Origin of the sequence: Gordonia sp. CPCC 205515, from assembly GCF_048537925.1 — a bacterium.
GTDB lineage: Bacteria > Actinomycetota > Actinomycetes > Mycobacteriales > Mycobacteriaceae > Gordonia.
In genome coordinates this window covers 397977-627242 of the sequence record NZ_JBCLVJ010000002.1, presented here as the reverse complement: position 1 = coordinate 627242, position 229266 = coordinate 397977, and the positions used below count along the sequence as shown (strand labels likewise).

The following is a 229266-nucleotide window of genomic DNA, read 5'->3' as shown; positions in this document are numbered from 1 at the left end:
GCGGTAGTTGGCCCACTCGGCCCACTTGTTGCGCAGGAAGTAGTCGAAGACGTGCTCGCCGAGCGCTTCGGCGACCAGTTCGGAGCGCTCCATCTCCACCAGTGCATCGGCCAGGCTGCCAGGCAGTTCCCGGTATCCCATCGCGCGACGTTCCGCGGGGGTCAGTGCCCACACGTCGTCCTCGGCCTCGTCGGGCAGTTCGTAGTCGCCCTCGATGCCCTTGAGCCCGGCGGCCAGCAGCACCGCGAAGGTCAGGTACGGGTTGCAGGCCGAGTCGGGGCTGCGCACCTCGATGCGCCGCGACGACGCCTTGTTCGGGGTGTAGAGCGGCAGGCGGATCAGCGCCGAGCGGTTGGCGCTGCCCCAGGTGGCCGCGGTCGGCGCCTCACCGCCGTGGATGAGTCGCTTGTAGGAGTTGACCCACTGGTTGGTGACGGCGCTCAGTTCGGCCGCGTGATGCAGGATGCCCGCGATGAACTTCTTGCCGGTGCTCGACAGCTGGATCGGGTCGTCGGGGTTGTGGAAGGCGTTGGCGTCGCCCTCGAACAAGCTCATGTGGGTGTGCATGGCCGACCCGGGATGTTCGCTGAACGGCTTGGGCATGAAGGTCGCGGTGACGCCCTCGCCGATCGCCACCTCCTTGATGAGGTAGCGGAAGGTCATCACGTTGTCGGCCATGGACAGCGCGTCGGCGTAGCGCAGGTCGATCTCCTGCTGCCCGGGCGCGCCCTCATGGTGGGAGAACTCCACCGAGACGCCAGTCGACTCGAGGGCCTCGATGGCGTGCCGCCGGAACCCGGGAGCCGCGTCGTGCACCGCCTGGTCGAAGTAGCCGCCCTCGTCGGCCGGGGTCGGCACGCTGCCGTCCAGCGGCGCGTCCTTGAGGAGAAAGAACTCGATCTCCGGGTGGACGTAGCAGGTGAAGCCCTGGTCGGCGGCCTTGCTGAGTTGCCTGCGCAGCACGTGGCGCGAGTCGGCCCAGCTCGGGGTGCCGTCGGGCATGGCGATGTCGCAGAACATGCGAGCGGAATGGTGCCGCCCGCTCTCGGTGGTCCACGGCAGGATCTGGAACGTCGACGGATCGGGCTTGGCGACGGTGTCGGCCTCCGACACGCGGGAGAAGCCCTCGATGGCCGACCCGTCGAAACCGATGCCCTCGGCGAAGGCCCCCTCCAACTCCGCCGGCGCGATCGCCACGGACTTCAGGTAGCCGAGAACGTCGGTGAACCACAGCCTCACGAATCGGATGTCGCGCTCTTCGAGTGTCCGGAGCACGAATTCCTTTTGGCGATCCATGCCACCGGACATTAGGAGCAGCCTGTTAAATCCGTGTTACATCCAGGAGTCGAACTCCTCACCCTGCGGTTTTCGCGACCGAATCTCAGCATGTGAGACGATCTGTGGCCCGTGTGGGATGCGTCAGGAAGGTGTTGACCGCGTCGTCGACGCAGTCGTCGCCGTGAAAGACGGCCGTATGGTTGACCCCGCGTACCGAGAGCAACCCGACACCGAGCGCATCGGCCAGGCGCAGCGCGGTGGCGTGCGGGGTGGCGGGGTCGCCGAGCGTGGAGACCATGAGTGTCGGTGGCATGGGCGTCGGGGGCATGGGCGTCGCGATTCGCGTCGGGGGCTGCGCCCGCTGTGCCTGCGGCCAGAACTCGCAGACCCCGATCGGACCGTGGCCGGTGCCGCGGCCGTCGTCGGTGAACGGAGCGACCTGCCGGACCCGGGTGTCGAGGTCGTCGTGGCGGCGACGGTCGGTGATGCGGATGTCGTCGGCGCAGCGGACCGCCCGGTACGAGTCCATCTGCCCGGTGTAGCGCCCGTTGGTGGCGCGTCCTTCCATGTCGTCGGCCAGTGCCAGCAGCGCTTCCCCACTGCCGCCGGTGACCTGCGTCAGCGCCGACCGAAGTCGCGGCCATCGATCCTGCCCGTAGAGCGCGGACAGGGTGCCGGTCTTCGCATCGACAGCGTCGAGCACCCGAGCACCCACCGGTACGGGCCGCGCCACCAGTGGGTCGACCAGTGACCGGTAGCGTGCCGTCGCCGAGCCGGGGCGGTCGCCGAGTGGACACGCCGGATATCCGGCGCAGTCGACGCTGAACGCGTCGAGAGCATGCTGGAAGGCACCGTACTGCTCGATCGTCGCGGTCATCGGGTCCTCGTCGGGATCCACGACACCATCGAGCACCAGCGAGCGAACGTGCTGCGGATGCCGGCGCGCGTACGTGATCCCCACCCGGGTGCCGTAGGAGTGCCCCAGGAAGTCGATCGTGTCCTCGCCCAGGGCGATCCGCACCTGGTCGAGGTCGTCGGCGACGAAGTCGGTACCGACCCGGCCGAGCAGGGCGGCGCCGACCCGGTCGCGGCATTGCGTGGCGAGGTGGCGGTAATAGTTCTCGATCCGGACGATCCCGGCCGGCGTGCGGTCGCCGAGATCCATCGCACGCTCGGCGTCGCGTTCACCGTCGGTGCGACATCGCACCGAGGGACGCGAGGCACCGACACCGCGCCAGTCGATGCCCACGATGTCGGTGGTGGCAGAGATCGACTGCGACAGCAATCGCGGTGCCGTCCGCACCACATGGGCGGCCGCGGAGACACCGGGACCACCCGGATCGACGACGAGTGTGCCCGTCCGGCGGACCGACGCCGACAGTCGCGCGATCGCCAGTGTCACGGTGCCCAGAGCGGGGTCGGCGGGGTCGAGCGGCACGGCGAGCCGACCACATCGCAGCCGGTTCGACTCGAACGAGTCGAGGCCGCTGACGTCCACCCCATCGTCGGCGCCGCACGGATGCCAGGCAAACGGTCCGTCCGGCTCGGATGGACCCGCGCAACCGACGACGACCGTGGTGAGCAGGGCGAGCACAGTGACGGCGACTGGCCACCGCGGCCGGCCCCCGATGCGCACCATGACGCGATCCTACGATCCCGCCCGCGCCCGGCGATCGCGTGGCTGTGAGAAAAGCCACAGGTCAAAGCATCGATACGGATGAGGGTCGGTGACACAATGGTGTGGTCCAACCCACCCGGGTACCTGCTGATGCAGGACTCGAGGCAGAAAGTAGACAACGATGTCTGAATCCTCGGTATACGGCTCGTCCGCTCCGACCGCCACCGATTCGGCTGCGCCCCGTCGGCGCGCCACCCGCGTCCAGCACCTCGCGCAGATGAAGTCCGAGGGCGAGAAGTGGGCGATGCTCACCTGCTACGACTACTCCACCGCCCGTATCTTCGACGCCGCCGAGATCCCGGTGCTGCTCGTCGGTGACTCCGCGGCCAACGTCGTCCTCGGGTACGACACCACCATCCCGGTGACCGTCGACGAACTCATCCCGCTCATCCGGGCCGTCGTCCGCGGCGCACCGCACGCCCTGGTCGTCGCCGACCTGCCGTTCGGCAGCTATGAGGCGAGCCCGCAGCAGGCGCTCGAATCCGCGGTGAAGGTCTTCAAGGAGACCGGCGCGCATGCCATCAAGATCGAGGGCGGTGAGCGGGTCGCCGAGCAGATCGCGGTCCTGACCGCCGCCGGTATCCCGGTCATGGGGCACATCGGCTTCACCCCGCAGAGTGTCAACGGCCTCGGCGGCTATCGCGTGCAGGGTCGCGGTGACGGCGCCGATCAGCTCATCGCCGACGCGATCGCCGTCCAGGAGGCCGGTGCGTTCGCCGTCGTGATGGAGATGGTCCCGGCCGACATCGCCGGTCAGATCACCCGCAAGCTCACCATCCCCACCGTCGGCATCGGCGCCGGCCACGAGACCGACGCCCAGGTCCTCGTCTGGCAGGACATGGCAGGCTTCACCCACGGCAAGACCGCCAAGTTCGTCAAGCGGTTCGCCGACGTCGGCACCGAATTGCAGAGCGCCGCAGCACAGTACGCCGACGAGGTCCGTCGCGGTGTGTTCCCGGCCGAGGAGCACAGCTACTGACGTCCCCTCGCTGACTAGGCTGAGGTGATGCGCGACTTCTACCCGGCCATCGAGCCGTACGAGCAGGGCCACCTCGACGTCGGCGACGGGCAGCAGATCTACTGGGAGACCTCCGGGAATCCCGATGGGAAGCCCGCCGTGTTCGTGCACGGCGGGCCCGGCGGCGGCACCTCCGCCGATCAGCGCCGCTTCTTCGATCCCGACCGCTACCGCATCGTGCTGTTCGATCAGCGTGGCTGCGGCAAGTCCCGACCGCACATCGCCGACGGCGCCGACCTGTCGGTCAACACCACCGACCGGCTGATCGCCGACATGGAGAAACTCCGCGAGCACCTCGGCGTACAGCGATGGCAGGTGTTCGGCGGATCGTGGGGCTCCACCCTCGGCCTGGCGTACGCACAAACCCATCCCGAGCGCGTCACCGAACTCGTACTGCGCGGCATATTTCTGTTGCGGCGCAGCGAGATCGACTGGTACTACAACGGCGGTGCCGCCCATATCTACCCCGACCTGTGGGAGTCGTATCTGGCACCGATCCCGGCCGACGAACGCGACGGCGATCTGGTCGCCGCCTACCACCGGCTCCTCACCTCCGCCGATCCGGCGGTCGCGCAGGCGGCGGCGTCGGCGTGGACCGGCTGGGAACAGAAGACCAGCTATCTGTTGCCGAAACCACCGAGCGACGACGGCGACGAGGGTCCACGGTTCGACCTCGCGTTCGCCTCGATCGAGAACCACTACTTCGTCCACCACGGCTTCCTCGACGACGGGCAGCTCCTGCGCGACATCGACCGGATCGCACACATCCCCGGGGTCATCGTGCAGGGCCGCTACGACGTCGTCTGTCCGATGCGCAGCGCCTGGGATCTGCACCGCGCGTGGCCGAGTGCCGAGCTGCACATCGTCGACGACGCGGGGCACGCGTCCTTCGAGCCGGGCATCAAACATCACCTCATCACCGCCACCGACAACTTCGCGAACCGGACAGCGCAGTAGCGCCGACGGCACCGATAGACTGGCGGTGTCGTAGTCGAGTCAGGAGGCATGGGTGGCCGCATCCGAGCAGGTCGAAGTTGAGTTGAAGTTCGATGTCGATGCGGGCCACACGGCGCCCGATCTGCGCGCCCTGCCCGGCGTCGTGGGTGCGACCGAGCCGGAGACCTTCAACCTCGACGCCACCTACTTCGACACCGAGAACCTCGATCTGGCCGGCAACAAGATCACCATGCGGCGCCGGACCGGCGGACACGACTTCGGCTGGCACCTCAAGCGACCCACCGGCACCGCGGGTGTGCGTCGCGAACTGCAGGTGAGCTTCGACGAAGCACCCGCCGACGGTGACGTGCCGAATGCCTTGATCGACCCGGTCATCGCGCACACCCGTACCCGGAAGCTGATCCCGGTGGCCGCCATCTCCACCACCCGCACGGTGACGCGACTCCTCGGACCCGACGGTGATCCCGTCGCCGAGTTCGCCGAGGATCTCGTCACCGCCCAATCCCTGCTTCCCGGAGGACATTTCCAGGAGTGGTCGGAGTGGGAGTTCGAGCTCATCGGCTCCGGCGCGCACCCGAAACTGTTGCGTGCCGCGGAGAAGCTGCTGCGGACCGGCGGCGGGCGGGAGGCGTCGTCGGCGTCGAAGCTGGCGCGTGCCATCGGCGCGACCCCGATCGTCTCCCAGCCGCATCTGGGTAAGCGTCCGACGGCCCTGGAACTGGTGATCACCGACATCGCCATCCACCGGAACTCGCTGATCACCTATGACCCGCTGGTCCGTATCGACGCCGAGGACGCGGTGCACCAGATGCGGGTCGCCTGCCGCCGGCTGCGCAGTGTGTTCTCCGGATTCCCGACCGTTCTCGACGCCACCCGCACGGGCCACCTCAGCAACGAATTGAAGCTGCTCGCACGGATTCTCGGCGACGCCCGGGACTCCGAGGTGCAGCTGGAGATCGACGAGTCGATCCTGGCGGGTGAGAACGCCTCGCCCGCGCTGATCGCCGCGCTCGCCGGGAGTGAGACGGCCGTACATGATCGCGCGATCAACGCCGCCCATACCGCGATGAACTCCGAACGCTACTTCGCGCTGCTGGATTCGATCGATGAGCTGATCGCTTCTCCCCCACCCGGACCCGACGCCGAACTCGATGCGGTGGCGGCGGTGGACAAGGCGATCGACCGCAGCCGCAAGAAGATTCGCAAGGCCCAGAAGGAACTCGCGGCCGCGGCGGAGGGGTCCGAGGAGTGGATGGAGCAATTGCACACCATCCGTAAACGCGCCAAGCGCCTGCGTTACAGCACCGACGCCGCCGAGCCGCTGGACAAGAAGCGGTACCGCACCGTGGCCAAGGTGGCCAAGCAGATCCAGTCCACGCTCGGCGATGTCAATGACACCAAGATCAACCGGGCCCGCCTCGCGCAGATCGCCGCGTCCGGTGAGGTGACCGGCATGGACCTGTTCGTCCTGGGTCGCGTCGACGCGCGGCAGGAGGCCGAGACCGAACGTGCCATCGCCGCCTACCGTGCGGTCGCCAAGAAGCTCTGAGCTGCCCACCGCCGGCTGAGGAGCGACGCGCGAGCCTGCGAGCCCGACGCATCACGAAGCCCTCGCAGGCGCGAAACGGACTGTGCGCGTGGCCGGGTCGGCCTCGGTGAGCTGCACGCGCAGTTGACTGCCCTGGGGCGGAGAGCCGTCGCAGGCGGCGATGACCGCGGGGTCGCCGAGGAACACCTGCGCGGGACGGTGTTCGGTCGCGGCGTGCAGCACCACGGCGTCGAAGGTCTGGCCGACGCGGCCGGCCAGGAGGACCGATTCGGTGAGGTCGATACTCGCGCGGTCGGCCGACGCCGCCAACTGATCGGCCGAGCGCAGCAATTTCGGCAGGGTCGGCAGGGCGCGAGACACCCAGTCGGGCACGGGCTTTCCCGCGGTGACCGCGAGACACACCTCGGTGGCGAATCGGTCGCCGAGGCGCCGCAACGGTGCGGTCACATGGGCGTACACGCCGCCGATGGCGGCATGGACCATCTTCTCCGGCGGCAGTGGAGAAGATGGCGGATCGCCCGCCCTGTCGGTGCCGAGCACCAGATAGTCGGCGCCCCGCATCAGCGTCGCACCCAGCGACATCAGCGCCAGGGTCGTCGGCCGATCCGGCGGCAGGCCCGCCAGGAACTGCCCGACGGTGGCCTCGGCCGGCCAGTCCACCCCGAAAGTGGTTGCTGCATTCCGCAATTCCTGCACGGCGTCCGGATCTGCGGGCGGCAGGGTGCGCAGCAGACCGACTCCGGCGTCGGCCATGATGGTGCCCGCGCACATGCCGGTCAGCAGGGACAGCTGGGAGTTCCACCGGTCGGCCGGGGTGTGCGGCGCGAGTTCGAGGTGCCAGCCGGCGTCGTCGTGCACCGCCTCCTGATCGGGCAGATCGAGTTCGACGGCACCGCGTTCGAGCGCGACGCGTTGTCGGAGATCCCCGAACGCCGGGAGCGCCGCGATCGACGGATGCAACCGTCCGGCCGCGGCGTCGGCCGCCACCCCGGCGTAGCTGAGTTTCGCGACGGAGCGAACCGTCGAGCGACGCACCGCCACATCGCCGACGGTCCCGTCCGGATGCACCCGGATGGTCCACAGCACACAGGGTCGGGTCTGCTCCGGCAGCAGCGAGCCTGCGCCCTCCGACAGGGACCGCGGATGCAAGGGCACCGAACGGTCCGGGAAGTAGATGGTGGTGCCGCGGCGTCGGCTCTCCTGGTCGAGCGCGCCCTCGGGTGGGACGAGGGCGGCGACATCGGCGATCGCATAGTGGACGAGGAAGCCGTCGTCGTCGGCCGAGATGTGCACGGCCTGATCGAGATCCATCGACGTCGGCGGGTCGATCGTGACGACGGGCAGGTCGGTGTGGTCGTCGCGGTCTGCGACGCACCGGTCGATCGCCTGATCGGCTTCGGCCTGTGCGTCCGCCCCGTAGTCCTCGCTGACGCCGAGCTCATGGCGGATCGCGTCGAAGTCGATGTCGGGTGCCGCAAGAAACCGTTGCACACCTCGACAGTAGTGGTGTGCGGGGCGAACGAGTCGGCGTGTAAGCCGGATCCTGTCCCCGGATGCGGCCTGCGCCGCGCCCGGGTGGCGACCATCCATCTGGGTAGCCCGTCGCCGGGTACCTCGAGCGGCCCACCCGCGGGCTCGGGCGAGCAGCCCTCGAACACCCGCGCACGTGCACGCACCGATCGCTCCGTGGTGCACGCTTCGGCCTTGCTCCGGGTGGGGTTTACCTAGCCGGCGCGGTCACCCGCGTCGCTGGTGCGCTCTTACCGCACCGTTTCACCCTTACCTCCCGACGTGGTCGGGCGGCGGTCTCTTCTCTGTGGCACTGTCCCGCGGGTCACCCCGGGTTGCCGTTGGCAACCACCCTGCTCTGTGGAGTCCGGACTTTCCTCGGCGACCGGCGTGCCCGGGTGAACCCGGACCGTTCCGTGCGCCGCGGCCGCCCGGCCGACTCGTTCGCCCACTCAGGATAGATGACCGGTGTCGTTGACCAACCGCACCACCGACCCGCCGTCGGGGTAGAACTCGGCGATCGACACCGACGCCAGGTCCAGATGCAGCCGGAACAGCAGCTCCGGGCCGGCCAGCAGCGCGTCGCGCAGCAGCGTCTTGATCGGCGTCACGTGCGATACCACCAGCACCGTCTGCCCCGGATAACGCTGCAGCAGCTGATCTTTGGCGGCGATGACACGTTCCGCGACCTGGCTGAAGCTCTCCCCGTCGGGGGCCGGGAGGTCGACGTCGCCGAGCCAGCGGCGATGCACGTCGGGGTCGCGATCGGCCGCCTCGGTGAAGGTCAGGCCCTCCCACGCCCCGAAGTCGGTCTCGATGAAGCCGTCGTCGATCTGCACGTCGAGGCCCAGCCGGTCCGCGACGGCCTCGGCGGTGGTGACCGCACGCTGCAGCGGCGAGGAGACGACGGCGGTGATGTCGCGGTCGTCGCCCAGTCGGGTGGCCGCGCCGGCGGCCTGTTGCCGCCCGAGGTCGGTGAGCTCGGGATTGCCGCGGCCGGAGTAGCGGCGTTCCACCGACAGCGGGGTCTGTCCGTGTCGCAGCAGGATCAGCCGGGTCGGAGCGGAGCGCTGGCCCTGCCAGCTGGGTGCCTTGTCGGCGGCCACCGTCCTCAGAGTCCCGACTCGGCGGTGCGGACCAGGATGGCGCCGCATTCCTCGCAGCGGACGACGGTGTCGGAGGTCTGCGCGGCGATCGACGCGAGGGTGCCGCGATCGAGTTCCATGCGGCAGGCCCCGCAGCGGCGGGCGCGCAGCAGTCCGGCGCCCACCCGTCCGCCGGTGCGCTGCTTGTCGTAGACGGCCAGGAGTTCCGGTCCGATCTCGGCCCTCAGGGTGTCGCGTCGACCGTCGACGATCTCACGCTCGGCGGCGATCTTCTCGGCCGCGGCGGTGCGTCGGTCCCGGACATCGGTGCGTTCGGTCTCGAGGTGGTCGATGGTGGCCGAGGCGCGCTGCGCTTCGGCGCCGACGGCCTCCTGCTGTTCCATGATGGCCAGCAGGTCGTCCTCGAGGATGCCGCGGCGCCGGGCCAGCCCGGTCAGTTCGTGTTGCAACTCGGAAAGCGCCTTGGCGGCCAACCCGCCCGCGGTCAGCTGCGCCGAATCCTTCTGCTCGCGGGCGGCCATGCCGGTGACCTCACCGTCGATCCGACGATACTCCCGGGTGAGGTCCTCGGCGGAGATCTCCGCCCGGACCAGATCGCTGCGGGCGGCCTCGATCTTGCCGTCGAGTTCGGCGATCTCGGCATCCTCGGCCAGGTGCGTGCTGCGGTGGTCGAGCCGGGTGAGTTCCGCATCCGCGTCGGCCAGGTCCAGCAGCACCCGCTGCATTCCGGGATCCGCTTTCACTGGTCCACCTCCGCGTCGCTGTGCTGTTCTCGTCCCGTCGGCACCGACTGTGGCGCGGCGGGGTTCACTCAGGGTACGCGACGACGCGGAACGGATCGGTCGGTGTCCGATGCACGGTCGCGGTGATGCCGAGCGAGTCGGTGAGCAGCGCGGCCGCCTGCGCACACCACGGGAATTCGGTGGCCCAATGACCCGCGTCGACCAGCGCGGGACCGCCGCGGCGGCGCGCCTCATCGACCGGATGGTGCCGCAGATCCCCGGTCAGGTAGAGGTCGACGCCGACCGCGGCGACCGCGTCGAGCAGGGAGTCGCCTGCCCCGCCGCACACCGCGACGGCCTCGACGGGGGCGTCGGGATCACCCGCCGCCCGCACCCCCCAGGGGCTGCCGAGACGCTGCGCGGCCAACTCGGTGAACTGCGCGACCGTCGTCGGCCGCTCCAGTCGACCGATGCGGCCCAGCCCGAGTTCGGAGTCGACGTCGGCGAGTTCGAAGATGTCGAAGGCGGGTTCCTCGTACGGGTGGGCGTTGCGCAGCGCGGCCAGCACGGCGCGGCGCAGGCCGCGCGCCGCGACCATCTCCACCCGGTCCTCGTCGACTCGGGCGAGTTCCCCGATGGTCCCGATCGTCGGATTGGCGTCGGCCTGGGCCAGGAACTGGCCGGTGCCCACCACCGACCACATGCAGTCGCGGTACTCGCCGATGGCGCCCGCGCCCGCCGCGAACATCGCCTCGCTGACCTGTTCGGCATTGCCCTCGGGCACCATCACCACCCATTTGTCCATCGGGGCAACAGGTTTCGGGTCGATCGGGACCGTATCCAGCAGGCCGAGCGTCTCGGCGAGCGCATCGTTGACACCCGGGCGGGCGCGGTCGGCATTGGTGTGCGCGGTGAACAGGGCGATGCCCGCGCGGATGAGGCGATGGACGATGCGCCCTTTGGCGGTGTCGGCGGCAACCGTGTCGACGCCGCGCAGCAGCAGCGGGTGGTGCGCCAGGATCACCCCGACGCCGGCGGCGATGGCGGCGTCGACGACCTCGTCGGTGACATCGACACACACCACGGCGCCGGACACGCTTTCGGCCGGGTCACCGCACACCAGCCCGACCGAGTCCCACGACTCGGCCAACCGCGGCGGATAGGCGGCGTCGAGCACCCCGATGACCTCGGCCAGTGTGACCGTCATGCGCCGATCTCCTCTCGTGCCGCGACGATGGCGTCGACCAACGTCTGCGTGGGTTGCGGGTCGCGGACCGCGATCCGCAGATAGGTATCGTCGAGGCCGACGAAATTGGCCGCACTGCGTACCGCAAAACCTTTGTCCCGCAGCAGTTTCTTGATCTCCAACGCACGCGGCAGCCGAATCAGCACGAACGATGCCCGCGGCGTGGCACATACCTCGATCCCGGCCGCGGTGAGCAGCGCGACGAGTTCGGCCCGGTCCGCGGCGACCGTCTGCGCCTGGTCCGCCGCATGGCGCTGCCCGACGGGTCCGACGCATTCGGCCAGCGCGGTGAGTGCCAGGGTGCCCAGCGGCCAGGGTCGTCGGCCCACCGTGAGCCGGGCAATGATGTCGGGGTGGGCCAGCAGATAGCCGGCGCGCAGCCCGGCCAGTCCGAAAGTCTTTGTCACGCTGCGGATCACGACGACGTCGTCCAGCGATTCACCGGCCACCGACGCCGGTTCGGGTCGGCCGGTCGACTCCTCGAGGGTGATGTCGGCGAACGCCTCGTCGACGACGACGATCCGTCCCGGCGCCCGCAGGCTGCGGATCGCCTCGGCCGGGTGCAGCACCGACGTCGGGTTGGTCGGGTTGCCGAGCACCACGAGGTCCGCGTCGTCGGGTACCACGCGCGGGCCCAGCACCCACGGCGCGTCGAGGACCACGTCGGTCATGCGGATGCCGGCGGCCCGCAAGGCGAGTTCGGGTTCGGTGAACGACGGCTGGATCAGCGCGGCGTGACGGGGTTGCAGCCGCGGCAGCAGTTCGAAGCCCTCGGCGGCGCCGGCGAGCAGCAGCACCTCGTCGGGCCGCCGGTCGTGGGCGTGCGCCACCGCGTCGATGGCCCGGGATTCGTCGTCGGCGGACGGATAGGCGGCGAGGTCGTCGAGCCGGGCGGCCAGCGCGTCCCGCAGGAACCGAGGCGGTGCCCCACGCACGTTCACCGCGAAATCGACGAGTCCCGGTTCGGCGTCGGCATCGCCGTGCCGGTCCCGTGCGAACAGCCCCGATGTCATAAGTCATCAGATTACGTGCAGGATGGGACAGTGACCGAAACGACCGAAGAAGGGCAGACCGCCGGACCTCGACCCGATCCGGCCGATCCGTCGACGGTGTTGCTCGTCGACCTCGACGGCACCATCACCGACAGTTTCGCCGGCATCGCCAACAGCTTCCGCCACGCGTTGGCAGCGGTGGGCGCCCCCGAACCGACCGAGGACGTGGTCGCCGGGATCGCCGGGCCACCGATGATCGACACGCTCCGCGAGCTCGGGCTCGATCAGCCGACCGCCGATGCGGCGATGACCGCCTACCGGGAGCGCTACACCGAGATCGGCTGGTTGGAGAACGCGGTGTTCGACGGGATGGGCGAGATCCTCGCCGACGTGGCGGCCGATGGGCGCACCTTGGCGGTCGCGACGTCGAAGAACCAGACGACCGCCTGCGCGATCCTCGAACACTTCGGGCTGGCACAGCACTTCCGGGTGATCGCGGGCGCCAGCGACGACGGCACCCGCCGCGCCAAGGCCGACGTGATCGCCCACGCGCTCGATCGGCTCGGCATCACCGACGCGGGAGTGACGTCGACGCCGGTGGTGATGATCGGTGATCGCGCGCACGACGTCGAGGGTGCGGCCCGTTTCGGGATTCCAGCGATCCTCGTCGGATGGGGTTACGCTTTGGCCGGGGAGGGCGAGACGGCGGCGTGGACTGTCGACTCGATTGCAGATCTGCGCGAGGTATTGGGTGTCTGAACAACTACACGTGTGCTTTGTGTGCACCGGCAACATCTGTCGGTCACCCATGGCCCAGAACATTTTCCGTGCGGCGGTCGCCGACGCCGGTCTGGCCGGCCGGGTCAAGGTGAGCAGCGCCGCGACCGGCAGCTGGCACATCGGGGAACCCGCCGACAACCGCGCCCGCACCGAACTGTTGGCGCATGGCTACTCGGATGCCCATGTCGCCGCACAACTCTCGCCGGAGCATTTCGACGCCGACCTGCTCGTCGCGATGGACGCCGGTCACGTGCGCGAACTGGAACGCAAACGCCTGGGCGACAAGGTGCGATTACTGCGCACTTTCGACCCGGATGCGGGGCCCGACGACCTCGACGTCAACGATCCCTATTACGGCACCGGCGAGGATTTTGCGGTGACCCGCCAACAGATCGAGGCGGCGGTGCCCGGCCTGCTCGAGTGGGTGCGCGCCTCGCTCGACGACGCCTGAGCGCCGACCGTCAGGCGGTCGGCGACACCAGGTTGTGCACGAACCGGATCTTGTCCAGCACGGGAGCGGCCAGCACGAACGGATACAGGTCCGGGTGCCCCATGGACCGGTTGATCTGATTGAGCGCCCAGGTCAGCGGTAACCACCACTCGACGAGCTTGTCGAAGCCGACATCCCCGGGTAACACCCGATCCAGCGTCGAACCGGCCGGCGCCATCGCGAATGCCGCTGCGGTGTCCAGGGTGTCGCGGATGTGCAGGTAGTGGGCGAAGGTCTCGGCGAAATCCTCGGCCGGATGCATCGTCGCGTACGACGACACATAGCTCTGTTTCCAGCCGGCCGGCGCGCCTTCGGAGTAGTGGCGGTCCAGTGCCGCCTGATAGTCGTCGTCGGGGTTGCCGAACAGCGCTTCGTAGCCCGGCCGGGTCTCGTCGGTGATGAGCACCATCTGGTAGAAGTGCCCGATCTCGTGACGGAAATGGCCGAGCAGGGTGCGGTAGGGCTCATCGAGTTCGACGCGCATCTGCTCGCGGTGTACGTCGTCGCCCTCGGCCAGGTCGAGGGTGATGACCCCGTTGGCGTGGCCGGTGATCACCGATTCCTCTGCACTCGACAGCAGGTCGAAGGCCAGTCCCGTCGTCGGGTTCTCCTCGCGACCGATGATGGGCAGGCCGAGCTGATCGAGCTCGAGGATCAGCCGGCGTTTGGCGGTTTCGGCCCGCCCGAACTCGGCGAGCGCGTCGGTATCGGTGTCCGCGGGCCGGGTGCGGGTGAGTCGGCAGGACTCGCACAGCGTCGGCACACCCGTCCACGACACGAGCCAGTTGCATTGGGCGACTTTGTTGTTCGCGCATCGTTCGACGAGGTGACCGTCGATCTGGGTGCGGCCCTCGTCGTCGAGCACGTAGATGGTGCGAGTGGGCAGCCAATAGCCGAGTGCACTGTGGCAGTGCAGGCAGAGGCTGTTCTCGAACGACAGGGTCTGGCCACACTTGCGGCAGAGGAAGTCTCGCATTACGCCCACGGTACCTGGGCGGACCGCGTCGCGCCGGGCAGGCTGGGTACGGTTGAAGGGTGCATGTGGTCAAGGCATTCCTGCGCCCGGGATGGATCGTCCTGGGTGTGGTCGTCGTCGCCTTCGCCGCCATGTGCTTCTACGTTCTCGCGCCCTGGCAACTCGGCAAGAACACCGCCACCGAGCACCGCAACGAGCTGATCAAGACCGCGACGAGTACGGACCCGGTGCCCATCGACGAGGTCGCTGCGCCCGGCGCCACCTTCGACCCGAACACCGAGTGGCGGGAAGTGACCGTCACCGGGCGTTACCTGCCTGACAAACAGGTGCTGGTGCGGTTGCGGTCGGTCGATGAGCGGCCTGCGATCGAGGTGCTCACGCCGTTCGCCGTCGACGGCGGTCCGCGAACGGTGCTGGTCGACCGCGGCTACGTTCGCCCCGACCAGAACGCGCTACCCGCGATCCCTGCGCCGCCGACCGGCGAGACCACTATCAACGCCCGCATCCGCAAGTCCGAAGGCACCACGCCGGGTCGCGGGGCGCACACCGAGGCGGGCGCGATGGCGGTCTACACGATCGACCCGGCCGAGGTCACCCGCGCCGAGCAGGTGGGATTGGACCCGTTCTATCTGCAGCTGTCGCCGGGACAGCCCGGCGCGCTGGGTGAGATCCCGATGCCGCAGCTGGACGCGGGCCCCTACCTCTCGTACGGATTGCAGTGGCTGGCGTTCGGCATCATGGCGCCGTTGGGCGCGGGCTACTTCATCTACTCCGAGATCAAGCAACGACGACGCGCCAAGGAGCAGGCGTCGGCAGATCCGTCGGCGCCGGTGACCGAATCGGCCGAACCGGAGAAGCGACGCGACCGAGTGCGCGCCGATCTGCGCGACGCCGGGGTGTCGAGCAGCTCACGGCAACGGTCGGCGATCGGGCACGCCCCCGAGGTCGACGGCACGTCGGAGGATGTGCGCGCCAAACTCACCCGACGCTACGGCGGCTGACCGCGGCCCGCGTTCCCGCGAGACCGGCGGCCCCGATCGCCGCCGCGAGTTGCACACGCCGCGACAGGGTTGCCGCAGCCCGCACATCGCCGGCTCCGGGAGCCGGCCCACTCCCCAGCGTCGGACGCTCTTCGACGCCGTGCCGGTATTCGGTGCGACCGCCCAGTGTCACCCCGAGCGCCCCGGCGAAACTCGCTTCCACCACACCCGCGTTGGGACTCGGGTGTCGTCGGGCATCGGCCCGCCACGCGGCCACCGACCGTCCCGGCGCCCCGCCCAGGGCGGCGACCAGCAGCCCGGTCAGCCGCGCGGGCAGCAGGTTCGCGACGTCGTCGAGGCGGGCCGCGGCCCAGCCGAACCGGCCGTAGCGTTCGTTGCGGTAGCCCACCATCGCGTCCATCGTGTTGATGGTGCGGTAGGCGATCAGCCCGGGCACGCCGGCGATTGCACCCCAGAACAGCGGTGCGACAGTGGCGTCCGAGGTGTTCTCGGCGACCGACTCCACAGCCGCGCGGGCGATTCCGGCGGCGTCGAGGGCTTCGGGATCCCGTCCGCACAGGCTCGGCACCAGGCGACGCGCGGCGATGATGTCGTCCGCGTCGAGATCGTCGGCGACGGCGAGACCGACCCTGGTGAGGGTCGTGCCACCCAGCACCGACCACGTCGTGACCGCGGTCACTCCGACGACCGCCGTACCCGGCAGTCGCGTCGCGAGCACCCCCGCAGCGGCCGCCGCACCGACGCAACCGAGCGCGAACACGGTTCCCGCCGAACGGGAGTCGCGGTAGGTGAGCTGTTCGACGACCCCTATCGCCCGACCCAGTCCGGCCACCGGATGCCACCGCCGGGGGTCGCCGAGAAGCCGGTCGGCCGTGTATCCGAGCAGCAGACCGGCGGCCACGGAGGCAGGTCGATGGGATCGGCGCACGAGCCGATCGTAGACTCGTCCGACGATGGCCAAACACCGCCCCGAGCCCGCAGCGGGCACCTACCGCATCGACACCGGCATGGCCGAACTCACCGAGGACACCGTCGCCGGCGGGTGGCTGCTGACCATCAACGGCGCCCAGCACTCCCACATCCACCCGGACCCATCGGTCCTCGAGTTCGAGTACATGCGGCAGATGGCCGCAGTCATCGACGATCGGTACCCGCTCGACGACCCGCTGCGCATCCTGCATCTGGGCGCCGCCACCTGCGCACTCCCCCGCTACCTCGCCGCGCAGCGGCCCGCCGCCCGTCAGGTCGCCGTCGAGATCGACGCGGAACTCGCCCGCCTGGCGCGCGAATGGTTCGACCTCCCACGCTCGCCGCTGCTGCGTATCCGCGTGGGCGATGCCCGCGAGGTGGTGAGCTCGCTCGCCGAGCACACCCGCGAGATCATCATCCGTGACGCCTTCATCGGCGCCCGGGCCCCACGCCATCTGACGACGCAGGGCTTCCTCCGGCACGTACGACGGGTCCTGGTGCCCGGCGGACTCTACCTCGCGAACTGCGGTGACAACCGCAACCTGATGTTGGCCCGCGCCGAAGTCTCCACCGCGGCAGCCATTTTCGAGCACGTCGCGGTGATCGGCGACGCCGCGATGCTCAAGGGCCGGCGAACCGGCAATCTGGTGATAGCGGCCAGCGACAATCCGATCGAGGACACCCCCGAACTCATCCGCACCCTGCTGAGCGACCCGCAGCCCGCGCAGATACTGGCCGGCCGCCGCGCCCGGGAGTTCGGTTCAGCGGTGGTCTTCCGCGACGATCAGGACGACTGAATCGTCAGTGGGTCATCCGTTCAGATGACAGTTGCTTCTCTCAACTGAAATCTGTATTTGTCACCGCTGAAGAAAAGCACGTACGCAAGTTCGAATCAGATGACGTAGGCGGCGTTCTCGACGATCGCCCGGCCGAACTCCACGTTTCCGTCGATCGTCACTCGGGTGGGATCGGCGCTTCGACGTCCCCCGACGAGCCGGGCGAGATCGATGTCGTCAAGGGTCAGGGTCACGTCGGCCGACTCGTCACCGCCGTCGAAGGCGTCGACCGCCGCAGCCCGCTCCTCCACGACGATCCGCATCTCCCGCGGCGCCACCCCGCCGACCCGGATCAGTATCGAGGTCCCCTGCGGTGTGCGTGCCCGTTTGCCGACCACGAACGGCATCGACGCGGCGATCTCCTCGAGCGCCCAGGTCGTCGGCGCCGCTGCGAGTGACACCGTGGTGGCCGAGCCTGATTCGGTGCTGCTGTCGATGATGTCGATCTCGTGCATCCAGCAGTCGAAGATCCGGATGCGCATGAACCGCCCGTAGGTGTCCGGTCCGGCCGGGGTGATGGTGTCGGCGTCGAAATCGGTTTGGGTCATGGCGCGCAACGCGTTTGTGCGTGCGGCGATGATGTCGGCGAAGGCGGCCATCACCTCGGTCCGTGGGCGATCGCGGAAGTGATCGAGCCACTTCTCGTTCAGTTCGCCGATCGGGTTGCGGACGTGGTCGAGAGCGGCGAGGTCACGACGCACCTCGACATCGCGCCCGGCCAGCATGCTCTCGGTGCCGATGATGTGCGCGATGACGTCGGCGACCGTCCACCCGGGCAACACCGAAGGGGCCGACCATTGTTCGTCGGTCATCGAGGTGGCGATCGCCTCGAGAGCCGACCATTCCTCGACCAGGGCGTCGACGATCGGGGTGATGGGCAGGGCGGTGTGGCTCATCGGACGGGCTCCAGACAACTTTCGGGTGCCGCCACGAGGGAGCAGACCTCGGGTGGCCGGGTGGGTCGGTAGGTCGAGGGCACGCCGCCCCCGGCCGTGATCCCACGATAGGCGGCGACCGCATCGGTCGGTCGTCGGGTCAGCGTGCGGTCGGTTTTCACATCGACGGTGTACAGCCCGAATCGAGGTGTGTAGCTACCCCATTCATAGTTGTCGGTGAGGCTCCAGTAGTTGAATCCGATCACGTTGATGCCGTCGTCGCGGGCCCGCTGCGTCCAGTAGACGAGGTCACGCAGGTGATCGCCGCGCCGGTACCCGTCGGGTCGCGCGGCACCGTTTTCCGTGGGCATGCCGGTCTCCACGACGTAGATCGGTTTCGTCGGGAAGCGACGCGCATACTGGCGCAGCGCGTAGTAGAGGCCGTCCGCCGACACCGGCGCCAACCACGTCTGACCGGCGATCGCGTGCCACGCGTTCAGGTTGCCGGGCGAGACCGAGTAGTAGTAATCGAGGCCGACGAAGTCGAGTTTGTCGGCGATCCGGTCCAGGAGCTGGGTGTCCAAAGCCGGTGCGACGGTGGGGATGTACGCGACGTTCGAGGTGACCATCGCGGTGCGGTCGACGCGATGGATGTGATCGTAGATGGCGCGGTGTACCGCGACGAGGCGGTCGAGCATCACCGGGAGATCCGACGCGGGCAGCCCCCCATTGCGGACTTCCTGGACGGCATAGAACATCGGCTCGTTGATGGTGACCCACAGCGGGTGGTAGCGGGAGTACCGATCGACGACCCGGCGCGCGTTGCGCAGCCAGAGATTCGGCGTCGCCGGGTTCGCCCAGCCTCCGCGCGCGGCCACCCAACCCGGGTAGACCCAGTGGTCGAGGGTGATCATCGGACGCATGCCCGCCGCCACGATGGCGCCGATCATCGAGTCGTAGTAGGCCAATTCGGTGCGGTCGAGTACGCCGGGTCGCGGTTCGAGGCGCGCCCACTCCACGCCGACCCGGTACACGGTGACCCCGAGTCGCGCCGCGAGCGCGATGTCCGCGCGGTAGCGGTGCCGGAAGTCGACGGAGGTGCCGACCTTGTCGTCGGTGCGACCGGCGGCGACGTAGCGAGTCCAGTTGCTGTCGGGCGAGGAGCCCTCGCTCTGGAATCCGGAGGAGGAGACGCCCCACAGGAACCCGGGCGGCAGCGGCGCCGGCCCAGTGCGGTTCGCTACAGGCGCGGCGCTCGTCGACGGTGCGACGACGATGCCGACCGCCGCGACGGCGACGATCAGCGCAGTGAGGACACGCGTGACTCTGGGCACGCAACAGAGAATCTCAGATCGAGGCCGCATCGGAGGTCGGTTTCGCACTACGCTGAGGCCGTGACGGACCGTCGACGCACATTCGGCCACACCTGCGTGGCGTTGTTGTCGATCGCGGTTGTGCTGTTGACCGGGATGCGGGGACGCGCCGACGCCGCACCACAACCGGCCGCCGCCATATGCGGCACGGGATCGTCGGGGTCGACCGGCTCTCTCGGGTCCACCGGGTCGGCCGGTTCCTCGGGGTCCCGCGACCTGTCCGGGCCGGGCCGCACCGAGGTCCGTTCGATGACGGTGGGCGGACTCCAACGCTCCTATCGGATCCACTTTCCCGGCGGCTACAACGGCACCGCCGCGGTACCGTTGATCGTCGCGTTCCATGGACACGCCGAGCAGAGTCGCGACTTCGAGCAGTACTCCGGATTGTCCCGACTCCCGGCGATCGTGCTGTATCCCAACGGCTTACGCGGCACCCGCGGTACCACCTCCTGGCAGGGTGCCCCCTACTCCGCCCGGCGTGCCGACGACCTCGCCTTCACCCGCGCACTCGTCGCGACCACCCGCGCGCGTGAATGCGTCGACCCGGGCCGGATCTACGCGGTGGGTCGCTCCAACGGCGGCGGATTCGTCGGGATGCTCGCGTGCCGGATGCCGGCGATGTTCGCGGCCTACGCCACCGTCAGTGCCGCCTTCTACCTCCCGGCTGCGGCCAACTGTCCTGGTGCAGCACCGGTTTCCCTGATCGACTTCCACGGAACCAGCGACGCGGTCATCCACTACGGCGGCGGCGTGCGGTTCGGGGCGCGGTATCTGTCGGTCGACGCCGCGCTGCACCGCTGGATCACCCGCGCCGGGTGCATCCCGGCTCCGATCGCGGTACCCGCGACCCTCTCCACCATCCGACTCGACTGGCCGCTGTGCGCAGCTCTCGGTCGCGAAGTGGTGCACTACCGCATCGCCGGCGGCACCCACAACTGGCCCAACTCCCCCGGATTCGCTGCCGCAGATAAGATCTGGCAGTTCTTCTGGCTGCATCCGAAGGGGCTGTGAGGTGACGGCAGGCGACGATCGGAGCGGGTCGAATCTGGGGTACTACCGGCTGATCGAACTGATCGGCCGCGGGGGCATGGGGCAGGTCTACCGGGCCAGAGACACTCGCCGCGACCGCGACGTCGCACTCAAGTTGCTGAACCCGGCACTCGCCGACCAGTCCGACTTCCGCGAACGGTTCATGCGGGAGTCGCAGACGGCTGCCCGGCTGAATGATCCGCACGTGATCCCGATCCACGATTGGGGAGAAATCGACGGCCTGTTGTTCATCGATATGCGGCTTGTCGAGGGCCGCAATCTTCGCGACCTGGTGAACGCCGAAGGTCCGCTTCCGGAATCACGTGCGTTGCACATTCTCCGACAGGTCGGCGATGCCTTGGACGCGGCCCACGATGCTGGGTTGATTCACCGTGATGTGAAGCCCGACAACATCATTGTTGACCATCGAGACTTTGCCTATCTCGTCGACTTCGGCTTGGCGCAGGGTCTTACCGATCCGCGAATGACCACAGTCGGAGCCGCGATCGGATCCCTGGCCTACATGGCCCCGGAACGTTTCGGTCCGGATCCTGCGGGGCCGGTCTCGGATATCTACAGCCTGACTTGCGTTCTCTACGAAATGCTCTCCGGCCGACCGGCGTTCCAGGCTCCATCGATAGAGCAGATGATCGCATCTCAACTGCGCGGCGCCGCGCCTCGGTTGAACTCGCCGCTCGATCCGGTGGTGCAACGCGGTATGTCCAAGGTCGCCGACCATCGCTATGCGCGCGCGAGAGATCTGCTCGACGCGGCGCAGGCGGCGATCTCCGGTGCTGCACCTCCCGGTGAAAGCCGACGGCAAGCACAATGGGCGACAACTCACGTGGCAATCCCCGCTCCGTCGACCGACGTCCCAATGCTGGTGGACGACCGCGCGGCGCGCTCCGGCATAGCTCGACCAGTGATCGGAGCAGTCGTTGCCGCCGTTTTGGCGGTCGCGGCCGTGGGATGGTGGTTGGTCGCCGGCCGGTCAGTGCCGAAGGAGACCGATTCTACTTCGCAGCAAGCGATCACCACCGTGACGACCGTGACCTCGACCGACCCGACGTCAATTCGCACAACTGTGACCTCTGAGCAGCCCGCGCCTTCCCAACCACGGTTCAGCACTGGCGATCTGGGCCTCGGTACGCCCATCTCGCGCCCCGCGTGCGACGGGACCGGCATTGTGGTCGTCGGCAACGCGACGGAACCAGCCACCTATCAGACCGAGATCGCTGCCCTACTATCGCGTTATCCAGGGTCGTCTTATCTGCGAACGGACCAGACCTGTCCGTCGCTTCGTCAAAGCCTTGATGGCAACCCGATCTACGCCGCATACTACGTAGCCGGGAAGACCACCGGAGAGATCTGTGCACTCCGCGGCCAGATCGGTGGCAACGCGTATGGCAAGTGGCTGGACATGAGCTCACCACCTGACCACCAGATCTCATGTGGGTGAGGACAGGCGCGACAGCCGAAACTGTCACACCCCCAACGTATCCTGAACCCACAAGCACGAAACACCGCTCGGGGGAACACCAATGCTCACCACGCAGGACCTGCACCCGCTCGCCACCGAACTCACCGCCATGCCGCCGGCCGACACCGAATCCGACGCCATCGACCGACTGACGCTCCTCGAGACCATCAAGGCCGCCGCCACCGCCGCTCAGGCCCGCGACACCGCCCGCCTCGACGAATTGCGCTGCGCCGACGAAGAACAACGTAAAGTACCGAAATCGCGACGCGGACGCGGCCTGGCCGCCGAGGTCGGTCTCGCGCGGAAGGCCTCACCCCAGAAGGGTGCCCAGTATCTCGGGTTCGCCCGTGCCCTGGTCCACGAGATGCCGCACACGAGATCACGTCTGGCGACCGGTGAGCTCACCGAATGGCGTGCCACCATCCTGGTACGCGAAACCGCTTATCTCACGCGCGAATCCCGCGAGGAGATCGACCGCCGCATGTGCGCCGACACCGACACCCTCGACGGGATGAGTGACAGGCAGGTCGAGGCGACCGCGAAAGCCCATGCTTACGAACTCGAACCCCGCGCAGTGGTGGCGCGCGGCGCGAAGGCGACGAAGGACCGCCGGGTCAGCACCCGCCCCGCGCCCGACCTCATGACCTCGGTCACCGCACTTCTGCCGATGGCCCAGGGCATCTCAGTGTACGCCGCACTCAAGCAGCACGCCGACTCGATCGTCGGCGGCGATGAGCGCACCCGTGACCAGATCATGGCCGACACCCTCGTCGAGCGGGTCACCGGACAGGCGACCGCCGAAGCGGTGCCGGTCGCGGTCGACGTCGTCATCTCCGTCTCGGCGCTGCTCGGCGGCTCCGAAGAACCCGCCCACGTACCCGGCCACGGGACCATCCCCGCGCAGATAGCCCGCGAGATGATCGCCGCCGGCCTCGTGGACGAGGCCGAGGCCCACTCGACCCTTCGTCGACTCTTCGCCCGTCCCGCCGACGGCGCACTGGTCTCCATGGAATCGGCCGCTCGAGCGTTCCCGAAGTCGTTGGCCCACTTCATCACTGTCCGCGACCGTTACTGCCGCACCCCGTACTGCGGCGCGACGATCGCCGAGATCGACCACGCCCGCCCACATCATGACGGCGGCGAGACCAGCGCCCGCAACGCCGACGGCACCTGCCGCATCCACAACCGGGCCAAGGAGATGTCCGGATGGCACTACCGCACCGTCGACACCCGAACCGGTCACCTCCTCGAGACCATCACCCCGACCGGACACGCTCACCGCAGCAGCGCACCCGCCGTCGTCGGACATCACCCGGCGACGGTCAGTCGCGTCGAAAACCGACTGCTGGCCCTGCTCAACGCCGCGTAGACGCAGCGCGTCCGAGGCGCGGCTAGCCTGGAACCATGAGCACCGACCTCCCCACCATCGAGCTCAACTCCGGCGCACTGATCCCCCAGCTCGGTCTGGGGGTGTGGCAGGCCGACGACGCCGACACCGAACGCGCCGTGCGGTATGCCATCGGCACCGCGGGCTACCGGCACGTCGACACCGCCGCCGCGTACGGCAACGAGGCAGCCGTCGGCAAGGCGTTGGCGGCCTCGGGTGTCGACCGGTCCGAGGTGTTCGTGACCACCAAGCTCTGGAATGCCGACCACGGCCGGGATCGGGCTCTCGCGGCAATCGACGCCAGCCTGGACCGACTCGGACTCGACCGTGTCGACCTCTACCTGATCCACTGGCCACTGCAGAACCACGACCGGATGATCGACACCTGGCGCGCCCTCATCGACATCCGCGACGCGGGCAAGGCGACGACCATCGGGGTATCGAACTTCGAGCCGCATCACCTCACCGCGATCATCGACGCCACCGGCGTAGTCCCGGCAGTGAATCAGGTCGAACTGCATCCCCGGCATGCGCAACGCGAGTTGCGTGCGTTCTGCGCCGGGCACGGGATCGCCGTCGAGGCTTGGAGTCCGCTCGGCGGTAGTGGCAGCGGCTGGGGATCGAAGTCGACGCCGAACACCCTGCTCACCGACCCGACGCTGACGACGATCGCCGACAAGCACGGCACCTCGACCGCGCGGGTGATGATCCGCTGGCACCTGCAGAACGGGATCATCGCGATCCCGAAGTCCGTGCACGAGGAGCGGATCGCGCAAAACATCGATGTGCTCGACTTCGAACTCGACGGTGACGATCTGGCCACCATCGACCGCCTCGACGTCGGTGAACGAGTGGGCGCTCATCCCGACGAACTGAATCTCGGCGCACCCAAGGACTGACCGAGTTCCCTATTGCGGACACTCATTGTCCGCAGTACCCGGCATGATGACAGACATGCTGGAAACCTCCGCCCGACTCCTCGCGCTGCTGACGCTGTTGCAGACCCGGCGCGAGTGGTCGGGTGCGGAGCTGGCCGATCGCCTCGAGATCACCACCCGCACGGTGCGTCGTGACGTCGACAAGCTGCGCGAACTCGGGTATCCCGTGGGCGCCACCGTCGGCGTGGGCGGCGGCTACCGACTCGGAGCCGGCGCCGAGATGCCGCCACTGCTCCTGGATGACCAGGAAGTCCTCGCAGTTGCGTTGGGACTCAACGAGATCACCACCGGTTCAGTAGCGGACATGGCCGAGGCGTCGGCCGGCGCACTCACCAAGTTGCGGCAGGTGATGCCGTCGCGGCTACGGCATCGACTCGACAGCCTCAGCACCGACGCCGTACCGCGCGAGCAGCGCACCTCGGTGTCCGCCGAGGTACTCGCCGAGATCGCCACCGCCTGCCATCGGACCGAGCGATTGCGGTTCGACTACCGGAAGAGCAATGGCGAGGAGAGCCGCCGCGAGGTGGAACCGTACCGACTCGTCCGCAGCGGTCTGCGCTGGTATCTGATCGGCTGGGATCTGGCACGCGAGGACTGGCGCTCGTTCCGGGTCGACCGGATGGAACCCAAGACACCGACCGGGCCGCGCTTCACACCGCGGGAGTTGCCCGACGGCGGTGCCACCGGCCTGCTCACGCGCAGCCTCGGTGCGGTGTACCGGAAGGCGTCGGCGCGGGTGCGCATCCACGCGCCGCTGGATCAGGTGGCCACGATGGTCCACGACGAGTGGGGCACCATCGAGGCCGGCGACGAGCAGTCGTGTGAACTCACCCTCTACAGCACCTCGTTGAGCGGCATCGCAAGGTGGCTGCACGCGTTCGACGCCGACTTCACCATCGTCGATCCACCGGCACTACTCGACGAATGCCGTGCCGTCGCAGGCCATCACGAAAAACTGGCCGCCCGGTACCGACGTGCCGCCGGAGAACTGTGAGAGCGTCGCCAGAAGTGTTGGCGGACATGGTCCGCCGTCTCGAGCGCGCCGGCTGCGTCTTCGCCGACGAAGAGGGAGCCATACTGGTCGACCATGCCGCCGATCGCGCCGACCTCGACGCACTCGCCGCCCGACGCGTCGCCGGTGAACCGCTCGAGGTGATCGTCGGTTGGGTGTCGTTCGCCGGTCTGCGCGTGCAGATCGACACCGGTGTCTTCGTACCCCGCCGGCGCACCCTGCTGCTGGTCGAGCAGGCGATTGCCTGCGCCCACCCCGGCAACGCCGTCGTCGACCTTTGCTGCGGCAGCGGCGCGATCGGCCTGGCCGTCGCCCACGCCGTTCCCGGCATCGACCTGCACGCCTGCGATGTCGATCCCGTCGCCGTGCGCTGCGCCGCACGCAACCTCGCCGGGATCGGGGCGGCCACCTACTGCGGCGACCTCTTCGGCCCACTCCCCGATCGGCTGCGCGGCCACGTCGACCTCGTCGTCGTCAACGCGCCGTACGTACCCACCGACGAAATCGCGTTCATGCCGCCCGAGGCACGCGACCACGAACCGCGGCACACCCTCGACGGCGGACCCGACGGCGTCGACATCCATCGACGGGTCGCCGCCGAGGTGACCGACTGGCTGCGGCCGGGCGGATCTTTGCTGATCGAAACCAGCAAGCCCCAGGCGCCCCTGACCTCGGCGGCGCTCGCGGAGGCAGGCTTGACCACGAGTGTCGCCACCTCCGACGAGTTGTCCGCGACGGTGGCTATCGGCCGGTTTGGGATCGAGCGCCCGACCCGCTAGATTCGTGACTTGGCGCTCACCGATCCGGCGGGTCGACGGTCGCCGCCCGCGCGTATAGCTCAGCGGTAGAGCTCTGGTCTTACACACCAGCGGTCAGGGGTTCGAATCCCTTTGCGCGCACCGGATGACAGCGAGCTACTCGGCCGCCGCCAACGCCTTCCCCCACAGCGCAGAATCCCGCGCTTCCCCGGGTCCGACCTCATCGGCGAACACGATGGTGCCGTCGCGATCGACCACAAACGTGCCGCGGTTGGAGTACCCGGCGTCGTCGTTGAACACCCCGTAGGCCTGGGCCACTTCGCCGTGCGGCCAGAAGTCGGCGAGGATCGGGAACAGGAAGCCCTGCGCCGATGACCACACCTTGTGCGGCGGCGGCGCGGCGACCGAGACCGCGATCGTGTGCAGGTCGTCGTTCTCGAAATCACCGAGGTGATCGCGGATGTATCCGAGCTCCCCCTGGCAGGTGCCGGTGAATGCCATCGGGAAGAACACGATGAGCACCTTGCCGGTTTCCAGCAGCCCGCTCAGCGACACACGTTGGTTGTTCTGGTCGCGCAACTCGAAGTCTGGTGCTCGATCGCCGACGGCGAGAACGCTCATGCGCGCTTACGCGACTTCGGCTGCACCAGACGCGACCCCGACCAGTCGCCGAGACTGACCACATTGGTTTGGGTGAGACCAGCGGTCGGCGCCGATTCGGCGATCTCGCTCGGATCGACGTGCCCGGCCTGGCCGGTCTTCGGGGAGAGAACCCACACGTACCCGTCGTCGGCGAGCGGGGTGATGGCATCCATCAACGCGTCGACCAGGTCGCCGTCGCCGTCACGCCACCACAGCACAACCACGTCGATGACCTCATCGGAGTCCTCATCGAGCATCTCCTCGCCGATGACGTCCTCGATGTCGGCCCGGAGGTCGTCGTCGGTGTCCTCGTCCCAACCCACTTCTTGGACCACCATGCCCGAGGTGAAACCGAGCTTGTGACCGGCACCCCCAGCGCCGCTGGACTCTGTGGCGGCTACCACCGCGTGCGACCTCCTCCGATAAGAATGTGTCTGAGCATGTGACTCTCGACCTAGGGAACAGCCTAGAGGCTCATGGTGCAACCCGAACAGAGGCACGGCCAACAATCCGCACGGATACCGCCCTATCCGGTGGGGCTCGGGGCGGGCGGCGGAGCCGTACTCGGGGGCGGTGGCGGTGGGAGATACACGCCACAACTGGTCAGCAGCGCCTGCTTGTCGCGGTTCCACTGCTCGGCGACCGGGTTCAATCCGACGAGTCGCTTCTGCGCGATGGCGTCCGCAAGACGTCCGGTACTGCCGAGAAATGCGTTCGCCGGACCGCCGACATCCGGTGGCGTGGCCTCGGTCAGTGTGGCCCGGATCTGATCGGCACCCGTCGTGAGACTGGTGCGCGCCGTACCGGCGAGCCCGCCGACCGCGGCGTAGTCATCGGTGTCGTTGAGCCGGTTCACGAAGCCGTTGTAATCGCGCACCATCACCCCGGTCGAGGTCATCGTCTGCCGGCAGAGGGCTACGGCGCTGTCCGTCCGCGCGGCGGCCGCGCGGGAGACCGACATCTCCGACCGGTACGACGAGACTTCCGCCGACGGCGCCCCCGCCGATCCGTCGACCGTTGTGGCGCAGGCGGACAACCCGGCGGCGAGCACCACAAGGCCGCAGACGGTCGGCCACAGCCGATTGTCCGGTCGCGTCGCCATCGTTTCTCCTGACCCGTGAGTAACAAACAAGGAAACGCTACCGCAGGTGGGAGCGGGTGACGAGGAACATAGCCCAACCGACGAAATGTCTGAGGACATACGGCACGATAAGGGTGGGATAACGCGCACCGACATCATGGGACGCGTACCCAAGCGTCATCGAAACGCCGGCACCACCGTGCCCGGCAGACCGAGGGAGTAGGCATCACAGTGACCGAACAGGCAGAGCAGAAGACCGCCACGCGCGCCGCCGACCCCGAGCGGGTCCGCGTCATCCGGGAAGGCGTGGCATCTCATCTGCCCGACATCGACCCCGATGAAACCGCCGAGTGGCTGGAATCGTTCGACGGACTGATCGAGAACGCCGGACCCGCGCGCGCTCGCTACCTGATGCTGCGGATGCTCGAGCGCGCCAGCGAACAGCACGTGTCGCTGCCGTCGCTGACCTCGACCGACTACGTCAACACCATCCCCACCGACCTCGAACCGTGGTTCCCCGGCGACGAGACCGTCGAGCGCCGCTTCCGCCGCATCGTGCGCTGGAACGCCGCGATCATGGTGCACCGCGCGCAGCGGCCGGGCGTCGGCGTCGGTGGCCACATCTCCACCTACGCCTCGTCGGCAACGCTGTACGAGGTCGGCTTCAACCACTTCTTCCGCGGCCCCGATCACCCCGGCGGCGGCGACCAGATCTTCTTCCAGGGCCACGCCTCCCCCGGCATCTACGCCCGCGCATTCCTCGAGGGCCGCATCGACGAAGCCCGGATGGACGGCTTCCGCCAGGAACACAGCCACGCCGGCGAGGGCGGCGGCCTGCCGTCGTACCCGCACCCGCGGCTGATGCCGGACTTCTGGCAGTTCCCCACGGTGTCGATGGGCCTGGGCCCGATGAACGCCATCTACCAGGCGCGTTTCAACCACTACCTGCACGACCGCGGCATCAAGGACACCTCCGACCAGCACGTCTGGGCATTCCTCGGCGACGGTGAGATGGACGAGACCGAGTCGCGCGGCTTCGCCAGTTTCGCCGCGACCGAGGGTCTCGACAACCTCACCTTCGTCATCAACTGCAACCTGCAGCGCCTCGACGGCCCGGTCCGCGGCAACGGCAAGATCATCCAGGAACTCGAGTCCTTCTTCCGCGGCGCCGGCTGGAACGTGATCAAGGTGATCTGGGGCCGTGAGTGGGACAAGCTGTTCTACGCCGACCGCGACGGCGCGCTGGTCAACCTGATGAACGTCACCCCCGACGGCGACTTCCAGGGCTACCGCGCCAACGACGGCGCCTTCATCCGCGAGCACTTCTTCAACCGGGACCCGCGGACCAAGGAACTCGTCAAGGACATGACCGACGCACAGATCTGGGAGATGAAGCGCGGCGGCCACGACTACCGCAAGGTGTACGGCGCGTACGCAGCCGCGATGGCACACAAGGGGCAACCGACGGTGATCCTTGCCCACACCATCAAGGGCTACCTGCTCGGCACGCACTTCGAGGGCCGCAACGCGACCCACCAGATGAAGAAGCTCACGCTCGACGACCTCAAGGCGTTCCGCGACAACAACCGCATCCCGATCACCGACAAGCAACTCGACGCCGATCCGTACCTGCCGCCGTACTACCACCCGGGGGCCGACGACGAGGTCATCGAGTACATGATGGATCGCCGCAAGGCGCTCGGCGGCTCGCTGCCGGCACGCCGCGCGAAGTCCAAGGTGCTCAAGCCCGACGTGGCCCCCGCACTGAAGACCTCGGGCAAGGGCTCGGGCAAGCAGCAGGTCGCGACCACCATGGCGCTGGTCCGCATCTTCAAAGACCTGTTGCGCGACAAGGAGATCGGCAAGCGCATCGTGCCGATCATCCCCGACGAGGCCCGCACCTTCGGTATGGACTCGTGGTTCCCGACGCTCAAGATCTACAACCGCAACGGTCAGATGTACACGTCGGTCGACGCTGAATTGATGCTCGCCTACAAGGAGAGCACCGAGGGTCAGATCCTGCACGAGGGCATCAACGAGGCCGGCTCGGCTGCGTCGTTCGCGGCGGTCGGTACGTCGTACTCCACGCAGGACGAACCGATGATTCCCGTCTACATCTTCTACTCGATGTTCGGGTTCCAGCGGACCGGCGACAGCTTCTGGGCCGCCGCCGATCAGATGGCACGCGGTTTCGTCATCGGCGCGACCGCCGGCCGCACCACGCTGACCGGTGAGGGACTGCAGCACGCCGATGGACATTCGCCGCTGCTCGCCGCGACCAACCCCGCGGTGGTGGCCTACGACCCGGCGTTCGCATACGAACTCGGCCACATCATCACCGACGGACTCGAGCGCATGTACGGCGAGAACGCGGAGAACATCTTCTACTACATCACCGTCTACAACGAGCCGATCAGTCAGCCGGCCCGCCCGGAGAACCTCGACGTCGCCGGTGTCCTCAAGGGCATCTACCTGCACCAGCAGGCACCCGAGGGCAAGCAGTATCCCGCCAACATCTTGGTGTCGGGTGTGACCATGCCCGACGCCCTGCGCGCGGCGGAGGTGCTCGCCGAGGAGTGGAACGTGGGCGCCAACGTGTACTCGGTGACCTCGTGGAGCGAACTCGCCCGCGACGGCGTCGAGGCCGACCGCAACGCGGTCCGGGAGCCGGCGGCCGACCATGCGCGGCCGTACCTGACCGAGGTACTCGCCGACGTGCCCGGCCCGTGCGTCGCGGTCAGCGACTACATGCGCGGGGTGCAGGAACAGATCCGCGCCTACGTGCCCGGCACCTATCTGACGCTGGGTACCGACGGCTTCGGCTTCTCCGACACCCGGCCGGCCGCACGACGGTTCTTCAACGTCGACGCCGACTCGATCGTCGTGGGTGTGCTCGTCGCGCTGGCCCGGGATGGACACATCCCGGCGAGCGTCGCGCAGGAGGCTGCCGACAAGTACCAGATCACCGACGTCGCGGCGGCGCCCGAGCAGACGAGTGATCCCGGGGTCGCCTGACCGCTGACATCCCGCAGAGCGCTTCGGCACGACCTGAGGGTCGTGCCGAAGCGTCGTATGGCCGGGTCGGTTCAACCGTCCCGGCGGTAGGTTGAACAGATGAGCGATGCTCGGGTGAATCAAGAGCCGCCGCACACCGATGTGTTCGGCGCGCGTGGCGCCCACGTCCCGGCTCCGGCCACCGTGCACGACGCGTTGCCCGACACACTGCTGCGGCGGGTGAAGCAGTACAGCGGCCGCCTCGCGACCGAGGCCGTGCACTCGATGCAGGACCAGTTGCCCTACTTCGGTGACCTCGACGCCGCGCAGCGCGCGAGCGTGCAGTTGGTCGTGCAGACGGCCGTGGTCAATTTCGTCGAATGGATTCAGGACCCCGAGGGCAACGTCAAGTTCACGGTTCAGGCGTTCCAGGTGGTGCCCCAGGACCTGGCCCGACGGATCACGCTGCTGCAGACCGTGGAGATGGTCCGCGTCGCGATGGAGTTCTTCGAGAAGTGGCTCCCGCTGCTGGCCCGCAACGACGCCCAACTCCGCGCGCTGACCGAGTCGGTGTTGCGGTACGGCCGCGAGATCGGGTTCGCCGCGGCGTCGATCTATGCCTCGGCCGCCGAATCACGCGGTGCCTGGGACTCCCGGCTGGAGGCGCTCGTCGTCGACGCCGTGGTCCGCGGCGACACCGGCGCGCAACTCCAATCGCGGGCGGCCGCACTCAACTGGGACTTCGAAGCACCGGCCACGGTGATCGTCGGTGCACCACCGCCGGAACGGAACGTGTCGGTGCCGCTGGCGATCCACAACACCGCCAAGCAATACGACCGCTCGGCACTGTCGGTGGTGCAGGGTAGCTTTCTCGTCGCCATCGTCAGCGGTCCGATCCGGACGAACGAACGCTTCGTCACCGAACTCCTCCAACAGTTCGCCGACGGTCCTGTCGTGATCGGGCCGACGATGTCGAACCTGAGCAGTGCGCACACCAGCGCGACGGAGGCGATGTCGGCGATCGCTGCCGTCGTCGGGTGGCCGAACGCCCCGCGGCCGGTCCACAGTTCCGAGTTGTTGCCCGAGCGGGCACTCAATGGGGACACCGCGGCTGTGACCGCTCTCACAGAGACATTGGTGCGCCCACTCGCCAAGGGCGGCCCGACGCTCAACACCACCCTCGAGGCGTACCTCGATTCCGGGGGCTCCGTGGAGAGCTGCGCGCGCGAACTGTATATCCATCCAAATACTGTCCGGTACCGACTAAAGAAAATTGCGGAAATTACAGGACGTGATCCAACTAACCCTCGCGACGCCTATGTCCTCCGGGTGGCCGCGACGGTGGGTCGATTGACACACTTGCAGAACGAATCGCGAACTCTCGCCACATAGGACTCACCAGTAACAAGAGAAAATCGGCATTTGTCCTGATGAGCCTCATTTGGGCACGATTTGGTAACGCATCTCAGAGTGATGACGAACCAGCCACCTGTTAGATCAAGTTTGTGGGAACCCTACAAATCCTTGCGATAAGGTTCATGCGGCTCAACACCCACAAAACCCGATCGGACGGTGTTCTCTAGTCACGTGCTGTCAATCCTTGCGCCCGGACAGGGCTCCCAGACCCCCGGAATGCTGACCCCGTGGTTGGACCTTCCCGGTGCCCGCGATCAACTCGCGACGTGGTCCAAGCTCACCCGCTTGGACCTCGAGGCGCTCGGCACCACGGCCACCGCCGAGGAGATCACCGACACCGCGATCACTCAGCCGCTCGTCGTCGTCGCGGCCCTGCTGGCCTTCGACGAACTCAACAAGCGCACCCCGCTGCCCGACGACGCGATCGTCGCGGGTCACTCCGTCGGTGAACTGGCCGCCGCCGCGATCACCGGAGTCATCACCGCCGACGAGGCCGTCAACCTGGCGGCGATCCGCGGCGCCGAGATGGCCAAGGCATGCGCGCTGGAGCCCACCGTCATGGCCGCCGTCCTCGGTGGCGACGAGGCCGAGGTGCTCGCCCGCCTCGAGGAACTCGATCTCGTGCCCGCCAACCGCAACGCGGTCGGCCAGATCGTCGCCGCCGGCACGGTCGAGGCCATCGACGAACTCATCGCCAACCCGCCCGCCAAGGCGCGCACGCGCAAGCTGGCCGTCGCGGGCGCGTTCCACACCCGCTACATGTCCCCCGCGCAGGACGCGGTCGCCGAAGCGGCGGCGAAGATCACGCCCGCCGACCCCGATCGCACACTGCTCTCGAATTCCGACGGCCTGCCTGTAACGAATGGCGCCGACGCACTGAAGAAACTAGTGGGACAGGTCTGCAAACCCGTCCGTTGGGACCTCTGCTCCGCCTACATGCGTGAGCACGCCGCCACTGCCGTCGTCGAGTTGCCGCCCGCAGGCACGCTCGTCGGCATCGCCAAACGAGAGTTGAAGGGCACGCCGCAACTTGCGCTCAAGACCCCCGACGACCTCGACAACATCGCAGAACTTGGATAGCGGTCACGGCCAGTGGCCGTGACCACCCGGAACCGGTTCGACCGGTGGTCCAAACATCCGCGGGCACGACGTCCGCGGGTGTCCGGAGACATTTTCACGCGAAATCAAGAAGGAAGAGGAACCACACAGTGGCTGCCACCCAGGAACAACTCATCGCCGGTATCGCCGAGATCATCGAGGAAGTCACCGGCATCGAGCCGTCCGAGGTGACCATGGAGAAGTCCTTCGTCGACGACCTCGACATCGACTCGCTGTCGATGGTGGAGATCGCCGTGCAGACCGAGGACAAGTACGGCGTCAAGATCCCGGACGAGGACCTCGCCGGCCTGCGCACCGTCGGTGACGCCGTCTCCTACATCCAGAAGCTCGAGGCAGAAAACCCCGAGGCCGCTGCCGCCATCAAGGCGCAGATCGAGGCAGAACAGAACTCGTGAGCTCGCCGTCCCTCCGCGAATACTCCACGCTGGGCGGGAACTTCCCGAGCGTGGTGGTCACCTCCATGGTGGCCACCACCTCGCTGGGCGAAGACCTCGACAGCACGTGGAAGAAGTTGGTTGCGGGCGAGTCCGGTATTCGGTTGCTGACCGATGACTTTGTCACGCAGTACGGCGAACTCCCCTGTCGTGTCGGCGGACGGATGGTCAAGGACCCGGCTGAAGAGGTCACGCGCATCGAGGCACGCCGTATGGCGTATGTCGAGCGCGTCGCGCATGTGATGAGCAAGCGTCTGTGGGCCCACGCCGGTGAGCCCGAAGTCGACCCGGACCGTCTGGCCGTCGTGATCGGTACCGGTCAGGGTGGCGGCGACGCCATGGTCGCCAACGTCAAGGCCATCGAGGAGTCCGGCAACTACCGCAAGGTGTCGCCGTTGGCCGTGTCGATGGCGATGCCGAACGGCCCGGCTGCCATGGTCGGCCTCAACGTCGGCGCCCGCGCCGGTGTGATCACCCCGGTCTCGGCATGTTCGTCGGGTGCGGAGGCGATCGCCCACGCATGGCGCCACATCGTGATGGGTGACGCCGACATGGTCGTCGCCGGTGGTGTCGAAGGGCATATCGACGCGATCCCGATCGCGGCGTTCTCGATGATGCGGGCGATGAGCACGCGCAACGACGACCCGGCCGGGGCGTCGCGCCCGTTCGACAAGGACCGCGACGGATTCGTGTTCGGTGAGGCCGCGGCCATGCTGATCCTCGAACGCGAGGAGCACGCCAAGGCACGTGGTGCGCACATCCACGCCCGCATCCTCGGTGCCGGCATCACGTCCGACGGCTTCCACCTGGTTGCCCCCGACCCCAGCGGTCAGGGCAACGCGCGAGCCATGACCCGCGCCATCCAGACCGCCGGCCTGACCAAGGCCGACATCACCCATGTCAATGCTCACGCCACGGCGACACCGATCGGTGACACCGCCGAGGCCGTCGGCATCAACATGGCGATCGGCCAGCATGCCGCGGTCTACGCACCCAAGTCCGCTCTCGGACACTCCATCGGCGCTGTCGGGGCGTTGGAGTCCGTGCTGACAATCAAGAGCGTGGAAGACGGGGTCATCCCGCCGACGCTCAACCTGGAAAACCAGGACCCCGAGTGCGATGTCGACGTCGTTCATGGTGAGGCCCGTTACGGCCAGATCGATTACGCGTTGAACAACTCATTCGGATTCGGTGGGCACAATGTTGCGCTCGCCTTCGGTCGCTACTGATCCGCACGCATCACCGACACGCTAGGAGACCGCGATGACCACATTGGCTCCCATCACTGGCCGTGAGGAAGCGGCGGATCCTCGCGATCCGCTGCTCCGTCTGACCAACTTCTTCGACGAAGGCACGATGTCGCTGCTGCACACCCGCGACAAATCGGGTGTACAGGCCGCCATCGGACTGGTCAACGGCGTTCGCACCGTCTCCTACTGCACCGACGGCACCGTGATGGGCGGTGCCATGGGTGTGGTCGGGTGCGCGCACATCGTCAACGCGATCGACACCGCGATCACCGAGCAGGCCCCCGTCGTGGGGATCTGGCATTCCGGTGGCGCACGACTCGCCGAGGGTGTCGAAGCCCTGCACGCGGTGGGTCAGGTGTTCGAGGCGATGGTCCGGGCATCCGGATACGTACCGCAGATCTCGGTCGTCGTCGGCTTCGCGGCCGGCGGCGCCGCCTACGGTCCGGCCCTGACCGACGTGGTCATCATGGCTCCGGCGGGTCGGGTCTTCGTGACCGGCCCGGACGTGGTCAAGAGCGTGACCGGCGAATCCGTCGACATGGAAACGCTCGGCGGCCCGGTCGCGCACGGCAAGAAGTCCGGTGTCTGCCACATCGTGGCCGACTCCGAACCCGACGCCTACTGGCGCGCCCGGCGCCTCGTGTCGACGTTCAGCAAGCAGGGTCATTTCAACCGGGAGCAGGCCGAGGCCGGCGACACCGACCTCAAGGCACTGCTGCCCGAGTCGAACCGCCGCGCCTACGACGTCCACCCGGTCCTCACCGAACTCCTCGACACCCAACTCGCCGCCGACGGCGAGACCGAGGTCACGACCTTCGAGGAACTCCAGGCCAAGTGGGCGCCCAGCATCGTCATCGGCTTCGGCCGGTTGGCGGGCCGCAGCGTCGGCGTGATCGCCAACAACCCGCTGCGCATGGGCGGCTGCCTCACCTCCGAGAGCGCGGAGAAGGCCGCCCGCTTCGTCCGGCTCTGCGACGCATTCGGCGTACCGCTGATCGTCGTCACCGACGTGCCGGGCTACCTACCGGGTGTCGGCCAAGAGTGGAACGGCGTCGTCCGTCGCGGCGCGAAGCTGCTGCACGCGTTCGCCGAGTGCACAGTTCCCCGGGTCACCCTGGTCACCCGCAAGATCTACGGCGGCGCCTACATCGCGATGAACGCCCGCGCACTGGGTGCCACCGCGGTGTTCGCCTGGCCGGGCTCCGAGGTCGCCGTGATGGGCGCCAAGGCCGCCGTCGGCATCCTGCACAAGAAGGCGCTCGCCGCCGCACCCGACGACGAGCGGGACGCACTGCACGAACGACTGGCCGCCGAGCACGAGGCCATCGCCGGTGGCGTGGGTCGCGCGATGTCGATCGGCGTGGTCGACGAGATCATCGACCCGGCCAAAACCCGCAGCCGGATCGCCGAGGCCCTGGCCGCGGCACCCGCGCGACGTGGGCGGCATAAGAACATACCGTTGTAGAGACAATCAACGCGAAAGACCCCGGGCTGCGACCGGGGTCTTTCGCGTTGTGCGTCCTGAGTAGGTGAGGTTTCCAGTGATTCGGCCGACCCCGGTTTGGACTGACGAGGAGCACGGGAGCGCAGCGACCCTGCGACGAGGAGGGAAGACCGGGGACTGAGGCCGGATCACACGCGGCGACGGAGTCGCCGCCAAGTTACCGCCCCCCTCCTACCCCACTCGCTGCTGGAGCCAGGTGACTTCGGCGCCGGCGCCGCCCATGCGGTATGACTCGAGCGCGTCGTCCCAGGCGGTGCCCATCGCGGCCTCGAGTTCGCCGGCGAGGCCGACGCTGTCGGGCATCGCGTCGATCATCGAGCGCAGTTGCATCTCGCCGATGATCACGTCGCCGTTGGCGCTGGTCGACCCACGCCAGAGCCCGAGTGCGGGCACGTAGCTGAACCGCTCGCCGTCGACGCCCTCGCTGGCGTTCTCGGTGACCTCGAAGCGCAGCACCGACCACTCGCGCAGCGCGGTCACCAAACGGGCCGCGGTTCCGACCGGCCCCGCCCAGTCAACGGTGGCCCGTTGCATTCCGGGGTCGGCCTCTTGCGCGGACCACTTCAGGTTGGCCCGCGCATTCAGGGTCGACGACAGAGCCCACTCGACATGCGGGCACAGCGCCACTGGCGCCGAGTGGATGTAGACCACTCCTGTTGTCATGTCCGCAAACTGGTTCAGGTTGCGCACCTTGTTCACCTCCGGTTTCGACGAGGAACGTCTTCCCCAACTCCCTCATCTGCACCGGATATCACATTGTTGTGATTAATTGTGCCCCACGAGGCCCGTGTTGCGCCAGTTTCTGGTGAGGTTTCTCAGGATTGAGTGAGCGAGTCGACCACCGTGTCGTTGAACTCGCTCCACAGCGGCTTGGCCCAGGCGCCGAACGGCCGGTCCGTGAGCACTACGCACGCGGCCTCGAGCTGCGGGTCGACCCATAGGAAGGTGCCCGCCTGCCCGAAGTGCCCGAACGTCTGCGGCGAGTTCCGCGAGCCGGCCCAGTGCGGCGACTTTTCGGATCGGATCTCGAACCCCAGTCCCCAGTCATTGGGCCGGTGTTTGCCGTAGCCGGGGACGAACCCGTCGAGCCCGGGAAACGCGACGCTCGTCGCCCGCGCCGCGAGTTCACCGGAGAGCAGCGTCGGCGTCAGCAGATCGGCGGCGAAGCGACTCAGATCGGCGACGGTGGACCGCGCGCCGTGTCCCGCGGGTCCATAGAGTTCGGTGTCGGCGAGGCCCAGCGGTTCACACACCGCCTGACGCAGATACTCCGCGAACGCGATCCCACTCGCGGCCTCGACGGATTCGGCAAGGACTTCGAACCCGGCACTGGAGTAGATCCGCTGGGTACCCACCGGCGCGGCGGCCTCCCGGCTGTCGAACGCCAGCCCCGAAGCATGCGCCAGCAGATGCTCGACGGTGGCCCCGGGCGGACCTGCGGCCGCGTCGAGCTCCACCGCACCCTCCTCCACGGCCACCAGGACTGCTTGCGCGACAAGCAGTTTGGTAACCGAGGCCAATTCGTACACACGACCGGGGTCGCCGAACTCGTCGGCGACCCCGGTCGTGGTGATGAGTGCGGCCGAGACATTCTCGACCGGCCAGTCCGCTAGCGCATCAAGTGTGGACACATCGCGTTACGCTACCCGGCCGGTCCGACAGGTCAGTGATCTTCGTCGGTGTAGCGGATCACACCGCGAATGTTCTTGCCGTCCAGCATGTCCTGGTAGCCCTCATTGATCTGATCGAGGCGGTACTGCCTGGTGATCATGTCCTCGATGTTGAGCTTGCCCAGCTTGTACATCGACAGCAGATTCGGGATGTCCAGCTTGGGGTTGGCGCCACCGAAGATGGAGCCCTGCAGGTTCTTCTGCAGCAGGGTGAGCATCGCCAGGTTCAGCGTGACCTGGTTCTCCATCATGTTGCCCATACCGGTGAGCACGCAGGTGCCCGCCTTGGCGGTGATGCTCAGCCAGGTGTCGACGTCGGTGCCGTGCACCTCGCCGACGGTCACGATCACCTTGTGGCACATGTGCCCGTGGGTGATCTCGGCGATCGTCCCCGCGGCCTCCTCGACCGAGGCGAAGGCGTGGGTGGCGCCGAACTTCATCGCCTGCTCGCGCTTCCACTCGACCGGGTCGATCGCGATGACATAGCGGGCGCCGGCGATCACCGCACCCTGCAGCGCTGCCGTACCGACACCGCCGACACCGACGATCGCGACATCCTCGCCGGGACTGACGTCACCGCTACGCGTCGACGAGCCGTAGCCGGTAGGGATGCCGCAGCCGCACAGCGCGGCGACCTCGAACGGGATGTCCTTGTCGATCTTCACCGCCGACGCCTCGTGCACCACCATGTACGGCGAGAACGTGCCGAGCAGCGTCATCGGGTACACGTTCTCCCCGGCCGCGGTCTGGATGCGGAACGTGTTGTCCGACACCGCCTCTCCCTGCAGCAGCATCGCACCGAAGTCGCACAGGTTGGCCAGGCCGGCCTTGCACGACGGACACTTGCCGCAGGACGGGATGAACGACAGGACGACGTGGTCGCCGACCTCGAAGTCGGTGACACCCTCACCGACCTGTTCGACGACGCCGGCCCCCTCGTGACCGCCGAGGATCGGGAACCCGGCCATCGGGATACCGCCGGTCATCAGGTGATGATCCGAGTGGCACATACCGGCGGCTTCCATCCGGATCTTGATCTCGCTGCGCTTGGGATCACCGATCTCGATCTCCTCGATCGCCCATGGCTTGTTGAGTTCCCGCAGCAGCGCACCCTTGGTCTTCACTACACTTCCTCCACTTGTAGACAGGCGCCGACCGATGGTTTCCCCCCGAACGGACGCACGACAACCTGACTCAGACCCTAGCCACTTTCCACGAAAAATGGAACGTGTTCTAGTTGCGGGGTTGCGATCAGTTCTTCAGACCCGCGTCCTTGCTGCCGTACTCGCTGCGCAGCGACGGCTTGACGACCTTGCCACCGGCATTACGCGGCAGTTCGTCGACGATGACGAGGTCCTTCGGATGCTTGAAGCGAGCCAGGTTCTCGTTGAGGTAGGGCTCCATCTCGGCGAGGGTGAGGTCGTCGACACCCGCGGCCAGTACGACGACGGCCACCGGCACCTCTCCCCACTTCTCGTGTGCGCGACCGATGATCGCCGCCTCGGAGATCTTGGGATGGCCGAACAGCGCGTTCTCCACCTCGGCGCAGTAGATGTTCTCACCGCCGGAGATGATCATGTCCTTGGCGCGGTCGACGACGTAGAGGAATCCCTCCTCATCCTGGCGGACCAGGTCGCCGGAGTGGAACCAGCCGCCGTGGAAGGCATCGGCGGTGCCCTGCGGGTTCTGCCAGTAGCCTTCCATCATGTTGGGTCCGCGGTAGACGATCTCACCGATCTGGCCGGGTTCGACGTCGTTCATCTCCGGGTCGACGATGCGGGCGGTGACTGCGGGGACGACCTTGCCGATCGATCCGATCTTGCGCAGGGCGTCCTTGCCCTCGAGGACACAGGTGATCGGCGACATCTCGGTCTGTCCGAACACCGCGACGTTGATGGCGTCGGGGAAGGTCTCGTTCATCGCTTTCAGCACGGAGTCCGACGCCGGGGCCGCGCCCCAGCTGATGACCCGAAGCTTCAGGTCACGGGGCTTGGCCTGCTGTGCCGCGCACACCGCCTGCCACTGTGCGGGAACCAGGAAGATCGACGTGGTGCCCTCGGCTTCCAGGGTGTCGAGCATGGCGTCGGGGTCAAAGGCGCCGAGCGGGTGGATCACCGACAGCGCACCCATGTAGAACAGCGGGGTCATCGCGCCCAGCCCGGCGATGTGGAACATCGGCGCCACGCAGGCACCGATGTCGTCACGACTCGTCTGCAGCGCCTGCAGACAGACGACCGCCTGCGCCTGCATGTTCTGATGGGAAAGCATGGCGCCCTTGGGCTTTCCGGTGGTACCGGAGGTGTACATGATGAGCGAGATGGTGTCCTCGGGGACATCGATCTCGGGCAGATCCGACGCGTCCTCGGCGACGAGTGCCTCGAAATCGAGGTGGGCGTCGTTGGCGCTCTCCCCCACCACGATGGTGGTGTCGATGGCGCCGGTCGACGCGCTGACCGCGTCGGCCAGCGGCGCGAGCATGGACTCGGTGACGATGACCTTGGCACCACTGTCGCTGACCAGGAAGGCGACCTCGGCCGGGCTCATCCGGATATTGACCGGCACCGGGATCGCGCCGATCAGGTTGGCACCCAACACCGCTTCCACATACTCGGAACGGTTGAGCAGGATCATCAGGATGCGATCGCCGAACTTGACGCCCCGCCGATTCAGCGCCGCGGCGAATGCACGTGTGCGCTGATCGAGTTCACTCCAGGTGGTCACGTTGCCCATGAACTTGAGGGCGGGACGGTCCGGCGTCATGAAGGCATGGCGGCGCACCTGATTGTTCCAGTGGTTACGGCGTGAGCGCAGCGGCTCGGTGATCAGGCCGCTACTGGTGTCGATGGTCGCGGTCATGGTGACTCCTCACAAAAGATGTTGTGTATACGGGTTTTTCAGCGCTTGGCGCCGAGGAAGGCAGCGATGGCCGCCTGGAATTCCGGAGACTGCAGCAATTCGGTCTGGCCCTTGAGTTCGCGTTCGAGCGCGGGTTCGAGACCGCTCATCGTGTGCGCGTCGAGGGCTGCCTTGGTCAGCCGCAGGGAGCGCGGCGAGGTGGCGGCGAGCTTCGCCACGGCCGCGTCGACGGTCTCGTCGAGCGCGGCTCGATCGGCGACCACCTTGGTGACCAGTCCGGCGTCGAAAGCCTCTGCCGCGGGCAGCTTCTCGCCGAGCAGTGCCATCGCATTGGCACGCGCCCGACCGATCGAGGTGGCCACCGACATGGTCGCACCGCCGTCGGGCATCAGGCCGATGTTGACGAACGAGAGCAGGAAGTACGACCGCTCCGTCGCGTAGATGAGGTCGGCGGCCAACGCGAGCGACGCACCGACCCCGGCGGCCGCCCCGTCGACCGACGCGATGACCGGCGCCCGTACGGCCCGGACCGCGCGGGCCAATTCCGAACCACCGGAGATGAATCCGTGCGCCTGATCGGGATTCATCCGGCCGCCGGCGTTCCCGCTGGCGGCCTCCATGAATCCACCGATGTCGGCTCCCGAGCTGAAGCTGCCGCCCGCACCGTCGATCACCACCACGCGGATGTCGTCACGATCGGCCCATTCCCGCAAACTGCGGACGATCGTCCCGCTGACGACATCGTTCATCGCGTTCTTACGCTGCGGACGGTTGATCTCGATCCGGGCCACCCCTCGATCATCGACACTGACCCGAATCTGATCTCCGCTGTCCACATTGTCCGTCACGGCAGCCATACCCTTTCGCCTCATCACACCGACCCGCCGCACACCACGGCGGATGCCCCTACTTCTACCACAATGCGACTCAGATCACGAGAATTTCAATTAACTTATCGGCGTCCGAGGGTGTCCTGTAGTGGCTTTTCTCATGAATAGTGCAGAATCTGATGCGTGAACCTCAGCTCCGGATACGCTGTCTCGTCATGAGCAGCCGTCCGTCCCCGCCGACCACCGCGGGTCGACGTCCACGCCGGCCCGCGGATCGGCGCGTGGTCATCCTGCGGACCGCGGCCAAGGCGTTCAGCGAGAACGGCTACCACGCGGTCAAGCTCGACGACATCGCCGCGGCCGCAGGCCTGTCCGCCCCCGCGCTCTACCGGCACTTCCCGAACAAGTACGCACTGTTCGCCGAGACCGCCCGCATGCTCGCCGACGCACTCGCCTCGGCCGTCGCCGCAGTCCCGGCCGATGCGGACGACCCCGAGGCCGAACTCCGCGGGCTGTTGCGTGCATTGACCGGCGCGTCGGTCGCCAATCGGCGCACCGGCGGGCTCTACCACTGGGAACTCGACTACCTCGAGGGCGACGATGCAGCGCAGGTGCGCGCGATCATCGTCGATCAGCACCGACGCATCCGCGGTGCGCTGCAGCGCATGCGCCCCGAACTCGCGACCAGGGCAGCCGATGTCCTCACCGCGGCGATGACCAGCGTGGTGGCCAGTCCGTCGACGCACCGGGCGACCCTGCCCGCCCGGCAGATCGTGGAGTTGATCACCGCGGCGGCGATGTCTCTGGCAGGTCTGGATCTGCCCGACGTGGCCGACACCTCGCAGACGCCCGCCTCCGGCCTGCCCCCGACGTCGAAACGTGAACTGCTGCTTGCCGAGTCGATGCGGCTGTTCGCCGCCCACGGATTCCACGATGTCACCATCGACGACATCGCCCGCGCCGCGGACCTTCCTTCCTCCGGCGTCTACCGCCACTATGAGAGCAAATCGGCGATCCTGCTGGCCGCGTTCTGGCGGGCATCGGATCGGGTGTCGGCGATCATCGCCGACGCACTCGCGTCGTCGACGACCCCGCGCGAGGTGATCGTCGCGCTGGTCACCAAGTACGTCGACCTGGCGTACACCACCGACATGCTGACCGTATACGTGTCCGAAATCGGCAATGTGGCTGCGCCGCAACGCACCGAACTCCGCAGCCGGCAACGGATCAACGTCGACGAATGGGCAGCCTGGGTCGGGCAGGACCGGCCAGAGCTGAGCCTGCTGCAGGCCCGCTTTCTGGTGCAGGCTGTGCTGAACCTGACCATCGACCTGACCCGGCCACACCGGCGACCCCCCGCGCCGCACGTCACCGCGATCGGGTTGCGGATACTGCTGGGCGACTCAGACGGTGTCGAGGTCGGACAGTAGCCACTTCCCGTCGACCCGCTGCAACGTCACCTTCACCCGCGACTGATACGGAATCCCCTCGGGAACTTGCGCTTTCACATCAGGTGAGGTGACCGTCTGATCGAGCGTCACCAGCACGGTCGCCGTCGAATCCGAGATCGACTGCAGTCCGGCATCTTTCGATTCAGCCTTGGAGGTGCCGCGCGCGGTGGCGTTGCCGCGCCGCGCATCCGCCGACGACGTGATGTAGGTCTTGGCGAACTCCGGCGTCGAGATCTCCCGGATGCGCCGGTCGAGGTCGGCATAGTTCGCCGGGTCATAAGTGGCCAGCGCGGCGGCGTAGCGACGCGCGGTGTCCATCGCCTCCTGCCGATCGGACTGTGCCGGACCCGCGGCAGCGGCTCGATCGTCGGCCTGCACGTAGGCGTAGGCGAAGTAGGCGGTGGAGATGGCCAGGCCGACGACGAGGATCGACAGTGCGACGAGTGCCGCGGTCACCGGGCGGATCGACGGCAGTCGCCGACGACGCGGCTCCGCCGACACTTTGCCCGGCGTCCTCGCAGCTTTCTCGGCCTTGCGCTCGGCCTCCTCGCGATGCCGTTCACGGTTGGCCCGGTTGGCCGCCAGGAAGTCGTCACCGTCGAGCGGGGTCACGTCGACCGGGTCGGTCACGGGTGCCGCGTCCGTCGGACGCGAGGTCTTCGGCATGCGACCAATGTAGCGACCCTCGGCGTGGCCCAGATCACCGCGGCGCCTATCACATATATTCAGCGTATGAATTCCACCGGAGAGCGACTGCGTCGCCGGCCACAGCTGTCCGAGGAAGTCGCGATTCACCTGCGCGAGCAGATCATGACCGCCGCGATCAAGCCGGGTGAGTTCGTCCGCATGGACGAGACCGCCGAACGCCTCGGGGTCAGCGTCACCCCCGTCCGCGAGGCTCTCCTCACGCTTCGCGGCGAGGGCATGGTGAACCTCGCGCCGCATCGCGGGTACGTCGTCGCCGAACTGAGCCGCACCGACGTCGACGACCTCTTCTGGCTGCAGGGCGAGATCGCGATCAAGCTGGCGCTGCGCACCGCCGATGCGATCACCCCGGAGCAGATCGCCGACCTCGAGGCACGCAACGAGCGGCTTCGCGACGCGCTGACCGCCGGCAATGTGGCCCAGGTCGAGTCCGCCGAGTTCGAGTTCCACCGTGCACACAACCGGATCGCCGCAGGTGGAAAGCTTGCCTGGTTCCTGCTGAGTGCGACGCGTTACACGCCGTCCCGGCTGTACGCGACCGACCCCGGATGGGGCGTGGTGGCGCTCGACTCGCACACCAAGTTGCTCGAGGCCTACCACAGCGGCGACCGCCAGCAGGTCATCGAACAAACGCGGCGACAGTTCACCGACGGCGCCGCGCGCCTGACCCAACACCTCGAGACGACCGGCATCTGGGACGACACCAGCGACGAACCCGTCGAATCGTAGTTGTCGCCGGTCATCCGGTACTGTGGTGACAACAGCGCAGCTCAGGGCGGGGGCGGTTACCCCCCCCCCGCCACCCCCCCCAGGGCTGGTCACCCCCGACGACCAGCCCCGCCCTGGGCGGCGCTGATTTGTGTCCCGGCTCCTTCGTCACAGACTCCCGAGATCCAGTGATACCCACTGCTTCGGATCGAGTACGACCTTGGTTTGGTGCCCGTGCTCCCGCGTGGCCATCTCTACGTAGCCGGCCACCTTGTCCGCCGGTAGATAGCGCGCGGACATCTCGGTGAGATCAGCCCGTGTCCCGTCGGAGTAGTCGACGACATCGCCGGACACCGCGACATACTTGATCTCGGGTTCGACGGTTTCGACCATCAGCGTGAACCGCCCGGCGGCGCGGATCAGTTCGAGTTTGCGTGAGCTCGTGCCGGTCAGAATCCACGGCTTACCGCCCGGCGCGTACTGGTACCAGATCGGCACCACCAGCGGTGCGCGGTCGGGTCCGGCCTCCACCGACAGCGCAGCGATGTGCGGTTGAGCCAGGAAGGTCTCGCGTTCTTGTTTGGAGAGTGCCATGCGACCCACGGTAGGCGTGGGATACGACACGACGTCGGAGTCGCCCCGGGCGGCGATTTCCGTCAACACCTCCGGATAGCAAAAAACCGCCTGTCACCAGGCGGTTTTCTTGCTCCCCCGACTGGACTCGAACCAGTAACCGTTCGATTAACAGTCGAATGCTCTGCCAATTGAGCTACGGGGGAATGCTCTCTTGAACCGAGAGATGACTCTAGCCTATGGGTCTACCGGACAACAAAACGCGTGGTCACAGCGTCACCGCGGGTCGAGCGTGGGGCGGGCGGGGCTCGAACCCGCGACCTACGGATTATGAGTCCGCGGCTCTAACCGACTGAGCTACCGCCCCATGGGCACGTCGTGCCCGTCGCAGCACATTACCTGAGCGACGATCGGCGCCTGCCGATCAGATACCGCAGAGCGACGAATTTCTGGGCCCAGCCGTCGTTGCACTCTGCTACGCTCGGTGTGTAGCAGAGTGCAACGCACACGTTCGGAGGTCTCATGGCGGACGCCACCGCAGACAAGGTGACGCGATTCAGCGCCACTCTGGTCGAGCAAGCGAGTGCTGCGGGCGCTCGCGAGCACCGTTCGGCTCGCCAGCAGCTCGAGCACTGGGCACGGGTCGGACAGGGGGTATCTGCGCGCACCAGCCGCGCCCGTCGTCGAGTCGATCTGGCACTGACCGGTGACCTGCCGATCGCATCACTGTCCGACGAGGAGTCGGTCGTGTTCGATGCCGAGGTCGACGCACTCCTCGATGAGCGACTATCCGCCGTAGACCACGTGGATAGACTTGCTGCGCAAGAATTCTCGTCGGTCGCGGTGGACGAACGCGGCAGGATGGTCGAGTACCACCCGGATGGGACCGAGGTGATCCTCGAGTCGTGACAGCCCGTCTCGACCTCGTCGTCGGATGCAACGGTGCCGGCAAGACGACCCTGGTGACCGAACAACTGCTCCCCATTCTCAACACGCCGTTCGTCAACGCCGACGAGATCGCCAAACGGCGTTGGCCGGATGATCCCGAAGCGCACGCTTACGAAGCGGCCGCCATCGCAGCCGATACGCGCAGCGCACTGATCACCCGACACCGGTCGTTCATTGCCGAGACGGTCTTTTCCCACCCGTCCAAACTCGACCTCATCGATCAAGCACACGACCATGACTTCCGGGTCGTCGTGCACGTCGTCGTCGTGCCCGAGAATTATGCGGTCGAACGTGTCCGATTGCGCGTCGCCCACGGCGGCCACACCGTTCCCGTCCAGAAGATCCGACAGCGCTACCAGCGCGTGTGGCCCCTGTCGGTTACCGCGATCAAACGTGGCGACCAGGCCGCCGTGTACGACAATCGCGGTCGCCGCACGCGTGTCCTTGCGCGATTCTTCGATGGCCTCCCCACCACTGGTCCGGAGTGGCCGGAGTGGATGCCGGCGGCGTTCACCGACACCTGGCCGGGTGTCGACGATCATTCCCTATGACGACAATCACGTCGTTCAAGGCGCGTAAAACCCCTCGCTCACTGCCCGAACGGACAGGCAAGCCCCCATACTTTTGTGCAACAGCCACCGATGTCTGTCGCCGAGAGTCCAAGTCGCCAATAGTTCAGGGAGGGCGATATGAGCGGAAAACACATCTGGGGCCAACCACGTCCGACGCCGGATCGATGCGAGGGCGCGCACACCTACGTCGGCGGGTGCGTCTACAACTGGGACGACCCGCACCGACCTCGCTACCCCGAAGAGCTGCGCCCGGGCGTTCGCCGCGCCCTGCCCGACGCCGCCTGACCCAGACACCTTCTGAGCGGCGTCACTCCGAGGAACCGTTGTACCGCTCGAGCAGATCGGCGAAGGCCTCGATCTCCTGCGGCGTCCAGTCCCGCAATCGGTCGCCGATCTGGCTGCGCTGAGCGGCGTCGGCCGTCGCGAGCGCCCGGGATCCGTCGCCGGTGATATGCAGCGGCCGCCGCCTACCTGCGGCCTCTCCGCGCTCGATCATGCCGCGCTCGACGAGACCGGCGAGCTGCCGGCTCGCCGTCGACTTGTCGATGCACGCGGCCTCGGCAACTTCCGCACCCGACAGGCCGGGCCGATCCCGGACGATGGTGAGCAGCGAGTAGTCGACGTAAGTCATGCCCGGGTGCACCTCGCGCGCCTCACCGCGCACCCGCCGGGAGAACAGACTCAACCCGTGGTGGACACGCTCGATGTCGTCCCCGCGACCATTGCGCATTCCCACACCAGCCTCCTTCGCCTTGCGAACGATCCACACTGAGTTGTATTCTACAACTTATCTGAGTTGCATTATGCAACATAGGTCGTCTTTCGTGAGGAGTCCGAATGTCCACCACCGCAGGTTCATCCGTGCCGATGCGCACCGTCCTCTCCCACATCGCGGTGCCGCTGCTGATGGGCGCCGTCATGGCCCTGGCGTATCTCGGCGGTTTCCACAAACCCGATCCGCACGACCTCCGGATCGACATCGTCGGTTCCACCACCCAGACCGCAGTGGTCACCGATCAGTTGCAACGAGCCCTCGGCGACCACGCAGACCTGCGGGTGGTCGACACCGTTGACCAGGCGCGCGACGCGCTGCTGCATCGGGAGATCGCCGGCGCCTACGTCCTGTCCGACTCGCATCCGACGCTGATGGTGAGCACCGGCGCATCTGACACCGCGGCGGTCTCCATCGAGCGGATGTTCATGCCGGTCGCGGCGCACGCCGGGCTCCCCCTCGACATCACCGACGTCGCGCCCGTCGATTCCGGCACCGATCCCAGCGGTCAGTCGCTGTTCTTCTTCCTGGTCGCCCTCACCGTCGGCGCCTACGCCACGGCGATCGCGATCGGTGCCGCAGGTGCCTCGAAACCGCTGTCGATACGAATCGGTCTCGGCGTGATCGGCGCTGCCGTCAACACCGCACTGGTGACCTTCATCGGCACCGTGATCTTCGACGCGATCGGATCGCACACCGGGCAGATCATGGCACTGGCCTTCGTCTACTGCCTGGCCATCATGGCGTTCGGCATCGCCCTGCATTCGCTGATCGGGCGGTTCACCACCATCGTCATGGTCACTCTCTTCGTCGGCCTGAACTTCACCTCCAGCGGCGGCGTCTTCCCGCCGTCGCTACAGCCCGGCTTCTTCGGTGCGCTGCACAGCTTCTGGATCGGCGCCGGCTTCAACGAGGCAGGCCGCAACCTGCTCTACTTCCCCTCCGTGGGGATCACCGGTGAGGTGTGGAAGATCGTCGGCTGGGTCATCGTCGGTGCCGCGTTGCTGGGAACCGCCGCGGCGGTCGAACGTCGCCGCGCAGCGAACACTCTGCCGGCGGCCCCGGCCGGGCGCCACGAACGCGGCGGGCTGACCGAGACAACCGAGGAAGAACTCGAAGAAGCGGTGGTGGCCTGACAGCTCGGCCGTCAGGCGCCGGGTTCGACAGCCTGCTCGAGGAGGCTCCGCCGATAGGCCTCCAACGCGACGAGGTCGCCGAAGACGGCGTTGTAGGCGTCCGGGTCATCCCCGGGCGCCATGCGCCGCAGGCGCGACTTGATATCCGCGATCTGGGAGCCCACCCAGACCTCCTGCAGGCGTGCCAGCACACTGGTGATGTACCGCGGAATGTTGTTCTCGTCCACCGGCATCGACTCGACGGCGAGCTCGGTGACCAACGGACCGATGACCGGGTCGTCGACGGCGTTGTGCACCGAGTCCACCCACTCGGCGCCGCCCATGCCGGATACGGTGCCACCCAGATCCGTCATGGCGGTCCGGATGGTGGCGTACGTCGGCTCGGTAAAGCATTGCACCGGAAGCGAATCAAACACCGTGCCGGCGATCGCCGGGTACTGCAGCGCCGCCTTGAGCGCCTCGCGCTGCGGCCAGAGTCGCGGATCCGCGGCAACCGGACGGGCGGTAGGCGCCGACGTCGCCTCCGGTCGGGTGCGGCGCGCCCCAGCACGGCCATTGTTGTTTGCCTTGCCGGTCGCGCGGGCATGCCGCGCGCCCTCCTCCCGCACGCGCGAAAGTACCTGCGCCACTTCCTCCCAACCGACCCAGCCGGCCAGTTGACGGGCGTACTCGTCACGCAGCGCGATGTCCCTGATCCGGGCGACCACCGGGACCGTGTCCCGCAGCGCATGGACGCGACCCTCGGCGGTGTCGAGATCGTGTGCGGCCAACAGGGTTTTGATGGCGAACTCGAACATCGGTACCCGCCGGGCGATGAGGTCACGCACCGCCGCGTCGCCATGCCGCTGACGCAGTTCACACGGGTCCATGTTCTCCGGGGCGATCGCCACGAAAGTCTGTCCGGCGATACTCTGCTCACCCTCGAAGGCCTTGAGCGCGGCAGCTTTTCCGGCCTCATCGCCGTCGAAGGTGTAGATGACCTCGCCGCGGAAATAGGAGTCGTCCATCATCAGCCTGCGGATCAGCGCGAGATGGTCCTCACCGAACGCGGTGCCGCACGAGGCGACCGCGGTGGTCACACCGGCCAGGTGCATGGCCATCACGTCGGTGTAGCCCTCGACGATCACCACCTGATGTCCCCTGGCAATGCTCTTCTTGGCGTGGTCGAGTCCGAACAGCACCTGAGACTTCTTGTACAGCATGGTCTCTGGCGTGTTCATGTACTTGCCGAGGTTGTCGTCGTCGAACAGTTTGCGGGCGCCGAAACCGATGATGTCGCCACCGAGATTGCGGATCGGCCAGAGCAGTCGACGATGGAAACGGTCGATCGGCCCCTTGCGGCCCTGCTTCGAGAGTCCCGCCGCCTCGAGTTCGCTGAACTCGAAACCGGCCGAGAGCAGGGTCTTGGTCATGGTGTCCCAGCCGGCGGGCGCGTACCCGCACCCGAACTGGGCGGCCGCGGCGGCATCGAAGTCCCGCTCGGTCAGATACTCCCGGGCCTTGGCTGCCTCCGGCGACTGCAGCTGCTCGACGTAGAACTTGTGCGCGGCGGCATTGGCGGCGACCAGGCGGGCGCGGGTGCCGCGATCGCGGGCGATCGCCGGTCCCCCGCCCTCGTAGTTGATGCGGTAGCCAATGCGGTCGGCGAGCTGCTCGACGGCCTCGACAAAGCTGATGTGTTCCTGCTTCTGCAGGAAGGAGTAGACGTCACCGCCCTCACCACAGCCGAAGCAGTGAAAATGCCCGTGATTGGGCCGGACGTGAAACGACGGTGTCTTCTCGTCGTGGAACGGGCAGAGCCCCTTCATGCTGTCGGCGCCGGCGCGGCGCAGCGCCACGTAGTCGCCGACGATGTCCTCGATGCGGGTCTGCTCACGGATTTCCGTGATGTCACGATCGGGGATTCGGCCTGGCACCCGGACCAGTGTAGTGATCGTCGAGCCGACGGCGATTCGGCTATCCCAAGTGCGCCTGCGCGCCGGAATTCTGCCGGTCGCTGCGCTCCAGTCGACCCTCGGTCATCGACGCGATCTGGTCGACGATCACCCGCAGTCGGGCCGCGTCGTCGGCGGCCTCCTGCCACATCGGCACGAAGATCGGGTCCAGCCCGCCCGGAGCAGCGGCGGTCAGCCACACCGCGACGCGGTGGATACGTTCCCGCTGCCGCTGCTGATTGGACTTGTGCCGCACGTTGGAGAAGATGAACCGCAGTGCGAGGGTCTTGAGGATCGCGACCTCGGCGGCGACCAGCGGCGACACCGTGAGGTCGGCGTCGTACCGGGAGATCGAGCGGTGCCCCACCGCTTCCCGGGTGCCGGTGATGGCGGCCGACGCGAACCGGCCGATCAGCTCGCTGGTGAGCCGCTTGAGCTTCACCGACGCGTCGAGGCTGCCGTCGAACACCCCGACTTCACGCACAATGTCCATGCGCGACAAGCGATGTGCCGCCTCGATGAGCGGTTCTGGTTCCAGTTCGGGGAACTCCCGGACACCGATCTCGGCGAGCGCCCGCTGGTCGGCCGGATCGCCGAGCGTGCGCAGGTCGATGCGGTTGGCGATCACGCCGTCCTCGAGGTCGTGCACCGAGTAGGCGACGTCGTCGGACCAGTCCATGACCTGCGCCTCGATGCACTGCCGGTCGCCCGGTGCACCGCGGCGTATCCATTCGAGGGCGGCCAGGTCGTCGTCGTAGGCGCCGAACTTCACCTTCGGCGGGCGTCGCGTCCACGGATACTTGAGCGTGGCGTCGAGCGATGCGCGGGTGAGGTTGAGTCCGGCGCTGCGACCATGGTCGTCGAGGAGTTTCGGTTCGAGCCGGGTGAGGATGCGCAGGTTCTGCGCGTTGCCCTCGAACCCGCCGATGTCGGCGGCGACCTCGTTGAGGGCGCGTTCCCCGTTGTGCCCGTACGGCGGGTGCCCGATGTCGTGGGCGAGGCCCGCGAGTTCCACCAGATCCGGTTCGCAGCCGAGACCGATCGCGATGCCGCGACCGATCTGCCCGACCTCCAGCGAATGGGTGAGTCGGGTACGGGGAGTGTCACCCTCGCGCGGTCCCACCACCTGGGTCTTGTCGGCGAGTCGGCGCAGCGCGGCGCAATGCAGCACTCGCGCCCGATCCCGGGCGTACTCGCTGCGGTGATCGGTGCGGGTGCCGGGCAGGCTGGCGACCTTCGGCGCCTCGGGCACGATGCGCTCGACGGCCTCCTCGCCGTACTCCGCCGTCGACGGGATGGCGGGAGAGGTCCTAGTCAACCCATCCCCGGGACGACGCCAGATCCAGGAACCGCTGCCGGATCGCGACGATCTGGCCTGCGGTCAGATCATCGTCGGCGTCGAGCAGCAGTTCGGTGATCTCCTCGGAGAGCGGACCGCCGCGCGGACGACGCGGCCGGTCGCCACGATCTCCGCGATCGCCACGATCACCGCGGCCACGATCGCCACCGTGGCGGTCATTGCCGTGGGACCGGCCGCCGCCGTGCTCTTCTCGCCGGTGCGCGCGCACCGCGGCTCCGTCGTCGGCGGGCGCTTCCTCGGTGACCGCGACGTTGACCGCCTTGGTCCCCCGGTCGGTCTCCTCGATGTCGAACGACACCTTCGCCCCGGGCTTGAGGGAGTTCTCGTCGATGTCGATGTCGTTGATGTGCAGGAACACATCCGCACCCCCGGCCTCCGGCGCCAGGAATCCGAACCCTCGATTGGTGTCGTAATGGACGACCTTGCCACTGACGGTCATGGTGCACTCACTCTCCTCGTCGCGCTCGGCAGACCCCATGCCCACCGACAGGCGACAACTCCGCTCTCAACTATGACAGAAATCCGCAGGTCGCACCCTTCGTGACGCTCGCCTCGTACCTCGGCGGGCTCCTCAGGGAACGAGACCCCTATCCCTGAGGTGCGAGCGAAGCGAGCCTCGAAGGGTCAGGCGCCGAGCAATTTCCCACCGAGGTATTCGACGACCTTGTCCAGCGCCACCCGCTCCTGGCTCATGGTGTCGCGCTCACGCACGGTGACGGCCTGGTCGTCGAGGGTGTCGAAGTCGACGGTCACACAGAACGGCGTGCCGATCTCGTCCTGACGGCGGTAGCGCTTGCCGATGCCCTGCGCGTCGTCGAACTCGACGTTCCAGTGCTTGCGCAGTTCCTCGGCCAGGCCCTTGGCCTTCGGCGACAGCTTCTCGTTGCGGGACAGCGGCAGCACCGCCACCTTCACCGGCGCGAGGCGACGGTCGAGCTTCAGCACCGTACGAGTGTCGGTGCCGCCCTTGGCGTTCGGCACTTCTTCCTCGGTGTAGGCATCGCACAGGAAGGCCATCAACGATCGGGTCAGACCGGCCGCCGGCTCGATGACGTACGGCGTGTAGCGCTCGCCGGAGGCCTGGTCGAAGAACGACAGGTCCTCACCGGAGTGCTTCGAGTGCGTCGACAGGTCGAAGTCGGTGCGGTTCGCTACGCCCTCGAGTTCACCCCACGGGTTGCCGGCGAAACCGAACTTGTACTCGACGTCGACGGTGCCCTTGGAGTAGTGCGACAGCTTTTCCTTGGGATGGTCGTAGAGCCGCAGGTTCTCCGGGTCGATGCCCAGGTCGACGTACCAGTTGAAGCGGGCGTCGATCCAGTACTGGTGCCACTCGTCGTCGTCGCCCGGCTTGACGAAGAACTCCATCTCCATCTGCTCGAACTCGCGGGTCCGGAAGATGAAGTTGCCGGGCGTGATCTCGTTGCGGAAGCTCTTGCCGATCTGGGCGATACCGAACGGCGGCTTCTTGCGCGACGTGGTCATCACGTTCTTGAAGTTGATGAAGATGCCCTGCGCGGTCTCCGGGCGGAGATAGTGCAGACCCTCTTCATCGTCGACCGGGCCGAGGAAGGTCTTCATCAGGCCGGAGAATGCCTTGGGTTCGGTCCAGCTGCCGGGCTGCCCGGTCTCCGGGTCGTTGATGTCGGCGAGACCGTTCTCCGGCGGGTGGCCGTGCTTGAGTTCGTAGGCCTCGATCAGGTGATCGGCACGGTAGCGCTTGTGGGTGTGCAGTGATTCGACGAGCGGATCGGAGAACACCTCGACGTGACCGGAGGCCTCCCACACCTGGCGCGGGAGGATGACCGAGGAGTCCAGGCCGACGACGTCGTCGCGGCTGGTGACCATCGAGCGCCACCACTGACGCTTGATGTTCTCCTTGATCTCGACGCCGAGCGGACCGTAGTCCCAGGCCGACTTGGTTCCGCCGTAGATCTCACCGCACTGGTAGACCAGACCTCGACGCTTGGCGAGGTTGACGACGGCTTCGACGCGGTTGGACTGGGCGGCCACGATTAACTGATCTCCATCACTGGACGACGGTTGGGACAACCCCTATAGGGTAGCCGCCGCACTGCCCCGTCAAGGAATCCGCCGATCCTGCACACCTCCGTCGGGCTACCCTCGGTGCGGTGAAAGGTCGGTTCGGCAGACGTGGTCTGATGCCGATCGCCGCGGTCCTGTGCGCGCTACTCGGCGGCTGCGCATCGACCGTTTCCGAATCGCCCGCCTCCCGGTCCGCCACCACGTCGGTCGCAGGCCCGACCACCCCCAACGGCCTCGCCGCCGCCATCCAGATCGACAACGTGATGACCCACCTGCGGGCGCTGCAGACGATCGCCGATCGGCACGACGGGAATCGGGCGAGCGGGACCGCCGGCTACGACGCCTCCGTCGACTACGTTGCCGGCAAGTTGAAGGATGCCGGATTCACCGTCACCACACCGACTTTCGACTATCCGCGATTCGATGCGGGCCCGGTACGGCTGACCGCCGACGGCCAAGCCGTCGATGCCCGGATCGCGCAGTATTCCGCCGGTACCGGCGACACGCCGGTCACCGGACCGCCCGTCACCGCGGGCGACCTCGGCTGCAGCACCACCGATTACCCGCCGGCCACCCGCGGCGCCATCGCCGTCGCCACCCGCGGCACCTGCCAGTTCGTGATCAAGGCGCGGGCAGCGGCCGACGCCGGCGCGACGGCACTGATCATCGTCAACAACGAGAACGGTCCACTCGACGGCGCCACGCTCGGCCTCGACAACGGCGTCCCCATCCCGGTCATCGGGGTCACCACCGCGGACGGTGATCGGCTCCGGTCGGCGGCATCGGTCAGCCTCGCGGTGCAGGCGCAGACCCGACAGATCACCAGCCGGAACGTCATCGCACAGACCCGTACCGGCGACCCGGATCATGTCCTGCTCACCGGCGCCCACCTCGACAGCGTGGAAGCCGGACCGGGCATCAACGACAACGGATCGGGCACCGCGGCAGTGCTGGAGACCGCACTGCGACTCGGGTCGGCGCCGCAGACCCGACGCACGATCCGCTTCGCGTTCTGGGGCGGCGAGGAGGACGGCCTGGTCGGGTCGTCGAAGTATGTGGAGTCCCTCGACGCGGGCGCGCGCACCACGATCGATCTCTATCTGAACTTCGACATGCTCGGCTCGCCCAACGGCGGCTACTTCGTCTACGACGGCGACAACTCCGACAAGGTCGGTGCCGGCCCCGGACCGCGCGGATCGGCCGAGATCGAGCAGACCTTCCTCCGCTACTTCGGCAACCGACGCATCACGGCACAGGGCAGCGATTTCGACGGCCGCTCCGACTACGGCCCGTTCATCGAGATCGGGGTGCCGTCCGGCGGGGTGGACACCGGCGCCGAGGCGCAGAAGAGCGCCGCGCAGGCGCAGTTGTGGGGCGGGCAGGCGGGTGTCGCGTTCGACCCGAACTACCACCGTGCCGGCGACACGGTCGCCAACATCAACCCCGCGCTGCTGGCCACCACGGCCCCGGCAGTCGCCTACTCCGTGGCCACCTACGCCTCGAGCAACCTCGGTTGAAAACCATTTCCGATAGACTCGTCGTCGTGAACCCCGATGCCCGGACTCGAGAAGCGGCCAGCGACCTGCTGCGCGCGCTCGCCTCACCGACCCGCATCGCGATCGTCCTTTCCCTGCGGGAGAACTCGCAGTGCGTGCATGAGCTGGTCGGCGCGCTCGAACTGAACCAGCCCCTCGTCAGCCAGCATCTGCGCGTCCTCAAGGACGCGGGCGTGGTGCGTGGCAACCGCAACGGACGCGAGATCATCTACGAACTCGTCGACGACCACCTCGCGCACATCGTCGTCGACGCTGTCGCGCACTCGATGGAATCCGACGACCGGGCCGTGACCGAATGAGCACCCCGTCGGTTCGGCGCCCGGTGACCGGCGTCCGTGCGACCCGGCAGCGCGCCGCGATCGCCGACGCCCTGGCCGCGGGCGAAGACTTCGTGTCGGCGCAGGAACTGCACGATCAGCTCAAGGCCCGGGGCGAGTCGATCGGCCTGACCACCGTCTACCGCAACCTGCAGGCACTGAGCCAGGCCGGGGAGATCGACGTGCTGTGGGACGGTTCCGGCGAAACCCGGTATCGGCATTGTTCGTCGGTCCATCACCATCATCTGGTGTGTCGTCGCTGCGGCACCACCGTCGAGGTGCAGGCCGAACCGGTCGAGCAATGGGCGGCTAAAGTGGCTGCCGAACACGGCTTTTCCGACATCCACCACACCGTCGAGGTGTTCGGGTACTGCGCGGACTGCCGCTCAGCCGCCGGTCAGTGACGCTGCGGCATCCGCACCCGCCGACAGCACCACGTGTAGCACCGTCAGCATCGGCACATCGTCGAGGGTGCCCGCCGGAAATGTGTAGTACTGCAACACATCGGTCGTGACCCCGGTCGGGTCGGAACGGCGCAGCGTGCCGAAACTCAGTTGCGCATCAGCGGTTTCGACGTCGTCGCGCAACGCGTCGGTGTTGGGCAGATCCAGCGCCACCAACTGGGTGACGGTGAGGACGTCAAGACCGGGCGCCAGCGTCAGCGCACGGATCGATGCCCGCGTCGAACCCACCTGCACCACAACCGAATCGGAATCCGACTCGGCCACCTCACCGATCTCGCCGAGGAGTTCGGTGGCACGTTCGAGGAGGATCTCCGACGACGACGGTGTGTCGGTCACTTGGGCTGCACTCCGCCGAATCTGCGGTCCCGCGAGGCGTATTCGACACACGCCGCCCACAGGTCACGACGGTCGAAGTCGGGGAACAGCTTTTCCTGATAGACCATCTCGGCGTACGCCGACTGCCACAACAGGAAGTTGGAGATGCGCTGCTCCCCCGACGGACGCAGGAACAGGTCAACGTCGGGCATGTCGGGTTCGTCGAGGTAGCGGGCGAAGGTCTGCTCGGTGATGCGCTCGGGATCGATCTCGCCCGCGGCCGCACGCCGTGCGATTTCCTTTGCCGCATCAGCGATCTCAGCCCGCCCACCGTAGTTGACGCACATCGTCAAGGTCATCACGGTGTTGTCCCTGGTGAGTTCCTCGGCGACCTCGAGTTCGCGGATCACGCTGCGCCACAACTTCGGTCGACGACCGGCCCAGCGCACACGCACGCCCATCTCGTGCATCTCGTCGCGGCGCCGGCGGATCACGTCACGGTTGAAGCCCATCAGGAAGCGCACCTCATCCGGGCTGCGCGACCAGTTCTCGGTGGAGAAGGCATACGCCGAGAGCCAGCCGACGCCGAGTTCGATGCAGCCGCAGACGGTGTCCATGAGGACCGCCTCGCCACGCTTGTGTCCCTCGGTGCGGGGCAACCCGCGGTCCTGTGCCCAGCGCCCGTTGCCGTCCATCACGAGCGCGACGTGCCTGGGAACGAACTCGGCCGGCAGGTTGGGTGGCTGCGCCCCACTGGGATGTGGATCGGGTGGGCGGACGGTGACCGGCTGTGTCGGGTTGGGTCGCTTCGACGATCGCGAACCGGACCGTAGCGCCATCAACCGTCTCCTCTCACGCGGTGTCCACCAGCCTATGAGGTGCTTCGCGTTCGATGAGCGGCAGGGTTCGCAACTGTCGTTCGAGATGCCACTGCAGGTGGGCGGCGGTCAACCCGCTCGCCTGCCGCTGCATCGACGTGCTGATTCCCTCGGTGTGTTCCCACTGCCCGCGGAACAGCGCGTCCATCAGGTCGAGCACCCCGACCGACGGCGTCGCCGAGCCGGGCGGACGACAGTGGATGCACACCGCTCCCCCGGCCGCGACATGGAATGCGCGATGCGGCCCCGGCGTGGCGCAACGGGCGCACGAGTCGAGCGTCGGCATCCAGCCGGCGCAGTGCATCGCGCGCAGCAGGTAGGCGTCGAGGATGAGCTGGTTGGGTCGACGGCCCGCGGCCAGCGCCTCGAGCGCACCGACGGTCAGCCGATGCAACTGGGCGGCCGGGGCGCGTTCCTCACCGGCGAGGCGTTCGGCGGTCTCGAGTACCGCGCAGGCGGTGGTGTAGCGGCCGTAATCGGCGACGATGGCGTCGGCGAACACGTTGAGGGTGTGCACCTGGGTGACCACGTCGAGGTTGCGGCCGGGATAGAGGTGCACGTCGATGTGCGCGAACGGTTCGAGCCGTGCACCGAACTTGGAGCGGGTCCGCCGCACCCCCTTGGCGACTGCGCGCACCAGTCCGTGATCCTGGGTGAGCAGCGTGATGATTCGATCGGCCTCGCCCAGCTTGTGCTGGCGAAGCACCACGGCCTCATCCCGATAGAACCTCACCCGTGCATTCTCCCACCCACCCCCGACAGTGGGTGCTCACCCACGCCGGGACTTATTCGGCGAGCTTGGCCAACCGTGGCGGCAGGGTCATGCCACCCGGGTAGCGACGCCACTTCTTGTGGTCGTAGTACTTCGTTCCGATCAATCCCAGCAGCACGCCGACGACCAGGCCGATGAAGCACTGGATCACCGAGCGGCCCAGGCCGGCGTCGAAGTCGGCGTCGAAGTAGAGGATGGCGCGCACACCCAGGTAGACGAGGTGCATCGGTTCGATGTCGGCGATCCAGGCGAAGAACCGGGGGCTCGCCTCCAGCGGCACCGTGCCACCCGAGGACGGCAGGCCGAGGATCACGAAGAACACCAGATTCAGGATCAGGCCAGGGTTGCCGAACACGGCCATCATCGACGCCGCCGAGATACCCACCGCGGCGATCACCAACACTCCGAACATCCACAACGCGAACGCATTCGGCAGTGCGGTGCCGACCGCCGTACACACCCCGATGAACAGCGCGGACTGCAGCACCGCCACCAACACCATGATGGTCCACTTGGCGGCGAGGGTGCCCCACCGCGAGATCGCCAGCCGTGTCCGCAGCTGATAGAACGGCCCGTACTCGATCGGTGTCTGCCCGAGCATCGCGTCGACGACGATGCTGACCATCATCGCGCCGGTGAACCCGGCGAGGATCAGCAGCAGCGTGTAGTAGAACGCGGATAGCCCGTTGCCGGATCCGTCGGGCAACGGCACCGGTTCCACCACCTGCACATCGACCGGATTGGCCATCGCCAGCTGCGCCGCGCCGGAGAATCCGATGTCGGCCTTGGCCAGCGTCGCCCGGACGGTGTCGGTCAGCTGCTTGCCGACCTGTGCGTTGACCTCCGACGACATCCGGTCGGCGAAGGTGGTGGTCACCGCCGACGCGAAGGTGCCCGACCCGCGGTTGATGTAGACGTCGATGACCATCGGATCCGGTTTGGCCTGCAGCACCGCCGAACGACCCAGCGCCACCGCACGATTGGTGAAGTTGGCGCCGATGAACACCACCCCGTACACCTTGGCGGCATTGAGTTCGTTGAGTGCCGTGGTCCGGTCCGCGCGGTGGATGGCGATCCCGCTCTCGGCGGCGGTGCTGATCACCCCGTCGGCGACCTGATCACCGAAGTTCTGTTTGCTGGTGGTGCCGTCGGAGTTGTCGACCTCACCGCCGCTGTCCTCGTTGACCAGCGCGAGCGGAAAGTTGTGCAGGTTCTTCTCCGGGTCCGCGATGGCGCCCATGTACAGCGCGGCCATGAACGACATGACCACCAGCACCAGCAGCAGCGGCAGGATCCAGAACCGCGGCGACCCGATGACGTCACCGATCGCGGCCCGCGCCGCCGAATCGCGTTCGACCTTCTCGTGTTCGCCGAGTCCGGACACCTGGTCGTCGGAGTCGTCCGAGTCGTGCCTGCCCATCAGAACCCCAGTCGACCCAGCTGCTTGGGGTCGCGTTGCCAGTCTTTCGCCACCTTCACATGCAGATCGAGGTAGATCCGGCTACCCAGCAGCTTCTCGATCTGCTGCCGCGCGGTGGTGCCGACGTGTTTGAGCCGCGAACCCTTGTGCCCGATGATGATGCCCTTCTGGCTGTCCCGCTCGACGTAGAGGAGCGCGTGCACGTCGATGATGCCGCTGTCGTCGTCGCGCGGGATCATCTCCTCGATCACCACGGCCAGTGAGTGCGGCAGTTCGTCGCGGACGCCCTCGAGTGCGGCCTCCCGGATGAACTCGGCCATCAAGACCTCTTCGGGCTCGTCGGTGAGTTCGCCGTCGGGATAGAACGCCGGTCCGGGTTCCATGAGCGAGACCAGCACGTCGGTGAGCACGTCGAGTTGCTTGCCCGACTTCGCCGAACACGGCACCACCTCGGAAGTGGGCCCCAGCAGTTCGGCCAGGGCGATGAGCTGCTCGCCGACCTTGTTCGGGGTGACGCGATCAATCTTGGTGACCACGCCGAGCACGGTGGTCTTCGGTGCCATCTCCCGCACCTGCGTGACGATCCACCGGTCACCCGGGCCGATCGGTTCGTCGGCGGGGATGCACACACAGATGACGTCGACCTCGGAGTAGGTGTCGCGGACGAGGTCGTTGAGCCGTTGCCCGAGCAAGGTGCGCGGACGGTGCAGGCCCGGTGTGTCCACCAGGATCAGCTGCGCGTCGTCGCGGTTGACGATGCCGCGGATGGTGTGGCGGGTGGTCTGCGGCCGGTTGGAGGTGATCGCGATCTTCTCCCCGACCAGCGCGTTGGTCAGCGTGGATTTACCGGTGTTCGGTCGACCGACGAAACAGACGAAGCCGGAACGGAACTCGGTCGTCATCGCCCGTCCACCCGACCGACCGGGATGCCGCGCTGATCGGTGAGGACCGCATAGGCATCGGCGCTGATCTCGTGCAACGTCGCCACACCGGGGTCGTCGGCGCTGCTGTTCACGAGTACCGCGGCCTCGAAGGCCTGCGCACCGCTGGAGAGCGCGCTCGCGACGGCGACCTGCAGTCCGGTCAGCGTCAAGGTGCGGGTCGCCACCGGCGCGCCGGCGTAGGTGCGGCCGTCTCCGTCGCGGACGGCCGCCGCCGACGACGTCTCCGCCCGGGCCAGGACACCCCGGGCCAATACAACCAGTTTCTGGTCCTCGTCGGACAATTCAGCAGGTGCGGTCACGATATGGAGTATTCCGTATCCCCATGATGTCGCGCCGGGCGGACGCGAGGCGTGTCGGTGTCGCGGTCGTCCGGCCCGTCGTCGTCGGGTTCGGGGCTATCGATGCGTTTGACCAGCACCGTGGTGATCCGCTGTCGCCCTTGCCGGTTGGGGCCGCCCTCGGCGATCAGCAGTAACCCGTTGGTTTCCACCCGGGCGCCCGGCAGCGGCACCCGACCCAGGACCAGTCCCAGCAGACCGCCGACGGTGTCGACCTCGTCGTCGTCGATGTCGAGTCCGAACAGTTCACCGAGGTCCTCGACGGGCAAGCGCGCGGACACGCGGTACTGCGCACCGTCGGCCTCGGTGCCGTCGAGTTCCTCGATGGGCGCGACCTCGTTGCTGTCGTATTCGTCGGTGATCTCGCCGACGATCTCCTCGAGGACGTCCTCGATGGTGACCAGTCCGGCGATGCCGCCGTACTCGTCGACGAGCATGGCCATGTGGTTGCGGGTGCGCTGCATGTCGGCGAGGACCCGGTCGAGCGGTTTGGAATCCGGGATGAACTCTGCCTCACGCATCCGGTCGCGGACCGGCGCGGACATGTCCTGTCCACCGGCGACGAGGTCCTTGAGGTAGACGACGCCGACGATGTCGTCGGGGTTCTCGCCGATCACGGGGATGCGCGAATGTCCGGACCGCACCGCGAGATTCACCGCCTGCGCGCAGCTCTTGTCCTGCTCGATCCAGATCATGTCGGTACGCGGCACCATGATCTCGCGGGCGTTGGTGTCGCCGAGGTCGAACACGGACTGGATCATTCGGCGTTCGTCGGCCGCCACCACGCCGCTGGCCTCGGCGAGGTCGACGACCTCCCGCAGCTCGACCTCGGTGGCGAACGGCCCGTTGCGGAATCCCTTACCGGGGGTCAACGCGTTACCGATGAGGATGAGCAACCGGGTCAGCGGTTTGAGCAGAATACCCATGCCCTGCAACAGGATTGCCGAACCAAGAGCGATGCTGTACGCGTTCTGCCGACCGAGGGTCCGCGGGCCGACGCCCACCGCCACGTAGGAGACGACCGCCATCACGACGACGGTGGTCACCAATCCCCAAGCCACACCCAGCACGTCGACAGCGACGTACCCCGCGAGTGCGACGGCCGCGGTCTCGCACACCACCCGCATCAGGACCGCGAGTCCGACATAGGTGGCGCGACCGCTCAGTACGGTCGCGAGCCTAACCGCGCCCGCCCGTTCCTCCTTGACCATGTCCTCGACCCGGGCGATGGACACGGTCGTCAGCGCGGCGTCGACCGCGGCGAAGAAACCGCCGATCGAGATCAGCACCACGGCGGCCACGACGAACCAGATGTCGTCGGCCACCCCTATCGCTCCTCGGTGGCCGCACCCGACGGCGGCTGCCCCGTTTCGGTGAACCCGATCTTGTCGAGGAGGCGGGTGTCGCGTTCGGCCTGCCGTTGGGACTGCGCCTGCCGGTGTCGTTGCGCGTAGAAGTCTTCGAGGATGTTGTTCTGCAGCCCGAACATCTCCTTCTCCTCCGCCGCGTCGGCATGGTCGTAACCGAGGAGATGCAGCACGCCGTGCACGGTCAGCATCGACATCTCGTGCTCGAACGACCGTCGTGCCTCTTTCGCTTGTTGCGCAGCGAATTTCGGACACAGGACGATGTCGCCGAGGATGGCCGGACCGGGCTCGGCGGCGTCTGGGCGACCACCGGGCACGAGCTCGTCCATCGGAAAGCTCATCACGTCGGTGGGACCCGGCAGGTCCATCCACTGCACGTGCAGATCCGCCATGGTGTCCTCGTCGACGCACACCACCGACAGCTCCGCCCCCGGATGCACGTCCATCTCACCGATCGCGAATTGTGCTGCGGCGATGATGAGTTCGGCCGGTACCTCGACGCCGGACTCGTTGGCCAGTTCGATGCTCATGAGCGACGTCCCTGCGACGACGAACGACGCGACGCACGGTTGCCATTGCGCAGCTCGTTCTCCTCGGCACGCCCGTAGGCGTCGACGATGTCGGCGACCAAGCGGTGCCGCACCACGTCGGCGCTCGTCAACCGCGAGAAGTGGATGTCGTCGATGCCCTCGAGAATGCGGGTCGCCGCGGTCAGTCCGCTCTGCGCACCGCCTGGCAGATCCACCTGGGTGGTGTCACCGGTGACGACGACCTTCGACCCGAACCCCAGTCGGGTGAGGAACATCTTCATCTGCTCACCCGTGGTGTTCTGCGCCTCATCGAGGATGATGAAGGCATCATTCAGCGTGTTGTGGGTCAAGAGGAAGTCCTCGGTGACATACAGCGCGTCCGCTGCCGCGACGCGAATGCACACCGCTTCGTCGGTGCCCTCCGGCTCGATGCTCTCGATGTACCGCTTTGGTTGCTTGCAGTCACCGGCCGCGTACTTCTCCACCTTGCGCGTGAGCCGGAACGGAGTGATGCCCTCGGGGAGTCGGATGTCGAGGATGTGGGCGTCGTGGCGGTGGAACACTGAGCGGCCACGGGCGTTTCCGGGCTTCCGCCCCGCCGCCGGTCGGGTGCGGTAATACACCACCCCGCCGAGCGACTGCACCAGAAGCGTCACGTCGTCGCGGAGTCGATCCGACACAGTTGTGTACTGCACCCGGCACGTGCGTCCACTTTGGCTCACCGGTCCACCGTCGGAGTCCAGTAGGCCTTGGAGCACGGCCAACCGAATGTCTGCCGCATTGAAGAGGTAGCTCTCCGGAACGAACTTCGTCGCCGACTTGGTACCCCACAGCCCCAGCTCGCGCATGACGTGCGTGACCGGATTCTCGATGGTGATCACCTCGCCGGGCGAAGTGACACGATTGAGGACGTAGTCCACCTCTGACTTCGGGGTCGCCCTGATACCCGGGATCGCAGCCACCAACGCGTTGATCAATTCTGGGTCGGCGGTGGTGAAACTCGGCGTGGCCACGCCGGCCATACAACCGTCACCGAGCATGAGACCCAGCGCATACGGATCCATCGGCACCGCCCGCGCGGCAAACTTCACCGGGGACGACAGCACGGGCAGTTCGTACCGGTGGTAGTGCGCGGCACGCAGGTTCCCGATCATCTCCTTCGCCTCGAGCACCCGTGGCCCCTTGCCGCTGCGGCGATCGGCGCGGGTGTAGACCGACCAGAGGTGATCGGTCGAGCACCGCACCGACGAGCCGTCTTGGGTGGTCACCCGGACGATATCCTTGAAGCCCTGCGGGTATACGCCGAGCACCTCGGTGGGTGAGCCGTTCGAACCGATCACGCTGTCACCGACCGCGATGTCCCCGATCGGACGGAACCCCTCCGGCGTCAGAACGCGGGTCGACAGCGGCTGCGCGCGGCCCCGCATGTAGGCCAGGGGCGCCACCTCGATCACGCCTGCCGCCATCAGCTTCGGGATCGCTTCGGGGTCCATCATGTCGTGCAGTGCGTCGTAGAGCGGCCGCAGATACGGGTCGATCTTCTCGCTCAGCGTGCCGGGCAGGAAGCCGAGACGTTCGCCGGCCTCCACCGCGGGGCGGGTGAGGATGATGCGGTTGACCGACTTGGACTGCAGCGCCTGCACCGCCTTGGCCATCGCCAGATAGGTCTTGCCGGTACCGGCGGGACCCAGTCCGAACACGATGGTGTTCTTGTCGATGGCGTCGACGTAGTGCTTCTGGTTCAGCGTCTTGGGCCGGATCGTCTTGCCGCGGCGCGACAGGATGTCCAGCGACAGCACCTCGGCCGGCGACTCGGTACTGCCCTCCGACAACATGGACACGCTGTGGCGCACCAGGTCGGGGCTAAGCGGGGTGCCGCGGCCGACGAGGTCGACCAGTTCGGCGATGACGCGTTCGGAGGCGGCGACGTCGGCGGGCACACCGGTCAGGGTGACCTGGTTGCCGCGCACGTGAATATCGGCCGGGAGCAGTTGCTCGAGCGTGCGCAGATTGACGTCGCTGGCTCCGAGTAGGCCGAACACCACTCCGGGAGATACTTCCACAGTCGAGGTGACAGATCGGCCCGCTGGAGTTCCGTTCGTCGGTGTGCTCACGTCGGGGTTGTCGTCACTCACGTATGAAATCACTCCTCAGTGTTCGGGGTCCGGGCACGACACCCGGGTGTTGTCAGTCTAACGCCATTGAACGCGGCGGCCCGAGCCATTAATCCCGGCCCGCATCGAACTCAGATGCCGAGCAGTCGCACCGTCCGCCGCGAGCACGCGCTGCGCGGATCGACGAAGGCGTCGTGTCCCTCGCCCGGGACGACGATCAGTTCCGCCGACTGACCCTGCGCGGTCACCAGCTCGACGTAGCGTCGGCTCGATTCGACCGGGATGGCGGTGTCGTTCTCCGCGTGCAGGGCGATGACGTGAGCGTCGAACGGTTCCTGCCGCAGGGGCGAGGCCTCGGCGTACCGATGCGGGATCTCGTCGACGGGACGGCCGAGTAGGTTGCGGATCGACGGCCGATCGGCACCGGCCTCCAGGTCGAGGGCCGCCGACTGGGCGATGACGGTGCGGATCGCGCACGTCTCGGTGCGCGCCCGCAGCTGCGCCACCGACCACACCGCCAGCTGACCGCCCGCCGAGTGGCCGACCACCGACACCGAGTTCCGGTCCAGACGCGCGGCGATCTCGGCCGGCAGCGCATCACGCACCGGACCATCGAGAGCCCGCATCGCGGCGACGACATCGCGTCCGGTGTTCGGCCAGCCGCCGTCGGGTTCGCCGACCCGGCGGTACTCGATGTTCCACACCACCGCACCGCGCTCGGTGAACTGCCGGGCGATGGCCGTCTCGATCGTCAGTCCGAACTCGGTGGTCCAGTAACCGCCGTGGATGAGCACCACCAGCGGCACCGGGCCGTCCGGGTCGAGTCCGGTCGTCGGGTGATAGACGTGCCCGAACTGTGAAGGGGCGCTGCCATATTCGACCTTGATCCGATGGGCGGCGCACTTCTTCATCGGTCCCACCGTTCGGTCAGCACACCCAGTGCGCCGAGGGCGACGGCCGCGGCGGTGGAGGTGCGTAGTACTTGCGGTCCGAGGATGACCGACGTCGCGCCGAGCGCGGTGAGGTCGGCGATCTCGGCGTCGTCGAGTCCGCCTTCGGGGCCGATCACCAGCAGTACCTCCGGGGCCTCGGCGAGCGGCAGTTCACGGATCGGCGTCGCACCGAGCTCATGCAGCACCGCGACGACCCCGCCGACGGCGATGACGTCAGCACACCGGGCGCGGATGTCGGTGGTGGTCGCCAGCGGTGCGATCTCCGGAACCCACGGGCGTCGGCTTTGTTTGGCCGCGGCTGTGGCTGCCGCCGTCCACTTCGCGATGCCCTTCTCCGACTTACCCGTCCAGCGCGCGACGCATCGGGCCGCCTGCCACGGCACCAGGCGGTCGGCGCCGGCCTCGGTCGCCAGATCGACGGCCAGTTCGGACCGTTCGGCCTTGGGCAGTGCCTGCACGACGGTGACGAACGGGCGCGGCGGGTGGGTATAGGTGACGGTGTGGGCGTGCGCGATCAGGGTGTCCTTGCCGCTGATCGCGGTGACCTCACAGTGTGCGGTCGAGCCCCGTCCGTCGCCCAGGGTGATGGCTTCGCCGACGGCGAGCCGGGTCACGGTGACCGCGTGGCGGCCTTCCGGTCCCGCCAGGGTGATGTCCGACCCGGCCGATCCGACGTCGTCGACCCAGAACAGCGGTGGACTCACCGAGGATGACCCGCTCAGCGTCCGGCGAAGGCGTTACGCAGACGCGAGAACAGTCCGCCGGAGGAGGCCGCGCCCGATCCCGAGCTGACGACCTCGACCTGCTCGGCGGTGGCCTCCCTCAGCCGCGCCAATGCGTCGGTCTGCGCATGATCGAGCTTGGTGGGCACGACGACGTCGAGGTGGGCGTGCAGCGTGCCGCGGACGCCGGTGTTCAGATGCGGCATGCCCTGACCGCGGACCTTGACCACCTGTCCCGGCTGGGTGCCCGCGCCGATGGTGACGTGCGCGGATCCGTCGAGGATGGTGGGGACGTCGATCTCGGCGCCGAGCGCCGCGTCGGCGATGGGCACCCGGATGGTGCAGTGCAGGTCGTCCTTGTCGCGGATGAACACATCGTGCGGCCGTTCGTTGACCTCAACGTAGAGGTCGCCGGCCGGTCCGCCGCCGGGACCCACCTCGCCCTGACCGGACAAACGCACCCGCATACCGGTTTCGACACCGGCGGGGATCTTGACGGTCATGGTGCGCCGCGACCGGACGCGTCCGTCGCCGCCGCACTTGTGGCAGGGGTCGGGGATGATCTCGCCGACGCCGTGGCAGGTCGGGCATTCGCGGACGGTCATCACCTGGCCGAGGAAGGACCGCTGTACCGCCTGGATCTCGCCGGCACCCTTACAGGTGTCACACGAGATGGGCTTGGAGTCGCCGTTGGTGCCCGATCCCTTGCAGATGTCGCAGAGGATGGCGGTGTCGACGGTGATCTCCTTGTTCACACCGGCGGCACATTCCTCGAGGTCGAGTTCGACGCCCACGAGCGCCGGCTCACCGGGTTGGACGCGGCTACGAGGTCCACGGCCCGAGCCGAATCCACCGCCGCCGAAGCCGCTGCCCGACCCGAAGAACGCCTCGAATACGTCGCCGAGGCCGCCGCCGGCGAAACCCCCGCCGCCGAAGCCTCCCGCACCGGGGCCGGCCAGCGGATCGCCACCGGCGTCGACGATGCGACGCTTCTCCGGATCGCTGAGCACCTCGTAGGCGGTGCTGACCTCTTTGAACTGCTCTTCCTGCCCCGGATTGACATCGGGATGCAGTTCGCGGGCCTTCTTGCGGTAGGCGCGCTTGATCTCCTGGTCGCTGGCACCCTGTGCCACGCCCAGAATGCCGTAATAATCACGTGCCACGGTTCGTCTCGGTCCTATCTCACGCTTGGTTTCGCACGGGGCGGGTCACTGATCGCTGCTGTCCGATATCTGGTCAGCGCTCGGCCAGAACCTCACCGACATATTTCGCAACGGCTGCCACCGACGCGATTGTTCCCGGGTAGTCCATGCGGGTGGGGCCGACCACACCGACGCTGCCGAATACCGTGCCCGAAGCACCGTACCCTGTCGATACGACAGACGTCCCACGCAGGTTCTCGGTCTGTGTCTCCTCACCGATCTGAACGGTCACCGACCCCATCTGCTGGGTGGTGGTCAGCAACTTGAGCACCACCACCTGCTCCTCCAGCGCGTCGAGCACCGAATCCATGCCGCCGACCACCGGCGTGAAATCGGCCGCCGAGCGGGCCAGATTCGACGTTCCGCCGAGCACCAGCCGATCGTCGCCGCGTTCCACCAACGTCTCGACGAGCACGGTCGCGACCCTGATGACGGCGTCCCGGATGTCGGCCGGGGCATCGTTGGCCAGTTCGGCCACCGCCAGCGATGCCGCCTCGAGACGCCGGCCGTGCAGCGCGGCCGAGAACATCTCCCGCAGGCGGGCGAGGTCCGTTTCGGACAGTTCGTCGGCAAGGGTGACGTTGCGCTGCTCGACTCGCCCGGCGTCGGTGATGACGACCAGCAGCAGGCGGCTCGGGGACAGCGACACCACTTCGAGGTGCCGGACGGTGGCCGTGGACAACACGGGGTACTGGATGACCGCGACCTGCCTGGTCAACTGCGCCAGCAGCTTCACCGAGCGACGCAGCACGTCGTCGAGGTCGACACCGGAGTCGAGGACCGAGAGGATGGCCCGCCGCTCGGCTGCCGACAGCGGTTTGATCTCGCTGATCCGGTCGACGAACATGCGGTAGCCCTTGTCAGTCGGCACGCGACCGGAACTGGTGTGCGGCTGGGCGATGTAGCCCTCGGCCTCCAGGACCGCCATGTCGTTGCGGACCGTGGCACTCGAGACGCCCAGTTGATGCCGTTCGACCAGCGCCTTGGACCCGATGGGTTCCTGCGTCGAGACGAAGTCGGTCACGATGGCCCGCAGGATCTCGAATCGCCGATCGTCGGTCGTCGACACGTGACACTCCTCCCAGATCGTGAGCACTGCCATACAGTGGTGACGTCCATCTTACGAACCGCCGGGCGATGACGGCGGGACGTGGCCGCGTCAGGAAGTTTGCCGATGATCTTCAAAGGGGTGCGGGAGGGCAAGCCCTACCCCGACCACGGACTGTCGTCGCGCGCATGGGCGAAGATCCCACCCCGGCAATTCCGCCTCGACGAATTGACCACGGTGACCAAGGTGCTCGCCCTCGACAAGCTGCTCAGCGAGGACTCCACCTTCTATGGCGACCTGTTCTCGCACGTGGTGCGGTGGCGCGGCGACCTCTATCTCGAGGACGGCCTCCATCGCGCGGTGCGCTCGGCGTTGCGCAACCGGCACATCATCCACGCCCGCATGCTCGATCTCGATGCGCTCGACCTCGCCGGCGAGACGTCGCTCGAGGAGCAACTCGGCGCCACCGTCGAACTGCCCGCCCGGCCCCGGGCAGCAGGCGCGCACCGTCGGGACCGAACGCCCGCGAACGGTTGGACGACGGGCTGGACGACTCCGCCCACGGCGCCGCGCCGACCCGAGTGACGCGAGATAAGGATTGACTCACCTAACCAAGCGTCGATAACATTCCGTTACCTCGCTGGTCGCAACTGCGATTTCAAAAGGGTGAATCGTGGACCCACGGGGGGTCGGATTCCACACGTTCGATTACCGCAGCAGCGGAAGGACAGATTCACATGAAAACACTCATCCGTCTCATCGCCACCGGTTTCTTCGCGCTGTTGCTCGGCGCGGGTCTGGCCACGCCGGCGCACGCCGACGTCGACATCCGCACCGGCAAGGCCGCGGATCTGCCGATCCGCTCGGCGAACCCGAGCAACGGCGAAATCGAGCGTTCCTACGCCGCCATGTGGAATCCCGATGTGCCACTGGCACCCAAGTACGCGGTCAGCGTGCGGGGCAACACCCCGCAGGTCCAGGCCGGCATCCAGAAGGCCATGTCCATGAGCCGGACGATGGACTTCTTCTCGATCAAGGGCCGGGTCACCGGCAAGTCCATCAAGGGCAACCGGATGACGGTGACCGGCAACGGCGTGATGGCCGGCTACCCCGCGCAGAGCTTCACCTACTACTACCTCCGTGAGGGTGGTATCTGGAAGTACGACTGGAAAGCCAACTGCAGCAAGGGCTGCCAGGGCAGCCCCAACTGGGGATACTGAGTGACCCGGGCGACTGCCGTCGCTCCATGATCGAAGTCACGGGCTTATCGAAGTCGTTCGGCAACAAGGTCGCTGCCACCGATGTGACATTCCGCGCCGAACGGGGTGCACTCACCTATCTCCTGGGCCCCAACGGCGCGGGCAAGACAACCGTTTTGCGGATGATCGCCGGGCTGTCGCGCCCGAGCGCAGGCACCATCTCGATCAACGGCTCTTCGCTCCGGTCGATGCCGGAGGTGAAGCGCGAGATCAGCTTCTGCCTCGGTGCGTTCGTGCGCAATCCGGCGCACACCGGACGGCAACACCTCCGCTGGCAGGCGCGGCTGGCCGGGATCCCGACCGCCGACGCCGACCGGGTGCTCGAACTCGTCGGGTTGGCCGACGTCGCCGATCGGCGAACCGGCAAGTACTCCTACGGCATGCTGCAGCGACTCGGCATCGCCGCGGCACTGCTGGGTGATCCGCAGACCATCGTGCTCGACGAACCGGCCAACGGTCTCGACGTCGAGGGCACACTGTGGTTGCGCGACCTGCTCACCGACCTCGCCGACGACGGCAAGTGCCTACTCGTGGCATCGCACAGCCTCGCCGAAGTGGAGATCAACGGTTCTTGGATCGTCATCATGGGTCAGGGAAGGGTCTTGTCCAATACGTCGCGCGATGAGATCGTCGCCGCGGGTTCCGGACCGCGGCCGCTCGAATCGGCCTACCTCGAGATCACCCGAAACAGCGTGGAGTACGCGGGAATCGGGAGCTCGCAGTGAGCCACCGGGCGCCGGACTCGGTGCCGACCGCGCCGCCGCCCACGGGTGACGTCCCCGGACGCCCGATTCGCCTCTCCCGGCACCTGACGCGGGCGGTGTCGAGCGAGCTGGCCAAGCTCTCGTGGCGCAGTCCGCTCTGGTTCGCGATCGTCCCGCTGGCCATCGTGATTCCCGTCGCGATCAACTTCGGTATCGCGAAGGCGACCCAGATGGAGGCTATCGACGGCAGCGGCGGCATGGACACCAACAACGCCGGCTACTGGGTCATCGTGTTCTCCACCATCATCATGATGTCGGCACCGGTCTCCTCGTTCTCGAACGAGTTCAAGGACCGGACGATCGAGATCGTCTTCTCGATCCAGCCGCGCCGCTGGCTGCTGCCGGTCGCCAAACTCATTGTCTTTGGCACTATTTCGGCCATCGTGATCGCAGTCACCATCTTCGGGATTCTCTGGGGGTTCCCGCACCTGTTTCCCGAGATCTGGGGTCGGGTCGACCTGTGGTCGGCCGCCGGGCTGCGGCAGTGGGCAGGCACCGCCTACCTCGCCGTGCTGATCTGCGCCCTGGGACTCGGGCTGGCGGTCCTCCTCCCCCGGCCGGGTCTGGTGATCATGGTGATCCTGCTGTGGATCTGGGGCGTCGAGACCTTCGTCGGCATGATCCAGGGCGACATCGGCCTCACGCTGCAGAACTACTCGCCCTTCAAGAACGCCACCCTCGGCGTCGGTCAGATCACCTCGATCGAGAGTCCCTTCGGCGGACCCAACGGCTCGCTCGTCTACTTCACGATCATCGCGGTTGCGGTTTTCGTGGCGGGTCTCCTACGTCTGGCCTCGACCGATGTGGCAAGCGAGTAACCGAACCCGCAGACCGCACATCCGATCGACTACAGCTCGCCGATCACCGACCGGAACGCGACGCGGTTGCCGCCGGCGCGTTTCGCGTCGTACATGGCCTCGTCGGCAAGCCGGATCAGCATCTCCAACTGCTCAGCAGCCCGGCTCGCGACGACGTCCACGAGGGGCACGGCGACCGCGCCGACACTGGCGGTGAGTCCGTATCGGCCGGCGAGCACCGCCTCGCGGAGACCCTCGGCAATCGACGTCGCGTCGTCGTCGCCGGTGAGGGCGGCGATCAGGAACTCCTCGCCGCCGATCCGGGAGACCAACGATCGCGGGCCCATGCCCGTTTCCAGCCCACCGGCGACAGCGATCAATGCCGCGTCCCCCTCGGCGTGCCCCAGCGTGTCGTTGACCTGCTTGAATCGGTCGAGGTCGACCATCGCGACCACGAGGTGCTCTCCCGTGGGACGCTCCGGACTCACCAGGAACTCTGACACGCGGATCTGGAATCCGCGTCTGTTGAGCAGTCCGGTCAGCTCATCGGTGTCGGAGTTGAGTGCATCGGGACCCAGCACCTGCAGCAGCGCCTGACACATCAGCGGGATCACGGTGATCACGCCGAACGCATTGAGGAACTTCGACGCCGCCAGGATCGGGTGGTGCTCCACGAGACGGCCGGCCATCACGGCCGAGGCGGCGACCGCGATGACGATGCCCCCGACCTGTCCGGCGGTTCCCGACGGCCCGGACGGACTGTGCATCATCAGGAACTCGATGAACCCGAGGAAGAGCACCGACGAACCGACGAACACCGACAGCGGCCGCTGGATACCGCGGGTCACCAGGTAGCTCGAGAGCCACTCGAAGTGGTCCGGCGCGGTCCACCACTGGCGGATCGGGTTGCTCATCGGCGCTCACCTCGCGAAGGGCGGGCGGGCGCACCAGTGGGCATGTCGCTCAGCGCTCCCCGGCCAGCAGGATGTCGCGGATCACCCCGTCGGCCAGTAGCCGCCCCCGCGGCGTGAGTCGATAGGACTGTCCATTCATGTCGAGTAATCCGTCGCGGCACAGGTGCTGCGCTTGTGCGTTCTCGTCGTCGCCGAGCAGCCGCGCCGGCAGTCCCTCCCGCAGGCGCACGCGCAGCATGACCGCCTCCTCGTGCTGATCCGAGGCGGTCAGGACTTCCTGCCCGGCCACCGGAAGTCGTTGATCGGCAAGCGCATTGGCGTACCGCGCCGGATGCTTGACGTTCCACCACCGCACCCCCGCGACATGCGAATGCGCGCCCGGGCCGATCCCCCACCAATCATGGCTGTACCAGTACGCCAGGTTGTGTCGGCATGCCGCGGCATCGGTGGGCGCCCAGTTGGAGACCTCGTACCAGTGCAATCCGGCCGCCGAGAGTCGCTCGTCGAGGATGCCGTAGCGCTCGGCGAGCACATCGTCGTCGGGGGACGGCAACTCGCCGCGGCGGATGCGTCGGGCCAACGCGGTACCGTCCTCGACGATGAGGGCGTAGGCCGAGACGTGGTCGACCGGGGTGGAGAGTACGGCGTCGAGACTGGCGTGCAGGTCGTCGTCGGATTCCCCCGGTGTGCCGTAGATCAGGTCGAGGTTGATGTGGTCGAAGCCGGCCGCGGCGGCCTCACGCGCAGCGGCGACGGCGCGGCCCGGCGTGTGCGTGCGGTCCAGGGTCTTCAGGACGTGCGGGGCGGCGGACTGCATGCCCAGGGAGATGCGGGTGAATCCGGCGTCGAGCAGTCCGGCGAAGAACTCCGGCGACGTGGATTCCGGGTTGGATTCAGTGGTCACCTCGGCGTCGTCGGTGAGCTCGAAATGCTCGCGGACGGCGTCGAGCAGCCGCCGCAGACCGGCCGCGCCGAGCAGCGACGGGGTGCCGCCACCAACGAAGATCGTCGACACCGGGCGCTGCGGGATCAGCAGACGCGCGGCCATCGCGAGTTCCCGATCGACCGCCGCCTGCCACGATTCCGGCGACGACGAACTGCCGAGCTCCCCCGCCGTGTAGGTGTTGAAGTCGCAGTAGCCGCAGCGAGTCGCACAGAACGGGACGTGCAGGTAGAGCCCGAACGGTGTCGCCGGGTCGACCGCCGCGCAGGCGGCCTCGACGGCTGCGACATCGACGGCATCGACGACGGACAGGGACTGGGCTGGCACGCCTCCATGATGCGCGCCGACGGGAATATGGCCACGTCGGCCTGCCTTGAACCCTGCAACGACGACACCAAAGCACCGAGAGACGGGCTTTGCCTCATCGTGAGGAAAAATAATCCCAAGTAGACGCGACGAGGGTGGGCATGGCACTATGAACGGCGTGACTTCCTCAGGAGTGTGGCTCGCTGCGCGACGCCACATCGATTTCAAGCGCGTCTGCAGCGCGAACTGTCGTCTCTAGACGACGTGTTCACCGTCCGCTGACGGTTTGGCCCTGAGAAGTTCCCGCTGCCGCGGGTATGCCGGCACGTTTCCAGCCCACGTTCCATGTGATCGCTGACGCGTGCCCGCGTCGGCTCAGGAGACTTCATGACGTCCACCACCGACGAACTTTCTGTGACCAGCGATGGCGCCGACGCGACCCCGGTCGCCGAGGTCAAGCCCGCGCGGGAGCGGCCGGCCCGCAAGCCGCGGCCGACCAAGCGCCGCGCGGAGGGCCAGTGGAAGCTCGGTTATCGCGAGCCGCTGAACCCCAACGAGCAGGTCAAGAAGGACGACAACCCGCTCAACGTCCGTGCCCGCATCGAGAACATCTACTCCAAGCAGGGTTTCGAGTCGATCGACAAGCAGGATCTGCGCGGCCGTATGCGCTGGTGGGGCCTCTACACCCAGCGCACCGAGGGCTACGACGGCACGTGGACCGGCGACGAGAACATCGACATCCTCGAAGACAGCCACTTCATGATGCGTATCCGGTGCGACGCCGGTGCGCTGAATGTCGCCCAGCTGCGCACCCTCGGGCAGATCTCCACCGAGTTCGCCCGCGACACCGCAGACCTGTCCGACCGCGAGAACGTCCAGTACCACTGGATTCGCATCGAGGACGTGCCGACCATCTGGGAGCGGATCGAGGCTGTTGGCCTCAAGACCACCGAGGCGTGCGGCGACTGCCCGCGCATCATCCTCGGTTCGCCGCTGGCCGGTGACGCCGTCGACGAGGTCCTCGATCCCACTCCCGCGATCGACGAGATCGTCCGCCGCTACATCGGTGATCCGCAGTACTCGAACCTGCCGCGCAAGTTCAAGACCGCGATCTCCGGCCTGCAGGACGTCTCACACGAGACCAACGACGTCGCCTTCATCGGCGTCAACCACCCTGAGCACGGCCCCGGCCTCGACCTCTGGGTCGGCGGCGGCCTGTCCACCAATCCGATGCTCGCGCAACGCGTCGGCGCGTGGATTCCGCTCGACGAGGTGCCCGACGTGTGGGAGGGCGTGGTCGCCATCTTCCGCGACTACGGCTACCGCCGCCTGCGCACCAAGGCACGCCTGAAGTTCCTCATCAAGGACTGGGGCATCGAGAAGTTCCGTCAGGTCCTCGAGGACGAGTACCTGGGCCGCAAGCTGATCGACGGCCCGGCTCCCGAGCCGCTCACCGCGCCCCGCGACCACGTCGGGGTGCAGAAGCTCAAGAACGGGCTCAACTCGGTGGGCTTCGCCGCCATCGCCGGTCGCGTCACCGGCAGCAAGCTGACCGCGGTGGCCGAGGCCGCCGAGCGGGTCGGTTCGGATCGCATCCGTTTCACCCCATACCAGAAGCTGGTCATCCTCGACGTGCCCGACGACAAGGTCGAGCAGCTCATCGCCGAACTCGCACCCCTCGGGCTGCAGGCGCGCGCGTCGAACTGGCGTCGAAACCTGATGGCCTGCAGCGGTATCGAGTTCTGCAAGCTGTCCTTCGTGGAGACCCGTAAGCGGTCGCAGGTGCTGGTGCCGGAGCTCGAGGAGCGCTTGGCCGACATCAACTCGCAGCTCGACGTGCCGATCACCGTCAACATCAATGGTTGCCCCAATTCGTGCGCCCGGTCGCAGATCGCCGACATCGGGTTCAAGGGCCAGCTGGTGGAGGATGGCAACGGCGGACAGACCGAGGGCTTCCAGGTGCATCTGGGCGGCAGCCTCGGCCAGGACGCCGGTTTCGGCCGCAAATTGCGTCAGCACAAGGTCACCTCCGAAGAACTCGGTGACTACATCGACCGCGTGGTCCGCAAGTACGTAGAGCAGAAGTACGACGGAGAGCGGTTCGCGCAGTGGGCCGTTCGCGCCGATGAGGAGGCACTGCGATGAGCACGTCCACCCATACAGCGGCCGGCACCGAACGCCGGTTCAGCCCCGATGAACTCCGCGCGATCGCCGAACGCGGCGCGCGGGAACTGGGCGCCGACGCGAGCCCGGAGGAATTGTTCCGCTGGACCGCGGAGACCTTCGGCGACAACTTCGTCGTCGCGTCGAACATGCAGGACGCGGCGCTCGTCGACCTGGCCGTCAAGCACATCGACCGCGACCTGGTCGGCGGCCCGGTCAAGGTGCTGTTCCTCGATACCGGCTATCACTTCGCCGAGACCATCGGCACCCGCGACGCCGTCGAGCAGGTGTACGGCGTCGAGATGGTCAACCTGACCCCTGAGCACAGCGTCGCCGAGCAGGACGAACTGTTGGGCCGCAACCTGTTTGCCCGCGATCCGGGCGAATGCTGCCGGCTGCGCAAGGTGGTGCCGCTCAAGTCGGGCCTGTCCGGCTACGACGCCTGGGTCACCGGCATCCGTCGCGTCGAGGCGCCCACCCGCGCCAACGCGCCGCTCATCTCGTTCGACGAGGGCTTCGGGCTGGTGAAGATCAACCCGATCGCACCCTGGTCCGACGACACCATGCAGGACTACATCGACTCCAACGGGGTGCTGGTCAATCCGCTGGTCGACGAAGGCTATCCGTCGATCGGCTGCGCCCCGTGCACCGCCAAACCCGAACCCGGATCCGATCCGCGCAGTGGCCGCTGGGCCGGTCGCGCCAAGACAGAATGTGGGCTGCACGCATCATGACCATCACCGAGACCATTGACACTGCCACCGCCGACGACTTCAGCACCCTCGACGCGCTGGAGTCCGAGGCGATCCACATCTTCCGTGAGGTCGCCGGCGAGTTCGAGCGTCCGGTCATCCTGTTCTCCGGCGGCAAGGACTCCACCGTACTCCTGCACCTGGCGCTGAAGGCGTTCTGGCCTGCGCCGCTGCCCTTCTCGCTGCTGCACGTGGACACCGGGCACAACCTGCCGGAGGTTCTCGAGTTCCGCGATCAGGTCGTCGAACGCCACGGACTGCGCCTGCACGTCGCCAAGGTGGAGGACTACCTCGCCGACGGCCGGCTGACCGAGCGTCCCGACGGTGTGCGCAACCCGCTGCAGACCATCCCGCTGCTCGACGCGATCACCGAGAATCGTTTCGACGCGGTGTTCGGCGGCGGTCGCCGCGACGAGGAGCGCTCGCGCGCCAAGGAGCGGATCTTCTCGCTGCGCAACGCCTTCGGCCAGTGGGATCCGAAGCGTCAACGTCCCGAACTGTGGAATCTGTACAACGGCAAGCATGCGCCGGGTGAGCACGTGCGCGTGTTCCCGCTGAGCAACTTCACCGAGCTCGACGTGTGGCGTTACATCGCCCGCGAGCAGGTGCTGCTGCCGTCGATCTACTACGCCCACGAGCGTGACGTCTACCAGCGCGACGGCATGTGGATGACCGCCGGCGTGTGGGGCGGCCCGCGTGAGGACGAAGAGGTGCAACGTCTTTCGGTGCGCTACCGCACCGTCGGCGACGGCTCGTCGACCGGCGCGGTGCTCTCGGACGCCGTCACCAACGACGCGGTGCTGGCCGAGGTCGCCGCGTCCCGGCTGACCGAACGCGGCGCCACCCGCGGCGACGACCGCGTCTCCGAGGCAGCCATGGAAGACCGCAAGCGCGAAGGATACTTCTGATGACCCACTCCCCCGACCTCCTCCGCATCGCCACCGCGGGCAGCGTCGACGACGGCAAGTCCACGCTCGTCGGCCGACTGCTCTACGACACGAAATCGGTTCTCGCCGACCAGATCGACGCGGTCACCCGCGCATCGGTGGATCGCGGCCTCGAGGGCCCCGACCTGTCGCTGCTCGTCGACGGTCTGCGCGCCGAGCGTGAGCAGGGCATCACCATCGACGTCGCCTACCGCTACTTCGCCACGCCCGCACGGTCATTCGTGCTCGCCGACACCCCCGGCCACGTGCAGTACACCCGCAACACGGTGTCCGGCGCGTCGACCGCACAGCTGGTGATGCTGCTCGTCGACGCCCGCAACGGTGTCGTCGCCCAGACCCGGCGCCACGCCGCGGTGATGGCGCTGCTCGGCGTGCCGCAGTTGGTGTTGGCGGTCAACAAGATCGACCTCGTCGACGACCCGGCCACGGTGTTCGCCGAGATCTCCGCCGAGTTCGCCGAGTTGACCCACACGCTGGGCTGGTCGCCCGCGCAGGTGCAGGCCATCCCGGTCTCCGCACTGCACGGCGACAACGTCGCCACCCGCTCGGAAAACACCCCGTACTACGACGGCCCCACCCTCATCGAGCACCTGGAGACGGTGCCGAACGTGACCGACCGCAAGCAGGTCGGGCTGCGCTTCCCGGTGCAGTACGTGATCCGGCCGCGCACACCGGAATTCCCGGACTACCGCGGATACGCGGGACAGATCGCAGCGGGCCGCGTGTCGGTCGGCGACGAGGTCGTCGTGCTGCCGTCGGGTACCCGGACCACTGTCGCCAAGATCGACACCGCCGACGGCGATCTCGCGACCGCGCACACCGGCCGCAGCGTCACCATCCTGCTCACCGACGACGTCGACATCTCCCGCGGCGACGTCATCGCGAGCGCTGCCGACGCCCCGGAACCTCTGCAGCAGTTCGCCGCAACGGTGTGCTGGCTGGCCGAGAAGCCGCTACGCCCGGGCGCTCGCCTGCTGCTCAAGCACGGCAGCAAGACCACCCAGGCGATCGTCGGTGGCCTCGACGTGCTGTTCGACGAGCAGAACCTGACGCTGATCGACGCCCCGGAAACGGTGGAGCTCAACCAGATCGGGCGCATCGCACTGCAGACGGCGGAGCCGATCGCCGCCGACGACTATCAGGTCAACCGCGAATCGGGCAGCTTCCTGCTGATCGATCCGCAGGGTGGCAACACGCTGGCCGCCGGCCTGGTCGGCGACGCGCTGTCGCCGCTGCATCTCAAAGAGTTGGTGTGAGCCCGACTCTCCTGCTCGTCGGGCACGGCAGCCGCGACCCGCGCTTCGGTGACACCGCGCGACGGGTCCGGCGTGCCGTGGCCGACCGACTGCCGGACGTCGACGTGCGCTTGTCGTACCTCGACCTCGACGAGCCGTCGGTCGGCGAAGCACTCGCCGGCATGCCCGGGGAGACCGTCGTGGTCCCGCTGCTCCTCGCGCCGGGCTACCACAGCGAGATCGACCTACCCGCCATCGTCGCGGCACACGCACGAAATCCGGTGCGCTGCACCGATGTCGTCGGCCAACGGAATCTGACTGCGGCGCTGGCCGATCGGCTCGTCGAAGCCGGCCTGGCCGAGGGCGACGGCATCATCGTCACCGCCGTCGGCTCCACCAACCCGGCTGCCGACACCGTGATCCGACGACGCGCCATCGAATTGTCGACGCTGCTGCACCGACCGGTCGAGGTCGTCTACGCCACCCGACTCGGCACCGGAAACATCAACCTGCGCACCGCGATTCGCCGACTGCACAACGCCGGCGCCGACCGCATCGCGGTCAGCCCGTACTTCCTGTCCGCGGGGCTGCTCACCGAACGCGTCGAGGACGCGCTGGACACCCTGGCCCCCGGATCACTGGTCGCCGGGCCGATCGGCACTCACACCGCGCTGATCGACGCGGTGGTCGAGTCCTATCGACGCGCTGGACATTTCGCCGCTTCGCCCGTCCGCTGAGCTTGCCTTTTCCGCTGGTCGAGCGACCCCTCCGCTGGTCGAGTAAGCCCGCGAGCGCCAGCGAGCGAGCGCATCGAGGCCATCCGCGCACATGATCTCGATGCGTTCGTCGCAAGCTCCTCACTTACTCGATCAGCGGGCGGCCGAGAGCGCCGCCACCTTGGTCGCGCGGGCGTAGATGTCCTCACCCGGTTGCAGATTCAGCGCGTTGGCGTCGCCTCGGGTGATCTGCGCCAGGAACTCGTCGCCGGTCGCGGCCGCGATCAGCTCGACGCGCGTCTCGAACCCGAGGTTCACCACCCGCTGCACGGTCGCCTTGATGACACCGGTGTCCAGCGCCGGATCGGCGGCAGGCAGTGCGAGCTCGGGGCGTCGGCCGATGCGAATGTCGTGCGGGCGCACCAGTTCTCCGTTGAGCCGCACGGTCGATCCGAGGAACGATGCGACGAACTCGTTGACCGGCCGGTCGTAGAGGTCGTCGGGTGAGCCGATCTGCTCGATGCGCCCCTTGTTGAGCACGGCGATGCTGTCGCTGACGTCGAGGGCCTCCTGCTGGTCGTGGGTGACCAGCACGGTGGTGACGTGCATTTCGTCGTGCAAGCGGCGCAACCACTTTCGCAGGTCCTCACGCACCTTGGCGTCCAGCGCCCCGAACGGTTCGTCGAGCAGCAGCACCTTGGGGTCCACGGCGAGGGCCCGTGCCAGCGCCATGCGCTGGCGCTGACCGCCGGAGAGCTGTGCGGGATAACGCTTCTGGAACACCGTGAGTCCGACGATCTCCAGCAGCTCGTCGACCTTGGCGTCGATGGCCTCCTTCGAACGCTTGCGGATCTTGAGGCCGAAGGCGATGTTGTCGCGCACCGTCATGTGCTTGAACGCGGCGTAGTGCTGGAACACGAACCCGATGTCGCGCTTCTGCGGGGCGGCGTTGGAGACGTCGGAACCGCCGATGACGACGGTGCCCGAATCGAGACTGTCGAGGCCCGCGATGGCCCGCAGCAGTGTCGATTTGCCGGATCCGGACGGACCGAGCAGCGAGGTCAGCTGCCCCTCGGGGATCTCGATCGACACGTCGTCGAGGGCGGCGAAATCGCCGTAACGCTTGTTGGCACCGATGACCGAGATGGACATGTCAGACGCCTTCCTTCTGCTGCGCGGGCTGGGATTGGATGGTTGCCGGACCGAACGGGACGAGCATCGGCTCGACGTCGGCGGATTCTTCGGTACTCGCCTCGAAGGTGTGGCTCGCGTTGGCGACGCGGTTGCGGACGCGGCGCTCGATGAGGCTCATCGCGACGATCACCACGATCGCCACCATCATCAGCAGCGTGGCCGCGGCATAGGCGCCGTACTCGTTGTAGTCGTCGGTGTAGCGCGAGTTCACCAACAGGGTCAACGTCTGCGAGATACCCGGGAAGTTCGACGACACCATGGTCACCGCACCGTATTCGCCGAGCGCACGGGCGATGGTGAGCACGATGCCGTAGGTGAGTCCCCACCGGATCGCGGGCAGCGTGATGCGCCAGAAGGTCTGCATGCCGTTGGCGCCCAACGTCGCCGCCGCCTGCTCCTGTTCAGTGCCGATCTCTCGCAGCACCGGCTCCACCTCACGCACGACGAACGGCAGTGTGACGAACAGGGTCGCGAGCACCAGACCGGGGAAGCCGAAGATGACGCGGAACCCGAGGTTCTCGATGCCCCCGAACCAGCCGCCGTATCCCCACAACAGGATCAGGGCCACACCGGCGACGACCGGCGACACCGCGAACGGGAGGTCGACGACGGCCTGCAACACACCCTTGCCGGGGAACTTGCCGCGCACCAGCGCGAGCGCGGTGACGATGCCGAAGATGACGTTGAGCGGCACCACGATCACCACGATGAGCAGGCTCAGCTGCAGTGCGGAGATCGCGGCCGGGGTGGTGATCCACTCCCAGAACTGGGCGAGGCCGTGTTCAAAGGCACGCCAGAAGATCAGGCCGACCGGCACGATCAGCAGGACGAACAGATAGATCAGCGCGACCGCGCGCAGCCCGTAACGGGTGAACGGCGAGATTCTCACTGGTCGGCCTCCTCACGGATGCGCTGCCGGCGGCTGACCAGCCGGAGTCCCAGCAGCACGACAAAAGCGATGAGCAGCAACATGACCGACACGGCGGCCGCGGCGACGGGTTCGTCGATCTCGATCTGCTGCTGGATGTACTGCGACGCCACCTGGGTCTCGCCGGGGATGTTGCCGCCGATGAGGACGACCGAGCCGAACTCGCCGATCGCGCGGGTGAATGCCAGGCCGGTGCCGGTGAGGATGGCCGGCAGCAGCGCGGGCAGCACGATCTTGGTGAACGTGGTCCAATTGCTCGCGCCGAGCACCACCGCGGCTTCTTCCACGTCGCGGTCGAGTTCGAGCAGCACCGGCTGCACCTGCCGCACCACGAACGGCAGCGTGACGAAGGTGAGCGCGATGATCAGCGCGGGCTTGGTGGCGTTGAGCTGGATGTCGATGGGGCTGTTGGGTCCGTACAGGGAGAGCAGCACCAGGCTGGCGACGATCGTCGGCAGCGCGAACGGCAGGTCGATGATCGCGTTGACGAAACCCTTGCCCCAGAAGTCATCGCGGACCAGTACCCACGCGATGATGGTGCCGAACACCAGGTTGATCAGCGCGACGACCACCGACACCAGGACGGTGATACCCAGAGCGTCAAGGGCGTTGGGGTCGGTGACCGCGTCCCAGAAGCCACTCCAGCCGTCGGTGAACGACTGCACGGTGATGGCCGCCAGGGGCAGCAGCACGATGATCGACAGCCACAGCGCCGCGACGCCGATGCCCAGCGGGCTCACACCGCTGAAAGTCTTGCCACGGCCGAGGAATCCGGCCGGTGCCGGTGACCCTGCGGAACCCGCAACCTGCGTGCTCATTGCGCGCCTCCCGAGGTGACCGACGCCCAGGTCGCGCGGCAGTTCTGCGTGCTCACTGCGCGCCTCCCGAGTTGTAGATCTTGGTGATGGCACCCTTGCTGCCGAACAACGCGTTGTCGACGGCCTTCCAGCCGGTCAGATCCTTGCCGTCGTTCTTCGCCGCGGTGCCCTTACCGAGCTGCGCGCCGAGTTCTTTGATGGTCCAGAGCTTCTCGATGTCGCCGGGGAACAGGTTCTGCGTCGACGCGATGACCGAAGGCACCACCGGGCGGAATCCCTCTTGCGCCCACAGCTTCTGCGCATCGTCGGTGAACAGGAAGTCGACGAACGACTTCGCGGCGGCCTTGTCGTCGGAGGAGTTCACCACCGCGACCGGGTTCTCGATCTTGAACGTCTGCGGCGGGATCAGGTACTCCGTCTGGCTGTTGGCGCCCGCGGTCGCGTTGGCGCGTTCGAGCATGATCGCCTCGTTCTCGTAGGTGATCAGCACGTCACCCTGCCCCTGCTCGAACGCCGTCGTCGCCTCGCGGCCGGACTTGGGGATCACCGTGACGTGGTCGCGGATGAGTTCGCTGACGTAGTCGAGGCCGGCTTGGTTGTCGACGCCACCGTTGCTCTTGGCGGCGTAGGGGGCGAGCAGGTTCCACTTTGCCGATCCGGAGCTGCCTGGGTTCGGGGTGACCACCTGCACGCCGGGCTTGAGCAGATCGTCCCAATCGTGGATGTTCTTGGGGTTGCCCTTGCGCACCACGAGCGCGACGACCGAACCGAACGGAATGCTGTTGTTGGGTGCCTGCTTCTTCCAGTCCTCATCGACGACGCCCTCTTTCACCAGACGGGTGACGTCAGGCTCGACGGAGAAGTTCACGACGTCGGCGGGGACGTGCCGCGCCACCTTGCGGGACTGGTCGCCCGAGGCGCCGTAGGACTGGGAGAACCCGATGTCGGAGCCCTCCGGGGTGTCGCGGAACGCCGGAATGATCACGTCGAATCCCGGCTTCGGTGTCGCGTAGGCAACCAGGTTCAGGTGGCGGCTGCCGCTGGAGATGTCCTCACCACCGGGCTCGTCGGTGGAGCCACCTCCACATGCACTGACGCCAACGATCATCAGCACGGCGACGACGGTCGCCAACACGACCCGCCACCACCGGTATCCCGCGGTTCTCGCCACGCTCGGTCTCCTCGATGCTTCTGCTGGCCGGGAGCTATCACAAGAGTGACCCGGCCTGCTGACGTTAGCAATGGTCGGAGGGCAGAAATCACCGCTCGGATGTCCGATTCGAGCGAGACGAATCGCTGTGCTAGCGGGTCAGCAACCAGGCAAGGACGACCAGGACGATCAGCGCAACGAGCGCCAAGGTGACCTTGGAACGAAACATCGACTTCACAGGCCACTCCCGTCGTCGTCGGCGAAGCGCCGCCGGTCGATCACATCCGATACGGTGTCGACCAGCAGATTGAGAGCCAAAGCGATCAGGACGGCCAGCGGGATCACCACGATCAGGGTCACCAGGAGCTGCGGAACGAAGGACAGTCCGGTCAGCCACTCCTCGACGCCGTCCCACCAATTGCTCACCGCTGACACTGCTCACCTCGTCCCCTGACATCGCAACCACCCATCCGGTCGCGAGTTTCGTTCACCCTGAATAAAACCTCGGTGCCGCTGGGCTCTGGTCGAACGGCGGCAGGTCCGAGCCACTGTCGATGGTATCGCGAGGAGAGCGACGGGTGACTTCGCCGGGCAGTCAGGCAGGCGGGGCCGCGTCAGAAACGCTTCCCGATCCACGCGTCGATCAGGTCGGCAGCCTCGGCGCGCGCGTTGTTCTCCAGGAAGTAGTGATCGGTGGCGAACTCGTGGAACTCCTTGTCGGTGGCACCGAGTTGATCGAGGATCTGCTGCGCGTCACTCGGGAAGACTCCGGTGTCGCCGTCGGCGTTGAGCACCAGGGCCGGGACGGTGATCTGCGGGAGGTGGAAATGCGAACGCGCGTAGGAGTGGTCGAGACTCCACAGCGAAAGCCAGGTACGCAGGGTGCAAGCCGATGCGATGCCGAACACCGAGCGATTCGCTTTCTCCGGCACCCCGGCGTAACACGAATTCGGTTGACGTTTGGTCGGTTCCAACGTCGGGTCCACCATCCGCGGGTCAGCCCAGGTGCGGGCGATGGCGAACGGGCGGTCCCGGTAGCCGCCGGCCGCGAGACGCTCGAGCTCACCCTTGACCCACCGGGTGATGCGATGGTTACGCGCGACCTGCGCATCGCGGTAGCGCCCGACGAACTCCGCCGAATAGGCAGGGCCGTTGTCCGGGTTGAACAGATCCAGGCTGGAATCCGTTGACAGCGGATCGTTTTCGTCGATGACCGAGCCATCCATCCAGGCGGTCAGCACATCCGGGCGACCCAGGTGCGCGGCACTGGAGATGTAGCCGTCGGCGGCCGGCAGCGCGTCGACGCCCACGGCGAGTCGCGCCCCGGCCACCGGCTCGATCACCGGCGACACCGCCTGCGACTGATACGCCGACATCAGCGATCCACCACCGGAGTTGCCGAGCAGGATCACCACCTCGGCGCCCGCGGTCTCACGCAACCACCGGACGCCGACACCGATATCGATCAGTGCGTGGTCGAGGACGAAATGTGCCTCATCCCCACGGAATCGGGTGTTCCAGCCGAGAAATCCATAGCCCCTCTCGGCGAGATACTCAGCCAGGTAGTGCTCGGAGAAGTCGATGTTGTAGTGGGTGGCGATCACGGCGACTCGCGGGCGTCGACCAGCCGGGGCGTGATAGACGCCCTGACATGGATGGCCGCCGGCCCCGGCCCGACCGAGGTTGAGGGACTCGAGACCGACAAAGGTGCGTTCGACCGCCACGGAAAGACTCCTTATATAAATCTGATGTCAGATTCGGATACTAGGCGAGCGCTCCCCCGATGTCGAGCAAGCGCCGAGCGTCAGGGCTTCCAGTAGACGGCGTGGTACCACGCGTCGGACAGCGTCGCGATACACGCCTCGTCGTCGACGGTCGCGCTGCGGCCGTTGGCGAGGTTGTCGTAGCAGAACATGTTGAGCATCGACACGATTGCGCGCGCCGTCAGTTGCGGGTCGGTACCCGGGCAGTAGCCGTCCCCCTGCGCCCGCGTGACCGCCCGCGCGATCGTGTCGACGAGATCGGCACACAACGAGTCCCACACCCGCGCGAAGTCGTCGTTGATCATGGCCAGTTGGAAGACACCGATCATCTCGGCCAGCCGCGCGCGGTAGGTCTCCCAGTGCGCCCGGACCGCCGCGTTGACCTGCGTACGCGCGTCCTCCGCCGGCTCGTGCACCCGCTCGGCGACGCGCCGCCGGGCTTCGGTCTGGAACTCCCGCGCCCAGTGTTCGAGCAGCGCTTCCTTGGAGTCGTAATAGTTGTAGAACGACGCCGGCGACTTGCCCGCCTCCCGCACTATGTCGGCGACGGTCATCTTGAGAAAGCCCTTGTCGGCGATCACCGTTCGCGCGGCGGCCTCGATGGCCTCGAGCGTCTCACGACCGCGCTTGGTCGGCCTTCTCTGATCAGTTGCCACCCGATCATTGTGCGGCATGTGCCTCCACCTCCCTTCGCAACCCGTTGTCATTTATGAATCTGATGTTAGGATCATATTTGAGAGTGGGAGGTAGATCATGAACAGTCCGCGGTTCGAGGTTCGCGGTTTCAATCACGTCGCACTGGTGTGCTCGGACATGGAGCGCACCGTCGACTTCTACCGCCGAATCCTCGGGTTCGAGCTGGTCAAGACGGTGGAACTGCCCGACGGCATGGGCCAGCACTTCTTCTTCGACGTGGGTAACGGCAACTCGCTGGCGTTCTTCTGGTTCGCCGCCGCCCCGGACGGGGTGCCGGGCATTTCCGCGCCGGAGGAGAAGCCCGGGTTCGGCGAGTGGATCAGCGCGGTGAGTTCCCTCAACCACGTCGCGTTCGACGTCCCGCCGGAGAAGTTCGGCGGCTATCGCAAGGCCCTCAAGGAGGCCGGCGTCCGCGTCGGACCCATCGTCAACCACGACGACAGCCCGAGTCAGGTCGCCACCGAGATGCACGACGGGGTGTACGTCCGCTCGTTCTACTTCCAGGACCCGGATGGCATCCTCCTCGAGTTCGCTTGCTGGCTGCGCGAATTCACCGCCGACGACGTGGCGCACGCCCCGCGGACCGCGGCCGAACGCACCACGCCGGTCGTCATCTAGGTTTCGCTCCCTGAGCTCCGTCGAAGGGCCACGAGGATTCGACGCCGCGGACGAGCCGGGTCAACATGTCGTTGACCGGTGCGTCCCGGCCGATCCGGGCGGCCGCCCGTGGGACCGCCCCGTTGATCACCGGGATCTCGCTGACCCGACGGGCCTCGATGTCCTGCAGCGCCGACGGTTTGGCGTTCGGCATCGACGCGCCGAAGGCGCGGACGTGGGCGATCGGATCGTCGACGGTGATGCCGACGCCGATCGCGCGGGCGACGTCGAAGGCCTCGACGGCCGCCGCCCGGCTCACCGGCCCGACGTCGTCGTGATCCATCACCTCCCCCACCGTCAGCCCGGTCAGCGCACACGGCGCGCTGTAGGCGACGTTGCAGATCAGCTTCTCCCACTGCATCGCCACGATGTCCTCGACCGCCTGAGCGTCGAATCCCGCAGCGCGCCAGGCCTCGGCGACGGTCTCGACAGCCGGCAACGCGAGTCCCGCATATGCCCCGAAGCGCACCGCGCGCATCGCATTGTGGTGCACTACACCGGATTCGGGCACGGACGCGCCGAATCCGCTGGCAATACCGACGGCCAGCCGGTCGGCGTCGACCACGTCGGCAATCGACTCGGCCGAACCCAACCCGTTCTGCATCGTCAGGACAACGGTCGACGGACCCATCAGTCCTGGCAACACCGTGGCGGCCGTAGGCACGTCGGCCGCCTTGACCGCAAGAATGACCAGATCGATCGGCCCAGCGGGCGGCGACGTGCCCGCGGATGCGACCTGGACGACGCGTTCGCCGTCGGGCCCGCGAACCGTCAATCCGTGTTCGGCGACCGCACCGACGTGGTCGGGTGAGCGGCCGATCATGTGCACGTCGTGCCCTGCCGACGCGAGCCGGCCGGCGTAGACCGACCCCATGGCGCCGCAGCCCACGATCGCGATCGACATCGACATCGGTGACGCCACCTCTACCCCTTTGCCAGTTCGGTGATCAGTTCGGCCAGTCCGGGTTTGGCCTCGAGGCCGAATCCGGGATCGTCGGCGGGGGTGATGATCCCGTCGCGGACCACGCATCCCGGGCTGTAGCCGCCGAACGGCGCGAACACGCCGGGATAGGCCTCGCAGCCGCCGAGGCCGAGTCCGACGACGATGTGCAGGTTGATCAGATGTCCGCCGTGGGGCATCGCCGAGGTGCGGTGAAAGCCCGCTGCTTCCATCTCGGTGATCATCGACTGATATTCGGTCAGGCCGTAACTCAGCCCGGCGTCCATCTGCAGGATGTCACGATCCGAGCGAATGCCGCTGTACCGCAGGAGATTGACCGCATCCTGACGGGAGAAGAGATTCTCGCCGGTGGCCACCGGACCCGGATACTCGGCGATCACCGTTGCGGTGGCCTGATAATCGAGCGGATCGACCGGCTCCTCATACCAGCGCAGTCCATACGGCGCCAACGCACGCGCATAGGCCAGCGCACCCGTCTGATCGAACCGGGCGTTGGCATCCACAGCAACCCGATCCGCCGCCCCGGTGACCTCGATCGCCGCGTCGATGCGACGCAGGTCGTCGGCCAGGGGTTGCCCGCCGATCTTGATCTTCACCGCGCGGTATCCGTCGCCGAGGTAGCCGCGGATCTCGTCGCCGAGGGCCGAAAGCTCGTTCTCGCCACGGTAGTAGCCGCCCGCCGCATAGACCGGGACACCGCCGGTCGCCGGTGCCGCGCCGAACGCACGCGCGATGGTGGCGTGGGCGGGTTCGTCGGCATATTTGGCGAGCAGGTCCCAGCAGGCGAGTTCGATCGCGGCGGCGGCACCCGCACGATCACCGTGCCCGCCCGGTTTCTCGTCCCGGAGCGCGCACCGCGCCACTGCCGCCGGATCGAGGAGGCCGGTATGGCCGTCGAGCAGGTCCTGTTCGTCGGCCGAGAGTACTCGGGGAATCATGCGGTCGGCGAGTATCCCGCTCTGGGCATGGCGACCAATCGAATTGAAGCCGATGCCGACTATCGGTGCACCGTCGCGGATGACGTCGGAGACCACCGCGACCAGGGACACCCGGTGGGCGGAGAAGTTGACGACCGCGTTGGAGATGTCCCCGTGCAGCGGCACGGCGATCTCACGGATCTCGGTGATACGCATCGGCTCAGGCGATCCCGCGGGTGCGATCGGCCCAGAACGGCTTGCGCAGTTCACGTTTGAGGATTTTGCCGCTCGGGTTCCGGGGTAACTCGGTCACCACCTCGACGCGGGTTGGACATTTGTAGTGCGCCAGTCGATCTCGGCAGAAGTCGATGATCTCGGCGGAGTCGACGGGTTGCTCGGCGACGACGAACGCCAGAACGGTCTCGCCCCACTTCTCGTGCGGCACCCCGATCACGGCAGCGTCGCTGAGGTCGGGATGCTCCATCAGGACGTTCTCCACCTCCACCGGGTAGACGTTCTCGCCGCCGCTGACGATCATGTCCTTGACCCGGTCGCACAGGTAGAGGTAACCGGCCTCATCGAAGTAGCCTGCGTCGCCGGTACGGAACCAGCCGTCGGATCGCAGCACGGCGGCCAGTTCGTCGGGCTGCCCGTGATATCCCGCCATGATCAAGCTGCTACGCGTCCAGACCTCGCCGGTGACACCCGGAGCGCACGGCGTCTGGTCGATGGGATCGAAGACGGCTACCTCGACGCCCTCGGCCGGGCGCCCCGCCGACGCCAGGATCGCACCGTCGCGTCGATGGTCGTCGGGCGTGAGAAAGGTGATGGGACCACAGGTTTCGGTCATGCCGTAGCTCTGCACGAGATCGCAGCCGAAGACCTCCATCGCCGTGTGGGCGACGGCCGGGGACATCGGCGAGCCGCCGTAGATCAGCGTCCGCAGTTCGGGGTACGACCGTTCGCGTGCGACTGGATGGTTGACCATCATCGCCACGATGGCCGGCACGGTCAGCGCGTGGTCGACCTCGCCGCTCGCGAACGCGTCGAGCACGGCCACCGGGTCGATCTCGGTCAGGAACCGGGCGGTCGCGCCCAGACCCAGGCAGTAGAAGACCCAGCCGGTGCCCGACACGTGGAACAGCGGTGCCGGCACCATCACCACATCGCCCGCGCGGATGTCCCAGGGCGCGGGTGTCGTGAGGTTGGCGGCCAGCGAGCGGTTCGCGAGTTCGACGCCTTTGGGGTGACCGGACGTGCCCGAGGTGTAGATGACGATGGTCACGTCGTCGTCCTGTGGGGTCGCGGTCGGCTCGGTCGCGGCGCAGGTCTCGATCCAGGTGTCGTACTCGGTGACCTCGGTGCCCACCACGAGCCGCACCCGACCGTCCCCCGGATCGTCGAAACCCAGCAGCGGCAGGAAGTCCGGTTCGACGACGATCGCAACGACCCCGGAGTCCGCCACGATCGCATCCATCTCTCGACGACTCAACCGCCAGTTCAGCGGCAATCCTGCCGCCCGGATCAGCGAGGCGCCGGCCAGGACCTCACTCCACAGCGCCGCATCCCGTCCGAGGAAGCCGACGATGTCACCGCTGCCCACGGCCCGCTCGGTCAACCCGTTGGCCAGCCGCACGCTGCGGCGATACAACGAATCGAAGGTGTGCCGACGACCGCCGACGACGTCGATCGCGACGCTCTCCGCGCGTTCGGCGGCCCAATGGCGCACCATTGCGCTCACCGATCCATAGTGCGTCTCCCCGGTGCTCACGCTGGCCTCCGTTGCTGGCGATCGCTGCTCTGCGACCAAATACGATTCTGATGCCAGATTCAGGTTACGGGGTGCGCCAGGCCATGACAAGGGTCGGGTCGGGTGTTCAGTCCACCGCCACAGCGCGCGTCGACGCCGTGCCCAGGGAATCAGGCCTCGGCGGGTTGCTCGACCAATCCCCGTCGTCGCAGCAACGGTCCGATCTCGGCCTTGCGTCCGATCAGTCCCTCGTGCGCGACAAGCGGATCCACGCTGTCGCCGCGGGACAGCGTGGACTCGGCGAAGCGTCGTCCGGACTCCCGCACCAGACCGCCTTCGGCAAGGAACCACTGTTCGGTCTCCGCGTCGAGGACCTCGGACCAGATGTAGGAGTAGTAGCCGGCCGAATAGCCGCCGCCGAAGATGTGATTGAAATAGGCACTGCGGTAGCGCGGCGGGATCAGATCGCCGACGAAGCCGGCCTCACGCAGCGCAGTGCGTTCGAATTCATTGACGTCGCTGGGGATCTCGTCGGCCCCGAGTCGATGCCACGCGAGGTCCAGGACCGCGGCGGCGAGGTATTCGATGGTGCCGTGCGCGGTTTCGGTGTTCGCCGACGCGTGGGCCGCCTCGGCGAGTTCGGCCGGGATGGGCGCCCCGGTCTCGTGATGCCGGGCGTAGTGCGCCAACACGTCCGGATGCAACGCCCACATTTCGTTGACCTGCGACGGGAATTCGACGAAATCGCGGGGCACCGACGTGCCGGACTGCGACGGATAGTCGACCGCGGAGAGCAGACCGTGAACCGCGTGTCCGAACTCGTGGAACAGGGTGGTCAGCTGATCCATCGTCAGTAGGCAGTGTGCGCCGTCGTCGGGCTTCGTCAAGTTGAGGACGTTGACCACAATCGGTTGGGTCGCAAGCACCGTCGACTGATCGACGATGTTGTTCATCCACGCACCACCGCGTTTGGACGGCCGGGCGAAGTAGTCACCGAGGAACAGTCCGATGCTGGACCCGTTCTCGCCGAACACCTCCCAAATCCGCACGTCGGGGTGATACCCAGTCAGGTCGGGTCGGGGCGTGAAGCGCAGCCCGTAGAGCTGGTTCGCGGCGTAGAACACGCCGTCGTTCAGGACGGCGTCGAGTTCGCAGTAGTCGGCGAAATCGCCGAGCGGGACCGCCGACGTGGCACGCTTCTCCGCGGCCAGCCAGTAGGTGTAGTCGGCGGGACCGATCTCCTCGTCGGTCAGCGCGGTCAACCGGGTCAGCTCCCGGTCACCGGCCCGCAACGCGGATTCGGTGAGTTCGCGTAGCAGGTCGAGCACCGCGGACGGCCCGGGTGCGGTTTCCTCGGCGATGACGTACTCGGCGTGGTTGGCGTATCCGAGCAGCTCCGCACGACGGGCACGCAGCGCGACAATCTCGAGGATGTTGGCGCGGGTGTCGAACTCGTTGCCCCGCGCACACCGGTTCACCGACGCGCCGAAGACCCGTTGTCGCACATCGTGCTTCGCCAGCGACGCGACCGCGGACTGGCTCGTCGGCAACTCCAGGGTGATCAGATGGCCGGTGTCATGTCCGGCATCGGCGGCGGCGCGACGTGCCGCGGCGATCTCCCCGGCGGAGAGCCCGTCGAGGTCGACTGCGTCGTCGACCAGGACCGCCGAGGCGTTCGTGTCGTCGAGGATGAGCTGCGAGAAGGTGGTGGTGAGATAGGCCAGCCGCGAGGAGATCTGCCGCATCTCGGCCTGCCCGGCGTCGTCGAGTCCCGCGCCGGCGCGCACGGACTCGCGATACCGCTTGGCCAACAGGCGTTCCTGCGCCTCGGTGAGGTCGAGGTCGGCGCGCCGCTCGTAGAGATCGGCGATGCGGGTGAAGAGCCGCTTGTCCATCGCGATGGTGTTCGCGTGATCGGTGAGCAGTGTGGACAGCTGCTGCGAGATCTCGTTGCGCTGCGGATTCGTGTCCGGGCCAACGAGATTGAAGAAGATGCCACTCGCCCGGGCCAGATCGCGGCCGGAGAGTTCCAGGGCCTCCACCGTATTCGCGAAGGTCGCGGGGTCGGTGTCGGTGGCGATGGCCTCCACCTCGGTCAGGTGTGCGGCGAGCGCCTCGTCGAAGGCGGGTAGGAAGTCGTCGTCGGCGATCGACGTGAAGTCCGGCAGCCCGTGCGGCAGCGAACTCTGCGCGAGAACGGGATTGACCACGTCACTTACCTTTCGGCTTGTCCCCGGCGGCATCAGTGGACAGCGCGGCAACGAACGCCTCCTGCGGCACATCCACCCGCCCGATGGTCTTCATCCGCTTCTTGCCCTCCTTCTGCTTCTCGAGCAGCTTGCGCTTACGGCTGATGTCACCGCCGTAACACTTGGCCAGAACGTCCTTGCGGATGGCGCGGATGTTCTCGCGGGCAATGATCTTCGAACCGATCGCCGCCTGCACCGGCACCTCGAACTGCTGGCGCGGAATGAGTTCCTTGAGCTTGGTGGCCATCTTGTTGCCATAGGTGAACGCGGCATCGCGGTGCACGATCGCACTGAACGCGTCGACCGCCTCCCCCTGCAGCAGGATGTCGACCTTGACCAGATCGGCTTCCTGCTCGCCGGCCTCCTCGTAGTCGAGGGAGGCATAGCCGCGGGTACGCGACTTCAGCGAGTCGAAGAAGTCGAAGATGATCTCGGCCATCGGCATGGTGTACCGCAGCTCGACGCGGGTCTCCGACAGGTAATCCATGCCGCCGAGTTCCCCACGCCGCGACTGGCACAGCTCCATGATCGAGCCGATGAACTCACTCGGCGCGATGATCGTCGTCTTGACGATGGGCTCGAAGATGCTGCGCGCCTTGCCGTCCGGCCAGTCCGACGGGTTGGTGACGATGTGCTCGGCACCGTCGTCCATGACCACCCGGTAGACGACGTTGGGGGCCGTGGAGATCAGGTCGAGATTGAACTCGCGCTCGAGCCGTTCGCGGGTGATCTCCATGTGCAGCAAGCCGAGGAAGCCGCAGCGGAAACCGAAGCCCAACGCCACCGAGGTCTCCGGCTCGTAGGTCAGTGCGGCGTCGTTGAGTTGCAGCTTGTCGAGCGCATCCCGCAGCACCGGATAGTCGGAGCCGTCGAGCGGATACAGACCCGAGTAGACCATCGGCCGGGGTTCCCGGTAGCCGGTGAGCGGCTCGGTCGCACCCTTGCGGGCCGACGTCACGGTGTCACCGACCTTCGACTGACGCACATCCTTGACGCCGGTGATGAGATACCCCACCTCGCCGACGCCGAGCCCCTTCGACGCCTTCGGCTCCGGCGAGACGATGCCGACCTCAAGGAGTTCGTGGGTGGTGCCCGTCGACATCATCGCGATCTTCTCGCGCGGCAGGATCTGCCCGTCGACGACACGGACGTAGGTGACCACACCGCGGTAGGTGTCATAGACCGAGTCGAAGATCATCGCCCGCGCGGGTGCGTCGGCATCGCCGGTCGGCGCCGGCACCTGGCGGACGACCTCGTCGAGCAGGGCGCCGACACCTTCACCGGTCTTGCCGGAGACGCGCAAGACCTCACTCGGGTCGCAGCCGACGATGTGTGCGAGTTCGGCGGCGTAGCGGTCGGGGTCGGCGGCCGGGAGGTCGATCTTGTTCAGCACCGGGATGATGGTCAGATCGTTCTCCATGGCCAGGTACAGGTTGGCCAGGGTCTGCGCCTCGATGCCCTGCGCGGCGTCGACCAGCAGCACCGCGCCCTCACACGCCTCCAGTGCGCGCGACACCTCGTAGGTGAAGTCGACGTGACCGGGCGTGTCGATGAGGTGCATGACGTAATCGGTGGTCTCACCGTCGGCGGTGACCTGCCACGGCAGCCGCACGTTCTGCGCCTTGATGGTGATGCCGCGTTCGCGCTCGATGTCCATCCGATCGAGGTACTGCGCACGCATCGCGCGTTCCTCGACCACCCCGGTGAGCTGCAGCATCCGGTCGGCCAGCGTCGACTTGCCATGGTCGATGTGGGCGATGATGCAGAAGTTCCGGATCCGGGAAGGATCGGTGAAAGTGGTGTCGGCGAAGGTGGGAATCGAACTACTCCTTCAAAAACTGCGGCAGGTGTTCTGACCAGTTTCTCATGTCCGCACGGACTACCGTTGACCCATGGCATCGAGCAGCTACTCGGCCGACGGCGTCGTCGCCGACATCGAGCGACCCGACGGCACGCCGCGTGGTATCGCGGTGCTGGCCCACGGGGCCGGCGGCAACCGTTCGGCGGTGATCCTGCGGGCGGTCGCCGCGGAGCTGGTCGGCCGCGGACTGGTGGTCGCGCGCATAGATCTGCCCTATCGACAGCGTCGACCGAAAGGACCGCCGAGCCCGTCGACGGCCGAGGCCGACCGCGACGGCATCCGCGCGGCGTGCGCGGTGTTCGGCGGCGAGGCCGACGGGCCACTGCTCATCGGCGGCCACTCCTACGGCGGGCGGCAGGCGTCCATGGCCGTCGCCGAAGATTCGGGGATGGCCAACGGCCTGCTCCTGACGTCCTACCCGCTGCACCCGCCGGGAAAACCCGAGCGTGCCCGGACCGAACATCTGCCGTCGATCAGGGTGCCGACGGTGGTGGTGCACGGCAGTACCGATCCGTTCGCGACGTCCGCGGAGCTGGTCGACGCCGTGGCGCTGATCCCCGCGCCGACGCGGATCGTCGAGATCGAGAAGGTCGGACACGACCTCAAACCGGATCGCAAACCCACGGCAGCCCTGACCGCCGACGCCGTCGAGGCGATGTTCTTCGGGGCCGATTCATGACCATCCCACCGACGATCCACCACCCCACCACGCATTTCGCGCGGCAGATCGTCTACGCGCCAGACCTCGACGGGGCCGCCGACCCGGGCGAGATCGTGTGGACCTGGGTGCGGTTCGAGGATGATCCGGCGCACGGCAAGGACCGGCCGGTCCTGGTGGTCGGGCAGGAGTTCGACGCCACCCGCCGCGCCCACCTACTGGGACTCATGTTGTCCAGCAAGGACTATCACCGCGACGCCGTGGACTGGTTCGCCCTCGGTTCCGGGGTGTGGGACGACCGGCACCGAGAGAGCTTCGTCCGCCTCGACCGCGTGCTGATGGTCGTCGAACACGGCATCCGCCGCGAAGGTGCGATCCTGGATCGCCCCCGCTTCGACGCCGTCGCCTACCAACTCCGAACGCGCTACGGGTGGTTGTGATCTCTCACGCCAACCGCGTGATCTCCACGACGACGTCGAGATCGGTTGCGCCACCACCGGTGTAGATGCCCTTGAGCGGCGACACGTCGGAGTAGTCACGGCCGACACCCACCGACACGTGCCGTTCGGTGATGGCGGTGTCGTTGGTCGGGTCGTGGCCCCACCAGCCGCCGGTCCACACCTCGATCCAGGCGTGCGACTGGCCCTCGACGGTCTTGTCGATCGCCGCATTCGGCTTCGGGTGCAGATAGCCGGATACGTAGCGTGCCGGAATACCCAAGCTGCGCAACATGAGTAGCGACAGGTGTGCGTAATCCTGACAGACGCCCTTGCGTTCGTTCCACGCGTCGACGGCGCTGGTGTGCACGCCAGTGGTGCCGGGAACGTATTCCATCTCCTCGTGCACGAACGCGCACACCGCTTCGACGGCACCTTCGGGAGTCAGGTCCTTGGCCAATCGCTTTGCGGTGGCGGCGAGTTGACGGTTCTTGGGCACGTAGCCGGTGTTGGAGAGCATCTCGTCGTAGCGGTCGACGACGAACTCGCTGCGCAACTGCTCCCAGTCGACCTGGTCGTCGGCGGCCGGCCGCTCCCCCTGCTCGGTCTCCACCACCGACATGCCCGACACCTCGAGTTCCTCATGCGGCGCATGCAGATCGAAGGCGGTGACCGCGGTACCCCAATAGTCGGTGTAGCGGTACGACCGGGTCGCGGGCACCGTCTCGACGCGGTTGACGATCACGTTCTGCCGGTTGTCGCTGCGCGGCGTGAGGCGCGCCTCGTTGTAGGACGAGGTGACCGCACTCTTGTAGGCGAACCCGGTGGAATGGACGACGCGCACTCGCCAGCTCACAGTTCACTCTCCTCGATGAAGTGGTCCTCGCCGTCGCTCACGCGGGCGTCTGCCCACGAAACATACGGGGAGACATGGAAATACTGCGCTGTCACAGCTTCGTTCACCGCTGCGCAGGTGTCCTGCAGGTCCAGCAGCCGGTCCTGCAGACCGTCGAGCAGCCGACCGGGTTCGAGGAATTCGAGCGAGCTGCGGGCCCGGCCGAGCAACAGCAGCGCCTCGGCGGCCAGACCCACCCGGGACGGACGATTCTCCAGCCCGGAGAGACTCTGTTCGGCCATGCGCAGCGCGTGGAACACCGACCGCGGGAACAGTCGGTCGAGCAGGATGAACTCCACGACGTTCTCCGCGTCGAGCTGACCACGGTAGGTTCGCAGGAAGGTGTCCTGTGCGCCGGCCGAGACCAGCACGCCGTTCCACCCCGGCGAACTCGACCGTTCTCCGGCGCGCGCCAACAACATTCGGATCGTCATGTCGACGCGTTCGATCGATCGCCCGAGCACCAGGTAGCGGTAGGTGTCGTCCTGGCTGAGGGTCGCGTCGGCCAAGCCGGCGAACATGGCAGCCCGGTTCTTCACGTACGACAGGAACTCGTGCGGTCCGAGACGCCGTGCCCGACGCTCGGCGTCACCGAGTCCGTTGTAGGTGGTGTTGAGGCATTCCCACATCTCGCTGGACGTCACCTCACGGGCTCCGCGCGCATTCTCCCGGGCCGACCGGATCAGGTCGACGATCGAGCCGATCGAATCCTTGTCGTAGGCAACGCGGTCGGTCAGCGACCAGACGTCGATCTGGTCGTCGGTCGACGGCGCCTCCAGTCCGAGAACCTGGATGACCAGCCGCGCCTGGGCGTCGACGTCAACGGTGGCGTCCTCGAGGAGCTGCTGGATGGCGACGTCGAGGATGCGCGCCATGTCGTCGGCGCGTTCGACGTACCGGCCGATCCAGTACAGCGATTCGGCGTTGCGAGCGAGCATCATTGCGCGCCACCCCCCTGATGTTGTTGCTGTGCGCGGCCCTGCTGCTGTTGCTGCTGTGCGCGGCCCTGCTGCTGTTGCTGCTGACCTTGCTGCTGCTGTTGGGTTTGGGTGTGCAGGAGATCGGGAGCACTCTCGGCCGGCCGCGCCGCGGCCACCCCGGCCGCCGATACGACCTTCTCGCCGGTCAGCTCCTGGTCCTCGTCGGAGGATCCGCGCGACGCCAGCACCCAGGTGTCCTTCGAGCCGCCGCCCTGGCTGGAGTTGACCACCAGCGACCCTTCGGGCAGCGCCACGCGGGTCAGTCCGCCGGGCAGCACCCACACCGATTCACCGTCGTTGACGGCGAACGGCCGCAAGTCGACGTGCCGTGGGCGGACCTCCTCGCCGATCTTGGTCGGCACCGTCGACAGTTGCACCACCGGCTGCGCAATCCACCCGCGAGGGTCGTTGCGCACCTTGCGGGCGAGCGTGTCCAGTTCGGACTTGGTGGCGTCGGGCCCGAACACGATGCCGTAACCACCCGATCCCTCAACGGGTTTGACGACGAGTTCGTCGATGCGGTCGAGGACCTCTTCGCACTCGTCGTCGAGCCAGCAGCGCAGGGTGTCGACGTTCTGCAGGGTGGGTTTCTCGCCGAGGTAGTACTGGATGATCTCCGGCACATAGGTGTAGATCAGTTTGTCGTCGCCCACGCCGTTGCCGACGGCGCTCGAGATCACCACATTGCCCGCGCGGGCGGCGTTGAGCAGACCGGCGACGCCGAGCATCGAGTCGGGCCGGAACTGCATCGGATCGAGGAAGTCGTCGTCGATGCGGCGGTAGATGACGTCCACACGCTGCTCACCTTCGGTGGTGCGCATGTAGACGACGTTGTCGCGGCAGAACAGGTCGCGGCCTTCGACGAGTTCCACACCCATGAGCCGGGCGAGCAGCGAATGCTCGAAGTAGGCGGAGTTCGCGACACCCGGGGTGAGCACGACGATGTTCGGATCGGCCTCGTTGAACGCCGCCGACGCCCGCAGCGCCCGCAGCAGGTGACTCGGATAGTCGGCCACCGCGCGAACCCGGTGGGAGGAGAACAGATCCGGGAACACGCGCGCCATGGTGCGCCGGTTCTCGATCACGTACGAGATGCCCGACGGTGACCGCAGATTGTCCTCGAGGACGCGGAAGTCGCCGTTCTCGTCGCGGATCAGGTCGATGCCCGCGACGTGGATACGCACCCCATTGGGTGGGCGGATACCCGCGGCCTGACGGTGAAAATGCTCGCAGGAGTGAACGAGTCGCTTCGGCAGCACCCGGTCGCGCAGAATCTCCTGCTCCCCGTAGATGTCGTCGAGGAACAGTTCGAGCGCCTGCACACGCTGGGTGATGCCGGCCTCGAGCTTGTTCCACTCGGCGGCCGAGATGACCCGTGGCACAACGTCGAGCGGGAACGGACGCTCCTTACCCGAGAGCGAGAAGGTGACGCCCTGATCGATGAAGGCACGGCCTAGCGCGTCGACGCGGACGTCGAGGTCGGCCGCCTCATACTGGGCCATCGCCTTGTAGATGTTGCGATACGGCGCCCGAACGTCACCCTCGTCGTCGAACATCTCGTCGAAGGCCTTGCTGTACTGACCTTTGGAGTAGCCACCGAAGATGGTGTCGTCGAGGGCCTTCGATTCCCGGACAACAGCCCTGGGCTTACGTGCCGGGGTCGATGCCTCTCTGCCACGCGTTTTGGCGGGGACCGCGGACTTGGCACCTTTGGCCGGACTCGCGGCGGCGGCCTTGGCACTGGCGGCTTTCTTGGCGGACGCGGAGGTCGTGGACGCGGGACTCATAACTTGACATGGTGCCGCATAACGACGCAATCGGCATGGCGGTGCGATGGGCGAGTCACGCCGAGGCCCGCAGACCCGCGACTCGTCGCCGCGCTCGGCGCACGATGTTCATCGCGCGGGTTTGCCAGCGTGGACCGACCTTCGGCAGCGGCGCCTTCTTGACCATCTCGGCCAGCGTGTCGAGAGCCACATCAAGGACGTCATGATCCGACGGTGGCTCGGCGTCACCCACGGCGCGGGCCCCCACGGTGAGGTCGTCGAGGCTGCCCGACACCCGATATCCCGCGACCCGGACCGCCTCGGCCATCTCGGTGGCCTTGCCCCCCGCCCACTCCCGCTGCGCGGTCGAGAGTCCCAACGGCGTGCCCGACGGCGCGTCGAAGAGGATCTCCCCGATCACCTGCCCCTTGATCACCCGCTCGTAACGACGCCACTCGACATCCGACGGCTGCAGCCGACTGTTGAGCCGGCGCAGGAACTCGGCCTGCGACGACGACAACGACGAGTTGAGGCTGGGCACCGGGATGGTGAGTGCGGCCGGATCGACATCGAGTGCGCCGAGGAAACGTTCCCACAGACCGTCGCCCTCGACGCGGACTTGCGGCACGGTGACGACATGGACCCGTTCGGGACCGACGTGTTCGGCCCACTGCCCGAGGATGCGGATGTAGTCCTGGAACTCCCAGAACGGCTCTTCGACGTCGGGTCGGCCCGCGGTGGGATCCGCCGGATCGACGTAAGCCCGCACGTTGGCGACGAACTCGTCGAACGTCGCCCGCCGCTGGTTCTTCACGTTTTCTTGCCACACCGAGGGCAGCTGTCGGGCCAGGTCGCGCACGGTGGCGATGACGTGCACCTCGTCGGCGAACGACAGGTCCGACATGAGGGTCGCGATGTGGGCGGGTGTCGCGGTGCTGTAGAGCTCGTGGGAGAGCAACGAGGTCTGCGGCCACGCCCGGATCTGGCCGAGCAGGGTCGGCCATGTCTTGGCGAACGCGGGATCGACCCAGTCCAGGTAGCGTTCCGGCTGTAGATGCACTGCGGCGTGGAAGTGGTCGGAGATCACATTTCCCGGGTAGAGCAGTCCGGATGCGTCCAAGGCCAGGTCGCGGTTGCGCCAGAGCCGATCCTGCAGGTGGGTGGTGCCGGTCTTGGGGAGTCCGATGTGGATGTAGACAACTGACATGGTGCCCGCAGCCTATGGCATGACGGACGACCGTCGCCGCAGCTTCGGAGCCGATTTGGGTCCGATCGGACCCGCTGGTAAAGTAGATCGCTGTTGCAGCGTCGTCGTGACCACCCCGGTCCGTCACCTGCGTGGGACTCCGGTCAAGCCGAGACTGGCTCCGCGAGACCCGAGGACAACCAACCAGAACCGACAAGAGGTATACACGCGTGGCAAACATCAAGTCGCAGGTCAAGCGCATCCGGACCAACGAGCTGGCTCGTCAGCGCAACCAGTCGGTGCGTTCGGCGCTCCGCACCGCGATCCGCAACTTCCGCGAGGCCGTCGACGCCGGCGACAAGGACAAGGCCACCGAACTGGCCGTCTTCGCCAGCCGCAAGCTCGACAAGGCTGCCAGCAAGGGCGTCATCCACGCCAACCAGGCCGCCAACAAGAAGTCGGCGATGGCCCTGGCCGTCAACAAGCTCTGATCACTCTCCCCGATCTCCATTCGGCGCCCCGGCGCTGACCAGATGATCGCGGCCACGGCCGCACTCGAGTAGATCTTTCGTCTCACCCCGGTGACATCCACGCGGTCACCGGGGTGAGACGCGTCTCCGCAGGGTGGTCAGGCTCGATCGCGGGTGGGCCGCAGATCGGCCACCGCGGCCACCGCGTGTTCCAGGCTGAAGTCGGCGTCGGCCGCCTGCCCTTTCACGTCTCCGTTGAGTTGCGCGACGACGATCACCGCGCGCGCGATGGCCGTCGAATCCCAGGCCCGCGCCTGCCCCTGCACCTTCTTCACCCGTCCCGGCGACATCCCTACCGCCGACGCCACCGAGTACTGATCCGCCGACCCCATCGCCCGCACCCGCGCGATCGCATGCACCGCCTCGGCCAGGGCATCGGCCAGCAGCACCCGCGGCACACCGTGATGCTCGGCCCACGCCAACGACTCCAGCGCGCCGGCCCGGTCCCCGGTGACCGCCTTGTCGGCGACCTCGAAACCGGTCACCTCCGCGCGCCCCTGGTAGTACATCGCGACCGACTCGCGGGTGACCTTGCCGCCGGTGTCGGCGACGAGTTGACTGCACGCGGCCGCCAGTTCCCGCAGTTCGGTGCCGACACCCTCGACGACCTGCTCGACCACATCGTTGGGCGCCTTCACCCCGAGTGACCGGAACTCCTTTCGGACGAAGTCCATCCGCTCGTTCGGCCATTTCGGTGCCACACAGTTGTGTTCGGCGGCACCGGCTTTCTGCAAGGCCGACACCATCGACTTGGTGCGGCCACCACCGGTGTGCACCACCATCAGGGTGATGCCGTCGGGCAGTTCTTTCGCCGCGGCGACGATCAACGCCGCCGGCTCCTTGCCGGCATCGGCGGCCGACTCCACGACGACGATCCGGTCCTCGGCGAACAGCGACGGACTGAGCAACTCGGCGAGCTCGTGTTCGGTGACATCACCCGCGCGGACCCGGGTGACCGGCACGTCGGTGCCCGTCGACGTCGACTGTTCCGCGGCGACCGCCGAGATCACCCGACCGGTCAAGAAGTCGTCGTCGCCGAGCAGGAGGTGCAGACGTTCCATCACGGCGACCATGCTGCCAGACGAGCCCGACAACGACGATCGTGCACACCCCCACCACCACCGCACCGATCGCACCGCCGGGCACCGGCACCGACGCCCACGACGCGCCGCCGAGGACTCGCGCGCAGCCGATCATCCACCACATCTCCGGACCCAACGCCCGCAACATCAGCACCCCGACCGCGGCACCCGTGCCGTCGGCACCACCGATCGACGCGATCACCGCCGCCGCGGTGCCGACGATGCCGATCACCCCCACCACCGGCACGACGAGGATGTTGGCGAGCAACCCGACCACGCTGAACCGCCCGGACAGCATCGCCACCACCGGAGCGGTGACCAGCTGCGCGGCCAGCGCCATCGCCGTCAGCTCCGCCAGACCGGCCGGAATTCGCTTGCCGCGCAGCCAGTCCCGCAGGCCGGCCGACCACAACACCAGACCCGTGGTGGCGAGCACCGAGAGCGCGAAGCCAGGAGCGACGGCGAGTTCCGGCCACCACAGCAAACCCACGATGGTGGCCCCGCCGAGCGCCGGCAACGCCACCGACCGCCGCGCACCCACCAGCGCCAGCAACCCGATCATCCCCATCATCGCCGCCCGCAGCACGCTCGGCGACGGCCGCACCAAGATCACGAATCCGATCAGAACCACCGCACCGAGCAGCGCGGTCAGCCGCGGTGAGGCACCAAGCATCCGCACACCGAGCACGACGGCACCCACCACCAGCGAGAAGTTGGCGCCGGAGACGGCCGTCAGGTGGGACAGTCCGGCGGCCCGGAAGTCATCGCGCACACCGCGATCGAGAGTGCTGACGTCGCCGAGCACCAAGCCCGGCAGCAGACCCGCCGCATCCGGCCCGAGTGCGCGCGCCGACACCTCCTGCAGGCGGTCCCGGACTGCACCGGCGAGTCGCTGCTGCGGCGGTGGCCGCCCCAGCAGGTGTGGCGCATCGGCCGCGGTCAGCCGCGCAACCAGGAGTTCTCCGCGTCGTGGTGGGCCCACCCGCACCAGCGCGGAGACCCGTTGTCCGGGAAGCAGTTCCGACCACTGCGCGGCGGGTCCGGACAGCATGGCCGACGCCGCGGCGCACGGTCGCCCGGCCACCGCGCCGACGTCGACCCGTACCCGCACCCGGGCGCTGGCCGCGGGCTCCATCGCCACCGGATCGTCGCGCACCACCAGCACCGCCCGCGCCTTGCCATCGATGTGCGACAACGGGTGTCGTGCCCGCGTGTCGAGCCGCAGGACGAGTCCGCACGCCGCGATGACCGCCATGGCGGCGACGACCATCCCGACTGCGACCGTCGACCACGTCACCACCCCGCGCCACACCACCACGACCGCACCCACCAGGACGGCACCCGAGATCGCCGCCACCGCAACGATCACACCCGGCGCGAGGACCCCGACGACGGTCACCACCCAGACCGTTACGGCCGGGGCCACCAACCGATAGTCGCCGGACGGCACGAAGGCTGCGAGCGCCGACCGGGTGCTCACACCGTGACCTGATCACGTAGCCGGGCCAGCCGGGCCGGACCGATGCCGTCGACCTCACCGAGTTGATCGACGGAGGTGAACCGGCCGTGCTGATCGCGCCACGCGAGGATCGCCTTCGCTGTCACCGGACCCACCCCGGGCAAGGCGTCGAGCTGTGCCTCGGTGGCCGTGTTCAGGTTCACTTTCCCGGTCGCCGAACCGGATTGGCCCGAACCGGTGGTGTTCGAGCCCGAGGGCGAGGGGCCGGACGTACCCGCGGTCGCGTCCGGACCGCCGACGGATCCGCCTGCCGCGGTCACCACCGCACTGCGCAGCGTCATGCGCCCGGGCCCTCCCGCGTAGCCGACGAGGATCTGATCCCCGTCGTTCACCTTCTGCGCCAGGTTCAGTGACAGCATGTCGGCCCCGGCCCGCGCTCCGCCTGCGCGGGCGATCGCGTCGGCCACCCGCGATTGCGCGGGCAGCCGCACCAGACCGGGCTTGTGCACCAACCCCACCACACTGACCACCAGTTCGGTGAGCGACTCGGTGCTCGAGGCGGCCGCACTCGCCCCGGTCGACGCGCCGGTGTCGCGTGGTGCGGTCGCGGCGATCGCACCGGGCCCGGCACTCGCCGGAAAGGCCACGGCGGGAGCATCTTCCGACGGTGAGCGCAGGACCGCGAACGCCGCGATCACACACGCGAGCACCCCGGCGAGGATGAGCGCGACCGCGGCGGGCGGCGCCACTGCGATCCGCCGCCGGCCGGTGTCGGCGTCCTCGTCGACCGGCTCCCCGAAGCGGTCGCCGACGGTCCGCTGGGCACTCGACCGGTCCTCGGGCGCAACGGGATCGAGCCAGCTCGGCATCGCGGTGACACCCCAGTCACCCAGCCCGCCATCAGTGGATGCGGCGTCAGCGAGCGCGGTCTCAGGCGCGTCGGACCCCGGTTCGGGCGGTGCCACCTCGCCTTCCCCTGCGGCCCCCTCGGCGGCCGCCAGACGATCCAGTCCACTGTGTGGTCGGCGTGCGGATGAACTCATGCGACGAGGCTAGGCACCGCAGACGTCGAAACACCGGTTCAGCCGGCAGGTGCGGAGAATCTGTGGATGAAGGTCGGGTTGTGGATCAGTGCGCGCCCGGATCGGCGTCGGCGGTGCCGTCGACCGGCTCGAGGTGGGTGGCGAGCGCGAGGCCGATCGCTCCGGGACCGACGTGGCAGCCCAGCACCGGGCCGAGATCCACCACCAGCTCGGAGGTCACCGCACGCAGCCGTCCGCGCAGCTGTTCGGCGAATTCCCTTGCCAGTTCCGGGGATTGGCTGTGCTGGATGCCGAGCGTGACCGGGCGGTCGTCGGCGGATTCGACCGCCGCGTCGGCCATCTTGGACAATGCCTTGGAGAACGTGCGGTGCCGTTCACGCAGCGACAGCACGCCGTCGACCATGTGCAGGATCGGTTTGATGGCCAGGGCGGAGCCGAGCATCTTGCTGGCTGCGCTGATGCGGCCACTCTGGCGCAGATTGTCGAGCTGGTGCACGCAGATCAGCGAGTCGACGGTGGCCGCCTGCCGGATGGCCGACTCGTAGACACGGTCCCGGTCGGCGCCGTCGGAGGCCGCCTGCGCGGCTCCGATCGCGGTGAACCCGACGGCGAGTCCGACCGACCGCGAGTCGACGATGCGGACCAGTCCGGGGAATTTCTCCGCCGCCAGGCGCGCGGCACCCCAGGTCCCGGACAGCCGCCGCGACATGAAGACCCCGACCACGCCGGCGCCGTCGCTGGCCGCGATCGCCTCCTCGAAGGCCACGGTCATCTCGTGCGGGTTGGCGCCCGAGGTGGTGACGCCCGGGGTGGAGATGATGTCGGCGGGGATGTCGTCGACACCCTCGAGATAGTCGTTGCCGTCCATCGTCAGGTGCAGCGGAACCTGCCGGATGCCGTAGCGGTCGGCCAGCGACGCGGGCAGCCGGGACGACGAATCGGTGACGACGACGACAGGCACGCGTCTACGTTAGCGGGTCCGTGGTGAGGACATCCGCCACGCCCGCAACCACTGCATCGGCGATCTGCCGGTGGCAGTCGAAACCCCAGTGAATGCCGTCGGGATTCATCTGATCGGGGGTGTTGTGGAATGCGTCACGCGTGCTCGGATAGAAGTCGACCGTCGGCAGACCGTGGCTCTGCGCCCATTCGGTCATCGCGGCCGTCGTCGGGATCCGACCGCTGTGCACGTAGCCGTAGTAGGGGCTGCGGTGCGTCGGCGGCAGGCACACGACGATCGGCAGGTCGGGACGCAGCTGCGCCAGCGCCGACCGGATCTTCTCCAGGTATTCGACGGTGACCTTCGGCGGCAACGCCATCGGCCAGCCCGCCTTGGCCGCCCGCGGCTGCACCCACGCGTAGCCGTCGCGCACCCATTGGCGAAAACGGTTGGGCCGCAAGTACCGGATCTGTTCGCGCAGCGCGGTGGGCAGTGGCGACGGCAAACTGTCCATGCCGCCGAACGCGAGGACCACGACGTCGGCGGTCGGGACCGCGGCCCAGATGTTCGGATCCTGGGTCAGTGCCCACCAGATATCGCGGCTGGTCCAGCCGATGCGGCCGAACAGCTTGACCTCGCGGCCGCACTGCTCGCCGACGAGGTTCGGCCATATCCGCGGGTCGCCTGCCGGCAGACCGCCCGTCGGACCGTAGTAGGCGAGAGAATCCGACAGAACGACGATCGAGCGGGTATCGGTCACTGGACGGCTGCGTCGGCGCTCTCCGCCGACGCATTCCACACGTCGAGGCGCCACCGCGGGGCATCGCCGGGCAGACTGTGCCCGGACAGCTGCACCCAGCTGGTGTTGGCCAGGCCGCCGAACACCGTCCACGACGTCTCGGGCAACCCGAGCAGCGCCGCGGTCATCGCCGCGATCACCCCGCCGTGGGCGACGAGCACCACCGGCGCCTCCGGCCGCTCCCCGGTCCCCCAGTCGGCCCGCTGCGCGACGAGTTCGTCCACGACGACCACCGCACGGTGCGCGACGTCGATCCGGCTCTCCCCGTTCGGCGGCGACCAACTCGCGTCGTCGCGCCACAGTCGCCGCGCGCCGGGCATCGCGTCGTCAACCTCGGTGTGGGTCATCCCCTGCCAGTCGCCGAGATGGGTTTCCCGCAGTCGCACATCGGTACTGACGGGCAGTCCGGTGCGCTGCGCAAGCGCTTCGGCGGTGTCGCGGGCACGTTTGAGGTCTGACGACGTGATCAGCATCGGCCCGCGATCAGCCAGTGCTGCCGCGGCCGCCTTCGCCTGCCGCTGCCCCACCTCGGAGAGGTCGGTGTCGAGTTGTCCCTGCATGCGGCTGGCGGCGTTGTACTCGGTTTGCCCGTGCCGCAACAGGATCAGCCGCCGCACCACCGGGGTGAGACGCTCGACCGAGGTGTCGTGGCTGTCCGGACCTCTGCTCATGCGGTCGGTTCCGTGTCGCCGGCACCCTCGAGACCGTCGATCTCGATGACCGGGCAGTCCTTCCACAGCCGTTCGAGCGCGTAGAAATTGCGTTCGTCGGCATGCTGGATGTGCACGACGATGTCGGCGTAGTCGATCAGCGTCCAGCGACCCTCGCGGGTGCCCTCGCGGCGCACCGGCTTGTGTCCGGCCTCGCGGAGCTTGTCCTCGACCTCGTCGACGATCGCGTTGACCTGCCGCTCGTTGTCGGCGGATCCGATCACGAAGATGTCGGTGATGACGAGTTGCTCGGAAACGTCGATGACGGTGACGTCGTGCGCGAGTTTGTCGGCGGCGGCGCGGGCGGCGATCGTGGCCATCTCCAGCGCTTCGGCTGAGGCAGTCACTTGGGTGGTTCCTTCCGGTCGGTGGATATGAATGTCGTGGTCACGGAGCGGACACCCCGGGTGAGGATGCGCGGGGCGGACGGTAGAGCTTGCGTTTGTTGATGTACTGGACGACGCCGTCGGGCACCAGATACCAGACCGGCCGGCCGCGGGCGGCGCGGTCGCGGCAGTCGGTCGACGAGATGGCCAAGGCCGGGATCTCCAGCAGTTGCAGGGTCTCCGGGGGAAGCTTCTCCAGGTGCTGGGCCAGATGGGTGGCGTCGAGTTCGTAGCCGGGGCGGCTGACACCGATGAAGAACGCGAGGTCGAACAGTTCTTCCCAGTTCTGCCAGGACAGGATCGAGTCGAGGGCGTCGGCGCCGGTGATGAAGTAGAGCTCGGCCTCGGGATGGATGCGGCGCAGGTCGCGCAGGGTGTCGACGGTGTAGGTGCGGCCTTCGCGTTCGATATCGACACGGCTGACCGAGAACCGCGGGTTCGAGGCAGTCGCGATGACCGTCATCAGGTACCGGTCTTCGGCGGGACTGACCGACGGCCGCGATGTGGAGCTCTTTCCCGGGGCGCCGTCGGCGGGAGCCTTGTTGGCCTCGTCGTCGGCGATCTTCTGCCACGGCCGGCCGGTCGGTACGAAGATGACCTCGTCGAGCGAAAAGCGGTGGGCCACCTCGCTGGCGGCGACGAGGTGCCCGTTGTGGATCGGGTCGAAGGTGCCACCCATGATGCCGATCCGACGCACGCGGGGTCGCGGAGACGACGGGCGGTCGGTGGCCATGAGGCGTCAGTCTACTTCAGCGCACCGTGTGACTTGATGTTCACACGGGCAACAGGTCGGCGATGGCCCGGCCGAGTTGGGTGGCGTTCCGGCACTCGAACATCTCGATGATCTCGTCGTACTCCATCGCCGCCGAATCCCCGGTCCCCCAATTCCGGCGGGCTTCGGGGTTGAGCCAGTACGCGTGCCGGGCCTTCTCGACGAGCGCGCGCAGCGACTCCAACCGCGGATCGTGGTAGTTGTTGCGGGCGTCGCCGAGGATCAGCAACGCGCCACGGTGGGTGAGGGTATCGCCGTAGTTCTCCACGAACCCCTTGAGCATGTTGCCATAATCCGAATGTCCGTCGCGGGTCACGATCCGTGCCTCGGTGATCATCCGATGCATGCTGGTGCCGAAGTCCTCGTCGTCGGCGCCGCGCTCGAAGTAGTCGGTCACCTCGTCGACCGTATCCACGAAGGCGTACACCCGGACCTTCGAAAACTGTTGGCGCAGAGCGTAAACCAGCCGCAGAGTGAACTGGGAGAACCCGGCGACCGATCCCGAGACATCGCACAGCACGGTCAGTTCCGGGCGGCCGGGTCGCGGTTTGCGGTGACTCAGCTCGATCGGCACCCCACCGGTCGACATCGACTTACGCAAGGTCTGGCGCACGTCGACCGCACCCCGGTGGGCGCGGCGTCGACGGATCTCGAGTTTCGCCGCCAGCAGACGGGCAAGGGGTTCGATGGTGCGGCGGATCTCGGCGAGATCGCTCGCCCCGGCGGAGAGGAAGTTGATGTTCTCCGGCAGCGTCGGGACCGCGTAGTCGGCGACGCGTTGACGCCCGTTGCGCCCGGCCATCCGCCGCTGGGTCTCGGTCTCGATCTTCGCGCGGAAGTCGGTGGTCTTGGCGCGCGCCGCCCGACGGTAGAGCGGCTCGGTACCGGCGCGGTCGCCGAGCGCACCGTCGTCGTCGGCGCTCCCGGTCATCGCGGCGGCGATCTGCGCGATCAGCGTCTGCGGATTGACCGCCGACAACGCTTGATACGCCGAGAATGCCTCACCGCGGGTGGACCCGTACCGGCCGAGTTGGTCGACGATGAGCGCGACCATCGCGTCGAGCCTGCCGTCGGCCGCGGCCTCGTCGTCGGCGAGCATCTGCGCGACCATGTCGCGCACCGCGTCGATGTCGATCTCGCCGTCGTCGGTGCGGGGCAGGTCGGTGACCGCGGTGCGAGCGCCGGTGCCGAGCGGAAACCACAGGTCGAAGACGGTGTCGAACACCCGGCGGTGCATCTGGTCGCTGATCAGGGTGGCGGCGAGGCCTTCGCGCAGCGACCGCCGGTCGAGCAGGTCGAGGACTTCCATCGCCCGCGCGGCGTCGATCAGCCCGGATGGTCCGACGACGATGCCGCGGTTCCGCAATTCGTCGACGAAACCGGTGAGGTGATCGACGATCGGCACATCCCCGATCGCGCCACGCGCGTCGAGCGTCATCCGCCCAGCTTGAGTTCTTTGAGCGCGGTCTTCAGATCGGGCCGATGCTTGAGCACCACGCCCAGGGTCCGGGCGATGAGCCCGTCGTCGAGTTTGCCGTCACGGACGCTCGACGACTCGTCACCGGCTCCGAGCGCGAGCAGCGTGTTGCCCCAGTCGATGGTCTCGGCGACCGACGGCTTCTTGCGGATGTCGAGGGTGCGCAGCACACCGACGACCCGCACCAGCTCGGCCGCGAGCGAATCCGAGAGCGCCGGCACCCGGGAGGCGAGGATCTCGCGTTCGCGGGCGGCCTCCGGGAAGTCGATGTAGAGGTACAGGCAGCGACGCTTCAGTGCCTCCGACAGATCTCGGGTCGCATTGGAGGTGAGGATGACGATCGGTCGCCGGGTCGCGGCGACGGTCCCCATCTCCGGGATGGTGACCGCGAAGTCGCTGAGCACCTCGAGCAGCAGCCCCTCCATGTCGACGTCGGCCTTGTCGACCTCGTCGATCAGCAGCACGGTCGGCTCGGAGCGGGAGATCGCCTTGAGCAGCGGCCGCGGCAGCAGGAACTCGTCGGAGAAGATGTCGCTCTTGGCCTCATCCCACGAGCGGGTGCCGGTCGCCTGGATCGCCAGGATCTGCTTGGCGTGGTTCCACTCGTAGAGGGCGCGCGCCTCGTCGATGCCCTCGTAGCACTGCAGGCGGATCAGCTCGGCGCCGATCGCCTGCGAAATGGCCCGGGACAGTTCGGTTTTCCCGACGCCGGCCGGACCTTCGACGAGCAGCGGCTTACCCAGCCGGTCGGCGAGGAAGGTCGAGGTGGCGGTGGCCTCGTCGGCGAGGTAGCCGGTGTCACGGAGTCGCGAGATGACCTCGGGGACGCCGGTGAACGACGGAACGGTGTTGGGGCCGGAGGTGGCCGGGTCGGAGGTGGTTTGGGTCATGGTTGACTCCCCCATCATGCGGACCGGATGTGGCCGTCGCCCCAGACGAGCCACTTGGTCGAGGTCAGTTCCGGCAGCCCCATCGGACCGCGCGCGTGCAGTTTCTGTGTCGAGATACCGATCTCGGCGCCGAAGCCGAATTGCTCACCGTCGGTGAACGCGGTGGACGCGTTGACCATCACGGCGGCGGCGTCGACGCGGCTGGTGAACTCGCGGGCTGCGGCGAGGTCGGCGGTGATGATCGCCTCGGTGTGCCCGGTGCCGTAGGTGTCGATGTGGGCGACCGCGGCGTCGAGGTCGTCGACGATCTTCATCGCGATGTCCAGTGACAGGTATTCGTCGGTCCAGTCGGCTTCGGTCGCCGGCTCCATGCCGGGTTCGTCGCCGTGGATCACCACGCCCTGCGACTGCAGCGCCTGCGAGATCTTCGGCAGCGCATCGGCGGCGACGGCCTTGTCGATGAGCACGGTCTCGGCCGTGTTGCACACGCTGGGCCGGCGGGTCTTGGAGTTCAGGATGATGCGAGTGGCGATGTCGACGTCGGCGAGCGCGTGCACATAGACGTGGCAGTTGCCGGTGCCGGTCTCGATGGTCGGCACCGTCGCATTGGCGACGACAGCATTGATCAGGCCGGCACCGCCACGCGGGATGACCACGTCGACGAGACCGCGGGCACGGATCAGCGCGGTGACGCTGGAGCGGTCCTCGCTCGGCAGCAGGGCCACAGCGTCGGCGTTGACACCCTTGCTGCGCAACACCTCTCGCAGCACGCGCACCAGTTCGGCGTTGGAGTTCGCGGCCGACGACGACCCACGCAGCAGCACCGCGTTGCCGGATTTGAAGGCGATCCCGAAGGCGTCGACGGTGACGTTGGGGCGGGCCTCGTAGACCATGCCGACCACGCCGAGCGGTACCCGCACCTGGCGCAGTTCGAGGCCGTTGGGCAAGGTCTTGCCGGCGACCACCTCGCCGATCGGGTCGGGTAGCACGGCGACCTGGCGCAGGCCGTCGGCGATGCCGGTCACCCGTTCCGGGGTCAGCCGCAGCCGGTCGATGAGACTCGCCTCGGTGCCGTCCTCGTCGGCGCGGGTGATGTCGGCGGCATTGGCCGCCAGGATCGCCTCGGCGTCGGCCTCGATCGCTTCGGCCGCCGCGAGCATCACCTCGTTCTTGTCGGCGGTCGTCAGCTGTGCCAGCGCCCGGGAGGCGATGCGGGCGGCCTTGGCCAGATCGGTCACGACCTGCTCGACGTCGCCCGTGGTCACGCCGGGTTCGGCGGTGGGTGCACTCATGAATCCTCGCTTTGCCTGGCGGAATTATGCCGTCCACCAGACTACGCACCGCCGATCAGTGATCGCAGACCGCGTCCATCCCGGACTCGACGGCGCCATACCCGGAATCGGTCGTGTCGCTCACCTTCTGCGAGCACAGCGCGACAGCACTTTTGCCAGCACCGCGCGCGACGCGGCGTCGACGGACAGCCGGTAGGCGGTCGCCACGGTGACGAACTGGATCGCATACCGGCAGTGAAATCGCTTGTCCGGCGGCATCCAGCGTGCGGGTTCGGCATCGCTCTTGTCCTGATTCGACGCGGCGTCGACGGCCACGAGGTTGGCCGGGTCGTTGGCGAAATCGGTGCGCGTCGACAACGACCACGACCACGCGCCCATATCCCAGGCGAGCGCCAACGGAACGATATGGTCGATCTGCACCGCTCCCGCCTTGCGGTCACGCGCGAACACCAGGAACTTGCCGGTGTAGGGGCTGCGGAACTCGCCGGCCAGGACCGCGCGCGGACACGACGCAACCGCCCCCACCCTGGTGTCGGTGAGATCCCGAGCCAGAATGTCGTTGCGCGTATCGCACCCATTACCCCCATCGGCGACCGACACCGCGTCGGTCCACGCCGGACCGAAGGCGTCACGGTGGTAGTCGTCGCGCGATAACCGTTGCGCCACAACAGGCATGCGACCGAGCTGCGCCACCGACGCCTGAGCGCCGGCAGCCAGTGCCGGATCGACCGGCACCTGTTCGCGCACACTGACCACCGCGACCATCACCGCACTGCCGACACAGACGGTCAGCACCAGCCACCACCGCAACGGCCACCTAATGGCCGGCCGACCTCTGCGCGTACATCCCACCTGCTCCTCCCCCGTCGACAATTGGACGCACCGCGCGGACATCCGGTTCCATTGCGGACCGTCATGGACCGCAATCCCCCATAGCGTCGACGATGTTGCGTGCTCGACCGATCACTGCACCCACCACCGACCGGAGGAATCATGAACCTTGTATCTGTCCGCATCATCACGGCATCTATCGACGCCATGGTCACGTTCTACGCACAGGTCACCGCCCACACGGCCCGCTGGGCCACCCCTGATTTTGCGGAGATCGTCACTGCAGGAGGCACTCTCGCAATTGCCAGTGAACGCACCGCGGCGCTGTTCGCCGCCGACTCCGTGGCCCCCGCATCGAACCGTTCGGTCATCATCGAGTTCCAAGTGGACGACGTCGACGCCGTGTACGCCCGCCTCGCCGATCACCTCTCCGAGATCGTACAGGCCCCGACCACCATGCCGTGGGGCAATCGTTCGGCGCTGTTCCGCGATCCCGACGGCAATCTGGTCAATCTCTTCACGCCGGTCACGGCGGAAGCACTGGCACGCGTTGCCCGTTGACGACTACGACTTGTCCAGGTACTCGACCTTCTGCGGCGCCAGGATCGCATCGACCAGTTCGGCAAGCGCACGATGCTCGGTGAGTTCGAGGTCGGCCCCCACCACGTCCTCGGCCAGCTCACGAGCGTCGGCGATGACCTCGGCGTCACCGATCAGCGACAAGAACCGCAACGACGACGTGCCACCCGACTGGATCGAACCCAGGATGTCGCCCTCGCGACGCTGCTCGAGATCGACCCGCGCGAGCTCGAAGCCGTCGTTCGATTTCTCCACCGCCCGAAGTCGTTGCATTGCTTGCGAAATCGGTGCAGACCCGGTCATCAGCAGGCACAACCCGGGGTGTCCACCACGACCGACTCGTCCCCGCAACTGGTGTAGTTGGCTCACCCCGAAGCGTTCGGCGTCGACGATCACCATCATCGTCGCGTTGGGCACGTCCACGCCCACTTCGATGACGGTGGTCGAGACGACGAGGTCGATCTCGCCGCGCCCGAACGCATCCATCACCCCGTTCTTCTCGTCGGCCGGCAACCGACCGTGCAGCAGCGCGAGTCGGTACTGGCCGAGGGGGCCGGCGAGCAGTTCCTCGTATTGGTCGAGGACGGACACCGTCTTGAGCGCCGGGTCCGCGTCGCGGGACTTCTTGTCGTCGTCGTCGCCGATCCGGGAGCACACGGCGTACACCTGGCGGCCCTTCGAGATCTCTTCCGCGGCACGTGCCCACGCCCGGTCGACCCAGTCCTTCTTGCCGGTCGGGACCACCGAGGTACTGATCGGCTGCCGTCCGCGCGGGAGTTCGGTCAGCACCGAGGTGTCGAGATCACCGAAAACCGTCATCGCGACGGTGCGCGGGATGGGGGTGGCCGTCATGACCAAGCAGTGCGGCATCAGCCCGTCGCGACCCCTGCCCCGCAACACGTCTCGCTGCTCGACACCGAACCGGTGCTGCTCGTCGACAACGACCATGCCGAGGTCGAAGAAGCTCACGTTCTCCTCGAGCAGCGCGTGGGTTCCGACGACGATGCCCGCGGTACCGCTGACCACGTCCAGCAACGTCTGACGACGTCCAGCCGTTTTCATCGAACCGGTGAGCAACGCGATCTTCGTCGCCCCCTCGGCCGCGGTCAGCTCGCCGGCCTCCGCCAGGTCGCCGAGCATCTTGCGCATCGTCCGATAGTGCTGTGCAGCAAGAACTTCGGTGGGCGCCAGGATCGCGCACTGATGCCCGTTGTCGACCACCCGCAGCATCGCAAGCAGCGACACAAGGGTCTTACCGGAGCCCACCTCACCCTGCAGCAGCCGGCTCATCGGGCTCGTCGCGGACAGATCATCGGCGATCTCGGCGACCACCGTCTGCTGTCCGTCGGTCAACGTGAAGGGCAGTCGCGCAAGCAACTGGTCCTCGAGTCCGCCGTCGACGTGCGGGCACGACGGCGCGCGTTCGGCCCGGCCGGCGATCCGACGCTGCGCCAGGACCGTCTGGATCGCCAGCGCCTCATCGAACTTCAGCCGGGCACGGGCGGTGTCGATGTCGTCGTCGGTCTCCGGCAAGTGGATGCGGTGCAGCGCATCGTCGGTCCCGATCAATTCGTGTGCGGCGCGCTGGGATTCGGTGAGGGCGTCGGGGATCGGGTCGCCGCCGTCCATCGCCGTGAGCACCCGGCGGATCGCCGACCAGATGTGCCAGGTCTGAATCTCCTTGGACGCCGGGTAGATCGGCACGATCGCCCGGTCGAATCCGGCCGGATCGACCTCATCTTCCCCGTCGGCGGCCTCCATCGCGTACATCTCCGAGAGCATCGCCGACCCGACGACGTGGTCGACCTCCGGCTCACCGTCGGGCAGCACCGCCCATTCCGGATGGGACAGTTGCACCTGGCCACGGAACGATTTCACCTTGCCGGCCATCATCACCCGCGCACCCGATTTCAGCTTCTGCTGGATGAAACGGGCATTGAAGAAGTTGGCCTCGTAAGTGTGGTTGCCGTCGCTGACGGTCACCTTGAGGAACTGGCCGTGCCGCTTGCGCATCGAGATCATCTTCGACCCGGTGATGCGTCCGACGATGGTCACCCACTCGTCGTCGATGGGCATTTCGTCGTTGGAGAGTTGGCCGTGCCGCACGTACCGGCGCGGCGCATAGCGCAGCAACTCGCCGACCGTATGCACCTGTAGACCAGCGAGTTTCTCGACGATCTTGGGGTCGAGCACCGCCTCGAGCGGATCGGTCATCCCGAGGCTCACTCGACACCCACCTGCAGGACCTGATCCGACTGTCCGGTGCGGTAGATGGCGAGTTCGACGCCCTGATAGTTGCGGCGCATCAGGACGGTGATCGCCTCGAGGACCTCGTCGTCGACGTCGGCGCCGGCCAACACCGTGACCAACTCGCCGCCGGTGGCCAGCATCAGATCGATCAGGGCCGTCGCGGCTCCGGTCTGATCGGCGGAGATGACCAACACGTCGGAACCGATGAGGCCCAACATGTCCCCGACCTCGCAGGTACCGGCCAGCGTCATCATCTTGGCCCGGGCGCGGACCAGTGAGCCCCACCGGGTGCCGGCGGCGGCCTCGGCCATGGCGTAGCTGTCGGCATCGGGTGACTCGCTGGGATCGTGCACCGCGAGCGCCGAAAGGCATTGCACCATCGATGACGTCGGAATGTTGACGACCGCCCGCAGGGGCGAGCGCGCCTCGGCGGTGACGGTGACGATGTCCTGCGAAGCCAGCTTGCCGTTGGCCATCACCACGATGTGTGCACTGTCGGTGTTGCGGATGGCCTCCGCAAGTGTCGTCGGTTTGAGTCCGGCGTCGGCCCGGACCACCACCGCACCGGCCTCGGCGAACAGTTCGGCGGCGCCGTCGCCGGTCACCACCGCGACCACCGCCCGCTTGTGCCGCGGCGGCGACTCGGCGGGGCCGACCTGCAGCCGGATGGCGTCGAGAGCGAAACAGCTGATCCGGATCTCGGACACCGTGCCGCGCACGACCCCGGCCTCGACGGCCTTGCCGGGCTCGCAGGTGTGCACGTGTACCGAGAAACGTTCGTGCTCACCGCTGGAGTTGTCGCCGACGATGACGACCGCGTCGCCGAGGTCGTTGAGTGTGTCGCGCAGCGGACCGATCTGTTCGGCGGCGCCCTCGAGCAGGTACATGACCTCGAAGTCCATGTCGCTGCCGCCGGAGCAGGTCTCGTCGGCCTGATGCCCCGGTTCGCCGCCGCCCTGCAGGATGCCGTGGTAGCGGCGTCGACGGTTGGCCACGCCGGTGAGCACCTGGACCATCGCGTCGGCGAGCACCAGGAAGCCGCGCGCACCGGCGTCGACGACCCCGGCACTCGCCAGTTCCGGGAGTTGCTCCGGCGTCATCTCCAGTCCCTCTGCGCACTCGTCGGCGACCGCCCGGGCGAGGCCGGCCGGCGAGCCGTCGACGTGTGCGGCGGCGGTCTCGGCGGCGATCCGCACGAGTGTCAGCACGGTGCCTTCGCGGGGTTCGCTGACCGCGCGCACCGCGGCCCGCGCACCGAGCCGCAAACCACCACTCATCAGTCGGTTGAAGCCGAGTACCTCCTCGTCGGCCAACGCCTCGGCGGCGTCGGCCATCCCGACGAGCACCTGCGACAGGATCACCCCGGAGTTACCGCGCGCCGAGGCCACCGCGCCGTCGGCCATCTCCCGGGCGACGGTCGGGACGCCCGCGTGGGCGGGTGCTGAGGCGGCCGCGTCGGCGGCGGCCTGCATGGTGGAGAGCATGTTGCTGCCGGTGTCGGAGTCCGGGATCGGGAAGACGTTGAGGTCGTTGATCTCACCGCGCAGCGTCGCCAGATTGTCGGCGGCGGCCCGCGCCCAGTCCCGCAACAGCTGCGGATCCATCGCCCGCGAGGCGCCACCGTCGAACACCGGCTCCATGAAACCCCTTACCCTGACGTGATTGTGTCCGACATTACTCGGCAAGGGTGACAGCCCGGACCTCACCGGCCGGACATCGTGCGACGTCAGCGGGACCATGGGGAGCGATTTGGCCGGGCAGCCGACCGGAGGCTATCCTTGCAGGGTTGCCTATCGGCCATCCCCACTCGACGCACGCCGTCGGACGCGGAACCGACGGGCTCACTGACCAGAAAATTATCTACCAAGGGAGTTCACGATGGCTGCCGTCTGCGATATCTGCGGCAAGGGACCGGGCTTCGGCAAGTCGGTTTCGCACTCGCACCGGCGCACGAATCGCCGGTGGAACCCGAACATTCAATCGGTGCGCGTCGAAGTTGCGCCGGGGAACCGCAAGCGCAAGAACGTGTGCACGTCCTGCCTGAAGGCGGGTAAGACCGCTCTCGTCTGATCGTCGAGCACGGTCAGTACAGCAGAACATCACAAACCCGATCCCGAGCGAGCAGTCGGTCTGCCCCGGGGTCGGGTCTTTGTGTTGTGCGCGATAGAGTTCGCCGCATGACCGCCACCACACAGACCTCCGCGGACCCGGACGCCCTCGTCACCCAGCAGGGATCGGTCCTCACCATCGCCGTCTCGACCGCTGCCGCCGGCACCTCCCTCAGTGACGACGCGCTCGCCCAGGGCACGCTTGCGCTACGTGAGGTGGCCCGCGGAGAACGCGAGGTCGGAGCGATCCTCCTGGTCGGTGCGGGTGCCAACTTCTGCGCCGGCGGCAACGTGCGCGCCTTCGCCTCCGCCGACCACCGCCCCACCTATCTGCAGGATCTCGCCGACACCTTCCACCGGTTCGTCACCGCGCTGCACGAGGCCAACCGGCCCGTCGTCGCCGCGGTCAAGGGGTGGGCGGCCGGGGCCGGCATGAGCATCGTGCTGCACGCCGACGTCGCGATCGCCGGCACCTCAACCAAACTGCGTCCCGCCTACCGCGGCATCGGACTCTCCCCCGACGGCGGCATGACCTGGACGTTGCCCCGGATCGTCGGTGCCGCCCGCGCCCGGCAGATCATCCTCACCGACGCCGTCATCGACGCCGAGCACGCCCTCAATTGGGGCATCGTCTCCGAGATCGTCGACGACGCGGACGTCGAATCCACCGCGCGCACCGTCGCCGAGACAATCGCCGCCGGACCCTGGGCCGCCAACGGCGCCACCCGCGCCCTGCTCACCGCATCCCCGTCGGTGTCGCTGACCGAGCAGCTGACCGCCGAGGCCGCCTCCATCTCCCGGCTCTCCGGCTCACCCGAAGGGATCGAGGGCGTGGACGCGTTCATCGGGAAGCGGGCCGCCGATTTCGCCGCCGCTCGTCAGAACTGAACCACTCCCACACCCGAATTGGCCCGTCTACACACGGAATCTCGTGTGTAGACGGGCCAATTCGTGTGTCGTCGCCGACGATGGAGCCAAACGGGCACCCGTCGCGTCCAATGAGCATGCAGGAATTCCCCACCGACGCTCACGGAATCATCTACCGGCGCACCGCCCTCGACCATGGCTACACGGACAAGCAGTTGGCGAAGGACGTGCGCGGTCGAGACCTCATGCGCATCTGGCAAGGCGCGTTCATCCCGACGCCGCCCAAGCCCCTCAAACCGCACGAACTGCATCGCCTCAGGGCGCTGGCCGCAGCCACGCTCGGCGACGAATCCGTCCTGAGCCATGAATCGGCGGCGCTGGTGCACGGCTTGTCACTGCTGCACCCACGCCTGGACAGACTCCACTTCGCCACCGGACTCAAGACCGGCGGCCGCGTCGACCAGAACCGACACCTGCACGCCGGCGTACTGACGGCCGAGGACGTCACATCCCTCGAGCGGGTCACCGTAACCACCCTGGAGCGCACCGCCGCCGACGTCGCCTGCACTCAGGGGTTTGCCGTCGCGCTGGCCGTGCTCGATTCCGCACTTCGACGCGGCGCCGATCCGGACCTCATCGCCACCCACCTCGAGCGGCATCGCCGCGGTGTCGCCCAGGCCCGTCGCGCGCTCACCCTCGCCGACGCCGGCGCCGAGAACGCCGGTGAGTCGTGGGGCCGCGCTCAGATCATCGCCGCCGGACTGCCCATTCCCCGCCTCCAGCACAAGTTCTTCGACCGCGACGGCGAGTTCGTCGCACGCACCGACTACGACTGGCGTGGTGCATTGGCGGCAGAGTTCGACGGGATGGTCAAGTACCAGCGCCATCTACGCGAGGGCGAGTCTGCCTTCGACGCAATGAAGAGGGAGAAATTGCGCGAGGATGCGTTGCGCCGACTGGGTGTCATGGTGATCCGCTGGATCTGGGACGATCTGCGCCACAACCGCGTGGTGCCGATGGTACGGGAGTGGCTGAACACCCTGGGCCTCTCGGCGTGAGCACACGAATCTTTCCAACCGCACACGGTATCTCCTGTGTAGACGGAACAAACTGTGTGCCAATCCAATCCACGATGACGCCGGAATCAGCTCGGCAGCCGCCAGTCCACCGGCTCGGCGCCGAGTTCGTCGAGCGCCTCGTTGGCCCGGCTGAACGGACGCGACCCGAAGAACCCGCGGCTCGCCGACAGCGGCGACGGGTGCGGGGACACGATCACCGGCACGTCGGGCATCCACTGCTGCAGGTTCGCGGCATCGCGACCCCACAGGATCGCGACGAGCGGTTCACCCTCGCGGTCGACGAGGGCCTTGATCGCGCACTCGGTGACCTGTTCCCACCCCTTGCCGCGATGCGACCCGGCCTCACCGGGCGACACCGTGAGCACTCGATTGAGCAGCAACACACCGGATTTCGCCCACGGGGTGAGGTCGCCGGTGGCGGGCATCGGATAACCGAGGTCCTCGCAGTACTCGCGGTAGATGTTGGACAGCGACCGCGGGATCGGCGAAACCTCCGGCGCCACCGAGAAACTCAGGCCGACGGCGTGCCCCGGGGTGGGATAGGGATCCTGTCCGACGATGAGGACGCGGACGTCGTCGAACGGTTGGGTGAAGGCGCGCAGCACGTTGGTGCCCGCGGGCAGGTAGCCGCGCCCGGCGGCGTTCTCGGCCCGCAGGAACTGTCCCATCGAGGTGATCACCTCTTCGACCGGAGCCAGTGCCTGCGCCCAGCCGGGGTCGAGCAACTCGGCGAGCGACTGTGCGCTCATGACTCCCCTCCCTCCGCCGAAGACACCAATTCTGCCTGTCCCACAACGATTCTCAATCGATCCTCCGCAGCGCTTCGCGATAGTGCAGCGCATTCTGGTGGTACATGTCGGCGTTGAGGTCGGTGTGCTGCTCGGGCACCTCATAGCCCTCACGGATCTTGGCGGGCACCCCGAGCGCCATCCGCCGCGGCGGGACGTCGAACTTGAACGGCACCACCGCGCCGGCGCCGACGATCGCGCCGTCGCCGATCGTGGATCCGTTGAGTACCACCGATCCCGACGCGATCAGGCAGTTGTCGCCGATGGTGGAGCCCTCGATGTGGGCGTTGTGTCCGACGACGCAGCGAGCGCCGATGACGGTCGGGTCGATCATCGTGCAGTGGATGACGGTCCCGTCCTGGATGTTGCTCATCGTGCCGATGGTGATGCTGCCGTAGTCGCCGCGCAACACGGCACCGGGCCAGATGGACACGCCGTCGCCGAGGGTGACCGAACCGATCACCGTGGCGTCGGGATGGACGTAGACGTTCTCGCCGAGGACCGGTACCCGATCGCCGAGTGCATAGATGGCCATGGGACAGAATCTAGTTCACGCGCACAATGCGGCCGCTCACGACCCGAACGACTGCCATCCGTGCAGGTCGTCGACCGCCCGGTCGTCGACGATCACCCCCGCACCCGCTTCCACCGTGCCGATGACCGTCCAGCCCGCAGGCACCGTGTCCGCGGCGAAGGCTCCCAGCAGTTCGTGGTCCTCACCACCGGCGACCGTCCAGTCCACCAGCTCCGCACCGAGCGCCTTGGCCGCCGACGTGATCTCCGGTGTGGTGGGCACCAGACGGCTGTCCACCGACAGCCGGGTGCCCGACGCCGCTGACATCGTGACGAGCTCCTCGACGAGGCCGTCGGAGATGTCGGTCATCGCATGCGCGCCGGCCCGCGCCGCCACCGGACCCTGCTCGAGCGCGGGAGACGGCAGTCGGTAGGCGTCGAGCAGTTGCGGATGCGCCTCGAGAACGCTCCGGTCACCACGCTGCTCCGCATCGACGAACAACGCGAGCCCCGCGGCGCTCGCTCCGAGCGCGGTCCCGGTCACGGCGAGCACATCCCCGGGCCGCGCCCCGCCGACGACGATCGGTGTCGCCCCGTCGAGGGCACCCACTGCGGTCACGGTCAGCACCACCTGGTCGGCCGCGACCAGATCGCCACCGAGGACCCGTGCCCCCAGTCGGTGGGTGGCGTCGACGATGCCGGCATTCAGGTCGAGCACGGTGCCCACCGACGTCGACGACGGGCAGGCGATCGACACCACGACACCGGTGGTGCGGCCACCCATCGCGGCGATGTCGGCGGCACTGGCCACCACCGCTCGGGCCCCGACGGTTCGTGCGTCGGACCAGTCGAAACGGAAATGTCTGCCCTGGACGGCGGTGTCGGTACTGATCACCGTCGGTCCCGCGGTGTCGATGACGGCGGCGTCGTCGCCCGACCCGATCACGATGTCGTGGCCGGTGCCCGGCGTGGGTTCGAGGTCGCCGCGGGTCGCGGCGCGGGTGAGTTCGGCGATGAGTCGACGCTCTCCCACCTCACCGACGGAGCGTGTCCGATCGACCGAATCCCCGCTGGGTGCGACGGTCACGACAGCTCCTCGATCCGTTTGAGTCGCGCATTCTTGGGGTTGTCGGCGACAATATGGCGACAGTGTATTTCGTCGCGGTTTTGGACGGGTTATTTGGACGGCGAATCGAACGGGTCGAATCCAACCGGCCGGTACACGGTTCCGCCAGACGAGAGGATGGGCGTGGTTCAGGCATACATACTGATCCAGACCGAGGTCGGACGAGCCGCATTGGCGGCCGCGACGATTGCGGAGATCTCCGGTGTCGCCTCGTCCGAAGAGGTCAGCGGACCCTACGACGTCATCGTCCGGGTGGACGCCGCCGACGCCACCCACCTCACCGAGGACGTCGTCCCGCAGATCCAAAAGGTCGACGGGATCACCCGCACGCTCACCTGCCCGGTGGTGCAGAACACGCGCTGACCACACGTAGGGTGTGGTCGTGACCGACGACCAGCCGACGCCGACCGACGGGGACGACCCGCGCGAGGAGACCTCCGGCGGCGACTCCCCGGACTCCGCAGCAACCGAATCCGACGATCTGTCGTCGCGGTACGGGTCCGACGGCCCGCGGCTGAGTCCGGCCCTGATCGCCACGCTGGTCACCATTCCGGTGCTGGTGATCGCCGGGTTCATCGCGTTCGCCGCGCTGCGCCCCGACCCCACCACCCCGGTCGAGTCCTACGCGGCTAGTGAATCGGCGTCCGCGGACTGCGCCAAACTCATTGCCGCCCTACCGACGTCGTTCGACGGTTTCGGCGACAAGCAGGTCACCGGCAGCACGGTCAAGTGGCCGTCCGACGGCGACGGTGAACCGGTGGTGTTGCGGTGCGGCATCTCCCGGCCCACCGAGTTGTCGCCGACCAGCAATCTGCAGGTGATCAATCCGGTGCAATGGTTCATCACCGACACCGTCGAGGGCGCAGGCCAGGCCTACGTCTGCGTCGACCACCGTCCGTATGTGGCGATGTGGATTCCGGTGAACGCCGGCAACGGACCGATCACCGATGTCTCGGCGGTCATCGCGACGACCTTGCCCCGCGCGCCGCTCGATTTCGGCTGATATACCGCTAGAAAGTCTCGGGCTTGGTCGCCCGCCCGAGCAGCATGCTCACCGCGTCGGCGACCGACAACCCGCCGTGGCACACCTGGTGGACCGCGTTGGTCAACGGCATCTCCACGTCGTGCTTGTCGGCCAACGCCCGCACCGACGTGCAGGACTTGACGCCCTCGGCCACCTGCCCATGCGCGGCTTCCTGCGCCTCCTCCATGCTCGCGCCCTCACCGAGCCGGGCGCCGAAGGTTCGATTGCGCGACAACGGCGATGAACAGGTGGCGACGAGGTCGCCGATGCCGGCCAGCCCCGCCATCGTCTCGATCTGCGCGCCGAGCGCGACCCCGAGGCGTATCGTCTCCGCGAGTCCGCGGGTGATGATCGTGGCGAGCGTGTTCTGGCCGAAGCCGACGCCACTGGCCATTCCGCAGGCCAGGGCGATGACGTTCTTGACCGCGCCGCTGATCTCACAACCCACCACGTCGGTGTTGGTGTACGGCCGGAAGTACTCGGTATGAAATGCCGACTGGAGTTCACGGGCGCGCTGCTCGTCGCTGCAGGCGATGACGGTGGCGGCGGGCTGGCCCTCGGCGATCTCCCGCGCGAGATTGGGTCCCGACAGCGCCGCGACATGTTCCGACGGTGCGCCGGTCACCTCGGCGATCACCTCGGTCATGCGCATCAGGGTGCTGGTCTCCACGCCCTTGGCCAAGGACACGAACGTCGTCTCCGGACCGACATGCTCCACCCAGTCGGCGAGATTGGGGCGCAGCACCTGGGACGGAATGGCGCAGACGACGACGTCGGCTCCCGACAGCGCCTCGCCGACCGAATGAGTCGCGGTCAACGCGTCGGGCAGGGTGATGCCCGCGAGGTACCGGTCGTTGCGGTGGTCGGCGTTGATCGCCTCGGCCAGGTTGGCCTCCCTCGCCCAGAGGGTCGCGTCGGTACCCGCATCGACCAGCACTTTTCCGATGGCCGTTCCCCAGGAACCCGCACCCATCACCACTGCGCGCACGTCTACTCCTTTGCCGACACCGCTAGTGCCCCTCACCCTAGGACATGGAGGCGGGTCGCCGTCTGCGAATCCGGGCCAGTCCGAGCCGATGGCGGGGCACGTTGGGCACCGGACCCGACAATGGGCATCATGGTCTGCATGACCGCGATATCCGAACACGCCGCGCCGGGCCCTGGCGGGGTCGTCGCGGTGATGGCGGTGAAGCGACTCGACGAGGCCAAGTCACGGCTGGCCGCGAGCCTGCGCGTACCCGGCACCCCGCACGGCACGCTGGTCCTCGCCATGCTGGCCGACACCCTGGCAGCGGTCCGGGCGGCGGGCGTCGAACGGGTCGTGGTCGTCTCACCCGACGACGACGTGCTCGTCGTCGCGCAACGGGCAGGTGCCGTCGGACTCCGCGAGGAACAGCCACGTTCCCCCGACACCGCGGCCGACCGACTGAATCACGCGTTCTCCCATGCGCATGCCGCGGCGGCAGCGCGGTGGCCGGACGCCGGGCGGATCGTGTTCATCCAGGCCGACCTGCCGGCCGCCACCGCGACCAGCCTCCGCGAGGTACTCGCCGCGGCGGCCCTACACCCGCAGGCCCTGCTCACCGACCGCGACGGCACCGGCACCACCATCCTGGTGCGTGACACCGACATCCTCGAGGCACCCCGATTCGGCCCCAATTCGGCTGCCGCCCACCGCGACTCGGGCGCTGTCGACCTCGACCCAACTCAGCGGAACTGGCTGGATCTGCGCACCGACGTCGATACCGCCGCCGACCTGGAGGCGGCCCGGCTGCTCGGCTGCGGTCCACACACCACGGCCGAACTCTCCCGGCGAGCCACAGCTGCGGGCGCACCGCAACCGGTTCGACGGTGCGGGTGACGGGCAAGCGCGTCACCATCGCGGACGATGCGTCATGATTAGACGGTGAGCCCTGCCGACGACATCGCCACCCAGCCGCTGTCCGCCATCCCCGGCGCACCGCCCGCGGCGACCCTGCAGCCCGATGAGTCCGCCGACCTCCCCGAGGACCGGTACCTGAACCGAGAGTTGAGCTGGCTCGACTTCAACTCCCGGGTACTCGCCCTGGCCGAGGACACCTCGATGCCGCTGCTCGAACGGGCGAAGTTCCTCGCGATCTTCGCGTCCAATCTCGACGAGTTCTTCATGGTCCGCGTCGCCGGTCTCAAACGCCGCGACGAAACCGGACTGTCGGTGCGCTCGGCCGACGGGCTCTCGCCGCGGGAACAGCTGTCGCGCATCGCCGGCCGCACCCAGACCCTCGCCGACCGCCACGCCCGCGTGTTCATGGATTCGGTGCGCCCGGCGCTGGCGGACAACGACATTCACGTCGTGGCCTGGTCGGACCTGAACGCCGAACAGCAGTCGCGCCTGGTGGAGTACTTCCACGAGGACGTCTTCCCCGTCCTGACTCCGCTGGCCGTCGACCCGGCCCACCCGTTCCCCTATATCAGTGGTCTGTCGCTGAATCTGGCGGTGACGGTCAAGGACGCCCACGAGGGTGGCGAACACTTCGCCCGAGTCAAGGTCCCCGACAACGTGAGTCGCTTTGTGCGGGTCGACAAACTGGTGCCGCAATCCGCCGGGGCGTCGGACGGACGCGACCGTCGCGCCGTGTTCCTGCCGCTGGAGAATCTCATCGCGGCGAATCTGGAGAACCTGTTCCCCGGCATGGAAATCGTTGAACACCATGCCTTCCGGATCACCCGCAACGCGGACTTCGAGGTCGACGAGGACCGCGACGAGGACCTGCTGCAGGCCATGGAGCGTGAGATCGCCCGCCGCCGTTTCGGTTCGCCGGTGCGCCTCGAGGTCGCCGACGACATGAGCGAGCACATGCTCGAACTCCTGCTGCGGGAACTCGATGTGGACCCGGCCGACGTCATCCAGGTCCCCGGACTCCTCGACCTCTCCTGCCTCTTCCAGGTCAACGGACTCGACCGGCCACATCTCAAGGACCGCCCGTTCGTACCTTTGACGCATCCGGCGTTCGGCGAACGCGAGACCGCGAAGAGTGTGTTCTCCACGCTGCGCGAAGGCGATGTCCTCGTTCATCATCCGTATGACTCGTTCTCCACCAGCGTGCAACGATTCATCGAGCAGGCCGCCGCCGACCCGCAGGTCCTCGCGATCAAGCAGACGCTCTACCGCACCTCCGGCGACTCACCGATCGTCAACGCGCTGATCGACGCGGCGGCGGCCGGCAAACAGGTCGTCGCCCTCGTGGAGATCAAGGCGCGGTTCGACGAGGTGGCGAACATCAAGTGGGCCAGGCAACTCGAGCAGGCGGGCGTGCACGTGGTCTACGGTCTCGTCGGACTCAAGACCCACTGCAAGACATGTCTGGTGGTGCGGCGCGAGGGGTCGCAGATCCGTCGCTACTGCCATATCGGTACCGGCAACTACAACCCCAAGACCGCACGACTGTATGAGGACGTGGGCCTGTTCACCGCCGCTCCCGACATCGGCGCGGACCTCACCGACCTCTTCAACACGTTGACCGGGTACTCCCGTAAGAAGGAGTATCGCAATATCTTGGTGGCGCCGCACGGGATTCGCTCCGGGATCATCGCGCGTATCCACGGTGAGATCGAGCGGCTCCGGGCCGGCGACGAGCGGGCGCGCATCCAACTGAAGGCGAACGCGCTCGTCGACGAGCAGGTGATCGACGCGCTCTATCGCGCCTCGCAGAGCGGGGTGCCGGTGGAGATCGTGGTGCGTGGCATCTGCGCGCTGCGTCCCGGCATGCCGGGCGTCAGCGAGAACATCGTCGTCCGATCGATCCTCGGTCAGTTCCTCGAGCATTCGCGCATCCTGTATTTCGGTGCGCAGAACGAGTATTGGTTGGGCAGCGCGGACATGATGCACCGCAACCTCGACCGGCGGGTGGAGGTGATGGCCCAGGTGCGCGATGGTCGGCTCACCGGCGAGTTGGCCGACATGTTCGCCTCGGCCCTGGACCCGCGCACGCGGTGCTGGGTGCTGCAGTCCGATGGCAGCTGGGTGGCCTCCCCGGCCGCCGGCGAGGAGGTGCGCGACCATCAACGACAGATGATGCGCCGCCATCGTCGGGCGCTGGACTCGAGCTCGTAAGCCGTCGGATGTCGAAGTCGCGCAAGACGGTGTGGGCCGCCGGCGGCGTCGTGTGGCGTCACGCACCCGACGGGCCGATCGAGATCTGCGTCATTCACCGTCCGGGACATGATGATTGGACCCTGCCCAAGGGGAAGGCCGAAGCCGGCGAGACATTGATCACCACATCGGTGCGGGAGATCGAGGAGGAGACCGGACAGCGGGTGCGGCTCGGCCGGTTTCTCCGGGAGGTGGCTTACGAGCTACCGAACTCCGATCACAAGCGGGTGCGGTACTGGTCGGCGCACGCGCTGGGCGGACGTGAGTTCGTCGCCAACGACGAGGTCGACGAACTACGGTGGGTCGGGCTCGACGAGGCCCGGGAGATGTTGAGCTATCGGCTCGATCGCACGATCCTCACCGAGTTCACTCGCCTGCCGGTCGAGGCGCACACGCTGTTGCTGGTTCGGCATGCCCGCGCCGGACGTCGCTCCCGCTACAAGGGAGACGACCGGAAACGGCCGCTCGACAAGCTCGGACGTGAGCAGGCGAAGGAATTGACCGGCCTCCTGCTGGACTTCGGTGCGCAGCGGGTGCATGCGGCCGACCGGGTGCGCTGCGAACAGACGGTCGCACCGTTGGCCGCGGCCCTCGACGTGCCGATCGAGATGGAGCCGCAACTGTCCGAGGAGGCCTACCGGGCCGATCCCGACAAGGCGCACAAGCGGATCCTGGAGATCGCCGCGGACCGCTCGGCGATCCACGCGGTGTGCAGTCAGGGCAAGGTCATCCCACCGCTGATGTCGTGGTGGGCCGACGCCGACGGCATCACATTGCCGGCCAAACGCAATCGCAAAGGGAGCGTGTGGGTCCTGTCACTGGTCGACGGTCGACTCATCGCCGCCGACCATGTCGACAGCCCGCTTCCGCGGGTGGATCACGGCTGAGCACCGGCCGGACACACAGATCAGCCCCCGACGAGGGAAGATCGTCGGGGGCTGATCTGTAGGAGTCGGGCGAACTCAGCGACGAGTTGCCTTCTTGGCCGGAGCCTTCTTGGCTGCAGTCTTCTTGGCCGGAGCCGCCTTCTTGGCCGGAGCCTTCTTGGCTGCAGTCTTCTTGGCCGGAGCCTTCTTGGCCGGAGCCTTCTTGGCTGCAGTCTTCTTGGCCGGAGCCGCCTTCTTGGCCGGAGCCTTCTTGGCAGCGGTCTTCTTGGCCGGAGCCGCCTTCTTCGCCGCGGTGCCACCGGTGGCGCCGCTGCCCCGCTTCACGGCCGGGCCGGACGCGGCGAGCTTCTGCTTGCCGGCCACGACAGCCTTGAACTGTGCGCCCGGACGGAACGCCGGAACCGAGGTGGCCTTGACCTTCACGGTCTCACCGGTCCGCGGGTTGCGGGCGACGCGCGGTGCGCGACGGCGCTTCTCGAAGACACCGAAACCGGTGATCGTCACGCTCTCGCCCTTGTTCACCGCACGCACGATTGTGTCGACGATGTGCTCGACCGCGGCGGTCGCAGTTTTGCGATCCGAGTCGAGCTTGGTGGTCAGCTCATCGATGAGCTCTGCCTTGTTCATGGAAACCTCCGCAAGCTGTTCTGGCCCATCGGTTATGACCAGCTACTCCACACGGTAAACGCCGAAGTCGAAAACGTCCATCTTCCACGCCAATTAACCCGACGTGTTGCGAAATCGAAAGCGGTGTCCGCGCTTGCGAAAGAGGGTACCCGATGAGCCGATCAGCCCGAAATCATCCGGCCTGCAGCGTCTCCGGCTTGAACGTCGGACGCGTCGACTCGAACGCAGAAATCGCCTCTACCTGCCGCAATGTCAATCCGATGTCGTCGAGACCCTCCATCAGACGCCACCGCGTGTAGTCATCAATTGCCAACGGCACCACGAGGTCTGCCGCGGTGACAGTCCGATCGGCAAGGCTCACGGTCACTTCCAGACCCGGCTGCTCTTCGAGCCGCTTCCAGAGCAATTCGACGTCGGACTGCTCGACCTGAGCGGCGACCAGACCGGCCTTTCCGGCGTTGCCGCGGAAGATATCGGCGAACCGCGACGAGATGACGACGCGAAAACCAAAGTCCGACAGAGCCCACACGGCGTGCTCCCGCGAGGAGCCGGTGCCGAAGTCGGGGCCCGCGACGAGCACCGAGCCGCGACTCCACGGTTCGGTGTTGAGGATGAAGTCCGGATCGCTCCGCCAGGCGGCGAAGAGTCCGTCCTCAAATCCGGTGCGGGTCACCCGCTTCAGGTAGACCGCCGGGATGATCTGGTCGGTGTCGACGTTGCTGCGGCGCATCGGCACGCCGATTCCGGTGTGGGAGATGAAGGGTTCCATGTCAGGGTTTTCCGATCGTGGTGATGGTCGAGAGGAGTGCTGCCGAGCGGATTCCGGGGTCAGACCAGGTCCGCCGGCGCGGACAGCGTGCCGCGGATCGCGGTGGCCGCGGCGACCGCGGGCGAGACGAGGTGTGTGCGACCGCCCTTGCCCTGCCGCCCTTCGAAGTTGCGGTTCGACGTCGAGGCGCAGCGCTCCCCCGGCGCGAGCTGATCCGGGTTCATGCCAAGGCACATCGAGCATCCGGCCTGTCGCCACTCGGCGCCGGCCGCGGTGAAGATCTCGCCGAGACCCTCGTCCTCGGCCTGTGCGCGCACCCGCATCGAGCCCGGCACGATCAGCATCCGCATGCCATCGGCGACCCGATGCCCCTTGAGGATGTCGGCGACGGCCCGCAGATCCTCGATCCGACCGTTGGTGCACGAACCGACAAACACGGTGTCGACCTTCACATCCCGCAGCGCGGTGCCCGGCGCGAGATCCATGTACTCCAGCGCCCGCGACGCGGCCGCCTTCTCGTTCTCGTCGACGATGTCGTCCGGATTCGGCACCTGCGCACCCAGCGGCGCACCCTGTCCCGGGTTGGTCCCCCAGGTGACGAAGGGCGTCAACTGCGTGGCGTCGATGTGCACCTCGGCGTCGAACTCGGCACCCGGATCGGTGCGCAAGCTGTCCCAATAGGCCACGGCAGCATCCCAATCGGCGCCGGTCGGGGCGTGGTCGCGACCCTTCAGGAAGTCGTAGGTGATCTGATCCGGGGCGATCATCCCGGCTCGGGCGCCGGCCTCGATCGACATGTTGCAGATGGTCATTCGCGATTCCATCGACAGCTTCTCGATCGCCGGGCCGCGGTACTCGAGGACGTATCCCTGTCCACCGCCGGTACCGATCTGCGCGATCACCGCGAGAATCAGGTCCTTGCTCGTAACGCCGGGCGGCAGTTCGCCGTCGACGTTGATGGCCATCGTCTTGAACGGCCGCAACGACAAAGTCTGGGTCGCCATCACGTGCTCGACCTCGGAGGTGCCGATTCCCATTGCCAGCGCACCGAATGCGCCGTGCGTCGACGTGTGGCTGTCACCGCAGACGACGGTCATGCCGGGCTGGGTGAGCCCGAGCTGGGGACCGACGACGTGCACGATGCCCTGCTCGGCATCGCCCATCGGGTACAGACGGATGCCGAACTCTTCGCAGTTGCGGCGCAACGTCTCCACCTGCGTGCGCGACACCTCGTCGGCGATGGGCTGGAAGATGTCGACGGTCGGGACGTTGTGGTCCTCGGTCGCGATCGTCAGGTCCGGACGCCGCACGGGCCGACCGGCAAGACGGAGGCCGTCGAAGGCCTGCGGGCTGGTGACCTCGTGCACGAGATGGAGGTCGATGTAGATGAGGTCGGGATTGGTGCTTCCGTCGTCATTCTTTTCGCCGGGCACGACGACGTGGTCGTCCCACACCTTCTCGGCGAGAGTACGCGGTGTGTTTGGGCTGGAACTCATGGCTGTACTCGCATCTGTTCGAATCGTCCTGGCGCGCCTACCCCGTCGGATTCCGCTCTGGCGGGTTCGGCGTGCATCTCACTATTTGGAACGCTAGTATCGTCCTATGGGAAAGGATAGCGCATCGGCAGCCAGCAGTGGAATCGGTGTCCTGGACAAGTCTGTCGTCGTGCTGCGCGCCATCGCCGAATCTCCGTGCAATCTCACCGAGTTGTGTGATCGGACCGCTCTGCCGCGGGCAACCGCACACCGGCTCGCGGTCGGCCTCGAGACCCACCGACTGCTCGCGCGCAACGCCGCCGGCCGGTGGTACCCCGGTCCGGCCCTGGGTGAATTGGCCGCCTCCGCACACGATCCCGTCCGCGAGGCGTCCCTGATGGTGCTCCCCCGACTCCGCGAGATCACCGGCGAATCGGTCCAGGTGTATCGGCGGGAGGGCGCCGAACGCGTCTGCATCGCGGCGATGGAACCACCGACGGGACTGCGCGACACCGTCCCGGTGGGGACTCGGTTCCCGATGAGCGCCGGGTCGGCGGCGAAAGTGCTACTCGCCTGGGCCGAACCGAGTACGCAGCGAGTCCTCCTGTCCGAGAGCGTCTTCAGCGAACGCGCGCTGCACGAGATCCGACGCCGCGGCTGGGCGCAGAGCGCGGGCGAACGCGCCGCCGGAGTGGCGAGCGTGTCCGCGCCGGTGCGCGACGGCAACGGCGAAGTGATCGCGGCGATCTCGGTCTCCGGCCCGATCGACCGGATGGGCCGACGCCCCGGTGCCCGGTGGGCCGCCGACCTGCTCGCCGCCGCCGAGGCCATTCAGAAGCGCCTACACACCAACCGCGGATGAGCCTCCCGACACCCGTCGGCTAGCGTCAGGCCATGGGACTCAATCAACGTAGCCAAATCGTCATGTCCGAGACGGAGATCACGGACTTCGTCGCGAACAGCCGAACCGCCACCCTCGCCACCACCGGGCCCGACGGCAGCATTCACCTCGTCGCCATGTGGTACGGCGTCGTCGACGGCGAGATCTGGTTCGAGACGAAGGCCAAGTCGCAGAAGGCGGTCAACCTCCGCCGCACCAACCGTTGCTCGGTGATGATCGAGGACGGCGACACCTACGACACCTTGCGTGGCGTGACCTTCGAAGGCACCGCCGAGATCCTCGACGATCCCGACTCGTGCCTGAAGGTCGGCATCAGCGTCTGGGAGCGCTACACCGGCCCGTACTCCGACGAGATGCGTCCGTTCGTCGATCAGATGATGCACAAGCGGGTGGCCGTGCGGGTCGTACCCGATCGCGTCCGGTCATGGGATCACCGCAAGCTCGGCCTCGACGCGATGCCGGTCGCCGGCAGTACCGCGCCGCAGAGCTGATCCTCGACCGCCGCCCACAACGACAACAGCGCCCCTCCCCGGTGATCGGAGAGGGGCGCTGTCGCTTGTAGCCCCGACGGGATTCGAACCCGCGCTACCGCCTTGAGAGGGCGGCGTCCTAGGCCGCTAGACGACGGGGCCAAGAACTTGCTCTTCAGTTGTGAACCTCAGGGATACTATCCCATCGGATCGCTGGGGTACCAGGACTCGAACCTAGAATGGCGGTACCAGAAACCGCTGTGTTGCCAATTACACCATACCCCAAGGTTTTCCCTTTTCTTCGCGGCGTCCCGCTCCGAAAGGGCCGTGGAGAAGAGTACCAAAGAGGACCCCATTAACCACAAATCGTGTGGTCAGAGGGGGTTTTCGGGTCTACTGGGCGATTCCGGCCCGCGCTGCGGCGAGCCGCGCGAGGCTCTTGTCGCGGCCGAGCAACTCCATCGATTCGAAGAGCGGAGGGCTCACCTGCGAGCCGGTGACGGCGACCCGCACCGGACCGAAGGCCTTGCGCGGTTTGAGCCCGAGATCGTCGACCAGGGCCTTCTTCAGGGCCTCCTCGATTGCCGGGCCGGTCCACGCCACGTCGGTCACCGCAGCGATGGTGGCGTCGAGGACCTCGGCGGCGTCGGCGCCGAGATTCTTGGCGGCCGACTTCTCGTCGATGGTGAACTCGTCGTCGGAGACATAGAGGAACGACATCAGCGGCCACGCATCCCCGAGTACCTGGATGCGGGTCTGCACCAGCTCGGCCAGCGCGGTGAAGGTGGAGTCGTCGACGTCCTCGGCGACGTAGCCGCGCTCGGTCAGGTATCGCTTGAGGCGTGCCGTGAAGTCGCCGAGTTCCAGTCGCCGGATGTGTTCGGCGTTGATGGCATCGGCCTTCTTCTGGTCGAACCGGGCCGGATTCGAATTGACCTGCCGCACATCGAAGGCCGCGATCATCTCGTCGAGGGTGAAGATGTCGGTCTCATGGGAGTAGCCCCAGCCGAGCAGGGCGAGGTAGTTGAGCAGCCCCTCGGGGAGGAACCCGCGATCGCGGTGGTGGAACAGATTCGACTCCGGGTCGCGCTTGGAGAGCTTCTTGTTGCCCTCCCCCATGACGAACGGGAGGTGCCCGAACTCCGGCACGCGCTCGGCCACGCCGATCCGGATCAGTGCCTCGTACAAGGCGATCTGCCGCGGCGTCGACGAGAGCAGGTCCTCACCGCGCAGCACGTGGGTGATCTTCATCATCGCGTCGTCGACCGGATTGACCAACGTGTACAGCGGGTCACCGTTCGCTCGGGTCAGCGCGAAGTCGGGCACGGCACCGGCCTTGATCGTGGTGGTGCCGCGCACCAGATCGTCCCAACTGATGTCGTGTGCAGGCATCCGAAGTCGCACAACGGCTTTGCGTCCGTCCGCGGCGTAGGCGGCGCGCTGCTCGTCGGTCAGGTCACGGTCGAAATTGTCGTACCCGAGCTTCGGGTCCCGGCCGGCCGCCAGGTGCCGTGCCTCGACCTCTTCGGGAGTGGAGTACGCCTCGTATGCCTCGCCCGCGGCGAGGAGTTGCGCGACGACATCGAGATGGGTGGCGCGCCGCTCCGACTGCCGATACGGCCCGTACGGACCGCCGACCTCGGGCCCCTCATCCCAGTCGAGACCGAGCCAGCGCAGCGATTCCAGGATGGCGTCGTAGGACTCCTGGCTGTCGCGCGCGGCGTCGGTGTCCTCGATCCGGAACACGAAGGTGCCCTTGTCGTGCCGGGCTTGGGCAAAGTTGAACAGTGCCGTGCGCACCATCCCGACGTGCGGGGTTCCGGTCGGAGATGGGCAGAAACGAACGCGGACATCGGAGGCGGTCATGGAGGTCAGGGTATCGAACCGCCCGTCGTGGCTCGGCTATCGCCTCGCGCCTCAGGGACCGGGCGGCACCTGTCAGCGCAGCGCCGAGAGGAAGCCGAGGAGCAACCGGTTCACCTCGGCGGGTTGCTCGAGGTAACCGAAGTGGCCGGCCTTGGCCACCTCCTCATAGCGCGCACCGGGAATCGCGTCGGCGACCTCCCGGGCCAGCCGGACCGGCAGCCGACGGTCGTCGGCGAAACCGATCACCAGAGACGGCACGGTGATGCCGCGGTAGGCTGCGAGCCGGTCACCCTCGTGTGCATGTATTTCCATCTGCGCGCGCACTCCCGGAGTGACCTCCTGCGGCGAGAACCCGATGATGTCGAGCCAGTCGCGGGCGGTGCGGTCGTCGGCCAGGGTGTGCGGCGACAGGTTGAGTTCGGCGGTGATCGCCGCCTCGTACTCCGGCGGCAGCGTGATCTTGTTGTCGTAGAGCGCACGTTCACCGGCCGAGATCGCCTCCTGCACGGGGGTGTTACGTCCGTAGGTGGCGATCATCACCGCCGCCCGCACCACGTCGGGCCGCGCGAGCGCGAGTTCCTGGGTGATGTGCGCGCCGAGCGAGGTACCCACCACGACGGCGGGTCCACCGCCGAGGTGTTCGATCAGTGCCGCGGTGTCGGCGACCATGTCGTCGATGGTGAAACCCTCGGCACACTCCGACGACGGGGCGATACCGCGGTTGTCGAAGGTCACCACGCGGTGGCCGGCCTTGGTCAATGCGGGCTGCTGATGCGCCCGCCACACCCGGCCGGGACTACCGGTACCCATGACCATCACGACGAGTGGTCCGGTGCCGGTCTCCTCGTAGGACAGTTCGATTCCGTTGACCCGTGCGACGTTCGGTCGATTCACGGCTTGTCGACCACCGGATTGCTCAGGGTGCCGAGCCCCTCGACGGTGACCGACACGCGCTGTCCCGCCACCATCGGTCCGACGCCTTCCGGTGTGCCGGTGAGGATCACGTCGCCGGGCAGCAGGGTCATCACGCGCGAGATCCACTCCACGATCGCGCCGATGTCGTGCAGCATCAGCGACGTACGGGTGCGCTGCTTGACCTCACCGTCGAGTTCGGTGACCAATTCCACATCACTTGGGTCGAACTCGGTCTCGATCCACGGACCGAGCGGGCAGAACGAGTCGTAGCCCTTGGCGCGGGTCCACTGCACGTCGGTCTTCTGCTGATCACGGGCGGTCACGTCGTTGGCGACGGTGTAGCCGAGGATCACGTCGGAGGCCTTGGCCGCGGCCACGTCCTTGCACGGCTGTCCGATCACCACCGCGAGCTCACCCTCGAAGTCGACCCGCTCCGAACTCGGCGGCCGCACGATCGGCACCTCCGGCCCGATGATCGACGTGTTCGGCTTGATGAAGATCACCGGATCGGCGGGAGCCTCGCCGCCCATCTCGGCGATGTGCGCGGCGTAATTCTTGCCGATACAGATGACCTTGGAGGCCAGAATCGGCGCCAGCAGCCGCACGTCGGCCAGCGCCCACGACCGCCCGGTGAATGTCGGTGTCCCGAACGGATGTTCGGCGATCTCCCGGGCCCGGGGTCCGTCCTCGGCACTCTCGATGGACACAAAGGCGACCCCGTCGGGGCTGGCAACTCGTCCTAAACGCATTACATGACCCTATCGCACCGGCGCGTTCCCACCCCTCGGGACTCGAGTTGGCCTGTGCAGCATCAAGTTCTAAAATGTGGAACAGAATGTCCACTATTTGAGATGAGGTGAGGAATGTGGCCGGCGGGAACGGGATTGACATGAGCAGGCCCGCGAACGAGATGTCGTCTACCCGACGGTGGGGCATGCTCGTCTGCGCGCTGGTGGCCGCGATGACCACCACATGCGCGGTCAGTGGATTCGCCTACCTCATCCCGACCCTGCACACCGACCACGGGCTCTCCCTCACCCAGGCCTCGGTGCTCGCAACCGTGCCGACCGTGGGCCTGATGCTGCTGATCATCCCGTGGGGCGCCTTGCTGGACCGCTTCGGCGAGCGGCGCATCCTCGTCATCTCGCTGCTGATAACGCTGGCGGGCACCGTCGGCGCGGTGATCGCCTCCGGTTCCGGCGCCCCGTACTGGACACTGGCCGTCTGGCTGTTCGTCGGCGGCCTCGGCGCCGGCGCAGCAAACGGTGCCAGCGGACGCATCGTGGTCGGCTGGTTCCCGGCGCGTCAGCGGGGCACGGCGATGGGCATCCGGCAGATGGCCCAACCGCTGGGGATCGCGGTGTGCGCGTTGACCATGCCGGCGATCGCCGAGCAGTTCGGCGTGACCGCGGCCCTGGTGGTGCCGGCGGCGGTCACCGCGGTCGGCTTGGTGGCGTGCGTCGTCGGCATCGTGGACCCGCCGCTGCCGCACAGTTCGACGGCCACCGCGTCGTCGACCGAAAACCCCTATCGGGCAAGCAGTTTTCTGGCCCGAGTGCACGGGGTGAGTGTGCTGCTGGTGATCCCGCAGTCGATGTTGTGGACATTCGTGCCGACCTGGCTGATCGTCGCGCACCACTGGGCGCCGGCGGCGGCCGGCCTGTTGGTCACGGTGACGCAGGTGATCGGCGCGCTGGGTCGGATTGCCGCGGGCCGGGTTTCCGACGTCTGGGGATCGCGGATGCGGCCGATCCGCGTGATCGCCGTCGCGGCGGCGGTCGCGATGGGGGTGCTGGCGCTGACCGACTGGCTGCACAGTCCGGTTGCCCCGGTCGTGATGGGTGTCGCGGTCGTCGCGTCGGTGGCCGACAACGGGTTGGCGTTCACCGCGATTGCCGAGTACGCCGGGCCGTCGTGGAGCGGTCGCGGGCTGGCGATCCAGAACACTGCTCAGTATCTGACGACGGCGGCGACCACGCCGGTCCTCGGTGCGCTGATCGGCGCGGCCGGTTTCCCGGCCGCGTTCGCGCTCACGGCGTTGAGTCCGCTTGTCGCCGTGGGCCTGGTCCCCCGTGACGCACAACGTGATTGACGAGGCCGGCGGCGGTGTCGGCATCATCGACGACGATGATCTCGCGCCGCCCGTCGGTCCGTCCGATCAGCAGTCCCGGACCTGACCTGAGCACGAACCCCTTGGCGCCCTTGAGTTTTCCATGGACGCACAGGCGGTAACCGTACCCTCCGAAGTCGCCGATCGCCCGCACGTCGACCACCTCGGCGTGATCGATGTCGTCGACAGGAATCCGGATGCGCGGCCAGCCGATCGCGCTGCGCACTGTCACGCCGGACCGATCCACGGTGACGCGAATACTCCACAGCATCACCATCGGTACGGCGAGGATCACCATCAGCACCGCCATCGGCCAGGATCGGGTGAGCACCGCCAGCGCGGCGATCACGATGAAGGCACCGCCGACGATCACCCCCGTCATCGGCGACGACGACACCGTGCGGGTCCAGGAGAAGCGTTCGGTGGCATCGAGATCGGCCATCGGCAGGTGCGGGTCACTCCCGGGCGCGGCAGGGTTGTGCCACCGCGGAACCAGTGCGGCACAGACGAAGCCCACCGCGAGTCCGATGACCAACGCCACCGCGATCTGCCACGTCGGTGTGGGCACGCCGCTCGCATCGGTCACCCCGCGTTGCGCCCCGGTGGTCGCCACGATCATGACGATCACGGAAACACTCACGCCCGCAACGATTCCCACGATCGATCGGACGACGGCCGGCTCGACCACCCGCCAGCACAGCGCCGCACCGATCAGCGCTCCGACCACGCCGGTGACGAGGACGAAGACGATCACCGCGGTCAAAGACGAGTACCCGTTGACGCCGTGAGTCGACCAGTGACTGGCCACCGGATCGGGCAGTCGGTCGCGCCAGGACGCCAGCATCAGCGCCCCGACCGCCGCGGCGCACAGCGCCGGGAGTACCGCCAGCGCCAGCACACGCGTGCGGATGCGATTGTCGTAGTGCCGTTGTACGGCTCGGTCAGTCATCGATTCCACCTCTCCGATACCTCGGTCAGCAACAGTTCCGGCCCGACACCGAGTCGGCGGGCCACCTCCACCAGACGATCCACGGCGTCCACGAGCTCCCCCCGGTCCGGCGCGGCTGCGGTGACGACCGCCCCGCGCCCGCGCCGCAACTCGACAATCCCCTCGTCGCGCAGCACCTGATACGCACGCAGCACCGTGTGCAGATTGATCTCGAGGGACGCCGCGAGTTCCCGCGCGGGCGGCAACCGCTCCCCCGCCCCGATATCCCCGCGAGCGAGTGCCCCGCGTACCGCGGCGGCCACCTGCTCGAACAGCGGCTCCCGCGACGTCGGGTCGATCGTGATCAACACCACTTCATCGTATAGTTCTATTTCAACTAGAACAAGTCGACGACACAGACAAGGCTGCCCCGGACCTGCAGAGGTCCGGGGCAGACTGGTGAAAGAGCTACGGCGTCAGAGCGATTCGCGAATCCGACGACCGATCTCGGAGGTGCTCAACGTCTCTCCCCCGCGGTTGGCGAGGTCGGTGGTGACCGCCTTCTCCACCCGTTCGGCAGCGTCAGCCTCGCCGAGATGCTGCAGCAACAGCGCGGTCGAGAGGATCGCCGCGGTCGGGTCGGCCTTGCCCTGCCCGGCGATGTCGGGGGCACTACCGTGCACCGGCTCGAACATCGACGGGTTGGTGCGGGTGGCGTCGATGTTGCCCGACGCGGCCAACCCGATGCCACCGGTGACCGCGGCGGCGATGTCGGTGATGATGTCGCCGAACAGGTTGTCGGTGACGATCACGTCGAAGCGGCCGGGATCAGTGACCATGTAGATGGTGGCGGCGTCGACGTGGCAGTAATCGGTGGTGACGTCGGGATACTCGGCGCCGACCTCGGCCACGGTGCGACTCCACATCGAGCCGGCGAAGCCCAGCACGTTGGTCTTGTGCACCAGGGTCAGCTTCTTGCGGCGTGCCTGGGCGCGATCGAAGGCGTTGCGCACCACCCGCTCGATGCCGAATCGGGTGTTGACGCTGACCTCGGTCGCCACCTCGTGCGGGGTGCCGACCCGGATGGCCCCACCGTTGCCGGTGTACGGCCCCTCGGTGCCCTCACGGACCACGACGAAGTCGATGTCGGGGTCGCCGGCCAGCGGCGAGGAGACGCCCGGAAAGCGTTTCGCCGGACGCAGATTCACGTGGTGGTCGAGCGCGAATCGCATGTTCAGCAGGAAGCCACGCTCGAGCACACCCGGCGGCACCGACGGATCGCCGATGGCGCCGAGCAGGATCGCGTCATGCTCCCGCAGCGACGCCAGGTCGGTGTCGGTGAGCAATTCCCCGTTGCGGTGGTAGCGGCGGGCACCGAGGTCGTACTCGGTCGTCGACACGTCGGGCACGACGGTCTCGAGCACACCGATGGCCTCGGTGATGACTTCCGGCCCGATGCCGTCGCCGGCGATGACGGCCAGTTTCATGACAGGTCCACCTGTTCGATCAGGGTTGCGTCGACGGCCTCGCCGATGGCGGCGACGATCTCGTCCGGAATGGCCCGGCTGACGCGCAGCAGGATGGTCGCACCCGGGCCCTCGACGTCTTGGGAGAGTCCGGCGGCCAGGATGTCGATCTCGGCGTTGCCGAGGAGGGTGCCGATCTTGCCGAGGGAGCCCGGCTGGTCGCTGTAGCTGACGAGGAGGTTGTGTCCTTCGGCGCGCAGGTCGAAGTTGCGACCGTTGATGTTGACGATCTTCTCCACCAGACGCGGCTCGGTCAGCGTGCCGGCCACGTTGTGTACCGAGCCGTCGGCGAAGACGGCCTTGACGTCGACGACGCTGCGGTGGTTGGGGCTCTCCGATGCGGTGGTGACCTCGGTGGTCACGCCGCGGTCGGCGGCCACGGCCGGCGCGTTGACGAAGGTGACCGGGTCCTCGAGCACCGCCGAGAACAGCCCGCGCACTGCGGACAGGCCGAGGACGTCGACGCTGTTGGCGGCGAGTTCCCCGCGCACGTCGACGACCAGCGAGGTCGGCGGTTCACTGCTGATCACGCCGACGAGCACACCGAGCTTGCGGGCGAGTTCGAGCCACGGCGCGACCTCTTCGTCGACGGCGCCGCCGGTAATGTTGACCGCGTCCGGCACGAAGTGTCCGGCCAGGGCCAGTCGCACGCTCTTGGCGACGTCGGTGCCCGCTCGATCCTGCGCTTCGCTCGTCGACGCGCCGAGGTGCGGGGTGACGACGACCTGCGGCAGCTCGAACAGCGGCGAGTCGGTGCATGGTTCGGTCGCATACACGTCCAGACCGGCTCCGCGGACATGTCCGGCGGTGATGGCATCGGCCAGGGCCTGCTCGTCGATCAGTCCGCCGCGCGCGGCGTTGACGAGGACCACGCCCGGCTTGGTGCGGGCCAGCTGATCCTTGCCGATCAGACCGAGGGTCTCGGGGGTCTTGGGCAGGTGCACGGTGATGAAGTCGGCGCGCTCGAGGAGCTCGTCGAGCGACACCAGTTCGATTCCGAGCTGCGCGGCGCGGGCCGGTGACACGTAGGGGTCGTAGGCGATGATGTGCGTCTCGAACGCGGCGAGCCGCGCGGCGACGAGCTGGCCGATGCGGCCGAGGCCGACGACGCCGACGGTCTTGTCGAAGATCTCCACGCCGTTGAACGACGACCGCTTCCAGGCGTGCTCGCGCAGCGTGGCGTCGGCGGCCGGGATCTGCCGGGCGGCCGACATGAGCAGCGCGATGGCGTGCTCGGCGGCGGTGTGGATGTTGGAGGTGGGCGCGTTGACGACCATCACGCCACGCTCGGTGGCGGCGGGTACGTCGACGTTGTCGAGGCCGACGCCGGCCCGCGCGATGATCTTCAGCTTGGGGCCGGCCCCGAGGACCTCGGCGTCGACCGTGGTCGCCGAGCGCACCAGGATGGCGTCGGCGTCGGCGACCGCTTCGAGCAGCTTCGGGCGGTCCGGGCCGTCGACCCAGCGCACCTCGACGTCGTCACCCAGCGCCTCGACGGTCGATGGTGCCAGTTTGTCGGCGATCAGGACGACCGGACGGCCAGCTGAGGTCACAATCTTCTCCATTGTCTTCTGGTTCGTTACTGTCTGTGCGTCGTCGGCCAGAGGTCTCGACGACCTGGAATGAACGCGATGACTTCCGCGAACAGCTTAGTGGGCGGCGGATATGCCCCTGACATCGGCTCCAGACCCCTGCCCGATTTGACCGGGTAGATTGTGAGCGGCATTACGGATAGGTTGCAAACCACCTCCGGGTCGTTCCATCGCATGACGCAGTGCGGGTTTCGCCCGGTACCGTGACCATGGCCCTGAGCACCGAACAGCTCAGGGCCGACGACTACCCGACGCCGGTTGGCGGCACGGTGAACTGACGAGCGGAGAGCAGATGATGAGGAAGCTGACGGCACTGTTGGCTGTTTTGGCGGCAACCGTGCTGGCCGGCTGGGGGGCGAGCACTGCGCAAGCTGCACCCGCGAAAGCCTATCTGGGTGGCGGGTCGGGGATCCTGGTCCTCAAGGGCGGCAACTCGGCCGCGGCGTGCACCTTGACCACCATCGGCAATTCCAAGACCGGCAAGCTGATCGGCATCACCGCCGGACACTGCGGCAAGCCCGGACAGAAGGTCTACTCCGAGAGCCAGCAGAACCGCGGGCAGGTCGGCACCATCACCTACTCGGCGAGCGACCTCGACATCGCCGTCATCGAGTTCAACCGGGCGCGCGTGGTGCCGTTGCGCACCGTCAGCGGTCTGACCATCAAGAGCATCGACCCCCGACCGATCGCGTTCCCGACCATCGCCTGCAAGCAGGGCCGCACCACCGGCAGCACCTGCGGCATCGCCTGGTTCTCCGACGGTGACGTGCACTTCAGCCAGATGTGCGTGATCGAGGGCGATTCCGGTAGCCCGGTCGTCGTCGGCGATCGTCTCGTCGGCATGGTCAACGCCTACTACTTCCTCGGCTGCCTCGGCCCCGAGACCGGCACCAACATCGCGCCCATCCTCAAGCGCGTCGGTTCGCTGCCGCAGTACGGCGGATTCACCCCGATCTAACCCTTCGAGACGCTCGCCGGCTCGCCCCTCAGGGAGCGGTCAGATAACACGAGAGCCCGGCACCTTTCCGGTGCGGGGCTCTCGTCGTAGAGCAGTGAGATCAGGCGGTCTCGGTGATCGGCCGGTCGACCCAGCTCATCAGGTCGCGCAGCTTCTTGCCGGTGACCTCGATCGGGTGCTCGGCGTTGGCCTTACGCAGACCCTCGAGCTCCTTGTTGCCGCCCTCGACGTTGGCGACGAGACGCTTGACGAAGGTGCCGTCCTGGATGTCCTTGAGGATGGCGCGCATGCGGTCCTTGGTGTCGGCGTCGATGACCCGCGGGCCCGACACGTAGCCACCGAACTCGGCGGTGTCGGACACCGAGTAGTTCATCCGGGCGATGCCACCCTCGTAGATGAGGTCGACGATGAGCTTGAGCTCGTGCAGCACCTCGAAGTAGGCCATCTCCGGGGCGTATCCGGCCTCGACCATGACCTCGAAACCGGTCTTGATCAGTTCCTCGGTGCCACCGCAGAGCACGGCCTGCTCACCGAACAGGTCGGTCTCGGTCTCTTCCTTGAAGGTGGTCTTGATGACACCCGCGCGGCCACCGCCGATGGCGCTCGCGTAAGACAGCGCCAGCGCCTGACCCTCACCCTTCGGGTCCTGATCGATGGCGATCAGGCAGGGCACGCCCTTGCCGTCGACGAACTGACGACGCACGAGGTGACCCGGTCCCTTGGGGGCCACCATGCCGACGGTGACATTCGCCGGCGGCTTGATCAGGTCGAAGTGGATATTGAGGCCGTGACCGAAGAACAGCGCGTCGCCGTCCTTGAGGTTCGGCTCGATGTCCTCGGTGAAGATCTTGGCCTGGCTGGTGTCCGGGGCCAGCACCATGATCACGTCGGCCCAGGCGGCGGCCTCGGCCGCGGTCATGACCTTGAGGCCCTGCTCGGCGGCCTTGTCACGCGACGCGCTGCCCTCACGCAGACCGATGACGACGTCGACGCCGGAGTCGCGCAGCGACAGCGAATGCGCGTGTCCCTGGCTGCCGTAGCCGATCACCGCGACCTTGCGGCCCTGGATGAGCGACAGGTCGGCGTCGTCGTCGTAGAACAGTTCGATGGCCACAGTAGAATTCCCTTCGATTTCGTGGCCCCTCGGGAGTTGTTGTCTCCCAAGGGCTGTGTACTTCTAGGCCGCTACGAGTAGCGGGGTACTTGCTGGTCGCTGATTGCAGCGGGTGTCAGCGGTTGGCCGACATGCTCTTGGGTCCCCGACCCAACGTGACCGCGCCCGATTGCGCGATCTCCCGGATGCCGTACGGATCGAGCATCCGCAGCAGCGCCTCGAGTTTTTCCCCCGTGCCGGTCGCCTCGATGGTCAGCGACTCCGGCGACGCGTCGATCACCTTGGCGCGGAACAGATTGACGATGTCGACGACCTCGGCCCGCGACGTCGCATCAGACCGCACCTTGATCATCATGAGTTCGCGGGTGACCGACTGGGTCGGATCCTGCTCGACGATCTTGATGACGTTGATGAGCTTGTTGAGCTGCTTGGTCACCTGTTCGAGCGGGAAGTCGTCGACGCTGACCATGATGGTCATGCGCGACATGCCTTTCAGCTCGGTCGGGCCCACCGCGAGGGATTCGATGTTGAATCCGCGGCGGGAGAACAGCGTCGACACGCGGGCCAGAACACCGGGCCGGTCCTCGACGAGGACGCTCAAAGTGTGAGTGGTCATGTCTACTGGCCCTTCTCGTCCTTGGCCGCGTCTTCGCGGGCCATCACCTCATGGATCTCCACCGGATCCGACGCGGCTTCGTCGTCGTCGAACAGCGGTCGGATGTCGCGCGCGGCCATGATCTCGTCGTTGCCGGTGCCCGCGGCGACCATCGGCCACACCTGTGCATCCTTGCCGACGATGAAGTCGATGACGACGGGGCGGTCGTTGATCTCACGCGCCTTGGCGATGACCTCGTCCACATCGGCCTCGTTCTCGACGCGGAATGCCGCACAGCCCAACGCTTCTGCGAGCTTGACAAAGTCCGGGATCATCCGCGAGTGCGTGGACAGGTCGGTGTTGGAGTAGCGCTGGTCGTAGAACAGCGTCTGCCACTGACGCACCATGCCCAGGTTGCCGTTGTTGATCAGCGCGACCTTGATCGGGATGCCCTCGATCGCGCAGGTTGCCAGCTCCTGGTTGGTCATCTGGAAGCAGCCGTCGCCGTCGATGGCCCAGACCTCTTTGCTCTGGTCGGCCATCTTGGCGCCCATCGCCGCGGGCACCGCGTAGCCCATGGTGCCCAGGCCGCCCGAGTTCAGCCAGCTGCGCGGCTTCTCATAGGAGATGAACTGCGCGGCCCACATCTGGTGCTGGCCGACGCCGGCACAGTAGACGGCGTCGGGTCCGGCGAGCTTCCCGATCTGGGAGATCACGAACTCCGGCGACATCGAGCCGTCGGTCTGCCGGTCGTAGCTCAGCGGGTAGGTCCGGCGGATGTCGTCGAGGTAGGTCCACCAGGCACTCAGGTCCGGCTTGGCCGCGCGGGTGGCCCGCTCGTTGCGCAGGGTCTCCAGCAGGTCGAGGATGACGGCCTTGCAGTCGCCGACGATCGGGACGTCGGCGTGCCGGTTCTTGCCGATCTCGGCCGGGTCGATGTCGGCGTGGATCACCTTGGCGTTCTGCGCGAACGACGACAGCTGTCCGGTGACGCGATCGTCGAAGCGGGCGCCGAGAGTGATCAGCAGGTCACTGCGCTGCAGCGCCGCGACCGCCGCGACGGTGCCGTGCATGCCCGGCATACCGAGATGCTGCTGGTGGCTGTCCGGGAAGGCACCGCGCGCCATCAGAGTGGTGACCACCGGGATGCCGGTCAGCTCGGCGAGCTCGAGCAGCTCGGCCGACGCATTGGCCTTGATGACACCGCCACCGACGTAGAGCACCGGCGACTTCGCGGACTCGATGAGGCGCGCCGCCTCGCGGACCTGCTTGCCGTGCGGCTTGGTGACCGGACGATAGCCGGGCAGGTCGATCTGCGGCGGCCACGAGAAGGTGGTCTGGGCCTGCAGGATGTCCTTCGGGATGTCGACGAGAACCGCTCCGGGACGCCCACTTTCGGCGATGTGGAAGGCCTCGGCGATGACCTGCGGGATGTCGATCGCGTTGCTCACCAGGAAGTTGTGCTTGGTGACCGGCATGGTGATGCCGGAGATGTCGGCCTCCTGGAAGGCGTCGGTACCGATCAGCGCGCGACCCACCTGTCCGGTGATCGCGACGACCGGGACCGAGTCCATCTGGGCGTCGGCGAGCGGGGTGACCAGGTTGGTGGCACCGGGCCCGGAGGTGGCCATCATGACGCCCGCGCGGCCGGCGACCTGTGCGTAGCCGGTGGCGGCGTGACCGGCGCCCTGCTCGTGGCGGACGAGGACGTGGCGCACCTTCTGCGAGTCGAGCAGCGGATCGTAGACGGGCAGAACCGCACCGCCGGGGATACCGAACACGACGTCGACACCGAGTTCCTCGAGGGAGCGGACGACGGACTGCGCTCCGCTCACCCGTTCGGGTGCGACGGTGTGCTGGCCTACCGCGCGGAGGTTTCCGCCCGCGGGTGACTGGTCGCGCGGTGCCGACTGGTCGGCACTGTCGGAATGTGGTGATGGTGCGCTCACTTCACGTTCCTTCTTCTGGTGTTCGGATATCGGGTTGTTGACAAGAAAAAACCCCCGACAGCTGGGCTGTTCGAGGGTGGCGCGTCGATGCTGGTAGGTCTACGAAGTGACCGGTCAGGCGACGACGCGCCGGCCGATTACTACGAGGATCTGATGCTGCATCACGCCTTCACGGTAGGACCGGCGTGTGTCAAGAGTCAAACCACCTATTCCAACGTCTCACATACTGGGAAACTGCTGGTGAATTCGCGGGACTCGAGAGTGCCACAATGGAGGGGTGTCCACACCTTCCCCCGACGATGCCGACTCCGCAACCGGTGGCAACCCGGCAGCCGGCCCCGCGGCAGACGACATCGAGCTGCCGCAGACGTTCCGTATCCAGAAGCTGGCGTACTTCGCGGTGCCGATGATGTTCATCGTGACCCTGGCCCTGGCCGGCGGATCGCTGGTCTGGCTCGGGTGGACCATGATCCTGCCGGTGATCCTCGCCTGGTGGATCGTCCGCATCCGCACCATCGTGACCGAGGACGGGCTGCGCGCCGTGCACACCTTCGGTACCCGCGAGATCGCCTGGAACGAGATCGACGGCCTGCAGTTCCCGCGCTGGGGTTCGGTCCGAGCGGTGTTGGTCAACGGCACCAAGGTCCGACTCCCGGCGATCACCTTCGCCGATCTTCCACGCCTGTCGGCGGCCAGCCGCGGCCGTATCCCCGACCCGTATGCGGCCAAGGCCGCCGCGGACAACGCCTAAAACCCATTTTGTTCGGCCAGGTCGGCGGGGAGTAGCCTCGGGTCCATCCCTCCCCCGTCCAGCCCGACGGGTCACCGAATATTTGAGGAATTGCGATGCCAGCGTTGAGGTCCCGTACCACCACCGTCGGACGTGAAGCGGCCGGCGCCCGGTCCCTGTGGCGTGCCACCGGGATGACCGACGACGACTTCGGCAAACCGATCGTGGCGATCGCCAACTCCTACACGCAGTTCGTGCCCGGCCATGTGCACCTCAAGGACGTCGGCGAGATCGTCGCCGACGCCGTCCGCGCCGCCGGTGGTGTGCCGCGCGAATTCCACACGATCGCCGTCGACGACGGCATCGCCATGGGCCACGGCGGCATGCTCTACTCGCTGCCGAGCCGTGAGATCATCGCCGACTCGGTGGAGTACATGGTCAACGCGCACACCGCCGACGCGCTGGTGTGTATCTCCAACTGCGACAAGATCACTCCCGGCATGCTCAACGCCGCGATGCGGCTCAACATCCCGACGGTGTTCGTTTCCGGCGGACCGATGGAGGCCGGCAAGGCCGTCGTCGTCGACGGTGTCGCGCAGGCGCCCACCGATCTGATCACCGCCATCTCCGCGTCGGCCAGTAGTGAGGTCGACGAGGAGGGCCTGTCCGAGGTGGAGCGGTCGGCGTGCCCCACGTGCGGGTCGTGCTCGGGCATGTTCACCGCCAACTCGATGAACTGCCTGACCGAGGCGCTCGGTCTCGCGTTGCCCGGCAACGGATCCACCCTGGCCACCCACGAGGCCCGCCGCGCGCTGTTCACTCGCGCGGGCAGCGTCGTGGTGGACGCGGCCAATCGCTGGTACCGCGACGACGACGCCTCGGTGCTGCCGCGAAACATCGCCTCGCCCACCGCCTTCCGCAATGCGATGGCCCTCGATGTCGCGATGGGCGGCTCGACCAACACCGTGCTGCACATCCTGGCCGCCGCGCAGGAGGGCGAGGTCGCCGACTTCGACCTGTCGGTGATCGACGAGATCAGCCGCAATGTGCCGTGCCTGTCGAAGGTCTCGCCCAACTCCGACTACCACATGGAAGACGTGCACCGCGCCGGCGGCATCCCGGCGATCCTCGGTGAACTGCGCCGCGGCGGGCTGATCGACGACACCGCCTCGACCGTGCACTCGCCCACCCTCGCGACGTTCCTCGACGACTGGGACATCCGCAGCGGGAAGGCGATCGACGAAGCCTTCGAGCTGTTCCATGCCGCGCCCGGCGGCGTGCGCACCACCACCCCGTTCTCCACCGGAAACCGCTGGAGCTCACTGGACACCGACGCTGAGGGCGGGTGCATCCGCGACATGGCCCACGCCTACACCGTGGAGGGTGGCCTGTGCGTGCTCAAGGGCAACCTCGCCGAGGACGGCGCGGTGCTCAAGACCGCGGGCATCAGCGAAGACCTGTGGCACTTCCAGGGTCCGGCCCGCGTCGTCGAGAGCCAGGAAGAAGCCGTTCAGGTCATCCTGTCCAAGACGATCCAGGCCGGCGAGGTGCTCGTCGTCCGCTATGAGGGTCCGTCCGGCGGTCCCGGCATGCAGGAGATGCTGCACCCGACCGCCTTCATGAAGGGCACCGGCATGGGCAAGAAATGCGGTCTGATCACCGACGGCCGGTTCTCCGGCGGATCATCGGGATTGTCGGTCGGCCACATCTCTCCCGAGGCCGCCGCCGGTGGCGTCATCGGCCTCATCGAGGACGGCGATCCCATCCTGATCGACGTCACGACGCGTCGCCTCGAGGTGCTCGTCGACGACGAGGTGCTCGCCGAACGCCGCGCCAAGATGGAGGCGTCGGAACGGCCGTGGCAGCCAAAGGATCGCCAACGCACCGTCACCACCGCGTTGCGCGCCTACGCCAAGCTGGCCACCTCCGCCGACAAGGGTGCCGTCCGCAAGGTCGACTGACCGCTCCATCCCTGCCGAAACGCTGGCACAACCCTCCCCGCTCCCTGAGCAGCCCGCGACGAAGGAGCGAGCGTGTCGAAGGGTCAGGTCGGATTGCCCGGCGACTCAAACGGATTCGTGCCGTTGAACATGATCCAGATGATCACCGCCGCGACCACGCCGACCACCAGGCAGGCGAGGGACCCCCACGCCGGACGTCGCGCCCATCCGCGTGGTGCGTCGAGCGAGATACGACCGGGTCCGGTGAGGATGATCGCGGCCGCGCAGACGGCGAGCAGGAGTTCGTATTCGATGCCCGCACCGTTCTGACCGGTCGCGAAGAACCAGACCCCGCCGGCCACTGTCGACTTGAACGCCGCCGCCACCAGCATCACGCCGAGCACGGCCGATGCAGCGATCGGGGTGAAGAGTCCGATGACCAGCATCAGGCCGCCCAGGGTTTCCGACAGCGCCCCGACGATCGCGAGCGGTTTGACCGCGTCGGCGTGAAATCCGATGGCGGGATTGGGTGAATTGGCGAGGAAGTCCTCGAAGCCGGACAGCCGCGGTCCGTTCCACCAACCGAACAGCTTCTGTGTTCCGTGCGCCAGCGCGATCAGGCCTACCGCGACGCGGAGCAGCAGCAGGCCGAAGTCCAGGGTGCCGCGTCGGGCATTGCGTCTCGCCTCGGCGAGGTCGTGCTCGAGGGTGCGCGGTTCCTCGGTGGCGGGTACTGCTTCATCAGCGTCCGTGGCACCGATCGCGACGGTCTCGGCGTCGTAGGGCTGCTGGGCGGGTAGCGGATCGGTCGGCGGTGGCACGACGACGGGCGCAGGGGCGACCGGTGCCGCCATGACCTCGGTGGGTGCCGCGCGTTGCGGTTCCACGACGACCGGCTCTGCACGAACCGGTGTCGGCGACGGAACCGGTTCGGGGGGCACCGGCATCGGTTGGGGCGGTCGCGCTGGTGGCGTGGCTGCGGCGGGCGACGCCGGTGGTGCCGCCGGCGCGGGCGGCGGTACCGGTTGCCGCGGCGGAGGCGTCGCCGGCATGTCGGTCTGCTGGGTCGGCACCGGTGGCGGCGGCGCAGCGGATTGCTGCGGTGGCGCAGCAGGTGGCGGTGTGGCGCGTTGGACCACCATCGGTGTCGTCTTCGTGTCGTCGCGGGGGAGATCACTCGGATCGATGTCATCGAGGTCGTCGACGCGTGCCATGCCGACGGACGGATCGGTGGGCGGCCTGGTCGCGGCGTGCTGCGCGTAGAACTCGTCGCGTTCGCTCGCCGGGATCAGTCGGCGCCGCACCCGCGCATCCGGGTCCACCGGGATCTGGCCCGTCGATTCGTCGTACGGACTGGACGCGCTGTCCGCGTTCGGGTCGCGTTCGTTCACGCTTGTAAACTGTATGCCCGATTCGGGCCGGGACGTCCGATCAGCGCGCGGTGAGTCGGAATCGATCGCCTACTGTGGGTGGCATGCGCACGGGGAGGACGACGTCATCGCACCGCCGACGCGGCTCCGCTGCGTCCGGTCGTGTTCGCGTCGGTGCCGCCGCGGCCATGGTCGCTCTCGCTGTCTCGCTGAGCGGGTGCGTGAACTTCACCGACCAGGACCAGACCAAGGACGCCGGCACCTTCAGCGCGAACAACGAGTCGATCGCACAGAAGAAGCAGCCCCCGACCAGCACCCCCACCCCGCCGCCGGGCCCACCGCCGTCGGGACCGTGTGTAGATCCCGATCCCGCGGTGATCGCCACCTGCCTCGAATCCACCGGCGGCGTCACGGCCGCCGACGACAAGGGCGATGTCACGATGGTGGCCGAACGCACCACCGGCAAACTGATCACGACGAAACGGTATGCACCACATAGGGTCCTGGCGACCTTCCCGGTCGACGGATCCGGCGACGGTGGCCTCATCGACTTCGCGTTGTCCCCCACCTATTCTCAGGATCAGCTGATCTACGCACTCATCACGACGGCGTCGGACAATCGAATCGTGCGCATCGCGCCGGGCGACGTGCCCAAGCCCATCCTGGTCGGAATCCCCAAGGGGCAGAACGGCAACATGGGCTCGATGTTCTTCCGGTCGCCGACCGAGTTGGTGGTGGCCACCGGCAACGCGGGCAATCCCGCCGCCGCGAACGACCCGTCGTCACTGGCCGGCAAGCTGCTGTCGGTGACGTCGCTGCGGTCTGGCGCCAACCCGCCGCCGCGCATCCTGGCCTCCGGCTTCGGCTCGAACGTCTCGATGTGCACCAACGTCAACACCGGGACGCTGTATCTGGCCGACCAGACCCCGACCGAAGACCGCGTCCAGGTGATGGAATCGGGTGGGCCCAAGGTGTTGTGGACGTGGCCGGACCGACCACAGATCGCCGGCTGCGCCGTGGCGTCGGGCAGCATCTTCGTCTCCACCACCCGCACTCAGCACATCGAGGCCATCAACGAGCCCACCCGCGACAAGCCCGCGATCACCCCGCCGGTGGTCCTGCTGGAGAAGCGTTACGGCGCGCTGGGCCGAATGACCGCGCTGCCCAACGGGATTCTGCAGTTCGCCACCGTCAACCGCGCCTACGGCAAACCCGTCCAAACCGACGACCGCGTCGTGAAGTGGCTCCCCCCGTCGTCGTCCGAAGACCGCACATAACCCGTCGGAGAGCCCGCCCTATCCGAATCGCGAGCGCCAAGAGCGTTGACAGCGCCCTCAAATTCATTGACGGCGCCCGTCCAGCCTCGAAAACCGCAGGTCACTCTCAAGTCACGGGCGCTGTCAACGAATTTGAGGGCGCTGTCAACGCAACTCCCGGCGCCAGCCAGCACAACACAACCACAGCCAGGGCGCGGTCATTAAAACTCCAGGCGCTGTCAACGCAACTCCAGGCGCGGTCAACGCAACTCCAGGCGCTGCCAACGCAACCCAAGGCGCCGTCAACGACGCCGGACAGGGTCAGCTACAAGCAGCGATGACCAATTCCTTCACCCGCGCCGGATCGGCCTGTCCGCGGGTGGCCTTCATGACGTCGCCGACGATCTTGCCGGCCGCCTGCACCTTCCCGCCGCGAATCTTCTCGGCGATGTCCGGATTGGCGGCGAGTGCGTCGTCGACCGCTTTCTGCAGAGCGGAGTCGTCGCGCACCACTTCGAGGCCACGGTCGGCGACGATCTGCTCGGGTTCGCCCTCGCCGTCGAGCACCGCGGTCGCCACCTGCTGGGCGAGCTTGGTGGTCAGCTTGCCCTCGTCGACGAGCCCGATGATGGTAGCGACCTGCGCCGGTGAGATCGGCAGGTCGGCGAGTTCCACCTCACGCGTCTTCGCTTGCTGCGCAAGGAAGGACACCCACCAACCACGGGCGGCCTCCGGGCTGGCGCCGGCCTCGACGGTCTCGATGATGAGGTCGATCGCGCCGACGTTGACCAGGTCGCGCATGACCTCGTCGGAGACACCCCAGTCCTGCTGGATGCGGGCGCGGCGCACCCACGGCATCTCGGGCAGGGTGGTGCCGAGTTCGGTGATCCATGCGGAATCCGGTTGAACCGGCGGCAGATCCGGTTCCGGGAAGTACCGGTAGTCCTCGGCGGTCTCCTTACGACGACCCGCCGACGTCGTGCCGTCGGTCTCGTGGAAATGCCGGGTCTCCTGCACCACCTCGCCGCCGGAGAGCAGCAGAGCCGCCTGGCGGCGCATCTCGTAACGCACCGCGACCTCGACGCTCTTGAGCGAGTTGACGTTCTTGGTCTCGCTGCGGGTGCCGAATTCGGTTGCGTCCTTGCGCATCAACGAGACGTTCGCGTCGCAACGCAGCGATCCCTGATCCATCCGGACGTCGGAGACCTCGAGCGCCTTGAGCAGGTCACGGAGCGCGGTCACGTATGCGCGGGCCACCTCCGGCGCACGCTCGCCGGCACCCTCGATCGGCTTGGTGACGATCTCGATCAGCGGCACACCGGCACGGTTGTAGTCGAGCAGCGAGTGGTCGGCGCCCTGGATGCGGCCGGTCGCGCCACCCACGTGCAGCGACTTGCCGGTGTCCTCCTCCATATGGGCGCGCTCGATGTCGATGCGCCACGGGGTGCCGTCGGGCAGCACGACGTCGAGGTAGCCGTCGAAGGCGATCGGCTCGTCGTACTGGGAGATCTGATAGTTCTTCGGTTGGTCGGGATAGAAGTAGTTCTTCCGCGCAAACACGCTCGACGGTCGGATGCTGCAGTTGAGCGCCAGGCCGATGCGGATCGCCGATTCGATGGCCTTCGCGTTGACCACCGGCAGCGAGCCCGGCATCCCGAGGCAGACCGGGCAGACCTGGGTGTTCGGGTCGGCGCCGAAGGTCGTCGGGCACCCACAGAACATCTTGGTCTCGGTGCCGAGTTCGACGTGCACCTCGAGTCCCATCACCGGATTGAATTCGGCGATCACCTGGTCGTAGTCGAGCAGCTCGGTGGTAGCGGCAGTCATGGCCACCAGTCTATTGCGCATCAGCGGTAAACCCGGGTCCGGGTCAGGGCAAACCCCGATGCCCCCGCGTCGCCTGCTGCGTAGCGTCGGTGATGACTCGAAAGGAACCATCATGACGACCCCCGTGCCCGCCACCCAACGCTTGATGCGCTCCCGCGACGACCGCTGGATCGGCGGTGTCTGCGGCGGAATCGCCGAACGCTACGGCTGGGATGCCACCCTGATCCGCGTCCTGTTCGTGGCGTCGATCCTGCTGCCCGGGCCGCAGGTGCTGCTCTATCTCATTCTGTGGGTGATCATCCCGCGCGAACCGGCCGTCTCGAACGTCGCCTACGCACCGCCGATCACCTACCCGCCGGCGAGTTGATCGTGTCGGGTCACCCGAAGATGACCCGCACCTCCTGGTATTGATCCGACGGCACCTGCTTCGGGTTCGCCAGCGCCTCGTCGAAGGTGATGCGTACGACGTCGGTTCCGCGCAGGGCGACCATCTTGCCCCACGCCTTGTCGGCGACGAGATCGCTGACGGCCATACCGAAGCGGGTGGCGAGCACCCGGTCGTAGGCGCTCGGCACACCGCCGCGCTGGATGTGCCCGAGGACAGTCGCACGGGTCTCGATGCCGGTGCGATCCTCGATCAGCGGTGCCAGCACCTCCGCGATGCCGCCGAGGCGGGGCCGGTTGAAACCGTCGAGCCCTTTGACCGAGTACTCCTCTTTCATATCTGGGAGCTTGAAGCCTTCGGCGACGACGACCATCGGGGAACGGCCGCGGCTCTTGACGCCGGTGACCCAGGCGCAGATCTGGTCGAGGCTCTCCGGCTGTTCGGGGATGAGGATCGCGTGGGCGCCGCCGGCGATCCCGGAGTGCAGGGCGATCCACCCGGCGTGCCGGCCCATCACCTCGAGCACCATGCAGCGCTTGTGTGAGTTGCCGGTGGTCCGCAGGCGATCGATCGCCTCGGTCGCGATCTCCACGGCCGTGTTGAATCCGAAGGTGTAGTCGGTGGCGTCGATGTCGTTGTCGATGGTCTTGGGGACGCCGACGATGTTGATGCCGTCTTCGAAAAGCCGCTTCGACGCGGACGCGGTCCCTTCGCCGCCGATCGCGATGACACCGTCGATGCCCAGGTTCTTCAGGACCTTCTTGATGTTCTCCGGACCCCCGTCGGGTTCGGAGTAGGGCCCGAATCGGCTGGTACCCAGAATCGTTCCGCCCTCATTCGACAGGCCCCGGACCACGGTGCGATCGAGTTCCATGATGTCGCCGTAGACCAGGCCGTACCAGCCGTCGCGGAAGCCGACGTACTCGTGCCCGTAAACGGTCTGGCCCTTGAGCACCGCGCCGCGGATCACCGCGTTCAGTCCTGGGCAGTCGCCGCCACTGGTGAGAATGCCGAACCTCTTGGCCATCTATCGCAACCTCTCTGGGCAACACCGCAGTTGTCGGATACTTCCAGCGTCACTCAATCTAGTGGGCGACGGCGACGTTTGCCCGATGTCGCCCAGAACTCGGGCCCTATTTGAGGCCGTTCTCATAGGCGAACACCACGGCCTGCGCGCGATCGCGTAGTCCGAGCTTTCCCAGCACGTTGCTGACGTGGGTCTTCACCGTCTGCTCAGAGACAAACAGCGTCGCGGCGATCTCGGCATTGGACTGACCGTCGGCGACGAGATCGAGGACCTCTCGTTCCCGCGGGGTCAGCCCGTCGGCGGCCTGTGTGCGCGGCGTCCGCGTGCGGCGTGCGGTGACCTCTTCGATGAGTCGTCGGGTGATCGACGGCGCCAACAACGCCTCACCGGCCGCGACCACCCGCACCGCGCGCACGAGTTCATCGGCCGGGGCGTCTTTCAGCAGGAACCCCGACGCGCCGATCCGCAGCGCCTCGAAGACATAGTCGTCGATGTCGAACGTGGTCAGCATCAGGACGCGGGTGCGCGCATCGGAAGACGCCGGCACGGCCCGCAAGATCTCGGCGGCCGCGGTCAACCCGTCCTTGCGCGGCATCCGCACATCCATCAGGACGACATCCGGCCGCACCCGAGCGCAGAGTTCCACTGCTGCCACGCCATCGGCGGCGTCGCCGAGCACCGAGATGTCGGGTTGGGCGGCGAGCAGCGCCGAAAATCCTTGGCGCACCATCGCTTGATCGTCGACGACGACTACGGATACCGGCACGTCGCTTAGTGTCCCACCGCCGGCAACAGGGTGTCCGCAACGCTCCCGGCGTGGGCGGGGATCTGCGCGTGGACGCGGAATCCCCCGCTGCCGTCCGGCCCGGCGGTCAGCGCACCGCCGAGGGCCGCGGCCCGCTCGGCCATCCCGGCGATACCGGTACCGAGACCCGGTAGCCCGACCGGTGCGCCCGTCGGTCCCGCGTTACGGATGTCGACGTCGACCAGCCCGGCCGCGCCATCGGTGAGGCGGACGTCGATGGGCGCACCGGGTGCGTGTCGGGTGGCGTTGGCCAGACTCTCCTGGACGATGCGATAGATCACCATCGCCGCGGCGTCACCGACCTGTTCGTGCTCGACGGTGTCGCCGACCGTGACCGTCGCGCCGGTGAGCCGGGTTGCCGCGACGAGAGAGTCGATGTCGTCGAGGCCGGGGGCCGGCAGCGCGCTCGCCCCATCATCGGTCCGCAGCACGCCGAGCAGTTGCCGCACCTCGTCGAGCGACGCTCGCGCGGCGACCGCGATCTGCTCGAATTCCGTTGCAGCGGAATCACTCACATCGTCGAGTCGATACCGTGCGGTCTGCGCCATCACCACCACCACCGACATGCGGTGCGCGACGATGTCGTGCAGATCCCGCGCGATGCGGGTCCGTTCTTCGAGGATCGCCTTCTGCGCCTCGACGAGCTGGGTCTCCTCGCTGCGGACCGCCAGTTCACGCCGCGACGACACGACCGCCCGGGCCAGCGCGACCACGACGACGGCGAACGTCGCCGCGAACACCCATCCGCCCCGGGCACTCGGCGGCGCGACCTGGAACAGCACCACCGACGTGCACAGCCAGATCACCGGCAGCCACGCCATCGGCGCCCGCAGGTACGCGGTCAGCGTCAGCACCAGCAGCGCGATCAGATGGGTGACCTGGATGCCCCACTCCCAGCCGTTGACCGTGGGTACGAGCAGCCCGATGAGCTGGGCCGAGACCACCGAGACCGCCCACGCACCGACCGGTGCGGCCCATGCGAAAGCAAGCGGAAACGCCGCGAATGCCGCAACAACCGGCAACGTATAGGCCGGTAGGTCGTGGGTCTGCGGTAGTACGGGCCACGAGATCGCGTACATGATGGCCGCGACCGCCAGGAAGAACCAGTTGACCCGCGACGAAAAGTAGTGTCGCACCGCGGGGTCCCGCGCCGGTGGCAGCTGGGACACCACGCGTGTCGCCGCGACGGCCGTCGCCGAACCCGTTGCCCGCACCCGTTGAAACATCGTCATCACCTCAATCGTCCACGGTAGGCGGACGACACGCGCATGTCCTCATACTTTCGAGGGATTCCCGGCCTCACCCTCGAGTACCAGACCGCATCCAAAGCTCGCCGGGACGCCGAGCAGCGAATCCCACGCTCGGATGATGTGTTGTCGCACAACCGATTTCTAGCGTCAATCCCATGCGAACCCACATTCGCCGGCGAGCCGCGGCCGCGGTCACCGGCATCATCGTCTCGGCAACAACGATTTTCGGTCCCGTCGCCGCCCACGCGTCGCCCGGCGACCAGGACACTGCGGCCGTCGTCACTGCGGAGATGACGAGCCCGGCCGGCCGGACCATCGTCGACCTGTTGTCGGACCGGCCACTGCGGGCGCTCGACGATGTGCCGCCGGACTTCGGCGACCGGTTCGGCTACCAACCGCAGGCGCGAGATGGCTATCCGGTCAATCCGGCCGGAGCATGCTCTTCCCCGGTCCCGCTGCCGGGCCGGTTCGAAAAGCTCTGCGCCACCCATGATTTCGGCTACGATCTGCTGCGCTACGCGGCCGATCGAGGACATCCGTTGAGCGGGTGGGCGCGACTGCGACTCGATCGGCAGCTCGTGGCGCGGATGCACGCCGCCTGTTCGTCGCCGCTGTGCACGGCCACCGCAGTGCTCGCCGCGGCCGGACTGGGCGTCAACACGTGGCGACAGTACGACGGCGTGCCGGTTCGCGGCGAGTCGGTCGGCGACCTCGTCGTCACCAGCGTCACCCGGGCCGCGGCTGCGGTGACCGCCCGGTCGGGAGCCCAACGGTGAACGCGCCCACCTCACCCGATCGCTATCGTCGTCGCGCAAGCTGGCCGCATCCCGGTGTCGCCGTGCTGGCTTGTCTGGGCGCCCTGATCGCGCTGTGGCCGTGCAGTCTGCCCAGGTCGGCGACGATTTCCGGGGTGCTGACGGCGGGATGCGTGGGACTGGCGACGGTTGCGGGATCGTGGTGCACACGCGGTCGCCCGTTTCGCCCCGCGGGCGCGGCGGCAGGTGTGCTGGCGGCGACCGGCGCGATCGTCTGCATCGGGGTGGTGAGTACCGCGTGGCAGGACGCCCTGCGTGCGGATGTCGGCGCACCGCGGGCCGGCATCGGGTGGTGGGCGGTGTCCACCGTTCCGGCGATCGGGCTGTTCTGCGCGATCGTCCTGGTGCCCCGCGCGACCGCGGTCACGTTCGCCGCCGGCGCCGCACTCCTCGCCGGCTATCTGCCCGCGGCACATGCCGACAAGCCCGCACCGCATCGGGCGGCCCCAGCGGCACCGGTGCTCTATCAGCCCGACGACGTCGATCACCTCATCGGAGCCCACCGCCTGGTGACGCGGTGGGTCCGGGAGGGAGGTCTCGCGCGTGGGCATGTGGTGATCGCCGTACCGACCGGCTCCGGCTGGGTGGATGAGACGGCGGTGACCGGTTTCGTGCATCGGTTCGGTGGCGATGTCACGGTGCTGGCGCTGCAATACGCCCACCAATCGTCCTGGCGGGCCTTCGTCGGCGACCGCGCCGCGGCCGGGCGGAGTACGACCGCGCTGCTGCGCGAGGTCATCGCTGTGCGGGACCGGCAACGACCAGAGCACCGACCGGCGATCCATCTCTACGGGCAGAGCCTCGGCGCGGTCGGCGCCGACGAGGCCCGCGCCTGGGCGGCGAGACATCACCCGGGCGCGGTGGGCGACACGCTGCTGGCCGGGGCGCCCGCCGACACCCTCGGCGCATCGATGTCGGGCGATCACCGGACGGTGCTGGCGAACCGCTCGGATCCGGTCGCCCGATGGTCGATCGCACTACTGTGGCGACTCGCCCGTCTACCGGCCGACACAATCACCACCGGCCGGTCGACACGTCGCCCGCCCTGGCTGCCGCTGGTCGGGTTCGTGCAGACCAGTGTGGACCTGCTGACCTCGCTCGACGGCCCGCCGGGCATCGGCCACCGGTATGCGAGTTACCCGATGGGGCCGCGCGCCGCTTCGTAGGCCGCGCCGACGCGGTAGAGCCGGTCGTCGGCCAGTGCCGGTGCCATGATCTGCAGTCCGACCGGCAGTCCGTCGTCGGCGGACACACCCGACGGCACCGACATGGCGCCGACGCCGGCGAGGTTCACCGGGAGGGTGCACAGGTCGAACAGGTACATGGCCAGCGGGTCGTCGACCTTCTCCCCGATCTTGAACGCGGTGGTCGGGGTGGTCGGCGACACCAGGACGTCGACCTTCTCGAAGGCCGTGGTGAAGTCGCGCGAGATGAGGGTCCGCACCTTCTGCGCCTGCCCGTAATAGGCGTCGTAATACCCGGACGAGAGCGCGTAGGTGCCGATCATGATGCGGCGCTTGACCTCCGGACCGAAACCGGCCTCGCGGGTCAGGGCCATGACCTCTTCGGCGCTGTGCGATCCATCGTCGCCGACGCGCAGTCCGTAGCGCATCGCGTCGAAACGCGCGAGGTTGCTCGACACCTCCGACGGCAGGATCAGGTAGTAGGCGCCGAGCGCGTAGGTGAAGTGCGGGCAGGAGACCTCGACGACCTCGGCACCGCGATCGGTGAGCACCTGCAGGGCCGCGCGGAACGAGTCGAGGACGCCGGCCTGGTAGCCCTCGCCCTGCAGCTCGGTGACCACGCCGACGCGGACACCCGAAAGATCTTGTTCCACACCAAATTTCGCAGCAGCCACCATGTCGGGCACAGGGGCATCGATGGAGGTGGAGTCGCGGGGGTCGTGTCCGGCGATCACCTGATGCAGCAGCGCGGTGTCGAGGACGGTGCGACCGCACGGGCCACCCTGATCCAACGACGACGCGCACGCGACGAGGCCGTACCGGGAGACGGTGCCGTAGGTCGGCTTGACGCCGACGGTTGCGGTGACCGCGGCCGGCTGCCGGATGGAGCCACCGGTGTCGGTACCGATGGCCAGCGGCGCCTCGTAGGAGGCGAGTGCGGCGGCGCTACCGCCACCGGAACCACCGGGAATCCTGGTGGTGTCCCACGGGTTTCGGGTCACCTGATAGGCAGAGTTCTCGGTGGAGCTACCCATCGCGAACTCGTCCATGTTGGTCTTGCCGAGGATCGGGATACCCGCGGCCCGCAGCCTGGCGGTGACCGTCGCGTCGTACGGCGGCACCCAGCCCTCGAGGATCTTGGAACCGCACGTGGTGGGCGCGTCGACCGTGGTGAAGACGTCTTTGAGGGCGATCGGCACACCGGCCAGCGGCGACGGCGCGTTGCCGGCGGCGATCGCGTCGTCGGCGGCCTTCGCGGCGACAAGCGCCTCGGCCCCGCTGACGTGCAGGAACGCGCCCAGCTGTTCGTCGACTTCGGCGATCCGGTCGAGGTGCGCCTGGGTGACCTCGACCGACGAGAGTTCGCGCGCGCCGATCTTGTCGGCCAGTTCGGCGGCGGTCAGACCGGTGATATCGCCGGCGGCACGGGTATCGGCGCTCATTCTTCCTCCCCCAGGATCTGCGGAACCGCGAAGCGGTCCTGTTCGACGGCGGGCGCACCGGAGAGGGCCTGCTCGGTGGTCAGACACTGCACCGCGGTGTCCGGGCGCAGGACGTTGGCCAGCTCCGCAGGATGTGCGGTACCCGGGACGTCGTCGGCGGCAACTTCGGACACCTGCGCCACGTGGGCGAGAATCGAATCGAGTTGCTGCGCGTACTGGTCGAGTTCGTCGTCGGTCAGCGCGAGCCGGGACAGCCTGGCCAAGTGCGCGACCTCCTCCCGAGAGATCGCCGAGGATGCTCCGTCCGACATCGCCGCGTCCTTTCTCACCGTGTCATTCATGTCGGCCACCAGCCTATGGGAGCAGCCCGACGCTCCTGCATCGGCGTCGGCCGTACCGTGGAGAAATGATCATCGTCACAACGAATGACATTCCCGGCTACCGCATCGCCCATACGTTCGGCGAGTGCTTCGGCCTCACCGTGCGCTCCCGAAACATCGGCTCGAATATCGGTGCCGGATTCAAGTCCATGGCCGGCGGCGAACTCAAGGGCATCACCCAACTCCTGCACGACTGCCGCCAGGAGGCGCTGCACCGGTTGGCAGAGGAGGCCCAGCAGCGCGGCGCCAATGCCGTGGTGGCGTTCCGGTTCGAGACCACCGAGTTCGGTGGCACCGGCATCGAGGTCTGCGCTTACGGCACCGCAGTCGGCGTCGAACAGTTGGCGCCCGGCCAACACTGACTCACGACAACCATCGGTGTAGCCGAGCGGTGATCCACGGCAGGACGAGGTAGACCATCAGCGGGGTGTTGATCAGTGTCGCGATGAGCGTCTTGGCCGCGAGCGGCAGATCGCCGAGATGCGCGATGACGCCGTAATTGATCACCAGCGACAGCGGGAAGAAGCCCAGCCAGATGGTGATCGCCTGCTTCCAGCGCGGTGGTGGCGCACCGACCACCCGGACGGCCTCGGTCCGATGCTGTTGCGGCTCGAACCAGCCCTCGATGCCGGAGAGTCGGTGGGTGGCGTACTCGACGGCAACACCTTCACCACGGGAGAGCCACGCCTTGCGCACCGGCGAGCGCTGCCAGTCGTCCATCGTCTGATCGTCAGCGAATCGGTAGACGACGTAATACTCGTCACTGATGCGCGAGTTCCGCAGCCAGCCGCCGCCGAGAAATCCCGGGAAGGTGCGTGCCAGCGCGATGCCGGCGTCGGTCCAGCCGACGAACTCATGCTCCCGACCAGGCGTGATGCGCCGCGCGACCGATGCAGTGACCTGCGTCGATCCACCGTTGTCCGAATCCATGGGGTCCATGGTCGCGCGGTCGGGCGGCCCGCGCAGTCATCGGCCACCGATGTCACGTGTGACACAGGCGCGCGTGGCTCGTCACACGCCCGACACGGCGCAGTGCGACAATTGCGGCCGTGTCCTACCTGTTGCGGGTCTACCTCGAAGATCGGCCGGGCAGCCTCGGACTGCTCGCCGTCCAGCTCGGCTCGGTGGGCGCTGACATCCTCTCGCTGGAGGTTGTCGAGCGCGGCGACGGCTATGCCGTCGACGACCTGGTGGTCGACGTGGCCCCCGGCGCCCTCCCCGACAGCCTGATCACGGCTGCCGAGAAGGTGAAGGGAGTGCGAGTCGATTCCATCCGCCCCTACGCCGGACTCCTCGACACCCATCGGGAACTCGAGCTCGTCGATCAGGTCGCCACGGCCGGCCGGGATCGGCTGCAGGTCCTCGTCGACAACGCGCCACGGGTGTTGCGCGTGTCCTGGGCGACAGTCGTCACCGACGCCAGTGGCGGTGTGCTGCAACTGTTCGGCAGTTCCGGCGCCCCGGAAACCCCGCTCGGTCACGTCGACTGGTTGCCGATCGAACATGCGGCGCAACTGGATTCGGAAGCGGACTGGGTGCCGCAGGCCTGGCAGGACATGGACATGCGGATGGCCGCGGCACCACTGGGCAAGGGCGACAAGGCGATTCTGCTCGGCCGCATCGGCGGGCCCGATTTCCGGCCGTCGGAGATCGCCCGCCTCGGCTACCTCGCGGGGATCGTGTCGACAGTCCTGCGCGCAGAGGGCTGAGCACTGGACCTCACTCGGTAGCCGGTCCCTCCCCCGTTTCCAGCAACACCTTGAACGCGTCCTCATCGAGCACCGGGACGCCGAGTTGTTCGGCCTTGTCCGCCTTGCTGCCCGGTGAGTCCCCGACGACGACGTAGTCCGTCTTTTTCGACACCGAGCCCGACGCCTTGCCGCCGCGCACCAGGATCGCCTCCTTGGCGCCGTCGCGGGAGAAGTCCTGCAGCGATCCGGTGACGACGATCGTCTTGCCCTCAAGGGTTCGTGCGATGGAGTCGTCGCGCTCATCCTCCATGGAAACGCCTGCGGCGCGCCATTTCTCGACGATCTCGCGGTGCCAGTCGACGGTGAACCAGTCGTGAATGCTCTGCGCGAGTGTCATGCCCAGGCCCTCGACGCCGGCGAGATCCTCGACGGTCGCATCCTCGATGGCCTGCAACGCACCGAACTCGGTGGCCAGCGCCCGCGCGGCGGTCGGGCCGACGTGCCGGATCGACAGGCCGACCAGGACGCGCCACAGCGCCACCTTCTTGGCGCCGTCGAGGTTGGCGAGCAGGCGTTTGCCGTTGGCCGAGAGTGCACCCGCCTTGGTGGTGAACAGGTCGGTCTTGACGAGGTCGTCGGCGGTCAGCCCGAACAGATCGCCCTCGTTGTGGATGACGCCGGAGGTCAGCAGCGCGGTGGCTGCCTCGTAGCCGAGCGCCTCGATGTCGAAGGAGCCGCGGCCGGCCAGGTGGAACAGCCGCTCCCGCAGCTGCGCCGGACAGGATTCGGCATTGGGGCAACGGATATCGACGTCGCTGTCCTTCTCCGGACGTAGGTCGGACCCGCATTCCGGACACTGAGTGGGCATCACGAACTCGCGTTCACTGCCGTCGCGGACGTCGACCACCGGGCCGAGGACCTCGGGGATCACGTCGCCGGCCTTGCGGATGGTGACGGTGTCCCCGATGAGCACGCCCTTGCGTTTGACCTCGGACTCGTTGTGCAGGGTGGCGCGGGACACGGTGGATCCGGCGACGAGAACGGGCTCCATGAACGCGAACGGGGTGACGCGGCCGGTGCGGCCGACGCCGACCTTGATGTCGAGCAGCGTGGTGGTGGCCTCTTCCGGTGGGTACTTGTAGGCGATGGCCCACCGCGGCGCCCGCGACGTCGCACCGAGGCGACGCTGCAGGGTGACGTCGTCGACCTTGACGACGATGCCGTCGATCTCGTGTTCGACGTCGTGGCGATGCTCGCCCCAGTAGGCGATCTTGTCCAGGATCTCTTGGGTGCCAGAGACTTTGGTGGTGTGCGTGGAGACCGGCAGGCCCCACTCCCCGATCGCGAGGTACGCGTCATGCAACGACTCCGGCCGCCACCCCTCGGTGTGGCCGATGCCGTGGCAGATCATTCGGAGTCGGCGGCGGGCGGTGATCTGCGGATTCTTCTGCCGTAGCGATCCGGCGGCAGAATTACGGGGGTTGGCGAAGGGTGCCTTGCCATCCTCGACCAGCGACGCGTTGAGCGCCTCGAAGTCCTCCACCCGGAAGAACACCTCGCCGCGCACCTCGAGCACATGCGGGATCGGGTAGGTCGTCGACTCGGCAAGTCGTTGCGGCACATCCTCGATGGTGCGCGCATTGAGGGTGACGTTCTCACCGGTGCGGCCGTCACCCCGGGTGACCGCGCGGGTCAGGACGCCGTCGGTGTACACCAGGCTCAGCGCCACACCGTCGATCTTCAACTCGCACAAGAACTCCACGCCGGTCCCGGTGTCGGCCTCGACGCGATCGACCCAGGCCCGCATCTCGTCGGAGTCGAAGACGTTGTCCAGGGACATCATTCGTTCGAGGTGATCGACCGGCGTGAATGCGGTGGAGAAGCCGCCGCCGACGAGCTTGGTCGGCGAGTCGGGTGCGGCAAGTTCCGGGTGCTGGTCCTCGAGATCCTGCAGTTTGCGCAGCAGGGTGTCGAACTCGCCGTCGGTGATGATGGGCGAGTCCTTGACGTAATAGCGGAACTGGTGGTCACGGATCTCGTCGGCGAGCGTCGACCACTGCTCACGCAGGTCGGCGCTGATGTCCTGGGTTCCGACTTGTTCTGCCACCCTCAAAGCGTAGCGAAGGGGTCCGACAGCCACGATTTCGTCCGACCGGGACGCTACGGTGGGGACAGACCGTCGGAGAATCGAAGGAGACGCCGCCATGACACCCCGCGATCACCGACTGCGGAACTTCGAGGTCGACACGCTGCGGGTGGGCGACACCGCGCCCGAGACCGACCCGGCACGCCCGCGCTGCACGTCCACCTCGTTCACCGGCGCGCACTGGTGGCTGTGCGACCGAGCCGACGAGCACACCGGGGAGCACGCCACGATCTCCTTCTCCGGTCTGGTGCTGGCCACCTGGATCGACGGCGACTTCGACGCGCTGCTCACCGACTCCGGACGGAGCTGACCATGCCGCACCCCATCATGTTCGACGACGACGATCCCATTCTGGTCCGGGTGCGCGAGATCGCCCTCGCGCTCCCGGATGCCACCGAAGTGGTCGCGCACGGTCGCCCAACGTTCCGGTGCGGCAAGATGTTCGGCAATTACGGCGGCAGCGTCAAGGGCACCAAGGTCCGCCACGACCAGTGCATCCTCTTCATCCCCGACGAGGCTGAACGCCAAGCGCTGCTGGGTGATTCACGATTCTTCTTACCCGCCTACCTCGGGCCGTACGGGTGGCTCGGTCTGCTACTCGACGACGACACGGACTGGACCGAGGTCGGCGAACTCCTCGATGCGAGTTACCGGCAGGTGGCACCGAAACGCTCCATCGCCAAGTTGCCTGAACGCGACTGACCCACCTGCGTATCCGCTTGCCGGGCAATCAAATCCGACATTTCGGGCACCGCGTCGAAGACCCTTGTTTCGCGTTGCGAAGGGTCTAGGGTGAGGCGTGGGAGGTACCGACATGGCATCGAACACGTCATCACGAGAACGATTGACCCCGGACCAGCGCAACTCCTTCGCCGCCGCCTACCTCGGCTGGGCAATGGACGCCTTCGACTACTTCCTCGTGGTGCTGATCTACGCCGACATCGCCAAGGACTTCGGCGTACCGCTGACGCAGATGGCGCTGATCACCACCATGACGCTGATCATGCGTCCGGTGGGCGCATTCATCTTCGGCATGTGGGCCGACCGCAAGGGCCGTCGTATCCCATTGATGGCCGATGTCACGTTCTACAGCATCGTCGGCTTCCTCTGCGCGTTCGCACCCAACTTCTGGATCCTGATGGTGCTGCGCATGCTCTACGGGATCGGGATGGGCGGCGAGTGGGGCCTCGGGGCCGCGCTGGCCATGGAGAAGATCCCGGCGTCGCGCCGCGGATTCTTCTCCGGCTTCCTGCAGAGCGGGTACTCGATGGGCTACCTGTGCGCCTCCCTCGCCTTCCTGCTGCTCAACACCTGGTTGGGCCTGAACTGGCGGTGGATGTTCGCGTTGTCCATCATCCCGGCGCTGATCAGCCTGTTCATCCGGGCCCGCGTCGAGGAGTCGGCGGCATGGGAGGCCACCCGCAAGCGAGTGAAGCAGACCCAAACCTCCGCCCGCCAGATCTGGTCGAATCCGGCGATCTGGCGTCGCTTCATCTTCCTCATCCTGCTGATGACCGCCTTCAACTGGATGAGCCACGGCACCCAGGACATCTATCCGACGTTCCTCAAGGCCACCGACGACCTCGGCGCCGGACTCGCCAAGAGCACCGCCACCTGGATCGCGGTGATCTACAACCTCGGCGCGATCATCGGCGGCCTGATCGCCGGTGCGCTATCGGAGCGGTACGGACGCAAGGTGCTGATCATCGCGTGCGCGCTGCTCGCACTGCCGATCGTCCCGCTGTTCGCCTACTCCACCACCGCCGGCAGCCTGGCGCTCGGCTCATTCCTGATGCAGGTGATGGTGCAGGGTGCGTGGGGTGTCATCCCCGCCCATCTCACCGAGTTGTCCCCCGACGAGATCCGCGGCTTCTACCCCGGTGTCACCTACCAGCTCGGCAACTGCCTGGCCGCGTTCAACCTGCCCATCCAGGAGGCGATCGCCGGCAGCCACGGGTACCCGTTCGCACTGACGGTCACCATCGTGCCGGTGCTGATCTCGGTGATCGTGCTGACCGCGATCGGCCGGGAACGCAAGGGCGTGGAGTTCGGGACGGCGCAGGCCAGTGCGAGTGTGGGGACGTCGACCTGAGGCCGAGAGGTTTCGACAGACGCTCGCTCAGCTCGCGCCTCGCGGGCTGCTCAACCATCGAGGGGTGAGTCAGAGCGCATCCGGATCGGCGCCGAGCAACTCCCCTGCCTTCGCGCAGATTCCCAGTGCCGACTTGGCCCACTCTGGGGTGGCTCCGGCCAACCCACAGGTCGGGCTGACAAGGATGTTCTGCGCCAGCACTTTTCGGTTCAGGCCGATCCGATCGACGAGGCCGGCCAGGCCGGTCGCCACCGTCTCCGCACGGACGTCGCGTCCACCGCGAGCGCTCGGTACGACACCGGCGATCAGCACGTCACCGCGATCGATGAGCCCGCCGATGCCGTCGAGCGCGGCGGAGTCGGGTGCGGTCACATCCAGCGACCACGCCACCCCGCGAAGCTTCTCCACCAGATCCCATCGCGGTGCGGCGCAGCTGTGCACGACGACCGGCCGATCGACGTATTCGATGATCTGCGTGAGGGATTCGACGACATCCTGGACGGGGACGGCGCGGATGGTGTCGAATCGGGTGAGTGGGGTGACCGCCCCGTCGATGACCGAGCCGATCATCGGTTCGTCGAGCTGCACGATGACCTCGGCACCCAAACGCCGGGTGACCTCCGCGACGAGTTCGTGGGCGCCCTCGGCGGTGGAGGCGACCACGTCCCGCCAGGCGCCGGTGTCACGTAATGCCTTGTGCCCATTCGGTAATTCGACCGACGCCGACAGCGTGAACGGCCCCGCGAGCTGGATCTTGACCGGTCGCCCGCTGCCGATGAAACCTGCGGTGTCCCAGAGTTCTTCGATGGCGTCGAGATCGGCGCGCAGGAAGTCGCGGGCGCGACGAGCGAGGCCGGACCCGCGTCCGGCGAGGCGGTAGCCGGTGACCCCGGCATCCATCGGCAGGTCGACGAGGATCGCCGCCATCCGGCCGATCATGTCGGCTCCGGCACCGCGCGCGGGGAGTTCGGCCAGGTGCGGAAAGTCCAGTTCGCCGTTGATGATTGCGGCCGTCTCACGAGGGTCGGTGCCCGGCATCGAGCCAATGCCGGTGCCGACCCCGGTCGGCAGGTTCACGCGTCGACGCCGGAGGCGACCGGGTGTACCGCCGCGCCGGACGCCGGGTCGGAGTCGGTGGCCAGGATGCGACCGCAGCCGAGGACAAGGTCGCCACGATCGGCGTCGGGCAGGTAGAGCACCGCGGCCTGTCCCCGGGCAACTCCGGTGAGCGGCTCGCGCAGGGCGATCTCGATCATCGGTGCGCCGTCGGCGTCGACGGTCGGGGTGGCGACCACGGGCGCGAGGCCACCGTGGGCGCGTACCTGCACCATGGCCTCGACGGGACCGTCGGGGACCTGACCCGAGGTCCACACGGCGCGATGCGCAGTGATCGACCAGACGTCGAGGTGCTCGGCGGAGCCGACGGTGACGGTGCCGGAGTCGGGGTCGATGCCGGTGACGTAGCGGGGCTTGCCGTCGGCGGCGGGTGCCTCGATGCCGAGGCCCTTGCGCTGGCCGATGGTGAAGCCATGGACGCCGTCGTGTTCGGCGAGCGCCTCACCGGTGTCGGCGTCGACGACGGCGCCCGGGCGAATTCCGATTCGCGCGCCGAGGAAGGCGCGGGTGTCACCGGTCGGGATGAAGCAGATGTCGTGGGAATCCGGCTTGTCCGCGGTGATCAGGCCACGCTCGGCGGCCTCGGCGCGGATCTGTGCCTTGGGGGTGTCGCCGATCGGGAACATGGCGCGGTCGAGCTGCTCGCGGGTCAGCACCGCAAGGACGTAGGACTGGTCCTTGTCGTCGTCGACGGCACGACGCAGCTCACCGTCGGCCAGCTGCGCGTAGTGCCCGGTGGCCAGCGCATCGAAGCCGAGGGCCATCGCCTTCTGCGACAGCGCGGCGAACTTGATCTTCTCGTTGCAGGTCAGGCACGGATTCGGGGTCTCGCCTGCGGCGTAGGCCGCGACGAACTCGTCGATCACGTCGTCCTTGAAGCGGTCGGCGAAGTCCCACACGTAGAACGGGATGCCCAGGACGTCGGCGACGCGCCGGGCGTCGGAGGCGTCCTCCTTGGAGCAGCAGCCCCGCGATCCGGTGCGCAGCGCACCCGGTGCCGTCGACAGCGCGAGGTGCACGCCGACGACGTCGTGCCCGGCGTCGACGGCCCGCGCGGCGGCGACCGAGGAATCGACCCCGCCACTCATGGCGACCAGTACCCGCATCAGCGTCCCTTTCCGCTCGGTGACGACACCAGACCTGCGGCCCGCGCACGGTCGACGACCTCGCCGATGACCTCGGCCACGGCGTCGATGTCGGCGTCGGTGGTGGTCGGCGCCAGCGAGAACCGCAGCGATCCGCGTGCGGTGGCCACGTCGAGTCCCATGGCCAGCAGCACGTGGCTGGCCTGGGCGACACCGGCGGTGCAGGCCGAACCGGTAGAGCATTCGACGCCGTTGGCGTCGAGCAGCATCAGCAACGAGTCGCCCTCGCAGCCCTCGAACGAGACGTGCGCGTTGCCCGGCAGCCGATCGGCACCGATCGGGCCGTTGATTCGGGTGCCCGGCAGGTCCAGGAGGATGTCGAGGAGTCGATTACGGCGCTGCGCCACCGACTCGGCGTCAGTGGCGAGGTGCTCGACGGCGTGCGCGAGGGCGGTCGCCATGCCGACCGCACCGGCGACGTCCTGGGTGCCCGAACGCACGTCGCGTTCGTGGCCGCCGCCGTGCAGCAGCGGCACGCAGTCGACGTCGCGGCGCAGCAGCAGCGCGCCGATGCCCTGGGGTCCGCCGAACTTGTGCGCGGCGATGCTCATCGCGGACAGGCCGCTGGCACCGAAGTCGACCGGGATATGTCCTACGGCCTGCACGGCGTCGGAGTGCACGGGTACCCCGAACTCGGCGCCGAGCGCAGCGACCTCGGCAATCGGTTCGATGGTGCCGACCTCGTTGTTGGCCCACATCACCGAGATCAGGGCGGTGCGCTCTGCGTGTTCGGCGAGCTCATCGCGCAGCGCGGTCAGCGAGACGGTGCCGTCCGCGTCGACCGGCAAGACCACGAGTTCGGCGTCGTCGGCCTCGGCGAGCCATCCCGCGGGATCGAGGACTGCATGGTGCTCGACGGCGGACACGATGACCCGACGACGATCCGGATTCTGCTTGCGTCGTGCCCAGTAGATGCCCTTGACGGCGAGGTTGTCGGCCTCGGTGCCGCCGCTGGTGATGATGACCTCCGACGGGCGTGCGCCGATCGAGCGGGCGATCGATTCACGGGCCTCTTCGAGCCGGCGGCGGGACCAGCGGCCGGAACCGTGCAGTGACGAGGCGTTACCGGGCTGGGCGTAGACAGCGGTCATCGCCTCGATGGCGTCGGGCAGCATCGCAGTCGACGCGGCGTGATCGAGGTAGACCGGGGCGCGGGAGGGCATGGACATGTCGTTGCCAAGGATAAACGCGTGTCGGCGGGCATCCAATTCCCGGCAGCCGGCGATCGCCGGCCGCCGGGGCTGGGAAGTTCGCGAATCGGGCGGTCAGGATTCGCGTTCGGTGAGCCGGATGACCGGCAGTTCGCGGTCGGTCTGCTCCTGATACTTCGCAAACCGCTCCGAGGAATCCGCGATCTGACGCCACGCCTTGGCGCGTTCCTCCCCGTTCAGTTGCTCGGCCCGCACCGCGACCTTGCGGCCGTCGACCTCGATGCGCACCTTGTCCGGGTTGCTCGCGATGTTGTAGTACCAGGCGGGGTTCTTGGCGGCACCATTGGCCGATGCGACGATGAGCCGGCTGCCGTTCTCGCCGGGAAACCAGCTCACCGGGTTGGTCCGCTCCTCGCCGCTCTTGCGGCCGACCGTCGTCAGCACCAGGCCCGGTGACTCACCGAAGATCTTGCCGCTCTTGCCCTTGCGGAGGAGCGTCATGACGACGCTGTTCCCGACGCGTAGCAGCAATCCGCCCGGCTGGCGGCTACCCCGCGTGCCGTTCGCTGTGGTGAAACTCATCTGGTGGCCCCTCTGCCGCTCGCTCGTACCGGATCTTCCCGCCCATACATATCGGTGTGCGGCCGATTGTGCCAGTTGCAGAGGGCCCCAGATGATCGATCAGAGCGCCACTTCGAACAATCCCGCGGCACCCATACCGCCACCGACACACATGGTGATCACGACATACCGCACCCCACGACGCTTGCCCTCTATCAACGAATGCCCGACGAGCCGGGCGCCGGTCATGCCGTAGGGGTGACCGACGGAGATCCCGCCGCCGTCGACGTTGAACCGCTCCGGATCGATGCCGAGCTCGTCACGGCAGTACACCGCCTGCGAGGCGAAGGCCTCGTTGAGTTCCCAGAGGCCGATGTCGTCGATGGTCAGGTCGTGCTGCTTGAGCAGCTTCGGGATCGCGAAGACCGGACCGATACCCATCTCGTCGGGGGCGCAGCCGGCGACGGCCATGCCCCGGTAGGTGCCCAGCGGCGTCAACCCACGCCGCGACGCCTCGCCGGCCTCCATCAGCACCGACGCGGACGCACCGTCGGACAGCTGGGACGCGTTGCCCGCGGTGATCGACGAGTGCGCGGTGATCTGTCCGTCGGGCAGCACCGTCTTGAGTCCGGCGAGGGATTCCAGCGTGGTGGACGGGCGATTACCCTCGTCGTCGGTCAGTGTCACCTCACGCTCGGACACCTCACCGGTCTGCTTGTCCACCACCTTCATCCGCGACGTCAGCGGCACGATCTCGTCGGCGAACCGGCCGGCCGCTTGCGCGGCCGCCGTGCGTTGCTGAGAGAGCAGCGCCAGTTCGTCCTGCCGCTCGCGGCTCACCTGGTAGCGCTCGGCGACGATCTCCGCGGTATGCAGCATCGGCATGTAGGTGGCCGGCACATGCTCCTGCAGCCACGGGTCGGTGGCCCGGTAGCCGTTCATATGGTCGTTCTGCACCAGCGAGATCGATTCGACCCCACCACCGATGGTGATCTGCATGCCGTCGTGCACGATCTGCTTGGCCGCGGTCGCAATCGCCATCAAGCCTGACGCGCACTGCCGATCCAGGCTCATGCCGGACACCGTGTCGGGCAGTCCGGCACGCAACAACGCCTGGCGGGCGACGTTGCCGCCGGTCGAGCCCTGCTGCAAGGCGCAGCCGAACACGACGTCCTCGACCTCGCCGCCCTCGAGCCCGGCGCGCTGCACCGCATGCTTGATCGCGTGCCCAGCCAACTCTTGGCCTTGCGTGTCGTTGAACGCACCGCGAAAGGCCTTACCGATCGGCGTCCGCGCCGTCGAGACAACAACTGCTTCTCTCATGGAGACTCCATTCCACCGTTATCCGATTGCGGCACGGCATTTCTTGCAAAACTAGCGAAGTGCATAGTTTCTATGCATTTGTATATATCAGGGCGACGGCGAACTCAATGGCCGGAGACGATTCTCACTCGCCGGCGTTGGATCCGACCATGCGCAAAGCCAATTCGACGTACCGCGCGGCAAGCACATCGGCATTGGAATATCGCCGCGACGGGAACCAGCGACTGACGTCGACACACAGCGCGATGATCGCGAGAACGGCGGCGTCAGTGTCGACGGTGTCGAAGTCGCCGCTCGCCTCCCCGGCGTCGACGATGTCGGTGAAGACGTCCGACGTCTTCCGCCGAAGCCGATTGATCGTCCGAAAGTGTTCGGGTGTCAGCGATCTCAGTTCGTACTGCACGACCCGCGCCTGCGCATGGAAGCGCGCGTGGTGGTGCACGTACGCGGTGACCACCGACGCCAGACGCCACGCCGGCGGCCGAGTCGGGTCGTCGGCCTTCCGGAGTGTCTCGAGCGCGGCGTTGTGCCCCTCGAGGCTGACCGCGTACAGCAGTGACTCTTTGGTCTTGTAGTGCGGGTACACCGCGCCCGGACTCAGGTCGAGGCTCGCGGCGATCTCGCGGGTCGACGTCGCGCCATAGCCTTTCGTGGCGAAGATCTCGGTGGCCGCCGCGCGAATGCGTGCGGCCGCCTTGGACGTGCCCACTGACGCGACTCCGTCAGAACCACGCGTAGCCACGTCCGCACCATCCTCTCGCACCACCAGGTACACCGCCGAGACCTACCGACGCACTATACAAGCATCCCGGCCGGTCCGGGTGGACGCTCAAAGATGTTGCGTGCGAACAGTCGCCGACGTTCAGTCCTTCGGTCCGCCGGCCACGTACAGCACCTGACCGGACACGAAACCCGCTCCCTCGCTGGCGAAGAACGAGACGGCGGCGGCGATGTCGGCGGGGGTGCCGGTTCGCGCGACCGGAATCTCCGCGGCCATATGCTTCTTGAAGTCGTCGAATCCGATGCCCATACGTTCCGCGGTCGCCGCGGTCATGTCGGTCTCGATGAAGCCCGGAGCGATCGCGTTGGCGGTGACACCGAACTTGCCGAGCTCGAGCGCCAGGGTCTTGGTGAAGCCCTGGACGCCGGCCTTGGCGGCGGCATAGTTGGCCTGGCCGCGGTTACCGAGCGCGGAGGTGCTCGACAGGTTGACGATGCGCCCCCAGCGGGCCTTGGTCATGTACGCCTGCGCCGCGCGGCTCATCAGGAATGCACCGCGCAGGTGGACCCCCATCACCGCATCCCAGTCGCTGGTCGCCATCTTGAACAGCAGATTGTCCCGGATGATGCCGGCGTTGTTGACCAGTACCACGGGGTCGCCGAGTTCTTCGGCGATCCGCGCCACGCCGGTCGCGACGGCTTCTTCGTCGGCGACGTCGATCCCGACAGCGAGCGCCGTCCCGCCGGCCGCGGCGATCTCGTCGGCGACCTTTTTGCAGGCCACCTCGTCGAGATCGACGACGGCGACGGCGAATCCGTCCTGGGCCAGCCGGGTCGCGACTCCGGCGCCGATGCCTCGTGCCGCTCCGGTGACGATGGCGGTGCGGGTGGGTGTGCTCATTGTTCTCCTCGGGTTCGGCGCTTGGCTCAGAAACTATGCGATCGCATATTTTCTATGCGCATGACTATATTGCGGGTGCGGCCGTCCGCTGTCAAGGGTGCGGGTTGCTCACGCCCGCATGACCTGCCCCACCCGCAGGACTCCGCGCCGATCGTGTTGGTCGGCGAGGGCGGCCAGCCAGGACCGGGTGTCGTCGTCGTAGCACGTGGCGTTGACCGCCGGGTCGGACGATGCAGCGAAGTTCGGCAGGCGACCGCCGGTCGACCACGGTGCCATCCCGTCGATCGTCCGGCCGCTGTCGCCGATCACCGCCTCGGCGATCGGCGGAGCCAGCACGCCGATGGTGGTCAGGGTCAGAGCGGCGTCGCGATGGCACAGCGCGCTGCGCACCGTCGGTTCGTCCGCGAACGCGCCGCCGAGCAGCCGCATTTCGACGACGGTGAGCGCCGACCCCGACGTCGGTCCGGTCGCGTCGAGCAGCGCATCGATGGCGTCGTCGGGCAGGTCATGCAGCAGGGCCGCGCCCTCGTGTGTGGGCATGGGATCGACCGGGTCGGCGTGGATGGCACCGATCGCCGCATACGGCATCGGGCCCACGGCATCGAGCAACGGTGTGGTCACCGCGCGCATGGGGGCGAGGATCTCGGCGTGGTCGGCGAGGTCACCGATGCCTGCATAGCGGACCGCGACGGTGAGCCGTCCGGCCAACATCGGTGGCACACCGGGCATCTCGGGTAGTCGCAACAGAGCCAGCGACGTATTGGCCACCCGCGGCAACGCCAGCGCCCAGTCCCGCCAGGCCCGCACGATCCGGTCTGCTTCAGAACCGTCGAAATAGAGTGCCCCACCGTAGATCTCGGGAACCGGGAGGAGGTCCACGGTGACCTCGGTGATGATCCCGAGCGTGGCCTTGCCGCCACGCAGACCCCAGAACAGTTCCGGATTGAGTTCCGGGGTCGCGATGATGATCTCGCCGTCCCCGGTGACCACGGTGATGGATCGGGCGTGATCCGACGACGCGCCTACGGTGCGCACCAGGGGGCCGATGCCGCCGCCGCTGAGGAATCCGGCGACACCCACCGTTGTCGACGATCCGCACAGCGGTGCGAGTCCGTGCGGTGCGGCGGCGTCGAGCACCGTCTGCCAGCGCACTCCGGCACCGATGCGCGCCACCCGCTTCTCGGGATCGACGTTGCAGACGTCGAGGAGGCCGGTCCGCACGACGATGGAGTGCCCGTCGATCTGTGTGCCGCCGTGACCGGTGGAGTGAACCGCGACGGTCATGCCGGCGTCGCCCGCGAACGCCACCACCGCGGCGACGTCGTCGGCATCGAGAACATCGACGACCGCCCATGGCCGACGCGACACGGCGACGTTGAAACCGTCGATCGGATAACCGGGATCGGTGGGGCGATGTACCGCACCGCGGACAGTGCTGCGCAGGGCGGCGATGTCGGCTTGGTCGAGACTGCGGCTGATGGTCATGGGTGCTCCTGGACTCGGCGGTATCCGCGTTGCGGAGCGGCCGGTGTCGACCGCATCGACAGCGTCGGACGACCGGCTTGCCGCGCGCTTGGAGACGCCTTGGAGTGCAGGTCCGTTCAGCTCTGACCTGTTCAGCGCGGGGCGAGCATGGTGCGGGCGGTGTCGGCGAGTTGGTCGAGGCCCAGGGAGCGGGCGCGGAACTCCACCTCGGTGATCTCGGCGGCGGTGACCGCGGTCGGCGGTCGGCGTCGGGCCGCGAGAAGTCGGCACCGCAGTTCGGACGGCAGACCACCGCCGTTGACCGATACGTCGCGGGCTCGTTGCAGCATCTCGTCGCCGCGGGGGTGGTCGCCGATCAGGTAGTGCAGTTCGGCCAGCGCCAGGGCGACCGGTCCGACGCATCCGACCTGTCCGACGGTGGCAATGAAGTCTCGGTACGGCGTGAGGTAATCGATCAACTGCTGGGCGTATTCGGCGGCTCCGATCTCGGCGACGACGTGGGCCAGCAGCACCGCCTGCGCCAGGGAGGTCCAGATCATCGCGCGGGAGTCGTCGAGCCAGGCGCTCACCATCGACCGGGCGAGGTCCAGATCGCCGTCGGTGCCGGCGATCTTCGCGACCCCGGCGGCCAGCAGGATGACCACGTGGTTGTCGCTGAATTGCTCGGACACCGTCCGCGCCCAGGTCACCGGGTCGAGTCCGCCGGTGTCGACGAACTCGTCGAGCAGCCCGCGTTCGGTGGCCATGGCCATCATGGCGATCGCGCCGCTGCCGGCGACGTAGAGTTCGGTCTGCTCGTGTACCGCGACCGCGGTGCGGAAATGCTCTTTGGCGCGGTCGAATTCGCCGTGCCACACGGCCAGCGACGCCTCCATCCACCGCAGCTGGGCGCGCAGAATCGGCAATCGCAGTCGTTCGCTGCCGGCGATGCCGCGCCGCACATGGCGTTCGGTGGCAGCGACGTCGCCGAGGGCCATCGTGCTCATGGTGAGCACCGCGTCGAGGATGACGCCGTCCACGTCGCGATCGGGATGGTGCAGGCCGCGGAGGCGTTCGGCGAGTGGCGCTGCGGCCGAGGCATGTTCGGCGACACCGGAATAGGTGATCAGTCGGGCGAGGGTGACGTCGGCGACGATCGCGTCGTCGAGGTGCTCCGCGAACTGTTCGGCACGGGTCAGCAGCCCTGCGGGCACTGCCGAATCCCGGTGATAGCACTGACCGATCGCCGCGGCCGCCAGCACCCGCGCCAGACTCGACGGGTCGTCGGCGACGAACTGTTCGGCGTCGACCAATGCCGCCTGAAGGGAGGCGTTGTCGATGTGTGGGCCGATCCACGGCCATGCCCCGCCCGCCCGGATCAGCGCACTCGCCAACCGACCGACAGTCGCGGGGTTGCCCGCCCGAATGGCTTCGTAGAGCCTGGTTTCCACGGTTTCCAGGACCATCTGCACCTGCCCGGCGCGGGCCCATGCCGCCAGCAATTCGATCAGCAGGTCGTCGCGCTCGTCCCGGTCCGGTTCGGCCGTTTCCGCAGTGGTCAGGGCGGCATGGAGGAAATGTGCGGCGTTCGCCGAATCCCACTCGACCGTAGCCGCTCGCGCCGCGTCCCGGCAGGCGGCGACGGCGTCGTGTGCGTCGGCGACGGGCAGCGCCGCGAGCAGATGCGTGGCGCGTCGGGCCGTGGCTGCGGGGGTGTCGGAGCCGTCGAGCAGATCGGCGACGCGTTGATGGATGCGGCACCGCCGTAACGGTCGGATCGTCGCCAATGCTTCGTCCCGGAGCAAGGCGTGCGCGAATCTGGCTCGACCGCTTCCGGTTCCGACCACCAGGATGCGCTCGTCGATCGCTTCGTCGAGACAGTCCGCGAGTTCGTCGAGGTCGCGTTCGGTGACCGCGGCCAGTAGGGTCACGTCGATCTCTTCGCCGAGAACTGCGGCGTGACCGAGGATCTCCAGCACGGTGGGGTCCAGCGATGTCAGCCGCGCGCCGAGCACGGACCGCACGCGCGCGGGGATCATCTCGCGGCGCCGCTCTTCGGCCGGGAGCCGGGCGAACTCGGAGACGAAGAGGGGGTTGCCGCCGGTGCGGCGGGTGAGGGTGTCGATCTCACCGGGCGCCAGGGTTTCGTCGGCGACCGCACGGACGAGTTGGGTGACCTCGTCCCGATTGAGCTGTCCCACTTCGATATGCGCTCCACCCACCCGGGTGACGGCAGTTCGGAATCGCTCGACGTCCGGCCCGCCTTCGTCCTCGCGAACCGTGGCCACGACAGCGATCGGTAGCTGCTGCAGTGCGGTGGTGAGATAGATCAGCAGTCCCACCGACATCGGGTCCGCCCACTGGATGTCGTCGACGACGACGGTGAGCGGGGTCCGGGATGCCGCCGCCTCCAGTATTGTCTGGAGGTTCTCGTAGACGGCGAATCGGGCGGTGTCGGCGTCAGCCCCGGCCGGGATGGCGAGCACGTCGGAAGGGTCGGCGTCGAGTGCCCGGCACAGTTGCCGCATCGGCCACCAGGCCGGGATGCCGTCGGCCTCGGGGCAGCGCACCCACACCACGCGTTCACCGCGCTCGGTCGCCCAACTCGAAACCTCTTCGGCCAGGCGACTCTTGCCGATTCCGGGTGGTCCGGTCAGCAGTGCCCAGCCGACCCGGACACGCGTCGTGGCCAGCGCCGAACGTAACTGTGCGAGCTCGGCTTCCCGCCCCACCAGCGCGCCGGCATCGGGCGCCGGCGACGCGAAATGGTCAGTGCGCCTTGGCTCTGCCGTCGGAGTCCCCTCGTCCTCCTTCGGTTCGGGCACGGCGGGGGCCCCGGACCAGTGCGGCGGGCGGGGCCAGGCCGCGATGACTGGATCGTGGTGCAGGATCGCGCGGTGTAGTTCGACGAGTTCGGCACTCGGGTCGAGGCCGAGTTCGGTTCCGAGGGTGCGCTGATGATCGGCATAGACCTCGAGCGCCTCGGTGGGCCGGCCCGCCCGGTAGAGCGCGACCATGTGCAACCACACCCCGCGGTCCCGCAACCGATCACGTGCGCGCAGGGCGACGATCTCACTCAACGCGCCGCCGACGTCACCGATGGCGAGCAAGGCGGTGGTGTGGGTTTCGCCGACGGCGGCATGCAACTCGTCGAGCGACGCGTATTCGGCAGTGATCCACGAACTTTCCCGATCGGCGATGGCCTCGGGTTCTCCGCGCCAGAGTGCGAGCGCGTCGGTCGAGGACTCGAGGGCGTCATCCCACCGGTGCCCGTCGCGGGCCGTGCGCGCGGCGTCGACGAGACGGCCGAAGTCGGCGAGGTCGAGACGGTCGTCGGCGAGGTCGAGGCGGTAGCCGCCGCTGACCCGGCCGATCGGCGACGGTTCCCCACTATGCCGCAGGGCGCGACGGAGATTGGAGATGTAGGCCTGCAGGCTCGTGGTGGCCGCAGCCGGCGGCTCGGCACCCCACACCGCGCCGATCAGTCGGTCGGTCCCGACGATCCCGCCGCGCGCGAGCAGCAATGCGACGAGCACCGCACGCTGTTTCGGTGGCCCGAGCTCGAGGGCGCGGCCATCGCGGCGCACCTCGAGCGGACCCAGCACCAGATACTCTCGCACGCAGTAACCCTCGGTCGGTGTGGACGCTCGTGGTGAAAGTGTATGGCCAGTTGACCGCTCCCCCACACTAACCGCGGACATCGGCGGCGAGCGGCGCCTCGAGTTCGGTGTCGTCGTCGACCGTCGCCCGGGCGCGGCGCATCGTCGCGACCACCAATATCGCTCCGCCCAACGCGATCGCACCGCTCACCCAGAGCGCGACCCGCAGGCCGTCGACGAAACCGTCGGGTGAACCGCCGGTGAGGACCGAGTCGGCGGGAAAGAGTGCGCCGAGCATCGCGACTCCGAGCGCGATGCCCGACTGCCGGAAGGCGTCGTTGATGCCGGAGGCGAGGCCGGCGTCGTCGTGGTGGCTTTCGGCGAGCACCACGCCGCTCATCACCGGGTTGAAGATGCCGGCACCGATGCAGGCGAGGGCGAAGCCGCCGGTGAGTTCCCAGCCGTTGCCGTTGGTGTCGACGACCGTCATCCAGGCCAGTCCTGCGGCGACCGCGAGCAGCCCGCCGGCCAGCAGCGGCCACGGCCGAACACGGACCAGGATGCGGTCGACGACGCCCGCGGCCACCAGCATCAGCAGCGTTCCCGGGAGGTAGACCAGTCCCGCCTCGATCGGCGACATGCCCGCGACGCCCTGCAGGTAGATGGTCACGTACACGAAGACCGAGAACATCGATGCCGAGATGGCGAAGGTGGCGACCTGCGCCCCCGCAAAGCCCGCGTTGGCGAACATCGACAACGGTAGCATCGGCTGCGGCACAATCGATTCGACGACCAAGAACAGAGCTGCCGCGACGGCGGCCACGGTGAGCGCAGCCAGGGTCGTGGCGTCCGACCAGCCCTGGGAGTGGGCCTCGAACAGTCCATAGGTCAGCGCGCCGAGTGCGACCATCACGGTCAACTGACCGAGGACGTCACCGCGACGCGGTGCGCTGCTGCGCGATTCGTCGATCCAGGCGACGCCGCACAGCATCAGCGCACCCAGCGGCACGTTGATGACGAAGATCGCGCGCCAGTCGATCGTCTGGGTGAGCACCCCACCCAGGAGTGGTCCCACCGCGAACGACGCCCCGATGGTCGCGCCGAAGGCGGCCAGCGCGGTGGTGCGTTGTGCGCGACCGGGAAAGGCGTGGGCCAGCAACGCGAGGGCGGTGGCGAACAGCAGCGCCGCCGCCAAGCCCTGGACGACGCGGGCGATGTTGAGCATCAACATGCCGTCCGACAGCGAGCAGATCGCCGATGCCACAGTGAAACCGATTGCACCGATGATGAATACGCGACGACGCCCAACGCGATCAGCCCAGGCGCCTGCGGTGAGCACCACCGTCGCCAACGCCAGGGTGTAGCCATCGATCACCCATTTGAGGGAGTTCAGGTCGGCGTCGAACTCCCGCGCCATCGACGGGAGTGCGGTGTTGACGACGGCGATGTCGAGCATGAGCATGGCCGTGGCGGTACACAGTACGGCGAGCGTGATCTTCTGAGATCGGGTCATGGCGGTGTCCTTCGTTCGAGTGGATTCGACGAAGGACACCGTCGCCCGGGCCGCTTGGATCGGCCTTGGTCAATCCTTGGTGCGCGTGCCTGTCACACGCGCTCGAGATAGAAGTAGAGATGCTGGCCGTCGACGACTCCCCCTGTGCCGTTCATGATGCCCATGACAGTGTTCTCGTCGACCCGCTTGAAGTGATCGATGACGGGCTGCCCGTCGTACACCATCGACGCGGTCACCTCGCCGCGGAACTCGATCGACCACAGGCTGGCCTCGCCCTTGCCGAGCTTCGTGTTGGAGAACAGGGTGCCCTCGGCGTCGCGGCAGATCAGCGGCTGCACGTCGGTGCGCGAGGTGAAGGTCTTGCCGTACCAGCCGGACTTCTCGAGCAACCCGTTGGCGGCGTGGCCGGTGACGAACTCGCCACCCTTCCAGGCACCGAACAGTTCCGCTGGTTTCAGGGTGGTCAGGCCTGCCCAGATGGCGTCGAGGTCGGCGTCGTCGACGAGGCCGTCGGCAGCGCGGAGTTCGGTAAAGCGCTGCTGGGCTTCGGTGCGCGTCAGCGAGATTGTCATGCGGAGAGCATACATATATGAGATATGTGACCAGATTTTCGCAACTGGCCTGCCGCGGGCGGCCCTTGCCACAGGTAGCCGAGCGGCGTAGACTATCGAACATCAGTTCGAGAACCTGGGGGGTGAGGCTCGATGACCAGCAGCAATGAGAGTGGCGACACCGGCGCGGAGATCGTCGGGCTCTACCGCGAACTCGACGACGTGCTGGATCGGATCGCGGCGTCGTCAACGACGTCCGCCTCGCGCGACGAGGTGCTGGCGGTTGCCGAATCCCATGAACGGTCCGCGCGGCGGATGGCCTACCTCGGGTTGCGGCGGGTGATGGATTGCTCGGACCGCGGGGTGACGGAACGCGAGGGGTTCAGTCGACTCACCGACTTCATGGTGCTGCACCTGCGGATCACCGATCCGGGTCGACGCCGCAAGTTGATGGCAGCGTTGTTGTCGATGTACTCGCTGACCGGGGACGTCCTGGACCCGAAGCTGCCGAACCTGGCGGCCGCATTCGCCGAGGGGGCGATCGGCCCCGACCATGCGTTGACGGTGATCAAGATTCTCGACAAGATCCCGGCCGGTGTCGAGCCCGAGTTGCGGGACAAGGCCGAACAGGTGATGGCCGGCTACGCCCGCGATCACGAACCCAAAGAACTCATCGTCCTGGGTGCCGAACTGTTGGCACACCTCGACCCCGACGGCACACTCGCCGATGACAAGGACCGGGCCCGACGGCGCAGCCTCGAGTTGTCCAAGCAGGATGCCGATTTGATGAGCAGTCTGGAAGGACGCCTCGACTCGGTCACCCGAGCGCTGTTGGATGTGGTGTTCGCGGCCTGGGCAGCTCCCGGAATGAACATGCCGAACGATCCCGACTCGCCGCAGGGCAGCAGCGACGACGTCGACATGGAGGTTCTGAAGAAGGCGGCCGAGCGGGACTACCGCACCCCCGCCCAACGCAATCACGATGCGCTGCACGCACTGCTGGATGCTGTCGTCAACGGCGGAGTCCTCGGGAAAAGTCATCGAGGCCTGCCGCCGCATCTGATCATCTCCATCACCGACACCGCGCTACGGGAACAGGCCGGGGTGGCCACCACCGCCAGCGGTGCGCTGCTGCCGATCTCGCAGGTGATCGAGTTGGCCGCCGACGCACAACAACACCTCGCAGTCTTCAAAGATCACAGTGCCGAGCCGTTGTATTTGGGTCAGGCCCACAGGTTTGCCAACCAGGCACAACGGTTCATGCTGTTCGCCCGGGACGGCGCGGTGTGTACCTGCCCGAACTGCACGCAGCCGTTCACTCATCTCGAAGCTCATCATGCGGAAAAGGATTGGGCGCAGGGCGGGTTCACCGATGTCATCGACTTGGCCGGGGCGTGCGGGAAACACAATCGGATGGTCGGGGATAATCCGGGTCAGTGGTCGACCCACATGATCAAGGACGGCCCCGATGCCGGTCGACCCGCGTGGGTGCGTAATGGGCGTGACGGACGCCGCGGGAAGCCGCAGGTCAACCGGAGCGGGATCGTCGGGGCGGAGTTGGCACGCCGATTGCGGGAACGGCACCGACCACCGGATAAGGAGAAGGACTCGCGCACAGTCGAATCCGCACCCAGTACCGGACCACCGGACAAACCGGAAGAACGACGACGGGTGCCGCGTTTGATTGCGTCAGGATGGGCGGTCAATCCGCTCGACCTGTAACCGTTCTCGCTCCCTGAGGAGGTCCGGAGCGCTAGCGGAGGACCGTCCCCTCCCGCTCCCTGAGGAGGTCCGGAGCGCTAGCGGAGGGCCGTCTCGAAGGGCCATGGACGGCCTCTCACCAGGCCCTTCGTGGCTCGTCGCTAACGCTCCTCACACCTCAGGGATCGGGGGGTCTTCACACCACAGGGATCCGGGGGTCTTCACACCTCAGGAAGCGAAGGGGTAAGAGGGCGCCAGCAACCGCTCACACCGGGCCGCGAGGACCCGGCGATCCGCCGTGGGCAACTGAAGTTCGTGGACGCGGACGTGCATCGTGAGGCCGCGGGTGCGCAGGACTCGGCGCAGGGTGTCGGCGGGAGTGTCGTCGCCGATGAAACTCGCTGCCGTCGACGTACCCGCGGGCGTGTGGAAGCCGAGGCGCACCGGGATCACCGGAACTCCGGCGTCGATGGCGGCCTGGAAGAACGCGGGTCGGAAGCGTCCCTGTTCGGCGCCGCACCAGGTGGTGCCCTCCGGGAAAACCGCAACCGAGCTGTCACGGTGCAGCCGCGCGACGGCGTCGGCGACGACAGTCGGCAGAGTGCGGAGCGAATCGCGCTCGATGGTAATGACGCCGAACCGCCGCGCGAGACCGGAGATCACCGACATGTGCGCGACGTCGGACTTGGCGACGAAGTGCGCGGGACTGACCACGGCGAGCGCGAGGATGTCCAGGTACGAGATGTGGTTCGCCACCACGAGTCCGCGTGTGCTGGAGGCATACGGGCGCCGGTCGTCGACGTCAATCCGCACCCCGATCGCGGACAATAGACCACGCGAGGCCATCCGCAGGTACCGGCGGCGCACGATGCGCGGCGTCATCGAGACCATCGCGCCCACCACGACGAGCATCAACACCGTGACCGCGAGTCGGATCAGGCGCAGCGCCACCATCAGGCGACCAACCGCAGCATCGGGATCGGTTGCGCGACAATGCTCGCCACACGGACTCGTCGGGTACCACGCGTGCCGTAGCGGTACCGGGCGGGGCGTGACGAGTACGTCGTCGTCGGAGAGGAGTTCCGGGGTGGCCAGCAGCGCGGTCATACCGTGCTCGCAGGCGCGAGTCGGGTTGCCGCGGAACGTAATCGATCGAGATACCGGGTGTTGCCGGAGGCGTGGTCGATGATCGTGACGAAGTCGCCGACATCGAAGATCTCGTCGATTGCCGGCTCGCCGCACACCCGCGCACCCAGCCGCAGGTACGCACGCAGCAGCGGCGGAAGATTCACGGCGCCAGGCGGTTCGATGTCGTCGAGCAACTGTCCATCCACCTGCGGTCGGTGATGCGGATAGACAGGCCACGGCGCACTATGCTTGTCACGCAACGTGTCTCGCACACCACGTAGTCCCGAGCCGCGAGCGCCGATGCCGCTCAACGGGACCGAAACACATCCCATCAGGTATTGGTGATCGCCGTCGTCGAGGTACTGCAGGAGCGCGGCCCACATGAGCGCGGTGGTCGAGCCCTGACGGTGGCCAGCGGCGACGCAGACGCGGCCCATTTCAACTGTGGCCGACAAGATTTCGCGAAGTCCACCGATGTCGAACTCGGTGGCGGTGTACCAGCCGCCGGCATCGACCGCCCGCGCCGACCGCAGCAGTCGGGCGCAGCCGATGACGCCGTCCTCGTGGTGCCGCACGATCAGGTGATCACAGAACTCGTCGAAGCGGTCGGCGTCGAGGCCGGTGGCGGCGTCGCCGATGGCGTCGGAGAATCCGGGCTCGGCGGCGAACACCCGGTAGCGCAGTCGTTGGACGGCGTCGATGTCGGCCGGGTCGTCGGAGATCTCGACGGTGAGTGCGCCGGTATCGAGGATCGTCCGGGGGCGTGTCGCGATCGTGACTGTCATGCCCTGATGAAAGCCAGGTCGGACAACCTGACGGCGACGGCGACGTGTCGTGTCGGTACCACGACCGTGAAATCCGTCGCGCTCAGGTGAACGGACCCCGACACGCACGTGGCCCCTCGGACACGAGGTCCGAGGGGCCAGGTAAAGCTGTCAGCGCTGTGGCGCTCAGCCCTTGCGCTTCTTGACCTCTTCGGTCAGTTGTGGTGCGACGTTGAACAGGTCGCCGACGATGCCGTAGTCGGAGATTTCGAAGATCGGTGCTTCTTCGTCTTTGTTGACCGCGACGATGGTCTTCGAGGTCTGCATGCCGGCACGGTGCTGGATGGCACCGGAGATGCCGAGCGCGACGTAGAGCTGCGGGGAGACGGTCTTACCGGTCTGACCGACCTGAAACTGGCCCGGGTAGTAACCGGAGTCGACCGCGGCGCGCGAGGCACCGACGGCGGCACCGAGCGAGTCGGCGAGCTCTTCGACGACGGTGAACTTGTCGGCACTGCCCACGCCACGACCACCGGAGACCACGATCGACGCCTCGGTGAGTTCGGGACGGTCGCCACCGACGTTCGGCTCGACGCTGGTGATCTTCACGCCGCCATCCTGGTCGGGGACCTCGACGTCGACACGCTCACCGGCACCAGCTTGCGGTGCGGCCTCGACGCCACCGGGACGGACCGAGATGATCGGCACGTCGCCCTTGGCCTGCGCTTCGACGGTGAACGCGCCACCGAAGATCGAATGCACCCCGACACCGCCTTCTTTGACGTCGATGACGTCGGCGAGCACACCCGAGCCCAGGCGCACGGCCAGCCGGCCGGCGATCTCCTTGCCGTCGGCGGTGGCCGCGACGATGATGCCCGCAGGGGAGGCCTGCTCGGCGACCGCCGAGAGCACATCGACCTGCGGGGAGATCAGGTAGCCCGCGGCGTCGTCGGATTCGGCGACGTAGACCTTCTCGGCGCCGGCCTCTTTGAGACCGTCGATAATACTGTCGGCGCCGCCGGGCTTGCCGACGACGACCGCGGCCGGGGTGCCCAGCGCGCGGGCGGCGGTGATGAGTTCGCTGGTGACCTTCTTCAGGGCGCCTTCGGCGTCCCGCTCAACGAGCACAAGTACTTCAGCCATGATTGGTTTCTTCTCCTACACGAGTGTGGTGGGTATCGCCAGAGGGATGTCCGGAACAGATCAGATGATCTTCTGCGACACCAGGTATTCGGCGACCTTGGTGCCACCATCGCCCTCGTCGGCGACACGCTCGCCGGCGGTCTTCGGGGGCTTGGGGGTCGAGGCGAGGACCGTCGAGCCGGCGTTCTCCAGACCCACATCCGAGGCCTCGACGTCGATCTCGGCCAGGGTGACGACCGCGACTTCCTTCTTCTTGGCGGCCATGATGCCCTTGAAGGACGGGAAACGCGGCTCGTTGATCTTCTCGTTGACGCTCACGATGGCCGGCAGCGATGCTTCGACGTGGTAGATACCGTCGTCGGTCTCGCGCTCGCCCTTGAGGGTGTCGCCGTCGACCTCGAGTTTGCGCAGATGCGTCAGGTGCGGCAGTTCCAGGTACTCGGCGATCATCGCGGGGATCGCACCGACACGACCGTCGGTGGCTTCGTTGCCGGCGATGACCAGCTCGACACCCTCGACGGTGCCCAGTGCGCGGGCCAGGACGTAGGCGGTCTGCACCGCGTCCGAGCCGTGCAGGCTGTCGTCCTGGATGTGGATGGCCTTGTCCGCACCCATCGACAGTGCCTTGCGGATGGCCTCGGTGGCCCGTGCGGGTCCGGCGGTCAGGATGGTGACCTCTCCGCCCGAGGCTTCCTTGATCTGCAGCGCCTCTTCCACGGCCCGCTCGTTGATCTCATCGATGACCGCATCAGCGGCCTCACGGTCCAGTGTGTAATCGCCGTCGGTGAGCTTGCGCTCGGAGTACGTATCGGGGACCTGCTTGATCAGAACGACAATATTTGTCATGGGTCTACGTCGACCTCCTGCGTTGGTTAGAGCATCTTACCGCCCAGTAAGTTGCTATGGGTCTTTCCCACTTTAGCGCGGTGCTGTAGGACACAAAACATCGACTACCTCACACAACGGGCAGGTGGCGGGCGAGGCACGACGACGGCCCGCCGCGCACTGGCGCGACGGGCCGTCGGGTGCCAGATGCCCTTATACGCCCACAAGCACGTGGTTTGCCGAGCGTTCGCTCGCCTCGATCTCCCGAACCAGCGGCAGAACACGCTCGCCGAAGTATTCGATCTCCTCCTGGAAATGCAGGAATCCGCCGAGAATGAGATCAACGCCACGTTTGCGGTACGCCGCGATGCGCTCGGCGATCTGCTCCGGCGTGCCGATCAGACCGGTCCGGAAACCGTCGTTGTACTGCACGAGGTCCTCGAACGTCGAGTCGGCCCACATGCCCTTGCGGTCGGCGGTCGAGCTGCCGGCTTGTTGCACCGCGCTCCGGAATCCCTCGACCGCGGGACGGTTGGCCTTCTCCACGATCTCCCGCAGGACGTCGCGGGCTTCCTTCTCGGTGTCCCGCGCGATGATGAAGCCGTTGAGCCCGAACCGCACCTCGCGACCGACCTCGCGGGCTGCAGCCTGCACGTCGACGATCTGTTCGGTGACGCCGTCGAAGTCCTTACCGTTGGAGAAGTACCAGTCGGAGTGCCGTCCGCCGTTGCGCCGTGCGGCCGCCGAGTTGCCGCCCTGGAACAGCTCAGGGTTGGGGCGCTCAGGGGTGTTGAGCGGTTTGGGCTTGAGGGTGAAGTCATGGATGCGGTAGAAGTCGCCGCGGAAATCGACGTTGTCCTCGGTCCAGATCTTGCGGATGACCTCGAGGAACTCGGCGCTGCGCCGGTAGCGTTCGTCGTGCTCGAGCCACGGTTCGCCCAGGTGGGTGAACTCGTCCTTGAACCAGCCGCTGACCACGTTGATGGCGAACCGGCCGTGCGACAGATGGTCGGCGGTGGCGCCGAGCTTGGCCAGCACGGCCGGATGCCACAGGCCGGGATGCACGGCTGCGATGACCTTCAGACGTTGCGTCGCCAGCAGCAGCGCCAGACTGAAACTTGTTGACTCGTGCTGGAATTCGGCGCCGTAACTGGCCTCGTAGCGCACCTGGGAGAGCGCGTACTCGAAGCCGTTGTTCTCCGCGGTCTGCGCGAGCTTGATGTTGTAGTCGTAGCCCCAGTCGGTGCGCTGCTCGATGGTGCTGGTCACCAGGCCGCCGCTGACGTTGGGCACCCAGTAGGCGAACTTGATCTCGTCGGATACCGATTCGGTGGTCATGGCGCGCTGCTGTCCTCCCGCATGTGGTCCAGTGGCGCTCTTTGCGCACGACAAGGCCCACACATGTTGTGTGTCAATTGAATTGCAGATCTCGTCGGGTACCCATCGGAGTTCGGGCTGCCCTGCTCACCATCGCAACATCCGGCCGCGCGATGGGTCAACGATAGGTTCAGTGTGAGCAAAAGGAGGCCCTGACCGGGCATGCCCTACGCTCTTTGGGATGACCGACGCACACGAGACCCTCGCGCTGACCGGCGAGCGGACCGTCCCGGGGATTCCCGAGGAGAATTACTGGTTCCGCCGTCACGAGGTCGCCTACGCGTTCGTTCTCGACCGCTGCGCCGGCCGCGACGTGTTGGAGGCCGGGTCGGGCGAGGGTTACGGCGCGGCCATGCTCGCGACGGTCGCGTCGTCGGTGACCTGCGTCGATTACGACGAATCGGCGGTCGAGCACACCCGTCGCCGCTACCCCGGACTGATCGTCCACCAGGGCAATCTGATCGAGTTGCCGCTGCCCGATGCGTCCGTCGACGTGGTGGTGAACTTCCAGGTGATCGAGCATCTGTGGGATCAGGCGGCGTTCGTCGCCGAATGCCACCGGGTACTGCGGCCCGGCGGGGTGTTACTGATGTCGACGCCGAATCGGGTCACCTTCTCCCCCGGGCGCGACACACCCCTCAACCCCTTCCACACGCGTGAACTCAACGCGGCCGAGCTGACCGAACTGCTGGTCGACGGCGGTTTCTCGGTGTCGTCGATGCTCGGCAGCTATCACGCACCGCGCCTGGCCGACCTCGATGCGAAGTGGGGCGGCTCGTTCATCGACGCGCAGATCGAGCGGGCGCTGGCCGGCGAACCGTGGCCGAGCGACCTCGCCGACGACGTCGCGGCGATCACCAGCGACGATTTCCACATCCTCGACGCGCGCGACCCAGGCGTCGACATCGACGCGAGCCTGGATCTGCTCGCCGTCGCCGTGCGGTCCTGATCGGCCCGGCAGTCGTGTCATCATCTGCCGCCGTGCCGGGTCAGTTCACGCTGGTCCTGCACTCCCACCTGCCCTGGCTCGCCAATCATGGGCGCTGGCCGGTCGGCGAGGAATGGCTCTATCAATCGTGGGCCGCGTCGTATCTGCCGGTGTTCGCGATGCTGCGCCGTCTCGCCGACGACGGTCTGCGCGACCAGTTCTCGCTCGGCATCACCCCGGTGCTCGCCGCCCAGCTCGACGACCCGCACTGTGGCGCCTCGATGTATGAATGGTTGGCGGACTGGCAATTACGCGCCACCGAGGCAGCCGTCGATGCCGACCCGGATCGGCAGGCGCTCGGGCAGCGTGAGTACCGCGCCGCGGCCGATGCCCTCGCCGGCTTCGAAACCCATTGGCGCCATGGCGGAAGCCCGCAGATCCGAGCCCTGGCCGCCGCCGGTGTGGTGGAGATCCTCGGCGGTCCGCTCGCGCATCCCTTTGCACCCCTGCTGAATCCGCGACTGCGAGACTTCTCACTCCGGGAGGGGCTCGCCGACGCGCACGCGCGCTGGGGCTACGACCCGACCGGCATCTGGGCACCCGAGTGCGCCTTCGCGCCCGGGATGGAAACCGAGTACGCCGCCGCCGGGGTCGGGCACTTCATGGTCGACGGCCCCACCCTGCACGGGGATACCGCGCTCGGCCGCCCGGTCGGCGACACCGATGTGGTGGCGTTCGGTCGCGACCTCGTCGTCTCCTACCGCGTGTGGTCGCCGAAGTCCGGGTATCCCGGCCACGCCGCCTATCGCGACTTCCACACCTACGATCACGCGACCGGTCTCAAACCGGCGCGGGTCACCGGCCGCACGGTGGCCTCGGAGGACAAGAAGCCCTACGAGCCGGAACGTGTCGATGCGGTGATCGACCGGCACGTCGACGACTTCGTCGCACAGGTGCGGCGGCGACTGATCGCCGAATCGGAGCGGCAGGGACGTCCGGCGCTGGTGGTGGCCGCCTTCGACACCGAACTGTTCGGCCACTGGTGGCACGAGGGACCGGTCTGGCTGGAACGCGTGCTGCGTCGACTGCCCGAGGCCGGCGTCCAGGTGGGCACGCTCGCGTCGGCGAAGCGGGACGGATTCGTCGGCGAGCCGGTCGACCTGCCGGCGTCGTCGTGGGGATCGGGCAAGGACTGGCGGGTGTGGAACGGTCCGCAGGTACAGCACCTGGTGCAGCTCAACGCCGAGGTCACCGACACCGCGCTCGACACCGTCGACAAACTGGTCGGACCCGGCTCGGTGCGCAGCCTCGTTGCCGATCAGATTGTGCGGGAGGCGCTGCTCACCGTCTCCTCGGATTGGCCGTTCATGGTGTCCAAAGACACCGCGGCGGCTTACGCTGTGGATCGGGCGCACAAACATGCGCACGCGACTCGGGAGATCTGCGACGCCGCACTCTCCGGGCGGGACGCGCGGGCCGCGACGCTGGCCGGTAACTGGGCATGCGCGGACAACTTGTTCAGGGGGCTCGATGCACGACGATTACGCGGTGGCCTGAGGTGAACACCGCACTGGGGGTGGGGCGATGAAGATCTTGATGGTGTCGTGGGAATACCCACCGGTGGTGGTCGGCGGGCTCGGTCGGCACGTCCATCACCTGGCCACCGAGTTGGCCGAGGCGGGCCACGACGTCGTCGTGCTCACCCGCCGACCGACCGGCACCGACGCCGTCAGTCACCCCACCACCGACACGCACGTCGACGGCGTGCGCATCCTGGCGGTCGCCGAGGATCCGCCGGCGTTCCAGTTCGGCCGCGACATGATGGCCTGGACACTGGCGATGGGCCACGCGTTCATCCGCGCCGGTTTGAAAGCCTTTGCCGGCGAACGACACTCGGATACCGAGGCGGGATGGGAACCCGATGTGGTGCACGCCCACGACTGGCTGGTGGCACATCCGGCGATCGCACTGGCCGAATTCTTCGACGTCCCACTGGTATCCACCATCCATGCGACCGAAGCCGGCCGGCACAGCGGCTGGGTCAGCGGGCCGGTGAATCGGCAAGTGCATTCGGTGGAATGGTGGCTGGCGCGCGAATCCGATTCGCTCATCACGTGTTCGGCGTCAATGCGCGACGAGGTCACCCGACTCTTCGGCCCGGAGATTCCCGACGTCTCGGTGATCCACAACGGTATTGACATCCGCACGTGGCCGTTCGCGCCGCGACCGGACCGCGCCGGCACGCCGGAGTTGTTGTTCGCCGGGCGACTGGAATACGAGAAGGGCTTGCAGGACCTACTGGCCGCGCTCCCCCGCATCCGGCGCACCCATCCGGGCACCACCCTCACGGTCGCCGGCACCGGCACGCAGCTGGAGTGGCTGGTCGAACAGACCCGCCGGCATCGGGTGACCAAGGCGGTGCGCTTCATCGGCGCCGTCGACCACGCCGAACTCGTCGAACTCATGCACCGCTGCACGGCGATTGTGCTGCCGAGCCGTTACGAGCCGTTCGGCATCGTCGCCCTCGAAGCGGCCGCCACCGGCGCTCCCCTGGTTGTGTCCACCGCAGGCGGACTCGGTGAAGCAGTCAGCGATCCGACGACGGGACTCACCTTCACTCCGGGCGACGTCGCCGGCATCGCGACCGCCGTCCGGGCCACGTTGAGCGATCCGGGTGCCGCCGCCACCCGCGCCCGACGCGCCCGGGATCGGCTGACCGCGGAGTTCTCCTGGGGCGAGGTCGCCGAGCGCACCGTCGGCGTATACCTCGCCGCCAAACGACGCGTACGCCACCCGGTCGGCCGTCCTAACATCCCGGAACGTCCACTGCCCGAACGTGATCCGGGTCCTGCTGAAGTCTGAGCACGTCCGTCGGGACACCTTTCCCGCTGGTCGAGTAAGCCCGGCGACGAAGGAGCCGAGCGCATCGAGACCCACGCTCAACAAACCTCAAAGCGCCACAATTCATTACGAAGGCGTACCTACGATGCGCGATACCTGGCTGGCTCGCCTACACCGCGAGACTGGTCCCCCATCCTTCGCATTTCCTCACGCCAGTCGACGCCGCTGTCGGTTGGAAGTCGGGTCGCCGCAAGCTGAAGTAACGTCTCGGACGACTCGGTACCCGTGGCGTCGTTGACGAGAACCAATGCCCGCGCCGCCGAAACCCTAACGGCCGGGTCCTCACTCCGCTCCACCTGCACCATGATTCTGGTCCAACGGAGTCTGCTCCGCAGGTCTAGGTCACCGAACTCGGGGAGGTCGTACCGCCGAAGTTGCTCGCGCCAATCGTCGCCGACGTCTTCGCGGAGCCGGGTCGTGGCAAGCTTGCGAATCGTCTCAGGCGTGTCATCGCCGGTCGCTTCGTCAAGCAATACTCGGGCGCGCGCCGCCGACACTTGGACGGCGGTCACCTTGATTTGTTTCATGCCCGCTCGCCTCGCTCGTCGCCGAACTCTTGACTGAACTCAGTGTCCGCAATCTCGTTCTCTACTGTAGTGGATTCGACGAAGCCCAGCACCGCATCCAGAGCCGCTTTGGCATGCCATCGCGAGTCATCTGGTCGAAGGAGACCAGTTATCCACAGCGCGTTGCAGCTTGCAGTGCCTCGTTTACCAAGCACTGCGAGTCCTGTGGCCCACAGACCTGGACAATGGGAGTAAACCCGACACCGACCAGGAGCCGACAATGCGCAGTCCCATCTTCGACCAGGCCAACCGCGAGAAGGAGTCCACCGTGCGGTGGACTCTGCAGTCGAGCAAGATGCTGCGGGTCGGGTTCGGCCCGGAAGCGTTGGCCGCCAAGGGCGCAATGGTCGCCTATCAGGGTCAGTTCGACTTCGCGCACGAAGGGTCCGGCAGCATGTCGAACTTCTTCAAGAAGGCGCTCACCAACGAGGGCGGACAGCTGATGCGGGTGCGCGGGCAGGGCGAGGTGTTCTTCGCTCGACGCAACAGCGACGTCTTCACCATCGACCTCGAGGGTGACGCACTGACCATCAACACCTCGAGCCTGCTCGCCTTCGACGCGTCCCTGCAGTGGAACATCACCTCGATCGGCAACGCGGGCATGCTCGCCGGCGGATTGTTCAACCTCACCCTGTCCGGCCAGGGCACGGTCGGGATCACCAGCGACGGCCCGCCGGTGCTCCTAGACTGTTCGGTGCAGCCGACCTACGTCGACCCGCAGGCCGCGGTGTGCTGGTCGGCGAATCTGACACCGGGCGTCAAGAACGACTTCAAGCTCGGGTCACTCGTCGGCCGTGGGTCCGGCGAGTCGTTCCAACTCGCCTTCCACGGACCGGGTTTCGTGGTTGTGCAACCGAGCGAGGGCTTTTCGCTGGGCGGCCCCAACTGACGTGCCCCACTGACGACGCCCCGCAGGTCACACCAACGGCGACGTCGGCGGCAGGCCGAGGGAGATCCGTCCCACCTGCTCGCGACTCACTCCCCAATCCCAGAACGCGTGCGTGGCAATCACATTCACGTCGCGGAAGACCCGCTGCAACGGCACATCGAGGTTGAAGCTGGACGCACCCGCATTGTGCATCAGGTTGTTGACCGAGGTGCGGCACAGTTCGACGATTGCCGCCGCGCTGCCTTTCATCCGCGCCCGGTCCTCGATGGTGAATTTGCCTTCGTGGGTTTCGGTTTCGCGGATGAGGTCGAGGACCAGACGCTCGGCCATGTGCGCTTCGATGCGCGCCTGGCCGAGCAGGATGTGTGCGTACTTGTCGTCGGTCGACGTGGCCCCGGTGTAGGTGCGGGTCCGGCGTCGGGTGATCTCGTCGAAGGAGTTCACCGCGCCGCGCAAGGCGCCGGAGAAAACCGGGATCGCCTGGCAATAGATGAACGCGAGCAGCGGCAGGTGGTACATCGGATCGTCGAGCGCCTGGGCGTTCTCACAGTTGGCAGCGCCGGCGACGCGCAGTGGAACGGACCGGTGGTCGGGCACGAACACGTTGTCGACGATGATGTCGTTGCTGCCGGTGGCGGCCATCCCGGCCATCTGCCAGACGTCGTCGACCTTGGTGTCCTCGGCGGGCATCGCGAACATGTAAGGCGCGCCGTCCGAGGCGAATCCGGACAGGATGACCCAGTCGGCGTGCATGACCCCGGTCCCCCACGGCATCCGCCCGGAGACCGTCCAGCCTCCGTCGCTGCGCTCGGCCTTCGCGACCGGCGCCATGGTTGCCGGCGCCATGATGTACGGCCGTTCGGCAAAGAATTCGGCTTGCGCCTGCTCCGGGAATCGGGTGGCGAACATGCCCGAGTGACCGGTATAGAACGCAAGAATCCAGCCGGTGGAAACACAAGCAGCACTGATGATCTCGACGATCTCCCGGTGGGTGTCGAGACCGAGTTCCGAACCACCCCAGCGCTTCGGGGTGAGGATTCCGATCAGATCCGCCTCGACGAGTTCCCGAATCGAATCCGGGTGCGGCGCCCGCAACTCCTCGGCCTCGCGCGCCCGAGCTGCGATCCCCGGAGCCAGTTCACGAGCCCGGGCAACCGCCTCGTCGTGGGTCAACGCCATGTTTCGCACCTTTCACTCACATCCCGCCGCCCCGCGACGGCACCCGACGAGTGATCCCCGCCACGCGACCAGTCTGACAGCCGACCTGGCTTCTGACAAGTGTCAGGAGGTGAGGTCGAGGGCGCTGATCACCAGTGCCGCGAGTTCGTCGGCGTGGCGGGTCATCTCCGTGCTGTCGGGATGCGGGGCACGACCGAGATGGGTGGCGAGCGGCGCGTGGGTCATCCCGAGCATCGGTCCGACGATGACGAAGAACAGCACGTGCCGCGGCAGGTCAGGGACGGTTCCGGACGCCTGGAGACGCCCGATGGGGGTCCACATGTGCTCGAGTGATGGGTCGATGTAATGGCGGTAGAGATAGTCGAGGCGCTCGGAATCGCGGCCCGATTCGTCGATGAGCAGGCGATGCAGGTCGGGGTGGTCGACCGCGCTGCGGTAGAAGCCGCGGATGGTGCGGCGCACGTAGACGTCGTCGGGAAGCGCCGGGTCCGGCGTCGACCACACCGACGCATCGCGGCACGCGAAGTCGACGACGGCGTACCAGAACGCGGCTTTGGAACCGAACCGGTCGCCGATGAAGTTGCGGTTGACACCCATGCGGGCGGCGAGTTCGCGGACGGTGGTGTGGTCGTAGCCGAGTTCGGAGAACGCGGCGAGCCCGCGCCGCAGGATCTCGTCGTCGGCGCCGTCGGGTTTCCCGGGACTGGTCACGGTTTGTGGTGTGCCGCAGCGGCTTTCTTGCGTTCGATGTCGGCGAGAGCGCGTTCGAGTTCGGCGCGCTCCGCCGCCGTCGACGCCCACGCATCCTTGCGGTTCTTGACCACTCGAGCCGGCGCCCCGACGGCGATCGAGAAATCGGGGATCTCGCCCTTGACCACCGCGTGCGAGCCGAGCACACAGCCGCGGCCGACGATGGTGTTGCGCAGCACCGACACCTTGGCCGCGACCCAGGTGTCCGGTCCGATGCGCACCGGCCCCTTGGCGATGCCCTGGTCCTTGATGGGCAGGGTGATGTCGTCCATCTTGTGGTCGAAGTCGCAGATATAGCACCAGTCGGCGATCAGCGTCGATCCGCCGATCTCGAGATCGAGGTAGGAGTTGACGACGTTGTTGCAACCGAACACGGTTTTGTCGCCGATTTTGAGGCTGCCCTCGTGGCAGCGGATGGAATTGCCGTCGCCGATGTGGACCCAGCGCCCGATCTCCATCCGCGCCATCTGTGGGGTGGCGTGGATCTCGACGTTGCGGCCGAGGAACACCATGCCGCGCAGCACGATGTGCGGGTTGGCCAGCCGGAAGCGCGCCAGCCGGTAGTAGCGCACCAGGTACCAGGGGTTGTAGGCCCGGTTGCGCAGCACCCAGCGCAGCGAGTCGACGGTGAGGAACCGGACCTGGGCGGGATCTCGCCGACGGCCGGCCCGCCAACGGGACCGGTAGGAGGCATTCCACATCGTCGTCATGACGACAAACCCTAATCGAGAAGAATTCCGGGCACGATAGGCTCATCGCTGGCCCGTCGTCCGGCGTGGCCGACGCGCTCGATCAGACAGGAGCCCCGATGGTGCAAGCAGCCGACCGGCGCCGCACGGCCCGTCGACTTCCCGCCACCGTCGCCACCCTCCTGGTCAGCGTCGTCGCACTCGTTCTCGCGGGCTGCTCCGACGGCCACATCGACGTCCGCTCCCTGCCCAGCCCGGGCTGGTCGAGCTACGGCGGCAACAACGGCAACTCCAACTACGCCTACCCGAGCGTCCCCGATGACCTGGAGTTGAGCTGGACCCGCCCGACCGGGGGTCCCATCACTGCGCCGATCACGCTGTCGAATCAATCCAACGTGGGCGTCACCGCAACCACCGACAACGGCTGCAACGTGTTCGTCCTGGATCCGCGGACCGGACGCAAGAACTTCTGTAAACGCATGCGTGAGGGCATCGGCGTCAACACGTTGCTCGTCGACCAGTACGACCAGCCCTACATCGGCGAGGCGGCCAAGTTCCTCGCGTTCAATGCCGGCGGTGCGATCCGCTGGCAGATGCCGGTGATCGGGGTGCCGCTGTCGGGGAAGTTCGCGGCGCCCGGCGAGGTGCTGGTGACCACGACGCAGGGACAGATCCTGCTGATCAATTCCCAGACCAACGAGTTCACCGCACCCGAGGTTCGGTTGCGGGCCGACGCCAACCCCGACGATGCACTGCAGGGCCTCGGCGAGTGCGTGACCAACGGCCCGCGCTGCGCCATCCCCGCGCCGGCCGCCGTGGACATGGATCACGAGCGGTTCTTCCTCAACTTCTGGCCGCAGGGCGCGATCGCCTCACAGGTGCGCGCGATGGCCTACAGCAAGGAGAACGGTGCGCGGGTGGTCCGCGAGATCTGGCACGCCGATGTGCCCGGCGGCGTGATCGGACCGACGACGCTCTCGGCCGACGGCAACACCGTCTACGCGTTCAGCCGCCTCGGGCAGATCGTCGCGCTCGATGCCGCGACCGGTAAGACCAAGTGGAGCTACAACAACGGCGGCTACGGCTTCGCGACGATGTCGGTGTCCCCGGACGGGCTGATCATGCCGACCGGCGTGCTCGGCGCCCCGTTGGTCCTGCTCCGCGACAAGGGCGATCACGTCGAAAAGGTGTGGCAACGCGACGATCTCGCCACCGTGAGCCTGTCGACGCTGACCGCGCAGAACACTGCCTGGACCGTGGTGCGCGACGCCGGCAAGAACTCGTTGTCGCTGACCGAGGTGTCGACGTCGGACGGGAAGACATTGCGCACGTTGGCATTGCCGGAAGCTGTGGGATTCACTACCGGTGTCGCGGTCTCCCCCAAGGGCCAGATCGCCGTCGCCACCAACATCGGCAAGGTGTACTTCTTCGACTCCAAGAGTGAGATCGAGGGGCAGTAGCGCGGCCCACCGCAGTTGACAGCGCCCGCGTCCCTGTCGACAGCGCCCACGCTCCCGTCGACAGCGCCCGCGTCTCCGTCGACAGCGCCCTCCCACACGTCGACAGCGCCCTCCCACACGTTGACAGCTCCCACGCCGGGCGCTGTCGATGATTATCTGGGCGCTGTCAACGGGATCGGCGCGGCAGACCCGACGTCTGGCTGCGGCCCGTTACCGTGATCGACGTGGCCGCACCCAACCGCACTCGTGCCCGCCGGTACGCACGTCGTCGCCAACGACGGATGGACGCCGTCGAGCACGACCTGACCGCCGAGCAGTGGACCCGCCTACAGTCGCTATGGGGTGGCTGCGCCTACTGCGCCAGAACGGATTCGGCGATGCAGAAGGACTGCGTGCTCGCCATCTCGCGGGGCGGCCGGTACACCGTGACCAACGTCGTACCGTGTTGCCGGTCCTGCAACGCAGGCAAGTGCAACACCGAGGTCACCGCCTGGATGCGCCGCAAACGGCTCGACGAGAAGCGGTTTCTGCTGCGCCACGTCGAGATCTGCGCGCTGATGGTCGACGACGAACAGTGAGGGTCGGCCGAACGGAGCAACGATGACAGCAGACGTGAGCACACGACTCGGTCTCGGACTCGCCGCACTCGGACGACCCGCCTATATCACCGCCGGGCGCGACCACGACCTCGCCGGCCGTGGCGTCGAGCAGATGCGGGCACGCACCGCCGAGGTGCTCGACGCCGCCTACGCCCTTGGGATCCGCTACGTCGACACCGCCCGCTCCTACGGGCGTGCCGAGGAGTTCCTCGCCGACTGGATCGCCGCGCACCCCGAGATCACCGACGTCACCGTCGCCTCCAAATGGGGCTACCGCTACGTCGGTGACTGGCAACTCGACGCGGCGGTCCACGAGGTCAAAGACCACAGCCTCGACGCGTTCACCGAACAGTTCGACCAATCGCGCGCACTGCTCGGCGACCGCCTCGGGCTCTACCAAGTCCACTCCCTGACCGACGACAGCCCACTCTGGCACGACACCGACCTGCAGCAGGCCCTTGCCGCATTGCGCGACAACGGAACTCGTGTCGGCCTGTCTACGTCCGGCCCTAATCAAGACCGCGCGATTCGCGCAGCAACCGATCTCGAGGTCGACGGCGCACCCCTGTTCTCGTCGATCCAATCCACCTGGAATCTCCTCGAGAGCTCGGCCGGACCGGCACTCACCGAAGCACACGACCGCGGGTACGCAATCGTGGTCAAAGAGTGCCTCGCCAACGGACGGCTCGCGCCCGGGAGCGACGACACATCGGCCGGCGTGCGGGTGGCCCGAGAGGCGGCGGCGACCGTCGGCCTGAGTATCGATCAACTCGCTGTGGCCGCGGCCATCGCCCAACCATTCAGTCCTCGTGTGCTTTCCGGGGCCGTGACCGTCGACCACATCGAATCGCATGTCAGCGGCGCCCAGCGCACGCTGTCCGAGAGACTTCTCGAGACGCTTGCCGTCTCGGCCGAGGACCCGGCGAGCTATTGGGCGTCGAGGTCTGCCCGCGCGTGGTCGTGATGAACTGTCACCCAGCCCGACTCCCCGCGAACGTCTTCCGATACGCCGACGGCGACATCCCGAGTTCACGGCGAAGGTGATGTCGCAGGTTGTCGGCCGACCCGAGTCCCGACCGTTCGGCAACCTCGTCGACCGAGAGGGATTGCGTCTCAAGGAGTTCCCGCGCATAACCGACCCGCTGCCGCAACACCCACGCGCCCGGGGACAGTCCGGTCTCGTCATGGCACCGCCTGCTGAAGGTGCGGGCACTCATTCCGGCGTGCGCGGCAAGTTGCGCGACGGACAGCGATTCGGTCAGGTGCGCCGTCGCCCACTCGCGGGCGGCGGCGGTGCTGCGCTGATCGGCGTCGGGCAGCCGGCGTTCGATGAACTGCGCCTGCCCACCTTCCCGCCACGGCGGCACCACACAGTATCGCGCAACGTGATTGGCGACCGCGGTACCGTGATCGTGTCGAATGATGTGCAGGCACAGGTCGATTCCCGCAGCCAGACCCGCCGACGTGAGCACGTCGCCTTCATCGACGAACAGCACCGACTCATCGAGGGCGACGTCGGGGAAGAGTCGCCGGAACTCGTCGGCCTGCCGCCAGTGGGTGGTGGCGCGACGGCCGTCGAGGAGTCCGGCCGCCGCGACGACGAATGCCCCTGTGCAGATGGAGACGATGCGGGTGCCGGGGCGGATGGTGGCGAGCGCAGCCGTTTGCTCATCGGACAGAACTCCACTACTGCGGGCCGGTTCGCTGCGGGTGCCGGGCACGATCACCGTGTCAGCCTTCGCCAGCGCCTCGGGTCCGGCTGCGGCGATCATCGCGTACCCGGTGGTCGATTCGATCGGCCCAGGCTCGAGCGTGCAGGTGATCACGTCGTAGAGCGGCGCCCCGGTCGCGTCGACGGCCTGTCCGAACAGCAGTGACGGCATGGTCGCGTCGAAGCCGACGGTGGGCGGCAGCCAGAGCACCACGACACGATGCCGATTGGCAGAATCTTCCGACATATTGGCAATCATGCCACTGGTGTCAATGCCATCCCATCCGAGATGATGGTCGGCATGACGAGAACACCCGTGTTGGGGCGTGTGCACTGGGCGTGGTGGGTTGCGTCCGCGAGCTTCATCGCGATCATCGGCGCCGCGGGCTTCCGGGCCGTGCCGAGCGTGATGATGGACCCGCTGCACATGGAATTCGGCTGGTCGCACGCGACGATCGGCGCGGCCATGTCGATCAACATGATTCTGTTCGGGGCGACAGCGCCATTCGCCGCTGCCCTCATGGACCGCTTCGGCATCCGGCCTGTGCTGACCGGCGCGCTGCTGCTGATCGCGGCCGGCACAGGGTTGTCGGTGTTCATGTCCACCGGCTGGCAACTATTGCTGCTGTGGGGTGTGCTGGTCGGCCTGGGCACCGGATCGATCTCGATGGGCTTCGTCGCGACGGTGTCCACGCGGTGGTTTGTCGCGCGGCGCGGCTTGGTCACCGGCATCCTCACCGCGGCCGGTGCCACCGGCCAGCTGATCTTCCTGCCACTCGTCGCCCACATCACCGACTCCTATGGGTGGCGCACCGCATCACTGATCGTCACCGCCGCCGCACTCGCGGTGATCCCCATGGTGTGGTTGATGATTCGCGATCATCCACGCGACGTCGGTACCGTCGCCTACGGCGCGGCCCCGGACGCCCCCGAGGAGGCACTGCCCAACGGCAGCTTCAGCGCCGCGGCGCGGGGCCTGGTGCAGGGCGCGCGGGTGCCCGCATTCTGGTTGCTCGCCGGTAGTTTCGCGATTTGCGGGATGACCACCAACGGGCTCATCGGCACCCACTTCATCCCGGCCGCCCACGACCACGGCATGCCGACCACCGTCGCCGCATCCCTGCTGGCGACCATCGGCATCTTCGACGTCGCCGGCACCGTGTTCTCGGGTTGGCTGACCGACCGTGTGGATGCCCGACTCCTACTGGTGATCTACTATCTCGGTCGCGGAGCGTCCCTGCTGGTGCTGCCGATGCTGCTCTCACCGCACGCCGAACCGAGCACCTGGGTGTTCATCATCTTCTACGGTCTGGACTGGGTGGCCACGGTGCCGCCGACCATCGCGATCGTCCGCGAATACTTCGGCGCATCGACGCCGGTGGTGTTCGGGTGGGTGTTCGCGTCCCATCAGCTCGGCGCTGCGGTGGCCGCGTTCGGCGCCGGCTACATCCGCGACGCACAGGGTAGCTACGACAACGCCTTTCACATCGCGGCCGGGTTGTGCGTGATCGCCGCGGTGCTGTGCGCGGCGATCAAGCGACGACGGTCAGAACCGGCGGCCCTCGTCACAGACAATCCCGACACCCTTACGGCCGATCCGGGTGAGCACCAGGGTCAACGCCTGTGACCCCTTGAGCTTCAAGCGCTTCCGCAGCCGATCGGGATCGACGTCGATGCCGCGCACCAGGATTTCCAGGCGTCCGCAGTCTCGGGCAGCGAGCACCTTGCGTAGTTCCCGCTCGCCGGTTCCGGTGACCTCGAGGACCCGGAATCCGCGCTCGCCCGCCGGGACCGCCGCACCGGTGAGGTAGGCGATCTGCGGATCGAGCTGCCACAGCCCGTGCCGCGCAGCATAATTGCGTACGAGACCGGCGCGCACGACCGCACCGTCGGGATCGACGATCCACTCCCCGATCTCGCCCGGCGCACTACTGTCGCCATCGGCATCGGTGACCTCGTAGGCATCCACGGTGCCGTCGTCGGCGGTGCGCAGTACGGTGGCACGTTGCGTGGGTTCACCGGCACGTTCGGTCCACAGGCACGCCTCGCGGACGGCGCCATCGAGGGAAACGACCTGCACCTGTCCGGAGAAGCCGAATCGTTCGCGTAGGAGTCGATAGTCCAGTCCGGGTGCACATTTGACTGCCTGCGGACGACCGGCATAGGTGGTCAAGAGCTCCAGCAGCGGCGGAGTCAGCTGGTCGAGGCGAAACACTCGCCCTGACCCGGTACGGCGCGCCGGGTCAGCGAGCACCACATCGGCGGTCGACGTCGGGGTGAGGGCGTCGGCGAGGAGCAGGGTCGCACGATGCCCGACTGCGGCGGTGTTGTAGGCCGCCATCGCCACCCGCACCCGATCCAGATCGCTGCCGATGACGCCGGCAATCCCCTGCCGCGCACCGAGTTCCATCAACTCAGCGCCGATGGAGCACGTGATGTCGTGCACCACCGCACCCGGGTAACGGCCGGCGATCTCGGCGGCGCGATGGGCCGCGACCGCGGTCGCCGTCGCCTGTTGCAACGCGTCGTCGGTGAACAACATCTCTTCGGCCGCACGGAGTTTCGCCCGGCCACGTCGTCGACAGAGCGCCGTTTCGATGAGCGCAGCATCATGCCCTGGGTAGCGCGATCTGACTTGGGCGATGTCGGACAGCATGGTCTGCTTGTCCAGCGGTAGTGCCGCGACGATGTCCAGCGCCTTCGCTCCGTGGCGGGAGCGCAGGAACGTGACGTCGTCGTCAGTGAATGCGTAGCCCATTGTCCCCGACCCGGACCACGTCGGTTACGGCTTGGTGCCGGTCACGATCGCGTTGTAGAAGAACTTGGGCGGCACCACTTTCCGCAGCACCTTCTCGTCCAGCCAGCTCAGTCCCTTCCAGCCGTTGAACGCGAACTTCGCCCAGCCCCAACCCAACTTCTCCGGCGGGACGGCCGCCTCGAAGGTGCGCACCGGCCAGCCCAGCATGGCGGCGGCGAGTTCTTCGGTGGCCGTCTCGACCTGCGTGGCACCGGCATTGGCGGCCATACGTTCGAGGTCGGCGGGATCGAAGGTGTGGATGTCGACGACCGCCTCCAGTGCCGCGGCCCGCGACGACTCGTCGAGTTCAGCCTGCGGACGACGCCACGACTGCAGCGGCCCGAACTTGGTGATGTTGGTGGTCGCCGCCCAGGTGGCGCGGCTCATCCAGCGGGCGTAGAAGTCGCCGATCGTGGTCGGTTCGCCGGCGAAGACGAATCGTCCGCCCGGCTTGAGGACCCGCAGCACCTCGCGCAGCGCCTGCTCCACGTCCGGGATGTGGTGCAGCACAGCGTGTCCGACGACGAGATCGAAGGTGTTGTCGTCGTAAGGGATCTTCTCCGCGTCGGCGACCCGGCCGTCGACGTCGAGGCCGAGGTTTTCAGCGTTGCGCAGCGCGACCTTGACCATGCCGGGTGAGAGGTCGGTGACCGATCCCTTCTTCGCCACCCCGGACTGCATGAGGTTGAGCAGGAAAAATCCGGTGCCGCAACCGAGTTCCATGGCCCGCTCGTACGGCAGCGGTGCGTCGGCGGCGACGGCGTCGAAACGTCCACGCGCGTAGTCGATGCAGCGTTCGTCGTAGGAGATCGACCACTTGTCGTCGTATGTCTCGGCCTCCCAGTCGTGGTAGAGCACCTGCGCGAGCTTGGTGTCCTCGAGTGCGGCCTTCACCTGCTCCTCGGTGGCGTGCGGGTTGGGTTTTGGGTCGCTGTCGGGTGTCACGGTCATCGGTCGATCGCTTCCTTCGTCGGTGGTCGCTGCGGTGGATTCAGGGGTCACTTGCCCAGGAACTTCGCCTTGCCGGGTCCGTTCTCGACGAACGACTTCATGCCGATCTCGCGGTCCTCGGTGGCGAACAGCGCGGCGAAGACGTGTTCTTCGATCTTGAGTCCGGTCGTCAGGTCCACGTCGATGCCCTGATCGACGGCCTTCTTCGCGGCCGCCAGGGCAATCGACGCCGAGTTGGCGAACTGCCCGGCCCACGTCAGCGCGGCGTTGTAGACCTCGTCGGGGGCGACGACTTCGTCGACGAGCCCGATCGCGAGGGCTTCCTCGGCACCGACGAAGCGGCCGGTGAAGATCATGTCCTTGGCCTTGGCCGGGCCGATCAGCCGCGCCAAGCGCTGGGTGCCGCCACCGCCGGGGATGACGCCGAGCAGCACCTCGGGCACACCGAGCTTGGCGTTGTCACCGGCGATGCGGCGATCGGCGCTGAGCGCGACCTCGAGGCCACCACCGAGCGCATAGCCGGTGATCGCGGCGACGGTCGGTTTCGGGATCTCGGAAATCGACCCGAGATCCGACTGGAGACGCCCCGCGATCTTGCTCATCTCCGCGTAGGTCACGTCGTTGAGTTCTTTGATGTCCGCACCGGCGGCGAGGACCTTCGGTCCTCCGTAGATCACGACGGCCTTGATGTCGTCGCGTCGCGTGGCCTCGTCGGCCGCCGCCGCGAGTTCGGCCTGCACCTGGCGGTTCAGCGCATTCATCGGCGGACGGTTGAGCAGGATGGTGCCCACGCCGGGGTGGTCTGCGGAAGTCTCGAGTGTGACGAACTCAGGCATGTGCGAAGGCTACCGTTTGCCCGACCGCCGATGCTGCGCAGGCCATACAGTTGGGCCATGGCCACGGCGTCGAAGTCAGCGGGTGAGCCCGTCGAACTGCAGGTGGGCGGCCGCACCATCCGATTCTCGAGCCCCGATCGCGTCTACTTCAGCGAACGCGGCGAGACCAAACTCGACCTCGCCCACTACTACGAGTCGGTCAGCGACGGCATCGTCCGCGCCCTGCGCGACCGCCCGTGCATGCTGCACCGCTTCCCCAAGGGCGTCGACGGCCCGAAGGTGCACCAGAAGCGGCTGCCGGCAGGGGCCCCGGACTGGGTGGAGACCGTCGAACTGTGGTTCCCGCGCTATGGACGCACCGCCGACGAACTGTGCGTCACCGAGCTCGGCAGCGTGATCTGGGCGGTGCAGATGTCGACCGTCGAGTTCCATCCGTGGAACTCACGCCGCGACGACCCGGAATCACCCGACGAGTGGCGCATCGACCTCGACCCGATGCCCGACTGCCCGTTCAGCCGCATCCAGCGGGTGGCGCACGTCGTCGAAGAGGTCCTCGACGAACTCGGCATGCGCGGCTATCCCAAAACCTCCGGCGGCCGCGGGCTGCACATCTATGTCCGCATCGCCCCCGAGTGGGGATTCCCGCAGGTTCGGCAGGCGGCGCTGGCCTTCGCCCGGGAGGTCGAACGCCGCGCCCCCGACGACGTGACCACGACGTGGTGGCGCAAGGACCGTGATCCGGCGGCGGTGTTCGTCGACTACAACCAGAACACCCGGGACCACACGATGGCCGCGGCCTACTCGGTGCGCGGGAATCCGCGGGCGACGGTGTCGGCGCCGATCGAGTGGACAGAAATCGACGACATCGCCCCCGATGACTTCACCATCGCGACCATGCCCGTACGGTTCGCCGAGCTCGGCGACCTGCACGCCTCGATCGACGACGAGGCGTTCCGGCTGGACACGCTGCTCGAGTGGGCCGAACGCGATGACGCGGACGACCCGGGCGGCGAGCCGGACGTGGTCGATCTGGACGACTGAACGACTGAACGACTCAGACGATGTCGGGTGCGCCCAGCTTGTCCAGCACCGCGAGAAAACGGTCGGATCCGGGGAAACTCAGGCCGGCAATACCCAAACCCGGGGTGTGATCGGGTTCGATCGGCGTAATGGACACCTCGGCGGCCAGCACGTCGGCGACCGAGTCGAAGCCCGCGAGATAGGTCAACACCGACCACGTCGGCGGCAGCAGGTAGTGCTGGCCGTCGGCCCACGCGTCGATCGCGGCCTGCGGCCGCACCCAGCGGGCCACCTCGGCCTCGCTGGTCTGGTCGTCGGCATCCTGCCCGTCGGGCAGCGCGGCCAGGAAGAAGCGGGTGTCGTAGCGCCGCTTCTCGATGATCGGGGTGATCCAATGGGCAAGCGGCCGAAGCAGATCCGACCGCAGAGTCAGTCCCTCGCCCCGGAGGAAACCGGCGAGCGACACGGTCTTGTCGACGAGTTGCGCGCGCTGAGTGGCGAAGCCTGCGGGATCGACCGACTCGCCGCCGGTGCGGGTCGCCAGCAGGACTCCGCATTCTTCGAAGGTCTCCCGGACCGCGGCACACACCAGCTCCTGCGCGGTCGGTACGTCCGTGGCGAAGGCATCCGCCCACCACTGCACGTCGGGCCCGGTCCAGTCGAGGTCGGCCTCGGCGTCACGCGGGTCGACGCCGCCGCCGGGGAACACGGTCATGCCGCCGGCGAACGCCATCTGTTTGACGCGACGCTGCAGGAACACCTCGATGCCGTCGGCCGAGTCGCGGACCAGCGCGACGGTGGCCGCACCGCGCAGCGGGGCCGGTTCGATGGGTGTGGAATCGTCGGCTGCGGTCATAGAGAGAACTTAGCCCGCCGCGCGACGATGCCCACCCGGGCGTCGGGTCCGGCGCGCGAAATACCGACCGTCGACGGTGGACAGGGTGATCTGCTGCCGGAACGCGGTCGACAGGTTTGCGCTGGTCAGGACGTCGTCGAGCAGGCCTTGCGCGACGACGTCACCCTCGGAGAGCAGCAGCGCGTGGGTGAAACCGTCGGGGATCTCCTCGACGTGGTGGGTGATCAGCACGGTGGCCGGGGCGTCGGGGTCCAGGGCTAGTCGAGACAGCCGGTCGACGAGTTCTTCACGTCCGCCGAGGTCGAGGCCGGCGGCGGGTTCGTCGAGCAGCAGCAGTTCCGGGTCGGTCATCAGTGCTCGGGCGATGAGCACGCGTTTGCGTTCGCCTTCGGACAGCGTGCCGAAGCGGCGGTCGACGAGATGTTCGGCGCCCATCGACTCGAGCGATTCGATGGCCTGCGCACGGTCGATCTCGTCGTAATCCTCGCGCCACCGCCCGATCACCGAGTAGCCGGCGGACATGACCAGGTCGCCGACGAGCTCGTCCTCGGGCACCCGCTCGGCGATTGCCGAGCTGGCCACGCCGATCCGGGTGGACAACTCGCGGACCTCGACCTTCCCGAGTTGTTCGGCCAGCACGAACGCGGTCCCCGAACTCGGGAACAGCTGGGCGGCGGCCATGCGCATCAGCGAGGTCTTGCCGGCGCCGTTGGGGCCGATGACCACCCACCGCTCGTCGAGTTCGACCGCCCACGAGATCGGCCCGACCAGGGTTTTGCCACCCCGCACGAGGGTCACGTCGCGGAAGTCGATGAGCAGATCCGGGTCGGCTTCGAGGTCGTCCGCGTCGGTGGTCGGTTCAGTCGCGTTGGTCACTCCCCTATCGTGCCCTACCGTGTCCGACCTCACGTGGACCGACTCGACTCATGGTCGTGGACAAGGGAATAGGTGCAGCCGAAGATGCCTTGAGCTTCACATGAGTGTTGATCTGTCGATCCTCGACCTCGCGCAGGTCGGTGCCGATGAAACCGTCCGCGACAGCTTCGCGGCCAGCGTGGACATGGCCCAGCGCGCGGAGACCTGGGGATACAAGCGCATCTGGTACGCCGAGCATCACAACATGTCGACCATTGCGTCGTCGGCGCCGGCCGTGCTGATCGCGCACGTCGCCGCCAACACGCAGACCATCCGCCTCGGCGCCGGCGGCGTGATGCTGCCCAACCACGCCCCGCTCACCATCGCCGAACAGTTCGGCACCCTGGCCTCCCTGCATCCCGGCCGCATCGACCTCGGCCTCGGCCGCGCGCCGGGCAGCGACCAGCAAACCTTCGCGGCACTGCGACGCACCATCGCCGACGCCGACCGCTTCCCCTCCGACGTGCTCGAACTGCAGGGCTTCCTCACCGGACACTCGCGCATCGAAGGCGTCCGCGCCACCCCCGGCGGCGTCGACGTGCCGCTCTACATCCTCGGATCGTCGTTGTTCGGTGCGCAGCTCGCCGCCGCCCTCGGCCTCCCCTACGCCTTCGCCTCACACTTCGCCCCCGCCGCACTGCTCGATGCCGTCGCGCTGTACCGACGTGAGTTCCAGCCGTCGGAGCAACTCGACGCGCCGTATGTGATCGCCGGGGTCGGGGTCATCGCCGACGACGACGAGGCCGTCGCTGCCGACCAGCTGTTGCGCGCCAAGCGCGCCCGGGTCACCGCACTGTTCGGCCGCGCCAACGGACGCAAGTTCACCGACGAGGAGGCCGACGCCATCCTGTCGCTGCCGCAGGGCCGCCAGATCGATCAGATGATGCAGTACGCCGGGGTGGGCACGCCGTCGCAGGTGCGCGAGTACCTGGACTGGTTCGCCGGGCACGCCGACGCCGACGAGTTGATCGTCGCCTCCCTGGCACCCGACCGTGGGGTGTGGCTCAACACCTTCGGGCACCTGGCGCCGGCGGCGGCACCGGTGAACAGCTGATTGCCGCTCGTCGCTCCTGCTGGCCGAAGAGCGACGAGCGAGCTGCGAGCCCGACGCCGCTCCTTGATGGCTGAGGAGCGACGAGCGAGCCTGCGAGCCCGACGCGTCACGAAGCCCCCCGGTCACGAGCCCTTCGTGGCTCGGCTGGCGCCTCGCACCTCAGGGATCGGGGGTGGCGGCAGGCGCCTCGCATCTCAGGGATCGGGGGATCTAGTGGCCGGCGAGACGGAAGTCCTCGAAGTCGAATCCGGGTACGACGATGCAGCTCACTAGGGAGGCGTCGTCGCCGAGCGGGCGCGCTCGTTGCCACGTGTTGGGTGGCACCACGGCTTGCGGTTGATGACCGGCCGCGACGTCTGGTCCGACGACGACGGGGGTCGGAGTTCCCGGATCGTCTGCCGTGCCGCCGAGCTCGAGCAGAACCGGCGAACCTCGGTGATACAGCCAGATTTCCGCACTGCGAACGACGTGCCACTCGGAACGATCCTCCGGCAGCAGCAGGAAGTAGATCGCGGTGCCACCGGCACGGCACCCTGGATAAGATTCGGGGAGAGCGCTTTTCGGAACAACAAGATCGCTACGCCACGTCTCGACGAACCACCCGCCCTCGGGATGCCGCGACAACCCGAGTCCCTGCGCCCACTCCGGCAGCTGGTCGCTCACTCGCCCAACACCTCCGCGATCACCGTCACCGATCCGGGGGCGATCTCGGTGAATCCGGCGTCGCGTACCGCGATCGCCCGCCCCTGCGCATCCGCGGTCAGCAGGTCGGACCACCGCGCCGCAGATGCCGCCCGCACGGCCAGCGGACATCCGGCGTTTCGCCAGTCGCGCGTGTAGTCGAGGGACATGAGTTTGACCGCCAGCATCGCGCCGTGACCGACCTGGGCGGCCATCTTGCCGACCGTCATGTCCAGCGTCGGGTTGATCCACAGGCAGACACCGCTGTCGGGCACGTCCGTCCGGATGTCGCCCTCGACCTCGGTGCCACCGATCTGCAGGCGCGAGATCCGACGGTCCACATCGCCGACCCGCCCGGGCACAAATGCCCGCGCCTGCGCGTCGCCTTCGGACGCGGTTACACCCCAGACTTCTTGCGCCGCAGCCCATTGCGCACCGCGGGCGCGGCGGGCGATCTTACGGATGCGGGCGTCGCACCATTCGTGCATCGGCTCGGCCCATGGGCCGTCGCCACCCGTCCGGTCGTCGAGGCACAGCAGCGCGACGGCTCGTCCAGCCGCGGCCAGCAGTTCGGTCCGATCCGGTGGGTCGGCCTTCTCGATCCGCACCACCATCTGCATCGCGAGCACATCGGCGGGATCCGTCGGATCCTCACCGCCGCCGACGTATCCGGCGAGCCTCCGGTAGGCGTCCTCCACGGCAGCATCATCGGATTCGAGATGTGTTGCGGGATCGGTCAATTCGTGCTCAGCCCCAATTCTCTTTCTTGGTCAGACAGAATGGATGCCCGGACGGATCGAACAGCACGCGCCAGGTGTCGCCCGGTTGTTCGGCGGGTTCGGTGGCGCCCAACCCAATACAACGCTCCTGCGCCGCGGACAGGTCGTCGACGGCGAGGTCGAAGTGGAACTGCTTGGTGCCGTTGGGGTTCGGCCAGGTGGGCGGCTGGTAGTCGGGGATCGACGCGAAGCCCATGGCCGCTCCGTCGGCGCCTTTGAGCATCGCGTACCCGTCACCCGAGGCGACGATCTCCCAGCCGAGCACCGCCGCCCAGAACTCGGCGGCGACCGATGCGTCCGCGCAGTCCAGTGACACCATCGCCAGGTCGGCGACTTTACTCGTGGTGGTCATGATGTTCCTTCCGCTCGTTGATCCGACATGTTGATCATCGTCGGTACGAACCACCTGCGGCTAGAACAAACACGACAGTCACTCAGGCCAGCGGGACCCGCCGCAGCACGCCGTCGGCGGCATCGGCCGCCTCGATCTCGTCGCGCGTCACGCCGAGGATGAACAGCACCGCATCCAGGAACGGGTGGCTCAGCGCCGCGTCGGCGACTTCGCGCAGCGCAGGCTTGGCGTTGAACGCGATACCCAGCCCGGCGACGCTGAGCATGTCGATGTCGTTGGCGCCGTCACCGACCGCGATGGTCTGTTCCATTGCCACACCGACCTGATCGGCGAAGCCGCGGAGCGCACGGGCCTTGCCTGGGCGGTCGACGATCTCCCCGATCACGCGTCCGGTCAGTTTGCCGTCCACGATCTCGAGGGTGTTGGCCTGGACGAAGTCGAGTTCGAGTTCGTGCGCGAGTCCGTCGATAACCTGCCGGAAACCCCCGGAGACCACACCACAGTGATAGCCCAGGCGGCGCAACGTGCGGATCGTGGTGCGGGCACCAGGCGTCAACTGCAGGGATTGCGCGACGTCGTCGATCACCTCGGCGTCGAGTCCGGCCAGCGCCGCGACCCGTTGGTGCAGGGATTCGGCGAAGTCGAGTTCACCGCGCATCGCCGCTTCGGTGACCGCGGCGACCTCGGCCTCACGGCCGGCCTTCGCGGCGAGCATCTCGATGACCTCACCCTGGATGAGGGTGGAGTCGACGTCGAACACGATGAGCCGCTTGGCCCGCCGGGCGAGTCCGCCGCGTTCCACGGCGATGTCCACGCCGTGACCCGACGCGACGATCGCGAGTGCCTTGCGCAGGGTGGCGTCCGCGGCGACGTCGTCGCGGCCGGTGCTGACCGCGAGTTCGAGACCGGTCAGCGGATAGTCGGCGATTCCGCGGATCGAGTCGATGTTGCCGCCCAACTCGGCCAGCGCCGCGGCGATGGCCCGGAAGGCCTTCGCGGTGACCGGACTGCCGAGCACGACGACGGCGTGACTCGAAGGACTGCGGGAGCCGGTATTGGCGCCCACTTCGACGAATACGTCGATGCCCACCGAGTCCATCGCCTGTTCGACGACTTCCTGCAGTTTCTCCGGATCTCCGGCCACCGAGACCAGCACCCCGAGGGTGAGTCGGCCGCGGATCACCACCTGCTCGACGTCGAGCAGGCTGACCTGCTGTCCGGCGAGCGCGCCCATGAGGGCGGAGGTGACACCGGGCTTATCGGGCCCGGTGACCGTGATCAGAACTGATGTGTCATCCGATGCGTGTGTCACGAATCGACCGGGTCCGCGTCAGCGCGGGTCCGAATCTCCGGACGCCTCGTGCGTACCCGTGGTCAGCGGCCCGCGACGGGCCTCCTCGACGGACTCGCTCTCGTGACCGTGGCCCGGTCCCACGTGCGCCTCGGCACGCATGCGGTCGATCATGTGCGGATAGTGCAGCTCGAACGCGGGGCGCTCCGACCGGATGCGGGGCAGCTCGGTGAAGTTGTGGCGCGGCGGCGGGCAGCTGGTGGCCCACTCGAGCGAGTTGCCGAAGCCCCACGGGTCGTCGACGGTCACGACCTCGCCGTAGCGGTAACTGCGGAAGACGTTCCACAGGAACGGCAGGGTCGACAGGCCGAGGATGAACGCACCGACGGTGGAGATCATATTCAGCGTGGTGAAGCCGTCCGACGGCAGGTAGTCGGCGTAGCGACGCGGCATGCCCTCGTTACCGAGCCAGTGCTGCACCAGGAACGTGGTGTGGAAGCCGATGAAGGTCAGCCAGAAGTGGATCTTGCCGAGCCGTTCGTCGAGCATGCGTCCGGTCATCTTCGGGAACCAGAAGTAAATGCCCGCGTAGGTGGCGAACACGATGGTGCCAAAGAGGACGTAGTGGAAGTGGGCCACGACGAAGTAGCTGTCGGACAGGTGGAAGTCCAGCGGCGGGCTGGCGAGCAGCACACCGGTCAGGCCACCGAAGAGGAAGGTGACGATGAAGCCCACCGAGAACAACATCGGTGACTCGAACGTCATGTTGCCCTTCCACATCGTGCCTATCCAGTTGAAGAACTTCACACCGGTCGGGACCGCGATGAGGAAGGTCATGAAGGAGAAGAACGGCAGCAGCACCGCGCCGGTCACGTACATGTGGTGCGCCCACACCGCGACCGACAGGGCGGCGATCGCCATGGTCGCGTAGACCAGACCCGAGTAGCCGAAGATCGGTTTGCGGCTGAACACCGGGAACACCTCGGACACGATGCCGAAGAACGGGAGCGCAATGATGTAGACCTCGGGGTGACCGAAGAACCAGAACAGGTGCTGCCAGAGGATGACGCCGCCGTTGGCCGGGTCGTACAGGTGAGCACCGAACTGGCGGTCGACCTCCAGGCCGAGCAGTGCAGCGGTGAGCAGCGGGAAGACGAGCAGGATCAGCACGCTGGTGACCAGGATGTTCCAGGTGAAGATCGGCATGCGGAACATGGTCATACCCGGTGCGCGCAGGCAGACGACGGTGGTCACCATGTTCACCGCACCGAGGATGGTGCCCAGACCCGACACACCCAGACCCATGATCCACATGTCGGCGCCGACGCCGGGCGAGTGGATCGCGTCGGTCAGCGGGGTGTAGGCCGTCCAACCGAAGTCCGCGGCACCGCCGGGGGTCAGGAAGCCGCTGATCGCCACGGTCGAACCGAACACGAACAGCCAGAAGCCGAAGGCGTTGAGGCGCGGGAACGCCACGTCGGGCGACCCGATCTGCAGCGGCAGCACGAAGTTCGCGAACCCGATCACGATCGGCGTCGCGTACATCAGCAGCATGACGGTGCCGTGCATGGTGAACAGCTGGTTGAACTGTTCGGTCGACAGGAACTGCATGCCCGGATGCGCGAGTTCGCCACGCATCAGCAGGGCCATCAGGCCGCCGATCAAGAAGAAGGCGAAACAAGCGGTGATGTACATCATGCCGATCAACTTGTGATCGGTCGTCGTCAGCAGCTTGTAGATAAACGAGCCCTTGGGCTGATAGCGCTCCGGGAACGGACGCACTGGAGCCACTTGCGTGGTGGGCTGGTCAACCGCGGTCACAGATCCTCCTCGTTGCGCGCCCTACGGGGGTCGGTCGCGTGTCTTTTCCCCGCGGTCGCCACATCAACTGAACGAGCGCTGATAACCGATCCTAAACCCTTATCCCGGCCACAGCCGAGTGGGTCCTACGATCTGTCGTAATTGATTGTCGGGTACACCGGTTTTCGCAGGTCACCTCCCACTCCCGGGGCGACGCGCGGCGGTGGATACCGGGTTGCCGCCGACGCCGCCGTGGTGGGCCGCCACCGTCGTCGGGAACGAGGGATTTCCGGTGCTAGCGTGTTGCCGTGAAACGCACCGGCGACCGAACCGTCCGAATCGGCCGAGATCGGGTCCACACCCTGGGCCGCGCCCTCGGCGCGGTGTCGTCGGCGTTCGCGCTGGCGGTGCTCGCCGGCTGCAGCCAGGACGCCCCGCTGACCACCCCGGACGGCAGTCCGATCTCCACCACGACCACCCGTGTCGCCGAGGTCAACATCGTCTCGCCGGAACGCGACTACTCCAAAACCTGTCTGGCGCCCACCGACGTCGACGCCGGCCAGACCGACGTCGAGCACATCGTGGTGACCGATCCGGCACTGCTCGACGCCGTCTGCGCGCTCGGCATCGGCTCGAAGGTGTCGGCGGTGGCGGCCGCACCCGGTTCGGTGCCCGCCTATCTGGGACCGCAACTGACCTCGGTGCCGACGATCGGCGCGACCCCGAACGCCGACGCGGTGCAGGCCGCCGACGCCGACATCGTGCTGGCCACCCCGGCCACCGCGGCGACGGCAAACTCGTTCGGCGACACACGTGTCGTCACCATCAGCCCGGGCGGCGGCTGGCGCGGGCAGTTCCAGTCCGTCGCCGACGCGCTGGGCCGTTCGTCGAGCGGCACCCGACTGCTCGACGAGTTCGACACCGAGGCCACCAAGACCGGTCGCCGGATGGATGCCGCGCACAGTCAGGTGTCGCTGATCCGCTTCACCGGCGACGGCGAAGAGGTCGCGGGCACCGACACGTTCGCCGGCCAGATCCTCTCGGCCGTCGGTGTGCAGCGACCGGCACCCCAACGCTCCCCCGAGTCGTTCGCACTCACCGACAAGACGTTCACCGACGCCGACGCCGACCTCATCTATGTCAGCTTCGTCGGCGCCGATGGGGAGACACACGGCAAAGAGGTGCTCCTCAGTGACAAGTGGCTGGATATGGGAGCGCCCACGTGGAAGCGCGTGCTGGCCGTCGACGACGACGTCTGGTACCAGTCCTCGGGCCTGGCCGCGGGGTGGCTGGTGCTCAACGACCTGAAGAAGTCGCTCAACGGGGACTCGATGGGCTACTGATCGGCCGATTCCCGCGCAGTCGAGTGGCGCGAGCCTGTCAGAGGGTGTCGCTAGTCTTGGCGTCATGGCGAAGATCCCAGCCGGATACGAAGATCTCTTGGAACGTCCTGTCGTCGGTGTTCTCGCGACCGTCGGCCCCGACGGTGTGCCGAATGCGACGCCGATGTGGTTCCAGTGGGATGGCACGCACCTGCGGTTCACCCACACCAAGGCACGCAAGAAGATCAAGAACCTCGAGCAGAATCCGAACTATTCGTTCGTGATCACCGACCCGGACAACGCCTATCGCTACCTCGAGGTGCGCGGGACGCTCGCGTCGGTGGAAGACGATCCGACCGGCGCGTTCTACGTCGTCCTCGGCAAGCGGTACGGCAATGCCGATCAGGAGCCGCCGCCGGATGCTGCCGATCGGGTCGTGCTGTCGTTGAGCGCCACCTACTTTGGCAAGAAGTAGTCCGGCGACCACAGCGCTGCACGCCCTGTGGCGGCCCGGCGTCGGGCTCGCGGTCTGGGGATTCGACGATGTCGCGTTACCCGAGGACGCGGCGCGGTTGCTCGCGCGCCGCCGCGCCGGGCGCGACGTCCCAGTGCTCGACGAGTCCGGACGCCGCCGTTTCGAACGCGCCGTTCCGCTGGGTGTCGCGTCAACCGTCGCATTGCTCGACGCGCTGCGCGACACCCCGGTCAGCGGCGAACTACGCTGGTACATCTACCTTCTCGACGGAGTCCGTGGATTCGTGACCGCCGGGACGGTGGCTCCCGGGCTCGTCGACATTGCCGGGGAGGCCACCATGCGGTGGCTACCCGTTCCCACCGCGATGTGGCGAGCGTGGCTCGATGTGGTGATCGGGTCTGCACCGGATTTCCTGACCGATAACGGCGGCGCGGTCGCACTGCAGGATCTGCTGGACGAGTTCGTCGACCACGAATGCCGGGCACGCCTCGCGACGGCCGAACCCACTGTCGCTACACCACTGATCGGAGCGCTCCTCCCCCACACCGACGCGTCAGCCCCGCTGGCCACGGCCCGGGTCCCGGCCGCGCAAGGTGCCTGGCGGGAGTGGAACAACAGTGCACCACATGATGATTCGACGCTACTGCTCCGGCTCTACGAACCGGACAGCGAGGACGACCCCGATGCGCCCACCCGGTGGCGGCTACAGGTGTGTCGGCGCAGTTCCGACGGTCACGTCGCGCCGATCGCACCGCATCGACTCGACGCGCACGACCTCGACGACGTCACCTCCGGGCTCGCGCGCGCGGTCCGCGCATTCCCCGAACTTGCCGACGCCGATCCCGACCGGCACACCCTCGACTTCCTGCTGAGCACCGAGACCGCCGAAACGCTGTTCGCGGCCGGGGCCGCTGCGCTCGGCGAGGTCGGCATCCCCGTGTTGCTGCCGCGGGCGATCGCCGACGTCCGGCCGACCCTCGGCCTGCGGGCCACCCCGGTGATCGGCAGTCCGCAACGCTCGGCGGTGGTGCGCTGGGCGGCGATCCGCAACTTCGAGTGGCGGCTCGCCATCGGCACCGGCAGTGACGCCGCCATCACCCTCTCCGAAGCGGACATCGGCGAATTGACTCGGCAGAAGGGCGATCTGGTGCGGGTCCGCGGCGTGTGGATGCGCGCCGAAGGTGCCGCCCTGACCCGGGCCGCCGCATTCGTCACCGCGCAGCGCGCCGCCGCGACCAGTGATCAGCCCGCGGACATGGGCGAACTGTTCGACTTGGTCGCCGGCAATACCGCGGTGCCGGTACCGATCTCGTCGGTGGAGGGACTGTCCTGGCTCGACGACATCGCCGAGACCGGTGCCCTGGCCCCACCACACGTCGAGAGCCCCTCGACGCTGCGTGCCACGCTGCGCCCGTACCAACTCCGTGGACTCGAGTGGCTGGTCCACCTGGCCGACATCGGTGTCGGTGGTGTCCTCGCCGACGACATGGGGCTGGGCAAGACCATTCAGGTCATCTCGCTGCTGTGCCACGAGGACCGAGCCATCGACACAGCGCCCACATTGATCGTGTGCCCGATGTCGGTGGTCGGGAACTGGCGGCGCGAGCTCGAGCGGTTCGCTCCGCACCTGCGGGTGTTGGTGCACCACGGTCCGGATCGTCATTCCCGCAAGCAATTCACGGCTGCCCGAGACAGATCCGACGTCGTGTTGACCACCTTCGCGTTGGCTGCGCGGGATCAGGAACTCCTCGGCGAACAGCAGTGGCACCGCCTCGTCGTCGACGAGGCGCAACACGTCAAGAACGTGAACACCATTGCCGCCAAGGCACTTCGCACGCTGCGGGCCGAGCATCGGATCGCACTGACCGGCACCCCGGTGGAGAACCGACTGGAGGACCTGCGTGTGGTCATCGACCTCGTCAATCCGGGCATGCTCGGCTCGGCGTCGACGTTCCGCGCCCGCTTCGCCGAACCCATCGAACGTGACCGCGACCCCGCCACCCTGCGGCGACTGACCGCATTGACCCGACCGTTCATCCTGCGTCGCGAGAAGACCGATCCCGCAGTGATCACCGATCTGCCGGAGAAAACCGAACTCACCGTTCGTGCAAACCTCACGGTCGAGCAGGCCGCGCTGTATCAGGCCATCCTCGACGACCTCATGGAGGCGCTGAAATCCAAGCAGCAACGTACCTTACGCCGACGGACGGTGCTCGCCGCGCTGACCCGACTCAAGCAGGTGTGCAATCACCCCGCCCACTACCTCGCCGACGGCACACCCATGCTGTACGACGGCGAACATCGTTCCGGCAAGGTCGAATTGCTCGCCGACATCCTCGGCACCGTCGTCGACGACGGTGAACGGGCCCTGGTGTTCACCCAGTTCGCCGAGTTCGGACACCTGCTGACGGAGTGGCTCGGTGAGCAACTCGAGACGCCGGTACCCCTGCTGCACGGCGGTGTCGGACGCACCGCCCGCGACCGGATGGTCGCGCAATTCCAGGACGACGCCGGGCCGCCGGTTTTGGTCGCGACGCTGAAGGCGGGCGGCACCGGCCTGAACCTGACTGCCGCCAATCATGTTGTCCACGTGGATCGTTGGTGGAATCCCGCGGTTGAGGACCAGGCCACCGACCGCGCCTACCGGATCGGGCAGCAGCGGGCGGTGCAGGTGCGCAAGTTCGTCTGCGTCGGCACCTTGGAGGAACGGATCGACGAGATGATCGACATCAAGCGCGAGCTGGCGAGCCTGTCGGTGTCCACCGGCGAGAGCTGGCTCTCCGACCTCGGCGACGACGAACTGTTCGATCTGTTCCGACTCCGCGACGAGGCGGTCAGCGAATGAGCCCGCGCCGAGACCCGTCCCGCTCCTACGGTCTGACGCCGTGGGCCAGGTCCTGGCTCGATGTCCTCGAACTACGCGCACCGGATGTCGTGGCGGCCGCTCATGCCCGACGGGTCACCAAGGCGCGCAGTTACTTCCGTGATCGCCATGTGCATCGGCTGACCATCACCCCGGCCCGCGTCACCGCGTCGGTGCAGGGCAGCCAACTCGACCCGTTCGACGTCACCCTGTCCATGCGGGCCATTGATCCGCCCACCGTCGCGGCGCTGCTGGTGTCGCGCGACGCCGGTGCCGATCTCGTCGGCCTCACCCGCGGTGAGCAGCCCCGCATCCTGGGCGAACTCCTGCTGCCGACCGAGAGCGCCGACATCGACTCGGACTGCACCTGCCCCGACGACACGTTGCGCTGCATCCACGTGCTCGCGGTGTCGTTCGAGGTGGCCGCAGAGATCGACCGGAACCCGACCACCCTGCTCACCGTGATGGGCACCGACCTCGCCGAGCTCGTCGGCGAGGTTCATGCCGCGACCGTGCCGGACGAGCAATCCGATTCCTCGGCAACCGATCCTGGTCCGGCGCCGACGGTCGACTATTACGGGACGTCGGCCATGCTGCCGCCGCTACCGTCGCCGCCGCGGATGAATCCGCTCACCGAGTTGGATGCCGGCAAACTCCGCGCCGCCCTGCGCGCGTCTGGCGTGCCGCCCACCGACCTCGCCGAGGCCGTCGACGACCTCGGTGCGCTCTACGATGTGTTGTTGCCGGAGTGAGGTTTTCGGGGATCTCGATGCGTTCGTCGCAGGCTCCTCACTTACTCGATCAGCGGGTGACGGCGGCTCGTCGCCTTCCCCGTTGGTCGAGTAAGCCCGCGAGCGCCAGCGAGCGAGCGCATCGAGGCCACTGCCCGGGTGGGCGTCAGAAGTCCCAGTCCTCGTCCTCGGTGTTGACCGCCTTGCCGATCACGTAGCTCGAACCCGATCCGGAGAAGAAGTCATGGTTCTCGTCGGCGTTCGGCGAGAGCGCCGACAGGATGGCCGGGTTCACGTCGGTATCGTCCTTGGGGAACATCGCCTCGTAGCCGAGGTTCATCAAGGCCTTGTTTGCGTTGTAGCGCAAGAACTTCTTGACGTCCTCGGTCAGGCCGACCTCGTCGTAGAGGGCTTCGGTGTAGTCGGACTCGTTGTCGTAGAGCTCGAAGAGCAGCTCGAACGTGTAGTCCTTGAGCTCGGCCCGACGTTCCGCGCTCTGCACCTCCAGGCCGCGCTGGTACTTGTAGCCGATGTAGTAGCCGTGCACCGCCTCGTCGCGGATGATCAGGCGGATCAGGTCGGCGGTGTTGGTGAGCTTGGCGCGGCTGCTCCAGTACATCGGGAGGTAGAAGCCGGAGTAGAACAGGAACGACTCGAGCAGCGTCGAGGCGACCTTGCGCTTGAGCGGATCGTCGCCACGGTAGTAGTCCATGACGATCTGCGCCTTGCGCTGCAGCTGCTCGTTCTCTTCCGACCAGCGGAACGCCTCGTCGATCTCCTTGGTGGAGCACAACGTCGAGAAGATCGAGCTGTAACTCTTGGCGTGCACCGACTCCATGAACGCGATGTTGGTGAGCACCGCCTCCTCATGCGGGGTGGTCGCATCCGGGATGAGCGAGACGGCACCGACCGTGCCCTGGATGGTGTCGAGCAGCGTCAGGCCGGTGAACACCCGCATGGTGAGCTGCTTCTCGTACTCGGTGAGCGTCCCCCACGACGGGATGTCGTTGGACACCGGCACCTTCTCCGGCAGCCAGAAGTTGCCGGTGAGACGATCCCACACCTCGGCGTCCTTCTCGTCGGGGACGCGGTTCCAGTTGATCGCGGATACCCGGCTCACCAATTTGATGGGTGCGCCGTCGGCGGGGCTGTGAGTTCCTGCGGTCATACTGATCGCCTCCTGCGGCGTCGTGATGGTCGGATAATCATTGCACGTGGACGAGATCGAGGATCGGTTCGACGACGGAGTCGTCGCCGACGACGTCGAGGTCTTTGTACGAGCGTCGATGCCAGAGCATCGCGGTCAGGTCGGACACCGGACCCCGCACGGCCGCATCGGCTTTCGCGTGCTCGCGACGATGTGCGAAGCCGTCGGCGGTCACCTCGAGGAACCACTCGGCATCGGGCACATCGGTTCCGTGGAGATGCAGGGTGCGGCCGATCAGGTCTGCGGGTACACCCGCGCCCATCCCGACGAAGCGTGGCGCGAACACCTCGAGCCACTCGTCGATGCCGTCGGCCGCGAGCACGGCGTCGATCGGAGTTTGCTCTCCCGGTCGCAGCGCCGACTCGAGATCCCATCGATGCATGGCGAGTTCTCCTGCCTGCCGCCGATACCAGAACGCGACGGTGCCCTCACCGACGAACGTGCGGGCAGGTTCGTCGGGATCGCGGCCGGCCAGCGTCACCACCAGCTGGTCACGACCCTCGACGTACCAGTCGATCACCTCGGCGCCGTCGGGTACTGCAATGCCGTCGTAGCCGCGGTAAAGGCGGGTGCCGTCCACCTTGTCGGCGGCCCACCGGTGTACCGCACCGACGTGACCGAGCAGGTCGTGCACGGTCCAGCCGGGGCACGTCGGCACCGGCAGTTCCAGTGCGTCGACGGGCGTGGCGGCCAGCACCGCACTCTCCTGCTCGATCGCGGCCAGCCACTGCTCGGGAGTCATCGGGTCGACTCGGTCACAACATGCACGAGACGCAACCCTCCACCTCAGTGCCCTCGAGCGCCAACTGACGCAGTCGGATGTAGTAGAGCGTCTTGATGCCCTTGCGCCACGCGTAGATCTGCGCCTTGTTCACGTCGCGAGTGGTGGCGGTGTCCTTGAAGAACAAGGTCAACGAGAGTCCCTGGTCGACATGCTGCGTCGCCGCCGCATAGGTGTCGATGACCTTCTCGTAGCCGATCTCGTAGGCGTCCTGGTAGTAGTCCAGATTGTCATTGGTGAGATATGGCGCCGGATAGTAGGCGCGGCCGATCTTGCCTTCCTTGCGGATCTCGATCTTCGCCGCCACCGGGTGGATGGAGCTCGTCGAGTGGTTGATGTAGCTGATCGATCCGGTCGGCGGGACCGCCTGCAGGTTCTGGTTGTAGATGCCGTGCTCTTGCACCGACGCCTTGAGCACCCGCCAGTCGTCCTGGTTGGGAACGTGAATACCGGCCTGGCCGAACAGGTCCCGTACCTTCTGGGTTTCCGGCTCCCACGCCTTCTCGGTGTACTTGTCGAAGAATTCACCGCTGGCGTACTTCGACTTCTCGAACCCAACGAACGCCCGCCCGCGCTCCTTGGCGATCTTGTTCGACGCCCGCAATGCGTGGTAGAGCACGGTGTAGAAGTAGATGTTCGTGAAGTCGATACCTTCGTCGCTGCCGTAGTAGATGCGCTCGCGGGCGAGGTAGCCGTGCAGGTTCATCTGGCCGAGGCCGATGGCGTGAGAGTCGTTGTTGCCCTGCTCGATCGACGGCACCGAGGTGATCGCGGTCTGGTCACTGACTGCGGTGAGTCCGCGGATCGCCGTCTCGATGGTCTGCCCGATGTCCGGGGAGTCCATGGTCTTGGCAATGTTCAGTGAGCCGAGGTTGCACGAGATGTCCTTGCCCACATGGGAATAGGACAGGTCGTCGTTGAATACCGACGCGGTGGAGACCTGCAGGATCTCCGAGCACAGGTTCGAGTGGGTGATCTTGCCGTCGATCGGGTTCGCCCGGTTCACCGTGTCCTCGAACATGATGTAGGGGTAGCCGGACTCGAACTGCAGCTCGGCGAGGGTCTGGAAGAACTCGCGCGCCTTGATCTTGGTCTTGCGAATCCGCTTGTCCTCCACCATCTCGTAATAGGTGTCGGTGACGTTGACGTCGGCGAACGGCTTGCCGTAGACACGCTCCACGTCATACGGGCTGAACAGGTACATGTCGTCGTTGGCCTTGGCCAGCGCGAAGGTGATGTCCGGGATCACCACACCGAGACTCAGTGTCTTGATACGGATCTTCTCGTCGGCGTTCTCCCGCTTGGTGTCGAGGAAGCGGTAGATGTCGGGGTGGTGGGCGTGCAGGTACACCGCACCGGCACCCTGGCGCGCGCCGAGTTGATTGGCGTAGGAGAACGAGTCCTCGAGCAGCTTCATGATCGGGATGACGCCCGAGCTCTGGTTCTCGATCTTCTTGATCGGGGCGCCGTGCTCGCGGATGTTGGACAGCAGCAGGGCGACGCCGCCACCGCGCTTGGAGAGCTGAAGCGCCGAATTGATGGATCTCCCAATGGATTCCATGTTGTCTTCGATGCGCAGGAGGAAGCAGCTGACTGGCTCACCGCGCTGCTTCTTGCCCGAATTGAGGAAGGTGGGGGTGGCCGGCTGGAACCGGCCGTCGATGATCTCGTCGACGAGATTGCGGGCCAGCGCGGTGTCGCCGTCGGCCAAGGTGAGCGCCACCATGCACACGCGGTCCTCGAAGCGCTCGAGGAATCGCTTGCCGTCGAAGGTCTTCAGCGTGTAGCTGGTGTAGTACTTGAACGCGCCGAGGAAGGTCGGGAAGCGGAACTTCTTGCCGTAGGCGTGCCCGAAGAGCAGCTTGACGAACTCGCGGTCGTAGCGCGCGAGCACCTCGGGTTCGTAATAGTTCTCCTCGACGAGATAGTCGAGCTTCTCGTCCAGGTCGTGGAAGAAGACCGTGTTCTGATTGACGTGCTGCAGGAAGTACTGCCGCGCGGCCTCGCGATCCTTGTCGAACTGGATCTTGCCGTCCCGGTCGTACAGGTTGAGCATCGCGTTGAGCGCGTGGTAGTCGAGCTCACCCGGCTCGTGTCCGGACGGACCGGAATGCACGCCCGACTGGCTGGCGGATGCGGTGTCAGAGACGGCTGCGGCAGTTGGCGACACGAGGACTCCCGGGTTCGATGGTTGTCTGTATGGAACGAAGCTAGCGCGAGGGTCTGACAGGATTCAGGCCCGCGCGGCGTCGAGCATGACGCCCGCCGGATCGGCGAACGCGGGGCTCTGCGCGAAGTCGGTGAGCCCCTGGCGGACCCGCTCGACGTCGTCGGTGGTCCCCATGAGCTCGAATCGATAGAGGTAGGGCACCGAGCACTTGCGCGAGATGATGTCGCCGGCGTAGCAGAACTCCTCACCGAAGTTCGTGTTGCCCGCCGCGATGACCCCGCGGATCTGTGACCGGTTGTCCGGATTGTTGAGGAACTTGATGACCTGCTTGGGCACGTACCCGGCCCGATCGCCGGTGGCCTTGCCACCGCCGTAGGTGGGGCAGATCAGGACGTACGGCTCGTCGATGCGGAACGCGCCCGGATCACCGACGAGCGGGATACGCGCGGTGCGCATACCCAGCTTGTCGACGAATCGGCGCGTGTTCTCCGAGACCGAGGAGAAGTAGACGATCAGCGGCGATACCGACACTGCGTCCCCCTCCCCACGGCTCTCGATGACGAATGATTGATCGACGCTGATCCGGCTTCCCCGTCGGATCGCGACGCTGCGACGAGGAGACTCAGGCAGCCTTGGTGACGAGCGCCTTGATCCGGTCCAAGCGGAAACCCGACCAGTGCTCGTCGCCGGCGACGACAACCGGGGCCTGCAGGTAACCGAGAGCCATCACATAGTCCCGCGCCTCGTCGTCCTGGCTGATGTCGACGACCTCGTATTCCAGGCCCTGCTTGTCGAGTGCCTTGTAGGTCGCATTGCACTGCACGCAGGCCGGCTTGGTGTAGACGGTGATGCCCATGGAATCTCCTCGCTTGGTGATGTGTCAGCAGCAGTTGGTAGCTCTCGAACCCACTGGTTGTCGCAACCCAGCCCAACGCTGTGACGTGCACTTTTCCAACGTGAAGATTGTGATTCCCATCACGCTCTTCCCGCCTTTCCGACGACCCGTTTCCGGCCCTTCGAACGTCTGCCGCGTTGGTAGGCCAAACACTACACCTAGTGGGTGACATTTCTACGGACCACAATAACTTGTGAATAACATTCGTGAAACTCGCAGGTCGGAGGCCCGTGCAGAATCGTGAAGTCGGCGTGTCCGGCGTGTCGTCCACAACTTGTCCCGCGTCACTCCACAGACAACGCCCAGCAGTCCACAGGTAGTCCCAAATCTGACACGCCCGGGTAATAGAAATCACCCCACCGATCGACCCGACAGCCCCGCGCGGCGGGGCGGACGAGCCGACCGATGGGGTGATCCATCGAATCGTCTTGAGACGAACCTCTTGGGACGATCAGGCCGCGACGGCGACCTCGGAGACCAGACGCTCGACGGCTGCGACGACCTGCTCGACGACGGCCGGATCGCTGACACCGTGCTCACCGAGCGTGGCGGTGGCGATGCCCACCTCGACGTCCTCGATGACCCGGCCGCCGGCGATGCCGACCGACTTACGGGTGTCCTGACGCGACCAGGTGCCTGCGTACTGGCCGAGGGCGGCACCGATGACGCCGACCGGCTTGCCGGTCATCGCGCCGGCACCGTACGGGCGGGACAGCCAGTCGATGGCGTTCTTCAGCACGGCCGGCAGGGTGCCGTTGTACTCCGGGGTGACCAGCAGCACCGCGTCGGCTGCTGCGATCTCGTCACGGACGGTGGCAACACCCTGGTGCACGGCGCCCTGGTCGTCGTCCTCGTTGTAGAACGGCAGGGCCGCGAGGCCGTCGACGATGCGGACGGTGACGCCGGCGGGCGCGTTGTCGATGGCGACCTGGGCCAGCTCACGGTTGATCGAGGCCTTGCGCAGGCTGCCCACCAGAACTGCGATCTGCACGGTGCGTTCGGTCACAGAAATACTCCTCTAGATGCAGGTGACGTTTACCGAGCGATCCAACCGGACCGAAGTCCGATTAATTCCGGCATCGGGCAAAGCGTTACGCTCATCACGTGCCGAACGGTCCCGAGAGCAATCTCGTCCCCCTGAACCTGGCAGGTGCCGGGGTGGACACCGAGCGGGCCGACGCTGCGCGCAACCGTCAACTCCTCCTCGCAGCCGCAAAGAACCTGATCGACAATCACGGGGCCGCGGCGGTCACCATGGATGCCGTCGCCCGGGAGGCCGGCGTCGGCAAGGGCACGGTGTTCCGGCGCTTCGGCAGCCGCACGGGTCTGATGCTGGCCCTGCTCGACCATTCCGAATCGGAGATCCAACAGGCCTATCTGTCCGGTCCCGAACCGCTCGGTCCCGGTGCGCCACCGCTGGACCGGCTCATCGCCTACGGTCGGGCGCGCCTCAAGATGACCGTCGATCACCTCGACATCCTGCTGCAGGCCGGCGGCCCGCACGGCGACACGCTGGCCCACCCCGCCTACGCCGCGGCGAATCAGCATGTCGCAATCCTGCTCCGGCAGCTCGGCTTCGGCGACCGGGTCGACGTCGTCGCGGTCGCCATCCAGGCACCGCTCAATGCCCCGGCTGTCAAACACCTCCTCGACATCGTCGGCCTCGACATCGACACGATCACCGCCGATTGGGAACGACTGGTTCGCGACCTCGTCGCCGGTGCCGCGTCGTCCTGAGCGGTCGGGTCCGTCGCGCTCGCCGCGCGATCTACGCCAATCGGTTTTAGCCTGGGTGAACACAACCCGACATCGGAAGGACCATCAGAGGTGAAGGCTGTCATCATCGGCGCCGGTATGGGCGGGCTCAGCGCGGCGATCGCCCTGAAGCAGATCGGCGTGGATGTTGAGGTCTACGAACAGGTCACCGAGAACAAGCCGGTGGGGGCGGCGATCTCGGTGTGGTCCAACGGGGTCAAATGTCTCAATCATCTGGGCCTGGAGTCCGAAGCCGCCGCGCTCGGCGGCATCGTCAACACCATGTCCTATGTCGATGCGCACAGCGGAGACACGTTGTGCCGCTTCAGTATGCAGCCGCTGATCGACGAGGTGGGTCAGCGTCCGTATCCGATGGCGCGGGCCGAACTGCAGCTGATGCTGATGCAGGCCTACGGTCTCGACGACATCCACTTCGGCAAGAAAATGGTCGCGGTGAGCGACGGACCCGACACCGCGACCGTCGAATTCTCGGATGGTACAACCGATTCCGCTGACCTGGTGATCGGCGCCGACGGTGCGAAATCACTGACCCGCGAGTATGTGCTCGGCGGTCCGGTGCAGCGTCGCTACGCGGGCTACGTCAACTTCAACGGCCTGGTCGCCGTCGACGAGAAGATCGGCCCGGCCACCGAGTGGACCACCTATGTCGGCGATCATCGTCGGGTATCGGTGATGCCGGTGGCCGACGACCGGTTCTACTTCTTCTTCGACGTCCCGATGCCCGAGGGCCAACCGTACGAACGCGGTAGCGCGCGCGAGGTATTGGCCGCCGAGTTCGGCGACTGGGCACCGGGGGTACAGACCCTGATCGAGACGCTGGACCCGGCGACGACCAACCGGGTCGAGATCCTCGATCTCGATCCGTTCCACACCTGGGTCAAGGGACGCGTCGCGGTCCTCGGCGACGCGGCGCACAACACCACCCCCGATATCGGCCAGGGTGGCTGTTCAGCGATGGAGGACGGCGTCGCACTGCAATTCGCGTTCCGCGATCACCCCGACGACGTGCATTCCGCGTTGGCCGCCTACGAGGCGGCACGCACCGAACGTGCCGGCGATCTGGTGCTGCGTGCCCGGAAACGCTGCGACGTCACGCACGGCAAGGATCCGGAGGCCACCCAAGAGTGGTACGACGAGTTACGAAAAGAGGACGGCACCAACATTATTCGCGGGATCGTCGGCAACATCATGGGTGGGCCGCTGACGTCGTGAGTGCGGCCGGTCAATTCTCCGGCGCCGAGATCACCTGCCCGTCCGGGTCGGGCGCGATTCCGTCGTGAGCGACGAGTGCAGCGGTCCGCGACAGGGTGGGACCCGGCGTGAGCAGCGAGATCACCGACCAGGGCACCATCGCGGGGGTCTGACCGAGCCCGAGGATCGTTCCGGTATCCGCGTCGGCGACTCCGAAACGCACACCGACGTCGGAGATGAAATAGCGGGATTCGGCTCGTGCACTGGCGGTTTCGGTGCCGGTGGCCTGTACGTAGGCACCCGATCCGGGCCGCAGGTAGACGCGGTCGACGCCCGGTCCGGGGCCGTCGGCCGCACTCATCCGCACCGGCGTGGCCGCCTCGGGCAGCGGCAGGCGATGACCGAGTAGCCAACTCGTGGCGGCCACTGCGTCACCGTCGCCCCGCGACCACCCGCGGCACACCGTCGACGATCTCATCATGTCCACGAGATCCGGTGCGCGTTGCGGAAACTCACTGATCGGTAGCGAGCTGGATGTGGGTACCGCCGCCACCTGGCCGGGTGCGACGGTGTGCACCGGCGCGTCGCCGCCACGATCGGCGAGACGCAGCAGCTCCGCACTCATCGCGCCGATCCGCTGCACCCCGTCGGCGAGGACGACGTAGAAGGTGTCCGCGTCGTCGAGGCCCACGGTCTTGATCACCGAACCGATCAACACTCCGTCGTCGGCGAGCGGCCCGCGCTCCCCCGCGTTGTCGATTCGCGGAACCTCGATCGGTTCGACCTCGGGAAAGGTGTTGAGCAGCCCGGAGCTCATGGTGCGCGGCGTCGCCCCTTCGAGGTGCAGTGCGCGCATCACCGGGACACTGTCGGTGTCCACTCGTGCACGCACCGACGTCCGGACGCCGTGTCGGTCGACGGTGTAGATGAGATACGCAGTGCCGCCGTCGATCACGAACAGGCCGTCATTGTCGCGGGCCGGGTCGGCGCCGTGTCCCAAGGTGGGCTGGTCACCGATGACGGTGAGGTCGACGGCGCCGTCGGCGGCACCGGGCGACGTATCGGTGGAGTCGCACACCGTCCAGAACGATTGTCCCTCATGGGCAGCGGCCGGCAATGTCGCCGGCGCACCGGGTATGCCGAGCAGCGGACCACGTGGGTAGCGGATCAGGGTGGCGTCGCTGACCGTTTTCGGGGACTCGTTACTGCCGGTGATCAGTCGTGCTGACGCGAGGTTGAGGACCGGATGCAGGGTGCCGTCGATCAGAACGTAATTACCGCCACCGTTGCGGCTCATCACGATTCGCGCGTCGCCGACCGATCCCTGCGGTCGGATCAGACCCCACACCCCGAAGCCGGCGAGCACCAGCAGTGCGGCGACAGCACCGACCACCAACGCGCGCACCTGCGATCGCATCGGATCGTGCAGCATCCGCACATCGCGACGCACCAGCGCGTGCTCGAGGCGACGCAGCAGGAATCGATAGCCGTTGACCTGCGCTTTGGTCGTGAGCTGCCGAGCCATCATCCCCCTGTCCCCGAGCCCGTTCCGTGTACCCCCTGTGGATGACCTGGGGCACATACTTCTTCGACGCGTTGTAGCGTAACCGAGAAATTCGCGCCCGCGGCCGGCCAACCGGACGCCTGTGGATAACGGGGGAACACATGGGGACAACGCTGGTTCGGGTGCCACTGCGGTCGGTGATCGTCGTCGAGGTGTTCCTGGCCGCCGGGCTGATGGTGTGGGCCGGCACGGGTGGCCGCTACGGGTGGGCCGCGCCGATCCTGACGGTGCTCGTCTCCCTCGGCCTGGTGCACTCGTCGGGCGGGCGGTCACTGGGTGCGCGTGCCACCGAAGGACTGCGCTTCCGTTGGTCGCGGTCGCAGCGCGACGCGGCCGACGTTGCGCCTCCACCGTTCGACATGCCCGCCGTCCACCCCACGGAGACCGGAATCGGTGCGCGATGGGTGGGCGAGGAGTTGATCACCGTGGTGCGGGTCGCCCCGGGCGACATCGCGCCCACCTTCGTGACGCCGGGCGCCGCGGTGATCGACGAGCCGGGGCAGGCCGTGCCGCTCGACGCCCTCGCCGACAGTCTCACCGCTTTCGACATCTCCCTCGCCTCGATCGAGGTCATCGGTCACGGCGTGCGGACGTGGGGTGTCGGTCCGGCTGCGGCGAGTTATCACCGCACCCTCGGACCGTTACCCGCCACCGCGCAGCGGTCGGTACTGGTGATCATCCGCCTCGCCCCGATGCGCTGTGCCGATGCGGTGGCCCGCCGCGGCGGCGGCACCCTCGGCGCGTTGCGCACCGCGTCGATCACCACCCGCCGGGTCGCCAACCGATTGACCGAGAACGGTTTACGCGTGTCGATCCTGTCCGCCACCCAGATCGCGACGGTCACCGGACACCTCGCCGAGGGCGCACCACTCGACGACCTCGACGAACACCGGGACTCGATCGCAACGCGAGCACTCCGGTTTCGCAGCGCGGCCATCGACCCGGCACAGATCGGCGCGGTGCTGTCGTCGGTGTGGGTGAACGACGCGCTGTCGACGACGGTGACCCTGCGGCTACGACGAGCCGCCACCGGCGATCTCGAGGTGGGTGGGCTCGTACGGTTCGCCGAACTTCCCGCGGCCGGCCGGGTGGCGCACTCGTGGCCGTCCGGACTGATCCCGGTGCGCGGACACCAGTTCGACGCACTGTCGGCGAGCCTGCCGATCGCGGCGCCCACTCGGTTGCACCGGCAGTTGCCGGTGCTCCGCGGCGATGACGCCCAGGATCTGGTGCGGCGCATGGTCGTGCCGGCCGGCGGCTGCGGCCAGCTGCTCGGCGCCGATCCTCGAGGACGCGCGGTAGCGTTGCCGCTCTTCGGATTCGGCGTCGATTCGGTCGTGATCGCGGCATCGATGCGACTCCTGGCCCAGGTGACCCTACGCGCTGTCGCGATCGGCGCGTCGGTCACCGTGCACACGACTCGTCCCGCGCAGTGGCGGGGATTGGTTGCTGCCGTAGGGGATCCGCGTCTCCTCGCCGTGAGCGCCGACCGGATACCGGCCGGCATGGGACACCGCGTGCTGATCTTCGACGGAGTGCCGACCCCTCCACCGCAGCCGCACACCACCCAGTTCACCGTGCGCGCGCCAGGACTTCCGGCATCGGGGATGCCGGCCGACGCCACGGTACTCATCGAGCAGAATCCCCGTGCACCGCGGGAGATTCTGCTGACCACCCGCACCCACATCTGCTCGGTGACGATGGTCGCGACCGCCGATGAGTGGGATGTCGTCGGCGGCTGACCGGGCTCAGTCCGGCGCGCCGACCGGCACGAGCGCCCGGTAGAAGACCGCCCGCGACGACGCGGCCCGCACGATCACGTCGGGTTCGTCGTCGGTGATCCACAATGCTTGTCCGGCATGTATCGCGATCGGCTCGTCGCCCTTCGACCTCGCCTCGACGGTGCCGTGCAGCACCGCGAGGATCTGCGGGCCGGGCATGTCGAAGCAAATCGACGACGCATGATGCAGTCCGGTGCCCTCGAGTTCGACTCGGGACAGCCGGAATTCGGGCGCCGGCGTGAGATAGATGCGTTCGTCGCCGA

General features: G+C 67.3%; 219 protein-coding genes, 5 tRNA genes and 1 other RNA gene (2 of these 225 running past the window's edge). 84 read left to right on the top strand and 141 right to left on the bottom strand.

The features are described 5' to 3' along the window. Positions 1–1296 carry the 5' portion of a type I glutamate--ammonia ligase gene (glnA, locus tag AAFP30_RS03270; RefSeq protein WP_419228386.1) on the bottom strand. The gene continues 45 nt to the left of window position 1, outside the view, so the window shows 1296 of its 1341 coding nt (coding positions 1–1296); the start codon lies at positions 1294–1296; its stop codon lies off the left edge, out of view. A gap of 85 nt (positions 1297–1381) precedes the next feature. Beyond that, positions 1382–2917 (bottom strand): alpha/beta fold hydrolase, encoded by a 1536-nt coding sequence (locus tag AAFP30_RS03265; protein ID WP_419228385.1) that lies wholly within the window; start codon positions 2915–2917, stop codon positions 1382–1384. Between the two features lie 160 nt (positions 2918–3077). Between AAFP30_RS03265 and panB the strand changes: the two genes are divergently transcribed. The 3 genes from panB to AAFP30_RS03250 are packed head-to-tail and all read left to right on the top strand — an operon-like array spanning position 3078 to position 6480. Then, the gene (gene panB, locus AAFP30_RS03260) at positions 3078–3935 is read left to right on the top strand and encodes a 3-methyl-2-oxobutanoate hydroxymethyltransferase (protein ID WP_419228384.1); all 858 of its coding nucleotides are present in this window, start codon (positions 3078–3080) and stop codon (positions 3933–3935) included. 27 nt (positions 3936–3962) lie between these two features. Beyond that, a complete protein-coding gene (gene pip, locus AAFP30_RS03255; protein ID WP_419228383.1) occupies positions 3963–4931 on the top strand; it encodes a prolyl aminopeptidase in 969 nt (322 codons plus the stop codon). 52 nt (positions 4932–4983) lie between these two features. Then, positions 4984–6480, top strand: coding sequence for a CHAD domain-containing protein (locus tag AAFP30_RS03250; RefSeq protein WP_419228382.1), 1497 nt, complete (start codon positions 4984–4986; stop codon positions 6478–6480). A 51-nt stretch (positions 6481–6531) separates the two neighbouring features. Here the strand turns inward: AAFP30_RS03250 and AAFP30_RS03245 are convergent, their stop codons facing one another. The 6 genes from AAFP30_RS03245 to cobC all read right to left on the bottom strand — a co-directional run bounded on the left by AAFP30_RS03245 (position 6532) and on the right by cobC (position 12076). Further along, positions 6532–7971, bottom strand: coding sequence for an RNB domain-containing ribonuclease (locus tag AAFP30_RS03245; protein WP_419228381.1), 1440 nt, complete (start codon positions 7969–7971; stop codon positions 6532–6534). Positions 7972–7996: 25 nt separating this feature from the next. Then, positions 7997–8432, bottom strand: an RNA gene (gene rnpB / locus AAFP30_RS03240) — RNase P RNA component class A. Positions 8433–8441: 9 nt separating this feature from the next. After that, positions 8442–9095: a histidine phosphatase family protein gene (locus AAFP30_RS03235; protein ID WP_419228380.1), complete on the bottom strand. Its 654-nt coding sequence runs from the start codon at positions 9093–9095 to the stop codon at positions 8442–8444. 5 nt (positions 9096–9100) lie between these two features. Next, positions 9101–9838 (bottom strand): zinc ribbon domain-containing protein, encoded by a 738-nt coding sequence (locus AAFP30_RS03230; protein WP_419228379.1) that lies wholly within the window; start codon positions 9836–9838, stop codon positions 9101–9103. A 64-nt stretch (positions 9839–9902) separates the two neighbouring features. Further along, complete coding sequence (locus AAFP30_RS03225; protein WP_419228378.1) at positions 9903–11024, bottom strand: Nif3-like dinuclear metal center hexameric protein; 1122 nt, start codon at positions 11022–11024, stop codon at positions 9903–9905. Next, a complete protein-coding gene (cobC, locus tag AAFP30_RS03220; protein WP_419228377.1) occupies positions 11021–12076 on the bottom strand; it encodes an Rv2231c family pyridoxal phosphate-dependent protein CobC in 1056 nt (351 codons plus the stop codon). The genes AAFP30_RS03225 and cobC overlap by 4 nt, the downstream gene beginning before the upstream one ends. Positions 12077–12106: 30 nt before the next feature. Between cobC and AAFP30_RS03215 the strand changes: the two genes are divergently transcribed. Together AAFP30_RS03215 and AAFP30_RS03210 are read left to right on the top strand one after the other, a co-directional pair. Next, positions 12107–12814 carry an HAD hydrolase-like protein gene (locus AAFP30_RS03215; protein ID WP_419228376.1) on the top strand — a complete coding sequence of 236 codons (708 nt, stop codon included), beginning with the start codon at positions 12107–12109 and terminating at the stop codon, positions 12812–12814. Then, positions 12807–13286: a low molecular weight protein-tyrosine-phosphatase gene (locus AAFP30_RS03210; protein ID WP_419228375.1), complete on the top strand. Its 480-nt coding sequence runs from the start codon at positions 12807–12809 to the stop codon at positions 13284–13286. The genes AAFP30_RS03215 and AAFP30_RS03210 overlap by 8 nt, the downstream gene beginning before the upstream one ends. Before the next feature lie 10 nt (positions 13287–13296). On the opposite strand, the gene AAFP30_RS03205 is transcribed toward AAFP30_RS03210, so the two are convergent. Continuing rightward, positions 13297–14301, bottom strand: coding sequence for a zinc-binding metallopeptidase family protein (locus AAFP30_RS03205; RefSeq protein ID WP_419228374.1), 1005 nt, complete (start codon positions 14299–14301; stop codon positions 13297–13299). Positions 14302–14360: 59 nt separating this feature from the next. Here AAFP30_RS03205 and AAFP30_RS03200 point away from each other — a divergent pair, with 59 nt between their 5' ends. Then, positions 14361–15302 carry an SURF1 family protein gene (locus AAFP30_RS03200; RefSeq protein ID WP_419228373.1) on the top strand — a complete coding sequence of 314 codons (942 nt, stop codon included), beginning with the start codon at positions 14361–14363 and terminating at the stop codon, positions 15300–15302. Here the strand turns inward: AAFP30_RS03200 and AAFP30_RS03195 are convergent. After that, a complete protein-coding gene (locus AAFP30_RS03195; RefSeq protein WP_419228372.1) occupies positions 15280–16230 on the bottom strand; it encodes a cobalamin biosynthesis protein in 951 nt (316 codons plus the stop codon). The genes AAFP30_RS03200 and AAFP30_RS03195 overlap by 23 nt on opposite strands. A gap of 25 nt (positions 16231–16255) precedes the next feature. On the opposite strand from AAFP30_RS03195, the gene AAFP30_RS03190 reads away from it, so the two are divergent. Continuing rightward, positions 16256–17068, top strand: a complete 813-nt coding sequence (locus AAFP30_RS03190; RefSeq protein ID WP_419228371.1) for a spermidine synthase — start codon at positions 16256–16258, stop codon at positions 17066–17068. A 95-nt stretch (positions 17069–17163) separates the two neighbouring features. Here the strand turns inward: AAFP30_RS03190 and AAFP30_RS03185 are convergent, their stop codons facing one another. Both AAFP30_RS03185 and AAFP30_RS03180 read right to left on the bottom strand, forming a co-directional pair. Next, a complete protein-coding gene (locus AAFP30_RS03185) occupies positions 17164–18003 on the bottom strand; it encodes a maleylpyruvate isomerase family mycothiol-dependent enzyme (protein WP_419228370.1) in 840 nt (279 codons plus the stop codon). Continuing rightward, positions 18000–19346 carry a family 1 glycosylhydrolase gene (locus AAFP30_RS03180; RefSeq protein ID WP_419228369.1) on the bottom strand — a complete coding sequence of 449 codons (1347 nt, stop codon included), beginning with the start codon at positions 19344–19346 and terminating at the stop codon, positions 18000–18002. Before AAFP30_RS03180 ends, AAFP30_RS03185 begins: the two co-directional genes overlap by 4 nt. A gap of 30 nt (positions 19347–19376) precedes the next feature. On the opposite strand from AAFP30_RS03180, the gene AAFP30_RS03175 reads away from it, so the two are divergent. The 7 genes from AAFP30_RS03175 to AAFP30_RS03145 all read left to right on the top strand — a co-directional run bounded on the left by AAFP30_RS03175 (position 19377) and on the right by AAFP30_RS03145 (position 26100). Beyond that, on the top strand, positions 19377–20366 hold the full coding sequence (locus AAFP30_RS03175) for an alpha/beta hydrolase family esterase (protein ID WP_419228368.1): 990 nt from the start codon (positions 19377–19379) through the stop codon (positions 20364–20366). A gap of 1 nt (position 20367) precedes the next feature. Continuing rightward, on the top strand, positions 20368–21843 hold the full coding sequence (locus tag AAFP30_RS03170) for a serine/threonine-protein kinase (RefSeq protein ID WP_419228367.1): 1476 nt from the start codon (positions 20368–20370) through the stop codon (positions 21841–21843). Between the two features lie 82 nt (positions 21844–21925). Then, entirely contained in the window at positions 21926–23233 is a 1308-nt protein-coding gene (locus tag AAFP30_RS03165; protein WP_419228366.1) for an HNH endonuclease signature motif containing protein, read from the top strand. A 35-nt stretch (positions 23234–23268) separates the two neighbouring features. Continuing rightward, positions 23269–24150, top strand: coding sequence for an aldo/keto reductase (locus AAFP30_RS03160; RefSeq protein WP_419228365.1), 882 nt, complete (start codon positions 23269–23271; stop codon positions 24148–24150). A gap of 55 nt (positions 24151–24205) precedes the next feature. After that, a complete protein-coding gene (locus AAFP30_RS03155; protein WP_419228364.1) occupies positions 24206–25183 on the top strand; it encodes a helix-turn-helix transcriptional regulator in 978 nt (325 codons plus the stop codon). Positions 25184–25209: 26 nt separating this feature from the next. Continuing rightward, a complete protein-coding gene (locus tag AAFP30_RS03150) occupies positions 25210–25980 on the top strand; it encodes a putative protein N(5)-glutamine methyltransferase (protein ID WP_419228363.1) in 771 nt (256 codons plus the stop codon). A 48-nt stretch (positions 25981–26028) separates the two neighbouring features. Next, positions 26029–26100, top strand: a tRNA-Val gene (locus AAFP30_RS03145). Positions 26101–26115: 15 nt separating this feature from the next. Here the strand turns inward: AAFP30_RS03145 and AAFP30_RS03140 are convergent. The 3 genes from AAFP30_RS03140 to AAFP30_RS03130 all read right to left on the bottom strand — a co-directional run bounded on the left by AAFP30_RS03140 (position 26116) and on the right by AAFP30_RS03130 (position 27703). Further along, positions 26116–26580 (bottom strand): peroxiredoxin, encoded by a 465-nt coding sequence (locus AAFP30_RS03140; RefSeq protein ID WP_419228362.1) that lies wholly within the window; start codon positions 26578–26580, stop codon positions 26116–26118. After that, the gene (locus AAFP30_RS03135) at positions 26577–27005 is read right to left on the bottom strand and encodes a DUF3052 domain-containing protein (protein ID WP_419228361.1); all 429 of its coding nucleotides are present in this window, start codon (positions 27003–27005) and stop codon (positions 26577–26579) included. The genes AAFP30_RS03140 and AAFP30_RS03135 overlap by 4 nt, the downstream gene beginning before the upstream one ends. A 122-nt stretch (positions 27006–27127) precedes the next feature. Next, on the bottom strand, positions 27128–27703 hold the full coding sequence (locus tag AAFP30_RS03130) for a hypothetical protein (protein ID WP_419228360.1): 576 nt from the start codon (positions 27701–27703) through the stop codon (positions 27128–27130). A gap of 210 nt (positions 27704–27913) precedes the next feature. On the opposite strand from AAFP30_RS03130, the gene aceE reads away from it, so the two are divergent. The 6 genes from aceE to AAFP30_RS03100 all read left to right on the top strand — a co-directional run bounded on the left by aceE (position 27914) and on the right by AAFP30_RS03100 (position 36360). Beyond that, positions 27914–30697: a pyruvate dehydrogenase (acetyl-transferring), homodimeric type gene (gene aceE, locus AAFP30_RS03125; protein ID WP_419228359.1), complete on the top strand. Its 2784-nt coding sequence runs from the start codon at positions 27914–27916 to the stop codon at positions 30695–30697. Between the two features lie 99 nt (positions 30698–30796). Continuing rightward, a complete protein-coding gene (locus AAFP30_RS03120; RefSeq protein ID WP_419228358.1) occupies positions 30797–32068 on the top strand; it encodes a PucR family transcriptional regulator in 1272 nt (423 codons plus the stop codon). Positions 32069–32263: 195 nt separating this feature from the next. Then, a complete protein-coding gene (locus AAFP30_RS03115) occupies positions 32264–33172 on the top strand; it encodes an ACP S-malonyltransferase (protein WP_419228357.1) in 909 nt (302 codons plus the stop codon). A gap of 128 nt (positions 33173–33300) precedes the next feature. Next, positions 33301–33606, top strand: a complete 306-nt coding sequence (acpM, locus tag AAFP30_RS03110; RefSeq protein ID WP_419228356.1) for a meromycolate extension acyl carrier protein AcpM — start codon at positions 33301–33303, stop codon at positions 33604–33606. Further along, positions 33603–34874, top strand: a complete 1272-nt coding sequence (locus AAFP30_RS03105; protein ID WP_419228355.1) for a KasA/KasB family beta-ketoacyl-ACP synthase — start codon at positions 33603–33605, stop codon at positions 34872–34874. The genes acpM and AAFP30_RS03105 overlap by 4 nt, the downstream gene beginning before the upstream one ends. Before the next feature lie 34 nt (positions 34875–34908). Next, complete coding sequence (locus tag AAFP30_RS03100; protein ID WP_419228354.1) at positions 34909–36360, top strand: acyl-CoA carboxylase subunit beta; 1452 nt, start codon at positions 34909–34911, stop codon at positions 36358–36360. Positions 36361–36570: 210 nt separating this feature from the next. On the opposite strand, the gene AAFP30_RS03095 is transcribed toward AAFP30_RS03100, so the two are convergent. From AAFP30_RS03095 to AAFP30_RS03075, 5 genes are all read right to left on the bottom strand, one after another. Then, positions 36571–37089: a DUF3145 domain-containing protein gene (locus AAFP30_RS03095; protein WP_419228353.1), complete on the bottom strand. Its 519-nt coding sequence runs from the start codon at positions 37087–37089 to the stop codon at positions 36571–36573. Between the two features lie 125 nt (positions 37090–37214). Continuing rightward, on the bottom strand, positions 37215–38030 hold the full coding sequence (locus AAFP30_RS03090) for a serine hydrolase domain-containing protein (protein WP_419228352.1): 816 nt from the start codon (positions 38028–38030) through the stop codon (positions 37215–37217). A 32-nt stretch (positions 38031–38062) separates the two neighbouring features. Continuing rightward, a complete protein-coding gene (locus AAFP30_RS03085) occupies positions 38063–39193 on the bottom strand; it encodes an NDMA-dependent alcohol dehydrogenase (RefSeq protein ID WP_419228351.1) in 1131 nt (376 codons plus the stop codon). A 127-nt stretch (positions 39194–39320) separates the two neighbouring features. Next, positions 39321–40925, bottom strand: a complete 1605-nt coding sequence (gene fadD5 / locus AAFP30_RS03080) for a fatty-acid--CoA ligase FadD5 (protein WP_419228350.1) — start codon at positions 40923–40925, stop codon at positions 39321–39323. A gap of 38 nt (positions 40926–40963) precedes the next feature. Continuing rightward, positions 40964–41782, bottom strand: coding sequence for an enoyl-CoA hydratase-related protein (locus tag AAFP30_RS03075; RefSeq protein ID WP_419228349.1), 819 nt, complete (start codon positions 41780–41782; stop codon positions 40964–40966). Positions 41783–41970: 188 nt separating this feature from the next. Here AAFP30_RS03075 and AAFP30_RS03070 point away from each other — a divergent pair, with 188 nt between their 5' ends. Continuing rightward, on the top strand, positions 41971–43185 hold the full coding sequence (locus AAFP30_RS03070) for a TetR/AcrR family transcriptional regulator (protein ID WP_419228348.1): 1215 nt from the start codon (positions 41971–41973) through the stop codon (positions 43183–43185). Here the strand turns inward: AAFP30_RS03070 and AAFP30_RS03065 are convergent. After that, on the bottom strand, positions 43159–43872 hold the full coding sequence (locus AAFP30_RS03065; protein ID WP_419228347.1) for a hypothetical protein: 714 nt from the start codon (positions 43870–43872) through the stop codon (positions 43159–43161). The two genes, AAFP30_RS03070 and AAFP30_RS03065, sit on opposite strands and share 27 nt — an antisense overlap. A gap of 66 nt (positions 43873–43938) precedes the next feature. Here AAFP30_RS03065 and AAFP30_RS03060 point away from each other — a divergent pair, with 66 nt between their 5' ends. Further along, positions 43939–44640 carry a GntR family transcriptional regulator gene (locus AAFP30_RS03060; protein WP_419228346.1) on the top strand — a complete coding sequence of 234 codons (702 nt, stop codon included), beginning with the start codon at positions 43939–43941 and terminating at the stop codon, positions 44638–44640. Between the two features lie 147 nt (positions 44641–44787). Here the strand turns inward: AAFP30_RS03060 and AAFP30_RS03055 are convergent, their stop codons facing one another. From AAFP30_RS03055 to AAFP30_RS03045, 3 genes are all read right to left on the bottom strand, one after another. After that, positions 44788–45213 carry a pyridoxamine 5'-phosphate oxidase family protein gene (locus tag AAFP30_RS03055; RefSeq protein ID WP_419228345.1) on the bottom strand — a complete coding sequence of 142 codons (426 nt, stop codon included), beginning with the start codon at positions 45211–45213 and terminating at the stop codon, positions 44788–44790. Between the two features lie 112 nt (positions 45214–45325). Further along, a tRNA-Asn gene (locus AAFP30_RS03050) sits at positions 45326–45398 on the bottom strand. Between the two features lie 87 nt (positions 45399–45485). Beyond that, positions 45486–45559 (bottom strand) — tRNA-Ile (locus tag AAFP30_RS03045). A gap of 155 nt (positions 45560–45714) precedes the next feature. On the opposite strand from AAFP30_RS03045, the gene AAFP30_RS03040 reads away from it, so the two are divergent. The 3 genes from AAFP30_RS03040 (at position 45715) to AAFP30_RS03030 (ending at position 46997) form a co-directional block, all read left to right on the top strand. Beyond that, positions 45715–46101, top strand: coding sequence for a TA system antitoxin ParD family protein (locus AAFP30_RS03040; RefSeq protein WP_419228344.1), 387 nt, complete (start codon positions 45715–45717; stop codon positions 46099–46101). Next, the gene (locus AAFP30_RS03035; protein WP_419228343.1) at positions 46098–46691 is read left to right on the top strand and encodes an AAA family ATPase; all 594 of its coding nucleotides are present in this window, start codon (positions 46098–46100) and stop codon (positions 46689–46691) included. The genes AAFP30_RS03040 and AAFP30_RS03035 overlap by 4 nt, the downstream gene beginning before the upstream one ends. Before the next feature lie 138 nt (positions 46692–46829). Beyond that, complete coding sequence (locus AAFP30_RS03030) at positions 46830–46997, top strand: hypothetical protein (RefSeq protein WP_419228342.1); 168 nt, start codon at positions 46830–46832, stop codon at positions 46995–46997. A 22-nt stretch (positions 46998–47019) separates the two neighbouring features. Here AAFP30_RS03030 and AAFP30_RS03025 read toward each other — a convergent pair whose 3' ends face one another. Then, positions 47020–47442 carry a MarR family winged helix-turn-helix transcriptional regulator gene (locus tag AAFP30_RS03025; RefSeq protein WP_419228657.1) on the bottom strand — a complete coding sequence of 141 codons (423 nt, stop codon included), beginning with the start codon at positions 47440–47442 and terminating at the stop codon, positions 47020–47022. Between the two features lie 107 nt (positions 47443–47549). On the opposite strand from AAFP30_RS03025, the gene AAFP30_RS03020 reads away from it, so the two are divergent. After that, positions 47550–48620 carry a hypothetical protein gene (locus AAFP30_RS03020; RefSeq protein WP_419228341.1) on the top strand — a complete coding sequence of 357 codons (1071 nt, stop codon included), beginning with the start codon at positions 47550–47552 and terminating at the stop codon, positions 48618–48620. Positions 48621–48631: 11 nt separating this feature from the next. Here AAFP30_RS03020 and dnaG read toward each other — a convergent pair whose 3' ends face one another. From dnaG to AAFP30_RS03000, 4 genes are all read right to left on the bottom strand, one after another. Continuing rightward, complete coding sequence (gene dnaG, locus AAFP30_RS03015; protein ID WP_419228340.1) at positions 48632–50536, bottom strand: DNA primase; 1905 nt, start codon at positions 50534–50536, stop codon at positions 48632–48634. A gap of 40 nt (positions 50537–50576) precedes the next feature. Then, positions 50577–51872, bottom strand: a complete 1296-nt coding sequence (locus tag AAFP30_RS03010) for a deoxyguanosinetriphosphate triphosphohydrolase (RefSeq protein ID WP_419228339.1) — start codon at positions 51870–51872, stop codon at positions 50577–50579. Further along, positions 51865–52353 (bottom strand): cold-shock protein, encoded by a 489-nt coding sequence (locus tag AAFP30_RS03005; protein ID WP_419228338.1) that lies wholly within the window; start codon positions 52351–52353, stop codon positions 51865–51867. Before AAFP30_RS03005 ends, AAFP30_RS03010 begins: the two co-directional genes overlap by 8 nt. Before the next feature lie 185 nt (positions 52354–52538). Beyond that, entirely contained in the window at positions 52539–53927 is a 1389-nt protein-coding gene (locus AAFP30_RS03000; RefSeq protein WP_419228337.1) for a glycine--tRNA ligase, read from the bottom strand. Between the two features lie 119 nt (positions 53928–54046). Between AAFP30_RS03000 and AAFP30_RS02995 the strand changes: the two genes are divergently transcribed. From AAFP30_RS02995 to AAFP30_RS02985, 3 genes are read left to right on the top strand one after another with little or no spacing between them, the layout of a single operon-like run. After that, entirely contained in the window at positions 54047–55477 is a 1431-nt protein-coding gene (locus tag AAFP30_RS02995) for a M28 family metallopeptidase (protein WP_419228336.1), read from the top strand. Further along, positions 55474–55815: an ArsR/SmtB family transcription factor gene (locus AAFP30_RS02990; protein WP_419228335.1), complete on the top strand. Its 342-nt coding sequence runs from the start codon at positions 55474–55476 to the stop codon at positions 55813–55815. The genes AAFP30_RS02995 and AAFP30_RS02990 overlap by 4 nt, the downstream gene beginning before the upstream one ends. After that, entirely contained in the window at positions 55812–56237 is a 426-nt protein-coding gene (locus tag AAFP30_RS02985; protein ID WP_419228334.1) for a Fur family transcriptional regulator, read from the top strand. Before AAFP30_RS02990 ends, AAFP30_RS02985 begins: the two co-directional genes overlap by 4 nt. Here the strand turns inward: AAFP30_RS02985 and AAFP30_RS02980 are convergent. The 13 genes from AAFP30_RS02980 to hrcA form a co-directional block, all read right to left on the bottom strand. Further along, positions 56220–56633 carry a hypothetical protein gene (locus AAFP30_RS02980; RefSeq protein ID WP_419228333.1) on the bottom strand — a complete coding sequence of 138 codons (414 nt, stop codon included), beginning with the start codon at positions 56631–56633 and terminating at the stop codon, positions 56220–56222. The two genes, AAFP30_RS02985 and AAFP30_RS02980, sit on opposite strands and share 18 nt — an antisense overlap. Then, positions 56630–57451, bottom strand: a complete 822-nt coding sequence (locus AAFP30_RS02975; protein ID WP_419228332.1) for an isoprenyl transferase — start codon at positions 57449–57451, stop codon at positions 56630–56632. The genes AAFP30_RS02980 and AAFP30_RS02975 overlap by 4 nt, the downstream gene beginning before the upstream one ends. 13 nt (positions 57452–57464) lie before the next feature. Continuing rightward, on the bottom strand, positions 57465–58223 hold the full coding sequence (gene recO, locus AAFP30_RS02970) for a DNA repair protein RecO (RefSeq protein ID WP_419228331.1): 759 nt from the start codon (positions 58221–58223) through the stop codon (positions 57465–57467). 52 nt (positions 58224–58275) lie between these two features. Next, the gene (locus tag AAFP30_RS02965) at positions 58276–59682 is read right to left on the bottom strand and encodes a YhgE/Pip domain-containing protein (protein ID WP_419228330.1); all 1407 of its coding nucleotides are present in this window, start codon (positions 59680–59682) and stop codon (positions 58276–58278) included. Continuing rightward, on the bottom strand, positions 59682–60584 hold the full coding sequence (gene era, locus AAFP30_RS02960) for a GTPase Era (protein ID WP_419228329.1): 903 nt from the start codon (positions 60582–60584) through the stop codon (positions 59682–59684). Before era ends, AAFP30_RS02965 begins: the two co-directional genes overlap by 1 nt. Next, complete coding sequence (locus AAFP30_RS02955) at positions 60581–60925, bottom strand: cytidine deaminase (RefSeq protein ID WP_419228328.1); 345 nt, start codon at positions 60923–60925, stop codon at positions 60581–60583. The genes era and AAFP30_RS02955 overlap by 4 nt, the downstream gene beginning before the upstream one ends. Further along, positions 60922–62289 carry a hemolysin family protein gene (locus tag AAFP30_RS02950; protein ID WP_419228327.1) on the bottom strand — a complete coding sequence of 456 codons (1368 nt, stop codon included), beginning with the start codon at positions 62287–62289 and terminating at the stop codon, positions 60922–60924. Before AAFP30_RS02950 ends, AAFP30_RS02955 begins: the two co-directional genes overlap by 4 nt. 2 nt (positions 62290–62291) lie before the next feature. Further along, the gene (ybeY, locus tag AAFP30_RS02945; protein ID WP_419228326.1) at positions 62292–62861 is read right to left on the bottom strand and encodes an rRNA maturation RNase YbeY; all 570 of its coding nucleotides are present in this window, start codon (positions 62859–62861) and stop codon (positions 62292–62294) included. Further along, positions 62858–64996, bottom strand: coding sequence for a PhoH family protein (locus AAFP30_RS02940; protein ID WP_419228325.1), 2139 nt, complete (start codon positions 64994–64996; stop codon positions 62858–62860). Before AAFP30_RS02940 ends, ybeY begins: the two co-directional genes overlap by 4 nt. Before the next feature lie 110 nt (positions 64997–65106). Next, a complete protein-coding gene (locus tag AAFP30_RS02935) occupies positions 65107–65886 on the bottom strand; it encodes an alpha/beta hydrolase family protein (RefSeq protein WP_419228324.1) in 780 nt (259 codons plus the stop codon). Then, a complete protein-coding gene (locus AAFP30_RS02930; protein WP_419228323.1) occupies positions 65883–66632 on the bottom strand; it encodes a 16S rRNA (uracil(1498)-N(3))-methyltransferase in 750 nt (249 codons plus the stop codon). Before AAFP30_RS02930 ends, AAFP30_RS02935 begins: the two co-directional genes overlap by 4 nt. Before the next feature lie 14 nt (positions 66633–66646). Beyond that, a complete protein-coding gene (gene dnaJ / locus AAFP30_RS02925) occupies positions 66647–67813 on the bottom strand; it encodes a molecular chaperone DnaJ (protein ID WP_419228322.1) in 1167 nt (388 codons plus the stop codon). Between the two features lie 73 nt (positions 67814–67886). Further along, entirely contained in the window at positions 67887–68921 is a 1035-nt protein-coding gene (gene hrcA / locus AAFP30_RS02920) for a heat-inducible transcriptional repressor HrcA (protein WP_419228321.1), read from the bottom strand. Positions 68922–69026: 105 nt separating this feature from the next. Between hrcA and AAFP30_RS02915 the strand changes: the two genes are divergently transcribed. The 4 genes from AAFP30_RS02915 (at position 69027) to AAFP30_RS02900 (ending at position 71741) form a co-directional block, all read left to right on the top strand. Then, positions 69027–69485, top strand: a complete 459-nt coding sequence (locus AAFP30_RS02915; protein WP_419228320.1) for a type II toxin-antitoxin system VapB family antitoxin — start codon at positions 69027–69029, stop codon at positions 69483–69485. Positions 69486–69637: 152 nt separating this feature from the next. Further along, positions 69638–70120, top strand: coding sequence for a hypothetical protein (locus AAFP30_RS02910; protein ID WP_419228319.1), 483 nt, complete (start codon positions 69638–69640; stop codon positions 70118–70120). A gap of 26 nt (positions 70121–70146) precedes the next feature. Next, positions 70147–70884 (top strand): ABC transporter ATP-binding protein, encoded by a 738-nt coding sequence (locus AAFP30_RS02905; RefSeq protein ID WP_419228318.1) that lies wholly within the window; start codon positions 70147–70149, stop codon positions 70882–70884. Then, on the top strand, positions 70881–71741 hold the full coding sequence (locus tag AAFP30_RS02900; RefSeq protein WP_419228317.1) for an ABC transporter permease: 861 nt from the start codon (positions 70881–70883) through the stop codon (positions 71739–71741). Before AAFP30_RS02905 ends, AAFP30_RS02900 begins: the two co-directional genes overlap by 4 nt. Before the next feature lie 29 nt (positions 71742–71770). Here the strand turns inward: AAFP30_RS02900 and AAFP30_RS02895 are convergent, their stop codons facing one another. Together AAFP30_RS02895 and hemW are read right to left on the bottom strand one after the other, a co-directional pair. Further along, positions 71771–72634 carry a GGDEF domain-containing protein gene (locus AAFP30_RS02895; protein ID WP_419228316.1) on the bottom strand — a complete coding sequence of 288 codons (864 nt, stop codon included), beginning with the start codon at positions 72632–72634 and terminating at the stop codon, positions 71771–71773. A 49-nt stretch (positions 72635–72683) separates the two neighbouring features. Then, a complete protein-coding gene (hemW, locus tag AAFP30_RS02890) occupies positions 72684–73889 on the bottom strand; it encodes a radical SAM family heme chaperone HemW (protein WP_419228655.1) in 1206 nt (401 codons plus the stop codon). 381 nt (positions 73890–74270) lie between these two features. Here hemW and AAFP30_RS02885 point away from each other — a divergent pair, with 381 nt between their 5' ends. From AAFP30_RS02885 to AAFP30_RS02865, 5 genes are read left to right on the top strand one after another with little or no spacing between them, the layout of a single operon-like run. Then, the gene (locus AAFP30_RS02885) at positions 74271–76028 is read left to right on the top strand and encodes a nitrite/sulfite reductase (protein WP_419228315.1); all 1758 of its coding nucleotides are present in this window, start codon (positions 74271–74273) and stop codon (positions 76026–76028) included. Further along, positions 76025–76780, top strand: coding sequence for a phosphoadenylyl-sulfate reductase (locus tag AAFP30_RS02880; protein WP_419228314.1), 756 nt, complete (start codon positions 76025–76027; stop codon positions 76778–76780). The genes AAFP30_RS02885 and AAFP30_RS02880 overlap by 4 nt, the downstream gene beginning before the upstream one ends. Further along, positions 76759–77706, top strand: coding sequence for a sulfate adenylyltransferase subunit CysD (cysD, locus tag AAFP30_RS02875; protein ID WP_419228313.1), 948 nt, complete (start codon positions 76759–76761; stop codon positions 77704–77706). The genes AAFP30_RS02880 and cysD overlap by 22 nt, the downstream gene beginning before the upstream one ends. Next, positions 77706–79001 (top strand): sulfate adenylyltransferase subunit 1, encoded by a 1296-nt coding sequence (locus AAFP30_RS02870; RefSeq protein ID WP_419228312.1) that lies wholly within the window; start codon positions 77706–77708, stop codon positions 78999–79001. Before cysD ends, AAFP30_RS02870 begins: the two co-directional genes overlap by 1 nt. After that, entirely contained in the window at positions 78998–79717 is a 720-nt protein-coding gene (locus AAFP30_RS02865) for a sirohydrochlorin chelatase (protein WP_419228311.1), read from the top strand. Before AAFP30_RS02870 ends, AAFP30_RS02865 begins: the two co-directional genes overlap by 4 nt. A gap of 132 nt (positions 79718–79849) precedes the next feature. On the opposite strand, the gene AAFP30_RS02860 is transcribed toward AAFP30_RS02865, so the two are convergent. The 7 genes from AAFP30_RS02860 to AAFP30_RS02830 all read right to left on the bottom strand — a co-directional run bounded on the left by AAFP30_RS02860 (position 79850) and on the right by AAFP30_RS02830 (position 86223). Beyond that, a complete protein-coding gene (locus tag AAFP30_RS02860; RefSeq protein ID WP_419228310.1) occupies positions 79850–80848 on the bottom strand; it encodes a sulfate/molybdate ABC transporter ATP-binding protein in 999 nt (332 codons plus the stop codon). A gap of 1 nt (position 80849) precedes the next feature. Next, positions 80850–81779 carry a sulfate ABC transporter permease subunit CysW gene (gene cysW / locus AAFP30_RS02855; protein WP_419228309.1) on the bottom strand — a complete coding sequence of 310 codons (930 nt, stop codon included), beginning with the start codon at positions 81777–81779 and terminating at the stop codon, positions 80850–80852. Continuing rightward, on the bottom strand, positions 81776–82636 hold the full coding sequence (gene cysT / locus AAFP30_RS02850) for a sulfate ABC transporter permease subunit CysT (RefSeq protein ID WP_419228308.1): 861 nt from the start codon (positions 82634–82636) through the stop codon (positions 81776–81778). Before cysT ends, cysW begins: the two co-directional genes overlap by 4 nt. A 52-nt stretch (positions 82637–82688) precedes the next feature. Further along, on the bottom strand, positions 82689–83744 hold the full coding sequence (locus tag AAFP30_RS02845; protein ID WP_419228654.1) for a sulfate ABC transporter substrate-binding protein: 1056 nt from the start codon (positions 83742–83744) through the stop codon (positions 82689–82691). A gap of 276 nt (positions 83745–84020) precedes the next feature. Next, a complete protein-coding gene (locus tag AAFP30_RS02840; RefSeq protein WP_419228307.1) occupies positions 84021–84221 on the bottom strand; it encodes a hypothetical protein in 201 nt (66 codons plus the stop codon). A 179-nt stretch (positions 84222–84400) separates the two neighbouring features. Then, entirely contained in the window at positions 84401–85510 is a 1110-nt protein-coding gene (locus tag AAFP30_RS02835; RefSeq protein ID WP_419228306.1) for an alpha/beta hydrolase, read from the bottom strand. A gap of 80 nt (positions 85511–85590) precedes the next feature. After that, complete coding sequence (locus AAFP30_RS02830) at positions 85591–86223, bottom strand: TetR/AcrR family transcriptional regulator (RefSeq protein ID WP_419228305.1); 633 nt, start codon at positions 86221–86223, stop codon at positions 85591–85593. 79 nt (positions 86224–86302) lie between these two features. Here AAFP30_RS02830 and AAFP30_RS02825 point away from each other — a divergent pair, with 79 nt between their 5' ends. Then, on the top strand, positions 86303–86863 hold the full coding sequence (locus AAFP30_RS02825; protein ID WP_419228303.1) for a VOC family protein: 561 nt from the start codon (positions 86303–86305) through the stop codon (positions 86861–86863). On the opposite strand, the gene AAFP30_RS02820 is transcribed toward AAFP30_RS02825, so the two are convergent. From AAFP30_RS02820 to lepA, 5 genes are all read right to left on the bottom strand, one after another. Continuing rightward, positions 86856–87806, bottom strand: coding sequence for a ketopantoate reductase family protein (locus tag AAFP30_RS02820; protein WP_419228653.1), 951 nt, complete (start codon positions 87804–87806; stop codon positions 86856–86858). The two genes, AAFP30_RS02825 and AAFP30_RS02820, sit on opposite strands and share 8 nt — an antisense overlap. A gap of 20 nt (positions 87807–87826) precedes the next feature. After that, positions 87827–88996: an enolase C-terminal domain-like protein gene (locus tag AAFP30_RS02815; protein ID WP_419228301.1), complete on the bottom strand. Its 1170-nt coding sequence runs from the start codon at positions 88994–88996 to the stop codon at positions 87827–87829. 4 nt (positions 88997–89000) lie between these two features. Continuing rightward, positions 89001–90551, bottom strand: a complete 1551-nt coding sequence (locus tag AAFP30_RS02810; RefSeq protein WP_419228300.1) for an AMP-binding protein — start codon at positions 90549–90551, stop codon at positions 89001–89003. 149 nt (positions 90552–90700) lie between these two features. Further along, complete coding sequence (locus tag AAFP30_RS02805) at positions 90701–92740, bottom strand: M3 family metallopeptidase (RefSeq protein WP_419228299.1); 2040 nt, start codon at positions 92738–92740, stop codon at positions 90701–90703. A 1-nt stretch (position 92741) separates the two neighbouring features. Continuing rightward, the gene (gene lepA / locus AAFP30_RS02800) at positions 92742–94598 is read right to left on the bottom strand and encodes a translation elongation factor 4 (RefSeq protein ID WP_419228652.1); all 1857 of its coding nucleotides are present in this window, start codon (positions 94596–94598) and stop codon (positions 92742–92744) included. A 73-nt stretch (positions 94599–94671) separates the two neighbouring features. Between lepA and AAFP30_RS02795 the strand changes: the two genes are divergently transcribed. Both AAFP30_RS02795 and AAFP30_RS02790 read left to right on the top strand, forming a co-directional pair. Further along, positions 94672–95319 carry an alpha/beta family hydrolase gene (locus tag AAFP30_RS02795; protein WP_419228298.1) on the top strand — a complete coding sequence of 216 codons (648 nt, stop codon included), beginning with the start codon at positions 94672–94674 and terminating at the stop codon, positions 95317–95319. Continuing rightward, on the top strand, positions 95316–95738 hold the full coding sequence (locus AAFP30_RS02790) for a type II toxin-antitoxin system PemK/MazF family toxin (protein ID WP_419228297.1): 423 nt from the start codon (positions 95316–95318) through the stop codon (positions 95736–95738). The genes AAFP30_RS02795 and AAFP30_RS02790 overlap by 4 nt, the downstream gene beginning before the upstream one ends. A gap of 4 nt (positions 95739–95742) precedes the next feature. On the opposite strand, the gene AAFP30_RS02785 is transcribed toward AAFP30_RS02790, so the two are convergent. Genes AAFP30_RS02785 through AAFP30_RS02770 form a run of 4 tightly spaced genes read right to left on the bottom strand, consistent with a single transcriptional unit; the run spans position 95743 to position 100583 of the window. Continuing rightward, positions 95743–96591 (bottom strand): transglutaminase family protein, encoded by an 849-nt coding sequence (locus AAFP30_RS02785; protein ID WP_419228296.1) that lies wholly within the window; start codon positions 96589–96591, stop codon positions 95743–95745. Further along, positions 96588–97571, bottom strand: a complete 984-nt coding sequence (locus tag AAFP30_RS02780) for an alpha-E domain-containing protein (protein ID WP_419228295.1) — start codon at positions 97569–97571, stop codon at positions 96588–96590. The genes AAFP30_RS02785 and AAFP30_RS02780 overlap by 4 nt, the downstream gene beginning before the upstream one ends. After that, positions 97568–99397 (bottom strand): circularly permuted type 2 ATP-grasp protein, encoded by a 1830-nt coding sequence (locus AAFP30_RS02775; RefSeq protein ID WP_419228294.1) that lies wholly within the window; start codon positions 99395–99397, stop codon positions 97568–97570. The genes AAFP30_RS02780 and AAFP30_RS02775 overlap by 4 nt, the downstream gene beginning before the upstream one ends. 55 nt (positions 99398–99452) lie before the next feature. Next, positions 99453–100583 (bottom strand): sulfotransferase family protein, encoded by a 1131-nt coding sequence (locus tag AAFP30_RS02770; RefSeq protein ID WP_419228293.1) that lies wholly within the window; start codon positions 100581–100583, stop codon positions 99453–99455. Between the two features lie 209 nt (positions 100584–100792). Here AAFP30_RS02770 and rpsT point away from each other — a divergent pair, with 209 nt between their 5' ends. After that, a complete protein-coding gene (gene rpsT / locus AAFP30_RS02765; protein ID WP_419228292.1) occupies positions 100793–101053 on the top strand; it encodes a 30S ribosomal protein S20 in 261 nt (86 codons plus the stop codon). Positions 101054–101190: 137 nt separating this feature from the next. On the opposite strand, the gene holA is transcribed toward rpsT, so the two are convergent. The 12 genes from holA to AAFP30_RS02705 form a co-directional block, all read right to left on the bottom strand. After that, a complete protein-coding gene (gene holA / locus AAFP30_RS02760) occupies positions 101191–102144 on the bottom strand; it encodes a DNA polymerase III subunit delta (RefSeq protein ID WP_419228651.1) in 954 nt (317 codons plus the stop codon). Then, complete coding sequence (locus AAFP30_RS02755; protein WP_419228291.1) at positions 102026–103654, bottom strand: ComEC/Rec2 family competence protein; 1629 nt, start codon at positions 103652–103654, stop codon at positions 102026–102028. The genes holA and AAFP30_RS02755 overlap by 119 nt, the downstream gene beginning before the upstream one ends. After that, on the bottom strand, positions 103651–104676 hold the full coding sequence (locus AAFP30_RS02750; protein ID WP_419228290.1) for a ComEA family DNA-binding protein: 1026 nt from the start codon (positions 104674–104676) through the stop codon (positions 103651–103653). The genes AAFP30_RS02755 and AAFP30_RS02750 overlap by 4 nt, the downstream gene beginning before the upstream one ends. Positions 104677–104761: 85 nt before the next feature. Then, positions 104762–105637, bottom strand: a complete 876-nt coding sequence (locus AAFP30_RS02745) for a DegV family protein (protein ID WP_419228289.1) — start codon at positions 105635–105637, stop codon at positions 104762–104764. Between the two features lie 4 nt (positions 105638–105641). Next, positions 105642–106376, bottom strand: coding sequence for a diglucosylglycerate octanoyltransferase (gene octT, locus AAFP30_RS02740; RefSeq protein WP_419228288.1), 735 nt, complete (start codon positions 106374–106376; stop codon positions 105642–105644). Beyond that, positions 106373–107086, bottom strand: a complete 714-nt coding sequence (locus AAFP30_RS02735) for a histidine phosphatase family protein (protein WP_419228287.1) — start codon at positions 107084–107086, stop codon at positions 106373–106375. Before AAFP30_RS02735 ends, octT begins: the two co-directional genes overlap by 4 nt. Continuing rightward, positions 107083–107472, bottom strand: a complete 390-nt coding sequence (gene rsfS, locus AAFP30_RS02730; RefSeq protein WP_419228286.1) for a ribosome silencing factor — start codon at positions 107470–107472, stop codon at positions 107083–107085. The genes AAFP30_RS02735 and rsfS overlap by 4 nt, the downstream gene beginning before the upstream one ends. Positions 107473–107512: 40 nt before the next feature. Further along, complete coding sequence (nadD, locus tag AAFP30_RS02725; RefSeq protein ID WP_419228285.1) at positions 107513–108244, bottom strand: nicotinate-nucleotide adenylyltransferase; 732 nt, start codon at positions 108242–108244, stop codon at positions 107513–107515. 40 nt (positions 108245–108284) lie between these two features. Beyond that, a complete protein-coding gene (locus AAFP30_RS02720; RefSeq protein WP_419228284.1) occupies positions 108285–109721 on the bottom strand; it encodes a vWA domain-containing protein in 1437 nt (478 codons plus the stop codon). After that, positions 109718–110650, bottom strand: a complete 933-nt coding sequence (locus AAFP30_RS02715) for an AAA family ATPase (protein ID WP_419228283.1) — start codon at positions 110648–110650, stop codon at positions 109718–109720. Before AAFP30_RS02715 ends, AAFP30_RS02720 begins: the two co-directional genes overlap by 4 nt. 14 nt (positions 110651–110664) lie before the next feature. Further along, on the bottom strand, positions 110665–111942 hold the full coding sequence (locus AAFP30_RS02710) for a glutamate-5-semialdehyde dehydrogenase (protein ID WP_419228282.1): 1278 nt from the start codon (positions 111940–111942) through the stop codon (positions 110665–110667). A 120-nt stretch (positions 111943–112062) separates the two neighbouring features. Next, positions 112063–112740 carry an HNH endonuclease family protein gene (locus tag AAFP30_RS02705; protein WP_419228650.1) on the bottom strand — a complete coding sequence of 226 codons (678 nt, stop codon included), beginning with the start codon at positions 112738–112740 and terminating at the stop codon, positions 112063–112065. 195 nt (positions 112741–112935) lie between these two features. On the opposite strand from AAFP30_RS02705, the gene AAFP30_RS02700 reads away from it, so the two are divergent. Then, positions 112936–113334: a VOC family protein gene (locus AAFP30_RS02700; RefSeq protein WP_419228281.1), complete on the top strand. Its 399-nt coding sequence runs from the start codon at positions 112936–112938 to the stop codon at positions 113332–113334. Positions 113335–113337: 3 nt separating this feature from the next. On the opposite strand, the gene recG is transcribed toward AAFP30_RS02700, so the two are convergent. Continuing rightward, positions 113338–115566: an ATP-dependent DNA helicase RecG gene (gene recG, locus AAFP30_RS02695; protein WP_419228280.1), complete on the bottom strand. Its 2229-nt coding sequence runs from the start codon at positions 115564–115566 to the stop codon at positions 113338–113340. 8 nt (positions 115567–115574) lie between these two features. Beyond that, the gene (locus AAFP30_RS02690; RefSeq protein ID WP_419228279.1) at positions 115575–117242 is read right to left on the bottom strand and encodes a DAK2 domain-containing protein; all 1668 of its coding nucleotides are present in this window, start codon (positions 117240–117242) and stop codon (positions 115575–115577) included. 238 nt (positions 117243–117480) lie between these two features. On the opposite strand from AAFP30_RS02690, the gene rpmB reads away from it, so the two are divergent. The 3 genes from rpmB (at position 117481) to AAFP30_RS02675 (ending at position 119635) form a co-directional block, all read left to right on the top strand. Further along, positions 117481–117672 (top strand): 50S ribosomal protein L28, encoded by a 192-nt coding sequence (rpmB, locus tag AAFP30_RS02685; RefSeq protein ID WP_408946550.1) that lies wholly within the window; start codon positions 117481–117483, stop codon positions 117670–117672. A 107-nt stretch (positions 117673–117779) separates the two neighbouring features. After that, entirely contained in the window at positions 117780–118598 is an 819-nt protein-coding gene (locus tag AAFP30_RS02680) for an enoyl-CoA hydratase/isomerase family protein (protein ID WP_419228278.1), read from the top strand. Positions 118599–118708: 110 nt separating this feature from the next. Further along, positions 118709–119635, top strand: a complete 927-nt coding sequence (locus AAFP30_RS02675; protein WP_419228277.1) for a type IV toxin-antitoxin system AbiEi family antitoxin domain-containing protein — start codon at positions 118709–118711, stop codon at positions 119633–119635. 86 nt (positions 119636–119721) lie between these two features. On the opposite strand, the gene AAFP30_RS02670 is transcribed toward AAFP30_RS02675, so the two are convergent. The 3 genes from AAFP30_RS02670 to thiL are packed head-to-tail and all read right to left on the bottom strand — an operon-like array spanning position 119722 to position 122044. Next, complete coding sequence (locus AAFP30_RS02670) at positions 119722–120405, bottom strand: uracil-DNA glycosylase (protein WP_419228276.1); 684 nt, start codon at positions 120403–120405, stop codon at positions 119722–119724. Positions 120406–120457: 52 nt separating this feature from the next. After that, the gene (locus AAFP30_RS02665) at positions 120458–120979 is read right to left on the bottom strand and encodes a gamma carbonic anhydrase family protein (RefSeq protein WP_419228275.1); all 522 of its coding nucleotides are present in this window, start codon (positions 120977–120979) and stop codon (positions 120458–120460) included. 36 nt (positions 120980–121015) lie between these two features. Then, entirely contained in the window at positions 121016–122044 is a 1029-nt protein-coding gene (thiL, locus tag AAFP30_RS02660; RefSeq protein ID WP_419228274.1) for a thiamine-phosphate kinase, read from the bottom strand. A 156-nt stretch (positions 122045–122200) separates the two neighbouring features. Here thiL and AAFP30_RS02655 point away from each other — a divergent pair, with 156 nt between their 5' ends. Then, positions 122201–122446 (top strand): Lrp/AsnC ligand binding domain-containing protein, encoded by a 246-nt coding sequence (locus AAFP30_RS02655; RefSeq protein ID WP_419228273.1) that lies wholly within the window; start codon positions 122201–122203, stop codon positions 122444–122446. A gap of 13 nt (positions 122447–122459) precedes the next feature. After that, complete coding sequence (locus tag AAFP30_RS02650; protein ID WP_419228272.1) at positions 122460–123086, top strand: DUF3515 domain-containing protein; 627 nt, start codon at positions 122460–122462, stop codon at positions 123084–123086. 7 nt (positions 123087–123093) lie between these two features. Here AAFP30_RS02650 and AAFP30_RS02645 read toward each other — a convergent pair whose 3' ends face one another. After that, the gene (locus AAFP30_RS02645; RefSeq protein WP_419228271.1) at positions 123094–124095 is read right to left on the bottom strand and encodes an NAD(P)H-dependent glycerol-3-phosphate dehydrogenase; all 1002 of its coding nucleotides are present in this window, start codon (positions 124093–124095) and stop codon (positions 123094–123096) included. Positions 124096–124233: 138 nt separating this feature from the next. Here AAFP30_RS02645 and cofC point away from each other — a divergent pair, with 138 nt between their 5' ends. Genes cofC through AAFP30_RS02630 form a run of 3 tightly spaced genes read left to right on the top strand, consistent with a single transcriptional unit; the run spans position 124234 to position 128126 of the window. After that, complete coding sequence (gene cofC / locus AAFP30_RS02640; RefSeq protein WP_419228270.1) at positions 124234–124968, top strand: 2-phospho-L-lactate guanylyltransferase; 735 nt, start codon at positions 124234–124236, stop codon at positions 124966–124968. Between the two features lie 45 nt (positions 124969–125013). After that, positions 125014–127200: an RNA degradosome polyphosphate kinase gene (locus AAFP30_RS02635; RefSeq protein WP_419228269.1), complete on the top strand. Its 2187-nt coding sequence runs from the start codon at positions 125014–125016 to the stop codon at positions 127198–127200. Positions 127201–127208: 8 nt separating this feature from the next. Further along, complete coding sequence (locus tag AAFP30_RS02630) at positions 127209–128126, top strand: NUDIX hydrolase (protein WP_419228268.1); 918 nt, start codon at positions 127209–127211, stop codon at positions 128124–128126. Between the two features lie 75 nt (positions 128127–128201). Here the strand turns inward: AAFP30_RS02630 and AAFP30_RS02625 are convergent, their stop codons facing one another. The 3 genes from AAFP30_RS02625 to leuC all read right to left on the bottom strand — a co-directional run bounded on the left by AAFP30_RS02625 (position 128202) and on the right by leuC (position 131018). Then, a complete protein-coding gene (locus AAFP30_RS02625; RefSeq protein ID WP_419228267.1) occupies positions 128202–128753 on the bottom strand; it encodes an HU family DNA-binding protein in 552 nt (183 codons plus the stop codon). Between the two features lie 172 nt (positions 128754–128925). Then, positions 128926–129522, bottom strand: a complete 597-nt coding sequence (gene leuD / locus AAFP30_RS02620; protein WP_419228266.1) for a 3-isopropylmalate dehydratase small subunit — start codon at positions 129520–129522, stop codon at positions 128926–128928. A gap of 59 nt (positions 129523–129581) precedes the next feature. Continuing rightward, positions 129582–131018 carry a 3-isopropylmalate dehydratase large subunit gene (leuC, locus tag AAFP30_RS02615; RefSeq protein WP_419228265.1) on the bottom strand — a complete coding sequence of 479 codons (1437 nt, stop codon included), beginning with the start codon at positions 131016–131018 and terminating at the stop codon, positions 129582–129584. A 106-nt stretch (positions 131019–131124) separates the two neighbouring features. Between leuC and AAFP30_RS02610 the strand changes: the two genes are divergently transcribed. Next, positions 131125–131859, top strand: a complete 735-nt coding sequence (locus AAFP30_RS02610) for an IclR family transcriptional regulator (RefSeq protein WP_419228264.1) — start codon at positions 131125–131127, stop codon at positions 131857–131859. Positions 131860–131891: 32 nt separating this feature from the next. Further along, on the top strand, positions 131892–132389 hold the full coding sequence (locus AAFP30_RS02605; RefSeq protein ID WP_419228263.1) for a PPOX class F420-dependent oxidoreductase: 498 nt from the start codon (positions 131892–131894) through the stop codon (positions 132387–132389). Between the two features lie 68 nt (positions 132390–132457). Here the strand turns inward: AAFP30_RS02605 and AAFP30_RS02600 are convergent. From AAFP30_RS02600 to AAFP30_RS02580, 5 genes are all read right to left on the bottom strand, one after another. Further along, a tRNA-Glu gene (locus AAFP30_RS02600) sits at positions 132458–132530 on the bottom strand. A 51-nt stretch (positions 132531–132581) separates the two neighbouring features. Beyond that, a tRNA-Gln gene (locus tag AAFP30_RS02595) sits at positions 132582–132653 on the bottom strand. A 108-nt stretch (positions 132654–132761) separates the two neighbouring features. After that, positions 132762–134234, bottom strand: coding sequence for a glutamate--tRNA ligase (gltX, locus tag AAFP30_RS02590; protein ID WP_419228262.1), 1473 nt, complete (start codon positions 134232–134234; stop codon positions 132762–132764). A gap of 72 nt (positions 134235–134306) precedes the next feature. Next, positions 134307–135128 (bottom strand): alpha/beta fold hydrolase, encoded by an 822-nt coding sequence (locus AAFP30_RS02585; RefSeq protein ID WP_419228261.1) that lies wholly within the window; start codon positions 135126–135128, stop codon positions 134307–134309. Beyond that, positions 135125–135898: a fumarylacetoacetate hydrolase family protein gene (locus AAFP30_RS02580; RefSeq protein WP_419228260.1), complete on the bottom strand. Its 774-nt coding sequence runs from the start codon at positions 135896–135898 to the stop codon at positions 135125–135127. Before AAFP30_RS02580 ends, AAFP30_RS02585 begins: the two co-directional genes overlap by 4 nt. 140 nt (positions 135899–136038) lie before the next feature. Between AAFP30_RS02580 and AAFP30_RS02575 the strand changes: the two genes are divergently transcribed. Beyond that, positions 136039–137241 carry an MFS transporter gene (locus AAFP30_RS02575; RefSeq protein ID WP_419228259.1) on the top strand — a complete coding sequence of 401 codons (1203 nt, stop codon included), beginning with the start codon at positions 136039–136041 and terminating at the stop codon, positions 137239–137241. On the opposite strand, the gene AAFP30_RS02570 is transcribed toward AAFP30_RS02575, so the two are convergent. From AAFP30_RS02570 to serA, 4 genes are all read right to left on the bottom strand, one after another. After that, positions 137180–138208, bottom strand: a complete 1029-nt coding sequence (locus AAFP30_RS02570) for a hypothetical protein (protein WP_419228258.1) — start codon at positions 138206–138208, stop codon at positions 137180–137182. The genes AAFP30_RS02575 and AAFP30_RS02570 overlap by 62 nt on opposite strands. Beyond that, a complete protein-coding gene (locus AAFP30_RS02565) occupies positions 138205–138558 on the bottom strand; it encodes a GntR family transcriptional regulator (RefSeq protein ID WP_419228257.1) in 354 nt (117 codons plus the stop codon). Before AAFP30_RS02565 ends, AAFP30_RS02570 begins: the two co-directional genes overlap by 4 nt. Positions 138559–138663: 105 nt before the next feature. After that, a complete protein-coding gene (locus AAFP30_RS02560) occupies positions 138664–139674 on the bottom strand; it encodes a 3-isopropylmalate dehydrogenase (RefSeq protein WP_419228256.1) in 1011 nt (336 codons plus the stop codon). Beyond that, positions 139671–141266 (bottom strand): phosphoglycerate dehydrogenase, encoded by a 1596-nt coding sequence (gene serA, locus AAFP30_RS02555; protein ID WP_419228255.1) that lies wholly within the window; start codon positions 141264–141266, stop codon positions 139671–139673. The genes AAFP30_RS02560 and serA overlap by 4 nt, the downstream gene beginning before the upstream one ends. A gap of 331 nt (positions 141267–141597) precedes the next feature. Between serA and AAFP30_RS02550 the strand changes: the two genes are divergently transcribed. Then, positions 141598–142263: a serine protease gene (locus AAFP30_RS02550; protein WP_419228254.1), complete on the top strand. Its 666-nt coding sequence runs from the start codon at positions 141598–141600 to the stop codon at positions 142261–142263. Positions 142264–142363: 100 nt separating this feature from the next. On the opposite strand, the gene ilvC is transcribed toward AAFP30_RS02550, so the two are convergent. The 3 genes from ilvC to AAFP30_RS02535 form a co-directional block, all read right to left on the bottom strand. Beyond that, entirely contained in the window at positions 142364–143377 is a 1014-nt protein-coding gene (gene ilvC, locus AAFP30_RS02545; protein ID WP_419228253.1) for a ketol-acid reductoisomerase, read from the bottom strand. A gap of 115 nt (positions 143378–143492) precedes the next feature. After that, complete coding sequence (gene ilvN / locus AAFP30_RS02540; RefSeq protein ID WP_419228252.1) at positions 143493–143993, bottom strand: acetolactate synthase small subunit; 501 nt, start codon at positions 143991–143993, stop codon at positions 143493–143495. Between the two features lie 2 nt (positions 143994–143995). After that, the gene (locus tag AAFP30_RS02535; RefSeq protein ID WP_419228251.1) at positions 143996–145921 is read right to left on the bottom strand and encodes an acetolactate synthase large subunit; all 1926 of its coding nucleotides are present in this window, start codon (positions 145919–145921) and stop codon (positions 143996–143998) included. Between the two features lie 277 nt (positions 145922–146198). On the opposite strand from AAFP30_RS02535, the gene AAFP30_RS02530 reads away from it, so the two are divergent. Next, the gene (locus AAFP30_RS02530; RefSeq protein ID WP_419228250.1) at positions 146199–146672 is read left to right on the top strand and encodes a PH domain-containing protein; all 474 of its coding nucleotides are present in this window, start codon (positions 146199–146201) and stop codon (positions 146670–146672) included. 95 nt (positions 146673–146767) lie between these two features. Further along, on the top strand, positions 146768–148612 hold the full coding sequence (ilvD, locus tag AAFP30_RS02525) for a dihydroxy-acid dehydratase (RefSeq protein WP_419228249.1): 1845 nt from the start codon (positions 146768–146770) through the stop codon (positions 148610–148612). A gap of 83 nt (positions 148613–148695) precedes the next feature. Here the strand turns inward: ilvD and AAFP30_RS02520 are convergent, their stop codons facing one another. Next, positions 148696–149982 carry a DoxX family protein gene (locus AAFP30_RS02520; RefSeq protein ID WP_419228248.1) on the bottom strand — a complete coding sequence of 429 codons (1287 nt, stop codon included), beginning with the start codon at positions 149980–149982 and terminating at the stop codon, positions 148696–148698. Positions 149983–150065: 83 nt separating this feature from the next. Between AAFP30_RS02520 and AAFP30_RS02515 the strand changes: the two genes are divergently transcribed. Continuing rightward, entirely contained in the window at positions 150066–151238 is a 1173-nt protein-coding gene (locus AAFP30_RS02515) for a PQQ-dependent sugar dehydrogenase (protein WP_419228247.1), read from the top strand. A gap of 300 nt (positions 151239–151538) precedes the next feature. Here the strand turns inward: AAFP30_RS02515 and gatB are convergent, their stop codons facing one another. Further along, positions 151539–153044 carry an Asp-tRNA(Asn)/Glu-tRNA(Gln) amidotransferase subunit GatB gene (gene gatB, locus AAFP30_RS02510; RefSeq protein WP_419228246.1) on the bottom strand — a complete coding sequence of 502 codons (1506 nt, stop codon included), beginning with the start codon at positions 153042–153044 and terminating at the stop codon, positions 151539–151541. A gap of 112 nt (positions 153045–153156) precedes the next feature. On the opposite strand from gatB, the gene AAFP30_RS02505 reads away from it, so the two are divergent. Beyond that, the gene (locus AAFP30_RS02505) at positions 153157–153411 is read left to right on the top strand and encodes a PspC domain-containing protein (RefSeq protein WP_419228245.1); all 255 of its coding nucleotides are present in this window, start codon (positions 153157–153159) and stop codon (positions 153409–153411) included. A 10-nt stretch (positions 153412–153421) separates the two neighbouring features. Here the strand turns inward: AAFP30_RS02505 and AAFP30_RS02500 are convergent, their stop codons facing one another. The 3 genes from AAFP30_RS02500 to AAFP30_RS02490 form a co-directional block, all read right to left on the bottom strand. Beyond that, on the bottom strand, positions 153422–154456 hold the full coding sequence (locus tag AAFP30_RS02500) for a 6-phosphofructokinase (protein ID WP_419228244.1): 1035 nt from the start codon (positions 154454–154456) through the stop codon (positions 153422–153424). Between the two features lie 106 nt (positions 154457–154562). After that, a complete protein-coding gene (locus AAFP30_RS02495; protein ID WP_419228243.1) occupies positions 154563–155222 on the bottom strand; it encodes a response regulator in 660 nt (219 codons plus the stop codon). A 5-nt stretch (positions 155223–155227) separates the two neighbouring features. After that, positions 155228–156493 carry a sensor histidine kinase gene (locus tag AAFP30_RS02490; protein WP_419228242.1) on the bottom strand — a complete coding sequence of 422 codons (1266 nt, stop codon included), beginning with the start codon at positions 156491–156493 and terminating at the stop codon, positions 155228–155230. A 173-nt stretch (positions 156494–156666) separates the two neighbouring features. On the opposite strand from AAFP30_RS02490, the gene AAFP30_RS02485 reads away from it, so the two are divergent. Together AAFP30_RS02485 and AAFP30_RS02480 are read left to right on the top strand one after the other, a co-directional pair. Continuing rightward, complete coding sequence (locus AAFP30_RS02485) at positions 156667–157287, top strand: hypothetical protein (protein WP_419228241.1); 621 nt, start codon at positions 156667–156669, stop codon at positions 157285–157287. After that, a complete protein-coding gene (locus AAFP30_RS02480) occupies positions 157284–158492 on the top strand; it encodes an alpha/beta-hydrolase family protein (protein WP_419228240.1) in 1209 nt (402 codons plus the stop codon). The genes AAFP30_RS02485 and AAFP30_RS02480 overlap by 4 nt, the downstream gene beginning before the upstream one ends. Here AAFP30_RS02480 and gatA read toward each other — a convergent pair. After that, positions 158462–159952 (bottom strand): Asp-tRNA(Asn)/Glu-tRNA(Gln) amidotransferase subunit GatA, encoded by a 1491-nt coding sequence (gatA, locus tag AAFP30_RS02475; RefSeq protein ID WP_419228239.1) that lies wholly within the window; start codon positions 159950–159952, stop codon positions 158462–158464. The two genes, AAFP30_RS02480 and gatA, sit on opposite strands and share 31 nt — an antisense overlap. Further along, positions 159949–160263 carry an Asp-tRNA(Asn)/Glu-tRNA(Gln) amidotransferase subunit GatC gene (gatC, locus tag AAFP30_RS02470; RefSeq protein ID WP_419228238.1) on the bottom strand — a complete coding sequence of 105 codons (315 nt, stop codon included), beginning with the start codon at positions 160261–160263 and terminating at the stop codon, positions 159949–159951. Before gatC ends, gatA begins: the two co-directional genes overlap by 4 nt. 95 nt (positions 160264–160358) lie before the next feature. Between gatC and AAFP30_RS02465 the strand changes: the two genes are divergently transcribed. Next, positions 160359–160694 carry a YbjQ family protein gene (locus AAFP30_RS02465; protein WP_419228237.1) on the top strand — a complete coding sequence of 112 codons (336 nt, stop codon included), beginning with the start codon at positions 160359–160361 and terminating at the stop codon, positions 160692–160694. A 1-nt stretch (position 160695) separates the two neighbouring features. On the opposite strand, the gene AAFP30_RS02460 is transcribed toward AAFP30_RS02465, so the two are convergent. Then, entirely contained in the window at positions 160696–161262 is a 567-nt protein-coding gene (locus tag AAFP30_RS02460; RefSeq protein ID WP_419228236.1) for an antibiotic biosynthesis monooxygenase, read from the bottom strand. Positions 161263–161372: 110 nt separating this feature from the next. Between AAFP30_RS02460 and AAFP30_RS02455 the strand changes: the two genes are divergently transcribed. Continuing rightward, positions 161373–162041: an amino acid-binding protein gene (locus tag AAFP30_RS02455; RefSeq protein WP_419228649.1), complete on the top strand. Its 669-nt coding sequence runs from the start codon at positions 161373–161375 to the stop codon at positions 162039–162041. Between the two features lie 10 nt (positions 162042–162051). Here AAFP30_RS02455 and ligA read toward each other — a convergent pair whose 3' ends face one another. Then, a complete protein-coding gene (gene ligA, locus AAFP30_RS02450) occupies positions 162052–164130 on the bottom strand; it encodes an NAD-dependent DNA ligase LigA (RefSeq protein WP_419228235.1) in 2079 nt (692 codons plus the stop codon). A gap of 97 nt (positions 164131–164227) precedes the next feature. On the opposite strand from ligA, the gene AAFP30_RS02445 reads away from it, so the two are divergent. The 3 genes from AAFP30_RS02445 to AAFP30_RS02435 all read left to right on the top strand — a co-directional run bounded on the left by AAFP30_RS02445 (position 164228) and on the right by AAFP30_RS02435 (position 166261). Beyond that, positions 164228–164479: a hypothetical protein gene (locus tag AAFP30_RS02445; protein ID WP_419228234.1), complete on the top strand. Its 252-nt coding sequence runs from the start codon at positions 164228–164230 to the stop codon at positions 164477–164479. A gap of 2 nt (positions 164480–164481) precedes the next feature. Beyond that, complete coding sequence (locus tag AAFP30_RS02440; protein WP_419228233.1) at positions 164482–164871, top strand: MmcQ/YjbR family DNA-binding protein; 390 nt, start codon at positions 164482–164484, stop codon at positions 164869–164871. 112 nt (positions 164872–164983) lie between these two features. After that, positions 164984–166261 (top strand): MFS transporter, encoded by a 1278-nt coding sequence (locus AAFP30_RS02435; RefSeq protein ID WP_419228232.1) that lies wholly within the window; start codon positions 164984–164986, stop codon positions 166259–166261. Positions 166262–166330: 69 nt separating this feature from the next. Here the strand turns inward: AAFP30_RS02435 and AAFP30_RS02430 are convergent, their stop codons facing one another. The 11 genes from AAFP30_RS02430 to AAFP30_RS02380 all read right to left on the bottom strand — a co-directional run bounded on the left by AAFP30_RS02430 (position 166331) and on the right by AAFP30_RS02380 (position 180326). Beyond that, entirely contained in the window at positions 166331–167338 is a 1008-nt protein-coding gene (locus tag AAFP30_RS02430) for a vitamin-B12 independent methionine synthase (protein WP_419228231.1), read from the bottom strand. Next, entirely contained in the window at positions 167335–168483 is a 1149-nt protein-coding gene (gene mnmA, locus AAFP30_RS02425; RefSeq protein WP_419228230.1) for a tRNA 2-thiouridine(34) synthase MnmA, read from the bottom strand. The genes AAFP30_RS02430 and mnmA overlap by 4 nt, the downstream gene beginning before the upstream one ends. Next, complete coding sequence (locus AAFP30_RS02420) at positions 168483–169685, bottom strand: cysteine desulfurase family protein (RefSeq protein ID WP_419228648.1); 1203 nt, start codon at positions 169683–169685, stop codon at positions 168483–168485. Before AAFP30_RS02420 ends, mnmA begins: the two co-directional genes overlap by 1 nt. A gap of 102 nt (positions 169686–169787) precedes the next feature. Then, positions 169788–170255 (bottom strand): nitroreductase/quinone reductase family protein, encoded by a 468-nt coding sequence (locus AAFP30_RS02415; protein WP_419228229.1) that lies wholly within the window; start codon positions 170253–170255, stop codon positions 169788–169790. A 99-nt stretch (positions 170256–170354) separates the two neighbouring features. Continuing rightward, positions 170355–171557, bottom strand: a complete 1203-nt coding sequence (locus AAFP30_RS02410) for an acetyl-CoA C-acyltransferase (RefSeq protein WP_419228228.1) — start codon at positions 171555–171557, stop codon at positions 170355–170357. Between the two features lie 124 nt (positions 171558–171681). Continuing rightward, entirely contained in the window at positions 171682–172266 is a 585-nt protein-coding gene (locus tag AAFP30_RS02405; RefSeq protein WP_419228227.1) for a TetR/AcrR family transcriptional regulator, read from the bottom strand. Between the two features lie 153 nt (positions 172267–172419). Further along, positions 172420–173178, bottom strand: a complete 759-nt coding sequence (locus AAFP30_RS02400) for an SDR family oxidoreductase (RefSeq protein ID WP_419228226.1) — start codon at positions 173176–173178, stop codon at positions 172420–172422. 108 nt (positions 173179–173286) lie between these two features. After that, positions 173287–174663, bottom strand: coding sequence for an FAD-binding oxidoreductase (locus AAFP30_RS02395; protein WP_419228225.1), 1377 nt, complete (start codon positions 174661–174663; stop codon positions 173287–173289). A gap of 131 nt (positions 174664–174794) precedes the next feature. Then, positions 174795–178262 carry a BTAD domain-containing putative transcriptional regulator gene (locus tag AAFP30_RS02390; RefSeq protein ID WP_419228224.1) on the bottom strand — a complete coding sequence of 1156 codons (3468 nt, stop codon included), beginning with the start codon at positions 178260–178262 and terminating at the stop codon, positions 174795–174797. A 67-nt stretch (positions 178263–178329) separates the two neighbouring features. After that, on the bottom strand, positions 178330–179754 hold the full coding sequence (locus AAFP30_RS02385) for an MFS transporter (RefSeq protein ID WP_419228223.1): 1425 nt from the start codon (positions 179752–179754) through the stop codon (positions 178330–178332). Positions 179755–179846: 92 nt separating this feature from the next. After that, the gene (locus AAFP30_RS02380; protein ID WP_419228222.1) at positions 179847–180326 is read right to left on the bottom strand and encodes a DUF4334 domain-containing protein; all 480 of its coding nucleotides are present in this window, start codon (positions 180324–180326) and stop codon (positions 179847–179849) included. Between the two features lie 132 nt (positions 180327–180458). Between AAFP30_RS02380 and AAFP30_RS02375 the strand changes: the two genes are divergently transcribed. After that, positions 180459–182027, top strand: a complete 1569-nt coding sequence (locus tag AAFP30_RS02375) for a DUF222 domain-containing protein (RefSeq protein ID WP_419228221.1) — start codon at positions 180459–180461, stop codon at positions 182025–182027. 207 nt (positions 182028–182234) lie between these two features. Here the strand turns inward: AAFP30_RS02375 and AAFP30_RS02370 are convergent, their stop codons facing one another. The 5 genes from AAFP30_RS02370 to sfnG all read right to left on the bottom strand — a co-directional run bounded on the left by AAFP30_RS02370 (position 182235) and on the right by sfnG (position 187204). Further along, a complete protein-coding gene (locus AAFP30_RS02370) occupies positions 182235–183113 on the bottom strand; it encodes a lysophospholipid acyltransferase family protein (protein ID WP_419228220.1) in 879 nt (292 codons plus the stop codon). Then, positions 183110–183919: a GNAT family N-acetyltransferase gene (locus AAFP30_RS02365; protein ID WP_419228219.1), complete on the bottom strand. Its 810-nt coding sequence runs from the start codon at positions 183917–183919 to the stop codon at positions 183110–183112. The genes AAFP30_RS02370 and AAFP30_RS02365 overlap by 4 nt, the downstream gene beginning before the upstream one ends. A 165-nt stretch (positions 183920–184084) precedes the next feature. Then, a complete protein-coding gene (locus tag AAFP30_RS02360; protein ID WP_419228218.1) occupies positions 184085–185041 on the bottom strand; it encodes an electron transfer flavoprotein subunit alpha/FixB family protein in 957 nt (318 codons plus the stop codon). Between the two features lie 60 nt (positions 185042–185101). After that, positions 185102–185887, bottom strand: a complete 786-nt coding sequence (locus AAFP30_RS02355) for an electron transfer flavoprotein subunit beta/FixA family protein (protein ID WP_419228217.1) — start codon at positions 185885–185887, stop codon at positions 185102–185104. A gap of 192 nt (positions 185888–186079) precedes the next feature. After that, the gene (gene sfnG, locus AAFP30_RS02350) at positions 186080–187204 is read right to left on the bottom strand and encodes a dimethylsulfone monooxygenase SfnG (RefSeq protein WP_419228216.1); all 1125 of its coding nucleotides are present in this window, start codon (positions 187202–187204) and stop codon (positions 186080–186082) included. Between the two features lie 220 nt (positions 187205–187424). Between sfnG and AAFP30_RS02345 the strand changes: the two genes are divergently transcribed. From AAFP30_RS02345 to AAFP30_RS02335, 3 genes are read left to right on the top strand one after another with little or no spacing between them, the layout of a single operon-like run. Then, the gene (locus AAFP30_RS02345; RefSeq protein WP_419228215.1) at positions 187425–188192 is read left to right on the top strand and encodes a class I SAM-dependent methyltransferase; all 768 of its coding nucleotides are present in this window, start codon (positions 187425–187427) and stop codon (positions 188190–188192) included. A 32-nt stretch (positions 188193–188224) separates the two neighbouring features. Beyond that, positions 188225–189733, top strand: a complete 1509-nt coding sequence (locus AAFP30_RS02340) for a 1,4-alpha-glucan branching protein domain-containing protein (RefSeq protein ID WP_419228214.1) — start codon at positions 188225–188227, stop codon at positions 189731–189733. Positions 189734–189755: 22 nt separating this feature from the next. After that, positions 189756–191033: a glycosyltransferase family 4 protein gene (locus AAFP30_RS02335; RefSeq protein WP_419228213.1), complete on the top strand. Its 1278-nt coding sequence runs from the start codon at positions 189756–189758 to the stop codon at positions 191031–191033. A gap of 119 nt (positions 191034–191152) precedes the next feature. Here the strand turns inward: AAFP30_RS02335 and AAFP30_RS02330 are convergent, their stop codons facing one another. Beyond that, the gene (locus AAFP30_RS02330; RefSeq protein ID WP_419228212.1) at positions 191153–191599 is read right to left on the bottom strand and encodes a hypothetical protein; all 447 of its coding nucleotides are present in this window, start codon (positions 191597–191599) and stop codon (positions 191153–191155) included. A gap of 259 nt (positions 191600–191858) precedes the next feature. Between AAFP30_RS02330 and AAFP30_RS02325 the strand changes: the two genes are divergently transcribed. Next, the gene (locus tag AAFP30_RS02325; protein WP_419228211.1) at positions 191859–192527 is read left to right on the top strand and encodes an AIM24 family protein; all 669 of its coding nucleotides are present in this window, start codon (positions 191859–191861) and stop codon (positions 192525–192527) included. A gap of 27 nt (positions 192528–192554) precedes the next feature. On the opposite strand, the gene AAFP30_RS02320 is transcribed toward AAFP30_RS02325, so the two are convergent. The 3 genes from AAFP30_RS02320 to AAFP30_RS02310 form a co-directional block, all read right to left on the bottom strand. Continuing rightward, complete coding sequence (locus tag AAFP30_RS02320) at positions 192555–193706, bottom strand: acyl-CoA dehydrogenase family protein (RefSeq protein WP_419228210.1); 1152 nt, start codon at positions 193704–193706, stop codon at positions 192555–192557. Between the two features lie 102 nt (positions 193707–193808). Continuing rightward, a complete protein-coding gene (locus AAFP30_RS02315) occupies positions 193809–194417 on the bottom strand; it encodes a TetR/AcrR family transcriptional regulator (protein WP_419228209.1) in 609 nt (202 codons plus the stop codon). Then, complete coding sequence (locus AAFP30_RS02310; protein WP_419228208.1) at positions 194414–195166, bottom strand: acyltransferase; 753 nt, start codon at positions 195164–195166, stop codon at positions 194414–194416. The genes AAFP30_RS02315 and AAFP30_RS02310 overlap by 4 nt, the downstream gene beginning before the upstream one ends. 98 nt (positions 195167–195264) lie before the next feature. On the opposite strand from AAFP30_RS02310, the gene AAFP30_RS02305 reads away from it, so the two are divergent. The 3 genes from AAFP30_RS02305 to AAFP30_RS02295 all read left to right on the top strand — a co-directional run bounded on the left by AAFP30_RS02305 (position 195265) and on the right by AAFP30_RS02295 (position 198168). After that, complete coding sequence (locus AAFP30_RS02305; RefSeq protein ID WP_419228207.1) at positions 195265–196605, top strand: PQQ-binding-like beta-propeller repeat protein; 1341 nt, start codon at positions 195265–195267, stop codon at positions 196603–196605. Positions 196606–196886: 281 nt separating this feature from the next. Further along, entirely contained in the window at positions 196887–197183 is a 297-nt protein-coding gene (locus tag AAFP30_RS02300; RefSeq protein ID WP_419228647.1) for an HNH endonuclease, read from the top strand. 22 nt (positions 197184–197205) lie between these two features. Next, the gene (locus AAFP30_RS02295) at positions 197206–198168 is read left to right on the top strand and encodes an aldo/keto reductase (RefSeq protein ID WP_419228206.1); all 963 of its coding nucleotides are present in this window, start codon (positions 197206–197208) and stop codon (positions 198166–198168) included. Positions 198169–198175: 7 nt separating this feature from the next. Here the strand turns inward: AAFP30_RS02295 and AAFP30_RS02290 are convergent, their stop codons facing one another. Next, a complete protein-coding gene (locus tag AAFP30_RS02290) occupies positions 198176–199162 on the bottom strand; it encodes a GlxA family transcriptional regulator (protein ID WP_419228205.1) in 987 nt (328 codons plus the stop codon). A gap of 54 nt (positions 199163–199216) precedes the next feature. On the opposite strand from AAFP30_RS02290, the gene AAFP30_RS02285 reads away from it, so the two are divergent. Further along, positions 199217–200542, top strand: a complete 1326-nt coding sequence (locus AAFP30_RS02285; protein WP_419228204.1) for an MFS transporter — start codon at positions 199217–199219, stop codon at positions 200540–200542. Here the strand turns inward: AAFP30_RS02285 and AAFP30_RS02280 are convergent. Genes AAFP30_RS02280 through AAFP30_RS02270 form a run of 3 tightly spaced genes read right to left on the bottom strand, consistent with a single transcriptional unit; the run spans position 200462 to position 203499 of the window. Beyond that, positions 200462–201673 carry a THUMP-like domain-containing protein gene (locus AAFP30_RS02280; protein WP_419228203.1) on the bottom strand — a complete coding sequence of 404 codons (1212 nt, stop codon included), beginning with the start codon at positions 201671–201673 and terminating at the stop codon, positions 200462–200464. The two genes, AAFP30_RS02285 and AAFP30_RS02280, sit on opposite strands and share 81 nt — an antisense overlap. Before the next feature lie 24 nt (positions 201674–201697). Continuing rightward, positions 201698–202663 carry a class I SAM-dependent methyltransferase gene (locus AAFP30_RS02275; RefSeq protein WP_419228202.1) on the bottom strand — a complete coding sequence of 322 codons (966 nt, stop codon included), beginning with the start codon at positions 202661–202663 and terminating at the stop codon, positions 201698–201700. Between the two features lie 47 nt (positions 202664–202710). Then, the gene (locus AAFP30_RS02270; RefSeq protein WP_419228201.1) at positions 202711–203499 is read right to left on the bottom strand and encodes an enoyl-CoA hydratase/isomerase family protein; all 789 of its coding nucleotides are present in this window, start codon (positions 203497–203499) and stop codon (positions 202711–202713) included. A gap of 57 nt (positions 203500–203556) precedes the next feature. Here AAFP30_RS02270 and ligD point away from each other — a divergent pair, with 57 nt between their 5' ends. Next, positions 203557–204540, top strand: coding sequence for a non-homologous end-joining DNA ligase (ligD, locus tag AAFP30_RS02265; protein ID WP_419228200.1), 984 nt, complete (start codon positions 203557–203559; stop codon positions 204538–204540). Between the two features lie 13 nt (positions 204541–204553). On the opposite strand, the gene AAFP30_RS02260 is transcribed toward ligD, so the two are convergent. Next, on the bottom strand, positions 204554–205375 hold the full coding sequence (locus AAFP30_RS02260) for an NUDIX hydrolase (RefSeq protein WP_419228199.1): 822 nt from the start codon (positions 205373–205375) through the stop codon (positions 204554–204556). 9 nt (positions 205376–205384) lie between these two features. Next, on the bottom strand, positions 205385–206251 hold the full coding sequence (locus AAFP30_RS02255; protein WP_419228198.1) for an ABC transporter ATP-binding protein: 867 nt from the start codon (positions 206249–206251) through the stop codon (positions 205385–205387). A gap of 100 nt (positions 206252–206351) precedes the next feature. On the opposite strand from AAFP30_RS02255, the gene AAFP30_RS02250 reads away from it, so the two are divergent. Then, complete coding sequence (locus tag AAFP30_RS02250) at positions 206352–207344, top strand: LLM class flavin-dependent oxidoreductase (RefSeq protein ID WP_419228197.1); 993 nt, start codon at positions 206352–206354, stop codon at positions 207342–207344. Positions 207345–207554: 210 nt separating this feature from the next. On the opposite strand, the gene AAFP30_RS02245 is transcribed toward AAFP30_RS02250, so the two are convergent. From AAFP30_RS02245 to ctaD, 5 genes are all read right to left on the bottom strand, one after another. Next, positions 207555–208007 (bottom strand): cupin domain-containing protein, encoded by a 453-nt coding sequence (locus AAFP30_RS02245; RefSeq protein WP_419228196.1) that lies wholly within the window; start codon positions 208005–208007, stop codon positions 207555–207557. Then, positions 208004–208765, bottom strand: a complete 762-nt coding sequence (locus tag AAFP30_RS02240) for a peptidyl-tRNA hydrolase (protein ID WP_419228195.1) — start codon at positions 208763–208765, stop codon at positions 208004–208006. The genes AAFP30_RS02245 and AAFP30_RS02240 overlap by 4 nt, the downstream gene beginning before the upstream one ends. Positions 208766–208772: 7 nt before the next feature. Continuing rightward, positions 208773–209156 carry a VOC family protein gene (locus tag AAFP30_RS02235; protein ID WP_419228194.1) on the bottom strand — a complete coding sequence of 128 codons (384 nt, stop codon included), beginning with the start codon at positions 209154–209156 and terminating at the stop codon, positions 208773–208775. An 82-nt stretch (positions 209157–209238) separates the two neighbouring features. After that, positions 209239–210468 carry a phosphoserine phosphatase SerB gene (gene serB / locus AAFP30_RS02230; protein ID WP_419228193.1) on the bottom strand — a complete coding sequence of 410 codons (1230 nt, stop codon included), beginning with the start codon at positions 210466–210468 and terminating at the stop codon, positions 209239–209241. A gap of 18 nt (positions 210469–210486) precedes the next feature. Beyond that, a complete protein-coding gene (gene ctaD / locus AAFP30_RS02225) occupies positions 210487–212268 on the bottom strand; it encodes a cytochrome c oxidase subunit I (protein WP_419228192.1) in 1782 nt (593 codons plus the stop codon). A 287-nt stretch (positions 212269–212555) separates the two neighbouring features. On the opposite strand from ctaD, the gene AAFP30_RS02220 reads away from it, so the two are divergent. The 4 genes from AAFP30_RS02220 to AAFP30_RS02205 all read left to right on the top strand — a co-directional run bounded on the left by AAFP30_RS02220 (position 212556) and on the right by AAFP30_RS02205 (position 217659). Then, a complete protein-coding gene (locus AAFP30_RS02220; protein ID WP_419228191.1) occupies positions 212556–213590 on the top strand; it encodes an ABC transporter substrate-binding protein in 1035 nt (344 codons plus the stop codon). Between the two features lie 64 nt (positions 213591–213654). Further along, entirely contained in the window at positions 213655–214044 is a 390-nt protein-coding gene (locus AAFP30_RS02215; protein ID WP_419228190.1) for a PPOX class F420-dependent oxidoreductase, read from the top strand. Continuing rightward, positions 214031–216889 (top strand): DEAD/DEAH box helicase, encoded by a 2859-nt coding sequence (locus AAFP30_RS02210; RefSeq protein WP_419228189.1) that lies wholly within the window; start codon positions 214031–214033, stop codon positions 216887–216889. Before AAFP30_RS02215 ends, AAFP30_RS02210 begins: the two co-directional genes overlap by 14 nt. After that, a complete protein-coding gene (locus AAFP30_RS02205) occupies positions 216886–217659 on the top strand; it encodes a hypothetical protein (protein WP_419228188.1) in 774 nt (257 codons plus the stop codon). Before AAFP30_RS02210 ends, AAFP30_RS02205 begins: the two co-directional genes overlap by 4 nt. A 145-nt stretch (positions 217660–217804) precedes the next feature. Here the strand turns inward: AAFP30_RS02205 and nrdF are convergent, their stop codons facing one another. The 6 genes from nrdF to AAFP30_RS02175 form a co-directional block, all read right to left on the bottom strand. After that, the gene (gene nrdF / locus AAFP30_RS02200) at positions 217805–218806 is read right to left on the bottom strand and encodes a class 1b ribonucleoside-diphosphate reductase subunit beta (RefSeq protein WP_419228187.1); all 1002 of its coding nucleotides are present in this window, start codon (positions 218804–218806) and stop codon (positions 217805–217807) included. A gap of 37 nt (positions 218807–218843) precedes the next feature. After that, on the bottom strand, positions 218844–219587 hold the full coding sequence (locus tag AAFP30_RS02195; RefSeq protein ID WP_419228186.1) for a maleylpyruvate isomerase family mycothiol-dependent enzyme: 744 nt from the start codon (positions 219585–219587) through the stop codon (positions 218844–218846). A gap of 13 nt (positions 219588–219600) precedes the next feature. After that, on the bottom strand, positions 219601–221796 hold the full coding sequence (gene nrdE / locus AAFP30_RS02190; RefSeq protein ID WP_419228185.1) for a class 1b ribonucleoside-diphosphate reductase subunit alpha: 2196 nt from the start codon (positions 221794–221796) through the stop codon (positions 219601–219603). 63 nt (positions 221797–221859) lie between these two features. Next, complete coding sequence (nrdI, locus tag AAFP30_RS02185; protein WP_419228184.1) at positions 221860–222327, bottom strand: class Ib ribonucleoside-diphosphate reductase assembly flavoprotein NrdI; 468 nt, start codon at positions 222325–222327, stop codon at positions 221860–221862. 91 nt (positions 222328–222418) lie between these two features. Further along, positions 222419–222652 carry a glutaredoxin-like protein NrdH gene (nrdH, locus tag AAFP30_RS02180; protein ID WP_419228183.1) on the bottom strand — a complete coding sequence of 78 codons (234 nt, stop codon included), beginning with the start codon at positions 222650–222652 and terminating at the stop codon, positions 222419–222421. Between the two features lie 490 nt (positions 222653–223142). Beyond that, entirely contained in the window at positions 223143–223697 is a 555-nt protein-coding gene (locus AAFP30_RS02175) for an NADPH-dependent FMN reductase (protein WP_419228182.1), read from the bottom strand. A 98-nt stretch (positions 223698–223795) separates the two neighbouring features. Here AAFP30_RS02175 and AAFP30_RS02170 point away from each other — a divergent pair, with 98 nt between their 5' ends. Together AAFP30_RS02170 and hpxO are read left to right on the top strand one after the other, a co-directional pair. Next, a complete protein-coding gene (locus AAFP30_RS02170) occupies positions 223796–224428 on the top strand; it encodes a TetR/AcrR family transcriptional regulator (RefSeq protein ID WP_419228181.1) in 633 nt (210 codons plus the stop codon). Between the two features lie 90 nt (positions 224429–224518). Beyond that, positions 224519–225679, top strand: a complete 1161-nt coding sequence (hpxO, locus tag AAFP30_RS02165; RefSeq protein ID WP_419228180.1) for an FAD-dependent urate hydroxylase HpxO — start codon at positions 224519–224521, stop codon at positions 225677–225679. Positions 225680–225689: 10 nt separating this feature from the next. Here the strand turns inward: hpxO and eccB are convergent, their stop codons facing one another. Continuing rightward, entirely contained in the window at positions 225690–227183 is a 1494-nt protein-coding gene (gene eccB / locus AAFP30_RS02160) for a type VII secretion protein EccB (RefSeq protein ID WP_419228646.1), read from the bottom strand. A gap of 140 nt (positions 227184–227323) precedes the next feature. Here eccB and eccE point away from each other — a divergent pair, with 140 nt between their 5' ends. Next, a complete protein-coding gene (gene eccE, locus AAFP30_RS02155) occupies positions 227324–228964 on the top strand; it encodes a type VII secretion protein EccE (RefSeq protein ID WP_419228179.1) in 1641 nt (546 codons plus the stop codon). A gap of 6 nt (positions 228965–228970) precedes the next feature. Here eccE and manA read toward each other — a convergent pair whose 3' ends face one another. Next, a protein-coding gene (manA, locus tag AAFP30_RS02150; RefSeq protein ID WP_419228178.1) for a mannose-6-phosphate isomerase, class I crosses the window boundary here: on the bottom strand, positions 228971–229266 show its 3' end. It continues 955 nt past the right edge of the window; the window shows 296 of its 1251 coding nt (coding positions 956–1251); its start codon lies beyond the right edge, outside the window — the gene reads right to left on this strand; the stop codon is at positions 228971–228973.

What these genes read in the sequence shown, in the direction of transcription:
- AAFP30_RS02490 (WP_419228242.1), bottom strand. Translation starts at nt 156,493, where the DNA reads ATGACGATGTTTCAACGGGTGCGGGCAACGGGTTCGGCGACGGCCGTC.
- AAFP30_RS03165 (WP_419228366.1), top strand. Translation starts at nt 21,926, where the DNA reads ATGCTCACCACGCAGGACCTGCACCCGCTCGCCACCGAACTCACCGCC.
- AAFP30_RS03130 (WP_419228360.1), bottom strand. Translation starts at nt 27,703, where the DNA reads ATGGCGACGCGACCGGACAATCGGCTGTGGCCGACCGTCTGCGGCCTT.
- cofC (WP_419228270.1), top strand. Translation starts at nt 124,234, where the DNA reads ATGACCGCGATATCCGAACACGCCGCGCCGGGCCCTGGCGGGGTCGTC.
- AAFP30_RS02985 (WP_419228334.1), top strand. Translation starts at nt 55,812, where the DNA reads ATGAGCACCCCGTCGGTTCGGCGCCCGGTGACCGGCGTCCGTGCGACC.
- AAFP30_RS02550 (WP_419228254.1), top strand. Translation starts at nt 141,598, where the DNA reads ATGATGAGGAAGCTGACGGCACTGTTGGCTGTTTTGGCGGCAACCGTG.
- AAFP30_RS02905 (WP_419228318.1), top strand. Translation starts at nt 70,147, where the DNA reads ATGATCGAAGTCACGGGCTTATCGAAGTCGTTCGGCAACAAGGTCGCT.
- nrdH (WP_419228183.1), bottom strand. Translation starts at nt 222,652, where the DNA reads ATGGGCATCACCGTCTACACCAAGCCGGCCTGCGTGCAGTGCAATGCG.
- AAFP30_RS02465 (WP_419228237.1), top strand. Translation starts at nt 160,359, where the DNA reads ATGATCATCGTCACAACGAATGACATTCCCGGCTACCGCATCGCCCAT.
- AAFP30_RS02445 (WP_419228234.1), top strand. Translation starts at nt 164,228, where the DNA reads ATGACACCCCGCGATCACCGACTGCGGAACTTCGAGGTCGACACGCTG.
- ilvN (WP_419228252.1), bottom strand. Translation starts at nt 143,993, where the DNA reads ATGACCACTCACACTTTGAGCGTCCTCGTCGAGGACCGGCCCGGTGTT.
- AAFP30_RS02860 (WP_419228310.1), bottom strand. Translation starts at nt 80,848, where the DNA reads ATGTCCATCTCGGTCATCGGTGCCAACAAGCGTTACGGCGATTTCGCC.
- recG (WP_419228280.1), bottom strand. Translation starts at nt 115,566, where the DNA reads ATGACCGATCCGCTCGAGGCGGTGCTCGACCCCAAGATCGTCGAGAAA.
- ybeY (WP_419228326.1), bottom strand. Translation starts at nt 62,861, where the DNA reads ATGAGCATCGAACTGGCCAACGAGTCCGGCGTCGAGGTACCGGCCGAA.
- AAFP30_RS03005 (WP_419228338.1), bottom strand. Translation starts at nt 52,353, where the DNA reads ATGACCGTCAGTGGCAAGGTCGTCCATTACGACACCAATCGAGGGTTC.
- AAFP30_RS03190 (WP_419228371.1), top strand. Translation starts at nt 16,256, where the DNA reads ATGGCCAAACACCGCCCCGAGCCCGCAGCGGGCACCTACCGCATCGAC.
- AAFP30_RS02235 (WP_419228194.1), bottom strand. Translation starts at nt 209,156, where the DNA reads ATGACCACCACGAGTAAAGTCGCCGACCTGGCGATGGTGTCACTGGAC.
- AAFP30_RS02485 (WP_419228241.1), top strand. Translation starts at nt 156,667, where the DNA reads ATGCGAACCCACATTCGCCGGCGAGCCGCGGCCGCGGTCACCGGCATC.
- AAFP30_RS02300 (WP_419228647.1), top strand. Translation starts at nt 196,887, where the DNA reads ATGGACGCCGTCGAGCACGACCTGACCGCCGAGCAGTGGACCCGCCTA.
- AAFP30_RS02385 (WP_419228223.1), bottom strand. Translation starts at nt 179,754, where the DNA reads ATGACCCGATCTCAGAAGATCACGCTCGCCGTACTGTGTACCGCCACG.
- fadD5 (WP_419228350.1), bottom strand. Translation starts at nt 40,925, where the DNA reads ATGACCGCGACCATCGACACCAGTAGCGGCCTGATCACCGAGCCGCTG.
- nrdF (WP_419228187.1), bottom strand. Translation starts at nt 218,806, where the DNA reads ATGACCGCAGGAACTCACAGCCCCGCCGACGGCGCACCCATCAAATTG.
- cysT (WP_419228308.1), bottom strand. Translation starts at nt 82,636, where the DNA reads ATGAGCACGCAGGTTGCGGGTTCCGCAGGGTCACCGGCACCGGCCGGA.
- AAFP30_RS02460 (WP_419228236.1), bottom strand. Translation starts at nt 161,262, where the DNA reads ATGGATTCGGACAACGGTGGATCGACGCAGGTCACTGCATCGGTCGCG.
- gatA (WP_419228239.1), bottom strand. Translation starts at nt 159,952, where the DNA reads ATGAGCGCCGATACCCGTGCCGCCGGCGATATCACCGGTCTGACCGCC.
- AAFP30_RS03025 (WP_419228657.1), bottom strand. Translation starts at nt 47,442, where the DNA reads ATGCGCAATGGTCGCGGGGACGACATCGAGCGTGTCCACCACGGGTTG.
- AAFP30_RS03265 (WP_419228385.1), bottom strand. Translation starts at nt 2,917, where the DNA reads ATGGTGCGCATCGGGGGCCGGCCGCGGTGGCCAGTCGCCGTCACTGTG.
- eccB (WP_419228646.1), bottom strand. Translation starts at nt 227,183, where the DNA reads ATGGCTCGGCAGCTCACGACCAAAGCGCAGGTCAACGGCTATCGATTC.
- AAFP30_RS02625 (WP_419228267.1), bottom strand. Translation starts at nt 128,753, where the DNA reads ATGAACAAGGCAGAGCTCATCGATGAGCTGACCACCAAGCTCGACTCG.
- AAFP30_RS02665 (WP_419228275.1), bottom strand. Translation starts at nt 120,979, where the DNA reads ATGGCCATCTATGCACTCGGCGATCGGGTACCGGTCCTCGGCGAGAAC.
- AAFP30_RS02915 (WP_419228320.1), top strand. Translation starts at nt 69,027, where the DNA reads ATGATCTTCAAAGGGGTGCGGGAGGGCAAGCCCTACCCCGACCACGGA.
- AAFP30_RS03100 (WP_419228354.1), top strand. Translation starts at nt 34,909, where the DNA reads ATGACCACATTGGCTCCCATCACTGGCCGTGAGGAAGCGGCGGATCCT.
- gatB (WP_419228246.1), bottom strand. Translation starts at nt 153,044, where the DNA reads ATGACTGCCGCTACCACCGAGCTGCTCGACTACGACCAGGTGATCGCC.
- AAFP30_RS02680 (WP_419228278.1), top strand. Translation starts at nt 117,780, where the DNA reads ATGACCGCCACCACACAGACCTCCGCGGACCCGGACGCCCTCGTCACC.
- AAFP30_RS02790 (WP_419228297.1), top strand. Translation starts at nt 95,316, where the DNA reads ATGACCATCCCACCGACGATCCACCACCCCACCACGCATTTCGCGCGG.
- AAFP30_RS02365 (WP_419228219.1), bottom strand. Translation starts at nt 183,919, where the DNA reads ATGACAGTCACGATCGCGACACGCCCCCGGACGATCCTCGATACCGGC.
- AAFP30_RS02285 (WP_419228204.1), top strand. Translation starts at nt 199,217, where the DNA reads ATGACGAGAACACCCGTGTTGGGGCGTGTGCACTGGGCGTGGTGGGTT.
- AAFP30_RS03155 (WP_419228364.1), top strand. Translation starts at nt 24,206, where the DNA reads ATGCTGGAAACCTCCGCCCGACTCCTCGCGCTGCTGACGCTGTTGCAG.
- panB (WP_419228384.1), top strand. Translation starts at nt 3,078, where the DNA reads ATGTCTGAATCCTCGGTATACGGCTCGTCCGCTCCGACCGCCACCGAT.
- AAFP30_RS02400 (WP_419228226.1), bottom strand. Translation starts at nt 173,178, where the DNA reads ATGAGCACACCCACCCGCACCGCCATCGTCACCGGAGCGGCACGAGGC.
- AAFP30_RS02780 (WP_419228295.1), bottom strand. Translation starts at nt 97,571, where the DNA reads ATGATGCTCGCTCGCAACGCCGAATCGCTGTACTGGATCGGCCGGTAC.
- AAFP30_RS02580 (WP_419228260.1), bottom strand. Translation starts at nt 135,898, where the DNA reads ATGCGTTTAGGACGAGTTGCCAGCCCCGACGGGGTCGCCTTTGTGTCC.
- AAFP30_RS03030 (WP_419228342.1), top strand. Translation starts at nt 46,830, where the DNA reads ATGAGCGGAAAACACATCTGGGGCCAACCACGTCCGACGCCGGATCGA.
- AAFP30_RS02355 (WP_419228217.1), bottom strand. Translation starts at nt 185,887, where the DNA reads ATGACAAATATTGTCGTTCTGATCAAGCAGGTCCCCGATACGTACTCC.
- AAFP30_RS02380 (WP_419228222.1), bottom strand. Translation starts at nt 180,326, where the DNA reads ATGACAATCTCGCTGACGCGCACCGAAGCCCAGCAGCGCTTTACCGAA.
- AAFP30_RS02885 (WP_419228315.1), top strand. Translation starts at nt 74,271, where the DNA reads ATGACGTCCACCACCGACGAACTTTCTGTGACCAGCGATGGCGCCGAC.
- AAFP30_RS02290 (WP_419228205.1), bottom strand. Translation starts at nt 199,162, where the DNA reads ATGTCGGAAGATTCTGCCAATCGGCATCGTGTCGTGGTGCTCTGGCTG.
- AAFP30_RS02575 (WP_419228259.1), top strand. Translation starts at nt 136,039, where the DNA reads ATGAGCAGGCCCGCGAACGAGATGTCGTCTACCCGACGGTGGGGCATG.
- ilvD (WP_419228249.1), top strand. Translation starts at nt 146,768, where the DNA reads ATGCCAGCGTTGAGGTCCCGTACCACCACCGTCGGACGTGAAGCGGCC.
- AAFP30_RS02410 (WP_419228228.1), bottom strand. Translation starts at nt 171,557, where the DNA reads ATGAGAGAAGCAGTTGTTGTCTCGACGGCGCGGACGCCGATCGGTAAG.
- AAFP30_RS02260 (WP_419228199.1), bottom strand. Translation starts at nt 205,375, where the DNA reads ATGACCGCAGCCGACGATTCCACACCCATCGAACCGGCCCCGCTGCGC.
- AAFP30_RS02320 (WP_419228210.1), bottom strand. Translation starts at nt 193,706, where the DNA reads ATGGCGTTGACCCACGACGAGGCGGTTGCCCGGGCTCGTGAACTGGCT.
- AAFP30_RS02195 (WP_419228186.1), bottom strand. Translation starts at nt 219,587, where the DNA reads ATGACTCCCGAGCAGTGGCTGGCCGCGATCGAGCAGGAGAGTGCGGTG.
- AAFP30_RS02690 (WP_419228279.1), bottom strand. Translation starts at nt 117,242, where the DNA reads ATGGAGCCGGTGTTCGACGGTGGCGCCTCGCGGGCGATGGATCCGCAG.
- AAFP30_RS02975 (WP_419228332.1), bottom strand. Translation starts at nt 57,451, where the DNA reads ATGGCGCTACGGTCCGGTTCGCGATCGTCGAAGCGACCCAACCCGACA.
- AAFP30_RS02570 (WP_419228258.1), bottom strand. Translation starts at nt 138,208, where the DNA reads ATGACTGACCGAGCCGTACAACGGCACTACGACAATCGCATCCGCACG.
- AAFP30_RS02295 (WP_419228206.1), top strand. Translation starts at nt 197,206, where the DNA reads ATGACAGCAGACGTGAGCACACGACTCGGTCTCGGACTCGCCGCACTC.
- eccE (WP_419228179.1), top strand. Translation starts at nt 227,324, where the DNA reads ATGGGGACAACGCTGGTTCGGGTGCCACTGCGGTCGGTGATCGTCGTC.
- AAFP30_RS02720 (WP_419228284.1), bottom strand. Translation starts at nt 109,721, where the DNA reads ATGACGCTCGACGCGCGTGGCGCGATCGGGGATGTGCCGATCGTCGAT.
- AAFP30_RS03040 (WP_419228344.1), top strand. Translation starts at nt 45,715, where the DNA reads ATGGCGGACGCCACCGCAGACAAGGTGACGCGATTCAGCGCCACTCTG.
- AAFP30_RS02910 (WP_419228319.1), top strand. Translation starts at nt 69,638, where the DNA reads ATGAAAACACTCATCCGTCTCATCGCCACCGGTTTCTTCGCGCTGTTG.
- AAFP30_RS02360 (WP_419228218.1), bottom strand. Translation starts at nt 185,041, where the DNA reads ATGGCTGAAGTACTTGTGCTCGTTGAGCGGGACGCCGAAGGCGCCCTG.
- AAFP30_RS02215 (WP_419228190.1), top strand. Translation starts at nt 213,655, where the DNA reads ATGGCGAAGATCCCAGCCGGATACGAAGATCTCTTGGAACGTCCTGTC.
- gltX (WP_419228262.1), bottom strand. Translation starts at nt 134,234, where the DNA reads ATGACCGCCTCCGATGTCCGCGTTCGTTTCTGCCCATCTCCGACCGGA.
- AAFP30_RS03185 (WP_419228370.1), bottom strand. Translation starts at nt 18,003, where the DNA reads ATGAGCCACACCGCCCTGCCCATCACCCCGATCGTCGACGCCCTGGTC.
- AAFP30_RS02700 (WP_419228281.1), top strand. Translation starts at nt 112,936, where the DNA reads ATGAACCTTGTATCTGTCCGCATCATCACGGCATCTATCGACGCCATG.
- AAFP30_RS02605 (WP_419228263.1), top strand. Translation starts at nt 131,892, where the DNA reads ATGGGACTCAATCAACGTAGCCAAATCGTCATGTCCGAGACGGAGATC.
- AAFP30_RS03060 (WP_419228346.1), top strand. Translation starts at nt 43,939, where the DNA reads ATGAATTCCACCGGAGAGCGACTGCGTCGCCGGCCACAGCTGTCCGAG.
- AAFP30_RS02795 (WP_419228298.1), top strand. Translation starts at nt 94,672, where the DNA reads ATGGCATCGAGCAGCTACTCGGCCGACGGCGTCGTCGCCGACATCGAG.
- AAFP30_RS03160 (WP_419228365.1), top strand. Translation starts at nt 23,269, where the DNA reads ATGAGCACCGACCTCCCCACCATCGAGCTCAACTCCGGCGCACTGATC.
- AAFP30_RS02310 (WP_419228208.1), bottom strand. Translation starts at nt 195,166, where the DNA reads ATGACGACGATGTGGAATGCCTCCTACCGGTCCCGTTGGCGGGCCGGC.
- AAFP30_RS02735 (WP_419228287.1), bottom strand. Translation starts at nt 107,086, where the DNA reads ATGAGCAGAGGTCCGGACAGCCACGACACCTCGGTCGAGCGTCTCACC.
- AAFP30_RS03065 (WP_419228347.1), bottom strand. Translation starts at nt 43,872, where the DNA reads ATGCCGAAGACCTCGCGTCCGACGGACGCGGCACCCGTGACCGACCCG.
- AAFP30_RS02440 (WP_419228233.1), top strand. Translation starts at nt 164,482, where the DNA reads ATGCCGCACCCCATCATGTTCGACGACGACGATCCCATTCTGGTCCGG.
- AAFP30_RS02515 (WP_419228247.1), top strand. Translation starts at nt 150,066, where the DNA reads ATGCGCACGGGGAGGACGACGTCATCGCACCGCCGACGCGGCTCCGCT.
- AAFP30_RS03070 (WP_419228348.1), top strand. Translation starts at nt 41,971, where the DNA reads ATGAGCAGCCGTCCGTCCCCGCCGACCACCGCGGGTCGACGTCCACGC.
- AAFP30_RS03150 (WP_419228363.1), top strand. Translation starts at nt 25,210, where the DNA reads ATGGTCCGCCGTCTCGAGCGCGCCGGCTGCGTCTTCGCCGACGAAGAG.
- AAFP30_RS03055 (WP_419228345.1), bottom strand. Translation starts at nt 45,213, where the DNA reads ATGGCACTCTCCAAACAAGAACGCGAGACCTTCCTGGCTCAACCGCAC.
- AAFP30_RS02770 (WP_419228293.1), bottom strand. Translation starts at nt 100,583, where the DNA reads ATGTCAGTTGTCTACATCCACATCGGACTCCCCAAGACCGGCACCACC.
- AAFP30_RS02370 (WP_419228220.1), bottom strand. Translation starts at nt 183,113, where the DNA reads ATGACCGCGCTGCTGGCCACCCCGGAACTCCTCTCCGACGACGACGTA.
- cysD (WP_419228313.1), top strand. Translation starts at nt 76,759, where the DNA reads ATGTGGGCTGCACGCATCATGACCATCACCGAGACCATTGACACTGCC.
- AAFP30_RS02710 (WP_419228282.1), bottom strand. Translation starts at nt 111,942, where the DNA reads ATGAGTGCACCCACCGCCGAACCCGGCGTGACCACGGGCGACGTCGAG.
- AAFP30_RS02670 (WP_419228276.1), bottom strand. Translation starts at nt 120,405, where the DNA reads ATGAGCGCACAGTCGCTCGCCGAGTTGCTCGACCCCGGCTGGGCGCAG.
- AAFP30_RS03075 (WP_419228349.1), bottom strand. Translation starts at nt 41,782, where the DNA reads ATGGCTGCCGTGACGGACAATGTGGACAGCGGAGATCAGATTCGGGTC.
- nadD (WP_419228285.1), bottom strand. Translation starts at nt 108,244, where the DNA reads ATGGCCACCGACCGCCCGTCGTCTCCGCGACCCCGCGTGCGTCGGATC.
- AAFP30_RS02965 (WP_419228330.1), bottom strand. Translation starts at nt 59,682, where the DNA reads ATGGGCAGGCACGACTCGGACGACTCCGACGACCAGGTGTCCGGACTC.
- AAFP30_RS02870 (WP_419228312.1), top strand. Translation starts at nt 77,706, where the DNA reads ATGACCCACTCCCCCGACCTCCTCCGCATCGCCACCGCGGGCAGCGTC.
- AAFP30_RS02895 (WP_419228316.1), bottom strand. Translation starts at nt 72,634, where the DNA reads ATGAGCAACCCGATCCGCCAGTGGTGGACCGCGCCGGACCACTTCGAG.
- AAFP30_RS02775 (WP_419228294.1), bottom strand. Translation starts at nt 99,397, where the DNA reads ATGAGTCCCGCGTCCACGACCTCCGCGTCCGCCAAGAAAGCCGCCAGT.
- leuD (WP_419228266.1), bottom strand. Translation starts at nt 129,522, where the DNA reads ATGGAACCCTTCATCTCCCACACCGGAATCGGCGTGCCGATGCGCCGC.
- AAFP30_RS02845 (WP_419228654.1), bottom strand. Translation starts at nt 83,744, where the DNA reads ATGATCGTTGGCGTCAGTGCATGTGGAGGTGGCTCCACCGACGAGCCC.
- AAFP30_RS02305 (WP_419228207.1), top strand. Translation starts at nt 195,265, where the DNA reads ATGGTGCAAGCAGCCGACCGGCGCCGCACGGCCCGTCGACTTCCCGCC.
- AAFP30_RS03205 (WP_419228374.1), bottom strand. Translation starts at nt 14,301, where the DNA reads ATGCGAGACTTCCTCTGCCGCAAGTGTGGCCAGACCCTGTCGTTCGAG.
- era (WP_419228329.1), bottom strand. Translation starts at nt 60,584, where the DNA reads ATGACGACCGAGTTCCGTTCCGGCTTCGTCTGTTTCGTCGGTCGACCG.
- AAFP30_RS02825 (WP_419228303.1), top strand. Translation starts at nt 86,303, where the DNA reads ATGAACAGTCCGCGGTTCGAGGTTCGCGGTTTCAATCACGTCGCACTG.
- AAFP30_RS02205 (WP_419228188.1), top strand. Translation starts at nt 216,886, where the DNA reads ATGAGCCCGCGCCGAGACCCGTCCCGCTCCTACGGTCTGACGCCGTGG.
- AAFP30_RS02395 (WP_419228225.1), bottom strand. Translation starts at nt 174,663, where the DNA reads ATGACCATCAGCCGCAGTCTCGACCAAGCCGACATCGCCGCCCTGCGC.
- leuC (WP_419228265.1), bottom strand. Translation starts at nt 131,018, where the DNA reads ATGAGTTCCAGCCCAAACACACCGCGTACTCTCGCCGAGAAGGTGTGG.
- AAFP30_RS02610 (WP_419228264.1), top strand. Translation starts at nt 131,125, where the DNA reads ATGGGAAAGGATAGCGCATCGGCAGCCAGCAGTGGAATCGGTGTCCTG.
- AAFP30_RS03140 (WP_419228362.1), bottom strand. Translation starts at nt 26,580, where the DNA reads ATGAGCGTTCTCGCCGTCGGCGATCGAGCACCAGACTTCGAGTTGCGC.
- AAFP30_RS03020 (WP_419228341.1), top strand. Translation starts at nt 47,550, where the DNA reads ATGTCCACCACCGCAGGTTCATCCGTGCCGATGCGCACCGTCCTCTCC.
- AAFP30_RS02375 (WP_419228221.1), top strand. Translation starts at nt 180,459, where the DNA reads ATGACCAGCAGCAATGAGAGTGGCGACACCGGCGCGGAGATCGTCGGG.
- AAFP30_RS02675 (WP_419228277.1), top strand. Translation starts at nt 118,709, where the DNA reads ATGAGCATGCAGGAATTCCCCACCGACGCTCACGGAATCATCTACCGG.
- AAFP30_RS02880 (WP_419228314.1), top strand. Translation starts at nt 76,025, where the DNA reads ATGAGCACGTCCACCCATACAGCGGCCGGCACCGAACGCCGGTTCAGC.
- AAFP30_RS02630 (WP_419228268.1), top strand. Translation starts at nt 127,209, where the DNA reads ATGTCGAAGTCGCGCAAGACGGTGTGGGCCGCCGGCGGCGTCGTGTGG.
- AAFP30_RS02280 (WP_419228203.1), bottom strand. Translation starts at nt 201,673, where the DNA reads ATGGGCTACGCATTCACTGACGACGACGTCACGTTCCTGCGCTCCCGC.
- AAFP30_RS03180 (WP_419228369.1), bottom strand. Translation starts at nt 19,346, where the DNA reads ATGCGGCCTCGATCTGAGATTCTCTGTTGCGTGCCCAGAGTCACGCGT.
- AAFP30_RS02935 (WP_419228324.1), bottom strand. Translation starts at nt 65,886, where the DNA reads ATGAAGAAGTGCGCCGCCCATCGGATCAAGGTCGAATATGGCAGCGCC.
- AAFP30_RS02505 (WP_419228245.1), top strand. Translation starts at nt 153,157, where the DNA reads ATGACGACCCCCGTGCCCGCCACCCAACGCTTGATGCGCTCCCGCGAC.
- AAFP30_RS02435 (WP_419228232.1), top strand. Translation starts at nt 164,984, where the DNA reads ATGGCATCGAACACGTCATCACGAGAACGATTGACCCCGGACCAGCGC.
- AAFP30_RS02330 (WP_419228212.1), bottom strand. Translation starts at nt 191,599, where the DNA reads ATGAAACAAATCAAGGTGACCGCCGTCCAAGTGTCGGCGGCGCGCGCC.
- AAFP30_RS02715 (WP_419228283.1), bottom strand. Translation starts at nt 110,650, where the DNA reads ATGACCCAAACCACCTCCGACCCGGCCACCTCCGGCCCCAACACCGTT.
- AAFP30_RS02655 (WP_419228273.1), top strand. Translation starts at nt 122,201, where the DNA reads ATGGGCGTGGTTCAGGCATACATACTGATCCAGACCGAGGTCGGACGA.
- AAFP30_RS02420 (WP_419228648.1), bottom strand. Translation starts at nt 169,685, where the DNA reads ATGCCCTCCCGCGCCCCGGTCTACCTCGATCACGCCGCGTCGACTGCG.
- AAFP30_RS03120 (WP_419228358.1), top strand. Translation starts at nt 30,797, where the DNA reads ATGAGCGATGCTCGGGTGAATCAAGAGCCGCCGCACACCGATGTGTTC.
- AAFP30_RS02275 (WP_419228202.1), bottom strand. Translation starts at nt 202,663, where the DNA reads ATGACCGTGACACCCGACAGCGACCCAAAACCCAACCCGCACGCCACC.
- AAFP30_RS02820 (WP_419228653.1), bottom strand. Translation starts at nt 87,806, where the DNA reads ATGTCGATCGCGATCGTGGGCTGCGGCGCCATGGGGTCGGTCTACGCC.
- AAFP30_RS02415 (WP_419228229.1), bottom strand. Translation starts at nt 170,255, where the DNA reads ATGAGTTTCACCACAGCGAACGGCACGCGGGGTAGCCGCCAGCCGGGC.
- AAFP30_RS02830 (WP_419228305.1), bottom strand. Translation starts at nt 86,223, where the DNA reads ATGCCGCACAATGATCGGGTGGCAACTGATCAGAGAAGGCCGACCAAG.
- AAFP30_RS02500 (WP_419228244.1), bottom strand. Translation starts at nt 154,456, where the DNA reads ATGGCCAAGAGGTTCGGCATTCTCACCAGTGGCGGCGACTGCCCAGGA.
- AAFP30_RS02270 (WP_419228201.1), bottom strand. Translation starts at nt 203,499, where the DNA reads ATGCCTGAGTTCGTCACACTCGAGACTTCCGCAGACCACCCCGGCGTG.
- mnmA (WP_419228230.1), bottom strand. Translation starts at nt 168,483, where the DNA reads ATGCGGGTACTGGTCGCCATGAGTGGCGGGGTCGATTCCTCGGTCGCC.
- AAFP30_RS02750 (WP_419228290.1), bottom strand. Translation starts at nt 104,676, where the DNA reads ATGAGTTCATCCGCACGCCGACCACACAGTGGACTGGATCGTCTGGCG.
- AAFP30_RS03225 (WP_419228378.1), bottom strand. Translation starts at nt 11,024, where the DNA reads ATGACGGTCACACTGGCCGAGGTCATCGGGGTGCTCGACGCCGCCTAT.
- AAFP30_RS02335 (WP_419228213.1), top strand. Translation starts at nt 189,756, where the DNA reads ATGAAGATCTTGATGGTGTCGTGGGAATACCCACCGGTGGTGGTCGGC.
- AAFP30_RS02325 (WP_419228211.1), top strand. Translation starts at nt 191,859, where the DNA reads ATGCGCAGTCCCATCTTCGACCAGGCCAACCGCGAGAAGGAGTCCACC.
- cobC (WP_419228377.1), bottom strand. Translation starts at nt 12,076, where the DNA reads ATGACATCGGGGCTGTTCGCACGGGACCGGCACGGCGATGCCGACGCC.
- sfnG (WP_419228216.1), bottom strand. Translation starts at nt 187,204, where the DNA reads ATGACCACCGAATCGGTATCCGACGAGATCAAGTTCGCCTACTGGGTG.
- rpmB (WP_408946550.1), top strand. Translation starts at nt 117,481, where the DNA reads ATGGCTGCCGTCTGCGATATCTGCGGCAAGGGACCGGGCTTCGGCAAG.
- AAFP30_RS02815 (WP_419228301.1), bottom strand. Translation starts at nt 88,996, where the DNA reads ATGCGTATCACCGAGATCCGTGAGATCGCCGTGCCGCTGCACGGGGAC.
- gatC (WP_419228238.1), bottom strand. Translation starts at nt 160,263, where the DNA reads ATGTCGGACGGAGCATCCTCGGCGATCTCTCGGGAGGAGGTCGCGCAC.
- pip (WP_419228383.1), top strand. Translation starts at nt 3,963, where the DNA reads ATGCGCGACTTCTACCCGGCCATCGAGCCGTACGAGCAGGGCCACCTC.
- AAFP30_RS02250 (WP_419228197.1), top strand. Translation starts at nt 206,352, where the DNA reads ATGAGTGTTGATCTGTCGATCCTCGACCTCGCGCAGGTCGGTGCCGAT.
- ligD (WP_419228200.1), top strand. Translation starts at nt 203,557, where the DNA reads ATGGCCACGGCGTCGAAGTCAGCGGGTGAGCCCGTCGAACTGCAGGTG.
- AAFP30_RS02560 (WP_419228256.1), bottom strand. Translation starts at nt 139,674, where the DNA reads ATGAAACTGGCCGTCATCGCCGGCGACGGCATCGGGCCGGAAGTCATC.
- AAFP30_RS02345 (WP_419228215.1), top strand. Translation starts at nt 187,425, where the DNA reads ATGACCGACGCACACGAGACCCTCGCGCTGACCGGCGAGCGGACCGTC.